We start from the raw sequence: 230,686 nt of genomic DNA on the forward strand, positions 1-230,686 counted from the left end.
TCCTTCTTTGCCGATTGCAGGATGCGGGCCAGCGTTAACGTAGTTACCCTGTCACCGGGCGAAAGGCCGCTACCGTCGTAAATATTCATGCTACGGGCATCTATCCCTTTGGCCGCCCAAAACTTTTGTACCTCATCCACACCATTTGCCGTTGTAGGCTTGCGGCCCTGTTTCCAGGCTATGGTTTTGAGTAACTGCTCAGCGTAAAGGTTAATACTTTTCTGGTTAAGCCAGTAAACTATTTTGCTTAAAGTTGGTGATGATATAGTTGCCAGATTTTTAGTAATTATGGGCAATGGCAGGTTTTTAGCGCTCAAAGTATTGGCTGACTCCGGCTCATTACCAATAATGATACCTAAACTCCTCAGCGTATCATTGAGCCGCAACGCAGCATCATAAGCAGCATCGGGGACAGCGGCCGAAATACTTTTTTTTTCCTGATCAACAGCATAAGTTCCGCGCAGATATATTACTTTACTGCCAACCGGTAAAAAAGCATAAGCATTATCGCCTGAGCCGGCAGAACCATTTGTCAACTCGCTTTTAAATGCAAGGTATGGCATCAGCGGAACAGTACGTGATATGCCAACCGGGCTACCAACCGCACCCGTACGCAGCTTTATATCAAACTGATTTTCGCGCCAGCAAAGACCCGATGTACCGGCTCCGTAATAGTTGCCGATATCCTGCCAGATCCAGCCTTCGGGAATGGATTGGGTACCGAAAATGCTGTCATCGCCAATGATGCGGCCGTTAACTTTTTTGATCCCGGCCTTTTGCAGGGCATCCGCCATAAGGGCTATTACATGCCCCTCTTTGGTTTGCTCATAACGCCAGCTGCCCAGGGTTGGGTCGCCGGCTCCTTTAATGATAATATCGCCGGTAAGCGTGCCGTCGGCACCAATCTCACCGGTATAACCCAATTGCGTTTGATATTGAAAATCGGGCCCTAAAATATTAAAGGCCGTAATACTGGTAATGGTTTTAAGCGTTGAAGCGGTAGCCAAACCCATGTTAGGGTTACCACCAAACACCTGCTCCCCGGTTTTGGCATCAAGCACAGTTAACGATACCGAAGCATAATTGCACTGGCTATCGGTCTGTAAACGGCCAAAAGCATTTGATATTTTTTGCTGAAGCGTTTGCGCCGCAACAGATCCTCCTATAAATAAAAAACTAATTACCAGTAAGCGCCTCATCCTGTTTTTTAACGTTCCGTTGCGAAATATAATATATGGGCACACCAATCAATACAATAATTAAGCCAGGCCAGGTAAACTGCGGTTTGTAAATGATCAACAATACACAAAATATCAGTCCCATAATAATGTATATGGCAGGCAAAATTGGGTATCCCAGTGCTTTATAAGGGCGCTCAGCATTTGGATGTTTTCTCCGCAGGATATAAATGCCGAAGATGGTAAGAACATAAAAAATAACCACTACAAAGGATATCATATCCAACAAATCACCGTAACGGCCGCTTAGGCAAAGTATCGAAGCTACCACGGCCTGGATCCATAAACCAAACTCGGGTACGCCAGATTTATTTAATTCACCTGTTTGTTTAAAGAATAACCCGTCTTTTGCCATAGTGTAATAAACCCTTGCACCCGAAAGTATCAGGCCGTTATTGCAGCCAAAAGTTGATATCATGATCATTATTGCAATGATATAAGTACCGAGGTTGCCGAATATCACGTGTGATGCAGCTACCGCAACGCGGTCTTTTTCGGCCGTCGCTATATCATGCATGGAAAGCACACCAGTATAAGCCACATTAGCCGATACATAAATAATGGTGACGATCAAAGTACCCAGACCAAGGCTTAAGGCAACATCCCTTTTGGGGTTTTTCATTTCACCTGCTATAAAGGTTACGCTATTCCAGGCATCACTACTGAATATCGAACCTACCATCGAAGCTGCAATAGCCCCCATGGCAGCAGCAAGGGTAAGGCTAACAGTTGTATTATCCGCTTTAAGGTTATGAATATCCCAGGCGTTACTCCAGTTGGCATGCCATATTTCGGGCTTTAGTGCTACAAAACCAAATATGATCAAACCAAACAAACTTAAAAGCTTGGTAAGTGTGAATGTGGTTTGGATAAGTTTGCCACTTTTTACTCCTTTGGTATTGATATAAGTAAGTAATACAATGATGAAAATCGACATCAACTGGGCTGCACTGATCTTTAAGAAACCGAGTTGAAAAAGAATGTTCTCCTCGCTAAGTGGGTGTATCAAATACGCAGCAAACTTACTAAAAGCAACACCTACCGCGGCAATAGTACCTGTTTGGATCACCGCGAAAAAGCTCCAGCCATATAAAAAAGCGATAAGCTTATTATAAGCCTCCTTTAAATATACATATTGCCCGCCGGCTTTGGGAAACATCCCGCTTAATTCGCCATAACTTAGGGCCGCGGTAAGGGTCATGAAACCGGTGATAACCCAGATAGCTATCAGCCAGCCGGCAGAGCCAACATTACGGGTAATATCGGCACTAACAATAAAAATACCTGAGCCTATCATGGAACCCGATACCAGCATGGTACCGTCCAGCAAGCTCAGCTCATGTTTCATTTTGGGTTGCGATGAGTTTTTCGCCATATATTATTTTAGGGTTTAAATCTCTAAACTATTCAAAAAACTTTAATATTAACGATCACTATAGTAAATAAATAAAATTACTATTTTGCAATCACCAATTGTTATTAAACACTGTTAAAACCAAGCAGTACTACTTTATTAAACCAAATTTGTGATATGGATTTTCTGAACAATTATTTAATTTATTTAATTCCTGTTTTGGGGCTTATCGGGATTCTTGTTATGGCTATTAAGGCCGCCTGGGTTACCAAACAAAACGCCGGTGACGGCGACATGGCCACACTTGCCGGTTACATTGCCGATGGAGCTATGGCCTTTTTACGTGCCGAATGGAAAATATTAGGCGGCTTTGTTGCCGTTGCAGGTATTTTGCTGGCCTGGTCGGGCACTACGGTTGCCACTTCAAGCTGGGTTATTGCCATATCATTTGTGATAGGCGCATTCCTATCTGCCTTTGCAGGTTACCTGGGGATGCGTATTGCTACCAAAGCTAATGTACGTACTACACAGGCTGCACGCACCAGTTTGGCACAAGCTTTAAAAGTATCGTTTACCGGCGGAACCGTAATGGGCCTGGGTGTGGCCGGTTTGGCTATTATTGGTTTAGGATCGCTTTTTATTGTTTTTTATCAGTTTTATGTTGTTAAAATAGCAGGCAGTAGTGTTAACGGCGAAGCCATGGCAAAAGCGCTTGACGTTTTAGCCGGTTTTTCATTAGGTGCAGAATCCATAGCGTTGTTTGCCCGCGTTGGCGGCGGTATTTACACCAAAGCGGCCGATGTAGGTGCCGACCTGGTAGGTAAAGTTGAAGCCGGCATTCCTGAAGACGATGTGCGTAACCCGGCCACCATTGCCGATAACGTAGGGGATAACGTGGGTGACGTTGCCGGTATGGGCGCCGACCTTTTTGGATCATATGTAGCCACTATGCTGGCTACCATGGTACTGGGACGCGAGATTGTATCACATGATAATTTTGGCGGTATTGCCCCGGTATTGCTGCCAATGGTAATTGCAGGCCTTGGCTTGATATTTTCGATAGTAGGCGCAGCCATGGTGAAAATCAAATCAGAAACCGACAGTGTGCAAAAAGCATTGAACATAGGTAACTGGGCATCAATTATACTAACTGCTGTAGCTACTTATTTTGTTGTACAATGGATGTTGCCTTCGGGCGAATTTCACATGGTACGTGATGAAGTTAACGGGGTGGTAAAAACTGACGTGATACCTTTTACTAAAAACGGTGTTTTTGGATCGATATTGGTTGGCCTGGTAGTAGGTACTTTAATGTCGATTATAACCGAGTACTACACCGCCATGGGTAAACGCCCGGTATTGAGTATTATCAGGCAGTCATCAACCGGTCACGCTACCAATATCATCGGTGGTTTATCAGTTGGTATGGAATCAACCGTGCTGCCTATCCTTGTTTTGGCATCGGGTATTTACGGGTCATATTATTTTGCCGGTTTATACGGTGTAGCTATTGCCGCTGCCGGTATGATGGCAACTACAGCCATGCAGCTGGCTATCGATGCCTTTGGGCCAATTGCCGATAACGCCGGTGGTATTGCCGAAATGAGCCGCCTGCCCGAAGAAGTACGCCACCGTACCGATAACCTGGATGCTGTTGGTAACACTACAGCCGCTACGGGCAAAGGTTTTGCTATTGCTTCGGCAGCATTAACTTCATTAGCTTTATTTGCGGCTTTTGTGGGCGTTGCAGGTATTGAACATATTGATATTTATAAAGCCAACGTACTGGCAGGTCTGTTTGTTGGCGGAATGATCCCGTTCATTTTTTCTGCCTTAGCTATCGCGGCGGTGGGCAGGGCGGCCATGGCCATGGTAGAAGAAGTTAGGCGCCAGTTCCGCGAAATCCCTGGCATCATGACCTATGAAGGGAAACCCGAATACGAAAAATGCGTAGCCATATCTACCAAAGCATCTATCCGCGAAATGGTTGCCCCTGGTTTAATAGCGCTGATCACACCTATCATTATCGGTTTTGCCTTTGGCCCCGAAGTCTTAGGCGGCTTGCTGGCCGGTGTTACCGTATCGGGTGTATTGATGGGGATTTTCCAAAGCAATGCAGGTGGTGCATGGGACAACGCCAAAAAATCATTTGAGAAAGGCTGCGATATCAATGGCGAAATTTTCTACAAAAAATCGGAACCACACAAAGCATCCGTAACAGGTGATACTGTAGGTGATCCGTTTAAAGATACTTCAGGCCCATCCATGAATATCCTCATTAAGTTAATGTCGATAGTTTCATTGGTTATTGCCCCGCACCTCAACAGCCATCCGGCTGCAACCAGTGCCAGGACCCAAAAAGAGATGAATAAACAACCTATGAGCATCCATGCGGTTGTTAAAGCAGAAAAAAGCGTTTAATAGCTTTTCTATTTAATGAATAGGGCCGCCCTAACGGGCGGCTTTTTTTTGTCTGATTGGATATGAGACGTGAGATATGAGATTTGAGATATGAGATAATATCTCTTATTTAACATAATGTCCTTTCACCTTTCACCTTTCACCTTTCACCTTTCACCTTTCACCTTTCACCTTTCACCTTTCACCTTTCACCTTTCACCTTTCACCTTTCACCTTTCACCTTTCACCTTTCACCTTTCACCTTTCACCTTTCACCTTTCACCTTTCACCTTTCACCTTTCACCTATATTCCAGAATATCCCCTGGCTGGCAGTCAAGCGCCTTACATATAGCTTCGAGGGTTTCAAAACGGATGGCTTTTGCTTTACCCGTTTTAAGGATCGAGAGATTTGATATGGTGATCCCTACCCTGCCGCTCAACTCATTTAATGACATTTTGCGCTTTGCCATCATTACATCCAAATTAATAATTATGCCCATAACTTACATTACAGTTAATAATAAGTATAAACCCATTTTCAATTACTTTAATAGCCACACAGCAGATATTATCATTATTAATCTCAATATCTCTATTTATAATTATATCCTTTAGCTATTACGTTTGCTCTTATTCTTGTGAAATGATTCTTCTGTCGATAGTGCCCTGTAATATTGATCCGCATCTTTTACTGCCATCGGTTGTCTTTATCCTATCCTCTATCACACCTTAAAACCCTGCTGTACGCCGGCAGCCATATATTGAAAAATAAACAAATCAAATACTATTTAAACAAGTGTTTGGACGGCGCGTACCTTTTTCATTACGTTATGATATTAATCCTATTCAAATAAAAACAATATTTATTAAATAACACAATAAATTAAGTGTTTTACAATAAATTTTAGTCGTTATACATAAATTTAAAATTTTAAATATAAAATTTGACACTGGTATTGCTATTTCTGATTTATATGTTTTATTTTAGAAACAAAATATTAGCTTTGCACGTTCTATTCAGAATATAACGAATAGAGAGGTTTATTAAATAGATGAGACAACTCAAAATAACGCAATCCATTACCAATCGCGAGTCGCAATCGCTTGATAAATATCTGCACGAGATTGGTAAGGTAGACCTAATAACCGCCGAAGAAGAAGTAATTTTAGCCCAAAAGATCCGCGAGGGCGACCAGGCGGCATTGGAGCGTTTAACCAAAACTAACCTTCGCTTTGTTGTATCTGTTGCTAAACAATACCAAAACCAGGGCCTCACACTGGGCGATTTAATTAACGAGGGCAACCTCGGCTTAATTAAAGCCGCCAAGCGTTTTGATGAAACCAAAGGCTTTAAATTTATATCATATGCCGTATGGTGGATCCGCCAGTCGATATTGCAGGCTATTGCCGAGCAATCGCGTATTGTGCGTTTACCGCTTAACCAGGTAGGTTCATTAAGTAAAATCAGCAAGGCTTTTTCAAAACTTGAACAGGAGTATGAGCGCGAACCATCGCCCGAAGAACTTGCTGATATATTGGAGACCACTGTTGATAAGATCTCCGACACACTGAGTAACTCGGGCCGCCACGTATCAATGGATGCACCGTTTGTACAGGGCGAAGAAAATACATTGCTTGATGTACTGGAAAACCAGGAACCAAACACCGATTCGATCCTGATCAATGAGTCATTATCTGAAGAGATCAAACGTTCACTATCAACCTTAACTGAGCGCGAGCGCGAGATCATTGTATTGTTCTTTGGCTTAGGAACTAACCACCCGCTTTCATTAGAGGAAATTGGTGAGAAGTTTAATTTAACCCGCGAGCGTGTGCGCCAGATCAAGGACAAAGCCTTGCAACGCTTGCGTCATACTTCAAGGAGCAAGATCCTGAAATCATATTTAGGTTAATTTTAATCTAAAAAGAGATATTAAAGCCACCGGTTATATAACAGGTGGCTTTTTTGTTTGGTTATTTGGTTAGCTGCTATGCAATAACCACCCCCAAATGACTTAATGACGATTTATCAAAATGAGTTAATGACTAATAAATAAGCCGCCTGTCAAAACTAAAAGGTTCTTTTTTTAAAAGTTTCACCTCACAAGCATCGGGATGCAAGGGGTTGAGCAGATAGTTATATTCGGCGGGGACAATTGATGATGGTACTTTCATTATTAAATACTCCTGCTTTTTTAGGAAAGCGTCGCCAAGTTGGCGCAAAATTACCGGACCGGATATATCACGCCAGTCTTCAGGTAATTGCTCAGCCTCCACAGTGATTATTTTGCTATCCGGCACTTCAATTTCGGTTAAACAATAATTACCCGGTATTATCAACGGATCCAAATGTACCAACACCTCAAGCACCGCTAATGATCTGGAGGAAGCAAGATAAAGCATCGGCTTGCCTTCGCTGTTCCACCGACCTCCATATAATCGAGCCCCGGTGCCACTCAGATCGGCGGCGTAATTGCATTTGGTAATACGGTAAAGTATCATCAGGCAAAAATACCATGTTCGATGCGGCCAAGCTCTTTAAAAACCATGTCGAAGCCGGCAGATGTATCCAGGATAGTAACGGGTGCCTCTCCTCTGAAAACCACCGACGGCGTTTTGATCCAGATCTTGAATTTATCCATCGATTCAAAAACCTCCTCACCACGGGTATAAAGCCGTGCAAGTTCAATAGCCTTTTCGGCATATTCGGTTTTGATAATGACATCATCCTCGTAGCGTTGTAAGGTACGTTCGGAGATATGCAGTATATTGGCAAGCTCCTGGATATTAAGGGAGATCTTTTTTGCCAGAGAAAGTAAGGCACTTTTAGGGAAACCCTTACGTGCCAGGCTGATGATATCAAAATCAGAAGATGCTTTTACCTGTTTTGAGCCATTCAATAAACTATAAAACGAAGGCATAGCTCCCTGAACAACATAAGCTGCCATGGGCTCATTAACCTCATTTTTAGTATCCGGCTTTGCTTTATACGACATATATACAAATATAATTACCATTTGTCGCATTTGCAAATATTAAAGCCAACAAAAAAGCGACAGATTTTATTTAACCTATCGCTTTTTTATCATTGGGTCATTGTTCATTAAGTCATTGACCTATGGTTTTAAGACTTACGAAGTTTTGGAAACTTCGTAAGTCTGATCAGGAACTTATTCTGCAATTATAAGGAAATAGTTCTTTTTACCTTTTTGTGCTACAATAAATTTACCGCCAATTAGGACATCATTATTATATACGTCATCAGCAGTGCCAATCTTAACTTTATTGATAGCAACGCCACCGCCTTGTATCATCTTTTTAGCCTCGCCTTTGGAGGCAAAAACAGCTGTTTTAGCAGCTAAAAGATCAGCAGCATTAATACCCTGCTCCAATTCACTCAATGCTATATTATAATTAGGCACACCGGCAAATAAGTCTAATACCTCATTATCATTAAGTTCATTTAAAAACTCAATGCCAATATTACCAAATAAAAACTCCGACGATTTTATCGCCTTTTCATATTCGGCTTCGCCGTGTACACGAATGGTGATATCCTTAGCCAATGCTTTCTGCAATACGCGGGTATGTGGCGCCGCATCATGCTCAACCTCCATCGCTTCAATAACCTCACGATCAAGCAAGGTAAAAATGCGGATGTATGATTTAGCATCAACGTCGGTAGTGTTTAGCCAAAACTGGTAAAACTGGTAAGGCGAAGTACGCCCAGCATCAAGCCAAACAGCCCCGCTTTCGGTTTTACCAAACTTGGTACCATCAGCTTTTTTGATGAGGTTGGTAGTTAAGGCAAAAGCCTCACCGCTATCTTTGCGACGGATTAGCTCAGTACCGGTAACAATGTTTCCCCATTGATCGCTGCCACCCATTTGTAATGAGCAGTTATGGTGTTTCCACAGGTAGTAAAAATCATAGCCTTGTACCAATTGGTAAGTAAACTCTGTGAACGACATACCTGTGTCGCCCTCCAAACGTTTCTTCACCGAATCTTTGGCCATCATATAGTTAACCGTAATGTGTTTACCCACATCGCGGATAAAATCAAGAAAAGTAAAGTTTTTAAACCAATCGTAATTGTTCACCATTTCGGCACTGTTGGCGCCGGTATTAAAATCAAGGAAACGGGTGAGCTGCTTTTTTACAGCTTCCAGGTTATGCTGCAGCACATCCTCTGATAATAAATTACGCTCGGCCGATTTGCCCGACGGATCGCCCACCATGCCGGTAGCACCACCAACCAATGCATATGGTTTATGGCCTGCGCGCTGAAAGTGGATCAGGGTCATGATCTGGGTAAGGTGACCAACATGCAATGAATCGGCAGTTGGGTCAAACCCGATATACCCCGAAGCCATACCTTTATTTAACATATCCTCGGTTCCGGGCATTTCGGTATGCAGCATGCCGCGCCAGCGTAATTCTTCAACAAAGTTCATATCAAGTTCTGTTTCAAAAAGGTGCAAATATAAATGAAATTGATACACTAATTTTCAGTAATTAGATCGAATTACACTAATTGTAGATACACCCCTCTGAAAAATTCGTGCAATTCGATTTAATTGCCCACTACCCGGAATGATTCGTATCTATATAGGTTAACTACAGGTAAAATCAGTTTCAAATAATTACTTATATTTTGTATCTTGAGCAAAACCGGGTATTTTGCAAGGCAAGGCTTATGAATTTTTTATCGCATTTTTATTTCGACAGGGATACTAACAACTGCTACCATGTGCTGGGAACGGTGCTACCCGACCTGCTGAAAAACGCCGATAAAAACATCATCCTTCATCCAGAAAAACTGCACCACATTGATAACGAGGTTAATTCGATCATAGCAGGATGGAACAAACACCTTGATGTCGACCGGTATTTTCACTCATCCGCCTTTTTTACCACCCGTTCTAATGAGCTTAAAAAGCTGTTGGCCCCTGCCTTAATAAACTCGCCGGTTAAACCATTTTTTTTAGGTCATATTGCGCTTGAGTTAATTATTGATAACCTGCTGCTAACCACAGGTAAAATAAGCGTCAGTGAATTTTACAATCATTTGGCCGGTTGCCGGGAAGATAAAATAAGAAGCTTTTTAATCTTTGCCGGACTTGAGGATACCGCCGTTTTCTTCAAGTTTTACGAAAGCTTTAAAAAAAGCCAGTATTTGCATACTTATGCCGAAACCCATCAAATTGCCTATGCGCTCAAACGTATCTGCATGCGTGTTTGGAAAAATCCCTTCACACCTGAGCAGGAGGTAATAATGGATGATATTTTGAGTATCTACCGCGAAGAAATGCTTGATGATTTCATGCTCATTTTTGAAGAGATAGATGCTAAGTTAGTTGGAGGTGAGTAGATTTCGCCCATTATAACTCATTAATTTATAGCACAGAAACAACACAAAGCATGTTATCAAATGGTTTATTCAGCGTAAAATTCTCTTCAACTTTAACCCCTACCCGCTCAATCTGCCAAAAAACCTATAAAAACACCTAAAATATAAGCAATTAACATTAAAAAATTTCTTTTTTCAATAAAATATATCCGTACCTTTGCAGTCCCAATTAACAAATTGGGAAAAGGAGAAAAATTATTTAATGGCAAAAAAACAAGAAGCAGAAAAAGAATTAAAAGCGAAAGAAGCTGAACTGGGTACAGTGAACGCGTCTGGCGAAAAAGAAACTATTGAATCAGAGGCTGATTCAATATCAATCGAAGAGATCAAATCAAAAATTGCAGCTACACCAAGCGAAGATTTCGACTGGGATGCTGACGACAAAAAATTTGGTAACTACAGCGATGACGACCGTGAGAAATTTGAGAAATTGTATGATGGAACTTTCAGCTCTATCACCAAAGGCGAAATTATCACCGGTACTGTTGTTAACGTTAACAACAAAGATGTTGTGCTTAACGTAGGTTTCAAATCAGACGGTTTAGTATCAGTATCAGAATTCCGTGACACACCTGATCTTAAAATCGGTGACAAAGTTGACGTTTTTGTTGAGTCGCAGGAAGATGCTAACGGTCAGTTGGTACTTTCACGCAAACGCGCAAAAACTCAAAAATCATGGGAGCGCATTAATTCAGCCCTTGATAATGATGAAATCATCACCGGTTTTGTGAAGAGCCGTACTAAAGGTGGTTTAATTGTTGACATTATGGGCGTTGAAGCCTTCTTACCTGGCTCACAGATCGATATCAAACCTATCAGGGATTACGATGTGTATGTAGGTAAAACTATGGAATTCAAAGTTGTTAAAATCAACCACGAATTCAAGAACGTTGTGGTATCGCACAAAGTGCTTATCGAAGACGATCTGGAAAACCAAAAAACTGAAATTGTTGCACGCCTTGAAAAAGGTCAGGTATTGGAAGGTACCGTTAAAAACATTACCGACTTTGGTGTATTTATTGACCTTGGTGGTGTTGACGGCTTACTGCACATTACAGATATTTCATGGGGCCGTATTGAGCACCCACGCGAAATTTTGGCATTGGATCAAAAGATCAACGTTGTTGTTCTTGACTTTGATGACGAGAAAAAACGTATCGCTCTTGGCTTGAAACAATTAACCCCTCACCCTTGGCAAAGCCTTTCTGAAGAAATTCAGGTTGGTTCAAAAGTTAAAGGTAAAATCGTTACCGTTGCTGATTACGGCGCATTCCTTGAAATCATCCCTGGTGTTGAAGGTTTGATCCACGTATCAGAAATGTCATGGTCACAAAACCTGCGCAACCCTCAGGAATTCCTGAAAGTTGGTGATGAGATCGAAGCTCAAGTATTGACTTTAGACCGCGAAGAGCGTAAAATGTCATTAGGTGTCAAACAATTAACTCCTGATCCATGGCAAAACGCTGCTGAAAGGTACGCAGTTGGTACTCAGCACGTAGCTACAGTTAAAAACATGACCAACTTTGGTGTGTTTGTTGAACTGGAAGACGGCATCGACGGCTTAATCCACATCTCAGACCTTTCTTGGTCTAAAAAAGTTAACCACCCTAACGAATTCACTAAAGTTGGTGAAAAATTAAACGTGGTTGTACTTGAACTTGATGTTGAAAACCGCAAATTGAGCTTAGGCCACAAACAGCTTGAAGAAAACCCTTGGGATACTTTTGAAACTATCTTCACTATCGACTCGATCCATGAAGGTACTGTTATCAAAGTAACCGACAAAGGTGCAATCGTTGCTTTACCTTACGGTGTTGAAGGCTTCGCGCCAACCAAACACCTGGTTAAAGAAGACGGTAAGAGCTTAAAAGCCGAAGAAGCTGCTGAATTCAAGATCATTGAATTTAACAAAGAAAACAAACGTATCGTTATTTCACACTCTCGTATTTGGGAAGAAGCCCGCGCTGATGCCCGCGTACAGGAATTTGAAAACCGCAAAAAAGAAGCAAAAGCTGCTACTAACGCGGTGAAAAAAGTGAAAGATTCTGTTGAAAAATCAACTTTAGGCGATCTTAGCGTATTAGCTCAGTTAAAAGAGCAAATGGAAGGTGCTGAAAACAAAGCCCGCAAGGCTGCACCTGCTGCTAACAGCTCTGAAGAAGAAGCATAATTTTAGCTTAAGCTTATATAAGCCCCTCCGGTTTCCAGAGGGGCTTTTTTGTTGAGGTGAACTTTTTTAATTCCACATCATTGCTATAAAGGTGTGAAGCAATCGCGAACTTTACTGGGCGCTTATAAAAACGCCTCTACATGCAGGGATTGCTTCGTTCCGTATAATGACGTGATTGTAATTTATTGATTATAAGATATATTTTTTGATTGATATTATAGATATGGGCGTTGCCTGCGGCCGGTGCTTTACGCTGCAAATCCTCGCCTTTCCCGCAACGCAACGGCTTACCCGCGTTGTGGGTTTTCCACTGCAATCCCTAACGCGGCCCCCGCACTGTATCGCTAAAGTATATTTTAAACGTCATCACGATTTTTTTCAGGTTTCCCTGATGGTAACTCGCAATGACGTAAAGAAGACATCTTATTTAATAAAGGATAATCTATTATCCTCCTTCAAAACTCATCCTCCAAAACTCAAAACAAATTATTACTTTTGCCCAAATCCACCCATACGATGCAAAATCTAACACTGCTCGACGGACAAAAGTTTCAAATTACCATACAACGTTTATGTCGCCAGTTAATTGAAAATCATAACGACTTTTCAAATACCGTATTAATTGGTATCCAGCCGCGCGGCATTTATTTAGCCAAACGCGTTGCCGAAGAACTGAGAAAAATCCTTCCCGATAAAAATATATTGCAGGGCGACCTTGACATCACTTTTTACCGCGATGATTTTCGCCGCCGGGAATCACAGTTAGTGCCTAACCAAACCAAAATAGATTTTATTATTGAAGGTAAAAAAGTGATCATGATGGATGATGTACTGTGGACAGGCCGCACTATCCGCGCCGCAATGGATGCCATGCAGGCATTCGGCAGGCCGGAGAAAATAGAGCTTTTGGCTTTGGTTGATCGCCGTTACTCGCGCCACATCCCGGTATCTGCCGATTATGTGGGTATCGAGGTTGATTCTATCGCGTCACAAAAAGTAGTAGTTAGCTGGAAAGATACTGATGGGGAAGACAAGATAGTACTGGTTTCTGAATGATTTCGGAATTCGGATGTTCGATTTCGGATTTATTTGATTTCGAATTGCCGATTTTATAAAATAAGAATTTAGAAATGGACAAAGCAGAACTAAAAAACAGGACAAAAAAGTTCGCAATAGACGTTATCAAGTTTGTTGAAGCAGCTCCCCGTTTGCGTTCTCTTGATATTTTAACACATCAACTATTACGAAGTTCAACATCAGTTGGTGCAAATTACAGGTCGGCATGCAGAGGAAAATCTACCGCTGATTTTATCAATAAGATTGTAATCGTTGAAGAAGAAGCCGATGAATCGGTTTATTGGTTAGAGCTGATTGAAGAATCAGGCTTAATAAATTCGACAGCTCTGCCTAATCTTAAAAAGGAAGCCAATGAGCTTACTGCCATTTTCACCGCAATTGGTAAAACAGCGAAAGAAAATCAAAAATCAAATAATAAGAAATAAAAACATTCAAAATAAAATCCGAAATCGAACATCCGAAATCCGAAATCAAAATAACATGGCAGGACTGAGCACACGACACTTATTGGGTATAAAAGATTTGAACCGGGCAGATATTGAGCTGATATTTGAAACTGCCGATACTTTTAAATCTGTTTTAAACCGGCCGATCAAGAAAGTGCCGTCGTTGCGTGATGTTACCATTGCCAATATTTTCTTTGAAAACTCAACCCGTACCCGTTTATCATTTGAGCTGGCCGAAAAAAGACTTTCGGCAGATGTGATCAACTTCGCGGCATCTTCATCATCTGTAAGCAAAGGCGAAACACTGATCGACACCGTGAACAACATCCTGGCTATGAAGGTTGATATGGTGGTAATGCGCCACCCTTATGCCGGTGCCGGGATCTTTCTGTCAAAACATGTAAAAGCTCAGATCGTAAATGCCGGCGATGGTGCTCATGAGCACCCTACACAGGCTTTGCTTGATGCCTTCTCTATCCGCGAAAAATATGGCGATGTGGCAGGCAAAAAAGTGGTGATTGTAGGTGATATCCTGCACTCGCGTGTGGCGCTTTCCAACATCCTTTGCTTGAAACAATTGGGCGCCGAGGTAATGGTTTGCGGGCCAACCACGCTCATTCCAAAATATATTGGCTCATTGGGAGTAAAGGTTGAACACAACCTCATCAAAGCTCTTAACTGGTGCGATGTTGCCAATATGCTCCGCATTCAGCTGGAGCGGCAGGATATTAAGTATTTTCCTTCGCTTAGAGAGTATACCATGCTCTTCGGTCTTAACAAAACTATTCTGGATTCATTAGATAAAGAGATCACCGTAATGCACCCCGGCCCTATCAACCGCGGCGTGGAGATCACCAGCGATGTAGCCGACAGTAAACAGTCTATCATTCTCGACCAGGTAGAAAATGGGGTAGCGGTACGAATGGCAGTGCTTTACCTGCTGGCTGGACAAACACCAACCATATAAGCAGCATGTTTCAGGTATGAAATTTAATTTTAAAACATATCTGAAACATACTTATAAAGGAGAACTGGTTTATCTTGCCGTTATTGCCGCGTTGTATTTTTATGATCACAACAATATTATCTTCCTGGTATTCTTCCCATTCTCGTTTGTACAAGGTTATTATCGTTATCAATACAAACTAACCCAGGCCGAAAAACTTAAGGCCAAAGGCCTCACCGAAGAAGACATTGACAATATCAGCTTTGTAAAAAAGTGGGAGCATTCGCGTAAACGCGGTATGTGGAATTATTGTGTTATTGATGGAGGGCTCATTTTCGGGTTAGCCCTATCAATCATAACAAGCATTATCTGGTTTAAGGTAAGCGGCAAAACCAATCTGCACACGCTTTTGGCCGAACCCGGCGACATGTTTGCTTTTATTGGTTATAATTATATAATTGGCGCAGGTATTGCCGTTATCATATTCCGCATGAAATGGAAATATAACGAGAAACGTTTTGTGCGCCTAACTGATCCTTTGGCTAATAATTACTTTGCTAAAGATTATCAGGATATTTAAGTCAGTAGTCTTAAGTCTACCTTTTCGTTCAGACTAAACCACATTTAATTAACCACGAATTACTTTTCATGAAACTCAGGTTCTGTTTTATCTTACTTTTATTTATCCCGGGCGTAACCTTTGCCCAAAGCCATCAGCAGTTTAAAACCGATTCTGTATTTGTGCTGGTGAAAAAATTCTTCAACGCCAAACAGGCCGACTCCATTTATGCCTTAACCGGTCAAAATTTCAGGCATGCCGTAAGTGCGGGCCAGTTCCGCAGCCTTACCGAGCAACAATTGTTTCCGTTAAATGAAATTAAAGGTTCAACGGCGATCAGCTTTGTTAACAATAAGGTAAGCACTTACAAACTGGTATTTCAGTCGGTAACGTTACAACTGCTCATGAGCCTCGATGCAGGCAATAAAATTGAGCTCTTCCTGTTTCAGCCCTATAAAGACATTACTGCCGATAAAACCACACAGGTACCTACATCCAACAAACTGATCAACCCAATGGACAAACAGGTTGATGAAATTGCCCGCCCGTATATTCAAAAAGTAAATACTGTAGGCCTGAGCATAGGCATATTAAAAGATGGCCAGATCAGCACCTATAATTACGGAGAAACCGCCCGCGGCAATAACCAACTACCAACTGCCAATACGCTGTTCGAAGTTGGTTCCATTACCAAAACGTTTACGGCTACCCTGCTGGCTTATTACGCCAACGAGGGTAAAGTAAAATTAACCGATCCTATCACCCAATACATGCCAGATTCGGTAAAAACCAATGTCGCGCTGAATGATATAACTTTGCAAACGCTAAGCAATCATACATCAGGCCTAACCCGGATTCCGGAAAACCTTCAGTTTGATTCGGCCAGCGCTGCAAATCCTTATAAAAGTTATAATAAACGGCTACTGTTTAGTTATCTGAAAACCTGCAAACTAAATAGTAAACCGGGAGAACAATATGCATATTCCAATTTAGGAGTTGGTTTATTAGGAACGATATTATCACAGGTAAGCGGCAAAACATTTGATCAGATGGTGCAGGAAGTAATATGTAGTCCTTTAGGGATGAAAAATACTTTACAGCATTTAAGCGCTTTACAACTCCCCCATTTTACCAAAGTATACAGCCAGTACGGTGATGCAACAGTAGCCTGGGATTTTAACGCCCTTGCCGCTTGCGGGGCCCTCCATTCAACGGTAAATGATTTGCTGATATATGCAAAGGCAAACATGGCAAATGGTACAGACAAGCTATCAAAGGCTTTTGAGCTAACCCATCAGATTACTTACAGCAAAGATGCCAAAATAGCCCTTGGCTGGCATATCATTTTGGTTGATGGCGTAGAATACATTTTCCATAACGGCGGCACTTATGGTAGCAGTAGCTTCCTGGCTTTTAATGCTGATAAAAAGCTTGCCGTGGTAGTACTATCCAACGCCGCTGAAAGTACGGATGCTGTTGGTACGGGGATTATTAAGAAGTTGCAGGCAGAGGGGAAATAGTATAGAATCATTGAATGAAATGATAAGTTAGAGGCCTGCCAGTCTGAGCTTGTCGAAGACTCACGCGTAAAGGCCTCCACACCATGCTTCGACGGGCTCAGCATGACACCTTTTTTATTGTCTATGCTCGCAATAATTGTCATGCTGAGTGTTTAAATCCGTGGCCTCTGAAGGTGAAATGACATAGATTTGCTGAACCGTGCAGTGTGGCCGACCGAGTTATAGTGCTTATTGCCTGTTGCTGAGTATGGTTCCGAAGCAAGAGTCTGAAGGTATGGTACGATCCCTTGTGTGGGTGATTTGTCCGATGGGTAGCCTGTCTTTTCTTTAAACTCCTTCGGGCACGGTTTAAAAAGCGTTATAAGTATGGAAAAGATGCATTTTCATGCGGCAGGTATAGATATTGGAGCCCGCAAGGTATTTGTGGGTCTTGAAGGCCAGCCGGTTCGTTCGTTTGAGACTTTCACCAGTGATCTGGTATCACTTAAGAACTATTTATTGGAGCATAAGGTAAGTACAGTGGCAATGGAAGCCACAGGAGTATACTGGTATGTACTTTACGATATTCTTTTAGATGGGGGATTGGATGTGTGGCTTGTTGACGGAAGACAGACGCGCCAGTTACCAGGCAGGAAAACAGATGTAAAAGATTGTCAGTGGATACAGCAATTGCATAGTTATGGCTTGCTGAACCGCTGTTATGTATCCGAAGGTCATATCAAAGAATTGCGTAGTTACCAGCGCCTTCGTGAGGATCATCTTCGGAGTGCGGCCATGCATGTTCAGCACATGCAGAAGGCCTTAATAGAAATGAATATCCGTTTGCCGGAGGTATTAAGCCAGGTCCATGGAGTAAGCGGGATGGCGTTAATCGATGCGATACTGCAAGGCGAGCGAGATCCTGATAAGTTGTTTTCACTTTGCCATAAAAAGATCAGGGAGAATAAAGGGGAAGAGCTATTGAAAGCCCTGCAAGGTCATTATACAGCGCAAGGGCTTTTTGCATTAGGTCAGGCCTATAAGGCTTATGGTTTTTATCAAGGCCAGATAATGGAATGCGACAGCCAGATTGATAGTGTTTTACAACGGATCAACAGGGATAAGAACCTGCCACCGGGAATAAGCGAAGGAAAACGCAAGGCGATCCGTCACAACAAACCTCATATCAACAACCTGGGAGATCATCTGTTAAAAATATTTGATGGTAAGGATGCAACTAAACTTCCGGGTATTACAGATTACAACTGGTTACAGTTATACACAGAGGTGGGTTCGGATCTTAGCCGATGGCCAAGTGAAAAACATTTCACAAGCTGGCTTGGTTTATCTCCCGGCCAGGATCGTTCAGGGAAAAAGAACAAAAGTAAAAGTAAGGGTAAACCGGCCGTCGGGCAAATATTCAAACAAATGGCCCATGGATTATTGAACAGCAAGTATATCGGCTGGGGTTCATTTGCAAGAAGATTAAGGAGCAGAAAAGGTCCGGCAATAGCTATTAAAGCAACGGCCAGAAAACTGGCCGCTCAATACTGGCGTTTAATTGTAAAAGGAGCCGACTTTGTGGAAAAAGGGCTGCAAGCCTATGAAAATATCATTAAGGAACAGAAACAAAGGCGATTAGAGAAACTCGCCTTTGAACTAAATAGGGAACTTGTACCTGCTTAAATTATTATGTCATGGGTAGGAACGAAGCATCTTCTTCGCCCTGCATAGCGGCTCTGCTTATCCAAGAAGATCCTTCGCTATCGCTCAGGATGACAAATATCCTTTCCTCATCAAACAAAAAAAGAAGCCCGAAAACTTTTCAGTTTTCGGGCTATTTTATCCCTTCGCACTATCCATATGGTTGATTCAAATCAACCAATTCAAATATTTGTGGGTCTTGAAGGCCAGCCGGTTCGTTCGTTTGAGACTTTCACCAGTGATCTGGTATCACTTAAGAACTATTTATTGGAGCATAAGGTAAGTACAGTGGCAATGGAAGCCACAGGAGTATACTGGTATGTACTTTACGATATTCTTTTAGATGGGGGATTGGATGTGTGGCTTGTTGACGGAAGACAGACGCGCCAGTTACCAGGCAGGAAAACAGATGTAAAAGATTGTCAGTGGATACAGCAATTGCATAGTTATGGCTTGCTGAACCGCTGTTATGTATCCGAAGGTCATATCAAAGAATTGCGTAGTTACCAGCGCCTTCGTGAGGATCATCTTCGGAGTGCGGCCATGCATGTTCAGCACATGCAGAAGGCCTTAATAGAAATGAATATCCGTTTGCCGGAGGTATTAAGCCAGGTCCATGGAGTAAGCGGGATGGCGTTAATCGATGCGATACTGCAAGGCGAGCGAGATCCTGATAAGTTGTTTTCACTTTGCCATAAAAAGATCAGGGAGAATAAAGGGGAAGAGCTATTGAAAGCCCTGCAAGGTCATTATACAGCGCAAGGGCTTTTTGCATTAGGTCAGGCCTATAAGGCTTATGGTTTTTATCAAGGCCAGATAATGGAATGCGACAGCCAGATTGATAGTGTTTTACAACGGATCAACAGGGATAAGAACCTGCCACCGGGAATAAGCGAAGGAAAACGCAAGGCGATCCGTCACAACAAACCTCATATCAACAACCTGGGAGATCATCTGTTAAAAATATTTGATGGTAAGGATGCAACTAAACTTCCGGGTATTACAGATTACAACTGGTTACAGTTATACACAGAGGTGGGTTCGGATCTTAGCCGATGGCCAAGTGAAAAACATTTCACAAGCTGGCTTGGTTTATCTCCCGGCCAGGATCGTTCAGGGAAAAAGAACAAAAGTAAAAGTAAGGGTAAACCGGCCGTCGGGCAAATATTCAAACAAATGGCCCATGGATTATTGAACAGCAAGTATATCGGCTGGGGTTCATTTGCAAGAAGATTAAGGAGCAGAAAAGGTCCGGCAATAGCTATTAAAGCAACGGCCAGAAAACTGGCCGCTCAATACTGGCGTTTAATTGTAAAAGGAGCCGACTTTGTGGAAAAAGGGCTGCAAGCCTATGAAAATATCATTAAGGAACAGAAACAAAGGCGATTAGAGAAACTCGCCTTTGAACTAAATAGGGAACTTGTACCTGCTTAAATTATTATGTCATGGGTAGGAACGAAGCATCTTCTTCGCCCTGCATAGCGGCTCTGCTTATCCAAGAAGATCCTTCGCTATCGCTCAGGATGACAAATATCCTTTCCTCATCAAACAAAAAAAGAAGCCCGAAAACTTTTCAGTTTTCGGGCTATTTTATCCCTTCGCACTATCCATATGGTTGATTCAAATCAACCAATTCAAATTATTAATATTTCAAAGTCGATCCATTCCTGATCTCGTCTGATGCTGCTTTTACCAGCTTATCATCAGGTTTCAGGTCGCCGCCGAAGATTTCGATGCTATCGCCGTTGCTCAGTCCTTTTTTAACATCAACCCAAACCGCTTTATGGTCGACAACCTTTATAACAAAAACCTTCTCGGTTGAAGTAGCAACAGCAGTTTTAGGTACTACATAAGTGCTGTCACCGGCAGGTAACGGTACACTTACTTCGGCAAACATGTGCGGAAGCAGTTTTTTTTCTTTATTATAAACATCCATCTCCAGGCGCTCGGCACGTAATTTTTCATCAAGTGCGCCAGCTATACGTTTTACCTGGGTGGTAAATGTTTGGCTTGGCAATGCCCTCACTGTAAATTTAACCTCGCTTTTGTTGCTTAGCGCACCGGTGTAAATTTCAGGTACAGATACTACTAAACGCAAACGGTCCTGATCCTGTATGGTAAATAACGGGTCGGTACTTTTACCCCCCGGACCGACGTAGGCTCCCAGGTTTACATTACGACTGGTGATCACACCGTCAAAAGGAGCACGGATCTCCAGGTAAGCCAAATTGGCCGACACCTCTTTTAAACCAGATTTCGCGGCGTCGATATTAGCCTGGTCGGCTTTTTTTTTAGCTTCAGCTTGCTCCAGATCGTTTTGCGAAACAGTACCCGGAGTTTTGCTGGTACTTACCAACCTGTCGTAAGTAGCTTTGCTGGCAAAATAAACGGCTTCAAACTGTTTAATACGCGATTGCGCCGCAGCCAACTGTGAATTAATTTCCGGCGCTTCAAGCACGGCTAATAACTGGCCCTGTTTAACTTCCGTACCAATATCAACCAAAAGCTTTTTAACATAGCTGTTGGTTTTGGCATACAGGTCAACCTGTTGGTAAGGGATCAGCTCACCGGGTATGGTGATATTGCTGCTTAACCTGCCTTTGGTTACCGGCACAATTTGTACTGTTGGAGTCTCAACAGCATCCTGCTGCTGTTCCTCTTCCTGCTGTTCCTTTTTTTCTTTCTCATCTGAGTGACAGGCGCTCATGGAGCCAATTGCCATTGCTAAAACGGCAAAAAGCAATATTGATTTGTTTTTTAGCTTATTCATGGTGGTGCAAAGGGACATAAAATTTACTTTCTTTATCTTCCGGGTCTAATGAAACAGATTGGGTGGTGGCGTTACCTTGTACCCAGGCAAAAACCAATGGTAATATCAACAGCGCGGCAAAGGTTGAAGCGATAAGCCCGCCGATAACTGCGCGACCAAGCGGCGATGTTTGATCACCACCCTCACCTAAGCCCGATGCCATTGGTACCATACCTACAATCATAGCCAAACTGGTCATCAATATAGGACGAAGACGTAATGCTACCGCTTCACGGGCTGATTTCAGTGCATCGCCATTGTGCTTGCGCAGTTCTTCGGCATTGGTGATGAGTAACACGGCGTTTGAAATAGATACACCTACCGACATGATCATACCCATGTATGATTGCAGATTAAGTGTAGCGCCGGTGATCTTCACCAACAGCAATGAACCAAACAATACGGCAGGTACGGTTGACAGTACCACCATCGACATTTTGAACGACTGAAAGTTTGCCGCCAGCATCAAAAAGATCACTAATACCGCTACCAATAAACCACCTTGCAAACTGTTCAGGGTATCGGTAAGGGTTTGGCTCATACCATGCATCTCAACTGTTAAACCGCGTGGCGGCTTACCCAATTCGTCAATCGCTTTTTGTACATCATTGGTCGCCGTGCCTAAATCCTTTTTGTTGATGTTTGCCGTTACCGATAGTGTCGGCACAGCGCCTACGTTATCGTTTTCGCCAAAGGTAGTGCCTGTTTTAACATCAGCCACATCGCCTAAAACAGGGCGGGCCTGATTTGCCAGTATCGGGATCTCCTTAACATCATTCAAACTGGCCATCTGGTATTCGGGAACCTGCACCTGTACGAGGTAGCTTAAATTCGATTTCTCGTCAATCCAGTTATTCTTTTCGGTAAACCTTGATGATGAAGTTGATGCTACTAATGAACGTGAGATATCATTTAAACCTACACCAAGCTGTGCGGCTCGCTGCCTGTCGATATTGATATCGATAGTTGGGTAATTAAACGACTGGCCAATCTGCACATCGCGCAGGTATTTGATATCCTTTAGTTTATTGATGATCTTAAAGGCATACTCAACATTTTGCTTTTTGTTTTTACCGGTGATAGCTACTTCGATAGGAGTTGGCGAACCCTGGCTCAGGATCTTATCAGTCAATTCAATCGGCTCAAATGATAGTTTAACGTTGGGTAACTGTTTTGCCATCTCATGCCTGAATTTTTCCTTCAGGTCATCAAGATTAACCTTATAATCTTCCGTTAAACTCACCTGCATCACAGACTCCTGCGGACCAGCCATAAACAGATAGATAGGGTTGGTTGAGAATGATGAAGGGTGCGAGCCAACAAATGTCGAAGTTATAGCTATGTGGTTTTTACCCACAATATCGCCCAATATGTGTTGCGCCTTAACAGCTATTAGTTCTGTACGCTCTAAACGGGTACCATCAGCCGCCCGCAAACGTACCTGGAAGGTACCTGAGTTTACCTTAGGTAACACGTCACGGCCTATTATATTGAACAACAGGAAAGCAAGTCCACATGCAGCTACTACATACACTGCCACCAGTACTTTGCGCTTAGGTAACATGCGGTCCATCAGGCGCATAAAGCTATCCCTGAACTTATCAAAGCGGGTTACCTCGCCATCTTTATGCTCAAGGGCTGCTTTCATTGCTTTTTCTTTCTGTTCCCATGGTTCGCCTTCATCCTCCAGTGCAAAACCATCTTTATGGCTGTGATCTTCATGTTTGTTTACCATGATCCAGTTGGCCATGATAGGTACAAAGGTTTGCGCCAGGAAGTAAGAAACTATCATGGAGAAACCAATAGCCAATGCCAGCGGCAGGAACAATGCGCCGGGAATCCCGTTCATAGTAAAAGCAGGTGCAAACACTGCAAGAATACAGAACAGGATCAGCAATTTAGGAAACGCGATCTCCTTACAGGCGTCCCAGATAGCCAAAGCTTTCGGCTTGCCCATGTCAAAGTGCTGGTGAATATTCTCAATAGTTACCGTCGATTCATCCACCAAAATACCTATTGCCAGCGAAAGCCCGCTCAGTGTCATGATATTGATGGTTTGGTGTGCCAGCGACAGGAAGAATATAGCCGAGATAATACAGGTTGGGATGGTAAGGATCACGATAAGCGCTCCGCGCCTATCACCCAAAAACAGCAATACCATGAGCCCGGTAAGTACCGCACCTATCGCGCCCTCCTCTGCCAAACTTTTTACGGCATTAATTACATATACCGACTGGTCAAACACGAATGACAGCTTCACATCATCGGGCAGCAAGGCCTGGAACTTTGGCAATGCCTTTTTCAGGTTTTGCACTACTTCCCAGGTTGAGGCCGTTGCCGATTTGGTAATAGGCAGATATACCGAACGTTTGCCATTAATAAGGGCATAACCGTTGGTGATATCGGCACCATCTTCAATAGTGGCAACATCCTTCATAAACACGGTTTGGATCCCATTTTTATAGAGCGGAATATCTCCAAAATCCGGGATTTTCTTTATCGTAGTATTTGATGGTGCGAGATAATTGTAATCACCTATACGCACGTTACCTGCAGGAGTGTTCTGGTTATTCTCGCGCAGGGCAGCCACGATCTGGTCGGGTGTTAAATTGTGCGAGCGCAACAGGTTTGGATCGACCTTAATCAGGATAGTACGCTGGTTACCACCAAAAGGAGCCGGCGCAACAAGGCCGGGGATTGAGGTAAATGACGAACGTACGTAAACCAAAGCATAATCGAGTAATTCGTTATTGCTTCGGGTAGCGCTGCTCAACACCAGTTGACCAACCGGCAGCGTTGAGGCATCAAAGCGCAAAATGAAGGGTGGCTGCGACCCCTGCGGGAACGCGGCCTGCGCCCGGTTGGTGTAGCTTGTGACCTCCGCCGCAGCCTGGGCCATATTGGTACCCTCGTAAAAAGTAACTTTTATTAACGTTAAGCCTTGTATGTTTTTCGTTTCGATACTTTTTACGCCCGATACGAAAAGCAACAGGTTAACATATTGCTTACCAAAGTAAGCTTCCATTTGGTTTGGGGTGAAACCGCCGTATGGGTGCGATACATATATAACCGGCAGGTTCAGATCGGGAAATATATCGATTTTGATAGTCCGTACCGCATTTATACCGAAGAAGAACAGCCCGGCTACTATAACCAATATGGTAATTGGTTTTTGCAGCGCCCCTTTTATCATTCCCATTGTATATGTGTGTAACTGTTAAAAATTATTGATGAATATCCCGAAATCGCCTGTAGCTGCTGATTTGAACAGCAGTGCCTGCCATACGTTATTCAATGCTATGTATTTGTCAACCTCGGCCCGGTTAAGGGTATAAAGCGCCTGTGTAAAATCAACTATGTTTGATAGTCCGTTTTTATACAGTGTATATTTTTGAATATAAGCGTTGTTAGCGGCCGAAACTTCAACCGGAACTTCGTTCACATTTTTAAGGGCATTGCCTATGCGTGTTTCGGCCAAGGTGCGCTGTGCTTCCAGTTGTTTATCAACCAGTTCGTAGTCGTTTTTCAATTGTTCTGATGTGAACTTTTGCGATTGAACCTGGTAGTGAATCCTGAAAACACTGGTAAAGTTCCACACCATACCAATCCCAAACAGGTAGTTATAACGGGTTGGGTCAACACCTGCGCCGTAACTGCCGGTGTAGCTATCCTGGTTGGTACCGTAATCAGACTTAAAGCCCGACCCCCTGCCCTGATAAACACCAAAAAGACTAAAGGTTGGCAAGGCAAAAGTGCGAAGGTATTTAGCCTGTTGATCACTCACATTTACCCTGTTTTGATAAAATTTCAAAGTTGGGTGATCTGTAGTGGCAACAGCGCTTAAAGCCTCCAGGTTGTTTGGCTGTTTGGTGATAAAAGCGCTATCCAACTGAAACTCCTGCGCCGGAATACCCAGATAAATAGAAAGCTGGTTACTTTGATCCTGCACTGTTTGCTGAGAATTGGTAAGCGCTATTTTAGCGTTAGATACTTCGGCATTGGCCAATGAAGAATCCACTCCCGGATTTAAACCGTTCTTTACGCGGGCAACTACTACTTTTTGTAAGTCCATTGCACGGTTAAGGTTATCCTGCTGCGCTTTGGCAAGCTGCTGTGCTGCCAGTAAGTTTAAATACGTGGCTGCAACGCGTACCTGATGCTGAAATTGCTCCTGTGCAAGATCAGTTTCATCGCGCGATACGATGGTTTTCTGTACGCCGATCCTTTGCTTCGATCTGCCGAAGGCGAAAAAGTCCCAGCTAACGTTGGTTAAATATAGCGCGCCAAATGCGGCGTTCCAATTCTGTTTGGCCAAAGCTGGCCCCGATGAGGACACCGACAGGCCACGGTAACCATACGATGGTCCGTTTTGGCCGTTCACTGTGCCGTAGTCCTGCTGCGCGGAGAAATTTACGTCCGGCAGGTACTCCGTTTTTGTTTCTTTGAGGTATGCCTTAGAGGCGTTAAGCTGGTTTGCCTTCGACTTGATGGAAGCATAGTTAGCAAGGGCCATTTGTTCAGCATCCTTAATGGACAGGACTTTTTGCTGAGCTTGTACGTGTAAGACATATGAAACACTCAAAAAAAACAGGAGTAATTTTTTTGAATTTGTGTTTAACATGAGGTGTATTTTATACACAGCAAATGTATACCTATATGATTCATGAAAAAAATGAATTAATTTTGTGTAAATCATTAGCAAAACTAATAATGAATATTGCATTACATCATTTCAGGTTAGTTGATACCATTTCAAAAGAGGGTTCGCTGACCAAAGCGGCGAGCGCTTTACACCTAACTCAATCTGCCCTGAGCCACCAGTTAAAAGAGCTGGAGAAGGAACTGGATATAGAGGTGTTCCATCGCCAGGGAAAGAAGCTTCAGCTTACCGAAGTGGGCTACCGTTTCCTACGAAGTTCGGAAAAAATATTGGCCGAAATACGCACCCTTGAAGAGGATATTAACAACTATAAAAATGGCAAAACCGGCAAGCTCAATATCAGTATGCAATGCTATACGGCATACCACTGGTTGCCCGGCGTAATTAAGGACTTCAAGAGCCAATGGCCTGATATTAATATAAATATAGTTTCAGACGCAAGTCGCCGGCCGCTCGAATACCTCATGCGGGGCGACCTTGACCTGGGCATTGTGCGCACCCAAATGGTGAACACACAAATTGTTTACGAACCCATTTTTGAAGATCAACTTGTGGCCATTTTACCGGCCGATCATCCGCTGGCAAAAAAGGCAATTATTGACATCTGCGACTTCCAGGATCAGGAGTTAATCCTGGCACTTTATGACCCCTCATACCAGGAAACTCCGATCATCGAAACACTCATCCAGGAGCAGCATGTAAAGCCCAAAACATTGAACCGGATCCACTACACTGATGCCACTATTGAGATGGTAAATGCAGGCCTCGGAATAAGCGTTATGGCCGACTGGATTGTGAAACCATACCTACCCGGTAAACACATTGTTACAAAACCGCTGCACCATAGTATAGCAAAACGTACCTGGTATGCCGCTACCTGTAAGGATACACCGGCAATTCAGAACTTTTTGAGCTGCCTCAAGAACCATTTCTGCAAAACTGAGTTATTGTGCAATGATGCTGAAGAGGTTTCCGCTTACCCCGAACTGCGTGCGATATAGCCTGCTGATATTTTCAATATTTTTCATGAACGGCCTTCATGCACAGGTTGCATTAAGGCCGTTTCCGCAACATAGCCAGTATGCCACTGGCGCTATTAAACCTAATCACCTTAATCAGCAACAGCTGGATAAACAGGTAACCACTTTTTACGATCAGTGGAAACACCGGTATATAAAACCCGGCTGCGATAAAGGCCAGTTTTATGTTTGGTTTGAAAAACCAGGTAAAGAATGCGTATCCGAAGGGCAAGGCTACGGTATGGTGATTACCGCGCTGATGGCCGGATATGATAAGCAGGCCAAAACTACTTATGATGGGCTGTATAATTATTACAAAGCCCATCCGGCCAAAGCGTCCCCATACTTAATGGCCTGGGCCCAGCTAAAAAATTGTAAAAACCATGACAGGGACGCTGCCACCGACGGCGATATGGATATAGCCTACTCTCTCCTGTTAGCCGATAAGCAATGGGGAAGCAAAGGCCAAATCAACTATCTGCAGGAAGCAAAGAACATGATGGCGGCAATTATGCGATACGAGATCAATCCAAAAACGTTTTCTGTTTTGCTAAGCGATGGCAGTGACGGGGATAGTGAAGATTATTACGACATGCGTGCTTCTGATTTTATGCCGGCCAATTTCAAAGCATTTGAAAGCGCATCAAAAACCGGTAAATGGCAAAAAGCCATTGATAACAATTACCGTTTATTTGGCTATCTCCAAAAAACTTACAGCCCGGATGCGGGCCTGGTGCCTGATTTCATCAGAGGCATAAACGCTAAAGCCCGGCCTGCTCAACCCAACTACATGGAATCAAGGTACGACGGTTATTATAACTACAATGCCTGCCGGGTTCCATGGCGCATAGCAACCGATTATTTGTTGTATGGCGATAAACGTGCAAAGATGTTTGTTGATAAAATAAATCATTGGATCAGGCAAACTACTGATGGGAACCCTGATAATATTTCGGCAGGGTATACATTGGAGGGGAATGATATTAAAGGCAGGTATTTTGAAGCATTGAGTTTTATAGCGCCGTTTACGGTATCGGCTATGGTTGATCACGATAATCAACAATGGCTTAACAAAGTATGGGATTATCTTGTGGCTTTTAAACTGAAGGACTATGATTACTACGATAATACCATCAAGATGCTGGATATGATCATTGTGAGCGGGAATTATTGGAGGGTGGAATGAGTTGTTACATCGTAATTAATTAAGTAAATTTGATTATGCTTACAGTACAAGTAAAATTATCGGTAGAAGATATTATCAACTCCTTATCAAATCTGGAGGCTAAAGAAATTGATAAGCTTCAAAAAGCTATTGCCGACTTCAAAAACGATATCGCATTGCAACAATCGATAGAGAGGGGGCTTGAGGATGTCAAGAACGGAAGAATAACCCCAAATGATGTTGTAATGAATGAGATAAAAGCCCGGTATAACTATAATGGATGAATTTGAGATTTTCTGGTCGAGCGAAGCCAGAAAAACCTTTGTTGAAATTATAGAGTATTTAGACTACAATTGGACAATAAAAGAAGTCAATGATTTTATTTCGAGAACAGATTCCGTTTTAATAAAAATCAGGAAGAATCCGTTTTTATTTCAACAACGCAAAAATGATCCTTCAATAAGGCAGGCCGTACTTCATCCCAATGTTTCTTTGTTATATCGAATAACGGACGATCAAAAAGTTATATTTCTTCTTACTTTTTGGGATAACCGTCAAGATCCGGAAAGATTGAAATTAGAATAATATAGCAACGGCGATAAGAAAAACTTTGCGTCTTACTGCCTTTGCGTGAAATCTTAAAATCTTACTTAAACTCCAACAACATCTCTGCCGCCCTCAAACCACTTGTAAGCGCGGCCTCAACAGTACCCATAGCTGTACCTTCGTATAAATATTCACCTGCAAAAAATAGGGTATCGCCTATTGGATGGCTCAGGATCTTTCTTGCTTCTGCTGTTTCTGTGGTATCGTAGCTGTATGATCCGCGCGAAAATGGATCAACGGTCCAGTTGATCACATTCCAGGTGAGGAGTTTTTCCTTCAGAGTGGCGATATCTACCTTAAAAATATTGGAAATAGAACCAAGGGCTTCTATCAGCATATCTTCATCGCTGGTATTAACACGTGCAGCAGCAGGTGGCCCGCCAAGCCAACCAGTAAGCAGCGGGCGATGTACAGGCATCTGGGTCCACCAAACGGGTATGGCTTCATTTGAAAACAGGAAACCCATATCTTCCAGTTCGGCACCGGTCATTTGCCGGGTTTCGTCACTGTACCAAAATGCTTCATCAAACTCAAGTAACACTTTAATCACCGCCCCAAAGCCAAGCGATTTTAAGGCATTGATATAATAATCAATCGGTGGATCAAAACTCAGTGTGCCCTTCAATCCGACTTCGGCCTGTAAAATTCCAAGCGGTACGGCAACCAACAGTTGCCGGGCATGATAGGTTATCCCTATATCTGTGCTTACTGTAACATGATGTTTGCCCCAGTCAATATCTTTTGCAACGGCATTAAGATAAATATGCCCACCTGCCTGTTTAAACTCATTTGCCAAATAGCTGATTAACGTACAGTAACCTCCTTCTACACGGTATTGCGCATCCTCATGCTCATTTTGCCACTCTTTACGGATAGAAAAGGCACTGGCTTTTTTAGGATCGGCATTATCATATCCCGACACATAACCCTGTACCGATTCCCGGAGACCTGCATACTGCTCGCCAGAAAATTCCTGCTGCATGAACGCTTCAATGCTCATGTCATGCTTTAGTTGCATGATACTCTCCAGAAATTCATCCCAATGTTCAATAACATGCCCTTCGGCTATAAATTTCCCGTCATCATATCTCCACATGGAGGCGGAGGCAGGGGTATATTTAATGCCGGCTTCATTAAGCAAGCTTTGAGTTATGGGTAAATCGCCATGAATAAATTCGGCACCCAGTTCGGCAGGCTCCAGCGAAGTACCATGTTCAAGTGTATGAATGCGGCCGCCGAGCCGGTTTCGTCCTTCAAGCAGCACAACATTTTTACCTGCTTTGGCAAGCGTACGGGCAGCCATCAAACCTGCTGCCCCTCCTCCTAAAATAATTACATCTGTGTTTTCCATATGCAATATGCGTTCAGCAAGATAAGCAGATTTTTAAAGCTGCACCTGTACAGTAAGTCATTCTTAAACAAAATTTAACTTAGATATAAGCACGCAAAGGCGCGAAGCCGCTAAGAAAAAAACTTTGCGTCTTCGCGCCTTTGCGTAAATATTAAGTTAAAAAAAATTATTGCAATGCTATCACCTGCTTATCCAAATTCCAGCCTTCAAGCAATATCGTTGGTTTTACCGTTCCTAATTTGGCTACCGGAGCACTTACTGATACCGTGATGCTTTCATGTGGAGCGAGGGTAAAATAATTGCCTGTCCAATAGCTTGGCATTACCTCCTCACCGTTTTTCATCAATTGCGGGCGGACAAAGAATGCCAGTTGATTTGAATTATTGGTGAACTGCATAGTCCATTTATTTTCGCTCAATCCTTTTTCAGCTTTGACCACTTTACCCTGTACCTCTGCATGTTTCATATCGTTCAGTGATGTAAAATCATCAGTGGCCGATAACCAGTAAACATTATGTGACATAGTTTTGCCTGCGGCGTTAGTCAAGTTAAGTACCACGAAACTTACACCTTTTGTGGCGGCAAGTACGTCTTTGAACTGAATCACTTCCTTAACGCCGGTTTGTGCTAATCCTACATTGCCAACCTTTTCTGATTTTATCAGTTTACTGTTGATATCATAAATATCGGCCGTTGCGGTTAAACTGCCGGTTGCATGATGCGTACGGTTAATGATAGCTATCGACGAATTATCATAATTATACTGAATGTGAACAGGCTCGCAAGCATTTTGCATAGTATAGTAGCCTGCATTGGGTTCAAGATACCAATCGTAGATCTGCCATATTACACTTGGCAGGGCCGCATTTAGTTTCCAGAGCATTACACCACCGGTTTCGTTCAGTTTATGACCATCGGCCTCAAAAATACCCTGGTAGCCTACAGTGTTCATAAGTTGCATCTTGTCCGAGAAATTAACGATGCTGCTTGGTTTGCCGTACCTTTTGGCCATCTCCTCATAATACTTATCATATTTACCGGCTCCGGTTGCTGCGTCATGGTAGCCCCATGAATTATTAAGGGGGAAAGGCAAGTTGGTATCCCAAACCAGGTTAGGGATAATCTTTGGCAACGTGGTATACGGTGGTTGTGATGGAAGGCCGGTTTCGTCTTTAAATACCCAGTCCTTAGCATCATTCGCCAGCTTGTAGTAGTCTTTAGGGTCTTTCCATTCGTACGGGCCGCCGCTGTAAACGCCCGATGGCATCTCATCTGGCCATGATCCTTTCCAGCCTGCAGGCAATTTGGCAAAGCCCGACGAGCTTGGGATAAACGGACGCGTACCATCTAAAGTGATGATATCATTACGCATTACATCATATAACTCTTTACGGGCATGGCCTTCGTTACCGCCTGTCCATACCAACAAACTCGGGTGATTGCGGATGCGGTAGATGGTACTTTCTACGTTTTTGATGAACACGTTACCTTCCAGCGGCCAATCGGGTGAGCCTTTAAATTCGCCCTGGGTATCACCGGTGATCCAAAAGTCAGACCATACCATCTGGCCATATTTATCGGCAGCATTCCAGAAAGCATCGGGCTCGGTAACGCCACCGCCCCAAATACGTACCAGGTTAACATTGGCATTGCGGCAAAGGTGCATTTCATAATCATAACGGGCCGAATCGCGGTTTACCATCATATCCGGCACCCAGGCACCGCCTACCAAATGCACTACCTTACCATTTACATAAAACTTACGGCGCACAAAGCCATTAGCTGTAGTTTCGGCCTTAGAGGCCACCTTACGGATGCCGAATACGAAAGTGGTATCGTCACTCACCGTATTTCCTTCGGTGTATTGCAGGCGAATTCGGTACAGGTTTGCCTTGCCATAACCATTAGGCCACCATAATTTAGGCTGACGGATTACAAGTTGGCTAATCTTATCGGCATTTAATTCAACACCCTTTTCTGAACCACCGGATACGACCACAGGCTGACTAAACTGTACCGGCGCACCTACAAAGTTTTCAGGCTTGATACTAACGGTTAGCTTACCGCCGTGCGCTGTAGTAGTATTGTTGGTTAAGGTTAAGTTTAATGAAAGTTTAGCTACACCTGTGTCGGGCAGGTTCGGCAAATCAGTAACCAATTTTGGTCTGCCAATAGTTACCGCACCGGTAGTACGCAGAAAAACCGGCTGCCAGATGCCCATATTACGATCACGCACCGGCGGAATCCAGTCCCAGCCGGAAGAGCAAAGCATAGTTACATTTTTGCCGATATCGCCCGTTGGGCCGCCATTTTCATAAAACGGAGCGAGGGCTTTTAATTGTTCTTTTGCCGGATAGCCCGGATAATCGAGCGGGTAAATTTTTACGGCGAGGGCATTTTCGGCACCTGCTTTAATTGCATCACTTACATCCAGGTTATGTTCGGCAAACATGCCTGCCATTTGGGTGCTGTCGGCAATTTGTTTACCATTAAGCCATACAGCAGCGCGATAGTTGATCCCTTTAAATATCAGCTGGAAACGACGGCCTTTATCTGCGGCAGGCACTTTAAAAGTAGTGCGGTACCAGTATGGCTTTTTCCAGGGATTAGGGTCATTCGGTAAATGACTGTATTGTTCCAGGTTATATTCTTTGTTAAACTGATCGGATGCATCGGGGATCAACATGTTATTAAGCCCCTGGTATGGATCAGGATAAATATGGTTGGCCACCAGTCCGGTAAGTACCGTAGTTGGAACCTTTACAGGAAACCAATACACCGGCGAGTGATATTGCTTATTGGAGAGTTCGGTGCCGGAAGCACTTATCAATGCAGAGGATTGCAGATTAAAATTGCTTAATTTAACTTGTCTTACAACTCCTGATTGTGCCGATACAAAGGCTGGCAAAAGACAGGCGGCTATCAAACTTAAAGCAGAGCGGATACTTTTGTTCATTTAATATATCAATAAATAAGTGTGGTAAAACTACTTAACGTACGGCAAGATACAGCTGTACTTATTTATCAATTTGTGGTACAAATGATACGTTCTGGAGTTTCTATTTGATAGTGGACTATTATCCTCTTAATATTCCTGATGATAACTAACGCAAGAAAAGTAGATAGTAAGTATTTGTGAGAGCACAAACACCACGAATGCGGAAGCGTCTAAAAATATTTTTTACTTATGTATCGTTTTATTCTGCAGCACAATGATCGGTTCGTACAAATCCCAGTTGGGCTTATAATCCTTTTGATTCATGAGGCCCCGAGCCCCTACTGAAAAATTGCCCAAAACAAGGTCTGTATCACCATCTCCATCAATATCACCGGCCTCCATCGAAATCCACCGGCCTAATAAATTAACCGGAACCTCATGAACTTTAAACTTGCCGGGACTAACTTGCTCATGATAGGTAACACCTTCGGTAGGGTGATATTTATAATCAGGGAAGAAAGCGATCACGGCCAGATCAAGATCTCCGTCCTTATCAAAATCGGCGGCGATAGCTTTTGAGCAGCCGTTTATATGGTAGAAATAGGTTTGTTTAAATTTCCAGTTGCCCTGGTTGGTAAAAATGTAAACCCCGTGGTAAGGTTTAAATATGGGGGAATAATCGTTATTATCACCGCAGGTGTAAACTATATCAAGTTTACCATCGTGGTTAACATCCACCAACTGGAAACTGCTCGACCCGTAAACCGATGGGAAACGGATGATGTTCCTGGTAATAAAGCCGCCCTGTTTATCATTTAAGAACAGCCAGATCCCTTCATCGGCCTGGGCAAACAGACATGCAATATCAGGCCAGCCATCCCCGTTAAAATCTCTGGTATAAACTATTTCAGGCCCGGGAATTGCACGGATGATCTTTCTTTTAAAAGTATGGTTTGAGCGCTGCTGTAACAGGAACAAACCACCCCTGTCATGACCAAAGCCACAGCTTACATAATCCATCAGGCCATCTTTGTTAAAATCGGCCGCCGCACTTTTAACCGGCCGGGGCAGACTATCGGCCATTAAAGTGGTGTCTTTTGATTTCTTGTCGAGATTAATATGTGTTAATGTTCCTTTAAGCTGGTCGTTAGGTGGAAGGATGCCTATACAGGTAATAACAGCATTATTAGGTTCAGTTACCGATTGATAAAAGGTAGCATCCGTTATTGGGGAATGGAATTTTTTGACCAGGGTAGCTGCAAGGTCACCGTTCCAGCGGTAAAGCTTGTTGCCGGCATCACCCGTATAAAAGTGCTTATCAACGTCATTAAACTTAACCATGGTGGTCATGGCCTCACCCGATTTTGTATCGACATTAGCAGGCCTTTTCACCGAAAATATAGCCGAATCAATCACAGCATCTGGCTTGGGGATCTTTAGCTTTTTGGGCGAGGCGTACCGGTAATAAACAACAATCTTTGTCCAGTCGGCAAGTGAAAGCGTAGCCCTTGGCCCGGCCACATACTGATCCATAAAGGGGCGCATGCCAAGTTTCGCTCCCATAGCCGGTAGTATATACTTGTCCCATGTGGCACTATCCAGTAAAGAAGCATCCGGTGGTTCATGGCAACTTCCGCAATGTTGAAAGGCCGTTTTTTTTGCACCAGCTAAAAGCTCCTCGTCACTCGGTTCATTATCGCCGCAACTATTTAAAGCAGCCACGACAATAGCTGCGAATATCATAGTCAGTAATAATACCTTGCGTTTTATTATGCTTTCCCGTCCTGCTTTCCTCATTTACAACTTGGTATCGCTTTACTTTTTGGTGTGATTTTCGAGCACGATCAATGGCAGGTGCTGATCCCAATTGGGTTTAAAACCATCCTGGAACATAAAGCCATCGGCATAGTTACCTAACACCAGATCAGGTTTGCCATCTTTATTCAAATCTGTCACTTCCATACACATCCAGTGACCAAGGTTGCTAATTGGCAAGGCGTGGGGCTTAAAATCAAAAGGTTTACCCTGCTCAAAATAAACAAACTCTTCGGCAGGCATATTTTTCATATCAGCAAAGAAAGCTATCGTTGCAATATCGATATCGCCATCACCATCAAAATCAGCGGCAATGGCTTTTGTACAACCGTTTATAGGGTAAAACCAGCGTTGTTTAAAGCTCCAGTCGCCCGTATTGGTAAAAATGTATAAGCCGTGGTAAGGCTTCAGGATCCTCGAATCACGGTAGTTGTAGCCGCAGGTTAGTACCAGGTCAAGTTTGCCGTCATGATCCATATCAACCAATTGAAAACTGTTTGAACCATAAACCGGCGGAAAATGTAGCAGGTTCCGGGTTGTAAATCCTCCTTTTTGATCATTCAACAACAACCAAAGGCCTTCATCACCGCTCCCGGTTAACAGCATTACATCTGCCCAGCCATCGTTGTTAAAATCGCCGGCTAAAGCTTGTGCAGCGCCCGGCTTGTCATAAATGGTTTGTTGCTCATACGTATGATCCTTATTTTGCTTAAGCAAGTAAACGCCTCCTTTAAACTTGCCCTGACCGCAAACTACAACATCCTGCAAACCGTCCTTATTAAAATCGCCTGTTATTGTGCCAACAGGCCGGGGCAAATCAGATGCGATGTAAGTTTGTTCGTTATTAACATGCTGCGCATCAAGGTTCACTTTAACTACTTTACCATTCGGAAAATCAACCGGTGCCATACGCCCAATACATGCGAAAAAGCCTATATTATTCCCGATACTGTCCTTGTCAAAACTAACCCCAACTGCGGCTGATGGAAATTTGGCGAGGGAGTCCATTTTTAAATTACTATCCCAGGTATACAATTTTTCATCCACAGCGTCGGCACTGTACATACGCCCTGTAGCTGCATTGACAGCAAGCATGGTAGTAAAAGCGGTATAACTTACCGGTGCAGGCTTTTTAAGTATAAAGCCAGCCCAATCATTTATTAATGGAATGGGCTTTTTAGCCGGCAGCAAGGTGTCGGGTGCTGCTTTTTTATAATAATCTAAAATGGCCGTCCATTCTGCAATAGTGGCGCCTGTAGTATCAAGCGGATTATCCTTATAGTATGACGAGCCCCCGTAAGTTGAAATATGCAGCAACGGCGCCATATTAACCAGCGTGTGGTTAAGCCAAACATCCTTAGGTAATGCATCAACAGGCACTAACGAGTGGCAGCGGGTACACTTTAATTGTACCAGGTTTTTACCATCAACTATCACATCGCCGGTAAATTTATAAGGTTGATATGCCGGTTTACGCTTGCAGCTATTGATGAGCGTTAAACCGGCTAATAATGCAGAAAATGAAAAAAGATATGATATGGTTAATACGCTTTTTTTAAAATTCATAAAATAGCTAACCTCTTATTTTTTAAGTTTTAATTTTTTCCAGATGTATTCACCTACCTGTCTGCCCTGTACAGCACCCTGATTAACGCTGTTGCGGAAGTGGATTCCGCCGTAAAACCTGCTTATTGAAGTTTCGTCGGCAGCTTTCAAAAATGAGTCGAAATGGCGCTGCATGCCTATGTAACGCAGATCGCTGGTATCCTGGTAGGCAAAATTATCGCCAAATAGATGCGTAAGCACCACCGCCGAGGCCCCACTGATATCGCTGTGCCCGCTTGGATACTCGGGGAATGGGGGCGTTTGCAGCATAGGCAACCAGTCGTGATCAATTTTATCATTGATGATGGTTACCGGTCTTATATAATTAGTTTCATATTTAACCTGCCAGCCGCAAATAAAGGCATCATACAAAGCTATTGAAGTAAGTGCATAAGCCTGGGCTGTTTTTACAACATCAGCATGGGTTTGCTTACAAGCAATAGCTGTTATACCAATCCAATGGCCACCAGGAGTGATTTTTTTATTGGCAAACATCATGTGGCCGTTGTGCTGAATCACAAAGGGGTTATCATCCCAAAAACGAGCAATCTCTGCCTGTTGTGGTGTGATATGCTTACTCAGGTCATATACCTCCTGGGTTTGCTTAAAATACTCACTGTTTTTATCCTCGCTAAAAGGAGGCGGGGGCGGCAATGGAAACATGGTCGAGGTATCAACCGCGAAGGTGTGCATCGTACCCCAGCAAAACTCAACAGCATCCAGGTAATCAGGAGGTGTAGGATGCCAGTTGCCGGGATTATCATTACCCAAAAACCTTGGCTTGCCGCGGGTTTGGGGATAATTATCAACCGCTGCTCTTTTCAAAATGTACTTACCTATCTTTTCGCCAAATGCCATTGAGCGGGCATAGGTTGAATCATCAAGATTATCTTTATACATGGCATAAACTTTAGCCTCATACTTTTTGAGCGAATCGATAGAAAAGGTAACCTTATGAGCTACCGCAAAAAACGCCGATGTAGCTGCGAGCGTGTAATTATATTTTACCCCAACCTGCGGCTGAGGCGGCTTACCAAAGCCCCTTAGCTGTGCGGTAATTGAATTATAATCAGGGCTTTGATAACGTAGCGCTTCATATGCTGCCAGCGTGGCATATCCATAAATACGACTTGAAACCGGGGGACTGAATACATCATAAATAATAACCTGCGTAAGCTGATCAACGTTGTTATGAATAACATCAGCATCTTTCATCATCGGTATCTTTTTAGGCTTACTTCCGCAACCTAAAACAAGGGCACAACCTGCAACGGCTATAAATATCTTAAAGCATCTCATTTATAATAGTTTAATTAATTGGTACATTACGTTGATGGCCAAAACTGTCGGTTACAGTTATCGATGCCATGTTATCATCAATATTAATGAATCTGCCCGATTGAGACAAGAAAGAATTACCATTGTAAAACTCCTGTTTGGCAATTTTGCCATTCTTGTATTTTATGGTTGCAAATGCATCGAGTGGCTGCAGGCCATACGTTTTAACCGGCCTTTTCAGCTCAAATAATTTCATCCTGTCACGATTTTGAGTAGCCGCCAAAAGGTAATTACCCCTGGCCCCTTTAAGTTTCACCAAAGCTTTGCCATCTCCGGGAATATAAATACCGCTTTGCATAATACTGAGTGGTTTAAAGCCGCCCTTGCCATCACCTTTTAATAATAAACCGTTAAAAGCATCGTAACGACCCGTTGCAACCTCGGTGCCGTAATCATTGCCATTCAGCGCAACATCCAGGTTGCCATCCCCATCAAAATCATCAACAGTAATGCCGCATAGTTCAGACATTTGTGCTTCAACCGGCAATGGAACGACAGTAAATTTACCACCGCCGTCGTTACGTAAATAAACCGATTGCAGGTAGTTCACTTTTAAGCGTAATGCCCCCTCACGCATTTTTGGGGTTATCACCGAATCCATTGTTGCGGTTGCAAACGACCGGTAATTCTGGAACCTGATACGCATACTGATCATTTGCTTCACAATATCATCGCGGCCAAAAGCCGGGAACTCCTGTAGCTTACCATCCTGATCTTTCAGAAAAACAGAAGGGAAGGCGTCATAGCTGCCATTGTTGTCAAAATCTTTAGCGGTAATATAAATCGGGTATTGATCGGTTGCTTTATAAAAAGTATTCAAACCCGTATTGCCCACAATGTAATCCGTATCGCCGTCGTGGTCAAAATCTCCGGAGGCAATGGTATTCCACCAGCCAAGCTTATTTTCGACGCCGGTGCTTTGCGTTACATTTTTGTACATGCCATGATCGTTTTTAAGGAAGGTGATCGGCATCCATTCGCCTGTAAGGATGAGGTCGGGCCAGCCATCGTTATTAAAATCGGTAAAGGCGGCATCACAAACCAGGCCTATTTTATTCAATTCTTTGGCTACTGATGCAGATACATCGGTAAATTTTATAACACCATTCTTGCTATCGTTACGCAAAATAAAACTTGAAACCGGCTTAGGGTAGTTCCAGGGATTTACACGACCAGATATAAACAAATCCATTTTGCCGTCGCGGTTTATATCAGCTGCTTTTACACACAGTTTACTGGTGAGGTTTTTAGGCAGGGCTTCAGGTTGCAGTTTAAAGTTCCCCTTACCATCGTTAACATAAAGCCTGTCCTGGTAGTTTGACGAACCGGACTCACTTTCATACCCGCCACTGGCTATATAAAGATCAAGGTCACCATCGCCATCTGCATCAAAAAGCAGCATACCTTCATCCTTGACCCTCACAGGCGATACCATATGCGCCATATCATTAGGATTACCAACCTGGGTAATAGTTTTGGGCTGAGGTACCAGGTCGCGCTGAATAAATTTGCCGCTGGCTTGCTGCAGTAATAATTGAGCTGGATATTTGGTAGTACCGCCTACCACCATATCATCAAAACCATTCCCGTCTACATCGCCTACTGCTATCGCCGGCGCATATTCCGACAGTTTATGCGGAAGCAGTTTCTGAACATTAAAGTCGATATAATCCTGATCATTATGCTTATAGGTTATGCCTGCCGATTGAGTGACATCTTTAAACAGGGCAGTGTTATCTACCGAAGGCTGTTTATTGCTATAATCAAGCTTAGCATCGCCAATTTTAACCTGGAGAATTTGATTGGTTTTAACATTGGTTAGCACCTGTTTTTTACCGTTATCCCAGCGTATCACCACCGAATCGAGTTGAGATATGTTACCCAGGCCAAAGTGGGCGATATCCTGTATGGTTGATAAATAACCACGGTAAGGTGTATTTTCATAATATTGATGTTTGCCATGATCGTAATAAATATCTGCAAAAGCACCAAGGCCGCTCAGGTTTTTGGGGCCGCCATGAAATTGTATATGTAAGTAGTTACTACTGTTAATTGCACTTTTACGGGAGGTGTTTTTATAGATGAATGCTTCGTCATTGATATTGTTAATAACCATATCCATGGTGCCGTCGTTATCCAGATCGGCATAGGCACATCCGTTTGAAAACGAGGGAGCACCAAGTCCCCAGCTTTGGGTTACATCTTCAAACTGCACACCATTGGTATTACGGAAAGCATAATTAGGTATTTTTACTATCGGAATCTGGTCAAGCACCTGTTGGGTTGACGCGACCGAATAGGCCATTTGCCTGAACGTTATAAAATCATGATCGGTTACATCGCGCGGATAACCGTTAGTTATTACAATATCGCGATACCCGTCATTATCAAAATCGGTTATCATAGGTCCCCAGCTCCAGTCTGTTTGTCCAACACCACTTAAAAAAGCCACATCGCTGAATGAGGGGTCGCCAATAGAATCATTACCGCCAATTCGCGGGCCGTTGTTTAATTGTAAAGTATTGCGGGTGTACTGGTATTGATATTGATACCTGTCGAAATTTTGAAATATCTGGTAATTGTTGGGCGGCATGAACATCTTTTTACGGTAGTTATCCTCGGGATTCATGTCAACCTCAAAAACATCGGCAAGGCCATCGTTGTTCACATCCTCAATATCCTGCCCCATAGAGCTGAAGGCGGTGTGCTTAAAATAATCCTTCACTTTATCAGTAAAAGTACCGTTGCCATTATTAATATATAAAATATTATCGGTCAAAAAGTCGTTGGTTACATAAATGTCTTTCCATCCGTCGCGGTTAATATCCACTATGGTAGCTGCGTGACCATAGCCTTCGGTACCAATGCCTGCCTGTTTTGATACATTGCTGTAAACCGGGTGTTTTAGTGCAGCATCCCAGTCGCAGCGGTAAAGCTGTCCGGTGCTTCGGTGACTTCCATTAGTAATTATTGGTCTGAAAGTACTCTGGTTGTCTCCCGCTACAGCTTCATTAACGGTTAGGTACATATCCAGGTCGCCATCGTTATCATAATCAAAAAACGAGGCCATGGTTGAGTGGAGCTTCACATTAAGGCCATATTCCTTAGCCATTTCTTTAAAGCGGGGTACGCCGCCCTTTCCTATCCCCTGGTTTACATAAAGCAGGTTAGTGCGCTTAACCGAATCATCAAGCAAAGTATAGCACACATATATATCCATAAGGCCGTCGTTGTTAATATCAACAACAGCCACTCCCCTGCCCCAGCCGCCACTGCCGCCAACACCTGCTGCTGATGTAGCATCCTCAAACTTCATATCGCCTTTGTTAAGGTATAGCTTGTTTGAGGTAGTATTAGCAACAAAGTAGATATCCTGCAGGCCATCATTATTAAAATCGCCTATGCCCACACCGCCGCCATTATACAGGTTAAGTTTGGTAAGCGGATTTATGGTATCATTTTCAACAATTTTATTATTAAAGGTAATACCGGAGTGCGAAGAAGGAATCTGTTCAAAAAGTGTAGCTTTTTTACAGGCACTAAATAAAACGGCAACCAGGCATATAAGGGGAAGGGCGTACTTCATTATTGATTAGTAAGCTATAAAAAAAGGTGGAGATAACTATCTCCACCTAAAGTTAAATATTTAAAATCAATGGTTAATTAATAACCAGGATTTTGTTTTAACACACCTTGTCCGGTTGAGGCAGACAAATCAATCTCACTTTGCGGAATTGGATAGTATTCGTTTCTACCTTTGGTGAAATGAGCACCTTTTAGCTGTAAGTTGATATTGATATCATATGCAAAGAAAGCATTGATCTCATCAGCCATGCTGCCGGTACCCTGATCCCAGCGTTGTAAGTCGAAGAACCGCTGCCCTTCCATCGCTAATTCCAATTTACGTTCAAAATGGATAGCTGTGCGGGCATAGTTTTTATCGGCAAATGCACCTGCAGGATAAGTTTTAATCAGATAATTATCAGCCGGAGTAGTTTTAACAGTATACTCAGATTTTGATGGATCATAAGCTGAATTTTTGTAAACCCACCAGGTAGTGCCGGCTGCGCGGGTACGCACGAGGTTAACATATTCAAGCGCTTTATCTGTGGTGCCAGCTTCTACTTCGGCTTCAGCAGCCATTAAAAGAACATCGCTCCAACGCATTAAGTTCACATTATTTGAGGTAACCTCGTTAGCAGCCCAATAGTTTTCAGTACTTGAATTAGTTCCTTTTTCCGCAGATGAATAAACATTTTTACGTGGGTTAAATACACCATCTGTAGGGTCACGGATCCAGGCAGCCGGAGGATTACCCCAGTCAAGATACGGAACATTGGGACGCCCCATTGTAATATCAATACGGGGGTCGACTGTACCGGTATATGGATTAGTTTTCCCGCTAACTAATTGACCATTATTGAAAGTAGTAAATAGCGGCAAACCGTTAGCATCGGTTTTAAATGAGTTTGCTAACGACTGAGATGGGTTAAACCAACCGCAGCAAGCGCCGGGGCCGCCGGTATATGGAAAGTTAAGCTCATCACCTGTATTACCGTTGTTACCGCCAGAGTTATCGTTAACCGAGGCCTGTGCAGCGAAAACTGATTCAGGGCTGTTTTTTTGAGCAGCCTGAGGGCTAAAGTTTCTTTGAAAGTTAACATTCAAAGCAAACTTATTTCCATCCCCCTTTACGCCGTTAGTAATCAGGTCTGTAAACAGGGTCCTTGCTTCAGCAAATTTGTGCTGAAACATTTTGGCTTTAGCCAAGTATGCAACTGCTACCCATTTGTTAGCGCGCCCTTTCTGAGCCTGTGTAACAGGAATATTATCAATACCGGCCTGCAAATCAGCTTCTATATTTGGCCATATATCTTTATCATTAGGCAAGTTGTAATTGGTGACGTTTTCATCAACATAAGGGATCATGTTGTACATTTTTTTGAGCTCCATATAATAATACGCTCTTAAAAATTTAGCTTCACCAGTTATCCTTTTAACATCATCAGCGCCAATATCCTTTGCAAGGGCCAACGTACGCAAAACGTCATTTGCACGAGCAACACCATCAAAGCACAAGGTATATTTTGAAGTGATATAAGGATTTGAGTTTGCCAAAGTAAAGTTACCTACAGGTAAAGCATCATTACCACCATCAGATGGCTCAGAACCTTTGTAAGCATCACCCGCTGCCACACTACCAAATAACCAGTTAGACCCCGCTGCGTTAATACCACCGCCACGACCGCCTACACCGTCAAGTAATGAATAAGTGCCTATCAGCAAACTCTCAACACCAGTTTTATTTGCCACGATGCTCGGGCTTAATGAGCGTTGTATAGGCCTGTTCAAAATATCCTTTTGACAGGCGTAAACCATACACACTAACAATACTGTTAATGGTACAATTACTTTAATGTTTATTTTTTTCATAACTTTTATGATAATATAACTATTAGAATGTTGCGTTTACACCAACGTTATAAATTTTCTGATTTGCAGGGTAGTTACCGAAATCAATTCCAAAGCTGGTGTTATCCTGTAAATTTGAATTTTGAAGTTCGGGGTCTAAACCTTTGTATTTTGTTATGGTAAATAAGTTATTGGCTAATAAATATACCCTTATTCTATTGATACCTAAACTTTTAATTTTTGACTGAGGGATAGTATAGCCTAATGTCAATGATTTAAGTCTTAAGTAAGATCCATTTTCAACATAAAATGAGTTGAATACGCTCGAAGTACTTAAGTTTGCATTTCTACTTAATTGAGGTACAGTTGCATGGCTGTTATCAGCACCTTCGCGCCAAACATTGGGACCTAAAATGTCGGCACTTACGTTGCCGTTAAACACCTGAGGGAAATAAGTCCAGTATTTAATATAATTAACTACTTTATTACCGTAAGTACCGTAGAAGAACGCGTTAAAGTCGAAACCTTTGTAGCTTGCTCCTAAGGTTAAACCACCCGTAAATTTAGGATTAGGATTGCCTATAAACGTCCTGTCCTTATCATCAATGGTGCCGTTATGGTCTACATCCACATATCTGAATGTACCAGGTGCTTTCCCAGGCTGAGCTGGCGCAGCATCAACTTCGGCCTGGTTTTGGAATAAACCAGATACCTGATAACCAAAAAACTCACCTACAGGTTGACCTGGCTGTAACCTAACGAAATTTTGCAAACGGGTTGAGCCGCTACTATTGTAATCTTTGTATTTCGAACCGCCACCTAAAGAAACCATCTTATTGCTATAATGGCTAAAATTTAAACCGATGTCATATTTTAACCCATTACCTGCTACCCCATGGTAACCAAAATCGATATCAATACCTTTGTTTGTGATGTTACCACCGTTAACATATGGAGCAGCTGCACCGCCTTGCGAAGCATATAAAGAGGAAGGAAATAATAAGCCTGATATATCCTTTTTATACAACTCTACAGACAATGTAAACTTATTGTTAATGAAAGTAGCGTCAAAACCAACGTTAGTTACTTTATCAGTTTCCCAAGTTGTTGACTCATTTCCTATCTGTGATTTATACAAGCCTGTTACAGTTGAATTACCTGTACCAGTAATATCATAGTTTGCATTACCATTCGATTGTGCATATAACGAATAAGCGTTACTTTGTTGCTGGTTAACACCTGACAATGATCCTAATGAACCGTAACCTCCCCGAATTTTAAAATCGTTTAACCAGCTTACATTTTTCAGGAAATTTTCTTTTGAGATACGCCAAGCACCGGTAATTGATGTAAATGTACCATATTGGTGGCCCGGTGCAAAGAAAGATGAACCGTCATGACGAACTATACCGCTTACATAGTATTTTTCGTCATAGTTATAGTTGACTTGCCCAAATTGTGAATACAATGTATTGTTGTAAAGTTGATCAACACCATTGGTTGGGGTACCCGTACCGTTTGCAACAGTGACGTAGTTAGGATCATAGCTTAAGTTGTAAGTAGTGTTACCTGCTCTTATACCACGGCCATAGTTTGTAATAGCCTCAGTTGCAACGAATGCTTTAATACTGTGCTTGCCAAATTGCTGGTTGTAGCTTAACTGGTTTGTCCATGTATATGAGCTGTTATAACCTGCAACCTCTGTAAAAGAGTTGTTGGTAGTGTTACCTTCCGAATTCTCGTAAGCAGTTGGGGTGAAGAAATAATAATAATAGTTATCTACCGTGCCACCAAATTGCGTACGGACGGTAAAATGCTTCAGGAAATCAACTTCAGCAAAAATATTACCGGTAATATCCCAGTTATTATTTCTGTTGTTTCTCGTACGCTCCTGAACGGCAACCGGGTTACTTGAGTTACCTAACGAACCAGGACGTGTACCTGCGAAGTTACCCATAATATCGTAAACCGGAATTATTGGTGGTTCACGATAGATGTATGAAATACCATTACCCTCGTTTTGGTTATTGCTCACATTAGGGTTCCTTTTATAAAAGATATAAGCGTTTTCACCAACACGTATATTTTTCCCAATATTGAAGTTGGTGTTTATCCTTGATGAATAACGTTTGATGTAGGTATCAATAAGGGTACCTTGTTGGTTATAGTAGCCAACCGAAAATAAATAAGTTGATTTTTCGCTACCGCCACTTGCTGTAATGTTGTGGCTTTGAATAGGAGCTGGTTTAAACACTTCGTGAAACCAATCAGTACCTACTTTATTGGCTCTGGTAATATTGTTTACACCAAGCTTATCAGTGGCACTGGTAGCGTTAGGCGCAAGACGATTAGGATCCAAGGGGTTCCCATTTAGTGGATTAAGGTTGTACCAATCAGCTGTAGTCCCTAAATCACCAACGCGTGCACCTGCTGGTTGAATAAAATCTGGAATAGTCCAGGTGCCGGTATTTTTAGGATCAAACTGAGTGTTTGTGGTAAGTGCACTTGAATTTTTATATGATTCATAAACAGCCTGCATATAAGTTTGGGTACCAGCAAGCTTAAAACCATCCGCAAGAGGCCTTTGGGTACCATACATACCGTCATAAGTTATAGTAGCAACACCCGATTTACCTTTTTTAGTTGTTACCACAACCACACCGTTTGAACCACGAACACCGTAAACAGAAGCAGCGCCTGCATCCTTCAACACCTGGATCGATTCAATGTCGTTAGGATTAACGTTATCAAGATTACCCTGGGTACCGTCAATAATCACCAGTGGAGCTGTACTATAAATAGAGCTGATACCACGGATATTAACCGATGTTCCGCCGCCAGGGTTACCAGAGTTGGTAACAGTTACACCTGCCGCCTGGCCCTGAAGTAAAGAAGTAGTGTTACCAGAAGGTACGGTTTTTAAACTTGCGACGTTAACCACCGCCACCGAACCGGTAATATCCTTTTTACGTTGCGATCCGTAACCTGTTACCACAACCTCATTAAGAGTGCTGCTGCCAGATTGTAACGTGATACGCAGATTTACATCAGTTCCTACTTTAACTTCGGTACTTTGATAACCGATGTAGGTAACTACCAGGGTATTGCCCGGGCTTAGGGTTAAGGTGAAATCACCGTTAACGTCAGTCACAGTACCAGTACTTGTACCTTTGACGCGTACGGATGCGCCAACCACAGGAAGTTTATCGTCCGAACCGATAACCTTACCTTTGTACTTTGTTTGTGCTGTAACTACCAATGAAGACACCAGGCAGCATAGCAGCAAGCCCAGGAATCTTCCTTTTAGGAGTAAACTTTTAAACATGAGATTGAGATTTAGTTGATTAATATATTTGATTTAAGCTTTTAAGTCGATAATTGGTATTGCTAAGTTTTAAAATAGAAAATTGCACACTTGCGGGTAGCCTGTTTGAACTGAGCGATTGTGAGATAAGCTCTGTTAAACAGATTAATGGAAGATGAAGTGTTGGAAAATAAAAAATGTAAAAGTTTTATCATATGAACTTCTCTCGTATAATTTTTTTAAACTTTTTTTATCCGTGTAATCACCTTTTTTATGCTCCCGCTACTGAAGCAACATTAAAGTTAAAATGTTATAATAATATTAGATTTTGAACGATTTCTGTCAAAACAGAAATTTATATTGGCTATGGAACTAATGTAATTAGTGTGTACTGTATACACAAGTAAAATAGGCAGATTTACAAATTAATTATTTATAGGTCTATTTCTCCGATAAAATTACAAATTGAGACCACTTCGTTGATATATTGATAACACATGGCCTATTTTTTTAAAAATATCGTATTGTAAAAGTATTGCTATTATTCTGTAACAGGTGCGAAAAAGTTGTTGAAACAACAAATATTAACCCAGCCAAGCCGTTATCTTAAATATTTTGCCTTGGATTTAATGTGCCGGACCTCCCTGGTATAAGTTACCAAAGTGTTAAAATATCATCATACTTTACATATACTGTCAGGCCAACATTTATTATTAATTGCTCAATAATAAATGTTAAATATACATTTACGCAAGCAGCGCTTTTCAAACAATAAATGTTCAGATTACATTTATTACAATCGATTTCACCTCAAAAACACAGCATTTTACCCGCTTTTTTTCAAAACAAAACAGCACCGGCAAATCTACTTACCGGTGCTGTCAAGATATTTTTGCATATCCAAAAATATCTTTTCTTTTTTAACCAAGTGCTAAAAATGTATTATACTTTAAATGGCATTATTTAGCCCACCAAACTGATGCGTTGTGCGTATTGGCCGAATTTGTTCCTATTTCAACCACAAATTCGCCGGGTTCCCAGTCATACTTAAGCTGACTGTTGTAAAATTTCAATTGTTCGGGAGTAATATTAAAAGTTACCTGTTTTGAGCCGCCTGGCTGAAGGCTTATTTTTTGATAGCCTTTAAGCTCTTTTACCGAGCGACTGATGCTTGCCACAGGATCACTTATATACAACTGAACCACTTCTTCGCCTGCATATTTACCTGTGTTTGTTACGGTGACTGTAGCTGTTAAAGTTTCATTACCTTTTAATTTGTTTTTGCTTACAGTAACTGCGCTGTAACCAAAGGTAGTATAGCTTAAGCCGTAGCCAAACGGATAAAGAGGATCGTTCGAAATATCAAGATAATTTGACCTGAATTTTGATGGGCCGCCGCCGTATGGCCTGCCCGTGTTTTTGTGGTTATAATATATAGGTATTTGCCCTACGCTACGCGGGAAGGTAGCAGTCAATTTACCGGCCGGATTATAATCGCCGAACAGTACGTCAGCAATAGCGTTACCGGCTTCGGTGCCGGGCGCCCAAACGTCAAGTATCGCGTTAGCATGCTTATCTTCCCAGGTTAAGGTAAGCGGACGACCGTTAAACAGCACAATCACCATTGGTTTGCCCAATTTTGAAAGTTCCTTCAGCATGTTTTTCTGGCTTTCGGGAATATCTATATCCGAACGGCTTGACGATTCACCCGACATACTTTGCGATTCGCCAACCACAGCCACAATCACATCCGATTTTTTGGCAGCCTCAACCGCTTCTTTTAATAGCTCGTCCGCCGGTTTTGCATCTAAAGAAACCATACCGGGGCCAAAGTTCAGTCTTTTAATGAACAGACTATCCTCTGTAATATTAGCACCTTTAGCGTAGTTAATGGTAACATTATTACCCGCTACATTTTTGATACCTTCCATTACGCTTACCGATTTTTGCCATTCGCCGGCAATAACCCAAGTACCCAACATATCCCGGTGATTATCGGCCAGCGGGCCTACCAATGCAATACTGCCGCCTTTTTTAAGCGGAAGTGTCTGATTATCGTTTTTTAATAATACAAAAGAGTGTTTAGTGATTTCCCGTGCAGCAGCGCGGTTCGCAGTCGATAACTCTTCTTTAGCTTCCTTACCGGCATCCATCGATTTGTAAGGATTATCAAACAAACCTAATTTATACTTAGCTTCCAATACACGCCGGCAAGCCAAATCAATTTCCTGCTGGGTTATTTTCTTTTGTGCAAGCGAGTTTTTCAACGTTTTCAGGAAACCCTCTCCTACCATATCCATATCCAAACCAGCTTTCAGGGCAAGAGCAGATACCGTTTGCAGGTCGCCGAGGCCATGATCTGTCACCTCGTTTACCGCGGTATAATCAGATACCACGAAACCTTTAAAGCCCCATTGTTTTCTTAACAAATCAGTTAATAACCATTGATTAACTGTTGCAGGTACACCATCAACAGTATTGAACGAACTCATGAAACTGCCTGCACCCGCATCAACTGCTGCTTTATACGGCGGCAGGTAATCCTGGTACATTTTTATACGGCTCATATCAACCGTATTATATTCACGGCCGGCTTCTGCACCGCCGTAAAGTGCAAAGTGCTTAACGCAAGCCATCACAGCATCAGCATCTTTCATGCTCCTGCCCTGGTAACCTTGTACCATAGCCTTTGCTACTTGCGAACCATACCATGGATCCTCTCCCGAGCCTTCAGAAATGCGGCCCCAACGCGGGTCGCGGGCAATGTCAACCATTGGCGAAAACACCCAGTTCAAACCTTCGCCGGTTGCTTCTTTTGCTGCAATTTGTGCCGATTGTTTGATCAGGCCCATATCCCAGGTAGCTGACATACCCAACGGGATGGGAAAAATAGTACGGTGACCGTGGATCACGTCCAAACCAAATATAAGCGGAATGTGCAGCCTTGAGTTTTTAACGGCTATATCCTGGACCTGGCGGGTTTGCTTAGTGCCCCATACACCAAATACCCCACCAATTGATCCTTTTCTAATATTTTCTTCAACACCTTTATTTACTACCGATCCTGTTGTTGCCGCCCCGATGGTTACCAGATTAAGCTGCCCTATTTTTTCATCAAGGGTCATTTTACTCATCAGGCCCTTTACATAGGTGTGCATTTTCGCATCTTCGGTTTTAGCCTGCGCCAGCGCCTTGTTAAAGGGCGTCAATGCAACGCAAAATGGCATCACGACTATGACAAGCCGGCTTGAAAAATACTTTTTCATTTTTTAATTTTTTTGGGTAGTAAATAATTGGTTAACAAATATGACTAATAATCAGGGCATTTCATTGTACCCTTAAATATTTTTGATGATTTTTAAAGCGATATGCTATGGCATCCTGCATAGTGTATTAAGTACACAATTGTAAATATTATAATTAAAAAATCAAACTTTATTTGTACAATAGCGCAAATGTTAAGTAAACAGCAACTTATAGAGTACAGCGAAGAAGCCCGTAAAAACTACGTGAACCACATTTCTATTGATTGTGTTGTATTTGGATTTCATGAAGGGCAAATGAAAGTGCTGTTATTAAAAACCCATAATGAAGAAAAGTGGTATCTGCCCGGCGGCTTTGTGCTTAAGGAAGAACCGATAGACAACGCCGCTGTAAGGATACTACAGGAGCGTACCGGTTTGGATAAAATATTTTTGCAGCAATTTCGTGTATTTGGCGATCCTGACCGTTCAAAGGTTCATAATGATATGTATGCCGATATGCTGCCTAAAGAACAAAACTGGTTTTCGGGCCGGTTTATATCCATAGGATACTATGCACTGGTTGATTTTTTTGGTGTTATGCCTCACCCCGATCAGTTTTCGGAGCTTTGTGCCTGGCGCGACCTAGACGATATGCCTGAAATGCAGCTCGACCATGAAAAGATCTATAAAGGCGCTTTAGACGCCTTACGCCTGCAGCTTAACTATCAGCCGATAGGCTATAACCTCATGCCCAGGGAATTTACCATGCCCGAGCTGCAAAAATTATATGAAACCATTTTAGGCAAAAAGCTTGACAGGCGTAACTTTCAGCGTCGTATATTAGGCTTCGGCATCTTGAACCGGTCTGAAGAACCCCGCAAAGGCGGCGCCCATAAAGCGCCATACCTGTATTCGTTTGATATGGAAAATTACCGTAATGCTTTAACCGAAGGGTTTAAGGGCGGATGGTAATTAATGCAAAAGAGCAATAGCTTACGCCGCAGCTATCGCCCTCTTCAATGTAAAGTAAAACGTACTGCCTGAGCCTATTTCGCTTTCAACATTGATCTTCCCCGCCTGGGCTTCAATAAAATCTTTGGCAATAGCAAGGCCCAGTCCGGTGCCGCTTTGCTCAGATGTGGCATTTGGTACTTTAAAATAGCGCTCAAACAAGCGGGGCAGGTATTGACCTTCAATACCTTTGCCATGATCAGTAACTGAAAATTCGATCTCGTCATTCTTGTGCTTTTTAACTACCAGTTCAACGGTTGATTTTTCATGACTATATTTTATAGCGTTAGAAAGCAGATTGATGAGCACCCAGGTGGTTTTATCCAAATCGGCGTGTACTTTGGGGAGACTTTGATCGCATTTCACCTTAATATCCACCTGCTTCTGATCGGCAATAAACTTGATGGCCTTCACCGCGTAATCAACAATATTTTGAGGATGTGTGCTGCCAAAGTTCAGCTGCAGCTTGCCGGTTTCAACCTGGGCCATATCCAGTAATTCACCGGTAATAAGCAGCAACCTGCGGGTGTCCTCGTCAATATTGGTGATCAATTGGCGCTGTTCGGAGTTTACCTCTCCAATACGTTCATCTTCCAATAGCTTCAGGCTCATTTTTATGGATGAGATGGGTGTTTTCAACTCGTGTGATATGGTTGCGATGAAATTTGTTTTGGCCTCGTCAAGTTGCTGGTATTCGGTGATGTTTTTCAGGATAATCACCTTGCCTATCACTTTATCCCTGCTGCTTACTGATAATGATTCGCGGGAGTAAAAACCTTCGCGCTCATCAGCAAAGATCCGAAGCTTTGCCTGGTCATTAACAAGCAGCTTGCGCATCAGGTCATTTTCGATAGCAATATCTGGCGCGTATTTACCGTTGAGCTGATCTGGCTTCATGCCGATCAGGTTGCAGGCTACCTGGTTGGCAAAAATGATAACACCTTTTTCGTCAAGACCAATAATGGCATCATGCATGGAATTGATAATAGTTTCAATCCGCTTTTTCTCAAACAGGATACTGGCCAGGTTACTGTTTTCAAACTCATCAAGCTTGCGGGTCATGTTATTAAAAGCCTGGCCCAGTTCGCCAAACTCATCGTCCGACTCAAAATGAATCTGCTGATGGTAGTTTTTGTTTGATACCTCTTTAATACGGGCCGTAAGCTCCTTAATTGGGTTGGCGATGTATCCCGGGAAATTAACCGCGAAACTGAATGCCACCAAAAACAAAAACGCACCTAAAAATGCTACCAGCAACGACCCTCGTTTTGAAGTTGTGTTAGCTATATCATTCTTTCGTGCGATGGCATCCATGTTGAGCTTCATTATTCCATATACCTGCTTGTGCAGGCGATTGCGTAAGTCGTCTTCGGTTATTTTATTATTAGGTTCCTGCGTTAAACGTTCAAAAATAGCACGCAAAGAATCTGTAAGCTGCAGCTCACCTACCTCTGTGATATTGTGCTCCTGCAATACCAAATTGTCATTTATCTTTTTTTGTTGGTCGGCCGATAGTTTGTCGGTGCGCAAATCAATAGCCGTAAGTATATTTTGCATATACTTTACTGTTTTATAGTTATCTTTTAATACGGCCCCCGCGTCGACAGATAGCCGGTTTAGGAAATATATCGACATTCCGCAGCAAATTATTGCCAGTACAAACAGGAAACCTATTCCTGCCCGGAGTTTATTTTTTATAGTCATGGCTATGAAAGTATTACAAGGTCAATATCAGTTTTCGACATTTTATTTAGTAGCTGTGTAAACACCGCTGTTTTCATGATAAGCTGGTAAAATTTAAACCGCGGCTTGCCAATGCAAATCGTGGTGATGTCATATTTTTCGGCCGTTTCCCAAATGGTGCGGGCTACATTATCGTCTTTTACCTTCAACACTTCGCCCCCCAGTTGCGTGGCCAGCTTCATGTTGTTAATAAGGTGCCTTTGCGCGGCTAAGTTAATCTTATCACTGCTCTCCCGCGATGTTTGCACATACAACAAATACCATTTGGAGCGATAGTATGACGATAACCGCGCCGTTTTACGGATAATAACCTTGGCTGACTCATCATTAGTACTGATACAAGCCAAAAACAGCTCGGGCCTTAGCTTAATTGTTTTGGGCACCTCAATATCAATTTTCCGCTCCACCTGGTGGGCCACCTCACGCAGGGCCAGCTCCCGCAGCTGCAAGATCCGCTCCGCCTGGAAAAAGTTACTTAGCGCTGTCGGGATCTTTTTCTCATCATAAATTTTGCCTTCTTTAAGTCGTTCAATCAACTCATCGGCGGTAAGGTCGATGTTTACCACCTCGTCGGCCAGTTGCAGAACCTTATCGGGCACGCGCTCATTGATAGTAGCTCCGGTTATCCGCTGCACTTCTTCGTTAAGACTTTCCATATGCTGTATATTCACCGCGCTGATCACATTAATACCCGCGTTCAGGATCTCCAGCACGTCCTGCCAGCGTTTTTCGTTGCTGCTGCCTTCAATATTGGTATGGGCAAGTTCATCAACAATAACTACCTCGGGGCGCAGGTTTATTACGGCTTTCAGGTCCATCTCCTCCAGTTCCTTGCCCTTGTAAAAAAGCTTACGACGTGGTATTACAGGCAAACCTTCCAGCAGGGCGTGGGTTTCTTTCCGGTTATGGGTTTCGATGTAACCAATTTTTACGTCGATACCATTGCGCAGCAAGGTTTGGGCTTCCTGCAGCATCCGGTAGGTTTTCCCAACACCGGCGCTCATGCCTATATATACCTTGAACTTTCCGCGGCGCGATTTTTTGATCAGCTCCAGGAAATGCTCTACAGATCGCTCTTTAGTGTCCTCATTCATAAGTCGCCTTTGAATCTTCCTTTACTTTGTATGGTGTTCCAGGCCGGTCAGGCTTTCCGCTCACTTTGCGCATGCTTAGCCACGATGTCTGGATCTGCTGTAATACCTAAGCATTTAATTGCTGCTAAAACCCATAAACGGCTGCCAGCACAAACTGTGATGCAGACCTTGTCAGATCACCATTGCGTGCTTTAAACTGCTCTACCGATCCGTGATCCAATCTCACCTCGGGTATTAATGTTAACGGGCCTGCTTTAACGTTAGCAGTAAGCGTTGCCGCTGTAACCGATTTACCATTTGCCGGCCCTGCAATTGCGGTATAAGTACCTGTTTTATGCTTAAAATATTCGCCCCTTAAACCAAGTGTAACGTATTTTGAAACTGCCAGTTGCGGATACAAAGCTACGCCCGAAAAACCGCCGGTAACACCTTTGTTTGCCGAAAAGTCGGCCGCGTTCAGGCCCAGCTTAAACGCGTTTGTTATTTGATAGGCAGTTGTTAAATCAAACTCGGTGCCTACAATCCCTCCGGTAATTACGTTTAAGTAGGCGGTCCAGCCCTTAACCGGGTTTAATATTAGCTGAGCGCCAAAACTGTTTACTTGATTTGACGACCGGTAATAATTCCAATTATCATTAAACACACCGGCCATCACGTTCACTTTATCCGAAAACGAATATGCGGCTTTAAAACCCGCGTTTTGAAACGGGCCATTGGTAAACAGGTAAGAGGTTGAGTAGTTAAAATTGCCAACCGGGCTCACCACTTCATAACCTATAAAGGTAGCCATATATCCGGCAGTAAGTACAAATTTATCTGTTACATCATAAGCCACATACAAGTTTTGAATATGATACGAATCGCCATCAGATCCGTTTGGTATCGACTGGCTTTGTCCTCTCGGACCAAATGATAACTCGCCTACAAAAGCGGCCCTGCCAACCTTTTTCTTTAAACCCAGATCTATCATCCCGATAGAAATTGAATTGTGATCCGTTGCAAAACTCGTCGGGATCTGCGATCCCCTGTTTGCGAAATCATATTTAAAATAGGTATCAACCGAGCCATAAATCACCAAAGGCGCATCGGATGTGGTTTTGACCGTATCCTGAGCCTTAACTATAAAAGCACAGGTTAACATCGAAAATATCAATAGCAGGAAAAATTTCATTTAAGTTAGGTATTAAAATTTCCGGGTTCCTTATTGGTAACCCAAATTGTGTTTGTATCCTCGCCGTTGCTAATTATTGCTAACCCCGGCGAGGATTTGAGCTGCGCTAAAACTGCGGCAGCCTGGTTTTTACTTCTTCAATCCATCTAAAGCCACATTCAGCTTTAATACATTCACTTTAGCAGGACCAAACAAACCTAACAAAGGCTGCTCAGTATGCTCATCAACCAGTTTACTTACGACATCGGCAGATAAACCGCGAACTTTGGCTACGCGGGCTACCTGTACTTTTGCTCCGGCTGGTGAAAGATCAGGGTCCAAACCGCTGCCTGACGCTGTAACCAGTTCGGCAGGAATTTGTGAGCGTGTTACGCCAGGGTTATGTTTCAGGAAATCCTCAATCCTGCCTTCAACCTGTTTCAGGTAATCAGGATTTGACGGGCCTTTGTTTGAGCCTCCTGAACCGGCAGCATTATAATCAACTGCTGACGGACGGCCCCAGAAATACTCGTCTTTAGTAAACTTTTGACCAATGTTGGCGTAGCCAACTACACGGCCTTTGTATGTAATGGTTTCACCATCGCCTTTACCCGGGGTAAATTTACCTATACCGGCTATAGCTAAAGGATAGATGCCTGCTGTTAATACTATCAGTATTAGGGTAAGCTTGATGGATGGCAACAAATATGTTTTCATTTTATTTAATTTTTAAAGATGAGTTTGGGAACGTGGGGTTTGTGACGGATGGTAGTTAAAGCTTATCTGTCGCCCTAAAACCATACCCCACGTCCCCGGCTCATTTAGTTTTTATATGAATAATGAAACAGCTAAATCAATTAATTTAATGCCTATAAAAGGTATAATAATACCGCCTAAGCCATAAATGAGCAGGTTACGGCGTAACAACGCACTTGCGCCTATCGGTTTATACTCAACACCACGCAAAGCCAGCGGGATCAGTAGCGGGATAATAATAGCGTTAAATATCACTGCCGAAAGTATAGCCGATTGCGGACTGTGCAGGTCCATGATATTTAGCGCCTTTAAAGCAGGCATCGATACCATAAACAGTGCAGGAACAATAGCAAAGTATTTAGCCACGTCGTTGGCAATACTGAAAGTGGTAAGCGTACCGCGGGTCATCAATAACTGTTTACCAATTTCAACTATCTCTATCAGTTTGGTTGGATCATTGTCAAGGTCAACCATGTTGCCTGCTTCTTTGGCAGCTTGAGTACCGCTGTTCATCGCCACACCAACGTCGGCCTGGGCCAGCGCGGGGGCATCGTTTGTACCGTCGCCCATCATGGCTACCAGTTTACCGCCCTGTTGTTCTTTCTTAATGTAGTTCATTTTATCCTCGGGCTTAGCTTCGGCAATAAAATCATCTACACCGGCTTTCTCAGCAATGAACTTGGCGGTAAGCGGGTTATCGCCGGTAACCATCACTGTTTTAACCCCCATTTTACGCAAGCGCTCAAAACGTTCGGCAATACCGGTTTTAATGATATCCTGTAGCTCGATCACCCCCATGATCTTTTCATTTTGCGATACTACCAATGGGGTACCACCATTTGAAGAAATTTTTTTAACATTCTCTTCCACATCAGCAGGAAATGGGTTACCTGCTTTCAGAGCCATGTTGCGGATAGAATCAAAAGCACCTTTACGGATGCGTAGACCATCGGGTGTATCCAAACCACTTGAGCGGGTTTCAGCAGTAAATTTAATAAACACCGAATCGGCCGGAGCGTAGATTTTCAATTTGTACGGGCCTTGCTCGGCCAGCTCAACAATCGACTTTCCTTCCGGAGTTTCGTCGGCCAGCGAGCTTAATACACATGCCATGATAAAGTCTTGTTCATTTACACCTGCTGTAGGGTAAAAACTGGTTGCTTTACGGTTACCAATAGTTATGGTACCGGTTTTATCAAGTAATAAAGTGTCTAAGTCGCCCGCTGTTTCAACGGCTTTACCGCTTTTGGTGATCACGTTGGCACGCAAGGCTCTGTCCATCCCGGCAATACCGATGGCCGATAAAAGGCCACCGATAGTGGTAGGGATCAAACAAACAAACAACGATATAAAGGCGGCTATAGTGATGGGCGTATTTGAATAATCGCCGAATGGCTTCAGGGTGACACATACGATAACGAAGATCAGCGTAAAACCAGCCAGTAAAATGGTTAAGGCGATTTCGTTAGGGGTTTTCTGGCGGGATGCGCCTTCTACCAGCGCAATCATTTTGTCCAAAAAGCTTTCGCCCGGTTGAGTAGTAACCAATACTTTTATCCTGTCGGATAATACTTTGGTACCACCGGTAACTGATGATTTGTCGCCACCTGCCTCACGGATCACCGGGGCAGATTCGCCGGTAATAGCTGATTCATCAATGGTAGCGATACCTTCAATGATCTCGCCATCGGTTGGGATATTATCACCGGCTTCGCAAATAAATACGTCGCCTTTTTTTAACTGTGATGACATCACCCTTTCTTCCTTACCGTTAACCAGCAAACGAGCCGGTGTTTCCTCGCGGGTTTTACGGAGGCTTTCGGCCTGGGCCTTGCCGCGTGCTTCGGCAATGGCCTCAGCAAAATTGGCAAACAGCACAGTTAGTAATAATATGATGAATACGGTAAAATTATAGGCAAAGCTACCCTGGCCTTTATTGGTCAGCGAAAATATGCTTACAATGAGCATTACAACTGTACCAATCTCCACAGTAAACATCACAGGGTTACGGAACAGCACGCGAGGGTTTAGTTTGATAAAGGATTGTTTTAAAGCATCCCTCATCTGATCGCCCTGGAACAATGTATTTTGAGTTGAGTTCATGATTATTTTAATGAAAAATGTTCAGCAATTGGGCCTAAAGCTAATGACGGGAAGAATGACAGCGCTGCAATAATTACAATCACCGCAAAGATCATCAACCCAAAAGTTGAGGTATCGCTCTTCAATGTACCGGCCGATTCAGGGATATATTTTTTATTGGCCAACAATCCGGCAATAGCCAGCGGACCAATGATTGGCAGGAACCTACCCAATATCATCACGATACCGGTGGTATAGTTCCAAAAGATATTACCATCGCCCAAACCTTCAAAGCCCGAACCATTGTTAGCTGCCGATGAAGTATACTCGTACAACATCTCCGAGAAACCATGCGTGCTCGGATTATTTAACCAGGCCGAAGGTTTAACAGCCCAATCGGCGCCGGCAACATTAACCACGTAGTATGATGATATGGCCAAACCTACCAGGATAATAAATGGGTGGAGCAAAGCAATCAGCGAAGCTATTTTCATCTCTCTGGCTTCTATCTTACGGCCTAAAAACTCAGGCGTACGGCCAACCATCAATCCTGAAATAAATACTGCTACTATGATAAATATGTAGAAGTTGAGGATACCAACCCCGCAGCCACCATAAAAACAGTTAACCATCATACCCAACAACATCATAGTACCTGATACCGGCATAGCGCTGTCATGCATTGAGTTTACCGAACCTGTAGAGATAATAGTAGTCATGATGCTCCAGTAAGCTGAATTGGCAGGGCCAAACCTTACTTCCTTACCTTCCATAGCACCTGTTGGCTGGCTGATACCCATTTTTGCGATAGCGGGGTTACCATGCAGTTCGGCATTCATGGTAGGGATTACCAACATCAACATGCCCAACGTCATTACGCCAAAAATTACGTAGGCGAATTTCTTTTTATTGAGATAGAAACCCAATGCAAACACCAAAGCGATAGGGATAGCAACCTGCGCTACCAGTTCAACGGTATTGGTTAAATAATTAGGGTTTTCGATAGGGTGGGCAGAGTTTGCACCAAACCAGCCGCCGCCATTTGTACCCAGGTGTTTAATAGCAACCAGTGGCGCAACCGGCCCGCGGGATACGTGAACGGTATCGCCCTGCATACTGATAAAAGTATCTTTACCTGCATAGCTGGTTGTCATGCCGTTAAAGGCAAAGATCACCGCTATTACAAATGAAATAGGCAATAATATGCGGGTGATGGTTTTTACAAAATACTCCCAAAAGTTGCCCAGTTTATCGGTAACCTTATCTTTCATAGCCCTGAAAACAACTACAAGGGCGGCAATACCGGTTGCGGCCGATACAAAGTGCAGGAACATGAATACAAAATGCTGTGTAAAGTATGTAGCACCACTTTCGCCCGAATAGTGCTGTAAGTTACAGTTTACCAAAAAGCTGATAGCAGTATTAAAAGCGGTATCAGGCGATTGACCGGGATTGCCATCCGGATTAAGCGGTAAATGACCTTGCGCCATCAGGCAAACAAAGGCATAGATCAGCCAAACGCTATTAATGGTAAGCAGGGCTATCAGGTGCTGTTTCCAGTTCATTTCGCGTTTGGTATCGATACCGCTGAAGCGGAAGATAAAGCGATCAAGCGGGGCCATAAAATCGAGCCAGGTTTTTTCGCCCTTAAATACCTTAGCTATGTAGCGGCCAAGGGGAATGGCAATGGCTAAGGTGAGCAGATAGGTGAAAATTACACCCGTTAGTTCAGTGTTCATAGTTTAATGTTAAAATTTTTCGGGTTTAAGGAGTACGTACACCATGTAAATGAACACGGCTATTGCTACGATGAATAATGCTGCCATGGTGTTAGATTTTTTCGAAGTACGTTACAGATTTAAAAAAGATCCAGAACACCACTACAAATGTGGCCAGGTAAGCGATTGTGAGTAAAGCATCCATTTTTATGTGTTTTGCAAAGGGCTTTGCCAAGCGGATGCCAAGAAAATTAAAAAATATATAAATAATTGATTATTAGTTATTTATATAGATACAGAAATGTTATTTTATTTATTTAAAGGGAATTCAACTATCATTTTGATAGGTGATTATCAAAGTGGAATCGAGGAAGGTCTTAGCGGCCGGGGGTGTAGCGATAACGTAACCTGTGGTGCGCAATATTTTAAGCTTTCAGCTTAAATTTGAAGCTGAAAGCTTAATTCATGTTATAAATTCATTAAATCCGAAATCGAAATTCCGAAATCCGAAATCATTCTAAATTATATTCCTTTAGTTTCCTGTACAATGTAGCCACACCAATGTTCAATAAATGTGCAGCTTCTGCCCTATTACCATGCGTATGGTTTAAAACCCGTTGAATATGCAGTTTCTCTACAGATGAAAGATCAAATGCCGAAATAGGCGCACCGCTTTTTACCTGTTGCTGCTGAACTTCATAAGGCAGCAGACTTTCATCAAGTACATTACTATCGGTAAGGATCACGGCCCGCTCAACTATATTTTTCAGCTCGCGAATATTACCGGGCCATGGATACGCTTCCAGTTTTTCTATAAACTCGTCGCTTAGTGTATTTACCTGCTTTTTTACTTTAAGGGCAAAATGCTGCATAAAGTATTCGGCCAGCAGCTTAATATCCTTTTTGCGCTCACGCAGGGCCGGCAGCGTGATCTGGAAAACTGAAAGACGATAATATAAATCAGACCGGAAATGGCCGTCATTGATTTCGTTGAGCAAATTACGGTTGGTAGCTGCCAGAATCCGTACGTTAACCTGGGTGGGTTTAGTATCGCCAATTTTAATGAATTGCTGCGATTCAAGTACGCGAAGCAGTTTGGCCTGCAAGTCGTGATCGAGCTCACCTATTTCATCTAAAAATATAGTGCCGCCGTTGGCCTCTTCAAAAAGTCCTTTTTTATCTTTTACGGCCCCGGTAAATGAGCCTGCTTTATGCCCAAACAATTCGCTTTCCAATAATTCTTTAGTGAACGCGCTGCAATTTACCGCCACAAATGATTTTGCGCTTCGGTTGCTGGCCTGGTGAATGGCTTCGGCAAAAATTTCCTTTCCGGTACCGGTTTCGCCCAGTAATAGCACAGTAGTATCGGTAAGTGCCACCTTTTGGGCAAGCTTAATTACATCACTGATAGCAGTCGATTTACCGATGAGCCTGTCGAAACCAAACTTATCATTCAGCTTGCTTTCCAGTTCTGTAACTTTTTGTTGCAGCAGGGCTTTATCCATGGCCTTGCTTACCAGTGGGATGATCTTTTCGTTATCATCGCCCTTGGTGATATAATCAAACGCACCCGCTTTAATCGCCTTTACACCATCATTAATAGTGCCATATGCGGTCAAAACAATAATCTCGGTATTGGGGTAGTTTTTTTTGATGGTTTCAGAAAGGGTGATGCCATCAATGTCCGGCAGCTTTACATCGCTTAGTACCACATGTATAGTATCCTGCTGGAGTTTTTTAAGTCCCTCTTTGCCGGTACCTGCGGTTATTACCTCATGACCTTCCAACTGCAGAATGCGCGCCAGTAAGTTACGGAGGCGTTCTTCGTCGTCGATAATTAATAGCTTACCCTTTTGCATCGTGGCAAATATGGTAATTTATTTTGAACCTTGATTTTTAGGATTTAAGGATTTCTTGATAGAATAGTCCGAAATAATCTCATTCAAAACCTCAGGGAATCCAATAATCAAGCGAATCAAGGTTACCAACGGTAACGCCTTGTCGCCCGCATCAGTTGCCTGTGACGTTTAGCCTCATAATAATCGCTGGTTACCAGGATGGAGTGGATCACGCCCGGGATCCAGAAGAAAAGGGTTAAAAATATATTCAATATAAATGCACCTATCCTGCCGGTAGTAAGGATGGCAAGCGGTGGCAGTAAAAAGCACAGAAAATATCGCATAGCAGTAGTTTTAATGTTTAAACCATTTAGACAATGCGCCGGGAATTTTGTTACTGCTTTATTTCTTCACCAAGATTGGGTGGCAACTGGTCGCCAAAAAAAAGCGCTTTCAATTCAGTAGCATCATTAGGGTTCATTTTTCCGCCTAATATTAACCTCAATTGGCGGCGGCGAAGTGCACCCTCATACAATGCGCGCTCTTTATCCGTTTCAGGTACCAGCTCGGGCACAGTTGTCTTTTGGCCATCTTTATCCAAAGCAACAAAGGTATAATAGGCTTCATTACTTTTTACTTTAGTGCCCGACGGAATGTTTTGCGCCCATACATCCATCCTTACCTCAACAGAAGTAGTGAACGCGCGGGTAACCTTTGCTTCAATGCTGATCACATCACCCAGCTTTATCGGCGATTGGAACGATACGTTATCTACTGAAGCGGTCACCACTATCCTGTTACAGTGCTTTTGTGCCGAAATAGCAGCGGCAATATCCATCCAATGCAGCAGGCGGCCACCCATCAGGTTGTTTAAAGTGTTGGTATCATTGGGCAATACCAGTTCGTTCATGATGGTGTATGATTCCTGCGGCGATTTTCCGGTCATATTCAGTCTGCTTTTGGGGCAAAGATAGGAAAAAACCTCACCCCAATCCTCTCCCTTGAGGATTGGATGAGCTAATTGATTCATACCATGCAGCGACGAGCGCGATGAGATTAAAAAACAGAAAAGGGCTGAAAAATCTCCGGCCCTTTCTCTTTTATCTAAAATCTTAACTTCCCGGGTCTTGATTCCTGACTTCTTAAATTTTACTTCTTAATCACCAGGGCGTTTCGCCATAATCGCTCACATACTTACCTGTCGGGCCATCAGCATTTATCATGGCGTACGCTACAATTGGTGCAGCGCCATCTTCAACGGGTTTAGGCCCGCGGTTACCGTTAAATTCGGTGTTAGTGTAGCCGGGGTTCACCATGTTTACTTTAACCTGGTCTTTAAGGTCATAAGCCAGGGCAACAGTATAGGCGTTCAGTGCTGATTTCGACGGACCATAAGCGCCTGTCTTAACCTCGTAATGCTCCCAGTTAGGGTCATTATGATAGGTTAATGAACCGAGGTCGGATGTTACGTTCACTATTCTTGGGTTTGGGGATTTTTTAAGCAGATCGAGGAAAGTCCGTGTTGTACGGATAACACCGAAAAAGTTTACTTCAAACACCTCTTTCACGGCATCATCGCTCAAATTGGGAGCCGGTTGAGGAAACGGGCCGGGAATACCGGCGTTATTGATCAATACATCCAAATGATCTATTTTGGCGGCTAACTCATCATGAGCAGCCTGTACAGATGCCTGACTTGTTACATCTATCAGCAATAGTTCAACATCATTTAATCCTTCGGCTTTAAGTTGCCCAACGGCTTTTTCGCCTCTCTCCTGGTCACGGCTGCCAAGGTAAATATAGTAGCCGGCGGTAGCTAACTGGCGGGCGGTTTCCAGGCCAATACCTTTATTGGCCCCTGTTATTAAAACTGTTTGTTTTTCCATAATACAAAACTACGGAGGTGCGATATTTTTACCGCTGCACATAGCAGGGCATTAACTGTACATTTCCCGGATTTGCATCCTGAAAGCTATAGGCGTGGTATCGGCAAGGCGTTTAAAAAAACGGTTAAAGTATGCAGCATCTTCAAAACCAAGCTCATCGGCGATTTGCTTTACCGATAGTTCGGTATGCAGTAAGCGGCGTTTGGCCTCAACAATCAATCGTTCGTGGATGTGGGTGATAGCTGTTTTACCGCTTTGTTGTTTAATAACTTCCGTAAAATGCCCGGGTGTAAGATTTAGCTTTTCGGCATAGGCGGCAACGTCATGCTGGCTGGCATAATGCTCGCCAATAAGTGCCTGAAAGCTTTTAAGCAGACAATAGTTTAGCGTAACGCAGGTTTCATTATACTGCTCGCTGTACAGCCTGCTCAGGTATATCACCAGCACCCGCAGCCACGAGGTAAGCATTTGGTTACGCCAGGTACCATCAGCATTAAACTCAACCAGCATTTTACGCATGGTATCTTCTACAAAAGCTACATCTGCCGGGCTAAGCCTTATTTCGTGCGCGGCGGCAGGGTTTTGAATAATAGGAAGCTGTTTAAGTATGCGGTTGTCCTCCAGTTGTAAAAACTCGTCGGTAAAGCTGGCTATAATGCCTTCAGTAGGTTCAGAATGTTCTTTCAGTTGTACCTGTTGCGGTACTGTGAAGTAAAAAGTATCGGGTTTTACTGTATAAGGAACAAAATCTATCCAGTGCCGGTTAGCACCACTTTTAACCAGTACAAAAAAGTAAAAATCCTTTCGGTGAGGTTGCAGAAATGCAGGATCAAGTCTAAACTCGCCGCAATGCCCACCCACCTCGCGCACATCTATCATAACCTTACCGCCATGGCTGTTTGGAGCAAGCGTGTAAGTGGGAATAGAAACTTTTTCGGGAACGGTTAAAACAAGCATAAAGCAAAGTACGCAATTAATTGATATTGTTTAAATAGCCAACTAACAGCGCATTGTAAATGTTTTTAGCCAGCCCCCCTAAATTTCCGCCGACAGAGGAGACTTTTAGACACGTCTTTTATAAAAGCCCTCCCCGGTGGGGAGGGTTGGATGGGGCTTTTGCCTACTCTGTCTTTAAACTCTTTACCGGGTTCATCAGTGCTGCTTTCACACTCAAAAACGAAACTGTTGCGAAGGCAACCAGCAATACCAGGAAAAATGGAATAACAAACAGGAAGGGGTTGATATCCATCCTGAAAGCATATGTTTGCAGCCATTGATGAATAGCGTACCAGCCTATTGGTGCCGAAATCACAAACGATACAACTACCAGCAGGGCAAAGTCTTTATACAGTAATCTTAAAATACTGTTTACCGAAGCTCCCAGTACCTTGCGGATGCCGATCTCTTTGGTGCGCTGTACAATGGTATATGATACGAGGCCAAATAAGCCCAAACAGGCCACAAAAATGGCGATGCCCGTAAATACGCCAAACACCTGCCCAAAGCGCTGATCGGTTTTGTATTGCTCGTTAAAATGCTGATCTAAAAAGAAATAATCAAACTGGTCGCCGGGAAAAAAGGCCGCCCAGGTTTTCTTTAATTCCGCAATGGTTTGGGGCAAATTGGTGGTGCTTATCTTTACAGATACCGGCCCCCGCACATCTGGGATACAACGAAATATCATGGCATCATAAGCATCATGTAATGATTGCTGGTGAAAGTTATCGGCCACACCTATTATCTCATAAACCTGTCCCCAAAAATCAATGCGTTTACCCAGGGCATCAGCAGGTTTGTTAAAGCCTAACTGCTCAATCCCCTTTTTGGTAAATACCACCTTGTGCGGCTCGTCGCCAAACTCTTTCGAAAATTTACGCCCCGCTATCAGCTTCATATCGTAAGCGTTAAGGTAATCATAATCGGCACCTATGATACGATATTGCTTGCTGGTGCTCTGATCAGAGCCTACCAGCTTGATACCGCCTGCGTTCCAGCCCACAGGTTCGCCAGGGATTGAGGTTGATACCGTTACGCTTTTAACCGCAGATTGCGCCAGGCATTCGTGTTTAAATGAACTCATGCTACGATAAAACGAATCTACCTTAACCAACGGGGCTTTAATGACCAGTGTTTGATCTATTTTTACCCCTAACTTTTGGCTTTGCATGTATTTAAGTTGTTTGAACACTGTAAGCGATCCTATCAGTAAAAATATCGAGGCAGCAAACTGGAATACTACCATTGCCTTACGTAATATCACTCCCCCTGGCGACGCCAGGATCTTGCCTTTCATCACTTCAACCGGCCTGAACGCCGATAATACAATGGCCGGGTAAAAACCGCTGAAGAATGAGCCCAACACAAAGATTCCCAAAACAGCCAACCAAAAAGCTGCTTTAGCAAATAACGTAAACCCCATCTGCATGCCGGAAATATTGGCAAATGCAGGCAAACAGGCCATAATGATAAGCAATGCCAGGCCTATAGCCATGGCGTTAAGCATCATGGCCTCCAACATGAACTGGGTAATCAACTGTGCTTTTGACGAGCCCAAAGTTTTACGCACCCCAACCTCTTTAGCCCGGCCAATACCTCGGGCAGTAGCCAGGTTGATATAGTTGATCCATGCTATGATGATCACAAAGATGGCAATCCCCAAAAGCAAGTACACTGATTTGCCATCACCATTGGGCTGAAACTCCAGCATCCTGTTGGAATACAGGTGGATATCCTTTACCGGCTGAAGTGTATAAATGCCGCCTTCGCCCGTGCCGGGATATTTATCATAAGCTTTTCTTACTACGGGGATAAACTTAGCTTCCAAAATACGCGGATCAACTCCGGGTTTAAGCAGCAGGTAAGTTGTGCAGCCGTCATTTAGCCAGGCATTATCGAGATTAAAATCTTTATTAGGCGGGTTTTCTTTAAGCAGCGTAGTGTAGGATTGCATGATATCGAAATTCATATGCGTATTGGCAGGCATATTTTCCATTACGCCGGTAATTTTAAGCGGCTTATCTGTATTAATATACAAGGTTTGCCCAACGGGATTTACGCCATGAAAAAGCCTGTCAGCAATTTGCCGGGTAATTACCGCGGTGTTGGGTTCTTTAAGTGCAGTATTTCCGTCGCCGTTTATCAGCGGAAAAGAAAATGTTTTAAAAAACGCATCGCTTACATAGTAAACATTCCGGATTACCATTTTCTGATCCCTGTAATTGGCTATGGTTTGCCCTGCTCCTACAATCTTTACGTACTCTTCAATATCGGGCAACGCATTTTTAAATGCTGTGCCGGGTGCAAAAGCCCCGCCAGCCCATTGGGTACTTAACTTGCCATTGTTGTACCTGTCCTGATTAATCCGGAAAACGCGGTCTTTTTTGATGTGGAAGTCATCGAAACTAAGCTCAAAGCTAACATATTGCAAAATGAGCAGGCATGCCGCCATACCAATAGCCAGCCCTATTATATTAATAGCTGAGAAAGCTTTGTTTTTTGAAAGGTTTCTAAAAGCGACCAGCAGGTAGTTTTTAAGCATAATTGTAATGGTTTATACCTGAATTTCAGCTAATTACATGCCTTGTTTTTAATTTACTGAATATCAATATTTTAAATTAAATACAATCTACGGAAGTGTTCGTTTTCGAACAGTGATTGTGCGGTTGTGGTTAGAGATTTGAGGTTAGGTTATTTTTACTGCGCAAGTATTGTGTGGCTGCCTATGAGAGGATTACTTGCGCCTTCTGCATCTTGTCCGGGTAATTTGAAATCGTTGGACACAAGCAAATGAACGGACAGAGAAGGCTTTGACCAAACATCATTACCTCGTGTAGTGGATTGTTTAGTGTTTTGTATTGATTAAGTATTATAACTAACTTACAGACAATTATAAACCTGATTATCAACCAATAACAATCAACCTTATTTTCAATTACCATGGATCAACCCAAAGTATTTATCAGTGTTGGGGGAACCTCAACTCCCAGCCAGGAAGATTTTGTAAAAGCTATAGAAGACAGACTTAGAAGCGAAAATTTGATTCCCAACACCATCGGAAGAAATACATTCAGTTCTGATTCGCCTTTAAAATCAATAAAGGGATTGATGGATGAATGTTCAGGCATTTTAGTTATTGCACTTGAGCGAATCTATTTTGAAAGCGGGATTGAAAAACGGGGCAGCGCTAATGAAATAACACTATCAACAACCAAATTTGCTACTCCCTGGAATCAAATTGAATCAGCGATAGCATACACTAAGAATCTTCCGATTTTAGTTATCGTGGAGGAAGGAATACGTGCCGAGGGCTTATTAGAAAAAGGCTACGACTGGTATGTGATGACAGTAAAACCCAACCAAAATTCGTTATCAACAGTAGAGTTTAATGGTGTTTTGGCCAGTTGGAAGAGCAAAGTAGAGGCACTCAGCATTAGCAAAAATAATACTGCTGCCGAAAGAAGGAAAATTGTCCCAGACGAGCTAACTGTCGGCGAGTTACTATCAAATATGAAACCTGCTCAACTATGGGGAGTGTTGGCCGCTATTATTGCATTAATGGCTGCAATTTTCGTGATTGGCCAGCATTTTCCGGCTAAATAGAATTTTAAGTTTGTAGTAGATCATTTCCTTGCGCAAACATTGTGCTTCTGCCTGTAGGGTGGCTTACTTACGCCTTCTGCATCAGATATCTCATGTCCAGGCAAATAAAAAAGGGTTGGATACCGGCAGGTGGACAAATAGTGATAAAAATGAAAATACCGTATTATATAAGATTCTTTATTTTTGCTGAAGCAACCAAACCGATAATCAAAATAAGTCATCATGGGGCTATTCGACCTTTTCAGGAAAAAACCACCAGAACAAATCCAACCAACTGCGCAGCCTCAGAAAGAAGAACCTATTGCAAAATATAGCGATTATAATGGCTACCTCATAGAGGTACTTAAAGACAGATTAGTTGAAATGGGGCACCAGGTTGAACGCTATCCGCAATATCTTACTTTGATACTTGATTCGGGCTTAGAAATATCCACCTCAATTATTGACGTGCCAGATGCACATCCATTTTTGATACAACTTAATATTTTAACCAGGCATCCTTTATATCTTGAGCAAGGGATATATGAATGTTTAGCCGGTATTGGCGAAACAATGGATAAGAGGATTACTTCGGCCTTAGATAATTACCTTAACATTGTGTTTCCGCCAATAATGGAGGGCTTTACGGATACTCATGACCCGGAAGCTGATATGCTGGTAATTACAAATGCTCGGGAGATACTTTGGCACCCTAAGTTAGGCGACTTAATGGTGCAGGGGCAATGGGAGGAAATGCCGGACGGAAAATATCTTTTTGAAACTTTAAGAGAGAAAATTCAACCGTTTTTAATCAACAAAAAATTTAACTCTCTAAAAATTTATATTTCCAAACGAGCCGATGGCACTATAATAGGCGAATGCGTTTTTAATAATCAGCAATGGAACGATGGCCTTGACGAAATGACCAAACACGCAGAAACCTGGGTAGTGAAAGGTGACTTTATGGCCTTGAAACAAGTAATTATGTTCAGGAGATGCGACGTTTATGATGGTTTGTAGCGGCCACCAAATCCTCACATCAACTCATTATCCTTTTTAACATGATAAGCCTTGTACGATAAGTAAAACAAGGCCAAAGCTGGCAGAGCGCCAAGGATTACCCCAACTGTATTAGGCTTTGGATACGTAGCTACAATTTGCACAATAAACAATATAGTTGCTACTATGCCACCTATAAGGTAAAGATATTTGAATTTGGGGTTCATATGCTATACACATTTAACAACGCCATCTTGAACTTGTTTCAGGACCTCACAAATGGCTAACACTCGCTATTTTACTAAGCGTATACCTTGCATGTGGGGTCCCGAAACAAGTTCGGGATGACGCATTTATTTTATCAGGCCAGCTTACCGCTTCAACTCATATTTAGCAGGCACATCGGGTACCAATTTAAATACAGCGGCCGCAAGCGGTGGTATGGTAATTTTAATAGACTGGCTTTTACCATGCCAGCTTACCGGATCGCTGTTTACAGGCTCATAGTTAATGATGCCGCTGCCCCAGTATTTCTCGTTATCGGAGTTAAAGATCTCTTTCCACTTACCGGCAGCGGGTACGCCTATGCGATAATCGCGGCGCACAACAGGGGTCATGTTCAGGATGATCATCAGGTCGTTTTTAGTGTCATGCCCCATCCGGCGGTAAACCAGCATGGAATCGTTGGCATTGCCGCCGTCAACCCATTCAAAACCCTGGTGCGAAAAGGCCTTTTCATACAGCGCAGGCTCTGTACGGTATAAATGGTTCAACGCCTTAACCGTTTCGCTAATACCCTGGTGATTTGGATACTGCAGCACATGCCACTGTAACGATTTGCCGAAATCCCATTCATCGCCCTGCCCAAATTCGCCGCCCATAAAGAGTAGTTTTGAGCCGGGGTGTGTGAACATGTATCCGTACATCAGTCTCAGGTTAGCAAACTGCCTCCACTCATCGCCGGGCATTTTGCGTAGCATACTGCCTTTGCCATAAACAACCTCGTCATGCGAGAAAGGCAGCATAAAGTTTTCGGTAAAGGCATATATAGTACTAAAAGTTATCTCGTTATGATGATATTTACGATGGATAGGATCCTCATGAAAATAATCGATAGTGTCATGCATCCAGCCCATCATCCATTTCATCCCAAAGCCCAGGCCGCCTAAATAAACCGGGCGACTAACGCCTGTAAATGACGTAGATTCTTCAGCTATGGTTTGTACCGATGGAAAATGGCTGTAAACAGCTTCGTTAAATTCTTTCAGAAATGATATAGCTTCGAGGTTTTCGTTACCACCATACCTGTTAGCTTCCCATTCGCCATGCTTGCGCGAATAATCAAGGTATAACATTGAGGCCACCGCGTCAACGCGTAAACCATCGGCATGATACCTTTCCAGCCAAAACAGAGCGTTGCTGATCAGAAAAGCCCTTACCTCGTTGCGGCCGTAGTTAAAAATATATGATTTCCAGTCGGGGTGAAAACCTTTGCGGGCATCGGCATGCTCATAAAGGTGTGTACCGTCAAATTTATACAGCGCATGGATATCTCCCGGAAAATGCGAAGGCACCCAATCCAGGATTACACCGATGCCGGCTTTGTGAAATTCTTCAATCAGGTACATCAGTTGTTGTGGTGTACCGTAGCGTGATGCCGCTGCAAAATAACCACTTACCTGGTAACCCCAGCTCGGATAATACGGGTGTTCCATAATGGGCATGAACTCCACATGGGTGAAGCCCATTTCCTTTACATAAGGCACCATTTTTTCGGCAAGCTGAGTGTAAGTTAAAAACTCGTCCGGACTTTCGGGATTACGCGCCCATGAACCCAAATGCACTTCGTAAACCGAATATGGCCTGTCGAGCGCGTTATGTTCATGACGGTTCTGCATCCAATCCTGATCCTTCCACTCATAAAAAGTATCAGCAACTATAGAGGCAGTACGCGGCGGCAGTTCCCAGCGTAAAGCAAAGGGATCGCTTTTTTCCAGGTCTTCGCCGGTTGATGATTTGATATAGTATTTATACGTTTCGCCATTGCCAACATTTGGAATAAAACCTTCCCAAATACCCGATGAATCCCAGCGGGCATTCAAACTATGCGAACCGCGGTTCCAGCCGTTAAAGTTGCCAATTACCGCTACGTATTGTGCATTTGGAGCCCAAACGGCAAAATAAGTCCCAATAACACCCTGATATTCCACTACATGCGAGCCCAGTTTTTCATACAGCTTATAATGTTTGCCCGACTTAAATAAACTGATATCAAAATCCGTAAAACGGCTGTATGGTTCAACGGCTTTAAGCATTACAGGTTGCGGGGCAGTTTCTGTCGGGTTATTGGCATTCACCGCTTTCGGCTTAGCCGGCGCAGCTTTTTTAACGGCGGAAGGCTTCTCAGCAGCAGTCGATTTTGTTTTAACCGGCGCAGCTTTCTCTGCAACGACAGGCTTTTCGGCAGTTGCTGCTTTTGATTTAACTGCTTTTTTAGGTTCCGGGGCTCCTGTTTCAGGCGTTACTTTATCGGCTTTGACCTTAGTGACGGCTTTTTTTTCCTTTACAGGCTTTGTATCCGGTAAGGGGTTCTCGGTTTTAGTTGTTTTTTTGGCCATGATATAGATAACCTGTTAGGGTGTTAGTAAATAACCCAAATCACAGGAATGAGTTTGGTTTATATGTAATCAAATATAACAGGATTAATATATTATGCAGGGTTTTGGAGATTTATTTTTGGAGGGAAGATTGTCTGAATCAGAATTTACTGAATTTGAGAATTAACAGAATAATTGTATGAACTCGAATTCATCGAATTAAGAGAATTCATTGAATTTACTAAGCATTCTGTCCATTCATCTAATTCAATAAATTCGAGTTCATACAGGAAACGCCATTGCCGTAGCAATGGCGTTGTAATGAGATGCCCTTAACATAAGCAAAGCTATAAAGGTTCTTGTTTCTTGATTTACAAGGCTGCCGCTACCTTTAACCTTTTGCCTTTCAGCTTTAACCTCTTCTAAATACTATCTGCTTATTTCAATATGTTTAAAGTTTTTACTGTATTTAAACTCTACCGTTTTATCATCATTTAGCTGAAATTCTTTAATCTCCTTACCATCTACTTTTATTTTTGATGGCGTAAAAGGCAAACCTATCAGGTTAAAATGATAGCCGTCATAACGTGGGGTATATAAACCTTCCAGGCTCTGATCAATAGTTAAATTTTTGCTGCTGCCATTTACCACAAACTTTTTCTCCAGGTAAATATCCTGCTCGTAAGCAAATGTTTCGCCGTAATCTTCAAACAGGAATGAGTTTACTTCATAATCGGTATAGTAAATATTCAGCTTTACTTCTTCAATCTCTTTGTGGCCAACATACTGCATTACCGGGTATTCAGGTATCACCGAACCAGCTTTTATAAACAGCGGTATAGTTTCAAGCGGCGTATCAACCGATACTTCCTGCCCGCCGTCAACAAGCTCATAAGTCCAGAAGTTGTACCATTTACCTTTAGGCAGATATACATTGCGTTTGATCTGTCCCGGTTCCATCACAGGGCAAACCAGGATCTTATCACCATATGTAAACTCGTCCTGGCGGAAATGGTTAACCTGCGTATCCTGCTCGTGCATCACTATCGGCCTCAAAATAGGAAAACCATAGCGGTGGTGCTCCCAGAAAGTTGAGTACAGGTATGGGATTAAACGGTAACGCAGTTCGATAAACTTACGGTTGATTGCCGTGAACGGCTCGCCAAAACTCCACGGTTCACGCTCTTTGGTATCACCTGCCGAGTGCGCGCGCATAAACGGCGAAAAGGTGCCCATCTGGATCCAGCGGGTAAACAGTTCGCCATCGGGCTCACCACTAAAACCGCCAATGTCGGTACCGCAAAACGGAATGCCCGATATCGACAAGCGCTGACACTGGATATTACCCAGCTTAAGGTGTTCCCATGAGGCCACGTTATCACCGGTCCACACCGATGAAAAGCGTTGTACGCCTGAGTAACCTGCCCTTGTAATGGTAAAAGGACGTTTGTTTTTCATGATCTTGCGCAAGCCTTCGTAGGTTGAGCGCACCATCTGCATGCCATAAATATTATGTGCCTTACGGTGCGAGCCGCGGTAACCATCGTACTGGTGACGCACATCATCAGGGAAAGTACCTGCTCCAAATACAGCAGGCTCGTTCATATCGTTCCAAACACCGGCAACGCCCATTTGCACCAGTTCATCAAACAAGCCGCCCCACCATTCGCGTACCTCGGGGTTGGTAAAATCAGGGAACTGGCAACGGCCCGGCCATACGTGGCCTTCCATAAAGTAATCGTCGCTGCGGCGGCAGAAATATTTTTTCTCCTTACCTTCCCTAAACACCTCGTAGTTATCATCCACACGGATCCCAGGATCAATAATTACAACCGTTTTAAAACCATCGGCAGCAAGCTCGCTGATCATCTTTTTAGGATCGGGGAAATACTTGCGGTTCCAGGTAAAGCAACGGTAACCATCCATATAATCGATATCCAGGTAGATACCATCGCACGGGATCTGGTTTTCGCGGAAACCTTTCGCAATCTTTTTAACTTTAGATTCAGGATAATAGCTCCAGCGGCATTGGTGATAACCCAGCGCCCAAAGTGGTGGCATAGGGTGCGTACCGGTTAAGGTATGGTAGCTTTTCACCACGTCCATCATATGCGGACCGTGGATATAATAGTATTGCAGTTCGCCGCCATCGGCCCAGAAACTTGTTTTAGTTCTGTCTTCGGCACCAAAATCAAACTGTGCTTTAAAGGTATTATCAAAGAAGATACCGTGTGCTATACCCTCATTTATACTGATGTAAAAAGGGATACTGCGGTACAAAGGGTCCTGGTTCCACTGAAACGAGTAGGCATCAGTGTTCCAGTTTTTTAGCCTTTTGCCACGCAGGTTAAATTCGGTTGGTTTATCGCCTAAGCCAAAGAAGCTTTCGTCGGGTGCACAGGTTTTGGTACAAAACACATAATAACCGCCCGCCTGCACGTTCTCTTCCCAATGCATTGGCACAGCATCGATGCTGGTTACATGGTTGCTGCTATCTGAAAAAGAGATAAAGAAATCCTTTTTGCGGATATGGCAGTTCACTTTATAAGTAGATACCCGAAATTCATTATCATCTTCATGCAGGGTAAAACCTGCCGCCTTGGTTGGCAGCTTAGGTACCCCGTATGAAAAATCATCTAAAAAAACGCTATGCGGCGCAAGCCTCACACGAATAATCTCGTCGGTAACAACTATTACTTCAACTTTAGCGTCGCCATCAGTAAAGTAGAACTTATTCCCCACCTGATCGGCATGATTGGGTACACCGAGATACTTTTTTACAACCGGCTTAATACCATCGGCAGGGTTATTAAGATGGTGAAATTCCTCTTCTTCTTCAAGTAAGTTTTCTGCTTCAATTAACTTACTGGTTATCAACTCCGGATTTGGGGTATTACTTTCCATTCAAACAAATTAGTGGCTTCTGCAAAGATGTATAAAGTGTACTTACTACGCAATATACAATAATTGAATTAACGAAAAACCATTAACCGTGCCAAATCCTTAACTTTTATTCAATTTGCAGCTTCAATTATTTGAATTTTCTTACCATCCCGAACAAAAAGAACAGCTATCGCCCCCAGGAACATAAAAATACCGGCCATTACCAAAGCATAAATGGCATGCCCGCTGTATGCATATTTCACTATCGGACCACCAATAATGCCATTAACTATTTGCGGAAAAGTAATAAAGAAATTAAAGATACCCATGTATACGCCTATCTTTTTGGCTGGTATTGAGCTTGATAGAATAGCATAAGGCATAGCCAAAATACTTCCCCAGGCTAAACCAACGCCAATCATTGACAATATTAACAAACGTGGATCCGGGATAAAAAATACGGAGATTAACCCTAAACCGCCCATAGTTAATGAAAACGCATGCGCTTTTTTTCGGCTCAGTTTTTTAACTATGCGCGGCAATAACAAAGCATACACTGCCGATACTAAATTATATACACCAAACAATACATTTACCCAGTTGGCGGCATCATTATAGGCTGCTGAGGAAGTATCCCCTGCCGGGATGTGGTAAACATGATCAACAACTGCCGGGGTGGTAAATACCCACATAGAGAAAAGTGCGAACCAGGAGAAAAACTGTACCAACCCTAATTGTTTCATAGTTTTGGGCATGTTGACCAGATCGGAGAAGATCTCCAACAAACCGCCCTTATGCGCAGATACTGTTTCGTCCTTTTCATGAAAAGTTGCATAAACTTCGGGGGGATACTCTTTAGTGCGGACCACCGTCCATAAAATAGCGCCTATCAATACAGCCGCACCGATATAGAAAGAATAAAGTACGTTATCGGGTACAATGCCCTGATTGGCTGTTTTGGCTATTCCAAACCATTCGGCAAAAACATAAGGTAACCATGAACCAATTACAGCGCCTACACCTATCAAGCAGGTTTGCATGGAAAAACCGGTGGTATGCTGACTATCGGGCAGGTTATCGGCCACCAGAGCCCTGAAGGGTTCCATGGCCACATTAAACGATGCATCCATGATCATGAGCATGCCTGCCCCTACTACAATTGGCGGGATCAGCGCGGCCAGCATAGATGAATTTGGCATAAAGAACAGTGCTGCACCAGATAAAATAGCCCCTGTTAAAAAATACGGGCGGCGGCGGCCAAGGCGGTTCCAGGTCCTGTCGCTGTAATGACCAATAATAGGCTGAACAACCATACCTGTAATAGGCGCAGCCAGCCAAAACCACGACAAATGCTCCACATCGGCACCAAAAGTTTGCAGAATGCGGCTTGCGTTACCTGTTTGTAAGGCAAAACCAAACTGGATGCCCAAAAAGCCGAAGCTCATGTTAAAGATCTGCCAAAAGCTTAACCGTGGCTTTTGCGCGATAGTTGGTTTACTCATAATTGGTTTTATAATGTCAGAATCAGAATTCACAAAATTTTAGAATTTACAGAATACAAGGGTATCATACCGGGCCTGTCGAAGCATGATGAGCAGGGTTTCTGCACGCGACCCTTCGACAGGCTCAGGGTGACAGGCCTCAACCGAAACACTATGGTATTTTCACAACATGATAAGCATTCTGTTAATTCTAAAACTCCGTAAATTCTGATCAAAACTCCAGCAACATACCACTCATAGCTGGCAGGCTTACTTCAACACCATTACGTATATCATCGGTATCGAATTTAGCGCCGCTTAGCAGGTCGGTAAATTGTTTATGGCCGCTTTGGTTTAATTTTGTTAACAGGTCTTCAGGAAGCTTTACGGTTAGTTTACGTTCGCTCCGGTTAAAATTGGTTATCACTAATATACGCTGATTATTAGTATAACGCACGTAGATATACAAGCGGGTATCAAATCCCGGTTGACGCTCGTTAGCTATCATTAACTCATAAAACGCACCCGATTTAAGAGCATCGCTGTTATGCACCGCTGTGAGCAGGTTATGATAAAAGCTACGGAGCTTTTGCTGATCGGCAGATAATTGAGCGCCATCATACGCATGGTTGTTTACCCATTTTTGATGCTGAGGCACACCCCAGTAATCAAATATAGAGGTACGACCGTCGTTACCGCTAAAACCTTCATTACCGATAGCAGGCTCCCCTACCTCCTGACCGAAATAAACCATTACCGGACCGGTGTTCAGCGTAGCCGTAACAATCATACCCGGAACAGCCAGCCATGGGTTACCGGCGAAATCATTAGAAGCAATGCGCTGCTCATCATGGTTTTCCATAAAGCGCAGCATATGCTCGTCAATACCTTTGCTATCGTGGTTCCAAACAGCGTTAATTTCCCAGGTTGATGAGTTATGTTCATCGCGGGTAAGGCGTTTAATGGCATCGTACAGGCCTACCTTATCATACAGGTAATCAAACTTGCCTTTAAAAATATAATCGTTGTATTTGCCTTTGTCGTAAGCTTCGCCGATGAAAATAATGCCCGGATGTTCAGCTTTAAGCTTAGGGATCACCCAGCCCCAAAACTCAATCGGTACCATCTCCACCATATCGCAGCGGAAACCGTCGACGCCTTTTTCGCTCCAGTAATGCAGGATATCATAAACCTTGTTCCACAGTGGTGGGATAGGGTCAAAATAGCCGCGACGGTGATCCATATAATCAACACCATAATTCAGCTTCATGGTCTCAAACCAGTCATTAATTGACGGGGCAGCACTGAACACATCATTGCCGGTTGCCTTAGCCGGGTTCTCATCAAATTTGCCATCCTTCAGCGGACTATTAAACTCGTCACCTCCCGGATTATAACCCGACGGTACAACAAAAGCCTGACCAGGCATATAGTAAAAATCGTTAGTTGGACTAAAAGCCTTGCTCTTATCATCATCCTCGCCAAAATCACGCACCCCGGCCGGTTTAACGTCCGAACCATAGGTACGGGCTACGTGGTTTGGAACCAAATCCATCAATACTTTTAAACCGTTGTTATGGGTACGCTTGATCAACGCTTCATACTCACCTATCCGGTTGTGTACGTCAACTGCCAGGTCGGGATCGATATCGTAATAATCCTTAATAGCATAAGGCGAACCTGCCCTGCCCTTCACTATATCCGGATCATCGGCTTTAATACCATATTGCGAATAATCAGTCATGGTAGCGTGCTCAATTACGCCCGTGTACCAAACATAGGTAAAGCCCATTTTTTTGATCTCCTGCAGGGCTTTATCGTTGATATCGTTCAGCTTGCCTACACCGTTTTCCTCAATGGATCCATTAGTTTTATTAATTGTGTTGGTATTGCCAAACAGGCGGGGCAATAACTGATATATGATGAGCTTATGGTTGGTAGTTTGTTCCATGCGTTTTTTTGTATGATGTGGTTTTACCTGTGCCAACGTAATAACGGGCAACATTGTTGCAGCAATAAACCATGTAAAGATTTTATTGCCTTTCATCACACTTCAACCAGCAGTTCGTCATTGGCTTTCACCAATTGCTCTTTACCATAAACCAGCACTGTTGTTTCCACATCCGAAGCATTTTTGATCTGCACACCTTCCTTGCTTACTTTTATATCCAGTAAGGCACCACGGAAACCAATATGGAACGAAAATGACGACCATTTTTCAGGAATAAACGGTTGGAACGAAAGCTTACCATCCCTTACACGCATACCGCCAAACCCTTCAACAACAGCCATCCAGGTACCGGCCATTGAAGTGATATGGCAGCCATCCTCAGTATCATTGTTATAATCATCCAGATCCAAACGAGCTGTGCGCAGGTAAAACTCATAGGCACGCGCTTCATCGCCAAGCTTGGCAGCCAAAATAGCGTGCACGCATGGCGATAAGGATGATTCATGCACGGTACGTGGCTCGTAGAAATCAAAGTTTCGGCGAATGGTATCTATATCGTACTGATCTTCAAAAAAGTAAATCCCCTGCAATACGTCGGCCTGTTTAATGTAGCATGAACGCAGGATCCTGTCCCAGCTCCATTTTTGGTTAATAGGTCGCTCTGACGCGGGCAGATCTTTTACCAGGATCTGCTCTTTATCCAGGTAACCATCCTGTTGTAAAAATACCTGGCGTTTCTCGTCGTATGGGTAATACATCTTTTGGATAATATCGTTGAAACGGCCAAATTCGGTTTCCTCATTCAGGCTTACCTTGCTCATCAATGCGGCGTATTTTTCCGGATCAGCTGTTTTTATCTTATCAGCAACATCAATAGTATATTGCATACACCAGGTAGCAATAGTACTGGTGTACCAGTTATTGTTTACGTTGTTCTCGTATTCGTTTGGCCCGGTTACGCCCAGCATTACGTACTGCTGTCTGTCCTCCGACCAGTTAACCCTTTGCGACCAAAACCTGGCTATACCCAACAATACTTCAAAACCGTAATCGCCTAAATAAGCTTCATCGCCGGTATAACGCACGTAGTTATAAATAGCAAACGCAATAGCCCCATTACGGTGGATCTCCTCAAAAGTGATCTCCCATTCGTTATGGCATTCGGTGCCATCCATGGTAACCATTGGATATAAGGCAGCGCCATTTTTAAATCCTAATAATTGCGCGTTTTCAATGGCTTTACCCAATTGTTTATAGCGGTAAAGCAGCAAATTACGGGTAACCTTTTGTGGTGCAGTTGAGAGATAAAAAGGCACACAATAGGCCTCAGTATCCCAATAGGTAGAACCGCCATATTTTTCGCCGGTAAAGCCTTTAGGGCCGATATTCAGTCGGTCATCTTCGCCGGTATAGGTTTGGTTAAGCTGATAAATATTGAAGCGGATAGCCTGTTGTGCAGAAACATCACCATCAATGATAATATCATTATGTTTCCATTTTTCGGCCCAGGCAGCGGCTTGCTCGGCAAGCATGGTATCAAAACCTTTCGCGCTGATCCGGTTTAATGTAGCGTTTAACTGCTCCACCAGCTCTTCGGGCTTATAGTTTTGGGATGACAGGTTAGCGGCGTATTTAATTACCGTAATACTTTCGCCCTGTTTTGCCTGCAGATCAACTTTAGCAGCTACGTATTTTTCTTTTTCGATAGCCTTGGTAGCCGGTTCAACAGCAACGCCATTTTGAAGGATGTTAAACTTCATGCCCGTAGCAACCTCAAATCCCGTTTTTTTGGTGCGCATTACAATGTAACCGCCATCGGTTTGTGTGGCTTTGCTCACTTCGTCCCAAAATTTTTCATCATAGTTGGAATCTTTGTTCACCACATCGCCATCAATTGAAGGCGTTAAGGTGATGGCCCCACTGAAGTTTAACGGCGTAAGGGTGTATTTGATAGCACCGGTTTCATCGTCGGCCATACTGCAAAAGCGGATAGCCTCTACTTTTACTTCTTTACCAGATGCTGTTTTAGCGCTAAAATCGCGCTTCAGGTAACCTTCTTTCATGTTTAGTTCCCGGCGAAAACTGAATACTTCGCATTTAGCAAGGTCAAGTTGCTCGCCGTCAATTACCACATCAATACTAACCCAATTGGCGGCGTTAAGCACTTTAGCAAAATATTCGGGATAACCATTCTTCCACCAGCCTACACGGGTTTTATCGGGATAGTACACCCCGGCTACATAGTTGCCCAACAGGGTATCGCCGCTGTAAGCTTCTTCAAAATTGGCGCGCTGGCCCATGCGGCCATTACCTAAGCTGAAGATACTTTCAGAAATTTTATTGTAATGAGGATCGAAGCCTTCTTCAATTATCTTCCACTCATCAGCTTTTATATAGTTTTTCATTTGCCCCCTCTGAATCTCCCTCTAAAAGGGGAGACTTTTAGTTTAATAGTTAATAGTTTATTATGCCTCCATGCAATTCAAACGCCCTCTCCCTTTAGGGGAGGGTTGGGTGGGGCTTATAGTTTATACAATTTATCCAAAGTCATTTCGTCCAAACCTTTAATAACCAGGTTGGCGCCCTTAAGCACATCGGGCAAGCCGATGCCTACCACTTTCATATCCCCGGCAACGGCGGCCTCAACACCAGCAATGGCATCTTCAAAAACCACGCATTCTTCAGGTAAAACGCCCAGGGCCTGTGCACCCGCCAAAAATACTTCGGGATCTGGTTTGGCTTTACTTACTTTGTTACCATCAATCACCGCATCAAACATATCGGTGATACCAATTTTTTCCAATATGGTCATTGAGTTTTTACTGGCGGAACCCAGCGCCGTTTTAAGACCTACCGCACGGCAGGTTGTTAAAAACTCTTTGGCACCAGGCAGGATCTCTTCGGGTTTCATTTGGTTTACCATTTCCATATACCAGGTATTTTTCAGGGTGGCCATTTGCTCCTGCTCGGCCTCTGTTTTGGTAACACCGCCCCAGCTCAGTATCAATTGCAGCGAACGTACACGGCTTACGCCCTTCAACTGTTCGTTCTGATGTTCAGTAAAATCAAAACCAAGCGAGTTGGCCAGCCTTTTCCAGGCTTTATAATGATAAACGGCGGTATCAACTATTACACCGTCGAGGTCGAAAATACAGGCTTTTATTGTATTCATTTTTTCGGTAAAACACAGGGAATTAGTCCCCTAAGATATTATTTTAATGGGTAACACCGGGTATTAATTCTAACACTAAAGTTGTTTTGCCCGGTATAGTTACTTTATCCAGACCAATCATTTCATCCGTTAGAACATTCCTCGCTTTTTTGGCATCGCCAATACGCTCAAAATACCGTGCGGTAGTAGTTTCCTGTTCCTTATCGCTGCTGTTGAACATGATCATTACAGTTTTTTGAGCATCGTATCTGAAATAAACATAAATACCTTTTTCGGGTACAAACTGCATCATTTTACCGGCTTGCAGAGCAGTAGTGCTTTTGCGGTAATTAGCCAGCTTACTCACATAATTAAAAGCGTCATTTTCTTTTTTACTGCGGCCTTCGGCAGTAAATTTGTTTTCCTTATCGCCGGCCCAGCCGCCCGGGAAGTCCTCGCGTACCAAACCATCGGGGTTCGAGTAGTTTTTCATCAGGATCTCATCGCCATAATACATTTGAGGCACGCCCCTCATGGTAAGCAGCATAGCCATAGCCGACTTGTATTTGGTAACATCCTCCCCTACCATTGATAATAAACGGCTCATATCGTGGTTATCCATAAATATGGTATTGCGGGTAGCATCCTGGTACAGAAAGTCCTGAGCTACTACCGAATACAAGCGACCAACGCCGTCTGTCCAGCCATCATTACCATTAATAGCTTCATAAATGGCATCTTTTAAAACAGCATCGGTTACACCGGGTAGCTGGGTATCAAAACCCCGGTTAACCGTATTGCCCTGCGTAAAAAATGCCTGGTTAGCTGCCGACCATACCAGTGTTTCGCCAAATATGGAAAGCTTCGGAAACTCGGCTTTTACGTCTTTTGCCCATTTGGCCATATAAACAGGTTCATTATAAGGATAAGTATCCAGCCTGAAACCATCGATACCAGCATACTCAACCCACCAGATGTGGTTTTGGGTAAGATAGTTTTGCACGTAAACATTATCCTGGTTCAAATCGGCCATGCGGTGGTCAAACCAGCCATCCTGCATTAGCTTGCGGTCCATTGGTGAAGCGTGCGGATCCATCACAGCCGCGTCGCGAAAGTTTGATTTGGTATAACCTGGCCACTGGTGTACCCAGCTTTTCATCGGCATATCCTGTATCAGGTAACCTTCGGTACCTGCGTGGTTATGTACAAGGTCTTTAATAACCTTAAGCCCCATGCTGTGGCATTTTTCAACAAACTTTTTGTAAAGCTCATTAGTGCCGTAGCGGGGGTCTATCTTATAATAATCGGTAACGGCATAACCGTGATATGATGCGCTTGGCTCATCGTTTTCAATTTCGGGGGTAAGCCAGATAGCAGTAATGCCTAAATTTTTCAGGTAATCCAAATGGTTCATGATTCCCTGTAGGTCACCTCCATGGCGGCTAAACATCGAATCGCGGTGGATGCCTCGCTCACGCAGGTTATCAAATGAGTCGTTGGCAGCATCGCCATTGCTAAACCTGTCAGGCATAATGAGATAGATCAGATCTTTACTGGTAACACCTTGTGCCCTACCCGCCGACTTGTCGCGTTTATTAAGCGTATAACTGTAAGTAAGGTCTTTTTCGCCTGCTTTCTTAAATTTTATCGGGAACGTTCCCGGAATTGCCGATGAAAAAATTTGCAGGTCGATGAATAAATAATTCGGATTTTCAACTTTATGAACTGCATTAAGCTTTACACCGGGGTAAGTAAGCACTACATTCCGGGCGGCGATGTTACTGCCATGAACCACCAGTTGCAGGTTGGGGTTGCTCATGCCAACCCACCAGGACATGGGCTCAACACGCTCAAGTGCAGGCGTTTGTGCCTTTACACCCAAAGCAGCCAGCAAGCAGCATAAGGCGGATAGTAAGGTTTTTCTCATATTAAAAATGATAAAAGGATAATTGGTTTGATTTCGGACAAGCCCGTAACCACGTTCCAAATTTATAATAAAATTAATTGCTTGTATGAAAAAAAATAATTCACACTAATTATTTCGAATTAGAGCGAATTACACGAATTTGTTTTTCTGGGTAATTTGTGCAATTCGTTTAATTGTGTGTGTACGGTACTAAGCATGCGTGTTAAAAAATTCCTACACTGTTTTAGCCAATTGATTAAACAATATTAATTGCTTCTACGCAATAATTCGTGTAATTCGAATAAATTGTATCGAACATCCAAGACATTCGTGTTGAAAATTATTTTCTATCTTTATTTGGATTGATTACAAATAATACCAATATTTGCAACCGTTATATGATTGCGACCACCGAACTAACTTTATGGACCGACGTTTTTAGCACCAAGACAGGTGCAGTTTACCAATGCGATGCGGAGTGTTGCTGGTATGTCGATTTCGCCGGTAAGGTTGCCCGGTTTGATCATCGCAATTTCTTAAAATTACGCAAAGCGGTTTATGCCATCGACATTGAGCAAAAACTGCTGAACACTACTACTGATCCCGACGTAGAGATCATTTTCATCTGCGCCTGCGATCATTGTTATGTACTTTCACTGGCTCAAATCATCGGCCTGAAAGAGCTTTTAGAAGGTACTTTTGTAATGCTGGAACTCAACCACATTATTCATGATCGCCTTTACAGCAACTCACTGTAATTTAGACTAATTATCAACACAATTTAGATTAATTTCATATTGTCTTTAAATTAAACTAATATGCTTTTACAGCATTATTATTGTATATAATTTCCTGCGATAAGACATATAACATTTAATTTATTAAGATCATGAAAGACCTACTCCGCATAAAAAGCCTGATATCATCAGATATCGAAGTGCTTTTAAATCAGCAAGTTAAAAAAGAAGCATTTTCTTCGTCAGCATATTTGGCCATGGCTTCATGGTGCAACCGCAATGGTTATGATTTTTCGTCAGAATATTTTTTCAAACAGGCCGAAGAAGAGCGCCATCACCAGTTAAAATTTTATAAATATATCCTTGATATGGGCGGCAATGCCGTATCACCTGAGGTAACCGGCATTAAACAGGAATATAACTCATTCCGCGAAGTATTTGAAGAAGCCCTTGACCAGGAGATCAGCGTTACCAATTCTATCAAAAACATTTATGCACGCTGCATGAAAGAGCAGGACTTTGTAACTATGGAGTTCCTGAACTGGTTCCTGAAAGAACAACGCGAAGAAGAATACAAAGCCCGTCGCGCTCTCGAACTGTTCGAAGTTATCGGCGAAGAAGGCACCGGCAGATGGCAGATTGACAAACATGTTGGTCAGATAAAATATGATAGTGAGGCGTAAGAGCCTTACCCCAACCCTCTCCAGAGAAGAGGGAGTAAATAAAAAGGTCCTTTTGCTACAGCAAAGGGACCTTTTTTATGCTTGAAACTTTTAAAATCCTCTCCTTTGGAGAGGGATTTGATGGAGCTGTCTACCCAATCAAGTCCATCAGTTTCAAAACATCTTTAGCGTGATATTCCTTTAACCAGGTATTACCGGGCTGGATACTGCACACCGGGGCATACTTACACCTGTCGGTGCATTCGGTTTCAATTACCTCCAACTCTTCGGGGCCGTGATGATGTTTAATGTACGATTTTGCAATTTTGTACATCTCCTTACCGCCTCTTTTTCCGCATTTGCTGCCTACGCATACGTACAACACTTTATCAGGTATGGTAAATTTGCTCATAATGGCAATTATTAAGACTGTGTTAATAAATAACAAAGTTAATGCTTTAATGCTCCAATTTTATCTGAATAGGGATTTAATTGGATTTATGAGATTGAGAGGATTTTATTACAATGCCGCTGTCCGATCGGACATGCATACATCGATGTGGTGTCGATGGTAATTTTTTTTTAATTGTGTATTTTTAAAAGATAAATTTGGCATTCAATGTGGGGTTAAGCCAACCCTTGAGCATTAAGCAAAGCTAAATATATGAAAGCAATTGAAATTATTTCCATCCCCGTAACCGACCAACAAGCAGCCAAAGCGTTTTATCTGAAAATTGGCTTCGAAATATTGGTTGAAGCGAATTTCGAAAAACAAACCTGGATCCAGATGGCATTTCCCGGCTCGCCTGTTTCCATCACCCTCGTAAACTGGTTCCCGGAAATGCCGGCGGGAAGTGTACGCGGCCTTGTAATTAAAACCGACGACCTGGATAAAGATATAGCAGATCTTAAAGCCAAAGGCCTTGAAGTAGGCAATGTTGACACAACCCCATGGGGTCGCTTTGCCACTGTTAAGGATCCCGACGGAAATGCGTTGAGCCTGCATGCGAAATAATTTCAGATGCGCAAATATGCAAATTTTGAATGCGCAGATTATTTGTTAGATAAGCTCATCAAATCTATCTGCACATCTGAAATATGCACATCAATAAATTCATCTGCATATTTGCGCATTTGAAATCTGCACATCTATAAATTCATCCAAAATCCGCACATTAATATATGATATTTAAAAAGTACTCTGCCCTCCTCGTCCTTGTATTCCTTATAATTGCCGGTTGTAATCCCAATAATACCAAACAACCCGATGCCGGTGTTTATAAAGTTGTGAAGATAAAAGATGGTGATACTTTGGGTTTGCTTACCGGCGATAACCAGCAGATTACTGTGAGGCTTGCCGAAATTGACTGCCCCGAAAAATCGCAGGCCTTTGGACAGGCAGCTAAAAAATTCACTTCCGATCTGTGTTTTGGTAAAGAGGTGAAATTAATTGGCAACGAGCATGATCGCTATGGCCGTACCGTTGCGCAGGTGGTACTTATCGATGGCACTAATGTAAATTATGCGCTGGTAAAAAACGGCTACGCCTGGCGGTATAAAGCCTATTCCAAAAACACCGAACTGGCTGCTCTGGAACAACAGGCCCGCGAAGACAAACTTGGTTTATGGCAGGATGCCAATCCTACCCCGCCCTGGGACTTTCGCCGGGAAAAGAAACAACCTAAAACAGACTCACTTCAAACTCCTAAACCTAAAAAACATTACCGGAAGCGTAAGCCAAGACTTGAATATGCAGCCTAAATGGTTAACTTTAGGGGCATATCATTACCTAATCAATGAAGTTTACAAAAGCGCTCCTATCCATATTTATAACACTTGCCCTGATCTGGGCATTGCAAACTAAATTCGACACCAAAAAATTTGGCGCTATACCCCCACTCGGTAAATTGCTGAGCCCGGCCGATGGCTTTTGGCAAAATGCCGAAAGCAAGCACATTTTGCCAACACTCGACCTGAAACTTAAAGGCTTGCAGGGTAAAGTTACCATCAAATTTGATGAAAACCACATTCCGCACATTTTTGCAGAGAATGAACATGACCTGTACTTTGCCCAGGGATACATGACAGCAACCGACCGCCTTTGGCAAATGGATATCCAAACCCGGCAGGCAGCAGGCAGGCTGGCCGAAGTTATCGGCCCTAAAGTACTGGATATTGACCGCTATCACCGCCGTATGGGCATGGTTTACGGCGCCGAAAAAACAATAAAGGCAATGATGGCCGATCCCGTAGTGCGCAATATGATCCTGGCTTACACCGATGGCATCAACAGTTATATCCATCAGCTAAGCCCGAGAAATTACCCCATAGAGTTTAAACTCCTTAACTATGCCCCCGAAGACTGGAAACCTATCAACTGCGCCTTCTTGCTTAAGCTGATGTCGGAAACATTGGCCGGCGGCTCAAACGAATTTGCCATGACCAACATCCTGCGCAAATTTGGCCCCACTACTACAAATGATCTCTTTCCCGATTATCCTATGCACGAAGATCCCATCATCCCGACGGGGACAAAATGGGATTATTTTAAGCCATTGCCCATTCCCAAACCATCCGCTAATTTTTTAGCCGGCATGGCGGATAGTGCAAATACTAAACCCCGTGTTGAAGGTATCGGCAGCAATAACTGGGCGGTAGCGGGCAGTAAAACAGCAAGCGGGTATCCTATTTTAGCTAACGATCCCCATCTTAACCTCACACTACCTTCTATCTGGTACCAGGTACAGCTTTCGGCGCCGGGCATGAATGTGTATGGTGTATCATTACCGGGTGCCCCCTGTGTTATTTTAGGCTTTAACAATAACATCAGCTGGGGTATTACCAATGTTGATGCCGACGTACTGGATTGGTACCAGGAAAAATTCAGGAATACCAAAATGGATGAGTACTGGTACAATAACAAATGGAATAAAACTACCCGCCGTATTGAAAAAATTGAAGTACTTGGTCAAAAAGCGGTTTACGATACAATAGTTTATACTCACCATGGCCCGGTTGTGTATCAAAATAATGCTCAAAAAGCCGATGGCCCTGATTTTGTTCCGGTTGGACATTCTTTAAGGTGGATAGCACACGAATCATCCAACGAATTGATGGCTATGTACCTGCTTAATACAGGCAAAAACTATGACGATTACCGCAAGGCGCTTACCTTTTTCAGTGCCCCTGCTTCAAATTTTGTTTTTGCCAGTAAAGACGATATCGCCATAACGCCAAACGGTAAATACCCGCTTAAATACAAAGACCAGGGGAAATTTATTTTAGATGGAACCGACCCGGCAGACGACTGGCATGGCTGGATACCATTTGAGCAGGATCCAACCATTACAAATCCGCCTCGGGGATTTGTAAGCTCAGCCAATCAGTCGTCAACAGATCCTTCTTATCCTTATTATATCAACTGGTCATTTGCACCCTATGAACGCGGTAAACGTATTAACGACAGACTTTCGGTTATGACCAAAGCCACCGTTGATAGTATGCGCATCCTCCAAACAGATGTATACAGTATCCGGGCACAGGACATTTTACCAACGCTGCTTAAATATATCGACCCGACAAAACTTGATGCCGCACAACTTAGTGCTTACGATCAGATTAATATGTGGGACAAAAATTTTTCGCCGAATTCAATAGGTGCTACTGTGTTTGCCAACTGGTGGTCGCAATTGTACAATGCTGTGTGGGGGGATGATTTTGCAGATAAGACCCTGCAGAACAATTTTCCTTCAGTAGATCGCACAGAAAAGCTACTGCTTAAAGAACCAACTTCCAAATGGTTTGATGATATCCGCACACCAGCAAAGGAAACTGCCGCAGATATCGTTAATAAAGCTTTTGCAGCTGCGGTAAAGGAAATTACCGACAAATGTGGTAAACCCGGAGCAAATTGGCAATGGGGTAAATTTAAAAAAATGGAGATAGCCAGCCTTTCACGCCAGCCGGCTTTTGGTTCAGGCAATTTTGAATCAGGCGGCACAGCATCAACGGTTAATGCCCTTCATGACGGGCATGGCCCTTCATGGCGCATGGTGGTGCAAATGGGGCCCCAGGTAAAGGGTTACGGTATTTTTCCCGGCGGCGAATCAGGTAATCCCGGCAGCTTTTTCTATAATGATATGTTCAAAACCTGGAATGAGGGACAATTAAAAGAACTGCTCTTCATGCAATCAGTAAATGAACAGTCACCACGCATAAAATCAACTTATACAATAACCGGTAAATAATAGCACTATGTTGTTCTTCATCATACTTATACTTTCATTTGCCAGCGGATATTTTTTACCCTGGTGGATAGTTGCCGTCATATCATTTTTAACGGCCCTTTTTATTGGCACAACAGCAAAAAGTTCTTTTTGGCAAGCCTTTATAGCGGTTTTGATGGTGTGGATAGTACTGGCTCTCTTTAAAAGCATACCCAATGACCATATCATGGCTACAAGGATAGCCCACTTATTTCATTTGCCTGGCTGGGGTTATATATTAGCTGTAACCGGCATTTTAGGAGGCTTAGTGGGTGGGATGTCGGCACTGTCCGGACTACTGCTTAAACGGGCATTTCAAAAGCATTAAAACAAAAATACCCGGAACTTAGCCGGGTATTTTTGTTTATCAGCGGATTGCTTTTAAAACGCGGCCAATGTTTCTTTTAATGTTTTAACCGCCTCGGTATTGCTGCTTGCCTGAGCAAAAATATCCTGCGAGGTGGCTTTGGCTCCATAATAAGCAGCGTTTGAATCCTTATCAATGCCCAGGTTTGAGCCATTGATGGTTATCCCGGCAAACAAACCACGGCTGCGTGAGTATGAGTAAACCTCGGCCTGCAGCTTATAATCGGTACTTGCAGTCGAACTGCGGCCAACAGGGCCGGCTGCTGCAGAAATATCGCCACCGATGGTAAAATCGCCATTTTTAACTTTGGTTAACACACCTTTATGGCGGAACACCAGCACCAGGTCGACAGATTGTACGCCGATTTGCAAGCCAAAGCTACCGCCTGTTAAGGTAACAAACACCGGATCACTCCATTTGCCATTACCCAGTTTCACCATTGCCACACCTTTGCCGCGTTTACCGCCAATGCCAAAGCCTGCATTGATCAGTTTGGGGATGATCACAATCCCTTCGTATTCTTCCAATAGCTGATGTGGGATGCTTTCTTTCATCTTGGCAAACTCTTTCAACACATTTGATGAATTATGGATGCGTTCTGTCTGTTTGCTGTCATCGGCCGGTTTTGCCGATATCATTACAAAAAAGAGACCTAACAAAACCGGGAGTCTCAAGAATTTTAATGTTTTCATGGGGATGGATGATTAATATTATTAATTATATATATTCAATACTTAACTAACCCCCAAAACACGTACTTGTTTTTTAATTTTATGTAATAGGAAAGTCAAACACGCTCAATTTTGCATATAAAACAGCATGCCTGGGCATTTCTGGCATGCAAATATTCAACATTATCATTTTCGACAAATATTTCATCGATCAGTTCATCAACATCGGCATCACCAACAAGCCGGGTTAAAACCATGTGCTGCGCTTTGCTGTAACCGATGAGCGACAGCGGGAAACTCTTTTTATTAGCCTTAATCTCCGGCGGGAAACGATAAATGTCGCTGTATTCCTCCACATCTTTAGCGTGAATAAAAATAGGCCCCGGCTGGTTATAGGCATTTTCGATTTCAAAAGGCGAATGCTTTAGCAGCAGGCGTTTATCAACGTTACGTTCAAATGGTTTAAGTGAAACCCGGCATGGCCCAAGTCCGGTAGCCGGTTGTTCAGCCACTTCGCCTCCAAAATCGTCGGTCATGGTTGCCCTTATTTTTGTGGCGAATGATTTTGATAGCGGTACAATTTTAAATGTGTTCATGATTATTGTTTTTTTAGATAGATCAAAGGTCAGGCGATAAACAAAGCGTTTCAACCCGAAACTTGCGGAGTTTCTGAACCGGGATTTATAGGATTTAAGGATTCACCGGATGCATGTTTAAACGCCAGCGCCTAAATTCAAAAACCAGATTAATTCCGGTTCAGATAATCTGCACATCTGAAATCCGCACATCTGCACATTTACTTTATCTTTGCTTCAATGGACAAACCAGGTAAACAGCAGATATTTTCTATCAGCACCGAAGAGCAATTTAACGACGCCGCCTTGCAGGTTTTCAACTACCAGGCACAGCATAACCCGGTTTACAGCCAGTTTATTGAGGGATTAAAAATTGACACCGCATCAATTACATCTTACAGTCAGATCCCATTTTTACCTATCGAATTTTTTAAGTCACACACTATATTAAGTACCGGTGAGCCTGTTGAGGTAACCTTTACCAGTTCAGGTACCACCGGGATGATCACCAGCAGTCACCGGGTTAGCGATATAACCTGGTATGAGGAAAGTTTCCGACGCGCATTCAATATTTTTTACGGCGATATCAGGGATTTTACCGTACTGGCTCTGCTCCCGTCTTACCTGGAGCGCGAAGGCTCATCGCTCATTTACATGGTTGATGATCTGATTAAACAATCAAATCGCCCGGATAGCGGTTTCTTTTTGTACAATCATGATGAGCTGTTTCATCAACTTAAAAAACAGCAGGATGCCAGGAAACCTACACTTTTAATAGGCGTAACTTTCGGTCTGCTGGATTTTATCGAAAACCACCAGGTCAATTTTCCTGAGCTTGTTGTAATGGAAACCGGCGGCATGAAAGGCCGCCGCAAGGAAATGATCCGCGAGGAGCTGCACACCATTTTGGGCAAAGGCTTTGGTGTAAAGCAGATCCACTCTGAATATGGAATGACCGAGCTCCTGTCTCAAGCCTACTCTAAAGGCGATGGTATTTTTAATTGCCCTCCCTGGATGAAGATCATCATCCGGGATACTAACGATCCGCTCAGTACGTTACAAACTGGTAAAACAGGCGGCATCAGCGTTATTGACCTGGCCAATATCAACTCCTGCGCGTTTATTGCTACGCAGGATTTAGGCAGGATTTACCCTGATGGCTCTTTTGAAGTATTAGGCCGGTTTGACCAGTCAGACATCCGCGGATGTAATTTGCTGATTGCTTAATACCATTTGAGAATCAGGACGTCAGGAATCAAAATTCAGGAAAACTTGATTCTTAACGCTTGATTCTTGACTCTTTAACAGGTATAATTGTTATTTTTGCGCGCATCATAAATGCTAAAAATATGATTGAGAAATTTTTAAACGAGGAACAGGACCCCAAAACAGTTGAAAAGGTTTATTCACGCCTTGTTGATCTGCTTTCTTCAGGCGAAGAGGTTATCTACATTGCCGTTCAGAAAAAGCCGCTGGTAAACCTTTTTCCTGATTGTATAGCTATTACCAACAAACGTGTGCTGTTTTTTACCCCAGCCAACCTGGGGCTATCTATCAAGTTTGTTGATTTTGTTTGGAAAGATATCGTTGACGTATATACCAAGGAAGAAATTATCGGCTCCATTTTCAGCGTAAAAACTACCGGTGGCGCCGAAATGGCTGTTGATTACCTGCCTAAAGTTCAGGGCCGTAAATTATACCAGTACGCCCAGGAACGCAAGGAAGTTGAGCGTGAAGCCCGCCGCCAGCGCGACCTGGAACAAAAACGTGCCGAATCAGGTGCTATCCAGCTGGAAAATTCGCCTGCCCGTGCTTTTGTGCCACCGGCATCGCCGCAGCCTTTTTCTCAACCAAATGGCTACACAGCACCTGCCGCACCGGTAACGCCACCTGCGCCAGTCACGGCCCCTGCTCCTGTTGTACAGGAAACACCTCCGCCTGCAGCACCAAAGCCTGATGAACTTACCGAAAAACTAAAAAAACTAAAAACCCTATTTGATAATGGCCTTATTTCGCAGGAAGAATATAACGCCAAAAAACTTGACCTCCTGAGTGATTTATAGTCTTTTAGGGGACATGGTACCCTTATAAAAAAGGAGGCTGTATCAGTGATATAGCCTCCTTTTTTATCTATAGGCTGGCAACTAATCTCTAATCACCAGCCTCTAATCTCTAAAAAGAATTAAAGCGCTAAAACCTCTTTAACACGGTCGGCAGCTTCTTTCAGCAATATTGCCGAGTAAACTTTCAAACCTGAGTTATCGATCAGTTCTTTTGCTTCGGCAGCATTTGTACCCTGTAAACGAACAATAATTGGCACCGGGATATTACCGATCTCTTTGTAAGCATCAATTACACCTTGCGCAACACGGTCGCAGCGAACAATACCACCAAAGATGTTGATCAGGATGGCTTTTACGTTAGGATCTGAAAGGATGATATTGAAACCTGCTTTTACAGTTTGCGCGTTGGCAGTACCGCCTACGTCAAGGAAGTTGGCAGGCTCGCCACCGGCAATTTTAATGATGTCCATAGTAGCCATAGCTAAGCCGGCACCATTCACCATACAGCCTACGTTACCGTCAAGCTTAACGTAGTTAAGGTTTGATTTGCTGGCTTCAACCTCGGTTGGATCTTCCTCATCGGTATCACGCATTGCAGCGTAATCCGGATGACGGTAAAGCGCGTTATCGTCAAGGTTTACCTTAGCGTCAACAGCTAAAATTTTATTATCAGAGGTTTTTAAAACCGGGTTAATTTCAAATTGCGATGAATCGGTACCTTCATAGGCTTTATATAAAGCAGCAATGAATTTGGTCATGTCTTTAAATGCTTCGCCTTCAAGGCCAAGGTTAAAGGCTATTTTACGGGTCTGGAAGCCCTGTAAACCAACTTTAGGATCAATCTCTTCTTTAAATATAAGTTCAGGAGTTGAGTGTGCAACTTCTTCAATATCCATACCGCCTTCAGTACTGTACATGATGATGTTGCGGCCACGGGCGCGGTCAAGCAATACGCTCATGTAAAACTCTTTGGTTTCACTTTCGCCCGGATAGTAAACATCCTGTGCAACTAAAACTTTCTTAACTTTTTTACCTTCAGGACCAGTTTGCGGAGTTACCAATTGCATACCTAAAATATTGCCGGTATGTTCTTTTACCTGGTCGATGTTTTTGGCAAGCTTAACGCCACCACCTTTACCACGGCCACCTGCGTGGATCTGTGCTTTGATCACTACCCAGCTTGACCCCAGGTCTTCTTTCAATTTTTGGGCAGCCTCAACAGCCTGCTCAACAGTATCGGCTACAATGCCTTCCTGAACTCTAACGCCATAGCTTTTTAATATAGCTTTACCCTGATATTCGTGAATATTCATGTTTTGAAGAATTTGCGGTAAAGCTACAATTTTGTTTGAAACGGTAAACACCTTGTTTCAGTTTATTTGCCATTGTTTGGGTAAATAACATTGTATTTACAATAACAAATACTAATTGTCTGAACCAGGATTTGGAGGGATTGTGGGATGGGCAGAATTACTTTTATCTGAACTGTGATTTTTAGGATTAAGGGATCAGTTCAAAAGCCCTGTTAATCATAAAATCCTCCTAAATCCGGGTTCAGACAAAATCAGTGCAATCAAAATCACCAACAATCGATCGGTGTAATCAATACATAATCGGTGTAATCCCAACAAAAATAAATCCAGCTAATCCGTTAACTTTGCCAAATGCTTAAAGCCAGATCTATCCATAAATCATACGGACAGTTACAAATATTAAAGGGCGTTGACCTTGAGGTACAAAAGGGCGAAATCGTGACTATCGTTGGTGCTTCAGGTGCCGGAAAAAGCTCGTTACTTAACATATTAGGTACCCTTGACCGGCCTGATTCGGGCACTTTAACTATTAATGATATTGAACTAAACAAATTAAATAATAAACAACTAAGCGATTTCCGGAACCGGCAGATTGGTTTTATATTCCAGTTTCACCATTTACTGGCCGAGTTCAGCGCTCTTGAAAATGTTTGTATCCCGGCCTTTATCGCAGGAAAATCAAAATCTGAAGCAGAAAAAAAAGCGGCCGGATTGCTTGACCTATTGGGTTTGAAAGACAGGTTACACCATAAACCTAACCAGCTATCGGGAGGCGAACAACAACGGGTAGCTGTGGCACGTGCGTTAATCAACAATCCGGCACTTATTTTTGCCGATGAGCCTTCAGGTAACCTTGATTCGGTAAACGCGCTTGAGCTTCATGAATTATTTATTAAGTTGAAGAATGATTTCAGGCAAACCTTTGTAATTGTTACTCATAATGAAGATCTTGCAAACCTGTCAGACCGCACAGTTACAATGAGGGATGGTTTAATTGTTAACGGTCAATAGCCATATGAGCATTTTAATTACCGCCGCCACATCGGCACAAGCCTACCAGCTCAAAAACAAACTGGAAGGAAAAAATATTATTTTGGGTGATCATATGGACCTGCCCGATTTTATGATAAAAACGGGCAAAATGTTATTATTGCCCAATCCAGCTTCGGCAAGTTATACACATGAAATGCTAACACTTTGCCTGGATAAGGGCATCGATTCGGTTTATTTATTAAGGACTGATGAAACAGCGCTCTTACTAAAGGCCGAAACCCTTTTTAATGAATACGATATAAACCTACACGTAATTGCTTAATGGATTATAAGGATATTGATAAACGTAAAACAGCTTTTATTTTTGAGTTAGATGATGTGCTTTACCCGGCAAAAGATTACTACTTTCAGGCTTATTACCTGTTTGCAAATATGCTTGAATATATTGAGCTGATAGATGCAAAGGCCGCAACCAAAGTATTAACGGATACGTATATAGCTGAAGGGAAGGATACCACATTTAACCGTTTGACGGAGCAGTTCCCGGTGGCCGAACAATATCGCGATAAATTTGAGAACCTGCTTTTAACTGCCAAATTACCCTTAAAACTGCTTTTATATCAAGATATACTTACCTTGATGCAGGATATTGTGGTCGACCGCAAAAAACTGTTTATTGTAACTAACGGCAATGTCCGGGAACAGGTAAATAAAATTAAACAAACAGAATGGCACGGACTGGAAAAATATCTCCGCTGCTATTTTACCGAAGAAACCGTACCAAAACCCGAACCAGATGTAATTAACCTGCTTATTCAGGAACATGGAATTCAGCGTAAAGAAATAGTGATGATTGAAAATTCGGAAACCGACAGGCTGTGCGCCGAAGCAAGCGGTATTGACAGCATCAACGTTAAAGATTTTTTATAGCATTGGCTATAACATACTTACTAACAAGGCGTTTAAATACTTAAACTCAAACTGATGAGAAAAATATTTTACTTTTTAATCCTTATCTCCATTGCTTCATTATCGGCCTGCAAAAAAAACAAACCGCTGGATAATGGCGATGGTGACACCTCGGGACCATCAAGCACCGGCACCGCACTCGACCGCATAAGAGATTCTGTTTTTTTATATCCGCAGGAAACTTATCTGTGGTACAACCAGCTACCAACCTATAAAAACTTTCAGCCCCGTAACTATGTCAGTGCCGACACCATTACCGGGTTAAGCAGCGAGGTTGACCATTTATCACAATATGCCATAAATCCGGCAAGCTCTCAACCGTACGAATATTATGATAATACCGGCACGGCTAAATATTCGTTTATTGATGACGGATCGGTATCGAACGAATTGAGCGGTAATGGCGGCGACTTCGGCTTTTCTGTGTTCTATCCTACCCGTACTGATCTGCGGATCAAATATGTATACCCCGGCTCACCTGCTGACCAGAAAGGTATTAAACGCGGCTACCAGATCACTAAGATCAATGGTCGTACCGACCTTGCTTATGATGATGGCGGTACAACTACCCAGTTTGTAATACAAGCCTATGCTTATAGCAAAACGATAACCATGACGCTAACCAAACCCGATAATACCACGATTGATGTAACGCTGAATACGGCTAATTATACGATAAACCCGGTTATCACTTATAAAACATTAGACGTGGGTTCGGGTAAAACCGCAGGTTATATGGTCTTCAATTCTTTCACAGATCTGGCCAATGCCAAACCTAAAATATTGGAGGCCTTAAACAGCTTCACCGGTATTTCTGACCTCATCATTGATTTAAGATATAACGGCGGAGGATCGGTGGAAACTGCCGAATATTTTGATAACCTTTTGGTGCCTTCGGCAAAAAACGGCACTAAAATGTATACTGCTTATTTTAATGATAAGCTCACTAATGATAACTATACCTTGTTTAAAAATCTTTACGAAATCCCTAAAGGCTTTTTCTCGGTGAGCAACCAAACTGTTAATTTTCAAAAACAGGGCTCACTTAATTTAAGCCGTATATTCTTTATAGTTGGTAGTGGCACAGCCTCGGCAAGTGAATTAACCATTAATAACCTTATCCCCGAACTGGAAGTTCAGCTCATAGGCTCAACTACTTACGGTAAACCGGTTGGCTTTTATGGCATTGATATCAACAAATATCAACTGTACATGCCTATGTTCTCTACCAAAAACTCGGCAAACAATGGCGACTACTATACTGGAATGACACCGGGAAAGGATCCTTATAAAGGGATTAGCGCTACCGACGACCTGACCAAGGATTTCGGCGACCCTACAGAAGGATTGTTAGCACAGGCTTTAAGTTATATTTCGACCGGTAAGTATATAACCCGTTCGGTACAGACACAGAGCCTGGCCAGTTCATCAAAAAATGTACTTTCGGCAGATCAAAAACGCGAGATGGAACACAGGTTTAACCCCAGTAAGGTTAAAGGCCTAATGCTTAAAACGCCATCGGTGTTTAAAAAGAAGAACTAAAATTTTCCGTATCATTTAAAGGCGAAGGGCTGAAAAGCTTTTCGCCTTTTTTATTATGCTAAAGCTTGCCGTTGTTGGTGTTGTCACCAACAACTTTATGCTATGCGTACCGGCTTTAGTGGTTAATAAAATTATACGGGTATACCAAGTCGTTGGTGACAACACCAACAACGGCACGAGCTTTTAGCTTTCCGCCTTAGGCTTTAAGCTCTAATCAGCCAGTTCCCTTAAATCAACAGGCACCACGCGGGATATCCCTTGTTCAACCATGGTTACGCCGTAAATAACATCTGTACTTGCAATAGTTCGTTTGTTGTGGGATACAATGATGAATTGAGAGTCTTTAGAGAAGGTACGGATAATGTTATTGAACTTATCAATATTGGTATCATCAAGCGGCGCGTCAACCTCATCAAAAATACAGAACGGGGCCGGTTTTAGCAGGTACAGTGAAAACAGGATAGCTGTTGCCGTGAGTGTTTTTTCTCCGCCCGATAGCTGGTTGATGGATAGTGGTCGTTTACCTTTTGGCTTCGCGATGATATCGATATCCGATTCGAGCGGATGATCAGGATCGGTCAGGATCAGATCGCATGAATCCTCTTCATTAAACAGCGAGCGGAATACTTTGATAAAGTTTTCGCGCACCATAATAAACGCCGTCATGAACTTATCTTTCGCAGTATCGTCAATCTCCTGTATGGTAGCCAGCAATGATGCTTTGGCTTCGCTCAGGTCTTTCTTTTGCGCCTGGATAAAGGTATAACGTTCGTTCATTTCGCTATAGGCTTCAACCGCCATCGGGTTTATGGCGCCAAAATCATCCAGTTGTTTTTTTAGCTTTTCAGCTTTTTCACGCAGCTCCTGTTCGTTTTCACCTTCCGGCGCTTCGCTTTCAGGCAGGTCTTCAATATCTATATTAAACTCAACCGAAAGACGCTCTTTCAGCGCGTTCAGGTCTATCTTTAAATTATTTCGTTCGTCGCGCAGCTCGTTCTCAATAACTTCGCTGTTTTCTTTTTTGCGCCTCAATGAGCTTACCTGGCTCTCATTTTCTGTGATGAGGCCTCGCCATTGATAGTACTCTTGTTCGGCTTGCTGTGTAGCTTTCTCGAGGCTTTCCTTCTGCTCATACATTTCAAGCAGGTTGTCGTCTGAGTTATCGGCCAGTTTCAGGTTTTCCTGTATGGCAACTTTTACTTTTTCAAGCTCGCTGCTATTTTGGCGGATACGTGTTTCAAGGCTTTCCTGCTGGGTATCACGATAGTCAAGGTCTTTCATTAAACCCGATACCTTATTTTGTTGCTGATGAAAACGGATGTTTTCCTGATTGTAGGCGTTTGACTGTACGGAAACGTATTCGTTCAACTCGTTAAAAGCCATCTGCTTATCGGCCAATAAATCACTTTGGATCTGCCGCTGGGTTTTCAGCTCGGCTAATTGCGGGTGCAGGGCAGCCATTTCATCTTTTATCCCGGAAATTTTGCGGGCGATATCTTCTTTACGGTTAAGGCTGTTTTCAATAAAAGTTTGATATTGCTCCTGGCGGGTTTTTACAGTGATCAACTCGTTATTTAAACGGTTCAGGATCTGTTGCTGTTCATTGATCTCAGCTGCCTTGGTTGACGAACGTAAAATTGCAAGCTTGTTCTGTAATTCTTCAGACTTCGTACGAAATGAACCCACCTGGTTCTCTATTCCCCGGATCTCTTTAGCCAAATTCTCCAGGTTTTTAGCACGCCCGATCCTTTTACCTTCAAACAAACCCACAGACCCACCGGCCATGGTATGTTTTGATTTATTGAACTTACCGCTCTTGCCGATTAACACAACGCCCTGCGGTAAAGTTTCGCTATTGATCTGGCCTTCTTTATCGTCATCAACCAGGTAAACACCTTTAAGCAGGTAATTACAAAGCGGCAGGTAACGTTTTTCAACCTCAATTACGCCAAGGGCCGGTACGGCATCTGTTCTTTCAAAATTAACCTGCGCAGCTACCTCATCAGCATAATTGTTCAGCACAAAAAAGTTTGCACGCCCCTTAGCCGAATTACTGAGCAGGTTGATAGCCTTTACCGCGTCATCGTAACTTTCAACCACGTAGTAGTTCATGAGCGGCTCCAGGTAGTTTTCAATAGCTACCCGGTATTCCTCCTTGCAAAAAAGCACATCACTAAATAGTGGAGCATTTTTGGCCCAGTCAGTGTTCTTTTTCAGGAACCTGATTGACTCGGGGAAGCCCTCCAAGCTATCAACCATACTTTTGGTAAGGTTATATTCGTTTTGCTTGGCATCAAGACGACGGCTCTCTTTTATAATGGTATCCTTAACCGAGTTCAACTCAACATCGGTTTCGGCAATTTGTTCTTTTAATTTATTTTCAAACTCAACAGCCTGCTGAAATTCATCGTCGAGTGTTTCCTTGCGGTATTGCAGCTCGGCAACCACCTGGTTAAAGTGCGATAGCTCCACCTCTTTATTGGTGGTATCTTCCATATTGCGCTGGCTTTCCTGCTCCAAAGCCTGCTGCTGAATTTGTAATATATCCAGGTCTTTTTCTGCCTTATAAGCCTGGTTTTGCAGGCGGGTATTGATAGTATTAAGCTCGTTGAGCTCATTACGTGCTTCGGTTTGTTGTGCACGTAATTCATCAACGGCTTCTTTTAAATCAGAAAGTTTGCTTTGGATGGTTTGCAGCGCTTCATCCTCGGTGGCCTTTTCCTCGTTTAAGCGTTTAATGTTGTATAATACGTGGTTCAGCTGGTTTTTGTCCCGTTCTAACTCTTCAGTCAGACGCGATTCCTTATCTTGTTGAAACTTCAACTGTTCATTCTTGATCTTCTTTTCGCTTTCGTAAGCCCGAATCTTTGAAACAAACTCATTGGTTGTTTTTTGCTGAACAGAAAGGTTCTTTTCTTTGGTGATGCTATCCAGCTTTTGTTGCTGTAAAGTCGCTTCCAAAGTATCAATCTGGGCTACGATATCGCCCTTCTCGGCCTTATGCTTTAGCTCCTGCTCCTCTATCTTTTTCAATGATTCGCTGAAAGCCACGATCCTGAATGAAGCCAGCATAATGCTCAATGTTTTATACTGCTCCTTGAGGCGATAGTATCGTTCAGTTTTCTTCGCCTGGTTCTCCAGCGATTTGAGGTTTTTCTCAATCTCAAACAACAGGTCATCAACACGGGCCAAATCGGCTTCTGTCTCTTTCAGCTTACTGAAAGTTTGCTTTTTACGAAGCTTGTATTTAGAGATGCCCGATGCTTCCTCAAACAGGTTACGGCGCGAGCCCTCCTTGTTGGTAATGATCTCATCGATCATCCGGAGCTCGATGATAGAATAGGAGTCGGAGCCGATACCCGTATCCAAAAAAAGATCGGTAATATCCTTTAAACGGCACTGTACATCGTTAAGCCGGTATTCGCTTTCGCCCGTGCGGTAAAGCTTACGGGTAAGTGTTACCTGCGAATAATCGGTTGGCAGTACGTTTTTTGTATTATCAAAAGTGAGAGAAACTTCGGCAAGGTTAGCTGATTTACGGCTTTTGGTACCGTTAAAAATAACGTTATCCATTTTCTCCGAACGGAGCATCCGGGTGCTTTGCTCACCCAAAACCCAACGGATAGAATCAACAACGTTCGACTTACCACAACCGTTAGGCCCCACAATAGCGGTAACACCCTCATTAAAATTGATGGTTATTTTATCGCCAAAACTCTTGAAGCCCTTGATTTCTAAACGGGTAAGCTGCATTTAATTTATTAAGTACCTTGCAAAGTCCAAACCTCCAAAGTAATCATAAAAAATTGAGTTTTGAAAGTATATTTTGATTTGAGGCGAAAGGAAAAAGGCTAAAGGTGAAAGGATAATGTAGTTAATCATTGCGAGCGCAGCGCGGCAATCGCTTGCTTTACAGGGCGGCTATGCCTCTGCGCGATTACTTCGTCGTTCCTCCCTGCAATAACATGAAGAAGGAATCAAACCCTTATCTCCCCTTTCAAATAAGTAACCGCTTTACCGCTCATCAATACCCTGTCACCTTTAAGCTCGCACCAAAGCTCACCGCGGCGGGCCGAAAGCTGGTAGGCGTGAAGCGTATCCTTACCCAAGCGTTTAGCCCAATACGGGATCAGGTTACAATGTGCCGAGCCGGTAACCGGATCTTCGGGGATGCCTGCGCCGGGGGCAAAAAAGCGGGAAACAAAATCAGAGTTTTCGCCGGGTGCGGTAGCTATGATCCCTACCGTATCCATTTTTGACATGGCAAAGAAATCGGGCGTAAGTTCTCTGATATCCTGCTCGGTTTCATAAACAATGAAGTAATCGCGTGAGCGTAAAAAAGCTACAGGCTGTTTTTCGCCAAGCGCTTCGGCTAATCCGTTCGGCGCCTCAATGGGAATTGGCGGGCGCGACGGAAAATCCATGGTATATTTATCGCCATCGCGCTTTACGGTTAGCGTTCCGGCTTTTACTGTTTCAAAATGGATTACATCTCTCTCATATCCCAGCTCCGAAAAAAGAATATGAGCCGATGCCAGGGTAGCATGCCCGCAAAGATCTATCTCATACTCGGGCGTAAACCAGCGAAGCATATAGCCCTCCCGACTTTTTACAAAAAAAGCAGTTTCTGCAAGGTTATTTTCGATGGCTATCATTTGCATAGTAACATCAGGCAGCCATTCATTAAGCGGGCAAATAGCCGCCGGGTTACCGCCAAAAAGCTTATCGGTAAACGCGTCGGCCTGGTATATGGGGATGGTCATAAAAAATATTGTATTTTAGCTAATATAGTAAGGAGAGTGTCAAGATGCAAGAATATGAGAAACAAGATACAAGAGAAAAGAATTAAGATGCGAGACTATAAGAGTCAAGGTTTTTATTATTCAGAGCCCGTAATTGCTTTTCCTGCTTCTTTATTCTTTCATCTTGACTCTCATAGTCTTGATTCTTACCTCTTGGTTCTTGCAATCCTGCTTCTATAATTGTTCGATCCATAAAACGGAATTACCCGAATTATATTGGTTAGGTTCGTAAAGTTTATTGCCCGGGTCAATCATCCATTTACCATCTACAATAAACTTGTACAGTTGCTTGCCGGGTTTCAGGTAAACACTTACAGTCCACTCTTTACCGTTAAAAGCAAGTGTGTAACCAAAATCATCAAAGTTGTTAAAACTGCCTGCTAAATGCACTTTTTTAGCATTACTGAAGCCGCTTAGCTTAAACGTATAATTGGGTTTCACCGAAATATATGAATTAACAACGCCACCCTCCATCATATTACGAGGGTTTTTGGGGTCGGTGATCCAGTTATCATCCACAACAAACTTATAGCCATAATTGCCCGGCGGAATAATTAAGGACGATGCCCAGCCCGTTTTGGTTTTGGTAAGCGGGATCAGGCCATGTTCCCAATTATTGAAGCTTCCGCCTACGTACACTTTCTTTGCGCTGGTATAACCATCAAGCTTAAACACAACCGTTTCGCCAAGGTTCAGTACTGAGTTGGTATATCCATCAGCGCTCTGTATTTTATTAGGATTAGCCGGGTCGGTGATCCATTTGCCATCAACCAGGAAACGATATGCCTGTGTGCCTTCGTGCAAGTAAAGCTGTTTTTGCCAGCCTTTGGGATTTTTCTCGAGGACGATATTGTTAGCGTCCCAATCATTAAAGCTCGCCACCAGTGTTATTTTACGGGCATTGGTGTATCCGTTCAGCTTAAAAGTATAGTTATAACGAAAGTATATCGAATTATCATCATGATCGCTCACCAGGTTGTTATAACGGTCACTGATCCAATGGCCATCTACAATAAACTTATATTCATACTTGCCGGGTTTCAGTTTTATGTCGGCAATCCAGCCGCTGTCGGTTTTGGCCATGATACCTTTAAGGGTGCTCCAATTATTGAAGTTGCCTGATAACAACACTCTTTTATTTTGGGCATAGCCGGGCAAAAAGAAACGGGTTAAACCAGATGGCAATTCATGAACGGTAACTTTAGCAAAGTAATTGATACCGAAGCTAACATCAGCCGGATACCCCGGCGACTCGTTATCATCGTTATCTATTTTAGTAGTTATCAGGTACGGTGTGGCTTGCGGATTCAGGTTAAGGCTCTCAAGCGGCCTGTCGAACTCTATTACATTTCCCCGTTTTTCGGCCATTGTCCAGCCGTCTTTTTTCAGGACGGTAAAATCGCCTTTTAAAACAGCAGCCGCATTTGCATCTTTTAACCCGGCTTTTTTGAGCAAGCTATCCAATTCTGTTTTGGATGAGCGCATATCAATAAGCAGGACGAGATTATCCTTGCCCATGATCAGTTTATTGCGTTTTTGCGCTGTTGCATGTATGGCCATGCAAACCATCGCAAAAAAAACAATAACTATACGCCCGCGCCTTTTCATATTACTGGTTACTGTAAATGTACATTTCAAATTCTTTTTTAACAAAGTTGATGGTGAATATGCCGCGCACAAAGAAGTCATATCCTAAAACACCATCAATTTTATAGCCATAAGCATTCCCCATTTTTTCGAGATTGGTTATTAAAATACGGTTTTTAATGTACTTTCGGTCGCCGACAACCAAATTATCAAAGCGCGTATAGATCACATCGATAGAGGTACCGCCGATACCCGTAATTTTTGAGCGGCTGATAACCTCCATATCAGGAATCAGTTTTTTTGAACGCCGGTAGTCGAGCAAACTGGTTTCGGCGGCGCTGTCAAAAGCAAACCAAAGCGCATTGTCGTTAACAGTACCCTTCAGTAAAATAACATCATTGAGCATACGGAAAGAACTTACCATAAAACGATCGTGAAATACCTTTTCGGCTTCGGGGATGTTACCATTCTCATCAAGCTTTTGGATGTATAGTGTATTTCTGAAAAGATCAACAGTGATCGCGAAATCGGAAAACAGCCCGGTACCCAGCAATCCCAATATTTTGATCCGCTTACCGTTTTCTATAGATGAGAGATCGGTAACATCGGCCCGGAGCTTTGGATAATGCAATTCAAGGATGTTAAAATTACGGATATAAGTTATAAATGAGCTGTTAGCGTACCCGTTAATGCCCGCCGATTCCTGTTCGGCTACGTGTGGCAGATACCTGAAATAAGTTTCGTTTAAAACCAGGTACGGTGCGCCGGTATCCAGCACAAAATTGCCTTCAAGGGTATCAACCTGAGCTTCAATAAGGATCAGGTTCCCGGCCCTTTTTATTGGAACGACTAAAGTTTTAAAATCACCGGTGGGCGATGGATCAGGTTTTGCATTTTTAAAGGTGATGCCATTGATGGTCACGTGTTCGCTACCTGCCGCATTGAAACTGCAGGTAAAAAGCAACATGATCAACAGAAAATAAACCTTAGGCATCGCGTTAAATACTGATACCTAATAGACAATGGCTAAACTGATGTAGTTACAGTAGAAACATTATTTAGTTTCAGAATACGCTACTTGTTTCGGAACGATCCCCTATTTTACGTTATATGGCAATGAGCCCGGTACGTTGCTCCATACTAATGTGTTGTTCCTGCGATATATAGAACGGGGAAATACTCATTCCATGTTTACGTCCACGCTCACTTTAGCGTTGCTATGTGAGCGTGGACGCTTGAGGGGAATTGCATATTCCCCATGCTCACAAACCTTATTCAACCCGCTCCTTCAGCGCTGCTTCCCAGCCTATTATTGCGTTTTTACGGGTACTGCCCCAATGATACTGGCCGATTTCGCCAGTTGATTTGATTACCCGGTGACATGGGATCAGGAACGCTACGGGGTTACTACCCACTGCGGTGCCGACTGCGCGGTAAGCATTTTCGCTGCCTGCTTTTTTGGCAAGTGAGGAATAAGTGGTCAATCCGCCGGGAGGTACTTTTAATAATGTTTCCCATACTTTGATCTGGAAATCGGTTCCTTTTAGATGCAGCTTGATCTCGTCCAAACGGCTCCAATCCTGCGTAAAAATAAAAAGGGCGTTCTGCTGGATCCTGTCGACTAACTGGTTGAATACCGCATTAGGAAAACTTATCTTCAGTTGCTCCAATGCTTTCTCTTCGCCCTCATCAACAAAAGCCATATGGCAAATCCCTTTAGCAGTGGATGCTACAATCACCTTACCAAAAGGTGTATCTGCAAACGAATAGTTGATATGCAGCATGGCTCCACCGTTACGGTATTCGCCGGGGGTCATACCTTCTACCTTAATAAAAAGGTCATGCAGCCGGCCACCTCCCGAAAGACCTGTTTGCAGCGCGGTATTAAAAACATTCGCGTCTTCATGTTTCAATATTTCCTTGGCATGCTCCACACTCAAATACTGCAGGAATTGTTTTGGGGTTACCCCTGCCCAATCCTTAAACATCCGTTGAAAATGAAAGGGACTTAAATTAACATGTTCCGCAACTTCGTCCAGTTTAGGCTGTGCCTTAAAATTCTCCCTGAAAAAGCCAATCGCGTCGGCTATGCGGGTATAATCTATCTCTTGTTGAGTTTTCATAAAGCCTTTTTTTAAATAAATTAAATTGTGTTTTTTGTATTTACAACACAAAGGTACCGGCCTCGTCTATGCTCAACAATCCGATTCTTGCGGAGTTTTCAGGCGATATGCTCTTCGATTATCTTGCTTAAAACTACCGCATTATTTAATTTCGGCTCTTTTGAAGAAAACACCAGCGTCACTGTTTTATGCTGCCTGATATAATCTACCAATTCATCCAAAGCCTTTGCACCCTCAATTTCGGCGCGGTATTTTTGGTTAAAGGCTTCAAATTTTTCAGGATCATGGTTGTACCATTTTCTTAGTTCGTTAGATGGAGCTACATCTTTAAACCACTTGTCAATTCGTTGGTCTTCCTTTTTTATCCCCCGCGGCCAAAGGCGGTCCACCAAAACCCTAACGCCATCTGCCTCGGTATATGGTTCATAAACCCGTTTAAGTTTAATCTTCATGATAATGTATTTTAATATTTTTTCTTCGATGGAACCGAAAGTATAAATTCCGCAAGAATCGGATTGCCCACCAATCTTACTAACGATAGTTTTGATATTATTCAAAATAACAAAAATGACACCAGAACAAACACTTAAAGATCGTATCAAAAATCTTGATTGGGATCAAATTAATAAAACATTACATGACAAGGGTTTTGCAATTGTTAAACAGGTTTTACGTGAACGCTACTGCGATACATTAATCAGCGATTATGACGCAGATGCTTACCGCAAAACCGTCAACATGGAGCGCTACAGATTTGGATATGGCGAATACAAATATTATAATTACCCGCTTCCTGCAATTATAACCGATTTAAGGGAGAGCGTTTATCCGTACATCGTACCTGTGGCCAATAAATGGATGAATGAACTTGGTTTTGACAAACAATTCCCCGGCACCCATGAAGAAATGAAACAGTTAAGCCATGAAGCCGGGCAAACCAAACCCACAGCCCTGATATTGCAATACACAGAAGGCGGATTTAACACCCTGCACCAGGACCTTTACGGCGAAGTATATTTTCCCATCCAAATGGTTTTCATGCTCGATCAGCACAACAGAGACTATACCGGCGGCGAATTTGTAATTACTGAGCAAATTCCGCGGGCGCAATCAAAAGTTAATGTACTTACTCCCGGCATGGGTGATATGGTTTTATTTACCACTAACTTTAGGCCGGTAAAGGGAAGTAAAGGTTATTACAGGGTAAATATGAAACATGGTGTAAGCCCGGTTCACAGCGGTAAGCGCCATAGCCTGGGCATTATATTTCATGACGCGCTGTCTTAAACAGATGATGTGACTTTGATCCTGACCATTGAACAACGTATAACATGTTGCAGAACCGCGTAAATCCATTTGGACAACTTATTAAAACAACAGCGCGGGGTGCCTGGCTTGGTAACCGGGGCGTAATCCATAATGAGGACAAGGAAATTGTACGCGCTTTTAAAATTAAAGCCTGGATAACCTGCGTTTTGGAGTTCAGGGGCCGGCATCGCGAAATTATGCAGCCCGACCGCTGGACTGAACTCTTCTTCCTTGATGAAGCCACGGCCTTTTCAGCAGGGCACCGGCCTTGTTTTCAATGCAGGTATATGGATCATCAGCGATTTAAAGAGTTTTGGCTAAAAGGTAACCCTCAATACGGTTTTGACATGAAAACACCGGTAGCCAAAATAGATGATATTTTGCAGGCAGAGCGTATTACAGCTGATAAGTCAAAAGTTACCTATGAAGAAAAACTAAAAGCCCTGCCTAACGGCACATTTGTAAACTACGATGGCAAATCACATTTACTCAAAGATAACCTGTTGTATTTATGGAACTCTGGCGGATACGAAAAAGGAGTCAGGCTCCCGGATGTTGATACAATCACAGTACTAACTCCCCGGTCAGTTGTGAACATGTTCAGTGCGGGGTATGTGCCTCAAACAGGGATTTATTAAAATATTTTTTAGCAGCCTGCCATAATCTCAGGGAGTAAATAATTTCCAATGCCCCTCAGAAATAACTTCGACGGCTCCGTCAATCACTTTAATTGCGGTTTGATCGTCAATAGCGTATGATGGTACAGGTATGGAAACAGCCAGTTTCTCAATATTGGCCAGTGAATTCTTTGGAAACGACTCGTGATCCAAATGCGGGTGGATAGCAAAGTCAACAAAACTTAACGACTTATCACTATCAACCGGCAGCATATGGTTGCCATAGGTAGTACCAAAGCGCGTCATGATCATACTACCGGCACTCAAACCAATATATACCATCTTTTGTAAAAGCGAGGGCAGCAGATCCGCCAGCCCGGATTGCTGCATCCAATAGGTCAGGTACTGGCAGTCGCCGCCACCTACCAGTAAAACATCGGTTTCCCGGAGCATATCAACCCATAACTCTTTTTTGATACTGGGTAAGGCGGTAAGTTCCAATAAGCCCAGCGACTTCCAACCTAATTGGCAAAAGGGATCGCCTAACGATCCGCAAATAACCTTTCGTACTATCTCACCACCGTTAGGTATGGCGTATATCGCGGTAGGAATAAAAAGGGCGTTCGCTTCGGCAACCGGTTTGCCTAACAGCTCTACTAAAGTATTTTGAATACTCATATTACTGATTCCGGCAGATGTAAGAAGTAGCTTCATAATTTGTTGGATTATCATCAATGTTAATCAAAACGCTGAAATTAAATTCATAAAATATCCAAAACTTTCCCTCCATCCATTCAATTAACCCGTTCGTCGGTACAAAATTTCATATTAAAGCCTCACAATTACCTTTACATCATCAAATAATAATTTGATCAGTGATAAGGTTTAGGTTAAAGCTTCCAAGCAGCGAGTGCAAGGAAGCTTTTTTATTTCACCTGTATTGGCTTTTTCAAATCCCCCTTCTTCTAAGTCAACAATACTAACTCTTAAGTAAAAGTCGTTTTTTCCTATTTAGAACTTATGGCTTTAGACTAAAGACTATTGTTAATCTACAAGATGATACGACAGCCTCCCGTTCATCTATACAATTTCCCGGTTCACCGACACATGATTGCTAAAACTCCCGCTCATCTTCACCTTTGATTTATAATTCAGAAGCAGGGACACTGAATTATAGTTTTTTTCGTATAAGATGAAGCACCTGTGCAATGTACAGGTGCTTTTTTTAAATTAGATGCTAAAATATTGTGCCAACCAGTAGCTCCGGTATTGATGAATAAAAGAATCTTAAAATAAAATGATCCGCTCAAAAGCAACCACTTTTTTCATTCATGCTGCAGGCTGGCTTGTGTTTTTAGGGTTCCCGCTATTATTCATGAACCGCACACAACAAAGTAGCGCCGGCACCTATACCGTCCTGTTTTCGCCTTACTACTGGCTGTTTTGTCTCACCTATATATCTATGTTTTACCTGAACGCCTGGTACCTGGTGCCAAAGTTCGTGTTCCGTAAAAGATATGTCTGGTATGGGCTTATTGTGCTATTACTTTCAGGCTGCGTTTACTTTTTGCAGCCTTTTGATAACCTGCTTCTTCACAACCTCATTAAAGAGAATAAACCTGTAGCAACAACAGCCCCAAATCCGCAGCCTATAGGGCCGCAAATTACGCCAACGGGAATTGACAGCTCAGCACCTAATCGGCAAAATATGCCTTTTGGCCCGTTGCCGCACGAGGATCTGCGGATGCAGGACCCCAGCCTTAAACCCACCAACCGAATTATTTTTATTCATCAATCCGGTAATATTGATATGGTAGGTTTGTTTATTTTCATCATTGTGATGGGGCTGAGCGTTGCCATTGCTACGGTTCAAAAATGGCAGCTTACCGAACAGATGGTCACCCGTGCCGAAGCTGAAAAAGCCCATGCCGAACTTTCTTTCCTTAAAGCCCAGATCAATCCTCATTTTTTATTCAATACGCTGAATAATATTTATGCCTTATCGGTTACCAATAGTGAGCATACTTCCGAAAGTATCATGAAACTCTCTAACATCATGCGCTATGTAACCGATGAGGTAACGGAGGATTTTGTTTTACTGCAAAATGAAATTGATTGTATCAATGATTATATTGATCTGCAACGCCTGCGCCTCGGCAAAAAAACAAAGCTTGATTTTGAAGTTTCGGGCGAGATTGACAACCAAAAAATTCCGCCCCTGATACTGATGACCTTTATTGAAAACGTATTTAAATACGGCGTAAGTAAACATCAGCCATCAGTTATCAATATCTGTTTAAGGGTAAACGGCAACCAAATGCTGTTCATCTGCAAAAATACCATTTTCGAAAAACGACCTGCCTCCGAGCGGAAAGGGATCGGCATTGCCAATAACCGCCAGCGCCTGCAACATATTTATCCTAACAAACACCGGCTTGACATTAGCGTGGCCGATGGCAATTTCATTGTTGAACTGGAGATTAACGCTTAAACTATTTATTATGCAATTAAAATGTGTAGCTATTGATGATGAGCCGCTGGCCCTTCAAATAATTGAAAAATATGTAGCCGAATATCCCGCGCTAACATTGGTTAATACTTTTGAGGATGCTATATCGGGTGGGGAATACCTGAAACTGAACAAGGTAGATGTGCTGTTCATAGATATTAACATGCCTGATATTACCGGTATCGACCTGGTAAAATCATTGGCCGATAAACCAATGATCATTTTTACCACTGCCTACAAAAATTACGCATATGAAGGTTACGAATTGGAAGCGGTTGATTACCTGCTGAAACCAATCAATAACCTGCGCTTTGGCACGGCGGTTCAAAAAGCAATTGGTTATTACCAGTACAAACATACCGATACCCCAAATGAAAGCGATTTCCTGTATGTGCATTCAGAATACAGGCTGATCAAGATCAATATTAAAGACATTGAATATATTGAAAGCATGCAGGATTACATCAAGATCCATATACTGGGGGCATCCAAACCCGTGCTTACACTTATGCCCTTGAAAACTGCTATTGAAAAACTGCCTGCTTCAAAGTTTATCCGCATTCATCGCAGCTTCGTGGTAGCGCGTGATCAGATCAGGTCTATCCACAACCGCAAGGTAAAACTAACCGATGTAGAGCTTCCTGTAGGTACAAACTATACCGATTTTATCAAAGACTGGCACAAATAATCAATTCATCGGCACATTAAAGGCGTTGAACGACACATTATTTTATAGCCCCTTAAATAGCCCCAACTTTATATTATTAAAATTGACACTAATCCTTAAAGCCATGAAAACAGCAGGCGATAAAAAAACCATCTTAGTACTTGATAAAAACAGCCGGATGTTATCGGTAATTGATGACATTATGTACTATGGCGATTTTAATGTGCATTTAACTTATGACCCCAATGCCATATATGACAAGGCCAAGGTGATTAATCCGGATTTGATCATTTTGGATTATTTGTTGGTAGATAACGATTGTGAACTGGTTTGCCGGGACTTTAAGGATGATAAGCAACTATGCAATGTACCTATCATTATTGTAACCGCTTTTAAAACAAAAAAAGCACAGGCCGACTCCTATAAATGCGATGCCTTGTTTGTAAAACCGATGGATATGGAAGTGCTTGCATCGAGGATAGAATACCTGATGGCATCCTGAAGCTGGTTTTGCAAACTCATATAAACCTGCTAAGTTTAGCTTTTATTAATTAAACAAACTTGTACTTTATAAAATGAAACTCAAAAGCAACATAGCTACCAGCGAAAACGGGTTTATTTTTAACCCTGCCACCGGCGATTCATTTTCCGGCAACAGTATGGCGGCACAACTGCTTGAGGCTATGAAAAGCGGCAAAAATGAAGATGATATCAAGCAGGATATTCTGAGCAGGTATGAGGTGAGCGAAAGCCAGCTTAACAGGGATTGGGATAATTGGATGCTGCAGCTAAAAGAAGCAAACCTGCTCGAAATTTAAGGACAATGGCAAACAAGTACGATAATTTATGTATTGCCGTTACCGGGCTCAATGCCAATGATAACCCTGGCCCGGGGATGGCAGTCATCCGTTCTTTAAAAGAATGCTTTGGAGATGGTTTGCGCATAATTGGCCTGTCGTACGAATCGCTGGAGCCCGGGATTTATCTGCGGGACTGGGTAAATAAAACTTACCAGGTCCCCTATCCAACCGAAGGTACAGCAGCCCTTGTTGAACGTTTGGCATATATTAACGGGCAGGAAAAGCTTGATCTCATTATCCCCAACTTTGATTCAGAGCTGTTCAATTTTATAAAGATAGCGCCACAATTGCAGCAAATGGGCATAGCAACTTATCTCCCAACACACCAGCAACTGGCGTTAAGAGATAAGGTGAACCTAAAAAATTTCGGTACAAAAAATGGCTTTTATGTGCCCGCCGATCATAAGCTTTACACTATCGACGATATCAAAAAAGCGGCTGATGAGTTCAATTTTCCTATGGTTATAAAAGGTAAGTTTTATGATGCTTATGTTGTATACACGATAGATCAGGCATTGAAAGCCTTTCATCAATTGCATGCAGCCTGGGGCGTACCGGTAATAGCGCAGCAATACATCAAGGGCAACGAAATCAACATCTCAGCCCTGGGTGATGGCAATGGCAGCAACGTCAGTTTGGTGGCTATGCGCAAGCTTTATATTACCGATAAAGGGAAAGCCTGGGCGGGTGTTACCATTAAAGATAACAAGCTTACTCAACTGGCTGATAATTTTGCCCACGCAAGCAACTGGAAAGGCGGTTACGAAATGGAGGTCATGAGCAATGCCGAAGGGCATTTATACATATTGGAAATTAACCCCCGGTTTCCGGCATGGGTTTATTTAACTGCTGCCGCCGGCCAAAACCAGCCTGCGGCATTAACTAAAATGGCATTGGGCGAAGTTATTGAACCCTATGTCGATTACCAAGCCGGTAAGTTATTTGTCCGGTATTCGTGGGACCATATCGCTGATATCGCCGATTTTCAGCAGATCTCGGCGTTTGGCGAATTATAATTTATAACGATGGAAAAGCTGGCATACGAGAAACCATATATAAAAAAACTACAGGCCGGTGCCCTTAATAAATTCGGCTCCCGCACCGGTGTGCAGCCTGTTAAAAGCATCGATGGGGTTTCGGTTAAAAGTTTAATTGAAAACTATGGCTCGCCGGTGTTTGCACTGTCCGAAAAACAGATCCGCAAAAATTACCGGTCGGCGTACCGTGCTTTCAGTACACGCTATCCAAAAGTACAATTTGCCTGGAGCTATAAAACCAACTACCTCAATGCCGTTTGCCAGATCTTTCACCAGGAAGGTAGCTGGGCCGAGGTTGTTTCGGGCTTTGAATACCGTAAAGCATTAGGCAATGGCGTACCGGGTAACAAGATTATTTTTAACGGCCCGGGTAAATCAATTGCCGATCTGCAGTTGGCTATTGATCATGATTCCCTGATCCATATCGATCATTTTGATGAGCTTAACCAACTACTTACTTTAGGTAAAAACCTCTCCAACAAACCGCGTGTAGCTATCCGTGTAAATATGGATACCGGCGTTTACCCACTTTGGGACCGTTTTGGCTTTAATTACGAAAATGGCGAAGCCTGGTCTGCGGTTACAAAGATCACAGGCTCGGGAAGTCTGCAATTGGTGGGCTTGCATTGCCATATAGGTACTTATATGCTCTCTGCTGATGCTTATGGTATAGCAGCTAATAAACTGGCCGAACTGGCTGTTCGTTGTCAAACTCAGCTCAATCATAAAATAGAATACCTTGATCTTGGCGGTGGTTTTCCATCTACCAATACACTAAAAGGCGCTTACCTGCCGGGAAACGATACAGTGCCAACTGTTGATGATTTTGCCGAAGTAATAACTTCGGCTTTGCTCAATTTTGGCTTTGCCAATGATGATCTGCCCCTGCTGATATTGGAAAGCGGCCGTGTTTTGATAGATGATGCCGGTTACCTGCTGGGCACCGTTATTGCCAACAAACGTTTGGCCAATGGTAAAGGCGCCACCATCGTTGATTTTGGGGTTAATATCCTGTTTACATCTTTTTGGTATGAACACCAGGTAAGCCCCGCCCAGGATTTTGTAGCACATACCGAAAACATGGTGATATACGGACCGCTTTGCATGAACATTGATGTGATAAGGGAAAGCATTAACCTGCCTGCGCTAAACCCCGGAGACCAGGTTGTTGTACATAAGGTTGGCGCTTACAACATGACCCAATGGATGCAATTCATCACTTTAAGGCCTGCTGTTGTATTGATAGACGAGAAGTTGCGTACGCATCTCATCCGCAAAAACGAAACATTGGAATATACTGCCGAACCAGAGTTAGTACCCGCGCATTTAAATAACAACAAGTGAAGCAAATTCCGGCATTCATAAAAACCGTCATCAATTCCTATTCGGTTCTGTTTTTTTCTCAAAACAGGGTATTGGGGATTATTTTACTGCTGGTATCATTTTTCAACCCGGTATCCGGCTTTGCAGGGTTGGGTTGTGTCATTTTCTCTTTGCTGATAACAAAGCTGTTAAAACAGGATAACGAAGATTACCGGGCCGGGATCTACAGCTTTAACAGTTTATTATCAGGGATAGCATTTGGTGCTTTTTTCCAGGTTAACGTCATGTTTGTGACCTGGCTGGCAGTTGCCTGTTGCCTGGTAGTGCTTGCTACTATCATTATGTCAAAGCGCATGAGCAAACCGGGTTTACCTATACTTTCACTGCCGTTTATCCTGGTTTTCTGGCTTGTACTGCTGGCATCCAACAGCATCTTCAACACAGGTTTATTTCAAAAAAGCAGCTCCCTGCTCGAAGAAATTTACACCGGCCCGGGTAACCTGGCCGGTGCCGAAGGCTATCTTGCCACGACGTTGCCAAAACTGATGAGCTTATTTTTCCGCTCATTGAGCGCAATTCTGTTTCAACATAATATCATAGCCGGAATGCTTATTGCTATGGGGATACTTGTACATTCGCGCATTGCATTCAGCCTGCTTATCATTAGTTTTTTAACGGCCTGCTGGTTTAACAACATTATGCATACCTATCCCGAGGGTATCAGCTATTATCACCTTGGTGCTAATTTAATGATGGCTTCAATGGCTATAGGCAGCTTTTTCACCATCCCATCGTTACGCTCTTATCTGCTGGCAATTCTTTGCATCCCTTTGGGTTTCATACTCATTAATGCCCTTACCACACTCATGGCTTTGCATGCGCTGCCTGTTTTTTCGTTACCGTTTTGTGTGCTTAATATCAGCCTGCTTTATTTTTTAAAATTGACCGGCCATCACACCAAATTGCAGTTAGCCATAGCGCAGCATTACTCGCCCGAAAAAAATCTTTACCATGTTTTAAACCTGCAAAACAGGCTGAACGATCTGAAATACTTCAAGCTCAATTTGCCGTTTATGGGCTATTGGACGGTTTCGCAGGGTTATAATGGTGCCATTACCCACAAAGGCGAATGGGGCCAGGCACTTGATTTTGTAGTTACCGACGACGAACAAAAAACGTTTCAGCATCCCGGCACCCTTCCCGAACATTTTTATTGTTTCAATAAGCCGGTACTGGCCTGCGGCGATGGCGTTGTAGAACTGGTAGTAAACCATGTGGAAGATAATGATATTGGGGAAGAAAACCTGAAAGAGAACTGGGGTAATACGGTAGTGGTCCGTCATGCCGCAGGGCTTTATTCCAAACTTTCGCACCTCAAAAAAAACTCGATAAAAGTTAAACCCGGCGATGTTATAAAACAAGGTGATCTGCTGGGGTTTTGCGGTAATTCGGGTCGCTCGCCAGAGCCGCATTTGCATTTCCAGTTGCAGGCTACGCCTTATATAGGATCCAAAACATTGCCTTACCCGTTCGCATATTATTTTACCAAAAAAGGTGGTCAAACCAACCTTGCAAGCTACAATATCCCAAATGAAAACGAATTAATAAGCAACCCCGAAATCAATGCGCCGCTCAAAAAAGCATTCGATCTGCAACCGGGCTTCGTATCTAAATTAGTTAACGAAAACGGCGCAACCGAGAAATGGGAAGTTTTTAACGATAATTTAGGACAGTCATACATCTACAGCAAAACAACAGGTAGTGTTGCTTATTTTATTAATAACGGCACTATGTTTTACTTCACCAGCTTTTATGGCGATAAAACGTCGCTGCTTCACTATTTTTATCTTGCCGCATATAAAGTTATTTTTAACGATGCAGGATATATCCAGGCTAATGATGAGTTCCCGGTACCGCTTACCCATAACAAAACATTGCTTTGGCTACAGGATTTTATTGCGCCTTTTTACCGGTTCATCAGCATAAAATATAAAAGCGGGATCCAGCTAAAAAAAACGGGGCTAAATATTGTATCCAAACAATACCAGGAAATTGCAGGTAAAACAATACCACTTGCCGAATCAACAGTTTTTGTTGATCATGGCAGCCTGCAAGCCTTCATTATAAATATAAACGGCCAGCATATTGAAGCACAATGGAGTACAGAAAATTAACCATCCTTTTTGCACTGCTATTTGCTGCTCTTGTAACCCGCGCACAAGACAATAAACTTGCCATGGCCGATAGTACGGCCGAACAATTGTACAATGCCGGCAACTGGAAACAACTAATCAGGTTTGTAAATCAATCGGTTGCCGATAGTGTAGACTCGCCCACTTTACGCTTTAAGGCAGGGTACGCTTATATGCTCACCGGCAATTACAAAGCTGCCATTTATCAGTTCAACCGGGTTTTACTTAAAGAACCCCAAAATGTCACTGCATATTTGTATGCTTACTACTGCAACACCTATATCAACAACAATAACGCTGCGTTTTATAATGCATCGCATTTAGACACAGCAACCTTGCATTCCGTCAAGCTATCACCCTTTGGTTTAACTGACCTGGTTTTGGAAAGCGGCATAAAATTGCCTAACAACAACGAACGCGACAACGGCTTTTTTGAACGCACGGGTATCGGTTTAAGATTATCGTGGCGTTTGCAATTAGATCAATCATTTATGTTTTTCAAACAGAATATATTCAGATCGGGCTATATTGATTACTTTAACCAAACAGGTGAAACCGACAGGCAGGTTGAATATTATGCTAAAGCGAGATACTCTTTGACTAAAAACATAAGTTTGCTTGGCGCGTACCATTATTTACATACCAGCTACCGGAGCAATATTTACCAAAGTAACCTTGGGCTGTTAGGAATAAAATATGATACCCGTTACATTGATTTGCAGGGCGATATTAACTTTGGGAAACTCATTAATAAAACTTTAAAACAATATGATGCCAGGGTAGATTTTTATCCGTTGGGAAACCTTAATTTGTACACCATAAGCAGGGCATCGGTATTGAATTTAAGCGGAACAAATAATTTCATCTACAGTCAGTTGGCAGGGTTTAAAGTACTAAACAAAATTTGGCTGGAAACGGCCGCTACCTTTGGCAACCAGGATGATTACCTTGATGCCGACGGACTTTATGTGTATAATGCCATCGATCCTACAAAATTTAAATGCGGTGAAAGCGTTTTTTATCAGTTAGGTAACCATGCCTTATTGAATTTAAATTACTTTTATGAAAAGAAAACAGACATTTACCGTGCTGTTAAGTATAACCAAAACTCTGTTACGTTAGGTATAACATGGAAATTTTAAAGAAGACCTTTATTCCCATTTTTTTATTTGTATTTGCAGCACAATTGCAGGCACAGACAAATGTGGTGCTTCAAAAAGCTTTTCACAACAGTTATACCAATGAATTAAATAAAAACTACGTTGCGGCCATTGCCGATATTTATCCCTACTATTCGGAGAATAATTATGAGATAACGATCAGGCTGGGTTGGCTCCATTACCTCAATAAAAACTACACTGCTTCGCAAACTTATTATCAAAAAGCAGTTAACCTGAAGCCCGGTGCCATAGAGGCTAAGTTTGGTTATATAAAGCCGCTCTCCTTTTTGCAAAACTGGGATAAAGTGCTGGAACAATACCTTGCTATCCTGAAGATAGACCCACAAAACACGCAGGCTAATTATTGGGGGGGCGTAATTTATTATAACCGCAAGCAATACGAACCCGCTATTAAGCTTTTTAGGGTAGTAGTAACGCTTTACCCTTTTGATTATGACGGCAATCACATGCTGGCCTGGTCAATGCTTATGGCCGGCAAAAAAGCGGAAGCGAAACCTTTTTTTGAAAAAGCGCTGATCATTAAACCTGCTGATGCTTCCAGCACCGATGGTTTATCAAGATGTAATTAAAGCCATTGAATTTTTTGTAGAGACGCATAATTGCCTCTCACTTGCAAATTACAATTGACCGACAGCCAATTTCAATCAGCGTGGCGTCTTGTTTTGCCCCTCTGAGGCCAAAGATATTCCTATAATTTTACATGCTATAAACCTTTTGCACTTCTGGTGCACCTGTCCTTAAACACATCTCAATTAATACCAGTTTATCAAACTATAAAAATCCCCCAGAGGGGAAAAGGTTTGTAGAAATAACGTTCCATCCCTTATCCGAACCCCAGAGGGGTTCAACTCACGCGGATTGCTAAATATTTATGGATTAAATTAAACCTACCGGATACGCGATTATGCATCTCTACAGCTCTCAAACGTCTTCCAACTATCTTCATACGTCGATTTAAATCACTCATTTGTCGACACATTACCTGGCGGCTTCGTTTTCCAATTTAATTTTAATTAAACCTGTCCAAAAAAGGCAGCGCTAATTATCAATTTAAATTAATTCTATGAAAATGAAATCATTTTACGCCTCATTATTGATGGTAGGCACAGTAATTGGCCTGGCATCATGTAAAAAGGAGAACGCTTCAAAATCAGCTTCGGCCGGCAGCGTTTCGTCATCAGCCGTTACATCAACCGGCGCCATCGCTATTAGCCTTGCATCGTCCGGAACTATTACCGACAGCGTTTATATGGTTGGCTGCTATGGCAAGCATGACACCAAAGACACCGTTGCTTTTAGCACATTACCTACAACTATTGGCACTTACCTTACAGCTAATTATAGCGGTTATACATTCAAAAAAGCATACTCCATTATTGATAGTACCAAAACAGTTATCAATTACATTGTGGTTATCAAATACAACAGCGCTTTGGTTGGCCTCAAATTCACTGCTGCGGGTACGTTTGTGAGCATCCTTGAGCAACGCGAAGGTGTTGACCTTAAAGGACCAGGATGGCACTTAGGCGGATTCTTTGATAATCGTGACAGTAAACACCGTGATACCATTGCTATTTCGGCCCTTCCTACTGCTGTGAGCAGCTATTTTTCAACAACCTATCCAACAGATACCTTGTTGCATGCTTCTATCGCACCTGATAACGTATACATTTTGATAAGCCAGAATGGTGTACTTTACTCAACAACGGTAACCGCGGCAGGCAAACTTGTAAAACGTATTCAGATAGAAAAACACGATTTAAAACATGCTGTAGTAACTGAAGCTAACTTACCGGCTGCTATTACCACTTATCTTACTGCTGCTTATCCGGGCTACGTATTTGATAAAGCATTTTCTGAAAGCCCCGGCGGAACTCTGCAAGGTTACGTTGTGTTGATTACATCAAACAGTACCAAATACGCTTTAATTTTTAATGCGTCGGGTACATTTGTCAGAGTCCTGCCTATCCACTAAACAATCGAGATCATAGCGCTGTTACAGTAAGCCATGTTTTTAATTAAACATGGCTTTACCTACTGTTAGTTAAAGCTTAAAGCAAAAGGCCTAAAGCTAAAAGCCAACCTTTATGTTTTCCAAATCAGTTTCGCACAACACAATCAAGCTTTAAGCCTTCGGCTTTCCACTTTTAGCTCCTAAATCAATTAGCTGTTAAGGCCACCGGTGCCAACTGCCTTGGGGCACCATCAGGGCCAACTGCAATAATGTTATCAAAAATCACATGCGAACCTGGCTTAATACTACTGAGCGATGCCTGCATCTCGCTGCTTAAAGCATTTCCCGAAGTAACCTGAACCGAAGCGCTTTCGCGTGGATTGGCAATGATCAAACTGAAACGTGTTATTTTAAAGCGTGCATCAAAGTCAAAGTTATCCAGCGTGGCATAAATGGCATCCTGCGCTTTAAGGGCAACTGTAGGCACACCCCCGCCTGATCTGCCTGAAAATTTGGCTATCGGATCAGGAATCCTTTTGGCCCTGAACTGCGTACGGCTCAATACTTCTGTTTTACCGGGAAAGATCTCGGCCGATACCGTTACAGTAACCATACCCGGACTGGTTACCCTTGCCAGATATTTACCCGATGTGCCACTTAATGAACCTGCCGAAATACCTATCCTGATATTTTTTGAGGGGATACCCGGTACAGATACCGACACGGGATTATCTACACCGATATAAAAAACATTCATCTTATCGGGCGATACCACTGCCGATGGCCGGGCAACCATGTACTGCTGCTCGGGCGTGGTATAGGTTTTTATGCTGCCATCGGTTTGTTTTACTTTGATGGTCCCTCTCCAGCTGAAAACACCTTCCCTGCTGGTTGAAGCATTATATACACCCCGGCCATCGGTAACACTGATCGGGCTGCCGCCAACTTCCATTTGCGGGGTCGACCGGGAATCATAAGCTGTTAAAAAAACCTGCGCCTTGTAAGGCTGCCCCTGTATCAGGTATGAAGTTGGCGCTACCGCCACAGCTTCAAACTTATCCAGGTTAACAATAGCCCGGTCCATTTTACCCAGGATCTTCTTCACCACTTCCGATTCGGCATTTTTATTATCGGCCTGTATTTTCGAAAGTATCGTAAAATCAGCCGTTAGCGGCACCCCCTCGCCAAAATTCAGTTCTTCCCAGGTTTTGGCGTTCCCGTTATGCTTAACAGGATCATTGGCGCTCAGCGTAAACGATACCGCGCTGCTATCTTCCTTACCCAACAGCAGCTTCAGCTTTTCGCGGGTATCGTTGATCTTTTCTCTGAGCGCTTTAGCCCGCTTTTTGTTGATCATCACATTGTAACCTATATCCAGGTTATCCCGCTCCTTCAAATCGCCGGTGAGTTCATCATAGCCCGAACTTTGCTTAACCAGTTCGTTCTTTATCTGGGTAATAAGATCATTTAACTCTGCGCTAACCCTTTGGGCAGCTTTTGCCTTTTGATAGATTGGCGCTGCCCTTTCGGGCGATTCTTTAAACCGGGTTTGTTCAAAAGCCGTAAACAATTGCTGTACCGAATTACCAACGTTAGCCGCCGAAGCGGTTAAGCTATCGTTGATGGTTTTAAAGGCATCTAAAATAGACGAAGACACATTTAACGCCAGCATTGCCAACAGCACCAGGTACATGATATTGATCATCTTTTGCCTGGTGGTTTCCTTTCCTGCAATAGCCATTTCTTTATCTGATTAAAATTTACACTAAACCGTTAATACCAGGTTCCTGCAATTACATGCGGGGCTGGTTCATAGCCGAAAGCATATTGGCATAAAAAACATTTAATGCCGATATATTTTTGGCCAGCTTGTTAACCTCGTCTTTAAACTGCCTGCTGTCATCAGCCGATTCATTGAGGTTTTGCAGCGTTTTGCTCAACCCGTGGTAAAAATTATTTACCTGTTTCAGGTTTTCATCGGCCCCTTTCAGTTCCGATTCATAGAGGGCATTGAGCTGTACCAAATTGCCGGTAAGCTTTGCCACCTGATGCTGATAAGCATTGGTATCTGCCCTGCTATCGGCAATAGCCGAAAGGCCCGATGTTGCCCGCTCAAAAGCAATCCCAAACAAATCAAATTTTGATGCTGCCTGCTTTAGTTTTACTGCAAACTCATCGGTACCTAATGAAACATCGGCGATAGTATTAATCCTGTCAACCTTTTCGGCAAACACTTTCAGGCCTTCGCCAAGCCGGCTAATGCTTAACTCATTCAAATCGGCATCGGTTAAAAGCTTATCAAGTGCAGCAGTTTGGCCTCCCGCTACAGGCATCATCCGCGATTTATTTACCGGCCCTCCTTCATAATCTACAGCCAGTTCGGGGTATACCCTTTCCCACTCGGGCTCCTGTGCAGGCGGGAAAAAGCCGAGGGTAAAAAACAGCATTGCTTCTACCGTAAGGCCGAGGCCTATCATATAGGTGCCAGCCTGGCCTCCCCAATGGTTAATTTTAAACATAGCACCAAGAATTACAATACTGGCGCCCCATGATATGGCTACGTGCAGCCAGTTAATTTTGCTCTTTTTCATGTTCTTAATATTTAAAGGTTAATCAATTAAAATCTGTAGTAAAGTGTAATCGCGGCATTCATCCCCGGTAATAATCCACGCAGGCCGCTGCTTACTTTTTGGGCTTTATCACCATAGGTTGATGTGGCCGAACTTGTAGGAATAAAAAATCCAAAATCTGTACGGAGGCCTATATTGTGGCCCAAGCGCATGTTGCCCAAACCAGTACCTATATAGGGCCGCAGCTTTGACATGTAGATATAGTAATTGGGAGTTGTGCCCGCTCCTTCCCGGTACAGCGTATTGTTAAAATAATAACTGATACCGGCAGATAAATACCATTTACGCGAGAGCCAATCGGCATTACCGTACATGGGCTGCCAGTCAACAATACCATAAACGGATGTGCGGTTAAGACCCAGATCGCGGCCGTTATATTGCACGGTTATATCTGGCACGGTATTAAATCCTATCCGGGCGTTAAACATCCTGCCAAAAGCAGATGTTCCCTGCAAACCTATACCTTGTGTGCCCAGTTGCAGGCCTATTGAGTTTTTGGGGAAGGCACTATACTCAGGCAATACCTGAGCACTTGCTCTGCCGCAATAGCCTAAGAAACCTACAAACAGCATCCACCACATAAAATCTTTCAATAATCTTACTTGCGTTGTCATGGCTTTTCCTCCTTATTATTTTGAGTTTGATTAACCAGATTCTTATCATTAATTCCCCGGGGATTTTTCCAGATGTTTTTCTTCAAATCGGCAATTTTCTGTTGCAGCTTAAGTGCTTCGGGGCTACCGGGATCAAGTTGCCCGCTTTCGGCATTACCGGGCGAGAATTGCCTGATGAGATAGGCCGAAAACTTTTGCTGCATAAAAACATCATCCAGCGTTACATCGAAAATCCCTTTATCTGGCTCACTTACGTCCTCCTGCACCAACGCAAAGCGCAACTGCGGAAAGTAGAGCCAGAATGCCGGTGCCGACGCCATGTTTGCAGGCAAATCTGCAGTACCGGTGATGTTCATCATAGGCGCGAGGCCGATAATGCGGGTATCCACCTTGCCCCGCTGCCTGTCGAAATAAACATCTTCCTCTATCCTGAAGCGGGTGATCCTGTCGGGATTGAAATCGTTGAGCACCATTTTTGATGAAATCTGATTGCCATCCTTATCAAACTTTGGCACCAGTACCGAATCGGTAAAGCGCATAGAGCCTTGCTTAGCGGTAAGCTTCTTTTTAAAATCATCCTTTTCATAAGGTGTAAGCTTTCCTTTGGATAAGCCTTTCATGATGGCTTCCATTAATGAATGACCGGGTATAGCGAGGATGGCGTTGGCGCTATCGGCCAGATCAATAACCCGCCAGATCCTGGCATACATCCTGATATTTGCCGGATTGGTTTTAGGGTAAGGGAATGGCCTTGCCTGGCTCAGATCAGCCTTTTGCAGATAGCTGTCAAACGAGGGCAGCGTATCAGTAACAGCGCTATCCGGCAGTGCCTGGGCGAAGTTTTTATGAATGCAGGTCCCCATAAGCAGTAGGACTACTGCAGTTACTTTTTTTAACATGTTCATGATTGTTACTTTTTAGTGTATTTCCTGGTTTTAACCTGCTCGCCGGTGAGTTCAAAAGCGGCCATAACGCATCGGAAGCCTATGTAGGAATGGGCGGCCTCCTGATCCTCAAAACTGCGGGTATCGGTGTTCAGCATTTCGCCGTTGTCCTTCCATGAGCCTCCGCGCACTACCTTACGCCGCATCAGCATGGCATCCTTATTGGTTGCATCATACAGCAAAGCCGGGTTCAGGTCATTAACCAGTTGTGATGATGAAGGGCTGTAGGCATCAAGTGTCCACTCGGATACATTACCTGCCATGTTATAAATACCGAAAGCGTTGGGCGTATATGAAGTAGCGGGAAGGGTAAATGTCGATCCGTCGCTGGCATAACTGCCTTCACCCTGTTTAAAGTTGAGCGAAAGCTGCTCTTTACCAGTGGCCTTATCAACCGTGGTTTTCACCGTGTGGTCGGTAGTATCATTAGGACTAAGCTTTGCTTCGGCAGCAAATTGCCATTGCGCTTCGGTAGGCAAACTAAAGCTAAGTTTGAAATTACGCAGGTTAGGATTGTTTTTGATCATGAGCCTGAGTTGCGTACCGCGCCAATCGGCATAAGCCCGGGCCTGTTTCCAGGTTACTCCGACTACCGGGTTATACTCATAAATTTTATTGGTGAAGTAATTGGCATCCATTACCGTCATCTGCGAATTGGGAAAATCTGCCGACCAAACCGATTCATGTGGATAAACACCTACGGTATCCATCATGTACTCGTTATTTTTAACGCCGTCCATCCTGATGTAGTAAAAACGGTAAACAACAAGCTCCGGATTAGGCACCCGCACGCCGTTAATCATCGTCATCATCGGAGCCAGCTTCTCCTTAACTTCGGGCGGGGCCTTTTTCCAGAGGGGGGAAATATTATTGACCTTGCTCCAGTCAATCAGTCTTTGTTCTTTACCTGTACTGCCAACGGTTGCACCTGTTGCAGGCATAAAAAAGGAATCGTCATGCAGGTAATCGGTAATGGCTACCGAATCGGCAACCCAGTTTACAAAGGCCTGGTACTGCTTGTTGGTTACCTCGGTTTTATCTATAAAAAATGCGCTAACGCTTACCTTGCGCTGTTCGGCCTTGTCATCGTTCAGCATTTTGTACATGAACGTTCCCGACGGAATGTAAACCATCCCCTGCGGCGGAATAAGCCGTTTTACAGAAACAGCGCGTGTTTTGGGTGTATTATAAATACTTGGCTGGCAGGCGCTGAGCATCAGCAGCAGCAATCCTGTTATTGGAACAGACGATCTCATTCGACAATTAATTAAGAATTAGTTAAGTCAGAATGATTTCATATAATGATTATTGATTGAGTGGTTAAACAATGATCAAATATGAATGAAGCCGCTGTTAAGAAGTGCTATGTGTCGACAAAGCGTTCGATGTTATCGATGAACCTTTATTTTATGTCGCTTATTTCTTTGAGATGAGTTTAAAATTGGAGAATTTAACATATGAACGGTGCGGGCCATAGGTACTGTGATAAAGCCCTATCTGCAAATCGCCGCCGTTTAAATCAGGCCTAACAACCGGGCTTCCGGGCAAATCAGCCCAGCGTATGCCGTCACTACTGCTCCTGATATAAAATACATCGCCCGATTTTTGGATCTGCAGGTAGCGGTTATAATTCCAGCCTGTTTGGGTATTGGCTTGCATACGGTCGCCGGTTTTAAAGTTGGTGAGCATATTGCCGCAATTCCAGGCTGGGAAAATACTGTTCTGGATGAGGTTTTCGCTTCCTTCAGTACCGGGTTGTTTTGCTTTACGTACCATTAAACCCATATCGCTGTTGCCGGCAACCTTTTTTTCTTTCAAACCGCTAACATCAACTACTTCCACTTCGGCTACGAAATCGCCTGAAACATTGTGGTATAAAAATGGCCCATAAGGCAGGTTACCATCCCAGTTTGAACCTTTTGATTCCAACGTAAGCAAACTATCACTGATAGATACTTTATTCTCCGGCTTGTCCCCGCCTATCAAACCATTCCATATAGTGCCGGTTACGCCATTAGTCACAAAGTCTCTATTAATTGTAAACCCATCTGCAACAGCATTAAATAAGATCGAAGCCGTACTTACAGGCAATGCCACAGTTTTTGAACTTACATTACCATAATTGTCCTTAACTTTAAAAGAGTAGCTATAATTTTTATCGGCTGCAAGCCCATAACTGATATAATGCGGATCAGCCTGCCAGCCGCTTGATTTGCTGTTGTCTGTCTCATTGATAAAATTGTACTGCAGGTTTGATTTTACAGAAGCATATTCAGGTGCCTCCATTTCAACCATACCGGGTGTTACAGCTTTCGGTGCGGCTTTAAACGCAAACGAACCTACTACAGACGGGTGATAATTCTGTTTCCAACCCAGGCTCAATTGTTTAATTTCTGCTGATGATAAGCTATGTTTATAGATCACAAGATTAGATACTGCGCCATTAAAACCATCGCCCAACAAGAGCTTACCGGTGAGCTTATCTGTATTTAACACTGTTGAAATCAAAGCACCATCTACATATAATTTAGCGATATTTCCGCTAACAGTTTTTATAACGTAGTGCCATTGGCCCACTCTTAAATATTTACCTGCGTTGATGAAAGGCTCTTTCAACGATTGAGATCTAAATATCGAGCCCTTTTGCATTGATGTGCTTTGATAAACGCTTAATGCTAAGCTGTAACCTTCTTTGTTATTCACAGCAAGGTCGCTATCAAATATGATTGGACTTTTGCCATCAAAGTTAACGGCTATCTTACCTGCAATATCGGTTACTTCTGCGCCTTGTCCATCAGCAGATTGAAAAGCTCCGCCTGCATCGCCGTTGTTAGTCCATTTTTGAAGCGGGCCATAGTTAAGTTTTGCGGCATCGAGGTAAAGGGCAATATCTGACTTTGCAGGATGTAAAGCCCATTGCTTTATCACACTATCGGCCAGCGATTGATTATAAATTTTAAGAGAAGAAATAGCACCTAAAAAATAAGCAGAACGATTTGTTTTAGCACCGATGATGAACTTATCTGCAAGCTGCAGAAACAGCATTTTGTTTTCTGTATTGTTCAACTCTCCGTCGACAAACAGCTTTTCGAACGATCCATCAAACGTAACTACTACCTGGTGCCATTTCCCCGCGGCGGGCATCGTTTTGTATTGAAAGTCAGAAACGCCAAAATGCTGCACCGCACCGGTGGTACGGTTGCTGCCGTAACCGAAAGTAGCACTGCGGTGATCTGATTCGCCGTTTGTCCAGCTTAGTACCGGGTTTTCATCTTTTATCAAATCGGCATAAACCTCATACGATACCGTATAACTGTTGTTACCTGCAAGTGAACGGGTTACAGCTACCGTTGATTCAAGTGATTGCGTACCGTTAAACAACAGTGCCTTTTTACCCGCTATAATATCGATAACCGGCGGTTTACCATTCGCAGTAAAATTACCGCTCAAGGCACCTTTATTGGCCCATTGAGTAACCGCTTCGCCGGCCTGAAAATTATCGGCATTTAGGTTTACCAATAAACCTTCTTTTTCGTTTGGAACTACAGCCTTTGATATTTCCTTTTTATCGGCAGAATCAATATTTCCGGTTACTACCCGTTCACCATAAACTTTCACGTTCCAAATAGCTTTGTATAACCCAGGATATTCCGTTCCGGTAATTGTTAAGCGGATAAAGCGGGCCAGGGAATTTCCTGAATCTACCATCGGCGAACCATGTTGTTTGTTCTCTCTTCTGTCGGCAAACAGTTTCCAGGTTTTGCCATCTTCCGATGATTCTACCAGGTATTGATAGTACCAGGTGGCGTATTCAAATTGCGTTAACACCTGCTGCACGGTCTTTATCGCACCTAAATCGATGGTGATCCAAGCCGGCCTGCGACTGTTATCGGCAGGTTTCCATAAGGTGCCGTTATTGTTATCAACCGCAAATGATGGCTTATAATTTTCGTTGTAAAAAGATGAGGCTGTCACCTTTTTTTGATAAGCTTCGTCGGGAGCATTAATAGTACTTTTTCCTAATAGCCCAACTCCAAGATGGGTAGGAACAATCTTTTCAATATTGCCTTCGGCATCAAACCCGATCTTATCCGCGCAAACCTGCCGGTGATAGCCCCCGTTGGAGTGCGGGTTATTATGGCGATGATACACCATATAAAAATCATCCCCAACCTGCACTACCGACTCATGGCCCGGTCCGTGAATAGTTCCATCAGCATTGGTACTCAGCACCGGGCTGTTTTTGCCGAACTCAAATGGCCCCATCGGTCCGGTTTTACTGATGGCGTATTGAACCCGGTAGGTGGAGTCTTCGCATAGTCCGGATGAATAGGTAAAATAATAGATGCCCTTGCGTTTAAACATGAAAGGCGCTTCAAAAAAATCTTTAGCAATGGTATTGGGGATCTTTGCTGTTTTGGCAAAGGTGTGCATATCTGCGTTTAACAACCCTACACCACAACCATGATCCGGATAAATGCCCCAGGTACCCCAAAACATATAGATTTTACCGTCGTCATCTTTAAAGGTTTGCCCATCCAGTGTGATCACGCCCGGGATAAAATAGTTAGGAATCATTGATTTGCCATCGGGCAGTAAGGGCGTCCACGGCCCGGTAGGGCTTGCTGACGACGCGCCGTAAATATCAACCGGCTGGCAGTAGTACATGTAATACTTACCATCGTTACCATTGATAACATCCGGGGCCCAATAATAATTGGAGGTTGGCCAGTTCATATCATGCATGGCCCAGTTCACAAAATCTTTGGATGTCCAAACCTGTGATGGACCGTGCCCGCCGCCGTTGCCATCGGTGGTAGCATAAATGTAGTAGGTATCGCCAAACCTGCGTACAGTTGGGTCGGCAAAGTAGCCGGGAATAATGGGATTACCATTACCCGGCACTGTTGCTGATTGTTGCTGTGCAGAACTGTTTAAAACAGCCAAACACATATACCAGAAAAGAAAAACCGTTAATTGAAGTTTATGCATTGTACCTTGTTACATAGGTAAAGCTAAAAGCTGAAGGCACAACGCCAAAAGCTAACTACCCTTTATCAAATATTAAAATACCTGTAGAGGATTTTATTTAATTATGTGCTAACTCATCCGTGTTTCTTGCAGGCGGCTCTGCGTTAAGCAGGTGCTTTACAAAAAAGTCCCGTTTCTTTTTACGACCGTAAGGACCGCCATCGCTATGGCCCATACCCGGCACCACCAGCAGGTCGAACATTTTATTGTTTTTGATCAACGCATCCGCAAAACGGAAGGTTGATTCAGGCGGCACATTGTTATCAGCTTCACCTACTATCAGCATCAAATCGCCCTGCAATTTACCAGCGTTAGTGATGTTTGATTGCTGCTCGTAATGCGGCCCAACAGGATAGCCCATCCACTGCTCATTCCACCACTGTTTATCAATGCGATTATCATGACAGCCACATGCAGATACCGCGGCTTTATAAAATTCAGGATGAAACAACAAGGCTCCCGCCGAATTTTGCCCGCCTGCTGATGTTCCGTAAACGCCTATCCTGCTGATATCAACCTGTGGATATTTGGCAGCAAGCGCCTGCATCCATAAAATACGATCGGCAAAACCAGCATCAGCAAGGTTATGCCAGCATACATCATGAAAAGCCTTTGAGCGGTTGGCCGTACCCATGCCATCCATTTGCACCACAATAAAACCCAGTTGGGCTATACTTTGCATTTCATTAACAACAGAAAAGCTTTTAGGTACAAATGAATCCTGCGGACCAGCATAAATATTTTCAATTACCGGATAGCCTTTGTTAGGGTCCATGTTTGCCGGGCGATAAACTACACCCCAGATATCGGTTTTGCCATCCCTTGCTTTGGCAACAAATACTTCAGGCAGTTTAACACCAGTAGCTAAAAGACCGGTCAAATCAGCATGTTCAAGTTCCATAACCGTTTTCAGGTCGGCTGTGTTTTTAATCACAATGCGGGGAGCAACATTAACTTCTGAATAAGTATCGATGTAATACTTTCTATCTGGCGAAAAGCTTAGGCTGTGGTTACCTTTTTCGGGGGTGAGATCAACCAGATTTTTACCATCAAAGCCAATGCGGTAATAGTGCATAAAATAAGGATCTTCGCCGACATTTTTACCGCTCCCCTTAAACCAAATCTGTCTTTTCTTAACATCAACACTATCAATATCGCGTACTACCCAATCCCCTTTGGTTACCAGTTTTTCTTTACCGCTCAATTCATCAACCAGGTAAATATGACGCCAGCCGTCTTTTTCGGTTACCCATACTACCTCATGCGTTTTTGAGGCGTAATAAGTGTAAATCCTTTGCTCATAAATAAAAGTGTTTGTTTTTTCATCAATGATGTTGCGGGTTTTGCCGTTGGTAACATCTACCTCAATAACCCTGAAACGCTGGTGCCCACGATCTGCCTTTTCATAAGTAAAATAGCGACTGTTACCATCGCGCCAATGCAATCGCGGCGCACCAAAAAAGTCGATCTTTTCGGCATTGGTTTTTATCGCGCTTTTGTCAGCGATGTTAAATATATATTGCTGATACGAGGTAAACTCATCGCCAGGCTGATCATACTCATGCGATTTCAACACCGCCCGCGTGGTGCCCGGCACCGAGCTCAGCAGATAATAAACCTCTTTAGTTTTTTTAGGGTCGATGCGATAACCGACAATATGCTTGCTATCCGGCGACCAGGTAAGTTCGCCGTAAGGCTTATCTAAATTACCATCGGTGGTCAACTTGATTTCGGTTGAGTTTTTTAGCGATTTAACGATGATGTTTCCGCCTTTAACAAAGGCACTCCATTGTTTATCTGGCGATACAGAATCGGCGCTAACACCTTCCCAACGGTAATGGCGTTCCTGCAGCGGCTTCTCGTTATCATAACTTTGATGTACCGTATCAGTAGTTTTAATGCATTGCAATGTGCCCAAATCGCACTTAAGCCAGGTACCGCCTGTTTTAAATGTTGCCTGCTTTTTATCGGCACTAAAAAACATATCTTCAATACGGAAGCCGCCATCTTTTACAGGCTTGCCTGTTGCTTTGCTTACCTCATTACTTAGCTGGCCGCTTTCAAAAATGGTTTTCTTTGTTCCTTTTTCAGGGTTAACCAAAACATAAGCTGTTTGATTGTTGGCAATCTTTTTACCGTACCAGAATTCATTACCTCCTGCCTGCCAGTTGGGCCTGATGCCGGTAACAAGCGGAATCTTTTTTAAGGCAGAATCAAGCGCATCGGCGGCTTTATAGTTTTGCAGTACTTCCGCGTGGGTGGGATAATATGGAGTAGCTTTTTGTTGTGCATCGGCTGATTTACCCGCGGCTACTAAAAAAAAGGCTAACAGTAAGTATTGGTGGTATCTTGTCATAAGTTATAGTGTTGCGTAAAGTTAGCTAACACCGCCGGTTTATATTTACATAAATTAACACATCATAGCAGGCATTTAACAAATCGGCCCGCATCTTTTTGATACGGGCCGATTTACCTGGCAAATGTCTTATGAAATTTCACGCAAGTCCAAGCGCGCTTTGCTTGAATTATAAAATCAGGAAGTGTCCACACCAGAGCGGCAAGGCAGTCGAGGGGTTAACAGGGTTAACATAAATTCAATTTTTAATACATAAACAACTAACAATCAATTAATTAAGCAAGATACAGGGTTACGTATGAATCCACTATTCCGTTAAAGCTGAGTGGCCGTTAGCTCAAGAAACTAAACGAACAAAGGATTTAAAAAATCTTCTCTTTAGAACAATAACCCATGACTGAACGCGAGTAAAGAATTAAACGCCGTATCGACTCACCCCGACATCGCTGCGCTCGTCACCCCTCTCTACGCAAGCGTAAAGAGGGGGTTTTACTCTTCTTTCCTTTACCCTCTTTCCGCCAAAGGCGAAGAGAGGGTGGTCCGGCATAGCGCAGACCGGGTGAGTCAACTATGCGCCATATCACTTTTATTTATCCGCTATCCTCTCAACACCTCAATCTCCTCACGGGACTTAGGCAAATATTTACCTAATAGCTGGTTGCCGGTATCGGTTATCAAAAAGTTATCCTCAATACGAATGCCGCCGAAATCACGATAGGTATTCAGCACATCGTAATTAATAAACTCCGTGAATTTCTTTTCGGCCTGCCAGCGATCAATCAATTCCGGAATGATATAAATACCTGGCTCAACTGTAAGCACATAACCGGCTTCCAGTTCGCGGCCTAACCTTAATGATTTTAGACCGAAAACAGCAGTTTCCTTTTTCAAGGTATCGGTATAACCCACATATTGCTCACCCAAATCTTCCATATCATGGGTATCCATGCCCAGCATATGACCTAAGCCGCATTGAAAAAACATGGCATGTGCTCCGGCTGCAACAGCCTCTGCCGGGTCACCTTTCATCAGGTTTACGGCTTTCAGGCCTTCGGCCAGTTTCTGGCAGGCTTGCAGGTGCACATCTTTATAGCTTACACCTGGTTTCAGCATACTGATGGCATGATCCATTGAATTTAAAACCACATCATACAACTCCCTTTGGCGGGTACTGAACTGCTTGCCTACCGGGAAGGTACGGGTAAGGTCTCCTCCGTAGTGCATGGCATTTTCGGCACCAATATCGCTCAGTACCATATCACCCTCTTCCAGGATATTGCCGTAATAGTGCGTGTGCAGTGTTTGACCGTGTTTGGTGATGATTGCCGGATAGCCCAAGCGAGAATCATTAGCAATAGCCACTTCATGTGCTTTAGCAACCAGTTCATACTCCCTGATACCCGGACGGGCATATTTCATTACTGCCAGTTCCATGTCAACGCTTATGGATACGGCTTTCTCTATCTCGGCAACCTCAAGCGGAGTTTTGATCACCCTTTGGGCTATAATCGCTTTTACCAGTTGCAATGAAACACGACCGGCCACATCTTCCAGACTGGTATTTAACCAATCAGCCAGTTTGATTTTATTTTCCGGGCGATAAGGCGGCAAAATATGAACCGGGCGACTGCCGGTAACCGCCTTATGAATATAATGCTTTATATCGGCATAAGGCCTTGTTTGCGAAACGCCAACCAGCGCGGCCATTTCACTAACAGATGGCAAAGTACCTGTCCAGACAATATCATCAATGGTAAGGTCATTACCGAAGATCACCTCTTCGCCGGTATCGGTGTCAATGATAGCTGCTAAACCAGCTACATCAAGTCCGAAATAATATAAAAAGCTGCTATCCTGCCTAAACAGGTAGGTATTGTCTTTATAGTTCATGCTGCTATCCTCGTTCCCTAACAAAACGATGATACCGTTGGCACCCATGCTCTGTTTTAAAACATTGCGGCGCTGTACGTAAACCTGCTGATCAAAAAGTTGAAGTTTCATAATGCAAAATTAAACATGCCGGCTCTGTTGAGGAACCGGCATGTGCAAGTATAACTTAAATTTGATTATCTGATGATGATTAACGGCTCACTATTTCTTCCATTCGCCATCAAACAAACGCCAGATATTTGTTGGGTTGGCCTGTTGTAAAGCTAAAGGCAACAAAGCATCCGGGCAGTTTTGGTAGCAAACCGGGCGTACCCATCGCTTAGCTGCATTGATACCTACCGCTGTAAAACGGCTATCGGTAGTGGCCGGGAACGGACCGCCATGCACCATGCTTGCGCAAACCTCAACACCTGTTGGTACACCGTTAAACAGTACCCTGCCTGCAATTGAAGGCAATAATTGTAATAAATTTGGATGGCCTGCAAAATCCTCGTCGGTACCCATTACCGTAGTAGTGAGTTGTCCCGATACCGATTTTAAAACTTTGATCAGTTCCTGTTCGTCTTTACAAGCTACCATTAATGAATATGGGCCAAACACCTCTTCATGCAATAAATGATTTTCAAGGAAAGTTTCGGCGCTTACCAGGGCGATGGTTGGCTGTGCCTCGATGTCAATAGCCTCTGTGGCTGATTTAACTATGTTGCTTACGCCACTTTGCTCCAAAGCCGCATGGCTCTTTTTTTCGTAAGCCGAATGGATACCGGCATGCAACATTTTGGCTGGTTTAATGCCTTCAATGCCATTGCCCAACAGCTTATAGAAATTATCAAGGCCCTCACCTTCTACAGCCAGCATCAAGCCCGGATTGGTACAAAACTGACCAACACCCAAAGTAATGGAGCCGGCATATTGCGCAGCCAAATCGGCAGCGTTTTTATTTAAAGTATCCGGCAAAAATATAACCGGGTTAATACTGCCCATTTCTGAAAATACCGGGATAGGCTTTTTGCGTTCCGATGAATATTGCAGCAAAGCCAAACCACCAACGGTTGAACCGGTAAAGCCAACAGCAGCGGTATCATCCGCCTGCACCAAAGCTTTGCCGCTTTCAAACGAGGTACCGTGTACATGTTGAAAAACATGCTCTGGCATATTACTGCTTACAATAGCTTTTTTAATAGCCTGGTAAACCATTTCAGAAGTTTCGGCGTGGGCTGGGTGAGCTTTTACCACTACAGAACAACCCGCACCCAACGCGCTTGCCGTATCGCCACCAGCGGTTGAATACGCGAATGGGAAATTACTTGCGCCAAAAACAACAACTGGTCCCACGGGGACAAGCATTTTTCGGAGATCCGGGCGAGGTAATGGCTGCCTGTTGGGCAGGGCGGTATCAATACTGGCCTCAACCCAGCTTCCCTCGCGCAGCATTCCTGCAAACATGCGCAGCTGACCTGTGGTACGGGCGCGCTCGCCGGTTAAACGTGGCAACGGAAGATTAGTTTCTTCGGATGCTTTTTGCAGCAGGGCATCACCTGTTGCTTCTATTTCATCAGCAATAGCTTCTAAAAACAGGGCCTTTTGTTCGGCACTTGTTTTTTGATAAGCCCCAAACGCGCTTTGCGATTGCTGCATAATGATATTTATTTCTTCAACGCTTTCCTCTTTAAAGTTGTTAGCCATAGCAGATATTTTGATAAAAAATGAACGGCTTACGCCATTAATATGCAAGAGCAAATATATTTAACCTTTTATGATACGCACTGAAGATTCCTAACCAGTTATAGCAGGATTTTATCTTATTTAAACAGCACAATCTTAAAACAGATTAAAAAACGGTCAAGCTATCCGGTATTCAACAGGCAAACAACAGTCTTGTTTACATCAGTTTATAAAACCTTACACCATGCGGCGGGATGTTACACGAAACTGAAGAGGCATTTTTTGCGAGATCTTTTTGCTGCCAGATATCACGTACTGTTTTGGCCTTACTCAGTTTTATACTTTTAAACTGCAGATCATACTTTGCATATTTTTCACCAAGATTAAAAATGCCTATCGCTTTGCTGCCATCTGCCAGCTGTTTAACCCAAACCTGGATTTGCTTATCATTGATCATCCGCTCGGCCTGCTTGCCTGCTACATCCTGATCAATCGCAATTACTTCACGGTTTTTTAACAGGTTGAGGGTAAAATCATCAAGCTTATCCATATCACAACCAATAAGCAGCGGTGCCGATAAAAGGCTCCACAGGCTCATGTGGGTATACTGCTCATAAGGTGTCAGATTGGTTTGGTGCAGGTTTTCGCCCCAGCCTACCCTGCCTAAAATAAGCATATCCGGGTCGTTCCAGCCTCCAGGCCCCGCATAGGCTGCATTATTGGTTTGGCTAAAGCCGATGCCGTAAAGGCTTTCCCATGTATCGGTAATATCCTCGGTTGTACGCCATAGGTTACCGTTCAGTTGCGCGCCCCATTTCCAAACGTCTTTGATACCGTACTGGCAAATGCTGTAAATAATATCCCGTGGTTGTTTTGACAGTTCATCGCGCATGACCATGTATGGCTTTTGCTGGGCGAAAAGCGTTGTATCTCCCGCTGTTTGGTCGGAGTAGCTGCACAGGTCGTATTTTAGATAATCTACGCCCCAGTTAAAGTAGGTGGCAGCATCCTGCCCTTCATGCCCTAACGAGCCCAGGTATCCGCCACAAGTTTTAGCTCCCGGCGATGAATAAATGCCAAATTTTAATCCCTGTTGATGCAGGTGCGCACCAAGGGCTTTCATATCCGGAAACTTTTCGTTTGCGGCTATTTCTCCGTCCTGTTTTCTTTCAGGAGCCTGCCAACCATCGTCAACGTTGATCGAGTTCCACCCGTATTCAGCAAGCCCCTTATCAACCATAGCTTTAGCCGAAAGCCTTACCTTTTCATCACTTACATTTAATCCCCAGCAATTCCAGCTGTTCCAGCCCATGGGTGGGGTAAGTGCTAATAATTTGCTCGATTTAATAGTAAAGGTTCGTTCGCTTTTTCCTAAATTGTTGCTTACCGAAACAGATACTTTATAATTTCCTGCTTGAGGTGCTACCCCGGTTATAATCCCTGTTTTACTATCAAGCGCTAAACCTTGCGGCAGATTCCTAACTGTATATGTTAACGGATTTTGCCCGCTTGCAGCAATTTTGTGAAGTACGGGTGAACCGGGATGAACGCCTAAAACCGAAGCGCTATTAATCATTGGCTTTAAAGATGCTTTAGGAGTAAGCAAATACGGCGCTATTTCGGCAAAGGTTTTGGTCTTGCCGGATGCTGTTTCGGTAAACTCGTAAAGCAGTTTGATACCTTCGCGGTGCGGGAAGGTAAGCGTATAAGTTTCTTTGCCCAGGGATGGAAGGTTAGCAGCGATTGTTTTTTCGGCGATTGTCTTTTCGGTCACTTCGTCAACTATCCTGTAATGAAACTTACCAGTGATATTGGTTTTAAAGCTATTCCCTACAGTTAATTTCCGAACAGACTTCGCGTTGGGTAAAAAGCTGATGTCTGTTTGGGTGAAAACAATACCGTCAAATTTCTCCAGTATGTCAATATAAGGGCTTCCCATAAAAATACCGCCCGAGCCGCCGCCATCGTAAACTTTTATGGCTATGATATTTTCCGCATCCCACTTAATAGCCGGATCATTTGCCGCTACGCAATAATTACGCACAGCAGGCCACTTGCTCACATAACCGCCCTTATCTTCGGGAAAAGCGCCCGTTTTACCAATCAATTTGCCGTTAAAATAAGTTTCATCAACATCATTAACATGCGCAAGAAACACCCGCAAACTATCTCCCCAAACTGCCTGCTTTTTTAATGAAGATGGGATAACCACATGGATGCGATACCAGGCAAAGCCGTGATAGTCCGGGTAGCCCTGCTCCTGCCATACATCGCCAACTTTAATATTTTTCCAATTGGCATCGTTGAAGCCGGCTTCTTTCCAGGCGACATCATTCCCGGTAGAGAACTTTGCAGTGCTCAGCTTAATAAAATTTCCGTTTTGAGCGAAAGCTGCTATGGCGATAGTTAAAAGCCACAGCAGCGATAAGATCTTTTTCATGAATTGATTTAGTGAATGTCCCCGGTCTATAAACTTTCGACCGGGAGTTCAGCAGCCTTACGTTGTTTGCTGCCGCCTATCAGGTAATATACCGGGATGCCTGTTAAAGTAATAATTAAGCCAGGGTAAGTATAAGCAGGCTTATATTTGATGAGCAACAGGCAAAAAGCAATGCCCATAATGATATAAATAACCGGCAGTACCGGGTAGCCGAAAGCTTTGTAAGGCCGCTCGGCATCAGGCATTTTTTTGCGGAGGATAAAAATTCCGATGATGGTAAGAACGTAAAAAACCACCACCACAAATGAGATCATATCCAGGAGATCGCCGTACTTACCGCTCAGGCTCCACAGGCAGGCAAAAACACACTGCAACCACAAACCAAAACCCGGCACTGAGTTTTTATTCAGCGTACCTACTTTTTTAAAGAAGAGCCTGTCTTTAGCCATAGAGTAATAAACCCTTGCTCCCGACATGATAAGCCCGTTATTACAACCAAAGGTTGATACCATGATAAGCAACGCAATAATCACCGTACCCGAACTACCAAAAATGTGCTGCGAAGCAACTACGCCCACCCTGTCCTTATCGGCACTGGCAATGTCATGCAGGGAAAGCACGCCTGTATACATCACATTGGTTAAAATATAGATCACTGTCACAATCAACGTACCAAGCGCTAAACTTAACCCGATATTCCTTTTCGGATTTTTTATCTCGCCCGCAATAAAAGTTACGTTATTCCAGGAATCGCTGCTGAATATGGAGCCAACCATGGCTGATGCTATTGCGCCCAGGGCAGCAATGGTGGTGTACGAAGCAATGGAACCATTAGCACTGAGGCTATGCATGCTCCAGGCATTTTTCCAGTTCTCATTCCATACGGAAGCTTTTAAAGAAAACAGACCAAACACAATTAAACCCAGCAAACTCAGCAGTTTGGCCATGGTAAAAATAGTTTGCACAATTTTGCCGCTGTTTACCCCGCGGGTATTGATATAAGTTAAAAATACGATCACCAGGATTGAAAGCAGCTGAGCCGGAGATACGGTAACGAAGCCCAGATCTACAGCAACCAAACTTTCACTCAATTGAGGGATCAGGTAGGCCGTAAACTTGGCGAAGGCCACGCCCACGGCCGCTATGGTAGCCGTTTGTATTACTGTAAAAAAGCTCCATCCGTATAAAAAGCCAACTAATGGGCTGTAAGCTTCCTTCAGGTAAACATACTGGCCCCCTGCTCTTGGAAACATGGCGCTCAATTCGCCATAACTTAAAGCTGCGGTAAGGGTCATGAAACCGGTGATAAGCCACACAAATAGCAGCCAGCCTGCGCTGCCCACATTGCGGGTAATATCCGCGCTAACAATAAAAATACCAGAGCCAATCATGCTGCCCGCCACCAGCATGGTGGCATCCATTAACCGCAACGAAGGCTTAAAAGAAGTGCTGTTCTCCATATGTTTTATATAAAAGCTTAAAGCTGAAGGCACAAGGCTTAAAGCGGATAGCCTTATTAATAGTTTTTGTGATTATTTAGCTCCGAAATCGTAAAACTTCCAGCTTGTTGTAAAATCTTTGGTTAATGCTTGATTGGTTAATGTTGCCCGAAGCATCTCAACAGGGATCAGGTTTTCTTTAATGGCAGCATCGTGGAATTGCTTATAGGTCATTTTTCCACTGTCAACCAGTTCTTTTCTCAATTCTGTCAACTGCAAACCACCTAACAGGTATGCTACCTGGTAAAGTGGACTATAGCCTCCCTCAAACGAGCGCCGTACTTCACCCTCGGCATTGGCCTTTTCATGTCCTACACGATCAACTAAAAAGTCGATGCATTGCTGAGGTGTCCAGTTACCTAAATGATAGTTAAGTGAAAATATGATCCGCGCACAACGGTGCATGCGCCAAAACAGCATGCCTACACGTTCTTCAGGGGTTTTAGCAAAGCCTTTATCATATAATAATAGTTCCCAGTATAAAGCCCAGCCTTCAACAGCGAATGGGGTACCGAAATCCTGACGATAAGCTTTGTAACGGCTGTTCATAAAATACTGCAGATTATGACCGGGGATCAGTTCATGCTGCACCGTACCTCTTGAAAAATAAGGGTTGTTACCGCGCATGCTCATCAGTCGGTCGTCGTACTGCATGGTATTGGTTGGGTATGAGATGCTGATCTCCTTGCCACCGGTAAAAAACGGGTTAACCAACTGCCTTTGCGGCGACATCATCACCATGCCCCAGGTCTCCTCGGCCAATGGCGGTATCGTGATCAAATCGCGCTCTTTGATGAAGCTTAATGCATCATTATATAGTTTAACGATTAACTCGGGCTGATGGCCTACAGGTACGTAGCTGTTCTTTACTTTTTCGAGTGCTTTTTTCCAATCGCTGCCAAAACCCATTTCCTGCGACGCTTTCAGCATTTCCTTATCGCACCAGGCAAACTCTTTGTTAGCAAGCTTTATAAGTTCCTCGGGTGTATAAGGGATCATCTCGGCCTGTAACTGGTTGATCAACTCTTCCCTTCCTATCGGCACGCCTTTGATACCGCTGCTATCGCTTTTTTGACTGGTGTTCAGCTTTCCTTTGCTGATGGCCAGTTCGCTGTACCTTTCCAGCGCATTGTCAACGGCTTTATAAGGTTCAGGCACCCACCAGGTAAATGATGGATCGTATTTATTATAGAAACCAAAAAAATCCTTTAAACGGCCTTTTAAACCCAATAAAGCAGCTTTGGTTACCTTAGCTACGGGCATATCCACAGATGGAAGTTTACGATACGCTGTGGTATCTGCTTTAAGTTCTTTTAAGATCTTGTTCAGATCGCCAGCAACTTTTTCGCCATCAACAAATGTTCCGCGGCGGCGTTTTTGTTCAAGCGCGTAAATCTCATCGGCAAATGAAATGTATTTAGCAGCCTGACTGTACAGACCATCTTCTTTCTTCAGATCTTTCAGATCAAAGTTGATCCGCTTTTTCAGCAGGATATAATCAACCTTGCCATAAATGCTCAGGGCGTTAAAATCGGTTTGCTCCAGTTGTTTCAGATAATCATTATCAACCTCCATTAACCTTTTACGTTGTTCGGGCGAGTTAAGCACATCCTGTTTGTATTGTTCTTCGGCACGATCATTAACATTATACGGTGAATAAAAATCATGAATAGCATTCATATCCTGCCCGTACCTGATAATGGTACCGGCTACTTCGCTGCTTTGCTCATACAAATTGCCGGCAGGGGCGGTCTGCGCTTTAACGGTTAGGGTACCAATAGTAAGGGCATAAAGAGCCAAACCTTTTATGGTTGTTTTAGTATTAATTAGCACGATAAATGTGGTTTGAGGTAAAAAATTAAAGCTGTTATATTAGCTGGCAGCCCTGCTAAGACTGATAAGATTGTTATTGTATGAGTCGAGATAGCCTCGTGGCGAGTTGCCAATTACACATTTGAACACCCGGTTAAAGTTGGTAATACTTTTGAAGCCGCACTTGTAAGCCACGGTGTTAATGCTTTCAAATTTATGGGCGATCAATTTTTTGCAAGCCTCATTGATCCTGATCTCGTTCAGGAACGAAATAAAAGTATGACCGGTATGCTTTTTGAAATATCTGCAAAACGACTCCGGCGTCATGTAGGCCACCTTAGCAACATCCTCAAGTGTGATAGGCTCGCTATAATGCTGCATAATGTAGTTATAGATATTCCCAATCCTAATCCCTTCGTTTTCGGTTATGCCCGGCAAATTGCCGTAGGTTGATAAAGGATCCAATTTACTTTTGATATTGGTAAGCCCTTTAAGCAGATGAAAAAACTGGATAAGCTGATCAGGACCGGATGCCTTTTGCAGGGCGATCATGATCTGCGATACTTTGTCAACAACAGAATGCGGTAATTTAAAACCCTGTTGATGCTGCTGCATAAATATGAGGCTGGGTTTTAGCTCAGGTAAATTAAACAGCGGTGCCAGCGCACCTTCGGGATTAAAAAATATGGTAAGTGCTTCTATTTGTTTATTGGCATTGGGCGCAAAGTATTCGGGGTTACTTTTAAACACGTGCGGCAGGTTAGCACCAATTAAAAACAAATCGCCTGCAGAGTAATCATGCATGTTATTTCCGGCAATCAAAGTACCCTCGCCCTGCTGGATCCAGGTGAGCTGAATTTCTTTGTGACGGTGCAGGTAGGGGTAATGGTAAGGCAAGCTAACCTTTTCTGCTATCACACTTTTATCGTGCGGAACCGGGATAGTAAATTGTAAAACTTTCATCTGCTACTTGATTATCACTTGTTGAATTTACAATTACTTAACTTAATTTACCAACAAATCCAGATAAAAGGATAAAATACGGGCAATATTTGATAATTTACGGTTGATGCAGGTGCCAAAATTGACCGAAAAACCCATCTTTATCCAACAAATAGAAAGTAAATTAAATGTTATACAAACAATTAAAATCAAAATTTTAGGCACTACAGCCACTATTTGACCGAATAAAATATTTTTAATTGTACAGAATACAACTATTGTACATTTTACACTAACCATGAATTTTGCGCAGAAAGCCCACTTTTTCACCTATTTTTTATGATACAGGTAATAAAACGCACTCCTGTTAACATAAAAAAACCGTTCATCAGGGGTGAATGAACGGTTCCGTTTTCCGGCATGCCGGAAGGGTAATCAATTGTTTAAATTAAGATCTTTCAGGGGCAAATTCTTTAATATCGATAGTAGTTGGCTTGCCTGATATGATTTCACTTGCCAATAAACCGGTTGCGGCGCCAAGACTTAAGCCCATCATGCCATGACCAGTTGCAACAGTAAGGTTGCTGTATTGTTTGCTCCTGCCGATATAAGGCAATCCATCGGCAGATGAAGGACGGAAACCAAACCAGATATCCTTTTGTTCAGGAACAGCAGGTTTTAAACCCGGAAAGTATTTGGGCACTGATTCAACTATGCCTTTCACACGGTTCATGTTGATACGGTCGTTAATCTTGTCAAGTTCCATGGTACCACCATAACGTAAACCGCCATTCATTGGGGTGATGGCAACCCTTGCTTCGGCTAACAATGCCGGGATATGCATGGTTTCATTATTATCTTTTACATTGAAAGAATAGCCTTTGCCCGGCATCAGCAAGATCTTTAAACCTAACAACCTGCCAATAGCCGGCGACCATGAGCCGCCTGCAATAATGTACTCATCAGCAGTAAATTCCTCATTACCGGACAATACCCGGATCACCTTAGCGCTTTTGCTTTCAATTTTAGTAACTTCTTTATTGGTAAGTAAGTTTATGCCAACCGATTTCAAATATTTGATCAAAGCCGCCATCAATTTATTGGGCGAAAGGTGCGCATCGCAACGGTAATGTACCGCACCCAACACATCAAGCTCAAGCTTTGGCTGCAGCTTTTTACAATCATCAACACTAAGCACAGCCATATCCAAACCTAATTCTCTGCCCTTTTCGGCTATATGCGCTTCTTCCTCGCCGGCTTTTTCGGTTTTATAAAACATCAGGATGCCTTTTTCAACCAGGTCAAAGTCAAAACCGGGCTCTTTGCTCAGATCTTCGTAAAGCTTTTTGCTAAGCAGGGAAAGTTCCGTTAACGGAGCTGCCGATTTTTCAACATGCGCGGCATTCGCTTTCTTTAAAAATTTCAATCCCCATGAAATCAGTTCCGGATTTAAGGATGGTTTTACATAGAACGGGCTTTTACTGTTAAACATCCACTTAATCCCCTGCGAAACCATCCCCGGCGTTGCCAGCGGGATAAAATGGCTCGGTACTATCATGCCCGCATTACCATACGAGCAGCTGTCGGTCATATCGCCCTTATCCAGCACAGTAACCTCATGTCCGGCCTTTTGTAAGTAATAAGCCGAGCTAAGCCCTACTATCCCACCTCCTATTATCAGCACCTTTGCCATTTTTATTTTAAGCTGAAAGCTTAAGGCGGAAAGCCGAAAGCTTGTTAATATTTTTAAATCTGTTAAATGAGAACGTCATTATAAGGAACGAAACAATCCCTGATTAGCAGGTTCGCCCTGTATAGTTTGGGATTGCTTCGTTCCTCGCAATGACGTTTGGTAATATATTAGATCACCTGAAACCCGTGAGCATAAGGGTCATCATCATCTATCTTGATGGTGTTGTAGCCATATACTTTGGCCCAGCCTTCTACACTTGGTATAATGGCATCAATATCATTGATCTTAACCACGTCTTCAACTTTGCCAATAAATTTACTGCCGATGATACTTTCATGAATAAAAGGCTCACCCACCTTCAATTTACCTTTGGCAAACCACTGCGCCATACGGGCCGAAGTACCGGTTCCACAAGGCGACCTGTCGATAGCTTTATCACCGTAAAACACTGCATTACGGGCGGTAGCATCTTCAGATAATGTGGCACCTGCCCAAAGGATATGTGTACAGGTATTTATGGTAGGATCCTGCGGATGAACAAACTGGTACTTTTCGTTAATACGTTTGCGCAACACCTGGCTCCAGGCTATCAGCTGACCTGCTGTATAATGCTCGATGCCTTTAAAGTTAGGCTGAGGATCAACAATGGCATAGTAGTTACCGCCGTATGATACATCAATGGTAAGCGTACCTAAATCAGGGCATTCAACTTCTAAATCAGTCGCGGCAAGATATGCGGCAACATTTCTGAGTTTTACCGAAGTTACCTTTTTACCCTCCTGCTTGTACTCAATAAGCACAAGACCGGCAGGTGCTTCCATGCGTACAATACCCGGAGTTTTAGGCTGGATCAACCCTTCTTCAATAGCTATAGTTATAGTGCCGATAGTTCCGTGACCGCACATGGGTAAACAACCGCTGGTTTCGATAAACAAAACAGCAACATCGTTTTCCGGGTCATGTGGTGGATACAGGATACTTCCCGACATCATATCATGACCGCGTGGTTCAAACATCAGGCCGGTCCTGATCCAGTCGTACTCCTTTAAAAAGTGCTGACGTTTCTGGCTCATGTTATCGCCTTTAAGCGTGGGGCCACCACCGGCCACCAGCCTAACGGGATTGCCGCAGGTATGGGCATCAACACAAAAGAAAGTTTTACTTGCCATATGTTATTATAACGCTACTTCTGTTAATTTACCCCAGCTTCCAACAGGCAATTCGGGCCTTGCAGCAAGTGCGTCATTTATAATTTTCTGAACTTTTTCACGCTCTGCACCAATTAATGGTAAACGTGGCGCACGTACATTTTCGGTACCAATACCGGTTGCAACTTCGGCCAGTTTAATGTATTGTACCAGTTTAGGGTGGATATCCAGTTCAAGCACCGGTAAAAACCAACGGTAAATGGCCAAAGCCTCATCATAGCGTTTTGCTTTAACCAAACGGTAAATAGCAACAGTTTCTTTAGGGAAAGCGTCAACTAAACCGGCAACCCAGCCATCGGCACCCATAACAAGGCTTTCCATAGCCAACGGATCAACACCGGTAAAGATCTTGAACCTTTCGCCAAAACGGTTAATCATACGGGTAACGTTTGATACATCGCGGGTCGATTCTTTTACCGCCTGGATATTATCGTAAGCAGCAAGCTGTTCAAACATATCTAAAGTAACCTCAACTTTGTAATCAACAGGATTGTTATAGATCATGATTGGCAATTCGGTACTTTTTGCAATAGTAGTAAGGTAAGCCACCGTTTCGCGGGCTTCACTATTATAACGCATTGGCGGCAATAACATCAGGCCATCCGCACCTTTATCAAACGCTTTTTGTGCATATGCAACAGCCGCTTTGGTAGTTTGCTCGGCAATGTTCAGTATAACAGGTACTTTTCCTTTTACAAACTCAACAGTATGGGTAAGCAGCGCGAATTTTTCATCATCGCTTAAAACGCTTGCTTCGCCTAATGAGCCGCCTAATATAAATCCGTCAACACCGGCCTCAAGCTGGGCGTTCAGGTTTATATCAAAAGCTTCAAAATCAAGTTCGTCATTATCTGTAAATTTTGTAGTTACTGCAGGGAGTACGCCTTTCCAATCAAAAGTTATCATTGTATAATATTTTTCACAAAACTAAAAATAGTATTAAATAAGTTTATTTAACAATTTAGCAGACACTAACCGTATTTTAACCAATAATGCCAAACACATGCCTATTGCCTGCTAAATAATGCTTATTGCGCATCCCACCAAACCCTGTCGGTAAGCTTAGCGCTTTGCTGCGGCTGCGGGTTTGCAGTCATTTCCGACTGCGGATACAACACCCTGCGCGGAATATCCGACAAGGCGTTCTTAACCTTGGTTAAGGCCGGATAGCCTGTACGCCTCCAGTCGGTATAATTCTCCATTGACAGGAAGTTCGCTACAACCTTTTCCTCGATAATGAGCTTCATGGCATTGGCACTGGTAAGTGTTCCCCTTGAATTTAAGTAACTATCCGCAACGGCATCAGTGATACCCAGCTTTGACATGTGCGATTTAACAGCCAACGTATAAACCGGCTGTGCAGCAGTAGCCCCGGATATTATAAACGTAGCTTCGGCTTTTAAAAATAGCGCCTCTGAATAAGTAACAATATAGTTATTTGAGCTCGTACTTGCATAAAAAGAGCCACCTAATGAGTAGGCCTCTAAACTGCCAATGTCGTCCGAGCCGATCACCCGTCCGGTATACAACCCGGTTTCAATTGCAGGCGCTACCATTTTTGATTTGCGCGGGTCTTTCCTGGCTTCAAAACCGTCAACAAATGTTGATGCCAATACCAGCGTTGAACCAGGCAAAAAGTTTTGCTGCCATGGGTTTTCGGCTCCGGCCCCGCCGGCGAAAGGCATCTTCATATCATCGTCATTATTTGCCATGCCATTTTGAAGGGCGGTGAGTGCCAACTGTGCCTGTGCTGCTGCCGTATGACCGGGTGCTTTAGTAAGGTGCATGTAATAACGTGCCTTTAGCGTATAAGCCGCCTTTTTCCATTTGCCCATATCACCGGTATAATAGAAATCATCGCCCGATGGCACCGTGGTGCTATTTTTGGCAATATCGGCAATAGCGTTATCAAGCAGGGTTTGAATTTGTGTGTAAACAGATTCCTGGCTATCATAAGTTGGAGTAAGGTTACTTGTTCCTTCAAAACCTTTTGAAAACGGGACATCTCCCCAGGCATCTGTCGCCGAACCCAGCGTATAGGCAAGCAATATTTTGGATATACCGGCATAATTGGCATTGCCATCGGCCTCGGCTTTTTTGTTGAGTAAAACCAAATTATTCATTACCTGCGTGTAAAAATTATACCAATCGCCATCCATATCCTGGTGGTACATAAGGTAGGTGCCAAAATTTGGCGGCACCTGGTTCAGGGCAATTACCTGTAAATATTGTTGCAATACTACAGCAAGATTACCACCACCCGCGGCGGTAATGTTTTGTGATATGGCAGCTTCAACCGGAGCAAGGATCAAAGATTCTTTAACATCTATTGGCCTGTTAGGATCGTGGTTTACATCAATGTACTTTTTACAGCCCGTAAAGCTTACCAACGCGCATGTTACTAACGTGATATATTTATTTTTCATGACAATTTCTTATTAATGATTTTAAATTATAGGGTAACTTTCAGGCTAAAATCAACTGATCTTGAGGTTGGGGTTGAGAATGAATAGATCCCCTGTGAACCGTTTGATGAGCCAAATGAGCTAACTTCCGGGTCGCCGCCGGTAAAGTGCGGCGCATGGATCCAAAGGTTGCGGCCGGTTACACTGAATGTTGCCGATTTGAATGGGCTTTTGCTTAACCATGATGGCTTTAAAGTGTAGCCCAAACTAACATTACGCAGTTTAACATAGCTGCCATCCTGAATAACAGACTCCAAAACGCCGTTTGCCCGCTGATAATAAGCCTGGCCGTTAACCGCTACCGTATTTGGCTTACCGGTAGTAGCATTTACACCGTCAACCACCCTTAAGCCACGGTTTTCGGTAACTTTTGGTGTACCATAGAAATAACCGTAGCCATCAACATTGTTTTGGATATCGCCGCCCCGTTTGATATCAAAAAAGAAACTGAAATTAAATTGTTTATACCTGAGGTTATTGTTAATACCACCAAGCCAGTTAGGATTGATATTACCTACTATTCCCTGATTATCATCGGCATACGGAAGACCCGAATCATCAATCAATAACTTACCTGCCGCGTTACGGGCATAGCGTGTACCATATATAACACCATAAGGCTGCCCAACTATAACATTAGTAAAACCATTGCCAATCAATGACAGGTCTTTATAAATAGACAACACCTTATTCCTGTTACGTGTAAAATTCAAAGTAAGGTCCCAGTTAAAATCGCGGCTTTTGATAGGCGAAACATTTAATAATATCTCGATACCCCTGTTACGCATCACCGCTGAGTTTACACTTGTTGCGGAATAGCCGGTTGATGGAGCAAGTGCAACGTTAGGTATAATACCATCAATTGTCTTTTTGCTGTAGAATGAAGCCTCGAGGCTGATCCTGTTATTAAAGAACCCTGCTTCAAAACCGGCTTCAAACTCGTTGATACGTTCATTTTTAAGATTAGGGTTACCAAGCACATCGCTGATTAGAAAACCAGCCTGCTGGCTATAAGGGAAAGCGAGGTTCCGGATAGTTGCTTTGTTGTAAGGCGTTAACAAACCATACGCGCCAATGCTGCCGTCATTACCCACAGTACCATATGAAACCCTTACCTTACCCAGGTTCATTACTTTTGAAAATTCGGGGCTAAAAAACTCTGAAAATATAAAACTACCAGCAGCTGAACCATATGGATAAAAGCTGTGATCTATTGAAAGTACAGAGTTCCCATCGTACCGCCCGGTTAGTGACAATAGCAGGAAGCGTTTATATTCGATATTTGATTGCAGGTAGAAACCAACTTTTCGCTGCAATGATGAGCCTTCACTATAATTAACTGTTGATGCGGAAGACATATTATACAAACCAGGTACAGTCAAACCAACACCATTGGCGTAAGTATTTTCATTATAGGTGGAGATCAGGTTATTACCCAATACAATATCTACATTAAAATCACCAAATTGCTTATTGGCACTAATCAATAAATCATTATTGTACTGGCGGTAAGTAAGGTTCTGATCAACCAGTCGGCCATTGGGATTTGACACCGATTGGGTTGATTCATGGTACCTGTCCATTTCAGCATAAACATCGGCACCAAACCTTTCGGTGATGGTTAGCCATGAAAAGGGTTTATAATCGGCAGTAAAGGTTGGTAAAAACCTGTTAACACCAGAGTGATTTTTGATGTTATCTAAAACCCAATATGGATTATTACGCGAGAAACGATACAACCGCTGTGTACCATCCGGATTTAAATAAGGCTGCAGATTGTATGAAACCGGCGCGGTAAAAATTGTCCAAACCGGGCTCTCCAATGCATATCCTTCAGGCAGCCTGTCATTTTGGGAATTAGAATAGTTTAGCTGGAAGGTGGTATTCAGGTTTTTAAGTATCTGCGCGCTGTATTTAGCGAAGAATGTATTACGCAAAAATTTGGTTGTTGGTACCGTACCCTGCTGGTTAAAATTAGAGTACGAAACCAGGTAAGTAGAATTGTTACCGCCGCCGCCAATATTTACAGTATTGTTGTAAGTGTGGCCGGTTTTAAAAAACAGGTCGGATTGATTATAAACTTTTGCAGGCTGCCCGTTTATTTTCAGGGTGTCCATGCGCGCGCCCCATGACGTACTTGTTTTTTGCGTTACGCCATCATAGTAAATGCCGTTTGTACCTTGCGAATACTTATTTTGAATTTGAGGCAAAAGCGGGTTTTCGAAAGAAAAATCAGAAGAAAAAGTTATCAGCGGTTTTTGATTTAAGGCGCCGTTTTTAGTGGTAATAATAACCACGCCGTTGGCTCCCTTTGAACCATATAGGGCCGTTGCCGCCGCACCCTTCAACACATTCATGCTGGCAATTATGGAGGGATCAATATCAGCTATCCTGCTTGAACCAGGACCGGTGTTAAGGTTACCTGTTTCTGAATTATCAACAGGCACACCGTCAATAACCATTAAAGGCTCGTTAGTACCATAAATTGAAGATCCACCCCTGATCACGATCCTTGCCGAACTACCCGGTGTACCAGATGAGCTTGTAACCTGAACACCTGCCACCTTACCGGCAATAGCATTTACCAGGTTGGGCTCTTTTGATTGCGTGATCGATTCGGCTTTTACCTCCTGAGAGCTGTAAGTCAAAATCCTTTTGTCGCGTTTTATACCTAAAGCGGTAACAACAACCTCGTTCAGCACTTTGTTATCCTCGGCTAAAGCGATGTTAAGCTGCGCCTGACCTGTTAACTTAATTTCCTGCGCGGTAAAACCGATTGCACTTACAATTAGTGTACCCGGCCCGGTATAGTTAAGACTAAACATACCGCTGCCGTTGGTAACAGAACCGGCATTTGTATTTTTTATTTTAACGGAAGCGCCAACTATGGGCTCGCCCTTCTCGTCGGTTACCTTTCCTTTTAATGTTACTGTTTGCGCGTAAGTGCTGTAACAAAACACAAACACACTTAGTAAAGGCAAAATGAACCTCTTTAGTAATTGTTTAAACTTCATAAATTAAATTTTGGGGTTAAAAACTATATATTACATGCTGTATTCCAGACACGTAAAACTATCCGCACACCGCCCCTTGTTTTTTTATGAAATTTGCCAATACTACCCGTATCTTAACATTCCTGTTACAATAGCATTAAATTGATATTATATTTATATAAAAGCCTGTTAAAGCGTTAATTTATTGACAGTTAATCGGCAGCGCCATTAAGAAACTTACTTTAAAAAGCCAACGCATAAAAAAAACGGCTAAAATCCTGCTATCAACTGCAAAATATCATTTAAAACAATTGTGAAAAACACACTAATTTAGTTGACAGTTATTCTTACCGTTATACAAACATATCATGCTAATAAAAAAGTGGTTTAAATTGAACCTATGCCTCGTAGCCTGCTTAGCAGGGGCACAAACAGTACACGCGCAATCCTATGTACCCGAATGGAACGATACCCGGATAAAAGTAAAACCGATAGTTCCGGTTAAAGCCTATTCTTTTAATTTAAGGGATGTTCAATTACTTGAGAGTCCTTTTAAGAAAGCGATGGAGGTTGATGCTGCTTATTTATTATCAATAGAGCCAAACAGGCTGCTTTCGGCCTTCCGTTCGCACTCGGGCCTTACACCTAAAGGTAAAATGTACGAAGGCTGGGAATCATCAGGTTTGGCAGGCCATACGCTGGGGCATTACCTGTCGGCCATTTCCATGCACTACGCATCAACGCGCGATCCTGAATTTTTGAAACGCGTAAACTATATAGTTAAAGAACTTGATGAATGCCAGGTAGCCCGTAAAACAGGTTACGTGGGCGCAATCCCTAAAGAAGATACCATCTGGGCCGAAGTCGCCAAGGGCGAGATCCGTTCCCGTGGCTTCGATTTGAATGGCGGCTGGTCGCCCTGGTACACTGTACATAAAATTATGGCCGGTTTGCTCGATGCCTATTTATATTGCAACAATGCCGAAGCCTTAAAAGTATGCAAAGGTATGGCCAACTGGACCGGCGAAACCATCAAAAACCTTGATGACGAGAAACTGCAAAAAATGCTGCTGTGTGAATATGGCGGTATGGCCGAAACATTAACTAACCTTTATGCTATTAATGGAGATAAAAAATACCTGGAGCTATCATATAAATTCTATGATAAAAAGATCCTCGATCCGCTATCGCAAAAACAGGATATACTGCCCGGCAAACATTCCAACACACAAATCCCCAAAGTAATTGCCAGCGCACGCAGATATGAGCTTACAGGCGATAAAAAAGATAAAGCCATTGCCGATTTCTTTTGGGAAACCATTGTTAATCACCATTCCTATGCCACAGGAGGTAACAGCAATTATGAATACCTGAGCGATGCAGACAAGCTGAACGACAAGCTAACCGAAAATACTACCGAAACCTGCAATACCTACAACATGCTGAAATTAACCCGGCATTTGTTTGCGGTTGAGCCTTCGGCCATGCTGATGGATTATTATGAAAAGGCGCTGTATAATCACATCCTTGCCTCGCAAAACCACGCTGATGGGATGATGTGCTACTTTGTGCCATTGCGGATGGGCGGAACTAAACATTACAGTACTCCTTTTGATGATTTTACCTGCTGTGTAGGCTCGGGCATGGAAAACCATGTTAAATACAACGAAAGCATTTATTTTAAAGGAGCTGATGGCAGCTTATATGTAAACCTGTTCATCCCCTCTGTGCTTAACTGGGCATCAAAAGGTTTATCGGTGAAGCAGCAAAGCAGTTTCCCTAATGATGATCACATCTCATTTACGGTAACCACTAAGAAGCCGCTTATCATGGCTATCCGCATCCGTAAACCAAAATGGACCGCCAACCCAACCATCAGCATTAACGGGAAAACTCAAAATGCTGCCACTGATGACCAGGGATATATTGTGTTACACCGCAAATGGAGCAACAACGATAAAATAGAGCTTACTACGCCTGAAAAGCTTTATACCGAAGCCATGCCCGATAATGCCAACAGGCGCTCGGTATTTTACGGCCCGGTATTATTGGCTGGTGTTTTAGGCAATACAGAGCCCGATCCGTTGAAAGGTGTTCCGGTTTTTGTGACCAGCGAAACAGATCCTAACCAATGGCTGCAAATGGTTGATAAAAAACAGTTGAGCTTCCGTACGGTGAATATTTCCAAGCCTGAAGAAGTTACATTGATCCCATTCAATCAAACTCAAAATCAATACTATTCTGTTTATTGGGACGTATTTACACCACAGGCCTGGGTGGTACAGCAAAAAGCGTATGACGAGCAAAAGAAAAAACAACAGGAACTGGAAGCCCGCACCATGGACATTTTACGTGTAGGCGAAATGCAGCCCGAGCGCGATCATAACTTCAGCAGTGAAAACGCCACTACAGGCGAAGATCACCAAAAGAAATGGCGGTCGACAGAGAACGGAGGCTACCTCCAATACGAAATGAAGGTTGATGCCAATGCGCAAAACACACTCATCAACAGCTATTGGGGCATGGACAACCGCGGCAGAAAATTTGATATTTTGATTGATGGCATTAAGCTGGCATCTGAAGATTTGAACCAATATAAAGAGAGCCGTTTTTACGATATCAGCTACACCTTACCCATTGAACTAACAAAAGGCAAACAAAAAGTAACCGTAAAGCTGCTGCCGCAAAAAGAAAACAGCGCAGGCCCGGTTTACGGCAGCCGGATGGTTAAAAACTAATTTTAAAGTAAAAGAACTTGAATATCATGATCAATAAACAAAAAGCTGTCGGTGCACTTGCCCTTTCACTTGCCGCACTTACAAGTCCGGTGTTGGCACAGCAAAAAGATTACCCTATCCAACCTGTTGCCTTTACCAGCGTACATGTAAATGACAACTTCTGGCAGCCTAAAATGGAAGTAAATGCCAAAGTTACTATTCCGTATGTACTGGCGCAATGTAAAGCCAATGGGCGTATGGATAACTTTTTACGTGCAGCAAAAAAACTGGATGGTGATAAGTTAAGTGAATTTCCGTTTGATGATACCGACGTATATAAGGCCATTGAAGGTGCATCCTATTCTATGCAGAATAAAAGGAACCCGCAGCTTGATAAATCCATTGATAGCCTTATCTCCATTATTGGCGCGGCCCAGGAGCCTGATGGCTATTTATACACTTTCAGGACTGTTAACGCCAAAAAGCCGCATGAATGGATAGGTTCCAAACGCTGGGAAAAGGAAGAAGATCTGAGCCATGAGCTGTATAACGCAGGCCACCTTTACGAAGCCGCTGTAGCACATTACCAGGCAACCGGTAAACGCACACTGCTCAACATCGCCATAAAAAATGCTGACCTGCTGGTTAAAACTTTTGGACCGGGCAAAATTGAGGAATATCCGGGCCACCAGATTGTGGAGATCGGCTTATCAAAAATGTACCGGGTTACCGGCAACAAACAATACCTTGACCTGGCCAAATTCTTTTTAGATGTTCGCGGCCCTAAAGGTGATGCCTACAACCAGGCCGACAAAAAAGTAGTTGACCAGCACGAAGCCGAAGGCCACGCGGTACGTGCAGCTTATATGTACACTGGTATGGCCGATATAGCTGCATTAACTGGCAATACCAAATATCTGGCGGCTATTGATGATATCTGGAGCGATGTGGTAACCAAAAAATTATACATCACCGGCGGCATTGGCGCAACCGGGGCGGGTGAAGCTTTTGGCGAAGCATATCAATTGCCGAATATGTCGGCTTATGCCGAAACCTGTGCGGCCATTGGCAACGTTTACTGGAACAACAGGATGTTTTTGCTGCATGGCGATTCAAAATACATCGACGTACTGGAACGTACGCTGTATAACGGCCTGCTATCAGGCGTATCGCTGAGCGGTAACAGGTTCTTTTACCCCAACCCACTTGCATCTATGTTTCAGCACCAGCGCAGCGCCTGGATCAGCTGTGCGTGCTGTATCAGCAACATGACCCGCTTTTTGCCTTCATTGCCGGGCTATGTGTATGCCAAAAACAAAAACGACCTGTACGTCAACCTGTTTATGAGCAACTCAAGTAACATCAAACTTACTTCGGGTAACGTAAACATTGTACAACAAACAGATTACCCCTGGAAAGGCAGGGTTGACATTACCGTTAGCCCCGATAAAGCCGGCGAATTTACTTTAAGAGTGCGCATCCCGGGCTGGGCAAAACAACAACCTGTACCCGGCGACCTGTATACGTTTATGGATAAAAAATCCTTCCCGCTTACGCTGATGATCAACGGGCAGGCAAAATCATTTGAAACCGAAAAAGGCTACGCCGTATTAAAACGCATCTGGAAAAAAGGCGATAAGGTTTCACTTTTATTACCGATGGAAACCGAAAAGGTATTGGCCAATCAACAGGTTAAAGACGACCGTGGCAGATTTGCCTTTGAGCGCGGCCCTATTGTTTATTGCCTTGAAGGCCCGGATAACAAGGACAGCCTGGTACAAAACATATTAATTGATAAAAATGCCATTGCCGATGCCAACTACGATGCCGACCTGCTTAACGGTGTTGATGTAATCAGTGCAGAAGGAAAAAGCGCCAAACGCCAACTAAAAACCGACAGCATTTTACAAACCGACCAAATGGTGAAGGCTATCCCCTACTATGCCTGGGCCAATCGCGGACCAAGCGAAATGACCGTTTGGATCCCTTATGAAACTTCGGCTGTACGACCAAAACCGGCCCCTACCATTGCCAGCACCAGCAAAGTAAGTGCTTCGTTAAAAAACGTAAGAATGTTTGCTGCCATAAAAGACCAGTATGAACCCGCCGATTCCAAAGATACCAATTACCCATACCTGCACTGGTGGCCTGCTAAAAACACCAATGAGTTTGTACAGTATGATTTTGATACTGAACACACCGTTAGCGAATCGAAAGTTTACTGGTATGATGACGGCCCATGGGGTGGCTGCCGCATCCCGGTATCATACAAGATCCTGTATAAAAAAGACGGGCAGTGGGTTCCGGTAAAAAACACCACACCTTATACCATAAATAAAGACAGCTTTAATGTAGTTACTTTTGAACCGGTTGCTACTACAGCCTTACGGATGGAAATTCAGTTACCGGTTGATAACTCTACCGGGATCCATGAATGGGCGGTTAAATAACCTGCTGCTAAGTCAATAGTTCTAAGTTGGAAGTCAAAAGTCGCTTTTCTTTTTTCTGCTTAGAACTTATGACTTTAGGCTAAAGACTAATTTATAGAAGAAAGGATTACGATTTGCGTGTAACCTTATAATCCCTACATTTGCGGCCTTAAAAAATAAAAAAATGATAAATTTCGAAAAAGTGAAAGAAGTAATCGCAGCAGCTGAAGCTGATGCGGCAAGCTTTTATGAGAAAGGCAACAAAGCTGCCGGTACAAGACTGCGTAACGCTATGCAACAATTAAAAGTATTAGCTACGGATATCCGTAAGGAAGTTACTGAAAAGAAAAACGCAGCAGCTTAATCACTGTCAAAAATGTTTTAGATGAAGCGGGGCTGGTTTTCCATGTACCCGCTTTATCAGTTAAAAGCCTGGCATATGCTTTTTAAAGCAAGCCAGAATTTAGATTTACCAGCCTCTTATAAGGTTTAATCCCCTAACATTTGCTTTCTGTTTAAGGTTTCTATTGCTAAAATCTCATAGGTTGTTTATTTTCAGAATAAAAACAGGTTATTATTAAAGTAGTTAATAAAACCCATCAGCCCGGTTTTGGAAGCTGATTCGTTCAATACCTTTTTTGTGAATAGAGCAACTGCCGCAGGTTTAGCGCCAGCGTAACCTGTGCTCTGGCACATCTGAAGTTTTCCAGCTTCAATACTCAATCAAAAAAAAGGATGTCACCCCAAATAGCGACATCCTTTTTTATTGGACTGCAAATACACAGCGACCTTATTTCCCTAAAACATCCAAAATAGGGTGATCAATTGCGTTTAACGTATTTTCTGATGGTTTTATCAGTTCAAGTACAGTAATTTCATTATTACCTTTTTTGAGCCATTCAACCGGCACATACAGGGTTTGTTGCGGACCGCAATTCCAATAGCGGCCTAAGTTGTGCCCGTTGAGCCAAACAATTCCTTTCCCCCATTTACTCATATCAAGATAGGTATCGGCCAATTTATCAACCTTAAAAACAACCTTTTTCAATAGCGGAGTATTGTTAGCTGCAACCTTTCTAATTGCCGGATTTGTTTTCACTTTACTGATATCATCAAAAGGCAGTGAATACATTTTCCAGTTTTTCAGCTCAGTACCGGCAAAAAGTACTTTTTCGGTAATGCCCTTTTTGTTTTTAAGCAGGTAAGGACCAAAATTGATGCGGCCAAGGTTTTCAACCAAAATATCCAATGTTACTTTTCCTTTTGGCAAGCTGATCATCAGGCTGTCCTGGTATTTACGCCTGTCGAGGATCCCTGCACGTTTACCGTTTACATATACTATACCGTAATCGCGCAGGTTTTTCAATTTAAGCAGGCCAGATTTGCCGCCGTTAATAGTTGTACGATACAACACAAAACCGTAAGCCTGATTCAGGTCTTCAAAAGTAAGTGGTGTATTGTTGGTCTTTGCAAGCGGCAAAACATTAAACAAACTGGTTGATTTAGTAAATTTAATTGCCGGCAGACTCATAGCAGGTTTAGCAGCCGGAACTTCGGGCAGGGTTATACCCGCTGGAAGGTGTTTACTGATCACAGCGCGAAACTTCATAAACTTATCGGTAGCATTACCTGCCTCATCGAGCGGGGCATCATAATCATAACTACTGATCTGCGGTTCATATGGATTTTGGTCATTATAGTTTGCACCGTTCATGAAACCGCGTGTTGTCCCGCCATGAAACATATACATGTTAATGGAAATACCCGCAGCCAATACCGAATCAAGTTTTGGTATAAATTTAGCCGCCGGTACAGTATGATGCGCGGTTCCCCACCAGTCAAACCAGGCCGGGTACCATTCGGCAATAAAATAAGGGCCCTTGCCATTATAATTTTCGCCTATCAGCTTTTTAACTTTTGCTACTTCATCCACCCCATTTATAGCAGGCAGCAAACCCGGTAAATGACCATCCTTTATAGCGGGTTCAGGGTCGCAGGTGTAAAGCTGGCCATCAAAACCGGCATCTATAAACATTTGGCGGTTAAGGGCCAGGTAATCTTTGTCGCTACCGTATGAACCGTATTCATTTTCTATCTGTACCATTAAAATATTGCCGCCATGATTCACCAACAAGGGTGACAGTTGCTTACCTACCTGGGTAAGATATTTTTTATAAGCTTCCAGGTATTTGGGTTCTTTGCTGCGTACCACTAAACCCTGCTCTTTTTCAAGCCAGTATGGGTAACCGCCAAACTCCCATTCGGCGCAAACGTACGGGCTTGGCCGCAGTATCACCCAAAGGCCCTCCTCCTTCGCTATTTTAACAAACTCAGCAATATCATGATTGCCTGTAAAATCATAATGTCCTTTTTGTGGCTCGTGAACATTCCAGAAAACATAGGTGCCAATAGTATTTAAACCCATTGCTTTGGCCATTTTCATGCGCTGGCGCCAGGCCTCGCGCGGAACGCGGGTATAGTGCATTTCGCCTGAAATGATCTGCAGCGGTTTACCATCAAGCAGAAATGTAGTATCGCCAAGAGCGAAAGTATGTTTGGCATTTTGCGCCTGCAGCTTTGCGGATGCAAACAGGATAACAGAGAGGAACAGTAGTTTTATAAGTTTCATAAATTGAAAAAATGCAGGATTTTAGTTTTTATTTATATTAGGGGATGACTATTTTACGGTTAATGGTATAGTTGATGATTTAAGATTACCGGCACTAAACTGAAGCTGTACCACACCAGGTTTACCTGTAGTTTGTACATAGGCTAATAAGCGCCCATGCAATGCTTTGCGTTTGTTTGATTGATAGCTTTCATGGCTGCTGTTGCTGCCGTTTTCAAGGCCTAATAGTTGAGCCGCTCCGTTAATTGTTACTGTTATCTCATCGGTAGCAGTAAATACAGGGTTACCGTTTTTATCGGTAATATAAACCTCGATCTGGCTCAGGCCTTTTGTGTTACGGCTAAACAGGGTATTATCAGCTATCGCTTTAAGTTGATAAGCATCGCCGGTTGTTTTTATACTATCGGTGCATACTTCAATGCCGTTGTTGTAACCTTTAACAACAAGTTCGCCGGGCTCATAGTCAACCTGCCACGATGGAACTTGCCCCCTTGCGGTGCTGCGTGTTTGTCTGCCAAGAGATTTGCCGTTCAGGAACAATTCTGTTTCCTGGCAATTGGTAAAGCAATCAACTTTTACTTTGTTGCCGGGTTGCCAATTCCAAACGGGCTCGGCAGTACGGTGGCTCCAGATCCCTCTGTCATCAGTTCCGGTTATAGGGCGTGAACCTATATAAGCCATGGGCTTGTCCGACCAAAGACTTTGCCTGAAGAAATATTCCGGCTTTTTAAAACCGGCCAGGTCAATAAGCCCTGCCCCATTGCTGCGCTGCGGCCATTTGCCGGCCTCACCCAGGTAATCTATGCCAGTCCACAGGTATTGGGCCGAAATATATTCATTACTGTCAACAGCGTTCCAGGCTTGTTTTTGCATCCCGTTCTCACTGCCGTAAATAATACGGTTGGGATATTTTTTGTGATCTTCAGGGTACCTGTATTCCTGGTAATTATAACCCACAACATCCAACACATCAGGGTAACCTACTTCATTCGACATCACCACACCGGCCAGCGCGGCAGTTACCGGGCGGGTTTGATCAACGGCTTTTACAGCTTTAACCAGTTGTTTGGCTATCGGTGTTAGCCCGCTTGCCGGGGGATGATCTGGCAGGTAGCCCTTACCATAGATCTGCGGATTGCGGCCGGTGTTTAATACTTCATGGGTATATGGATCATTCGGATAATCTATCTCGTTACCAATGCTCCACATAATGACACAAGGATGGTTGCGCGCTCGCAGTACCATATCAGCTACATCCCGGTCTGCCCATTCCTTAAAATATTCGTGGTATCCGTTTTTAGATGGCGTACCAACATTCCAGCCTGCTACCCATTTGTTTTTGCCTACCTCCCATTCGTCAAAAGCTTCGTCCATTACTAAAAAGCCCATCTTATCGCACAAATCGTACAAATAATCAGCATGAGGGTTATGGCTTAACCTGAGCGAGTTTACACCTGCATCCTTCAATAATTTCAATCTGCGTACCCAAACTTCCCGCGGAACGGCTACGCCCAACGCACCGGCATCATCATGAATACATACGCCTTTAAGTTTGGTGCTTTTATCATTTAAAAAGAAACCCTTATCCTTATCGAAACGGATACTGCGGATCCCTACCGCCTGGGTTATTTCATCGGTTCGCTTGCCGTTACGGTTAAGAGATACCTCAAGCTTATAAAGGTTAGGCTTTTCGGCATCCCATAATTGAGGAGACGATATCTGTTGATCAAACTCAACCTCATGTTTGCCTGGCTTCACGATTGCCTGTTTTTGCAGGGAAACAGTTGTTTTACCCCTTTCATCAAGCAGGTTCACTTTTACCAGTACCGCTGCATCAATGACCTTGCTATTGGTAATATTCACCTTAACTTTTACTGTAGCTTTAGCTGCTGAAACATTGGGCGTGGAAAAGGCCACATCCCAGGGGGCGATGTGTACCTTGTCTTTAACGATGAGGTATACATTACGATAAATACCGGAACCGGTATACCACCTCGAATCAGCGAACTCGCTGTGATCTGCCTTTACAGCTATGATGTTAGTTCCATTTAGCTTTAAATACGGGCTCAGCTCATACTGAAACGAGATAAAACCATTTGGACGTTTACCTAAATAATGCCCGTTGATCCATACCTCGCTGTTTTTATATACGCCATCAAAATAAATATAAACCTGCTTCCCCTTCCATGCATTATTGCCGGCGAAACTCTTTTTGTACCAGCCAATCCCCCCGGGCAAATAACCGGTAGCACTTGCCCATTCATTGCTAAAAGGGCCTTCAATACTCCAGTCATGCGGCAGGTTGACAGTTCTCCATTGCGTTTCGGAAGTGATCCCGCTGATCCCTGTACCGATGTCGCCCTTGTGAAAAGCCCATGCCGTATTAAATAAAACCGGCTTGCCTGTGCTCTGGGCCTTAAGTAAACCAGGCAGCAATAGCATGCCAAGTACAAAAAGAAGCAGATGTTTTTTATTTTTCATTTGATGACACCTGTAAACGTGACAATGGAACGTGCCGGAATAACATTCTTATCCCAGGTTGCTTTACCGGCTTTAAGCTCATCAACCTGCGATGTTAAATAGGACGATGTAAACTGAACTTTAGCATTATCCATATGGAATGCCGCGCTTACCTCATTGGCGCTCTGGTTAACTATAACCACGGTTAAGTTTTTTCCATTTTTAAATGCCGACACCAGCAAGGGCTTTCCTTCGGCTACTGATGAAACTTCTGCATCAACCCTCACAGCTCCGGGTTTAACAAACCTGCTGTAGTTACCCATGACCCAAAGCATTTTGCTGCCGTAAAAATTGCCGTCGGTTTTATTTTTGTCGATGTAAATCAGGCCATCCTTATAATCATAGGCCGAAATGGCTGTCCACCATTGCCAGGCCGACGCGTTGGCTGCCGTAAGATCGGTATGGATCACTGATGCTAAATATAGCGCCGCATCAATACCCAGATCACGTTTGTTACCATCAATCTCACCCGCGTTATCGCCTAAGATGCAATACTCCGACTGCCACAAATCAAGGCCCTTAACAGCCGATACACTATCAGCCAATGCCATACGAGCTTTTACTGACGATGCCATAGGCGACGTAGTGAAATAGCTGTGCGCCGCAATGGTTTTGGCTACAGAAGGCAGGTCGCCTATGTAATTGGCCGATCCGGGCTTAAAAAAATCGGTTATCTGGCTGCCTTTACCCGGCTTATCACCTTTAGTAAATAAATAGTTGATGCTCCCGGCCTCGCCAACCAAAATCTTTGAGCTAATCTTATTATTGATAAATTCTTTATTGATGGCCCGTATCAATCCTGCTACCTCAGCATTATTATACGGGGCTCCCTCCTGCCCACCATCACTCCAATCCCACTGAGGTTCGTTTACCGGGCTTATGTAATCAAATTTTAATTTGCTTACCTGCTCAACTCCCTTTACCACTTTAGCCAGGAACACGGCATAAGCATCATACTTATCGGGTGCTATATTGACTTTGCCGCCGGTAGCATAAGCCTTGCCGTTAATAGTAAACTGCACCGGCGGACTGTTATTAAAACCTAAAAATTGCTTAACCCCGCGCTTTTTGGCAGCCTCAAGAAACCACAACTGCCCGGCCTGGTTTTGCCAGTTATAGCTGCCATCGCCGTTTAAAAACGATTCAGCACGGCGCCACTCGTCTTTAATGCCACTTTCGTTTCCCTGCTGGGTACTGCCTGCACCAATGTTAAACCTCCATAATGATAAACCTATGCCTTTAGGTGAACCATCGGCATAGTTATCCCGGCTAAAAAGCAGGTCGGCAATTTTATTGCGCTTATCATCAGGCCAGTTACCTACAAACTGGCATGCCCATGCATCCGACGCTCCAAAGTTGCTGATGGTTTGGTGCGCTTTTGAAAAATTGATATCAATAGTTACTTCTTTGCCCTGGCTGCTTACCAAAGGAATATTAATCCCCAAAGCAGCTACAGCCATCAGTATTTTTTTTATAGTAGTTTTTATTATCATCGCGTTTAAATCAACAAATAAAACAGCACTGTTTAGTGCTGTTTTATTGCAATATTATTGTTGCACTATTTGCCATTGCTGGTTAGTAGCGCCGCCATAAGGCCACTGAATAATGCCTGCACCATTTGTGATTGATGCGCCGTTAACATCGAGCGCAAGCCCGCTGTTACGGTTGAGTGCTTTATAAATGCCATCGCTGGTAGCAGTAAGCTGCCATTGCTGGTTGTTGCCGCCGTTCCACGGCCATTGTATAATGCCCGCTCCGTTGGCAGTTGAACTCATATTAACATCAAGTGCCTGGCCGCTGTTGCGGTTAGTTATTTTGTAATAGCCACCGCCGTTGGCAGCAATAACCCATTGTTGGTTATTGCCCCCGTTTTGAGGCCATTGTATGATACCTGCTCCATTAGCAGTTGAGCCGCCATTAACATCGAGTGCCTGGCCGCTGTTAACATTTAAAAACCTGTAGTATGCGCCAGTATAAAATGTATCGGTACCGCCGGCACCCACGCCCCAGGCATATTTGATACGGCTTAACCCCGATGCATTTGTGGTTGATACAGTAAGGCTTGTACCTGTACCGCTCAGTTGTTGAATGGCATAGCTATCGCCGGTACGTACGCCCGGCCAGTAAACCGCGCCCATACCGTAAGCACGTGCCTGGTTGGTTAAGCCCTGCAGGTAGGCTATTTCCTGGTCGCCGCCAATAGCGCCGGTGTAATTTTTACCACCTGTCATCGGGATACCAAATTCGGTAAGAACCGCGCGGCTACTATAGGCCCCGATATTACCCTTTAAGCGATTTTCCCATTGTAAAGCGGTTGTAAGTGTGCCATTACTAAAAAAAGTATAATCATGTATCGACAATAAACAACCCGAAAAACGGCTATCGGCACCAACGCCGGTAATATCCTGCGAATAAGAGGTACCGCTAATAAGGATCCTCCCCTGCGGAACAGAAGGGTAGTTGCTTAACCACTGGGCGCAAATGGTTGTCCAGTCGGTTAAAGAATAGCCATGCGGCTCGTTAAAGATCTCAAAATAAACATGCGCATTGCTGCCGTATTTGGTAACAATGGTTTGCCACATCGACCAAAATTCAGTGGTATTATCTATCTTCCCGTCTGCAGATGATTTGGCTTCCCAGTACCCCAATATCACATTCATTCCTTTGCTCAGGGCTTTGTCAATAACACCGGTATAGGAGTTCCACCAGGTTTGTGATACGGTTGAATAATTTACCGGCAGCCTTACGGTATTAGCTCCTGTATTGGTTTGGATCCCTGTTAATACAGCGTCGGCTTTTGCCGACACCGTGGCGTAACTATCGGCAGAGGTTAAGCCGCTTAATACCAGTATTCCATCACTAAAGTTATCACCATCGGCAGCCCAGTTCACGCCTTTCAGCGCGCTTGCCGGTGTTGAATCTGTAGTTACTGTTTTCTCTCCTGTTTTTATTTCATCCGGAGTTGATGATTTTTTTACTGATACGATATCCTTTTTACACCCGGCCGCCAAACAACACATCGCTAATAATGCAATACTTAAGTTCTTCATAATTTGTTATAGGTTAGAATTGGGAGAAAAAAGGGGGAAGAAAGAAGCTCTTCCCCCGGGAATATTGGTTATTAGTAACCAGCGTTTTGTTGCAATTGGCCACCAGACGCTTGAATCTCAGCCCTTGGTATCGGCAACCAGTAATGTTTGGTTGCAAAAGAGCGGCCATCCAAAGCTACTTTTGGTGTATAAGCAAAGCTGCCATCAGCGTTTTTGGTGATGATCACCCCACCCGCCGGTTTATTTTCGGTAACATCAGCAATTTTCCAGCGGCGTACATCGTAAAAACGGTGCTCTTCAAATGCCAGCTCAACACGGCGCTCGTAGCGTACAGCATCACGCATCTGTGATTGCGACATACCTGCAGCCAAAGCCGGCATATTAACACTTGGACGAGAACGGATCAGATTAATCGCTGTACGTGCAGATAAGGTTGAACCCGAAGGGATCACATCCGGTCCGTAAGCTTCGTTAGCAGCCTCAGCAAAGTTCAACAGGATCTCAGCATAACGGAAATAAATCCATGGCTGGAAGCCCGCGTTACCCCACGGATTTTGAAGCGGATATGCATCATTCATATATTTTTTGAGGTAATAACCTGTTTTGGTAGTATTCCAGTTATCTGCTCCGTCTTTGCTATCCTTACCACCTGGAATAAAAGATTCAATAGCCCGGCCCCTGTACATCGCACCATTGTATAATACAGTAGCTGCAAACCTTGGGTCGCGGTGATCATATGGGTGGGTCGGATCATAACCTGATGTTGGATCGGTAATAGCTTTGCCATTATCCATTTCGTAATCGTCAACCAGGTTTTGCAATGGTGTATTACCCGCCCAGCCGCCATAGCCGTTTGGCCCGTTGGCTATTTCAAGGTGGGTATGATTTGCATTTTTGGTGTATAAACGTTCAAAAATGGTTTCGTTTGTTTCATTAACCAAAAACAGGTTGTTGTAACCACCAGTATAAATACCATATTTATTAAGGCTGATAACAGCTTGCGCCGCCGTAACAGCATCAGCCCAGGTACCTGCAGCATATAAAGGACTTGCAGCATATAATTTTAGCCTTGATTTTAAAGCCAGCGCTGCACCTTTTGTAGCACGCCCTAAAAGCCAGCTACCATCGTTATTTAGCGGCAACTTAGCAGCGGCATCATCAAGCTGAGCAGACACGTAATCGATACACTCTTTAATGGAAGCACGCTTAAATAGCGATGGGTCCTGCAGGTTATCATTAAGATTAGTCACCTTATCACCCATCAAAACAACACCGCCATAATTACGGATCAGATCCTGGTAACGGAAGGCCCTGATAAATTTAAGCTCACCTTCAAGGTGCATTTTGTGTGCAGCGCTGAATGGCATGTTTGGCAGTAAAGCCAAAGCCGAGTTTACCTCGCGGATACTACGATAGCTACGGCCCCAAAGTACGCCTGCGCCACCTAAGTTTTCGGGGGCAAGCTGTCCCCTTTGAATCAGCCATGTGGCATCGTCGTTGTTGTAGATCGATTCATCGGTCAGTGAGCTCCACATGCTGTATTCAAAACCACGGCCAAAGCCTGGGTTTGAGCCATCGCCCTCTTTATCCTGCAATTTGGCACCGATATAACGGTTGGTAACATAAGCTTCATACACCGCGGTATCCGAAGCAATGGCCGATGAGGCAATCCTATCCGTAGGGGTTACATCAAGTAAATTCTTTTTACATGCTGTGATGCCCAGCATACCGCCCATCATTAAAAATAATAGCGGAGTTTTATATTGTAGTTTCATTATCGTCTGATTAAAATTTCACGTTAACACCTAAGTTGATAATTCGTTGTTGCGGATAAAACTGGCCGCTGCCACTGGTTCCCTCCGGATCGTAATCTTTCACTTTGGTAATGGTGAACAGGTTGAACGCGCTTGCATAAACCCTTAGGCCCCCAAGCTTAATTTTAGAAAGGAAAGGTGCATTGAAATTATAACCTAACTGCACATTTTTTAACCTAAGGAATGAAGCATCATTAAGCCAGAAGGTATTGTTATATAAACCACCGCTTATGGCGTTTGATGCACGGTCGGTCACGCGTGGATAAGTTCCGTTGGTATTTGTACTGCTAAACCTGTTATCGGCCCAACTGCTGTAAAAGTTACCTATGCTACCTGCTTCGGGTAATACATACTGGCTAACCTGCGCCTGGCCTGCAAACAGTACTGAAAGGTCGAAGTTTTTGTACGCCGCGTTAAGACTAAAGCCGTAAGTGATTTGCGGAATGTTGCCGTATTTAGTACGGGTTTGGTCATCGGCAGTTATTTTGCCATCGTTGTTATAATCAAGGTATTTCAGATCGCCAACTTTTGCTCCGGTTACGTGCGGGTAAGCATCAAGTTCGGCCTGCGTGCGGAATATCCCTATTGCATCATAAAGCAAATAAGTATTCATCGGCCTACCGGTTGCGCGCTGATAGCTTAAGGCACCACTGGCTTCATCAATAAATACGATTTTACTTTTTGCGTAAGTAATGTTACCGCTTACACCCCAGCTAAATTCATGCCCGGTATGACTATAACCCAATGTAGCCTCAAAACCATCGCTATTAACTTTACCAATGTTTTCTGCCGGTACAAGTGAGTCGGAACCATAAGGATTTACTATACCTGATGAACCTGGGATCGAGGCATTTCGGGCAGCAAGAATATTACTCCTTCGTTGCTGAAAGTAAATCGCCTCTACCGTAAAATTGTGAAGAAAAGTGGCGTTAATACCAATGTCAAGCTTTTTGGCAACCTCCCAGGTGATATTCGGGTTTGCAAGTTTTACAAGATTAACGTTTGGCTGAATAACATTTGAACCACTACCAGGACTGCTGGCAACAAAGCCGTTATTAACTAAAGCATAGTTATTAAAATACTGGAATGGCGATATGTTATCGTTACCTAATGAACCATAAGAAGCCCTCAGTTTCAGATCATCAAAAAAGCTCACACTGTTTTTAAACCAATCTTCTTTCGTGATTCTCCAACCAACTGAAGCGGAAGGGAAATAACCCCAGCGGGTAGCGCCTGGGAATACAGAAGTTCCATCAGCACGTAACTGGCCTTCAAACAGATACTTTTCATCATAGGCATAAGTTAAGCGGCTAATATAGCTTGCGCGGTTGTAATTTGAGCTTAAACCAGAGTTCAGGTAATCGGTAGCAGCACTTCCACCTTGCGACAAGTCCGGTAGTTGCGACGACAAATAATTGAAACGTGTAGCGTCAAAATATTCCTTGTGGTTTTTACTTTGCTCATAACCTACGAACGCGCTTATATCATGTAAACCAAATTTATGCGCATAATTTAATTTAACGTTTGAAGTTAGCAGCGCCTGATTTTCCTGCGACTCGAATAAAGTAGCGGCGTTATTATTGCCCCCCACGGTAACTTTGTTATAAATCTGAGTGCTTGCGGCATAGCTGTACAAAACATATGGCTTGCTAAAGTTTTTATCAAAATTATATGATTTATCAACTGAGAAAAAACCATCAACCGATAAACCTTCAATGCCAGGAATAGCATAGCTGGCTTTTAGAATGCCATTGAAAACCTGTTTGGGGTTATTATTGATACCACCAATGTCGGTTACCTGGACAGCCGGGTTATTGTTTTCGATACCTGTAGTTGGCAAGCCGTTAGGGTAGTAAGCTGCAACAATAGGCTTAGCTCTGTAAACAGAACGGAACAGGCTGCCGGCACCTACAACAGGAAATTGCCTGTCTTCTTCACGGCCTGAAAGTGACAAGCCAACCTTTAAGCGCTTGGTAACATTAGCATCAATGTTTGAGCGGAAATTATATTGGTGATACTTAGTTGCTCCGTTTTTATAAATACCATCCTGATAAAGCGTTCCTAATGAAACGAAGTATTTTATATCCTCGCCACCGCCCGAAACTGAAAGGCTATGTTGGTTTTGCAATGCCGAACCTTTAAGCGTTTGCTTTTCCCAGTTGGTATTCGGGTAATTTAATGGATCTGATCCGTCCCTAAACTTTTGGATTTGTTCAGCTGTGTAAGATTGATTCAATCCGCCTGCTGGGTTTGAATCATAATTGATCTCGTTCATGATCTGGGCATAAGTTGCCGCATCGGCCATTTTTGGCAAGCGGGTTGGTGAACTAAAGCCTTGATTAAAACTGTAATTAATAGTTGGCTTGCCCGATTTACCGCGTTTGGTGGTAATAAGTATAACACCGTTTGCAGCCCTATTACCGTAAATAGCAGCCGATGCATCCTTTAATACCGACATGTTTTCGATATCGTTAGGATCGAGACGCTCTAAACCACCTATCTGGGCCGGTACACCGTCAACAACAACGAGTACATCATTATTGCCTGTAGTGGCTAAACCACGCACGGTAATACCTGAACCATCGTACCCGGGCTCACCACTGCGATTATTAACAATTACACCAGAAAAACGACCAGCTATACCATTCGAAAGATTGGGCTGTGGACTTTTCACCAACTCCGAACCTTTCACTTGTGATATTGAACCTGTTAAGGTCGCTTTTTTCTGGGTACCGTAACCTACAACTACTACCTCGTTCAATGACTTTGAATCAGCAGTTAATTGCACGTTGATAGTGGTTTGCCCGTTAAGAATAACTTCTTGTGAGGTGTAGCCGATGTAGCTAAACACCAATGTGCCCGATGAAGCGTTTGGAACATTAAGGCTAAAGTTACCTTTAATATCGGTTACCACGCCGGTTGAAGTCCCTTTTAAGGATACACTTACACCCGGTAGTGTTTCGCCTTTTTCGTCGGTTACTTTACCGGTTATCCTGGCATCAGGTAAGCGCTGCTCGTTAATAGTACCCGCAAAAGCCATTACCGGCATTTGAACTGTAGCAAAACAAGCTACGGCCATGCCGGCCGCAACGATGAAAAAGCGGGGTGACCTTTTCCGATGGGGAGAATCCTTTACATGTAAATTTAATTTCATATAGTTTTTAATTTGGTTTTTAATTGATTTAAACTCTGCTCTGCAAGGGCATAAAAACAAGGGGGCGACTAAAGCATTGGTTAGTTGCTATCATCTTTTTCCTTATTACAATAATGCCGGATACAAAAGCCTGGTTTAAATCTTGGTTATTGGTAGGGCTAAATTGCACGTAAAATGCAAAAATGAGTGAGGGGTAAATTCTGATTAAGACAGGGGGTATTTCATAAAAAAGCCTCAAAATCATTGTTTTTGAGGCCTTTTAAACAGGGGGTAAATTAATATTGCTAATTCTCCTTTATCACATCCCGGTTCACATTGTAATTATTGTGAAATGGCTTGCGGTATTTCTTGATATAATCAGAAGGGTTTATCCCGAACAACTTATTAAACTGCTCCCTGAAGTATTTCAAATCATTTAAGCCCACCTTATAAGCTGTTTCATAAACTGTGCTATCGGTTGTAAGTAAGATTTCGGCAGCCTTTCGCAAGCGGATAAAACGGATAAAACTGTTTGCCGATTGCCCCGAAATGGATTTGATCCGCTTGTACAAATTAGAGTGGCTCATGCCTATTTCGGCAGCAAGCGTTTTGATGCTGAAGTCGGGATCGGTTAAGTGCTGTTCAACTATCTGGAGGCATTTCTCCAAAAACTCTTTGTATTCCTGCGAGATCTTCAGATCGTTGGATTTGTTAAGGGTTATTTCATTATAGAAATATTTTTGCAGGTTGTTCCTGCTTTTCAGGATCCCGTTAACACGGGCCACCAGGATCTCTTTTTCAAAAGGCTTGCTGATATAATCATCCGCCCCGCCTTCAATACCTTTAAGCTTTATTTCAGGCGAAGAACTGGCGGTAAGCAATATCACAGGGATGTGGTTCAGCACAGGATCTTCCTTAATACGGCTGCATACCTCAATACCGCTTAACCCCTGCATCATTACGTCGCTTATCACAATATCGGGTACCAGGTGATAAGCAAGCTCCAGGCCATCTGTACCGTTATCAGCCTCAAAAATCTCAAACTCACCGCTAAAAATTTGTTTAAGGTAAGTACGGATCTGCTGGTTATCATCAATCAGCAGCATGGTTTTAGTATCAGAGCTTAAAGCTTCAGGGCTTTTAGCGGTTACTGCACTTTCGGTTTCAACTGCTGCCAACTCACCTTTGTTCTCCATCAGTTCATCCAGGAATACCGAAGTTTCGGCAACATCTTCAAACACAAACTGCTGCCCAAAATGTTCTCTGCCTTTTAACAACGATACATGAAACACCGTACCCTGCCCCTGCTGGCTGGTATAACTGATACTTCCTTTATGGTTTTCAATAAATGCTTTAACCAGGTATAGCCCAATGCCAAAACCGCCTGCCATTGGCGCCGAATTTTGCAACTGGTAAAACTTGCCGAATAACTGATCGCCGGTACCCTCGGCTATTCCGCAGCCGCTGTCCTTTATCCCGATGGTAATTTTATCGTTAAAATCGGCTATTGTACAAGTTACTATGCCATACTCCGGCGTAAACTTCAACGCGTTTGAAATCAGGTTAAACAGGGCTATTTCCATTTTTTCCCTGTCGGCATAAATCTCTATCGCATCCCTTTGGCTTACAAAATCAAACTGAATATGTTTGGTACGTGCCTGGTGACTAAAACATAAAAACACCTCATGACAAAGCGATACGATATTGAGCCTTACTATTTTGAGCTTATCGGTGTCGCTTTCGGCCTTCCTGAACAGTAAAAGCTGGTCAACCAAACTCAAAAGGCGCCGTGCATTGCGGTAAATGATATGCAAATTACCGGCATCATCAGTAGCCTCGCCCTTTCCGAACAACATATCCTTTACCGGGTTGATAATGAGCGTTAGCGGTGTACGGAACTCATGCGAGATATTGGTAAAAAAGGAAAGTTTACGCTCGTTAAGCTCCTTATCTTTTTCGGCTGAAAGCTGGGCTACTTTAACCTCGTATTTAAGCCTGGTTTGGCGGTTTCTGTAAAGTATATAGTAATAAGTTACAACCCCTGCTGCTGCTATATAAATTAAATAAGCCCACCAGGTTTTATACCAGGGCGGCAGGATCTTAACCTGTAATGTAGCATAATTATCAAACCACAAACCATCCTGGTTGGATGCTTTTACCCTGAACGTATATTCTCCGGGTTCAAGGTAACGGTAAGTCGCAAGCCGCTGATCGCCAACGTAGTTCCAGGTTTTATCAAGGCCATCCAGTTTATAAGCAAACCCGCCTTTATCCGGATAGGTATAATTTAACGAGGCATACTGGATAGAAAATACCGACTGATCGGGCTGTAATGTGATCTGCCTTGCCTGGTTAATGGCTTCGGGCAATACGGTGCGGTCCTTGTCAAGCCCGCCAACTTCCACCTGTTTACCAAAAATTTGTAACCCTGTTATAATAACTTTTGGTTTATAGTCGCTTTGATTTACTTTTCCAGGGTCAAAAAAATTCAGGCCTTCCGTTCCACCAAAATACATTAAGCCATTAGCAGAATCGAACAAAACAGACCCCGCGTTAAACTGCCCGGCCTGCAGCCCATCCGACTGATCATAATTTAAGATCTTGTTATTACGGACATTAAGGTTTGATAAGCCTTTATTAGTACTTAACCATAATGAACCATCAGATGATTCCTTAATAGCCGATACTGTATTATTAGCGAGACCATTAGTTTCATTAAACTTTTTAAAAACCCGGTTTTGAAGGTCGTATGAAATTAGTCCATCGCCTTCAGTTCCTATCCATAACCTGTGTTGCTTGTCGGGATGGAGCGAAAATATCACCTGGCCTGGTAAATTGCTTTTTTCATCGGTGGGCTTAAAATACCTGCTGAATTTCTTTTGCCCGGCATTATAAAAATCCAGCCCCCCGCCATAAGTACCAACCCATAAATTACCTTTATCGTCTTCGGCAATTGATCTTACATCGTACGAAGTGAGGCCGCTATTGGCAGGGGTATAATTAGTGAATGTTTTTGTAACAGAATTAAACAGGCACAAGCCGCCGCCGTTGGTGCCAATCCATAAATTTTTATGCATGTCCTGGTAAATAACCCTTACGTCGTTACCACCCAGGCTTTTGTTGTTTGCCTGGCTGTGTGCGTAGTTGACAAACGAATCTGTTTTCTTGTTATACTGCAAAAGTCCCTTTGCATAAGTACCAAACCATAAATTACCATCCTGATCGGTATAGCCAAATAAAATGGCATTATCGGTGATGCTGCCGGGTTGCCCGTCTGCTTTGTATTGCTTTATCAGGGTGCCGTTGTGGCTGGTTTTGTAGATCCCCTCTCCATCAGTGCCCAGCCATAAAAAGCCGTCGCGATCCTGGCACAGGCCATAAAATCTCACCAAGCTTTCGCCGCTGGCCCCATATCGCTTTTTAGCAATCTTTGAAAATTTCTCCTTGATGCTGCTCACCATGTAGATACCATCGCCATAGGTACCTACCCAAACATTTTTATCCTTATCTATATAAAGCGTTTGAACAGAGCGTTGCGTAAGGTAATACCCGTCATCGCCGGTTACCGGCTGCAGGAAAAAATTATTAGTGTTATAACCGGGGTTTGTGCCAATGTTAACTTTAAACAGACCACCATCTTGCAGACCTACAAGTAATTGCTTATCACTATCCTCAATAACTGATATGTATCGTTTACTTTTAATACCCTGCTGACTGGTTTGCAGTAAGGTAAATTTATTTGATTGCCTGTTGTAGTAGCCGAGCCCGCTTCCGGTTGCTATCCACATGTTGTGAAAATGATCCTCAAAAATATCATTGATGCGGGTACCCGGCAGGTTGGCTATTGGAGGGCCTATGCCGGCAAGGTTGGCTATCACACCATCCTTATGACTAAAAACATTGATGCTGCCTTCCTGCGTACCTACCCATATCAGTCCCTTTGAATCTTCGTACAAACAGAGCACCCTGTTGCTTGACAGCCGGGATAAATTGGCCTGAGTGTAGTTAATAACTTTTGCCGATTTGGTATTGAAATAAGAAAAGCCCTGCCCGTAGGATGTGATCCATAAATTACCATCGTGGCTTTGAATAATATTACTGATATCGTTTTTGACGGCCCTGTTAGAAGTGAATTTATAATGGATAAACTTTTCTGTACGGCTATCAAATTTGCTGAGGCCGTTTCTTGATGAAACCCAGATGCTGCCATGAACATCGCACAAAACCTTTTGTACATAATTACTGGCCAGCGCAGTTGAATCGCCCAGGCGCGATTTAAAAACCTTAAAAGTTGTACCGTCAAAACGATTGAGCCCATCATTGGTGGCAAACCACATAAAACCCTTATCATCCTGTGTAATGCTATTTACAATACCAAAAGAAAGACCATTTTTTAAAGAATAGTTGAGGATCTTATTTTTGATGGGCGACTGGGCATGGGCCAAGGAAATGATCAAAAAAAGAACAATGCAGCAAAAGGATCCCTTTTTCATTAACAAATTGCAGGCTGTGAATTACACAAATAATTGGAAGATTAAAGCTACCTAATTAATTGTAAAGTAAACAATAATATTACAAAAATGTAAAATACCCGTTACATTAAGGAGAGATTTGCTTATTCAGGCACATAGAAAATTATCAGTCCGGCATTATTTACAATGGCGATCACTACACATTGGTGATCTGTAATTGCTGATAATGATCCATTACCTCGTCGAAACATATGGCGAGCCACCTGGTATAATCGCCCGGGTTTTCTTTCAGGTCGGCTGCCAGCAGGGCCATGGTTACATATTTAAATGAAGATACTTCCTCATGGTCAGGCGTCGGTAAGGCATCGGTGACGCCAAAAAACACGTGATCGTATTCATTTTCAACCAGGTCATCCTGGATAACTGCACAGTATACAAAAGAAAATACAAAGTTAAGTTCGGCGGCTATTCCCATCTCCTCCTGTAACCTGCGGTGCGCTGCTTTAAGTGTGACTTCACCGGGCCTTGGATGGCTGCAACAAGTGTTTGTCCATTTACCGCCCGAGTGGTATTTGCCGCCCGCCCGCTGCTGTAGCAGGAGCTCCCCTTTTTTGTTAAAAATAAAAACTGAAAACGCACGATGCAGGCTCCCCTGAAGGTGTGCCTCCATTTTTTCCATAGTACCAATTTCCTGATCATCGCGATCAACCAAAATCACGGTTTCTTCTATCTTCACTCGCTATAATTTGTTGTTACTTTCCTGATGAGAAACGCTAATCTCCGGAATTTCTTGTCATTTTTTGTTAATCCTAAAAACAGGACCAAAGCCATGCCACAAATTTCAGCTTTATTTTCAATAAAAAACGGATTTCCCTTAGGAGAAACCCGTTTTTCAGTTTTATTTTACGAAGTGACGCTTGCTTAGTTTACATCAAACCAAAGTTTGGTGGTAAGGGCATCGGCACCCTGTGCAGCAACTGCAGCCTGGTAATTTGTTTTGTTTAACGATTGTTCGGTGCCGGGGTAAATAAACCTTACCGGTATTTTACCATTCAGCGTACCTGCTACCGCTGGTTGCAATTGCGGATAATCAAGCCTGCGCCATTCGGTCCAGCCTTCAAATCCCTGGCCAAACAGGGCTAACCATTTTTGCTCGCCAATTGATTTTTTATAGTTAGATGCATCGTATTTAACTGCCGGCTGTGCCATATAAGTAGCGATATCAGCCGAAGTAATACTGTATTGTGTCAACGCAGCAGTAACCGCCTGACCGTATAATGAAGCGGCATCTTCGGCAGTAAAACCACGTGCAGCGGCCTCTGCCCTGTCAAACAAGCTTTCTGCATAGCTTAATATTACAGCAGGGGCATGAGGTGCCCTGAAGTAAGCGCCCGGTTTAGAAGTTTTGGTGAAGCCGTAATTGCTGGCATCGCCCACCAACAAACCGTTTGGCAAGCCAACATAATTTTGAGGCGTGGCATCCTGTGTTTTAGCGGCATATATTGATAAGCGGGGGTCATTAAGTGCAAACAACTTATCTACTATGGTTTTGCTGATGCGGTAATCATCACGGGTATCAAACAAGTTGCTTACCGGGTTTTGGTTAGGCGAATCTAAATAAACCAATTGCGCGGTTTCAGCATTCGAGCTGATGTACGAGCCGCCTTCGGTCTTGATATCGTCCAATACTTGCTTAGCTTTTGCCGGTTCCCTGTCTGCAATGCGTAAGGCGATACGAAGCCTTAACGAATTGGTAAACTTTTTCCATGACGCAATATTGTTGCTATAAATCACATCACCAGCAATCGCTTTGCCCGACGGATCAAGCGCCGTTTGAGCTGCCTTCAAATCATCTAACAAAGCAAAATAAACATCCTTTTGGGAATCATAAGCAGGGGTAAGATACTGATCGATATTAGTTGCCTGTTTGTAAGGGATGTTACCGTAAGCTTCAGTTAATAAACTAAATGTCCATGAGCGCAATACCAAGGCAACGCCTTTGTAATTTGTATTACCCTGGGCATCGGCGAGCTTGATGATCTGGTTAAGGTTTACAATACTTTTTGAATAGCCCGTGCTCCAAAGCTCCTCAAACGCACTGCTGGCATAAATATACCTGTCGGGGTCTGTATATTGAATTTTAGACCAGTATTGTACAAAAAGCAAACTGGCATCCATGTTATTGGCTACGCCCCAATAGGTATCTGAGGTTGCTTTGGTGGCTGCCGTAAGCAGATAGTCGGGTTGTGCTGTTTGTGAGCCGTTAGGGTTTTGATTGATCTTTAACAGATCCTTTTTGCACGATGTTACCGATAATAAAACCGCGGCGGATAATATGCTGATATATTTAAGTTTCATGATGTTTTAAAATTTAAGGTTTACATTAAAACCGATGTTACGCACGGTAGGCAGGGTAAGGTCTTCCAGTCCCTGTCCGTTACCTGCGTTAAAGGCTGTTTCCGGATCAATATTCGGCGCGTTTTTATGGATGATCCACAGGTTACGGCCAACTACCGAGAATGTAGCTCCCTGGAAACCAATTTTATTTACCCATTTAGCAGGTAAAGAATATCCCAGTTTTACTTCGCGAAGTTTGATGTAGGATGCGTCGTAAACAAAGGCTTCATCAATATTAGTAAAGCCTTTATAATATGATTGCGCAGGAATGATAGTGGTGTTTGGCGAACCATCAGCCTTTACACCTTTAAATATCATACCATCATTATAAACGGTTACACCCGCCGGAGCTGCGCCGGTTACCTGCACCGCTGGATTTGTTGTTTTATTATCCGGATAGTAATAGCTTAAACCACCATTAGCAGCACCGCGGCCTGGTAAGGTAGAAGCCAGTACGCCGGTATAGGTACCTGTACGGTTGGTATTTGAATAAATTGATCCGCCGAAACGTGCATCAACCAAAAAGCTAAGGTTTATTCCTTTGTAGGTAAAGCTGTTATTGATACTTCCCAGCCAATTTGGAGTGAATTTACCTAAATAACGTTTGGTGGTATTAAATACCGGTGTACCGTTAGCGTCGATAATGATCTGACCTGAAGCATTACGCGTGTAAGCTGTGCCATAAAGTGCGCCATAAGGTTGGCCAAGTGCAGCTACAACCTGCACTGTACGATCCGTACCTAATACCACACTCTGCAATCGGCCATCAGCGTCAAGTGAGGCTACCTTACTGCGATTTAATGAATAATTGGTGGTAATATCCCAGGTAAAGCTTTTTGATTTAATTGGTGTAAGGCCTAACTGAACCTCAATACCTTTGTTATTAAGACGACCGCCATTTATTACTTTTTGGCTGAAACCGGTTGATGAACTTACCTGTACAGTAAGGATTTGGTTAGTGCTGTTGGTATTATAACCACTTACATCTAAATGTACACGATCATGGAAAAAGCCTAATTCAAAACCAGCCTCTGCCGATGTGGTGGTTTCAGGCTTAAGATGATCATTCAGATCAATAGTAGATATACTTTGTTGCGGATTTGAGCCAAATAGGTTTGAAGATGTATAAACATTTATTAATTGAAAAGGGTCTGTCGCCTTACCTACTTTAGACCAACCACCCCTTAATTTAGCATAGGTAAGTACATCGCTCTTGATATCTAATGCTTCTGACAGCACTAAACTTCCGTTTACTGAAGGATAGAAATAAGACAGGGCATCTGATGGTAAAGACGAAGACCAGTCATTACGGGCAGTAAAGTTTAGGAAAGCATAATTTCTGAAGCCAACCTGGGCCGATCCAAAATAGCTATAGGTTTTAAGCTTTCCATAATAATTTGTCGATACCAGCGGATCGCGGGAGTTGCTCAATGTATACAAGCCGGCAACGGCAAGCTTTGGAGCCAACTGATCATTATTTTCGGTGGTCCTTACGGCTATATTACCACCGCCAAACACATCAATCGAAAAATCATTGTTCAGCTTTTTAGTGTATTGCAACCTGGCTTCGGTATTGTTTTCGTTTACGCTGTAAGCATCCTCTTCATACGATCCGAAGGGCGTTCCGTTAGTGCCATATGCTACTTTGATCTTACGGCGGTCGTTATAATAATCAGTTCCTGTACGGAAGTTTGCTGATAAGCCATCTATGATCTTATAATTCAGTTCGATACTACCTATCAGGTGATTTTTGTGCTGCCCTACCGTATTTTCATAGGCCAGCCAGTAAGGGTTACTATAGTAACTGTTATTCCAGTTAAAAGTATTACCGTTAATATCCTTGTAGTTTTTAAGCCTGTTGATATCAACCTGGCGGCCAAACCAGGTAAACTGGAGCATGGTACTTGTTGCACGTTTTCCATATGTGCCGGGAAGGTTATCAGCGTCGTCCTTACTGTAATCAACAATAGTATTTACAGTTAATTTAGGATTGATACGATAGCTTGAGTTTAAAGCAAAAGAGTTGCGTCCTTGTGATGTATTGGGGACAATACCGGTTTGATGCAGGTTGTTGTATGAAAGCCTGAAATCGCTTTTATCGCTGCTGCTTGCTATCGCGATGCCATTATTAAGCGTTACACCGGTTTTAAAAAAGTCTTTTACGTTATCGGGATGCGCTACGAAAGGCACGGCCTGACCGTTTGAATAAAACTGTGGGATCAGCGAACCATCCAGGGCAGGGCCCCAGCTTTCGTCAACACCGTCGTTAACACCCCCGCCCTTGCCATCTACATAGCTAAATTTGCCATTTGAGCCCTGACCATACTGGTTTTGATAATCAGGCAAGATCTGTACGTTCGAAAAGCTGGTGTTTGAATTTATGGTAACACCTAACCCCTTCGCGCCTTTACCGGTTTTAGTGCGGATGAGGATAACGCCTGCAGCAGCACGTGAGCCGTAAAGCGCTGCAGCGTTCGGGCCTTTCAATACACTTACCGATTCAATGTCTTCAGAATTTAAATCAGAAATGGCATTGGAGAAATCTCTTGAACCATTAGTGCCCAAAAACTGGCTATTATCAACAATAACCCCGTCAACTACAAATAAAGGTTGATTTTCCCGTGAGATAGACGTTTCTCCACGGATAATGATACGGGATGAGCCCATATCGCCCTGGCTGTTGGTAACCTGCACACCGGCAATTTTACCTGTGAGCGCGTTAACAAAATTGGTTTCCTTAGCTTCAGAGATATCTTTCGATTTAAGCCCTTGTACTGCATATCCAAGCGATTTTTTATCCTTTGAGATATTGAGGGCCGTTATCACTACCTCATTCAGAGAATTTGGTGCTTCAACCAAAACCACGTTTAAGGTAGTTATTCCTTGCGTAATCGGGATCTCCCGGGTTGTAAAGCCAATGTAGCTAACCCTAAGCACATCATTAACATTGGCGTTGATGATAAACTTACCATCAACATTGGTTTGTGCACCCGTGGTTTTACCTTTAACATATACGCTAACGCCCGGCAACGGCAACCCATCGGATTTGGCGGTTACCACTCCGCTAATTTTAACGGATTGCCCCGCAACCGTCTGGACGAGAATAAAAGGCAATATAATTGCCAGTAATAGCTTGTAAATTTTTAACATGATAATTAATAATTGAGATTAATTTTTGATGCCTTTACCGGTACAAAAGACATGGCTATCGCCTTAGCGGGCATAATTTGCCCGGCTCATAAGCCTATCGTAACTGTAAAGAATTGATTAGGGGATGGTAATTATTAAGCTAAGACAAGCTGCAGCAAGCCCGCATTTAAACACCATGCATGCTGTAAATGATTAACAGCAACAATGCATGCTTTGCATATTGAGACAGAAGGATTTGCAGATTGACTGGCTTTCCGAAACGAAAGTTTTCTTGTGTAAAAAAGTAGATTCTGTTTTCATAAAACGGGTATTAAATAAGTACTGATAGATTCTTTTTAATTGATGGACGCTGTTTTGTTGTTTACCAAAGCGTCCACAGCTTTTAACATGGATGCAAATTCCTGTTTATCGTACAAGCGGGTGAGGTAAACAATTTTCCCATCCCGATCGATAACCACATTGCGGGTAACACCACTCTTTTTGCTGGCAAACCGGCCAAAAATCTCAGCACCAGGATCAAGTGCCAACGGATAGCTTATATTCATGACCTGGTGAAAACTTTTTACTTTGTTGAGCGGTTCATCGCGGTCAACGCCTATTAAAACAAGGCCTTTATCTTTATAAGTCTGCCAGATCTCTTTTTCCAAACGCGGCATTTCTTCTCTGCATACGCTGCACCAGCTTGCGGTAAACTGCAGGATAACCACCTTACCACGCAACTCCGTTAAAGAAGTTTTTGTACCATTGGTCAATACGAGCTCAAAATCGGCAGGAGCAAGATCACCGGTTTTTATGATATAACCGCGGTCGTCAGCTGTCGGATCAATTGCCTTGGTGGTCTGCGCAACAGCCGGCAATGTTGTTATGAAAAGCAAACAGGTAAAAAGTAATTGTTTAATGTTCATTGCTATACAGGTTAAACCGTAATATCATCCCGGTGATATTTTCAATATTTTAATTAGCAAGAAAAATGAAGAGGGAAAAGAAGTATACAACACCTTGCACTATACAAGGCCATAGCGTATTACATTATCTTTTCTACCCTATTTTGGGCAGACAGGAATTAGCACCTTTATAACAGTGGGCTTACAGGTTGCTAAGACATCACAGGGCCTTTCCCTCAGTCTTTCTTGATAATAAAATATTCAAAGAACCGCTTTGACTGTGCAAATATATATAAATTCTACTAAAACTATAGATATTATATAATTATTGCAATAAAATGAATAACAACTGCTAAATTCGGTGTCATTAGTTGGAAGTCATAAGTCATTTTTCTTTAAATATTTTGACTTATGGCTAAAGACGAGGGACTTAAGACTTATGGCTAAATGCGGCTAAAGCTATCAGCATCAACAAAAAGGATAGCGCTTTCATGTGTTTTCAAGATGGTTGAAGGATAGCGCTCCGACACCGGCTCTTGTATGGTATGTTTTATAGCGGTTGCCTTTTTAACGCCGGGCACCACGCAAAATATATGAGCAGCGCTCATTAGAGCCGGGACTGTAAGTGTGAGCGCATATTTGGGTACAGCATTCAATGTGTCAAAACAACCATCGTTAACCTGCTGCTGCCGGCAGGCCCGATCAAGCCGCACCCTTTTTACTATTTCCGGATCATGAAAATTTGCAACATGCGGATCATTAAAAGCAATATGAGTGTTCTCCCCTATACCCATGCATACAATATCAACCGGATTACTTTGTAACAACCGTGCATAGCGGGCACATTCGGTTTTGTAAACAGCCGGGCTACCATCGATGTAATTGACCGATGCAAATGGCACCTGCTCAAAAAGTTTCTTTTTTAGGAAGCCGCTGAACAGTTGAGGAGCAGCCAGGGGTAAGCCGAGGTATTCATCCATATGAAAAGCATTTATTTTTCGCCATTCAATACTACCGTCGTTCACCAAAGCATTCAGAAATTCGTTTTGCGAAGGCGCCGCCGCAAAGATCATATTGACTACAGTTTTTGTAAGCAACAACTGTTTAATTTTTTCACTTACCATCTTAGCTGCTGTTTGGCCAAGGGATGCACGGTTTTCCAACACGATCACTTCGAGCTTTTCTGCCTTTATTTTCTTTAACATAGAAGCCTCATTAACTATTTAAATAGAATAAACAATTTCACCGCCGATGATGGTTTTATGCAGATTGATCTCATCGTCAAAAATGACCAGGTCGGCATCTTTCCCTACCACTATTGATCCCTTAGCCCCATCTGCACCCATAATTTTAGCGGGGGTTGTTGTCATCATTTTTACGGCGTCAATCACAGGCACATCGGCAAGAGTGATCATGTTTTTAACCAGTTGAATAGTAGTTGCAACGCTCCCCGCAAAAGCGCTTCTGTCGGGCAGTTTTGCCACGTTATCTTCCACTATCACTTTCAAGCCATTAAGGAGGCCACCTAAAATACTTTCGCCGGGCGCCATTCCGGCGGCACGCATGGCGTCGGTAATGAGTGCTATTTTTTCCGGCCCCTTGATCTTATAAACAAGCTTAAGCAAAGCCGGGGGCAGGTGCCTTCCATCGGCAATGATTTCAACCGTCATATCTTCTAACAGGTAACCGCTTTCAACAACGCCGGCATACCTGTACGCATTACGCCTGGATACGCCCGACATGCATGAATAAAAATGCGTGATGTGCGTGTAGCCATTTTCATAAGCTTCAAGCACCTCTTCATAAATGGCGTTGGTATGCGCTATAGAAGGCAGGATCCCTTTTGATTTCAGAAAACGTCCAAATTCAATCGCACCTTTTAACTCGGGGGCTGCGCTCCAGCGTTTTACAATGGATGAATGCTGTAAAATTTCATTGTATTCCTTTGGATTAGGTAAACGGATAAAGCGGGGATCCTGAGCGCCGCGTTGTTCCATGGCAAAGTATGGCCCCTCGATATGCATCCCCAAAAACTGCGCCCCGTCTTTGTTCAAAGGCTCCGATTCTTCATATAAACTCAGGGTTTTGAGTAAAGCATCCTGCTCGCAGCTTAATGTGGTTGGTGTAAAAGCTGTTGTACCGTAACCGGCGTGCAATTTTGCAATTTCAAGATAAGCCTCAACAGTATTATCCATAAAATCATATCCCCCGCCGCCATGCACATGGATATCAATAAATCCGGGCGACAGGTATTTGCCCCCTGCATCAATTACCGTTTCACCTGCACTATCTATAATATCTTCGGTAACCGCAACGATCTTTCCGTTTCGGGCCAGTAAAGTTCCATTCTTTATGATCCGCGTTGGGGTAATAATTTTAGCATTGATGATTTTTAAACCGGGAGCATCCATCTTATTAAAAAGCTGATGTGAAATTTTATAAATTATCTATTATAAAAGCATTCGTGTACGTACACGAATGTACATTATTTATTATATTCTTGACAAACACACCAAAAATTATTCACAAGTGGGTTGCGTAAATCTTCAAAACACTGTCTCGTTAATTCATAAAACAAAAGCCCCTAACGCTCACCGCAGGGGCCTTTAACCTAAACTTATTTGTAGATTTCTGATTACATCCACTATAACTTTAAGTTTCGCAAAAAGGTTTCAACTCTTTACAACCTATAGTTGAGATTTATTGGCTTCAGTTAAAGAGGCTCGAAAAACTGTTTTGGGCAGTTATCTTTTCAATTAAGTTTTCCAGCGTTTTATAAATGTTCATATTCAAAAATGGGCCTGCACTGATCCTTTTAACACCGGCATTTTGTAATTCTTTAAAACCGGGGAGACCGGGCATACACATTACGTTAACAGGAAGACGGGACAATGCCGTTACTTTTTCAATATCGGCTATTTGCGTGATACAAGGAAAAAACAAACCATGTACTCCCGTATCCTGGTAAAGTTTAATGCGGGTCAAAGCGTCTTCCAGGGCGTTGGGTAAACCAAGCAGAAAGGAATCGGCCCTTACGTTTATAAATATTTCAACCCCTGCATCAGCTAATAACGAAGTTACCTGTTTAAGTTTTACGGCAAAGCTCTCAGCATCAACAATGCTTCGCTTACCGTCGGTCACTATGGAATCTTCTATATTGATACCCACCACGCCAATATGATATAAACTGGTTATGTTATTACAGATTTCCTCGGGTGTATCGCCATAACCACCTTCAAGGTCGACTGTTAGCATGGCTGATGTTGTTGCAGCTATACGTTTAACAACAAAAAGGTAATCTTCAAAACTCATTTCTTCGCCATCTGCAAAGCCTAACGAGCTGGCCACAGCCGCGCTTGACGTGCCGATTACTTCGAAATTTAATTTATCATAAACCTGGGCGCTTTGTGCATTCCATACATTGCCAATCTGCACAGCTTCTGCTTTATGGTGCAAGGCTATAAATTCATTAAATCTATTTTTCATGTTCTTGTTTTTATTTTATGCTCAAAAGTAGCACTACGGTTGTGTCTAAAATTGTATAAAACGGAAGAGATTGAGGTGAAAGGTGAAAGGTGAAAGGTGAAAGGTGAAAGGTGAAACAAAAATGGCCGGATAAACCCGGCCATTTTTGTTTCATGAGAGTAGCAGGACTCAGGCTACGAGATTAGCCTCGGCTCCGAAAGCGTGATCGATGATAATTTTCCAGCTGCCATCAGGTTGCTGTTTCATTAGCTCGATACCTTTTGCCGCAACCTGTGTTGTGCCATTGTCGGTAACGCTCCACTCTGACCGGCCTACGGCTACATCGCCTGATTGCAGGCAATAGACGGTTTTGATCTCCATCACTCCCGGAACCGCGCAGATGCTTTTCACAGCTTCTTCAAATTGGGCTCTGCCTGATACTTCTTTTCCTGGCTCGGGAAAAATGATGCCGTCAGCATCATATACATTCATAACTACGTTTACATCTTTAGTGTTAAAAGCTGCTGCGAGTACCGCGTGCACCTCCTGTGGTGTTCTTGCTGATTTCATTTTTTTGTTTTTTTATTATCAGCAAAACTATGCCGCTTAAACGACCCAAAATTGTATAAAACGGAAGTATTAATTGCCGGCCAATACCTGGTTTATTGGCGATGCCTGAGTGGCAAAGGCATTGGGTGTAAAACCTGTAAAAAGTTTAAATTCTTTTATAAAATGAGCCTGGTCAAAATAACCGGCGCTATAGGCTACATTAGTCAGTTTTTCTTCGTTAGAGCTTACCAGGTTAAGACTATGCTGAAAGCGGTTTATTTTATAAAATAATTTTGGCGGCAAACCGGTGCACTGTGAAAAAAGGGTATTCAAATGCCGTGAAGAAATATTATATCGATTGGAGATGGACAGGATATTATCATCGCTATAATTCTTTTTAAGATTGCTTACAATATCTCCTATGAATTTGATTTTTGAATGTTTTTTTTCAGATACAGATAGACGGCTCCATAAATAATCTTCAATCATAGCCACCTTTGCGTTCAGGTCGGCAGTTTCTAATAATCTTAAATAAAGCGTTTTTAGTTTAGGACCGAACACATGTGTGGCATCAACGATTTCGTTATTAAACTCTGATACGTTTTCGTCAAAGAAATAAGCAGCCGAATGTGGGTAAAAACGAAAACCCAACATGATATTTCTCCCTACCGATTGGATGGCCAGGGGCCTGGTGATCTGCCCCCAGAGCTCTACAGGAGGAGTGGTGTAAAATGCATCGCCCTTTTTTGATTTCCAATTTCCGGCACCAAGATTAAAGATCACCTCCATAGTACCGCTCGGGAACACAATATCATCATAGCTTCTGTCCGAATCAGATTCATACAGATAGAAGCACTTGATATAAGGCTGCAGCCTTGGTTCCGGAAGCATTTCTTTGAAAACCATTATTACAAATATAGGATACAACAGTAATTCCTGAATTGTAAAAAACGGAACATATTTTTAGTAGCTTAAAGCGGAAGGCATAAAGCTTAAAGCCAATATCGGTTTAATTAGCTTACATAATATTTATAAAAAAGCTGCCATGTGAACCTTTAACAAGTTCACATGGCAGCTATACCATTATTTATATAAACAGGGGTTACTTTTTAACCTGTACAGGTTTTATACCTTCATGTGTAGGGGTTACCTGTTTGATCAATCCATTGCCATCAAATTCCATTTTATCAATACATACCTCACGGTTGTAGCCTGCGGCATCGCCCATGGTAATCCCTTTGGGATAATTGAAACGGTGATAAACAATATACCACTCATCGGTACCAGGGATCTGGATAACAGAGTTATGACCGGTTCCGTAAATACCTTTGGCAGCATCTTTGGCTATAACCGTATTTTGCTGCGGAATTTCGATTGGCCCCAAAGGAGATTTAGAAGTGCCGTAATGCACACTATAATTAGGGCTCCGGGTATCATTTTCCGACCACATGAAGTAATAAATTCCATTGCGATAAAACACATAGGTGCCTTCGTTATAATGCGAGTAAGGCGTGAGGATCTTGGTAGTACCTGGTTTTAATGAAATCATATCATCGTTTAACTCGGCCACAGCCATATAGCCATTTCCCCAGTACAAATAGTTTTTACCGGTTTGCGGGTCGGTAAAAACATCAGCATCAATCTGCTGTCCGCCTTTTACACCTTCAGGCAATTGTGCTATCAAAGGTTTACCCGAGTCGGTAAACGGCCCTGCCGGATCATTTGCTGTTGCCACTCCTATTTTTTGAGCGGCGGCAAAATAGTAGAAATATTTATACTCATTGTCGATCTTTTTTTCGATGATACAAGGAGCCCAGGCATTCTTTTTAGCCCAGCTCACGTCCTGCGGTAAATCAAGTATCTTACCCTCGTCTTTCCAGTTCACCATATCATCTGAAGAAAAAGCCTTAAAATATTTGCCCGACCAGCCATCAAAGCCATCGCTGGTAGGATAGATATAGAATTTGCCTGTCTTCTCGGCATACAAGATCTCCGGATCGGCATAGTATCCTGCAATAGCCGGGTTATGGGTTTCCTGGGCAGTAACCTCAAAAACCTGCGCTTTTTTACCGGCTATAGTTACAGAATATTTAACCGGGCCTTTGGTAAAATCCTGCGGTTTCACCGGGCTGATAGTAACGCCGGGAAATAAGGTAAACCGGGGGTCAAATGATTTTAAACTTGTACCCGGTTTTACAGGCAGGTGAACTTTATGGTTCGCCGTATCTAAAACGATATTGATAGTTTTAATCTGCTTGTTTACCGGCGAAAGTACTACATCTTCAGCCGTTTCCCATTTGGCAGTTAACCTCGTCGCCTCTTTTGAAGTTATTGGCATCACTGTACCATGGCGTGGATGAAAATTCATGGATACCTCATCATCAATCAGTTTAAAATTTTCGAGATCGGTTGTCCTGGTGAACTGGTACTTACCTTGCGTATACATATCATACATCAAAATATAACCGCTGCCATCGTTTAATTTAAAAGTACCGGCCCCTTCTACCGGGTCTTTGGTTTGCTGTACGTATTTATCGCGCAACACATAGCCTGAAGTTAACTTATCCGATACGGCTATCTTTATACCTGCACCTGATCCTTCTGTTTTAAAAAACAGGTAATATTTATTGTTCTTATAAACAATATCTCCGTCGATACAAGCACCGCCATCGGGTTTAAAGAAAAGCTGTTTAGGTTCAGCTTCAAGGCCTGTAAAATCCTTGTTGGCATAGGCATAATAGATCTTATCGGCCTCTTCACCAAAGCGCATCGACCAGTAGATCATATACTTTTTTTCCTGTGGATCATAAATAGTTTGCGGCGCCCATACCCTGTTCACGCCTGCAAACTTTTCAAAAGTTTTGGTGATATCAATCGTTTTTGAAGTCCAGTGTACCAGGTCGGTTGATTTCAGCAGCACCATGGAATAATCTGGCCCCCAGCCGTATTTTTCGGTGTTCATATCGGTTGCTACCATGTAAAAAGTCTTACCGTCGGCAGCACGCATAATGTGCGGATCACGTACGCCGCCCGTAGCACTGATATCGGCCGAATTTAAAACCGGGCGATTGTTATTCAAGGCACGGAAATGATAACCATCGTTACTCAAAGCAAAACGAATTTCTTCGCCGCCTTTGCTGCCTGTAAAATACGTAAAAAGATAGGCGCTGAATTTCTGCTGTGACTGTGCTACAACTACTGTACAAAAGCTGACTAAAATACACAGTAAAACTATTTTCTTCATGTATAATTGGTTTGTTTTTTTATGTCCAGGATAATTATTTGTTCTTTTTTGCATTTGCGCCACCAATTCTGACCACGGTCAATGAATAGGCAGGTACAGTGAAAGCCCATTTTCTTTGCAATTTTATTACTGAGGATTGTGGAAGAACAGCTTGCGGGTTTTCGGAAGAATTTTTCACTTCTGGCTTTCCTGTAATTACTGTAAGTGTTGCCGATTTAGGCAGTTGGCCAATTTTTGACAGATCGGCCTCTCCCGAAACGGGAGCATTACCGGCATTGGCAATTTTCAGGATCAAATCTCCTGTAGCTGAGTCGCGTACTATTGATACGCCTGCCGTAGTGTCAATAGCTGCTTTTTCACCTTTCAGCTTTATTACACCCGGCAAATACTCATTGCCCGAATTAACGGCAAATTGCTGCTGAACATAATAGTTTACAGTCGGAAAAACCTGCGTGCCGTTAAAATATATCAAATTGGGATTCCATGAGGTATGGCCTATCCTGGCAATAAGCGGAGCATAGGATGCCATCCTTACAACATCGCCGTTACGTTCTAAACTGGTCATATAAACAGCTTCGGCCAGGGCATTGAACAAGGTATTACCCCACGAAGCATATTCGCCTATGTAAACTTTTGACCTTAACCTGTTATATGAATCATAACGTGAGGTGTTTTTCAAAAACCATTGCGGTTTTTCATAATAATGCTCATCAACAATGCCAACCGAAAGCTGATCGGCCAACTTCCATCCTTTTTCAAAATCTTCGCCTTTCGGACTTGGCCCAACCGTACCAATAATTTTAATTTCGGGATAGGCCTTGTGTACGGCATCATAGATCATCCTAAACCGTTCTTCAAATACGCCGGTGATTTTATCCTCATTGCCGATGCCAAGGTATTCCAGGTTAAAAGGCGCGGGATGCCCTGCCGCGGCGCGTTTAGCCCCCCATGTTGAAGTAGCCGGCCCGTTGGCATACTCTATCAAATCAAGAACATCCTGTACATAAGCTTTCATTTCTTCCATCGGGATACCCTTTTGTCCGGTGCCGCCTATTTTCCAGGTTCCACCCGAATTTTGACAACTTACGCCTGCCGCAAGCACCGGCACCGGTTTTGCCCCGATATCCTCACAAAACTGGAAATATTCAAAATATCCCAAACCTACCGACTGATGATAGTTCCAGATGTTACGCTGTTCTACACGCTGCTCAACCGGGCCGATGGTATTTTTCCAGCGATAAATATTGGCGACACCATCACCATGGGTAAGGCAGCCGCCGGGAAAACGCATAAACTTTGGCTTTATGTCGGCAATAACCTGTGCCAGATCGGCCCGTAATCCATTTTTATGATTTTTAAAAGTTTCTTCCGGGAATAATGACACCATATCAATCCCAACTTTCCCCTTTGCCTTGATCAATAACACCAATTTGGCGCTGTCGTTATCAAACGACACATGAATCTGTTCGGCGTATTTTTTCCAGCCTTTATCGGCTGTTGTAAATGAGGATGAACCTAATTCTTTACCCTTCCGGTCAACAAGGGCGACCTTTACAGGTAAAGACTGATTGGACAGCACGTTCAAAAAAACCGAAAAATTATAGTTTTTACCAGCCTTTACAGGGATCCCATCAAACCCGGAATTTTCAAGTCCTACACCCTTTTGTCCTTCATCCTGGATATCAAGTAAAATATAATGCGGGTTATTGGGATGAACCGGGGCGGCAGTCTCCACCGAAATTGTACCGTAACCAAAACCATCCGTCTGGTATTTCCAGGCGGTCAGCGAGTTCCAGTCACGGTTATCGGCCGGGCTGTACTCAAATGAGCGGTTTTGAATAAGTTCGGCATAAAGGCCACCATCAGCAGCATAACTTAAATCCTCAAAAAAGATCCCGAAAAGATCCGGACTAATCTTTTTAGGTCTTGCAACATCGGCTTTTTGCTGGGCAAAGGTCTTAAAGCCGGCAAATGCAAGTATTAACAGCAGTGTAATGCAGCCTATTTTTCTCATCATAACAGGTTATAAGGTTAATTGAACTTTTTTACTCCTTTAGTGCTCACCCTTTTAATATTACCGTTTGCGTCAAAATTTAAACTGTCTAAACACAGTTGTCTTAACACAAACGATTGCTTTTGCGGAAAAATGCGGTGATATAAAATATAACGTTGTCCTTTTTCAACAAAGGTGGTGTGGTGGCCGGGGCCTATCACCGTACTATCGGCAGAGGTGCTTAATATAACACGGTGCTCATCTTCTTGAAAAGGGCCAAGCGGGCTACTCCCTTTTGCATACCCTACCTGGTAGGTGGCATCAATGGCCTTACCTTCGGAAAACATGAAGTAATAGGTTTGGTTACGTTTAACCATATGCGCACCTTCAAAAAAATGAGGCGTGGTGATGTCTTTCGGCACCCCGTCAAACGACACCATATCATTCTTTAGCTTTACAGCCATACAATGTCCGTTGATCCATTTGTATCCTGATCCCCAATAAAGATATGCGCTGCCATCGGTATCAATAAAGCAATCCGGATCGATATTATGCACCTGCAGGTAATCGGTAGATTTCACCATTGGCGTATTATCGCTCTTTAAATTTTTCCATGGACCAAGGGGTGTATTGCTTACGCCTCCCCAAACCTCGCCGCCTACGGCCACATACATATAAAATTTATTGTCCTTTCCTTTCACTACCGATGGCGCCCAAACCATTTCGTTAAGCGAGGTTGTAGTGGTGCAGGCTTGTTTGGTTGGCCAATTGATATGATGACGCGTAAATTTAACAAAGTCGGTAGTTTCCAGCACAGCCAGTTCTTTATCGCCCCAGGGGTCAATTGTGGCATAAATGAAATAGCGACCTTTATCCTTTACAATGGTAGGATCGGCAAAGTACTTCCCGGTTATTGGATTTGGGATCATGTGTTTTTGTGCACATGAAGCTGTGCCAATCAAAACAAGTGTAAAAAAGAAAAGTATGCGCCTGGTCATAATGAAGGTTAAAACAATTCAATATTAAGTGTTATTTTAACAATTAACGAATTTAATACGATTTTATCTCAATTATTTTTTCATCGTTACAAAAAACAGAAGCGCCTATTGGAGGCTATTTAAAAATGAAAAACGTCATTGCGGTACGAAGCAATCCCCAATAGGCAGAGATGCTGTGCAAATTAGCCCTGTAAAATAGGGGATTGCTTCGTACCTAATGACGTGATTGTGGGTCATTGATTATTAAAGGTAATTTTCGTTTTAATTATAACGTGGGCGTTGCCTCCGGCCCGGGCTATTCGCTACAAGTCCTCGCCTTGCCCACACGCAAGGCCCCCGTACGCTGTGGGCTTTCCGCTACTATCCCTAACGCTGCCCCACGCACCATAGCTTAAATATACAAAACCGAAGACATCATCACATTTTTTTCAGGGTCCCCCTGATGGATACTCGCAATGACGTTGGGGTTATATCAGTTTTTTTTGAATTACTTTTTTTACAACTTCTTAGTTTATATTTTCAGGAAAATCTTATTCCGGTATAAGAAGTACAACAAAGCAAGCTGTACAACTACAATAGATATTGCTGCCCACACCGGTTGCCAGCTTTGAGCGAGATGACTGATAATTCCCCCGAAGAAAAAGTTAGCAGTATGTTGAAAATCAACCATCCCTTCAGATGCCAGGTAAATCAGGATAGAGTTTACACCAATAAGCACAAAAGGAAATGCCCATTTTTTATATCCGGCAACATCTATCACCAGGTAAAATACCGACAGGAAAACCAGGCTCCAGCCACCTACAAACATTACAAACGAACTTGTCCATAAACGTTTATTTATCGGGAAAGCAATATTCCAAAGCATGCCTAACCCGATAAATAAAATACCGACCGCTAATAAACAAAAGCCCTTTTTCCACATCGGCCATTTTACAGATTCAAGCTTCAGGAACTGGCCTGTAAAAATCCCCAGCATGGCGGTGCCAATAGCCGGAATGGTAGATAATATACCTTCTGGATCATGTACCTTATCGTGCAGGCGACCGGGAAGTAATAAACGATCAATATAAGATTCCAGGCTGCCATTCATTGTTAAAACCCCTGCCCCGTAACCCGGAACCGGGATTAGTTCCATTGCTGCCCAATAGCCAAACAGCAAAATACCAAACCATAAAATTTGCCCCCGGGTACCGAAATTCAGATAAATTACACCTGCAAAAAACCAGGCCAATCCAATACGCCCCAGCACACTTGCAAAGCGGGTATTCTCCAATCCGTTAAACTTAAACAAGCCGTTAACAACCACCCCTAAAAATAACAGGATAATGGTACGCCTGATCATGGAACGATAAATTTCGCCTTTGGATGAGGAGGGCAACAGATAGGGATAAACTACCCCATACTTAGCAACTTTATTGCCCGTTGAATAAGGCATGGAAACGCCGGCAATAAACAAAAACAAGGGAAAAATCATATCATAAAAGGTAATGCCATTCCATTCGGTATGATGCAGCTGCCCCGACATCCATACCATGAGCGGCCAGCCCGTAGCTTTCGCAAGTGCGTGCACTACTCCTTCCCCACTCATGATCCAAAACATATCAAACCCACGAAGGGCGTCTAACGACAATAACCTTGCCGGCTTTACAATGGTAGTTGTAGATTTAGCTGTCGATGTATCCATTACTTAAGATCGTTACCCATGTTTGTCCTGTATTTTTCATAAAGCTGTTTTGCAACTGCAGCGCTGCTTCCGGCAGGAGCAACCGGGTAAGTTTTGGACGAATTAACCCATTGCCATTCCCAATTGCTTATTGATTTGTCAAATTGTTTAAAATCGGGCTCTTTACCTGTTTTAAGTGATCCTTTCAATAAGTCAAAGAATTTTTGCCAGCGTACTTTATAAAAGTCATTGAGCAAACCGCTCCACTGTCTACAGGAGTATTCATGCAGCGGACTATTGGCATCGCCCCAAAGCGTTATCAGGTTACGGGCATTTTTTTCATAAAGCGCTTTTTCGTTGGGATTAGTCCCCCAGCTACGGGCATCGGCTATCCAGGGCCCCAGCATAAAATCTTTACGGGTGGCAAGCAACCTGTCCATATCGGTTATCAGGTTAAGGTATTCGGCCGTATACTTATCAAAAGCCTTTTCATCTTTATCATGATATGCCTTGATCCATTTCAGCTGGATTGGCCTGCCGTAGTTAGCCAATATTTGTCGCGTTACATCAACCAGGTCATAGTTAAAACCACTGCTTTGTTTGCACGCAGGGATGGCGGTAATCATTTTATCCCAGGCAGGCAGCAGGTCTTTCCGGTTGTAGTTTAAACGGGTGCGTGTCCATATAGCGGCCGAATCAAGCGTTGGCCTGCCGGTGATGATCGATTCGGCACCATCACGAATATCCTTTCCGTTAAAAACGGTAGTCCTGAGTGTTTGCCAGGCATCAAGCGCATCTTTGCTTTTTACACCATAGCGGTTAAACAAGTACTCCGGCAGCCATTGATCAAGGTCAATTGGCTTATTTTGCCAGGTATGTTGTGTCATCAGCTCGTAAAGCACAGGGGTTTGTTCAATGGCTTCCATGGTTAAACCAATACCCACCATTTTTCCTGATTTAGGGTCGTTAAGAGCCTGCGCGGGTTGGGTTGCGACGGCCTCTATCCTACCAAACAAGCTATTGTTACCGCCATAGTTATGCAGCATATTCCAGATCCAGGGTTTGCCGTAAAATGCTTCGGTGCGCTTCCATATCGGTTCATAATCGGTATTGAGGTCAAGCACTATCATATGATCATCGGGCACGGCATTCAGCAATGCCTTGATCTGCTCATTTTGCCAGAACTTGCGGTCGCTGAAAAACAACCAGCCCTGCATTACCCAAACAGCTTTCGGATCGGCCCCTTTCATACCATCATAAACCCGCGCGCTTAGTTCCGAAAGGAATTTAGGATCATTTGATGGAGGCTCATTCTCATTAAAAGTATCGGCAGAATATAAATGATCCGTGCCATAAACCTTGGTTTGTTCCTGTATAAACTTTTTACCGATCTCTGCAAATAGCGGATCTTCCGAATCCAGGATATAAGTATCGGCAAAACCGTTATTCCAGTTGGTTTGCTTTAGTTTAGCATTAGGGAAATGTTTTTTAAACGATGCCGGCACATGACCAGTAAACGCCGGAAGCACCGGTTTTATACCAAGTTCGCGCTCACGCTGCAATATTTTGATCTGCAAATCCCGGTGACTGGTTATCCAGCTTGCGGGCAGCGGGCCGTCCCATTTATCTATATTGCCCATATAAAACCAGCCAAAATATGCGGGACCGGTAAAAAAGTCCTGCATATCTTTATTGCTAAAGCCCATGCCTTTGTAAACTTTGTCCCAAACGTACTCCTGCCCGGTTATGGCCAGCGGCATATTGATGCCGTGAAGGGCCATCCAGTCAATTTCCTTTTCCCATCGTTTCCAGTCCCACCAGCTCATGCTATAGCTATAGGTACAATAGTTAAGATAATACCGGTATTGGTAAGGCGTAGTTTTATGAACCTTTTGGGTTGGGATAGGCAACTTTGCGGGAAGGTTCAGATTTGTACCATTCCATGTGATCTGGCAATGGGCGTATTCGGTAAGGTAATAATATAAGGCTGATGCCACCGCAATGCCATTATTGCCCCTTAATATAATTTTGCCTTTAGCGCCATCTACCTCAAAAACGTCTTTGGCTTCATTTTCAGAAAGTGGTTGAACAATAAAATTTTGTGCATAACCTGGCACCACCCGTTTAATTAAAGCATAAGAAGCCGGTATATGCAACTGTGCCTTAGCGCCCATCATTCCACCGCATATGCCACACAGCAGCACACAAATGAAAACCTTTGTTTTATAAACCATTTACTTTAGATGTTTTTATGATTGTTGACTTTTAAGCACATCGGCCGATAAAATTTTGAATTATTTTACGTCCCCCTCATGAGGTTCAACCGCATTCTGTATTTCTACAAGAGCATTCGCAACGGCGAATTTGCCCGGCGTATACATCAGGGTCCTCTGCGAGAAACCATGATGGGACGTTAATCAATGAATTTCAAAGTTATCATCGCACGCTTACATGATGTGCATAAACTCAAGGCAATAAAAACAAAAAAAGGCATATTTCATTAAAAATAAATCAAAAAGGGAAAATCGCTTTAAAACTGATATTCCGCCCGATATTATAAATACCCAGGTGCCCGTTTGGCGACGACCGGTAATACTCAAAATACTTTAAACGGTTAAGGTTGGATTGATAGGCTTTATCAAACAAATTATCAACCTGCAAAAAAAGCTCACAGATGGTTTTGTCCAATTTGTTTTTGATAGTAGTACCGGTTCCTATATTAAACAGCGTATAGCCGGGCGTAGCCGTTTCGGTATTATCTAAAGCATAAAAGCGGTTTTGTGTGGTATAAGCATCCATTTCGGCCTTAAAGTAAATCCTGGAAAAAGCACCATACGCTTTCTGCAAGCTCGCCTTAAACTCCGACCGGACGTGCAACGGCGGAATAAATGGCAAATATTTAGCTGCCCCATTGGATTCATCAACAAGCTGTTTATTGCCGTTGATTCCTGTTACATAAGCCAGGCTGTTGTTAAAAGCCAGCCATTTTACATTTTGCGGATGCACATTTAGCGTGAACTCGGCTCCATACAACCGGGCACTGCTTTGCTGATATTGATAAGTGCTGTTACCCGGCACAATCACCACAGGATTACCATTGGCATCGGTTAGTTTGGCCTGGTAAATGTAATTGTTGATGTGGTTATTAAACAGCTCAGCAATCAGGTCAACATCTTTAAGATAAGCGATGAACCCCAGGTCCTCCTGTAAACTAAATTCGGGATTAAAGCTGCGGTTGCCTAAATAAACAATATGCGCGCCGGGGTCGAGCCCGTTTGATCCTATTTCGGTGATATTGGGCGCCCGGTATCCACGGGCAACATTAGCCTTAAACAATAAGCGTTCGCTGATATTGTAGGTTATACCCAAACTCCCCGAAACACCCTGATATACATGTTTAAAAGCCGGAAACTGTAAATGAGCACCTGCTGTATCCGGTAATTTCACATGCTGCTCAAAGCCGTTTTTAGAGTTTGGCCCCACATAAAAATCGTTCCAGCGGATGTGCCTGTTATCATACCTGATGCCACCTGAGATATCAACCTTCCCAATAGTCTTTTTAGCGAAAAGAAAAGTCCCGGCATCAAACAGGTTATAATCAGGGATGGGAAAATCCGTTGCAGCCTTGCTGCGGTTAGTCTGGTACATCCCGTTTACACCGAGCGTACTTTCTATACCTCCTATAGTTGGTAAATTGTATTTCAGATCGTAATTAAGTGTGTTAAGCACTACGTACAAACCCGGCTGATCTGCCAATGTAGGGTGATTATATTCCCTGCGGATGCTTTGCTGCAGCCCGAGCGAAGCACTGATACTGCTCCCTTCGCCAAGTTTAAACTCATTGTGCGTGTAAATGCGATAATGCTGAATACGCTGGTGCAGTGGGGTTATACTGTATGATCTTAACTCGTCATTACTAACAATTGGCCGGTTCCGGATATTATCAGTACTACTTTCTGCTATTTGCTTAGTAAACTGCCTTGTTAATGAATCGCGGCTACCATCGGGAATTTCCTGCCGGTTATCATAAACAGTTGCTGCAATTTGCGAATAACCCCAATTTTTATCAACCCTGGCCATGCCTGATAGGTTAAACTCACGGAAACCGGTGTTGTATACATAACCATCAATGCTGTTTTGATAATCATGCGCCGCTTTTGCCGTTGCCCGGAAGGTATACCTCCAATCGTTCTTTTTGTATGACAAACCCAGCGAAGTGCCGATCATACCGTTATTGGTATGGTAATCGGCGGTATAGTCACCTCTCAAAATATTGTTTTCGCCAACCGGCAAGTAAGGGATCATGTTGATCACCCCTGCCAGTGCATCCGAGCCATAGGTTAAACTTGCCGGGCCTTTCACTACTTCAGCGCGACCGATACCATACTGGTCTATCTCAATACCATGTTCATCACCCCATTGCTGTCCTTCCTGGCGCACGCCGTCATACAAAGTTAACACCCGGTTATAGCCTAATCCCCTGATAAATGGTTTGGAAATATTAGGCCCCGTGGTAACGGCGTTAACACCCGGTACTCCTTTTACAATGGCATCAATAACATTGTTATTCACATTCTGATCCATTTCTTTCCGGGTCATCACTGCAATAGGTATGGGATTACTTCGTAGCTCGGTTTTACGTGAAACCCCGGTCACAGTTACTTCACTCAATTTAGAACTGCTTTCCTGAAGGTTCCCATTCAGTAAGGTAGCCTCATCCGGTTTTACACTCACCTTATAACGCTCGGTAACATACCCAATATTGGAAAATACTACGGTATATGTACCTGCCGGAACATTTTTTAAATGGTAGTAGCCTTTATCATTTGTAGTAACGCCGATAGCAGTTCCTGAAAGTGCAACAGTAGCAAAAGAAAGCGGTTCATTGCCGGCTGTTAATCTTCCTTTGAGGGAACCATGCTGAGCAAAAACCACAGCCGGCGTTAATAAAAAACATAGTAAAGATAATATTTTCATTCGTTTTAGCACATCATAAATAATATACAAAACAAATAAAAAAAATTAGTCTAACCTAATTTTTATAATAAAGCATATAAAATTATTTCATCTATTAATCCAGGTAAAAATTGCGCTGCAAACAGCAGTTCATTAATTGATTAAATAACTTGCTTATGCTGACTTATAGAAGGCTGCTGCGAAGAAAAAGCCAGCATAAAATCCTCAGCCTGCTTAACCATATTTTCCGAACCAATGAAAATAGCCGAACGCTGGTGAAGTTCATTAACATCCAAATCCAGGATCCGCTCAAAACCTGTAGATGCCATACCGCCGGCCTGCTCCACAATAAAGGCCATTGGGTTACATTCATAAACCAACCTTAGTTTGCCTTTTGGATACTGTGCAGTGGTTGGATATAGGAAGATGCCGCCTTTAATGAGGTTACGATGAATATCCGCAATCATTGATCCGGTATACCTTGAAGTATACGGGCGACTGGTAGTTACATCTTCAACCTGGCAATACTTAATATATTTTTTTACACCCAAAGGGAAATGGGTGTAATACCCTTCATTTATTGAATAGATATAGCCATCCTTAGGCATTTTAATATCGGGGTGCGACAGGCAAAACTCTCCTATCGATGGGTCAAGTGTAAAACCATTAACCCCTTTGCCAGTAGTATAAACCAGCATGGTTGATGAACCATAGATCACATACCCCGCTGCAACCTGCTCGGTACCTTTCTGCAGCACATCTTCCAGAGTAGCAGCACCTTCGGTGGATTTACGGCGATATATAGAAAATATAGTGCCCACGCTCACATTTACGTCAATATTTGATGAACCATCCAGCGGATCAATAGCAACAATGTATTTGGCATGCTTTGAAATCTCCGATTCTATCCGGATATGCTCGTCATTTTCTTCTGAAGCTACAACGCAACACTCGCCGCCACTACGCAATGCCGCGATGAATTGCTCATTGGCATAAACATCCATCTTTTTCTGACGCTCACCATGCGAATTTACCGAGTCGGTTTCGCCGATGATATCAATAAGCCCGGCTTTGCTGATCTCGCGGTTTACAATTTTAGCGGCAATGCCAATATCCCGCAAAAGCCTTGACAGTTCGCCTTTAGCAAAAGGGAAATCTGCCTGTTTCTCTATAATAAATTGTCCTAAGGTCTTTACGCTTTTCATAAGGATGTGTATTTAATTAGTTAACAGAAATATTAAAAAATACCGGGGTTTAGTCGGATGATTTATAATTAGGAGGCGGCAGTTTGACAACCGATGAATAAAAGCATCAAAAGATAAACAGTCAATAAACTTGGCCCTATATCCTCATATTCAACTTTTTGCTAAGTTAACAGCTTTTAATTGCCGAACTGTCATGCCCCGTCTCCCTGTATTTTAGTGGTTATTTACTATAATAACTACCTATTAAAGCCAATTATGGGCAGATAATATCATAACTACTTAACCCCCCTCCCCTTTTGATAATATCGTATAATAATTGGATAACGGTTGGATAAAAATGGGAGGCGGCATTATCCATCTTTGTTTTATATCAAAACCAATTAACCAGGGCCAGCTATTATTAATATATAAGTATATGCCGCAAACTGAACATCCTTATCGCGACATCACTATCCGGTTTCCGGGTCAGGTAATTGTTAGCAAAAACTCGCTTTTTAAATTAACCGGTGATGTTATCAGCGGCGGGTATAAATCAGCTTTAATTATTACCATCAGTCCGCTGTTAAATAAACTTGAACCACTTTTAGCTCAATTTAAAGAAGTAGGAATTAACACTCATGTTGATACATCAATAGTAAAGGAGCCTTCGTTTAGGGATTTTGAAGATTTGCTTACATCTGTAAAACATACTGAAGCCGATGTGATCATAGGCATTGGTGGCGGCAGCGTACTTGACGTGGCTAAACTCATAGCCGCACAAATTAATAATAACCAAACCCTGGCAGAGATAACCGGCATTGGCCTGCTTAAAAACCGTACTAAAAAACTGATCTGCATTCCCACAACAGCGGGTACAGGCAGCGAGGCATCGCCTAACGCCATATTGATAGATGATACTGATAATCAGAAAAAAGGCATTATCAGCCCATACCTGGTTCCGGATGTGGTGATCATTGATCCGGCTTTGATGATCAGTTTGCCCGCAGAGGTTACCGCCGCAACCGGACTTGATGCACTAACCCATTGCCTTGAAGCTTACACTAACTTATATGCCCACCCTTTTATTGATATGTACGCACTTGAGGGGATCAGGCTTATCGCTGCTAATTTGGTTAAAGCGGTAAACGACGGTGCTGATGAGGACACCCGTACACAATTAGCTATTGGCAGTTTAATGGGTGGCTTTTGTTTAGGCCCGGTTAACACAGCTGGTGTCCATGCGCTTTCCTACCCCCTGGGCAGCATGTACCACATTGCACATGGCCTCTCAAACGCGCTATTGCTGCCTTTTGTAATGGAATACAACATCCCAGCAGCACCGGAACGCTATGCTGCAGTAGCCCGTGCATTGGGTTGTAATAGCAGTATCAACGATTTTGAGACAGCTCATGCCGGTGTTGAAAAGATCAGGCAGCTGATCGGTGAGTGCAGGATCCCGGCAAGTTTAAAAGAAATAAACATTGATAAGAACACGATACCACAGATGGCTGCAGATGCCATGAAAATTACCCGGCTGCTTAAAAATAACCCGCGACCGATAAACATAGATGATGCCGTTAACATTTACGAGGCTGCTTATTAAAACATACTAATGAAACTAAAAAAGAAATATAATGGCCTGGTAGTGCCATCCATTACACCACTTACCAATAGTTACAAGCTTGACCATGACGCGGTTGAAAAAATATTCGATAGCATCTTCAACTACGGCGGCGTACCTTTTATATTGGGTACTACCGGCGAATCAGCCTCATTACCCAACGAGCTCAAGCTTGATTTTATTAAACTGGCGGCCTCCATAAGACAACCCGGCAAGCTGCTTTATGCAGGTATCTCATCCAATTGCCTGTCAGATTCTATCGAACTGGCAAAACGTTGTGCCGATGAAGGCATTGATGTTGCAGTAGCCCATCTGCCGGCGTACTTTACCTTAACCGAGTATGAGATCAAAACATACTTTGAAACACTGGCCAATGAAATCCCTATTCCGCTGATAGTTTATAATATTCCGGCTACTACCAATGTATCAATCAACTTAAACCTACTTAATGAATTAAGCTATCATGATAATATCGTAGGCACCAAAGATTCGGAACGAAACCATGACCGTTTAAAAGATTCACTGAAGCTATGGGCCGGCAGGGCCGACTTCAGCCACTTTTTAGGCTGGGGGGCGCAATCCGCCCATGCGCTGTTTACGGGAAGCGACGGACTGGTGCCAAGTACCGGAAACCTGTTCCCCGATATTTATTACAAAATGATAGTGGCAGCCGATAATAATGACGAAGCCGCCGCGCTGCAACTGCAACGGCACTCCAACCTGATAGGTGATATTTACCAGGGAAAACGCCTGCTGGGCGAATCATTGGCGGCATTGAAATCGCTGATGCAAAGCGCCGGGTTATGCCGCTCGTACATGATGTCACCTTTGTTAAAAGTTAGTGATGCAGAAGCCGCCGATCTGCAAAAGAAACTGCAAAGTATGCTTAATGTTGAAAACCTTAGTTTACCGATATATCAATGACAGCCGACAGACCGATCATAGCCATAACCATGGGCGATCCGGCCAGTATTGGCCCTGAAATAGCCGTCAAAGCTTTATTAACCGAAAGGTTATATGAGATCTGCCGTCCGTTAATTATTGGCGATACCGGTGTGTTTTTTGACATCGTAAAACGCCTGGGTTTAAACGCCACTATCAATTCTATCAAAGATATCCGTAACGCGCGTTTCGTTTTCGGCAAGCCGGATGTATTTGATTTGCAAAATGTGGATATGGAACAGTTGCGTTTTGGGGAAATCTCGGCCATGGCTGGTAATGCCTCATTTGAAGCGGTTAAAAAAGCGATTGAACTGGCGCTTGCCGGCGATGTTGACGCTACCGTAACTGGCCCTATCAATAAAAAATCCATCAACGAGGCCGGGCACCACTTTGCCGGGCATACCGAAATTTACGCCCATTACACAGGTACAAAAAAGTATGCCATGCTGCTGGTTGAGCATAACATGAAGGTGATCCATGTATCAACCCATGTTTCGTTACGGCAAGCTTGCGACCTGGTTAAAAAAGACCGCATCATTGAAGTAATCGAGCTCTTGCAGGATGGACTCATTTCCCTGGGTGAAAAAAACCTGAAGATCGGCGTGGCCGGGCTTAACCCACATGCCGGTGACTCGGGGTTGTTTGGCACCGAGGATGATCTTGAAATTCTCCCCGCTGTACAGGAGGCTTTAAAATCAGGTTACGATGTGGAAGGCCCCGTACCTGCCGATACATTGTTTTCTAAAGCATCAACCGGGTATTATGGCGGTATAGTTGCGATGTACCACGACCAGGGACACATCCCGTTCAAGCTTACCGGCTTTAAATGGAATGCCGAAAAACAGCAAATGGATAGCGTCAAAGGCGTTAACATTACCATGGGCCTGCCGATCATTCGCACTTCCGTTGATCATGGGACAGCCTTTGAAATTGCAGGCAAAGGCGTTGCCAGCAGCGATGCCATGATACTGGCAATCGAATCGGCTGTACAATTGAGTAAAAACAGGATAAAAGTATAAGCTATATGATCGCTGTAATTGCAGATGATTTAACAGGGGCCGCCGAACTGGCAGGCATAGGCCTTAACCACGGATTAAGAACCGAGGTGAGTACTACTGTTGATGAATACTGCGATGCAGATCTGCTTGTTATTGCTACCGACACGCGCTCGCTTTCGGTAGCCAGGGCAAAGGAGATCGTTCATGATCTTACTGTTCGGTTACAGCAACTAAAACCCCGGTTTATCTTTAAGAAGATAGATTCGGTTTTGCGGGGGCACATTATTGAGGAGTTACAAAGTCAGTTGACAGCTTCCGGATTAAAACGGGCACTTATTGTACCCGGCAACCCACATCATTCAAAAAAACTCATCGGCGATACATTTTACTATAACGGCGGGCCTATCCATCTAAGTGCTTTTGCTAACGATCCTACTTTCCCAGCCTTAAGTTCAAATATTGTTGAATTATTAAGGGCAGATGAAAAGGTCTCATTGATTAAAAAAGGGGTGAAACTGCCACCAACAGGAATCATTATAGGAGCGGCAGATGACGAGGATGATCTTAAATACTGGATAAGCAAAACGGATAGTGAAACCCTTTTGGCCGGTTCGGCGAATCTGTTCACCTGCCTGCTTCAATACTTAACAAAACCGCAAAAGGTTGAAACCAAAGATTCCGAAACCGCCGGCAGGCGGTTATTTGTATTTGGCAGCACTTTTTACCAGGGCAAGCTAAACCTTATTGACGGCAAACACAACAATATCCCGGTACACTATATACCCGCGGCAACCATCTGCGCCGAAACCAGCGGCGACAATGTGCATGGCCTTTTTGCCAGTCATGTAGCTTCCAGTATTATCGCCGGCAACAATGCCATTATCGCCATAAACCCCGATTTTATAAGGGACATTAAAGTGGACCCGGTATTGCTGAGCCACAAGATGGCCGATATTGTAAAACAGGTTATTGACCACACCTCGCTTCATGAGTTGCTGATTGAGGGCGGCGCAACAGCCTGGGCTATACTTGAGCGTTTAAACATCGAAAAATTATATCCCTCAAAACTAATAGCTCCCGGAGTTATTCATATGCGCATAGCGGGCAATAACCAATTATGTTTAACTTTAAAACCCGGCAGCTACCCCTGGCCTGCACCCGTTTGGGAAACCAATAACTATACCTGCATATGAAACATGAAACCCTGCACCTGGCAGATTATATCATCATTGCCCTGGCACTGGCCATTTCATTAACCATTGGTCTTAAGTTTTCGAAAGGACAAAACTCCACTAAAAAATATTTTGTATCCCGCGGTTCTATCCCGGCGTGGGCAATAGGCATGTCATTAATGGCAACGCTCATCAGCAGTGTAACTTTTCTGGCCTACCCCGGCGAGGGGTTTGCTTCTAACTGGATCTTGCTGGTTCAGGGTTTAATGGTGCCTATCGTATTGTTATTAATGGTTTGGTTCATTGTGCCGCTTTATCGTGAAGTTATAGGTGTAAGCACGTATGAATACTTTGAAAAGCGCTTTGGTTTGTTCGCGAGGTTCTATAGCTCCATAGGTTTTGTATTAACGCATTTTTCGAAAATGGGTACCGTGTTTTTCCTGCTGGCCCTTGCACTTTCCAACATGACCAACACCAACACCTTTGTTATTATCTGGATCATTGGATTTGTAATCGTCGTTATTACCCTTATAGGTGGTATCGAGGCGGTTATTTGGGCCGATGTGGTACAGGGGTTTTTATTGATCGCCGGCGGTATAGCCTCATTTATTATCCTTATTTGCTCCATCAAAGGCGGCTTCCCCGAACTCTGGCATATTGCCAGCATAAACCACAAAAACAATTTCGGCCCCTACTCCTGGGATTTCAAAAAGCTTACATTCATTGTAATGGCCATTAATGGTGTTTTTTATGCCATCCAAAAATATGGCGCCGATCAAACCATGGTACAGCGCTATCTTACTGCCAAAACCGATAAAGCGGCCATCAGGGCATCGTTATTAGGGGTAGCGCTTACTGTACCGCTTTGGGCATTGTTTATGTTTATCGGTACTGCTTTGTTTGCTTACTACCAACAAAATCCTTTGCCTGCAGGTATTAAGGCCGATGCAGTTTTCCCCTACTTTATTATGAGCAAATTGCCTACCGGTGTTGTGGGGTTGATATTGGCGGCACTGATCTCGGCAGCCATCTCCAGTTTAGGAGCCGATCTTAATTGCCTTTCCGCTATTGGGGTAGAAGACTATTACAAAAAATTCAGGCCCAACAGGTCTGACAAAGAATATTTAAAGGCTGGTCGCTGGATAGTGGTACTGGCCGGCCTGGGCGCAATGGGTATAGCCACCTTATATATGCTTGCCGGCGACGAAGGCGCGTTGGGTATTGTATTCACCCTCTATGCTATATTCTCCGGCGGTATTGCCGGGATTTTTTTATTGGGATTGTTTAGCAGCCGGGCTAACCGGCAGGGACTAAACATCGGCATTATTGCCTGTATCTTATTTACAGGCTACGCCTTTTTAACCTCAACCAAAATCGGTTTGGGCGCCGATAAACATATCCTGCTTGATCTGGGCAAATACAATTTCAATCAGCATAAATACATGCTCGGCGTATACAGCCATTTGGTGGTGATCATAGTTGGTTACCTGGCCAGCCTGTTTTTCCCTAAACCCGAGTTGAATAAAAACCTCCTTTTCAGCGGGTGGCTTGAGGCCAAACGCGCCGGAAAGCTTACCAAATAATTTACAGCAATGAAAAAGTTACTGGCTTCAGGTCTGGGTTTATTCCTGTTTATATCGTCGCAGGCACAGGTAAAACTGGCATCCATTTTTACCGATAACATGGTGCTGCAACAGCAAAGCCAGGCACCAATATGGGGTTGGGATAAAGCAGGCTCAACAGTTACTATCAACACTTCATGGAACAAAAAAAACTACAAAGCCAAAGTAAATGCCAATGGCAAATGGCTTGTTAAAGTTGCCACGCCAATTTACGGCGGACCATATACTGTTACCATCAGCGATGGCAATACTATTAAGCTAAATAACGTGCTTATTGGCGAGGTTTGGCTTTGTACCGGTCAGTCAAATATGGAAATCCCGATGAAGGGTTACAAAAGCCAGCCCATAACGGGTTCTGTTGATGCTATACTTAAATCGGCCAATAGCAATATCCACATGTATACTGTACCCCGCTCATCAGTAACCGAAGTTCAGGAAAACAGCAAACCATCCGAATGGCATGTAGCCGCTACTGAATTTGTTGCTAATTTTAGCGCTACAGGTTATTATTTTGGTAGATTGTTGAATGAGATGCTTCATGTACCTATTGGCTTAATCAGTGATTGTTACGGTGGCTCAAGTGCCGAAGCATGGATGGATCCTGGCGGACTGAAAGATTTTCCGGAGATCAAGATCCCGGCTAAAACAGATTCGATCAAAGCTATATCGCGCACACCTACCACGCTGTTCAATGGCATGTTGAACCCGGTGATTGGGTACGGCATCAAAGGCTGCATCTGGTACCAGGGGGAATCGAACTACGACCGTCCCGATCAATATGAAAAACTTTTCCCGGCTATGGTAAAACGCTGGCGCGATCTCTGGCAGCAGGGCGACTTCCCATTCTATTATACACAAATTGCCCCTTATGATTATACTCAATTACCACCATACAATGCGGGCGGTAAATACAATTCGGCTTACCTGCGCGATGCTCAGCGTAAATCGCTAAAAGTTATACCTAACAGCGGCATGGCTGTATTGCTTGATGTTGGCGAACAGGCTACCATTCACCCACCACGTAAAGAACCTGTCGGTACACGACTGGCTTACCTGGCCTTAGCGCAAACTTATGGCATTAAAGGGTTTGATTATGCAAGTCCGCTGTATAAGGAAATCACTGTTGACGGCAACCGGGCTACCATCAGGTTTGAGTATGCCGAAAACGGGCTTACCTCATTCAACAAACCTATCCAAAACTTTGAAGTTGCCGGTAAAGACAAAATGTTTTACCCGGCGCAGGCCATGATATCGGGCAGTGTAATTATTGTATCTTCACCTTTGGTAAAAGAGCCTGTGGCCGTACGATACGCCTTTAAAGATTTTGTTGTAGGCGATTTATTCGGCACAAACGGCCTCCCCGTTTCCTCATTCAGAACCGACGACTGGTAATATGAAAAAACTCCTGCTGCTCTGCTTCCTGTACTGCAATATCGCGTTAGCTCAAAACAAAGGCATCGAACAATACAATGAAGTATGGGCCAGCCAGAGTCAAAACTCAGGCCAGTCGATGCCCTGCGGAGGCGGCGATATCGGCTTAAATGCATGGGTTGAAAAAGGCGAACTGCTTTTTTACATCGCCCGGAGCGGCACTTTTGATGAAAACAATGCCATGCTTAAACCCGGCCGGGTCAGGATCAAACTATTACCTAATCCTTTTGCGGGTAATGATTTTAAACAGGAGCTCAAACTTCAAAATGGCTCGGTACTCATCAACGGAAAAAACGGCGATTTAAAAGCCGAAATAAAACTTTGGGTTGATGTTTACCGTCCGGTGATCCACGTTAACATTAATAGTAATAAAGCCATTAAAACTGAAGCCATTTTTGAAAGCTGGCGCTACCGCGACAGGGATGTTAAAGGCCTCGAAAAAAATGAAGGCTCCTGGAAATTCGCCCCGCGCAATGATGTCAAAACACTGAAGGATAACATCGACTTCAAAGGTAATGCCATCATGTTTTACCATCACAATCTTGATTCCACCATATTTGATGTTACCGTAAAACAGCAGGGTATGGATGCGGTTAAGGATCAAATGTACAACCCGCTTAAAAACTTAACCTTTGGCGGGCTGATGCAGGGCAAAAACCTAAAGCCTGCAGGCACTACCAAAGGGCAATATCTTAACACCGATTTTGAAGGCTGGAAACTGAAGAGCATTAAGCCAGTCACCAACCAGGATATTGAGATCTATCTTAATACGCTACAAACCTCATCGGTAAATGAATGGCAGCAAGGCCTCGAAAAAGTAATTAAAGAGTCTGAAAGTAACACCAAATCCGCCTGGCAAAAAACAGCCGGTTGGTGGAAACAATATTGGGACAGGAGTTTTATCTGCATCAACCCGACCAAGCCTGACAATGACACCACAGCCTGGCAAACCGGTAAAAACTACCAGTTGTTCAGGTACATGTTAGGCTGCAATGCATACGGACATGCTCCCACCAAATTCAACGGAGGCCTGTTTACCTACGACCCTGTTTTTGTAAACCCGCAATATGCCTTTACACCCGATTTCCGCAACTGGGGAGGCGGCCTGATGACTGCCCAAAACCAGCGTTTGGTTTATTTCCCGATGCTCAAAAGCGGCGATATTGATTTGATGAAACCGGAGTTTGATTTCTATCTCCGCTCACTCAAAAACGCCGAATTACGCAGCAAGGTGTATTGGAACCACAATGGCGCCTGCTTTACTGAGCAGGTGGAAAATTTCGGTCTGCCCAACAGCGCCGAGTACACCTGGAAACGCCCTGCCGACTTTGACAAAGGGCTTGAGTACAACGCCTGGCTGGAATATACCTGGGATACCGTTTTTGAGTTTTGCCTCATGATGATGGAAACAGAACGGTACAAAGGCGACGATATCCACCAATACATTCCCTTTATTGAAAGCTGCCTCACTTTTTTTGATGAGCACTACCAATACCTTTCGCGCAAGCGCAGCGCTAAAGCGCTTGACGGCAACGGGCACCTTGTACTCTATCCCGGCTCATCTGCCGAGACTTTTAAGATGGCTTATAACTCCAACTCGACCATCGCTGCTCTGCAAACCATCACCAAACGGATGCTGGCATTGACGGATAGTTACCTGAGCAAAGAAGAGCGCAGCAAACTGGAAGGCTTTTTAAAGCGCATCCCCCCTATTACATTTGGCGAGATTAATGGTCATAAAACCCTTACCCCGGCAAAATCATGGGAGCGGGTTAACAACGAGGAAAACACCCAGTTTTACCCGGTATTTCCATGGGGTATCTTCGGCTTGGGCAAACCGGGATTGGATACCGCTTTGAACACCTGGAAACTGGACACCCTTGTAGCCAAATTCAGGAGCGGCATTGGCTGGAAACAGGATAATATTTTTGCGGCCCGCTTAGGTCTGACAGATGAGGCTGCCAAACTTACCACCTTCAAACTCAAAAACTCCGGCAGGCGCTTCCCTACTTTCTGGGGCCCGGGTTTCGACTGGACACCCGATCATAACTGGGGTGGCTCTGGCATGATCGGTCTGCAGGAAATGCTGATGCAGGTTGATGATAAAAAGATCCTGCTGTTCCCCGCCTGGCCAAAGGACTGGGATGTGCATTTTAAACTTCATGCGCCTTATAATACCACTGTTGAGGCCACACTAAAGGATGGAAAGATGGTTAATTTAAAAGTTCTCCCCGAAGATAGAAGGAAGGATATTACAATGATGTTAGCCCAATAATTCCCTCGTTCATTTGTAACAAAAAGGGTGTCCCAATTTTTTGATTCTCAAAAAAAAATGAAAAACTCCCGCTGTTCTTTTTTGTAAAAAGAGACTGTTCCATTTTTTGAGAGCAAAAACGCGGAACACCTTAAAAATGAAACACACTGATAATCAAAGAGATATCAATTCACTTGAAACACTGTTAAGTAACTGATTATCAAGAATTAAAACTTTAAAGAGTAAACTTTCCTTATTTCAAAGACAGGTAAAAAAAACTTTTTTATTTCGTGTTTTTTTAAATTTTTTTGACTTTTTTGAAATTGATCACCTCAGTTATAAATGGTACTGACAAAATAATGCCACCAAAATCGCGGGGATGAATACCGATATTTCATGCCCATCCGGCTAAAGCTCGGCTAACCTCATATTAGGACAAAAATAACCGCGGCCAATTACCGGCCGAAGTTTTAAGTGTAAGGACAAAAGGCTGCTTTAGTCCCGGCGGCCAGAGGCCGCCCTGATAGTTGCCACCCGGCTGGGAGCCGAGCGGCGGCGTGGAGCTTTTTTGACCTTTCACCTTTTGCCTTTCACCTTTTGCCTTTCGCCTTTCGCCTTTCGCCTTTCGCCTTTCACCTTTCGCCTCGAAATTACCTGTCCAACGGCATCCACGTTTCCATATCCACATGTCCCCGGTTACCCCATGCATAATACGGGATCAGCCTGATATCAACAGCGTTTTGTTTTGGCGCGGAGACTTCTTTATAAAGCCGGTTAGTCCAGTTATTTTCCTCACGCAGATCAGCTTTACCGGTTAAGCTCATGATCTCACTGTTATCTATCCTGATCATTTCGGGCTTAAGTTGATTATTGGCAGAAAGCACCACATCGAAAACCTTTTGCCCCTTAGCCAGATCGGCTGATTCCAAACAATAAACCACCGGACCGCGTTTTACTGCAACCTGATTACGGGTTTCCTCAACAAGCGGGTTTGCTTCCATTAGGGTTACCGGCATTGGCAGGTCGAGATCAATTGTCATTCCTTTTCGCCAAACGGCGTTAACTTGCGTATAAGTTCCAGGCGTAGTATCTAACTGCGGCACCGGCTGACCTTCGAGTTTGATACTTGCGCCCTTACACCAGCCAGGGATCCTCAAAAATACCGAGAATGCTTTATTGCCCGGTACTTCATCAAACCTGATATGGATCTTCCCATCCCAGGGGTAATTTGTAGTTTGAGTGAGTTTTACCGGGGTGCCATCTTTCAATTTAGCGGTTATGGTGTTGCTGCCATACAGGTTAAACCACAACCCTTTATCTGATACGCTGTGGGCATAATCGCTCACCTCGGCAATGGTACGCACCACATTGGGCGGACAACAGTTAGAAAGTTTGATATACCCTATCCTATCCTTAGACCAACGCTGCTTAAAGGGCAAACTATCTGAATAAGCCAGTGGATTGGTATATAAAAAGTTACGACCATTAAGGCTGATACCCGAAAGTACGCTATTGTACAACGCCAGCTCCATTACATCGGCATATTTGGCGTCGCCGGTTGCCTGCAGCATGCGCCAGTTCCAGAGTACATTGCCTATGTTGGCGCAGGTTTCGTTGTGCGCCGTGAAACTTGGCAATTGATAATCGCGTCCGTAAGCCTGGTGTACCTTTTGCACCTCGTTAGGATTGTAAGATGTCCCATCAGGAGAAACACCATCATAGAGCGAACCGCAGCCACCGGTGATATACATTTTGCGGTTAACTACATCGTTCCACATTAAATTTAAAGTGTGCATGAGTGTGGTATCCCCGGTTTCGGCATAAACATCGGCAGCGCCCGCAAACAGGTAATTGGCCCTCACCGCGTGCCCCATCGCCTGTGTTTGCTGCCGGAAAGGTGTCCTGTCCTGGTTATCGTCGGTACCATCTTTCATCAACCCACGGATATCGATCAGGTTTTTAGCCAGTTCCAGGTATCGGGGATCGCGGGTGGTACGGTACATTTCTACTACGCCCATGTAATGCGAGGGGCAAATGGCATTCCGCGCCAGTTCGGGCGAGGCCGTTTTATAAAATTTATAGAGATAATCGGTTGCTTTAACAGCTACTTTCAACAAGGTAGTTTTGCCTGTAACCCGGTAATGCACACAAGCGGCAGTCATCAAGTGACCGAGGTTATAGGTTTCAAAATTAAGGCGGTCATTAAACGCTTTTTCCTTGCCGCCGTTCTTCCGTTCTTCAATAAGTGTCGGCGTGTGGATATAGCCATCGGTACGCTGCGCTTTGGCAATAACCGCTATAGTTTTATCCATCAGTGCATCCAGCTTCGGATCATGTGTGTTAGCATACATGCTGGCTACAGCTTCAAAAAGCTTGTAAAAATCACCATCGTGAAATGGCGGCCCTTCGTGTGAACCGGTGTCCAACCCGGCGGCTATCTCAAAATTACGGTACGCATGACTGATCTTCGGGTCAGTATAAACACGCCACAGGTTAGGGATCATGGTATCACGGCAAACCTTGAACCTGTCGGCCCAGAAGCCGCCCGTCCACTGTACCGCGCCCATATCAAGACTGCTCAGTTTGGCGTAACTGCTTTTGCTGGTGTTGACCAGCGCCTTGTTTTGTGCGCTAAGCTCGCTGCCGAAAACTACTAATAGCATGATGACAAGACACTTGTACAATGTTTTCATATCAAGGGTAAGCGAAGCCCTCAGGGTCCTCTGCGAGAGACCCTGAGGGGACGTGAGATATTTATAAAATGTTTTCATTTTATTGTTTTTGAAAAATGCGAAGACCTTAGGGACCTCTGCGAGTTTAAGTAACTCACAAATTGTTTTATCGTTTAATCGTAAAGCGCTTGTTTTGCCCCTCTGGGGCAAAGGATATTTCTATAATTTCAAATGCTACAAACCTTTTGCACCTCTGGTGCACCTGCCTTAAGCATATCTCAATTAACATCTGTTAATTATAAAAATCCCCCAGAGGGGGTAAAGGTTTGTAGAAATAATGTCCACCTCTTATCCGAACCCCAGAGGGGTTCAACTCACATTGATTACTCAATTGACAATAACCATTTGATTATTAATATATGGATTAACCTAAATTCGCAGCCAGCCCCTATGGGAATGCTAATAATGAGATACTTATCTATTTTTTTCATATCATTAAGGGATATAAGTGAGCAATTTCACCGGGCTTAGCAAACCAGCCGGCAAAAGCGGGCGACCTTCCAACCGGTAGGGCGCGTTTGTCCAGGTAATACGTTTATTTTCGGGTAGGGCATGATCGCCCATCAGTCGATTAGCCCAGGTGTTGGTTACTTTGATCATCAACTTATTTTCCCCGGATTTGATGGCTTTGCTCAAGTCTACCCGATAAGGATAAGTCCAGGCCGTGCCGCAATTGACGCCGTTTACATACACCTCGGCCATGTTGGCGATATTTCCCAGATCAAGATATGTTTTGCCCTTGGCTTTCCCGGTAAACTGAAACGTATGATTGTAAACCGCTGTTCCTGAATAATACTTTATACTATCGTTGGCGTTGCGCGACCAGTCTTCAGGCTGATTAAACATAACCGGCGTTGCAGGTCCTCCATATTTAGGGTCGAACTGTATTTGCCAATCTGTAAAAGTTTGTACCGTTTTAAAATGAGATGGCTTATTATTCTCGCTTTTTGCAATAGCAGAAACCTTTCTGAAAACGATAAAAGCAGAGCCATTGGCAGCCAACTCAAGCTTAATATTTGTCCGGGATGATTTACCGGTATTATGCAATTGTCTGACCTCACCGGTTAAAGGATCCCAAAGCTCAGGGTTGCGCCCCGCTGCCCTCAGTGATAAATTAATGGTACGATTTAAAGCCTGCTGATTGGAGACGAAGTAGATATCGAGATTAGCTGAACTACGATGTGTCCAGGCCAGATCCTTTGCCTGTTGATTAAGAGAATCAGTCGCCATCAGATCGCGACTTACGCCTAATTCATCAAACGTATCTTTTTGATAAGGACCGATGAGTAATTTGCCCATAGAGCTTTTGGATAAAATAGCTTTCATCCGCTCATCGCCCAATAAAATGTTAGCGCCTTCATTTACCAGTTGCTGAAGTTTTTTTACGACCTCTGCTGATAACTGCCATGGCTGCGGCGACATCTGGCTTACACCGGGTATCACCAGCATGGCATAATTTGCACCGCCGGGCAAAATGATCCTGCCATTTTTTACTGTAGCTAAACGCAGTAACGCGTCTTTGTTAAAGGAATCATAGTTATATCCTCTCAGTGGGTCTATCCAGTTCTCGGGCAGCGCCATATTGGCCGAATGACTCGCATCCTCAATCGAATTAATAATCGGCACACCTTTGTTGGCTAAGCGCTCCTTTTCCTCCTTCACACGTTCGGTGCCGAAGATCCCGGGAAGGGTATTAACCAACCTGTCGGGCAAAATGGCCCGACGTGGTGTTTCTTCGCCGGTAAAAACAGCGATATCGGCAACCGGATGCCCCTGTTGCAGCATGGCCTGGCAACGACTGATATAATCAAACCAGGCCTTGCCCGGCTCCCACCAGGTTTGATCGCGCTGGAAAAACAGGCCGATGCCGTCAAGCGTCATACCCGGTTTACGGTCAAGCCAGGGGTTATGCACACTCACATGGAAAACATAACGATTGATGCCAAGCGCAAAATTGCGGTCGGCAGCGGTTTTGAGCATGCCAGGGTGTTCGTCCCATAAAAGCCTCAACTCGGTAAAAGCCTCGGCCTGGATAATATTTTTGCCGTAGATGTGCCCGCCAGAAATGGCATCAAGCATATCATTGGGTTTATCGTGCGTAGGGCTCCTGAACCAAAACTCCCCCATCGGGATATCAGCCTTTTGATAATGCAGCATCCCATCGCTCATCATAGTTGGCGCAACACTTTCGGCGGTAAATGTGCAGCCTTTTTCATGCGCCAGCTTAGCCATTGTACCGTAGAAATTATCTACCAGTAATTCGGCTATGGTTTGCCTTACATCTACCAATACTTTTTCAGATTTTTCGGCGCTCACCATCGGCACACCTGCCATTAAAGGCAGATATGGTAACAGGTCATAATTCCTCCGCTTCTGAAATTCAGCAGCAAAAACCGGCGACCAGTTCTGGCTCCCGCACTCCCAGCTATCCACGTGAAAGATTTTTAAAACTCGTTTAGCTAAATCCGGGCCTACCTGTTTTACAGCTTCACCAAACCAGTTATCAAATTGTAGTTTAGCAGCTTGGGGATTAAACTTATCACACTCCAAACCAATCCCACCCCCACCGGTTGCATTGGTATGCCCGGTTGAAGTATGCCCGATGCGGATAATTGTCCATTTACCAGCAGGCACCTGCCAGTTCAGTTTACCATCTGCTCCTAATTTATCGGTAAGGTTGATGACCTTGCTTTTATCTACACAGAGATTAGCCGGCAGCTGGGCATTTGTTATTTGCTTGCTTAAACGCCAAACCTCACCGGTTTTACTTTCATACTGATGGATGTGTGGAGCGGCCAGCAACTCAATGCCCGATAGTTTCAGCGTGGGTTTCCATTTGGCAAAATCCAGATCCTCGGCCCCTGGCTCCGAACCTTCTTTATCATAAGTAAACCTGAAATATTTTGCCGTTGTCGGGGTTATGGCGTGTGTGATTCCCGCATCGCCATCCTGCCAGCCATGACGCGGGGGCTCCAACCTGCCCAACGAACGATAATTTTTGCCATCATCGCTCACTTCAAGCAGCAACCTTTGCGACTGGTAATTGCTTGCCGAAGTATGAATAACAAGCGAGCGACAGGTAAAGGGCTTTTCAAATTCAAGCTGCAGCCAGCAACGTTCACTACTGTTAAAGCTTTTGGTATTTCCTTTTTCCGCAATATATTGCACGTCGGCATTGGGTAAACTCGTGCTTACCTTCGGATGCTCATCATAACTGCTAATCCCTTCTCCCGGAAGCGATGGATATGCCAGTACCTCGATATCCTTATAATAGTTTTTATAATGCTTTGGAACAGGCAAAGTATCATGATAAACTTTACCGCCTTCAACCTCAACTTTTGACCACACTACTTTTTGCATGGAAAGCTCAGGCGTTATCCAGGGGCCACCGGCCAGCGCGAAACCGTCGCTATCATGCATGGCCAGTTTTACACCTATCCTGTCGGCTTCCTGCATGGTATACTTTACCATTGCCCACCACTCCGGGCTCAGCTGCTTAATTGATGGAGTAATAAACGGCGGATTAGCGGGCCCTTTGATTGGCATCAAATACGCTCCGGCTATGCCCGCCTGCTTCATGGCCTGCAAATCGGCAGTAATGCCTTCCCGGCTTACCGCGCCCTGCATCCAGTACCAAAACACCCATGGCTTTGCCGATTCAGGCGGATGTAGAAAAGCCTGCTCTAATCCATCTTTTTTTGGAGATGATTTACGCTGCTGAGCTATAACCGGCGTGAGGCAGCATAAGCATAAAGCGATTATTAACGATTGCTTCCTCATGGTTTCCTGTTGAATTTGATCTGATATGCCGTATTACCTGCCGCATCCGGTTTACCCTCATAAGGTTTCAGGTAAAAGCTGTATTGATACTTTTTGGCTGGGACCCGGTATTGCTCCAATGGCTCGGCCACTTCCGACCAGCTATCGTTACCGCCTACGCCCATCTGTATCAGATCGATATTCAACGTGATAAAACCGGCATCCTTTAGCTTGTAGGTGTGCTTCGCTTTTTGAATAATCTCTTCGGTATAAGGCCAGGCGCTCATGCTTAGCAGGCTATCCGCAGTGATCAGTAAGCCACCTGTTTTATGATGCAGCAGCATCCAGCGTACATCCGTACGGTTACCGTTTTCCTGGGGTACAACATAAGTCTCCATGAATTGGTTAATGGTTTGCGAATAAATGCCCGCTTCCGAGCCTGTACGCCTGTCGATATAGTTTTCATAAGGGCCCCGGCCATAATAATTGATATTACTATCGACCTGCGCAATCCCCATTTGCATACCAACTTTAGGGAGGTTTGGCAAACCTGGTTTAGCGTCAAAAGTATACGCAACATTCAGCAAGCCATCGCCCCGGATGGTGTAGTTCACTTGTACCGAGGCACTGTCATTAAGCATTGAATACGTGCTTATAATTACTGTCGAGCCATCTTCGGCTTTTTGGCTTGAGATCTTTTTCAAAACAGGCACCGCTTTAAACCAGGCCGCGAGTTTCTTTTCCATCTTCCAGCCACGATGATCATTATCGGTAACCGGGCGGGTAAAATGCGGCAATAACGGTGCAAATACCTGCTGATTGCCTTTGTACAGGTACGAGGTTAAAGCACCATTTGCTTTGCTGATGCCTATCTCAAAATCCTTTCCGCTGATGTGGTAGGTCTTATCATCTTCGGATAGTTTTGTTTCCGGGGATTGCTTACGGTCAGTTTTTGCAGCGGATGTTTCAAGCTTACTTAATTGAAACTGATCGCTGGCTATTTCGTAGCCTTTGCTTGCCCAAGGCTTATCTTCAACAAGGGTAAAGTGAATATCGGTCAGGTATTCGTGGTTGGGTTTTAAACCGGGCAGGTATTGTTTAATGTTGATTGTCGTATCATGCCCGGCTGCAAGGTTAATGCGAGGAATCTGTTTTTTCAGGATGATGTTGCCGTCTTCTCTTAACTGCAGGGTAATATCATAATCGGCCAGCGAAGCTACGCTGTGCCAGTTTTTGATGTGGATGGTTGCTTTATCAGCATCAACCAATTCACAAACTGCAGGCTGAAAAACATGCTTACATTCGTAAATGGCAGGCTTTGGGCGGCCATCCGACGCTACGATGCCTTTGATGGTGAAATTGTCAAAGTATCGTTCACCATAATCACCGCCATAGGCATAATACGCCTTACCTGTTGAATCATGTTTTAGTAATCCCTGGTCTTTAAACTCCCAAATAGCTCCGCCGATAACCCTTTTTGTTGATCGCCACTGATCCCAAAACTCCTTTAAGTTTCCGTTGGAGTTGCCCATCGCGTGCGAATATTCTACAAAAAATATCGGGCGGTTATTGCCATTTTGCTGATTGGCCAGCAAGGGTGCGGTATAAATGCCGGGGTACATCCGGCTTACGATATCCACATAGGGCTGATCGATTGGATTCTGCCACCTGTGCGAATGATCATTAGTTTTTGGATAGCGTGGATCTGTCGGGTCGATATAACCTTCGGCTTGTGGCGTGCCCTGTGCAGGCTCATAATGAACCGGACGGGTAATATCAAAATCATGGATCCAACCGGCCATTGCCGCGTGGTTTGGCCCTCTGCCGGCCTCATTACCCAGGCTCCAGATGATCACACTCGTGTGGTTTTTATCGCGCATCACCATACGGGTAGCCCTGTCGAGATAAGCGCCGGTCCACATGGGATCGTTGCTTAGCTTTGAACCCAGACCATGGGTTTCGAGGTTGGCTTCGTCTATCACCAGTATCCCATACTCATCGCACAGGTCATACAGGTACGGATCCATGGGATAATGACTGGTTCGGATACAGTTAAAATTGAAACGTTTGATGGTGCGCACATCATTCAGGATATCCTCACGTGATAAGGCTTTTCCTTTCACCGGATCATGATCGGGGCGGTTTACACCGTACAAATAGGTTATCTTGCCGTTTATAAGCAGCTTGCTATCCTCTTTGCTAAACTCAATGCTCCTGATCCCTACCTTACAGCTTTTAACTTCCAGCGTTTGGCCGGTGCTATCCACTAATGATAAAGTAAGCGTATACAGGTTTGGCTTTTCATCGCTCCATTTATCCGGATTTTTCAGCGTGGTTTCCAGTAAGCCGAATTTCACGTTATCCAACCTTGGATAGATCTCGTTAATGATACTCTCCACGCTCCGCTCCAAAGTTTTTTGTAATACCTCTTTATTGTTTTTGTCGAAAAGTCTTGCCTCAATTTTATAACCAGGCACAGCCTTGCCTGTCAGGTTTTCAATCCGTGGACGGATACTGAAAACAGCATCTTTATATTGCTTGTCCAATTTGACCTGCCATTGAAAATCAGCTATGCGCAATTTTGGTTCGGCCAAAAGCATTACTTCGCGGTGGATGCCGCTTATGCGCCACTGGTCCTGGTCTTCCAGGAAATAACCGTCGCTCCAGCGGATCAGTTGTACAGAGACCACGTTTTCACCCGCTTGAAGGTATGGGGTAATGTTAAACTCTGATGGCAAAAAGCTATCCTCGCCATAACCTAAAAACTTACCATTCAACCAAACCTTAAAGCCCGAACTAACCCCGCCAAAATGCAGGGTAATGTTCATATCTTTCCAATTAGCTGGCAGGGTAAATGTACGCTGATAGCTGCCAACGCCGTTATAATCCTGCGGCACATGCGGCGGGTTAACCGGGCGAAACGGATAAACCGCGCTTTTATAAATGGGCTTGTCATAACCCTGCATTTCAATGCTGGAGGGAACAATGATCTTTTTCCAGCCGCTCACCCTGTTTTTATAAAAGTCTTTTGGTGCATCGGCCGGTTTCGCGGCGTAGCTAAAATCCCAATAACCATTCAGGGACAACATTCTGCCTGATTTTTCTCTGTAGCCAGCAAGTGCGTCTTTGATACTGCTATACGAATAAGCTGTAGCACGTGCTGCATCCCGGTTAATACCGTCAACCAAGGGGTTTTCCCAGGGTTCGGCATCATAAACTGTAGGCACATTTGGTATGGGCGCAGGGGTTTTATCAACCAGTTGCGCGTAAAGCCCTGTTGATGAAAATGCTGTTAAAAGCAGGATATTAATGAGCCGTTTCATCATCTTTTTGCGCTGTAGTTTATGGTGTATTGTTTTTGTTTTTGGATGCTAAGCTCATAGGTACCATTCCCTTTTGCGGTTAATTCTCCTTCCTTGCAAACAGGTTTGGATGTGCTGGCAAACCGTAGCAGGCCTGTTCCGGTATTGCCGCTTACTTTAATTTGTTTGGTACTGCATGATACTTTGATATCTCCATCAGCGGTCGGCACGCTGCCTTCCATCCATTGTAAGCCACCCAATTTAGGCTCGATCACATATTGCTGATAGCCCGGTGCAGTTGGTTTTACGCCCAGATAATATTTACCCAGCAGGTATATCGGACTGGCGCCCCAGGCATGGCACAGGCTTTTACCAAATGGTCGCCCGTACATGGCGTAGCGGTCGGCACCTGTTTTAGCCGGATTATACTCTTCCCAAAATGACGTTGCGCCAAGGTTAAGCATCCCGCCCCAGTAATCTTTCATTTCTTTGAGCACATAACTTTGTTCGCCCATGGCGCAAAGCGCTTCAAGCTCGTAAAAGCGCATGTAAGGTGTAGTTATCTTTTGGATATTATCATTCAGCAGTACGTATTTTTTAATTTCCTGCTGTTGACCGGGGTTCAGGTAATTGAAAAATATCGAAAACATATTGGTGTAGCGGGTCACATTGTCGCTTTGCTTGCCATTAACCAGGCTGTGTACAAAAGCGTGCTTATCACTGTTCCAGTACAGGGAAAAGATCTTTGATTTTAGGTCTGCCGACAGTTTTTGGTATTGATCGTTGCCTGTTTTATCATCCATGATATTGGCGCATAAAGCCATGGTTTCCAAGCTGCGGCAAAGCAGCAATTGCTCAAAGCTTACTTCACCTTTTTTGCTGAGTTTATCGGCCCAGTCAATAAATACCCAGTCGCCAGGCAAGCCTTCCATGAGGCCATTTTTATCGCGACGCTGCAGGCAATAGTTCATCAGGCTTTGCATGCGGGGGTACATTTGCTTAATAAAACTTTTATCGCCGGTGTATTGGTAATAATCATAAATACCCATGAACCAATAAAAGGTATAATCCATAATGGTATTGATATGGCTGGTTACCGGGTCTTTACCGCGGAGTGCATACAAGGTGCGGGTTACCGTTGGCGAATCAAAGTACAGGTAATAATTCATCAGATAGCTCTGATAAGCATCGCCCGACCAGATCCACCTGTCTCTCTTGATCCCATCGATAAAAAACTCGCGGGTATTCAGGTGCAGAGTATAAGTCGAAACGTCCCAGATCTTATTGACCAAATCATCCGAACATTTGAAATTACCCCGCTGCTCAACCGGTGAGTATTCATATAGCATAGCTACATCATCTGCACTCACATTATCATCAAACAAAACATTGATGTAGCGGAATGCACGGGACCCCTCCATGGTATAATCAGCTTTTTGAGGCTGATCGATATAAATACTATCCAACAGTTCGCAAGCGCTTAGGGATAAAGCTTCTTCTTTTGATTCACCGTAGCAGAGTTTAATATTGCCCTTGCCTTTTAAGCCGATAAGCTTGGCGTAACCAAATGTTTCTTTTCCAAAATCAACCAAAATGGAATGTTCCTTCCGTTCGATTTTTTCCGGCTTATGTTCCTCTGTGGGTAGGCGGAATGCTGAGGGCAATTTATCCGCCGAGTCAAAATTCCAGTTACCCGCATTTACGTATTTGGTGGCCGATACATCCGAAGTTTTACCCGATTCATCAATCCACTCCTTATCCTCGTACGTTACCAGCCACGAGGTATCTGACACCAGTTGCTGCCCCTTAACAAATATGGCGGGGGTAGCAGCCTGGTTATAAACTTTGAGACTAAGCCTGTGCCTGCCAGCCGGCACATGAATATTTTTGGGATAGCCAGCCAGTGCCTTACCATCAAGCTTTACATTGTATTGCCCTTCAACCGCCAGTTCAACGGTTTCAGGAGAGGTAAGCGTAAAATCCTTATGAAAATCAACCAATACATAATGGCTGTCCAGTTTCCAGAATGGCGGAAAGAAAGCACCCCGCTCGGTGCGGCGGTTTTGCATCCGGTTGCTTAGCCAGACCTCATAATCGCCGGGATACCAGATCCAGGTAGCCTTTTGCGCTTTAGCCATATCGGCAAAAAACATACAGCTTAGAAGCATAATTAAAAAATGCAGCTTATTGAGTTTTATATGGGTAGATGTTTTAATCATTTTAATGTCCGTTGAAAATGAGGTATAGAGCGATCATGACTATTGTGAGAAGTACCCAGGCAATCTTCACGCGTTTCGTAGGTTTTAAAGTGCTTTTTGTTTCAGATTCCGTAGCAACGTAAACAGCAGGCGTTTTATCAAACAGCGAAATCAAAACAGCCGATATCGCCAGGAACACAAATATGAAAAACGACAGCATCAGGTAATGAGGCCAAAAGCTGTACTTATCTGGCGGCAATATCCACAGGTACACCACACCGGTACCCAGGCTAAAAGCCGAACCCGCAGAAAGAATTATATTTACAGCTTTTCGGGTAGTCCGTTTCCAATAAACCGTAAGCAGGAAAACCACAGCCAAAGGCGGCGCGATAAAGCCCAATACAGACTGGAACACATCAAATAGATTAAGGCCTTTAATGCCGTCGATAGCCAGCGCCACGCCTATGGCAAACAGGCAGCCACCAATTACCGTGTATCGCCCTATACGGATAAGATCTTTATTGGTAGCATTGGGATTGATCTTTTCGGCATAGATATCCATAGTGAACACCGTGCTTAATGAGTTTAAGGACGAGCCGACGGTACCTATCAAAACGGCTATCAATACTACAATGACTAACCCATTCATGCCCGGCGGGAAAAGATTGGTGACCATAGTCATGTAAGCTAACGCCGGGTCGCTCAGATGCGGAAACAGGATGAAACATAATATACCGGTGAGGATAAACAAGGGCAGCGATAATATTTTGAGCCAGCCAATAAAGTTAACGCCAAGTTGCCCCTGCTCCAGGTTTTTGGCGCCCAATACCGATTGCACCATGGCCTGATCTGTACAGAAAAAAGCCACGGCCGATACCGGGTAGCCCAATAAAATAGCATACCATGGATATTTGACATCGCTTGCCGGATGGATGAGGTTCCAGTAATTCGCAGGCGTTTGATGAAAAACTGCTGATAACCCACCGGCCTTGCTTACACCTAAAACGGTTAAAGTTAGCGATACGCCGATGAGCAGCAGCATCTGGAAAACATTCACTTTGGCAATTGCCTTTAAGCCACCGGTAAACGCGAACAAGCCAGCGAACGATACCAGCACAATGACCGATTGCCACATGGGGATGCCCAATATCTGCCTGACTAAAAACCCACCTGCAAACAAACCTAAGGAGAGCCATGAGATGAGCATTTTGATGAGCGCATACCAGGCCAGGATATTACGGGTTGAATCGCCATACCTATTACCCATAAACTCGGGCATGGTTGATACTTTGGCCGCTATGTATTTAGGCGCAAAAACCAGGGCCAGCAGCATCAGGAAAACAAAGGCATACCAGTCGAAATTGACAGCAACAATACCTGTACTGTAACCGATACTGGCAAAAGCCAGCAGCATGGATGGTCCCACATTGGTACCCCACATGTTAAATCCAATACTCGCCCAGTCCAATGATTTATTGGCGAGAAAAAGTGTTTCGTCACTTTTATTTTTATTGCTAAAGCTGGCGCGGAACCCGATTATCATCAAAATAACCAGGTACACGGCAACCACCGAATAATCAAGCAGCGTGAGGCGCGATACGATATTGCTCATGCCCAGGATCATGCGCTTAACTCGGTTACGGTTAAATTAAACTCGGTCAGGATCTCATCAACCTTTACGGGTGTGCCGCTTTGTAATGAACGATCCATAGCCTGAAGCAGGGCGATAGTGCCAATACCTTCTTTAATATCGGGGTAGGCGGTATAGCCTTCGGTGATGCTATCGGCAAAGTACTCGAGGTAATTTTGGTATTCACCGGCATGGTGGCTTTTGCCTTCAAACCTAAAGTAGTGTTTCAGCTTATGTTCCCAGGTAATGATGCGTTCTTCGCCGGTATTATCAGTAATGGCATAACGCAAATCCATATAATCGCCCTGGCTGCAGCCCTCGGTTCCGCGTAAAATACAGCTCATCTCGCTGTCGCGGGTAACGGGTTGCACCGGACCGGTATAACAACCGCTTACACGTGCTATCCGGCCATCTTTCGCTTTGAAAATAAAGTGCATGGTATCCGGATTCTTCAAACCGCCTTTGGCGCCGTTAGCACTCAACATCCCGTAACCCATTACCTCTTCAATCTCCGGCAAATACCAGCGAATAAAATCAACCGGGTGACTTAAGCCACCGTACAACCATTTAAAAGCCTGCTGCAACGACCACGGTTTCTCTAAAAACCAGCGATGATCGGCATGGTAATAAGCTTCAACCGTAATCAAATCCCCTATTAAACCAGCCTCGTAATCTTTACGCTGCTTTTTCATCGGCTCAAAAAAACGTGAGCTTTGGCCTACAAATACTTTTTTGCCGCTTTGCTCAACCAGTTCGAGCAGTTCGGCAGCTTTGCTTAGGTCATCAATAAAAGGTTTGGTGCATACCACATGTTTGCCATGCAGCAGAGCCTGTTTAACGTGTTCGGCATGCAAGTGATCGGGGGTATAAATGGCAATAATATCTATTTCGGCATCATTGAGCATGTCCTGATAGCTGGTAGTGTAGTTATGAAAGTTAAACTCCTCTGCGCGATGTTTGCACATTTCAATATTCATATCGCATACCATTTTCAGTTCAAGCTTATCGCTTTTCAATACTGCCGACATGGTGCTACGTCCTTCGCCTAATCCTAATATTCCTATTTTCATTTTATAATGATCTTTTAATGTCGCTATTGTCCGTTACCTGTTTAAAAAATACCCATACCTCTCCCTTACGAGTGCCGGGAACACCTTCCTGGTATTTCTTCATCAACCTGTTCCAATCGTTTACCCGCGGGTTATTTTCGATGGTTTTAGGATTGAGATCCTCAAGTTTTTTTCCTTTCGGGATACTGATCACCAGCATCAGGCGGCGCCCGTTCCTGAATACAAGCAATTGCTGAAAACCGGCGTTACAGAACCCTTTAGAAACCTCGGGCCAGTTTTTAAACTGTGTGGCGTGATAATCGATATATTCCTGCTGCAGGTGTTCGTCGGCAACAAGATTTGCCGTTAGTATGATGTTATCCCATCGTTTAGCAGTGCCTTTGCCACCACAACGAAGCCTGCGGTTGAAATCATAAAACGGGTTACTGTAAACGGCAACCTGGCACGAGGGGTATGCTACCTGCGCACTTTTTTGTATAGATGCCGTATTTAAATGCTTGCCATAAACAATGAGATGGTTACCCCAACTGTAAACCGCCGAAGCCGGTAATCCCTGCTTGCGGGCAATATTCCATAAAGCTGTATAATCGAGTTCCTTACCCTGTACCCCCGTTACTTCGACTATGTCATAAGGGTTTGGAGCTGCTTTTACGTTACCTGCCAGCAACAGTAAAACCGCCGTGAACCAAATTATATATGCTTTTGATATTTTCATTCTGTTTTATGATTAATAGGCGAATTGTCCAGGTTTAGCTTTCGATATTGAAACAGATAGCTATAAGGCCGTTCTATCCCTGCAGATTGCTTTACAGCTGCATCAACCTGTGGACCGTTATTTTCCCATACATTGCCGGGACCATTGGCATTTTTCAAGAATTTGTCTGCCGGGCACCAGTTGTTCTTTAGGGTGATGTATGATGATCCCTCGTCGGTATACAGGTAAAACCAATGCTGTGGATCATGCGCGTAAGGCGCTTTGTAAATGCTATCCACATAGTTATCACTGATAACCGAACCGGGCTGTGCCGATAGGGTGTAGATGCCCGCCACATCATACATATTGCGGGCGTAATGGTGGATTTTATTAGCGATGATGTGATTATCGCTCATGGCGTTAACGGTCTTTGTCCAGCCCCAGCCCATGCTGATGCCGGTGTAGTTTACATCGCAAACCTCGTTATGTGTTATGCTGATGCCTTTAACATAGCCCGCGCCAATGCCTACGCTACCCCAGTCTTCGTTAGTAGCGTCAGTGATTAAATTATTGGTGATGGTATCATAGGTGCAGATCTCCCGTTTATCGGCTGGGTTGTAAGGCAGGTGCACCTCCTGTGCTTCGTCGGAGTACACACCGTCCAATACCGCGGTGCCGCCGATATCTTTAAACAGGCTGCCTTTAACTGCATCATGGTGTGTGCCGCGCTGAAAATCCAAGCCGGTTGAGGCCATGTGTTCAAAACCGCAAGCATTAAAGGTAATGTGCGAAGCGTAAGCCACCTCAACAGCAGCCTTTGGCCGGCCTACCCATGCCTGGTTTTCCAGCCCTTTTTTATCCGGCGTACCGGGAATTTTAAGCTTGTAAGCATCCAGCATATACATGCCAGCCTGATGCGGAACCAAGCCTTCTTTTGATGGCCGAAGCCAGCTGCTATGCTCAAAACTGATATTTTTAAAGCCGATATAATTAACCGGGTTATCAATGGAGCCCTGCATTTTAACCAATGTTTCCAATTGCGGAACGGTTACGGTATCCGTTTGCAGATCTTCGCCCTTACGGGGGATGTAGTAAATTTTGTTAGTCTTACGATCATGATACCACTCGCCGGGTTTGTTTAAAAAGCTGATAGCATTGCTGAGATAAAAAGCCGAGTTACCTGTTTTTTTGGAAAGCCAGGGTGCAGGCCAGGGGTGCTCTGACTGGATACGGCTTTCGGGCTGATAAAATGATAAGCGGGCGCTATCGCCCATCACTTTAACAGCCTTAACCCGCAAAATGGCGATGGCCCACCACTGGTGAATAAACATCTCCATACCCTTAAAATGAGCGGTATCCGCCGAGGCCGACCATGGAATTACGCAGGATTGCGTTTTATGATCCCAGGAAAGGATGCGGTTCATCAAGGGGGCTTCTGTATCGCGGGCGCGCGTGGCCTTTTCATTGTTCACCCAAAGCTGCCTGAATTGCAAAGGTTCATCGCCCATAACGAGGCCGTCGGCAACCCAAACTTTACCTTTGGCATCCGAAGGCAGGCCAGGAACTGCAGTATTGACTTTTCGCCAACCACTTACTTTAATACCACCACTTAAAATAGTTTTACCTATGCCCTCACCTTCGATAATAGTCGGGCTATCGGCAGTACCTGAATCTTCCGGGCGGATAAATAATGGTTCATCTAATCTGTAAATTCCGGCCGCGACTTTGATATAAATGCCACCTTTTATTGATGCATCGTTCAACCTCCTCAATTCACGGGCTTTCCTGATGGCCATAGCTATGGTGGCCAGTGGTTGCTCATGTGTACCTGCATCATTATCAGAACCTGCAGGTGATACCCAGATTTCGGCCGCAAAGAGGCTATCTGTCAAAATAACATTTAACAGGAAGATCAAAAAAACTATGCGGCGGATATTCATTTACGTTAATTACTTAGCCTGAAAAATTGATTTTACGTATGAGGTATTGGCGCTGAAATTCCACTTAACGTTCCGTGGGTCTTTAGCATCGCGCGAGCGTTCAATCACCAGCCAGCCTGTCCAACCCATTTTATCTAAAGTGGCTTTTACATGCTCCATGTTGATTTTAGGATCATTTTGCAGCCAAACGCCATCATCGTTAGTACAGTGGATCTGAATGATGTATTTTTTACCCAATATCTGAAGCTCCTTATCCAGGTCGCGACCGTTTCTGATGGCGTTTTCAAAATTGAAATAGCTTTTGATGGCCGGCGAACCTATATCTTTCAATAGTTGCAGCTCGCCTTTGGCATCCAGCGCAGTTTCAATACCAATCACCACACCGGCCTTTTCGGCTATTTTGCCAACCTCCTTCAGACGGGAAACTATAGCCGGACGCAGTTCAGGAAACTTCACCAGGTCACCTTTTATCCCCATCGGCAAAAAACCCACTTTAACGCCCATTTTGTTCATGGTATTGATACAATCGGTAGCCGCTTTAATCGCGGTTGGCCGTTCGGCAAATGATTGGGCGAAGAAACCGGTCATACCCATCGAAGGGATTTCGAGGTTCAGTTCTTTCGCCTTGCTCAAAAACACTTTTCTGATCGAATCATTGGCCAGCTGGTTATCAAAAGTTTCCCGGTCACCAAGGCCGCCCATATCAACTTCAACCCCATCCGCCCCGATGTCTTTAGCCAGCTGAAAAGCGCCCAGCTTTTGCCGTTTAAGGATCATCAAATCAACCACCGCAACTTTATAGCGTTGCTTTGAAGTAGTTTGCGCAACCGCTGGCGAACCAAGGGCACACATCATTAATCCAATCCAAAAACCTGATATCAACCTGTATTTCATAACTTATTTTTTTGTTGCCTGTGCAAATACTTTCTCTAACTGATCAAACCCTTTTATGGCATTGGCAGGGAGTTTTTCGCCCTTATCTCCAAATACATACATAGCAGACTCACTTTCGATGGTGACCTTTTTATCATCGAAATTGCCGCTGCTGTCTTTAATCTTATTAAGATCTAACCGAAAATTTTTTGCCACGAAAGCGTATAATGCAGCTCTTTTCGACGAACCGAAATCATGCCCCTCATTAGGCAAATGCACATTCTCGACTTTGTCAGCAACTCCGTAGTAGCCGTACATTTTTTGGAGGTAAGGAAAATCATGTTCTGGCATATTGGCTGTCCAGTCCTGCCCGTCGGAGATCAGGAGCTGAGGTCGGGGTGCTGCCATGGCCGCCAGTTCTACATTGTCGGTTCCGTTGCCGCATTGATGGATAGGCATGCCGCTTTCGCAAGGGCATCCCCCATAAAAATAAGATGACACCGACACCACCGGCGCGCTCAGCTTGATCCGATCATCAACGGCGGTCATCAAAACTGTATGGCTTCCCCCGCCTGATCCGCCGCTGATGCCAACGCGTTCGGGATCGGTTTCTTTAAGTGAAAGCACATAATCCAATATCCGGATGGCGCCAAGTGCCTGGATAGTTTGCGCCAGGCTGCGGCGATGATCCTCATCCTTAAATTGCAGCAGGGATTCGCCCCAGGCAAAAAGATCATAACTGTAAGCCATCGCCCCCATCCGCGCCAGCGATGCACAACGGATCTGGCAATCGGCACGGTAACGCTGGTGCTCCCAATGTCCGTCTGGACTTAGTATCACAGGGATCTTGCCTTTTATTTTGGATGGTTTGTACAGCGAGCCATTGATGTACAAGCCGGGCAAAATTTCAATAGCGATATTCTCGACTGTGTAACCCTCAAAAGTCCTTTTTGGCGTGATGATTGGTTTTGAAGCAGGTTTAGCAGGCAGAGGTAATAACTCCAAAGCTTTGTAGAGCTCCGGTTTTAATATGGCCTTGCGTTGCTCCCAGGTGTCACGGTCATGATATTGGGCGGCTATCCTGTCAAGCTCCTTCCAGCCGTCGCTTACCGACCAGCGGAAGTATTCGTACTCTTTTAACTTATACCTGCCGGGAGCTTCTTTATTCACTTTCAAATCAAGCGGGGTAAGAATATTAGCCAGCGTAGTATCCACATTGGGCCTGAAACGCCATTGCGCGTAGTTAACCCATTTACCATCAACCTGGGTGGCGGTGTATTTGATCTTTACATGGTATTTATCCTGCACCTCATCAAGTACCTCCTTCAGGGTTTTCCTGTACATGGCATCGGTAGTTTGCTGCGCATGAGTGTCAAAACTTATTGCTGTAAAGCAGATTACCAGTGTATGGATCAGTTTTTTCATTGTTCTATTTTTTGTAGAGACGCATCACATGCGTCTCCCGTGTACCAGTCATATTCGCTTATCCTAAAGGAGACGCATGTGACGCGTCTCTACATACCGTATTTTCACCGTCCCATCAGGGTCTCTCGCAGAGGACCCTGATGTATACGCCATGCAAATTCACTCTTCACACAGGGCTGTCACCCTGAGCCTGTCGAAGGGTCGCGCGTAAAGGCCCGCCCACCATGCTTCGAGGGCCTCAGCATGACACCCGGTTTACTTATCAACCGAGTTGCCTAATGATACTATCCTCACTCCTTACAAATCCTTAGTCTCCCCCGACGGTACCGGCGGCGTATAACCATCAACCTTAGGCCAAATGCCATCCTTTATTTCTTTCAATTCCAATTTCGACGGATCAATAACCACATGTTTTATCTTTTGCCTGCGCCAGGTGTAAACCACATGCACCATCCCATCCGAAGTTTGGATAACCGATGGATAGGAATACTGGCTGATAGGTGAATCCTCCAGGATCGACGCTGCGTACCACGTAATACCATCTTTAGAAACAGCCACATTCAACGGCGTACGTGCGCCCTTTGCCAGGTTTCCCGGGGGCAAAACGTGGTTATAAACCAATAGCTGCCTGCCGTCTTTCAAGGTCACTGCATCGGTACCGGAATTGTTATTCGGCAGACTGGTCTTTTCCAAAGGTGACCATGTTTGTCCGCCATCCTTAGACCATGTGCTTAGTATAGCCCTGTTTTGACTGCGGCAAAGCGCCTGCAGCCTACCGTCTTTATAAGTTAAAATACTTGGCTGGATGGCTTTCAGGTCTTTACCATCGCTGATTGGGCCGATCATTGCCCAGTTTTTACCAAAATCTTTGGTGGCCTCAAAATGCACCTGCCAGGCTTTGCCCTCGGTACTCACCGGACTTAACAGCGTACCATTTTTCAACAACACCGGTTTGTTTTTGATTGGGCCTAAAAAGTCATTAGGCAAAGCCTTTTGCTCCGACCAGGTGATGCCCCCGTCTTTAGATGTTTTTACAAAACCTTTCCACTTTGCCGGGCTTGGGCCTATTTTATAATAAAGCTGCAATTCGCCTTTGGGCACCTGGTACAATACCGGGTTCCAGCAGGCATAGCGTAAAGTATCGTTCTGAATGCCATTCGCCACATTAATGCCTTCCGCCCATTTGCCATCAACAAAACGACTTACCCAAATACAAACATCGGGATTACGTTCTTTGGTGCCGCCAAACCACGAAGCCACTAAACCTGTTGGTGTTTCGGCAATGCTTGCGGCGTGGCACTCAGGGTACGGCGCTTTATCGTAAATAAATTCATCTTTTATGATCCCTTTTCGCCATGGATTATGCTGCGCGAACAATTCTCCACTAAAAAGCAGTGAGTTTAACGCTATAAATAATCCCTTTCTTGCCATCTTCCTTATTTTGTAATTCATTGTTTTAGTTCAATTTTTTGGCAGCGTCAGCAGCTTTCTTAGCTTTCACCGATTCAACATAAGCCTTAAAAAGCTGTTGCCAGTTGCGGCCATTAGTATTAAGATATTGCTCGTTTTTGGTCTTGTAGATCTCGAAAATGGCCGATACCTGTTTGATGTTTTTAAAATCGACGGCCTGCTCGCGGGCCTGTTTCAGATTAGCAAGAATTGTGGCTTCTTCAACAGGTGTCAGATCCGGAACAATCGCTTTATAACCGGCCAGCGTAAAGGCTACCTTGCCAATGGTGTATTTATCCAATATGGTTTCAACCTGCTCACCGGTTAAATCCGCCCGTAATCCGGTCATCAGGTTTTCATGTACCGATTTTGGCAGCGAAGAGTTTATGATGATCTGCCTGTCCATTGTGCTTAATGCTTTCCCAGTAGCCGGATCGATACCTGCCGGCACAGCTTCATACGAATGGCTGTTATTCCAGTCGCGGATGGCTTTAAGATGGGTTGCGATTATATTTTTTACACGCGTAGCCTTCGCCGTATCAGTAAGCGATAAGGAGGCAACCCAATCCGTAGCTTTCTTTTCCACCTCAGCATCGGCTTTGGCCTTGGCTTCGGGAGATTGGGCTGTTTTAGTTACCTGTTGTTGCTGGGCTTTCAACGTGCCCGACAGCGACAGTAAAACTATCATCATAGCACTCGCCATGTTTAATTTTTTCATATCAATGTTGGTTTAATATTTTACTTCAAAATCATAGTCACCAGAGCCAATGCTGAGCACCGCTCTCCCGTTCTCCATCTTTATCGCTTTAATTTCTTTTATAGCTGATATTTTCTTCCCGCCCTCGGTTACTTCATCCATATATTTTGCAGGCACATAAACCAGTGCCGAACTGTTTGGCGGTACGGTAACATGCCAGTTAAAACTGCTTTTGGTATTGGTATAATTGCTTTTCACAGTGCCATAGGCTGTTTGGTACGAAGCGTTAACACTATTCAAACCATTAATAATCGCCGGCTCCATAACCAGTTGCTTAAAGCCTGCGTTAACCGTTTTTATCCCGGCTGCGTCCTGGTAAAACCAGGCAATCAGATCGCCCAGCAGCATGATATGGTTACGTGAATTCATGGCCGGATTAGCGGTATCGCCGTTCCATAACTCCCAAATAGTAGTAGCTCCCCTATCGGCCATATAACCCCAGCTTGGGTATGAAGTGTTAGATGCAATCTTCCAGGCCAGATCGGGGCGACCAAATTCGGCAATTCCGCGCATGAGCCATTGGGTACCGACTACACCGGTACTTATATGATCATGTGCCTCGTTGATCTTAGCGACTATGTTTCTAAATACAGCCTGTTTATTGGCAGATGATGTGATCCCGAAATACAATGGCAACAGGTTGGCGGTAACCGTATTGTTGCTGTATTTTGATGTGCTTTTATCAAAGTATTTATCATTAAATGCTTTGCCTACATTTTGTTGCATGGCAGCAAAAAACTTTACATCAGCAGATTTGTGTAGCATACCGGCAAACTTTTCCATCAAGCCAGATAAGTGATAGTAATAGGCTGTGGCAATCAGTTGCCCATCGGTATTTAATGATGAATCTTTGGCATGGATCAGTTCCAATGATTCGGGCGGTACACACCAATCACCATATTTATCTTTGGTGACGATGTTATTTTTCATGTACTTAACCCGCATATAATCCATCCATTTTTTCATGGAGGCATAGTGCTTTTCAATGGGGGCTTTATCGGCAAACTGGCGGTAAAGCATATCAGCCACCAGGATATAAGTGCCGGGCCAGGTCATGTTATCGCTATAATAATTCCAGTAAGCGGGCGCTACATCGGGGATGGCACCATCCGGCTTTTGCGATTGCGCTATATCATCCAGCCACTTGGCGTAGAAATTTCCATTGGCAAACACAAAGCTTTCACCAAGTGAACCTACCGCCCTATCACCCAGCCAGGGCATGCGTTCATTACGCTGCGGGCAATCTACAGGCATACCTTTATAATTGCTCAGCATCCCCCAATAAGCATTATGATAGATTTTGTTGACGATGGCGTTAGATGTTTCAAAACGGCCGATAGTTGGCAAGGCATCGTAAACTACCTGTCCTTCAAAATCGGCTAATTCAGGTTTACCAGGATAGCCGCTGATCTCCACATACCTGAAACCGTGATATACAAACACCGGGTGCCAGGTTTCTTCAGCTCCACCTTTCAGCATATATACATCGGTTACTTTGGCATCGCGGAGATTAGCTATATAAAGCTCATTATTGGGCTGCAGTGTTTCGGCATAACGGAGAGTTATTTTATCGCCCCGGTTCCCTTTCACCCGCATCTGCAACCAGCCCGCCATATTTTGCCCCAGATCCAGGATCCATACATCTTTGTTAAGCTGATTGATGCTGACAGGTTTGATGGTATCCATCACCCTGATCGGCTCGTTCATCTGCGCGTCAAGCTTACCGCCGGGTGCCTGCACCAGTTCGGCTTTAAGCCATTGGCTGTCATTGAAACCGGGTTGATCCCATCCAGCAAACTCTTTAGTGGCGTCGTATTCTTCACCGTCATACTCGTTATTGGTACGGATAGGGCCATCGGCAGTAAAATGCCAGTTGTCATCGCTTACGATGGTTTGTTTGGTTCCGTCGGTATATTCCACCTCCAGTTGCAACAGCATTTTGGGGAAACCAAATTCTTTGATCTTTTTGGGCTTGTACTTTGGCCGCATGGTAAAATACCGGCCATTGCCTAATACCGTTCCGATTGCGTTATTACCCTGTTTCAGATAAGCGGTAACATCAAAGGTGTTGTACTTAACAGATTCTGTGTAGTCGGTAGGAGCCTGGGCCAAAACCTGATCGCCAATCATTTGTCCATTTATATACAACTCATAATGACCCAAACCAACTATGTAA

Annotated in this window: 158 protein-coding genes and 1 riboswitch (2 of these 159 cut by a window edge); of the genes, 54 read left to right on the top strand and 104 right to left on the bottom strand. The window is 43.6% G+C overall.

The window, feature by feature from the left end:
• A protein-coding gene (gene dacB, locus MusilaSJ_RS09075) for a D-alanyl-D-alanine carboxypeptidase/D-alanyl-D-alanine endopeptidase (RefSeq protein WP_274989669.1) crosses the window boundary here: on the bottom strand, nt 1-1,199 show its 5' portion. It extends 208 nt beyond the left edge of the window; only the first 1,199 of its 1,407 coding nucleotides appear in the window; its start codon is at nt 1,197-1,199; its stop codon lies beyond the left edge, outside the window.
• The gene (locus MusilaSJ_RS09080; RefSeq protein WP_274989670.1) at nt 1,177-2,613 is read right to left on the bottom strand and encodes an APC family permease; all 1,437 of its coding nucleotides are present in this window, start codon (nt 2,611-2,613) and stop codon (nt 1,177-1,179) included. The genes dacB and MusilaSJ_RS09080 overlap by 23 nt, the downstream gene beginning before the upstream one ends.
• 156 nt (nt 2,614-2,769) lie before the next feature.
• On the opposite strand from MusilaSJ_RS09080, the gene MusilaSJ_RS09085 reads away from it, so the two are divergent.
• A complete protein-coding gene (locus MusilaSJ_RS09085) occupies nt 2,770-5,013 on the top strand; it encodes a sodium-translocating pyrophosphatase (RefSeq protein ID WP_274989671.1) in 2,244 nt (747 codons plus the stop codon).
• A 279-nt stretch (nt 5,014-5,292) separates the two neighbouring features.
• On the opposite strand, the gene MusilaSJ_RS09090 is transcribed toward MusilaSJ_RS09085, so the two are convergent.
• A complete protein-coding gene (locus MusilaSJ_RS09090) occupies nt 5,293-5,493 on the bottom strand; it encodes a helix-turn-helix domain-containing protein (protein WP_274989672.1) in 201 nt (66 codons plus the stop codon).
• Between the two features lie 552 nt (nt 5,494-6,045).
• On the opposite strand from MusilaSJ_RS09090, the gene MusilaSJ_RS09095 reads away from it, so the two are divergent.
• A complete protein-coding gene (locus tag MusilaSJ_RS09095; protein WP_090466905.1) occupies nt 6,046-6,906 on the top strand; it encodes a sigma-70 family RNA polymerase sigma factor in 861 nt (286 codons plus the stop codon).
• A gap of 133 nt (nt 6,907-7,039) precedes the next feature.
• Here MusilaSJ_RS09095 and MusilaSJ_RS09100 read toward each other — a convergent pair whose 3' ends face one another.
• From MusilaSJ_RS09100 to tyrS, 3 genes are all read right to left on the bottom strand, one after another.
• On the bottom strand, nt 7,040-7,495 hold the full coding sequence (locus MusilaSJ_RS09100; protein ID WP_274989673.1) for an RES family NAD+ phosphorylase: 456 nt from the start codon (nt 7,493-7,495) through the stop codon (nt 7,040-7,042).
• Nucleotides 7,495-7,989, bottom strand: coding sequence for an Xre family toxin-antitoxin system antitoxin (gene parS / locus MusilaSJ_RS09105; RefSeq protein ID WP_274989674.1), 495 nt, complete (start codon nt 7,987-7,989; stop codon nt 7,495-7,497). Before parS ends, MusilaSJ_RS09100 begins: the two co-directional genes overlap by 1 nt.
• A gap of 174 nt (nt 7,990-8,163) precedes the next feature.
• Entirely contained in the window at nt 8,164-9,447 is a 1,284-nt protein-coding gene (gene tyrS, locus MusilaSJ_RS09110; RefSeq protein ID WP_274989675.1) for a tyrosine--tRNA ligase, read from the bottom strand.
• A gap of 242 nt (nt 9,448-9,689) precedes the next feature.
• On the opposite strand from tyrS, the gene MusilaSJ_RS09115 reads away from it, so the two are divergent.
• From MusilaSJ_RS09115 to MusilaSJ_RS09165, 11 genes are all read left to right on the top strand, one after another.
• The gene (locus MusilaSJ_RS09115) at nt 9,690-10,364 is read left to right on the top strand and encodes a hypothetical protein (protein WP_274989676.1); all 675 of its coding nucleotides are present in this window, start codon (nt 9,690-9,692) and stop codon (nt 10,362-10,364) included.
• Between the two features lie 241 nt (nt 10,365-10,605).
• Entirely contained in the window at nt 10,606-12,573 is a 1,968-nt protein-coding gene (rpsA, locus tag MusilaSJ_RS09120; protein ID WP_129569382.1) for a 30S ribosomal protein S1, read from the top strand.
• 516 nt (nt 12,574-13,089) lie between these two features.
• The gene (gene pyrR / locus MusilaSJ_RS09125; protein ID WP_274989677.1) at nt 13,090-13,629 is read left to right on the top strand and encodes a bifunctional pyr operon transcriptional regulator/uracil phosphoribosyltransferase PyrR; all 540 of its coding nucleotides are present in this window, start codon (nt 13,090-13,092) and stop codon (nt 13,627-13,629) included.
• A gap of 74 nt (nt 13,630-13,703) precedes the next feature.
• The gene (locus tag MusilaSJ_RS09130) at nt 13,704-14,075 is read left to right on the top strand and encodes a four helix bundle protein (protein WP_274989678.1); all 372 of its coding nucleotides are present in this window, start codon (nt 13,704-13,706) and stop codon (nt 14,073-14,075) included.
• 55 nt (nt 14,076-14,130) lie between these two features.
• On the top strand, nt 14,131-15,063 hold the full coding sequence (locus MusilaSJ_RS09135) for an aspartate carbamoyltransferase catalytic subunit (protein WP_091163068.1): 933 nt from the start codon (nt 14,131-14,133) through the stop codon (nt 15,061-15,063).
• A 16-nt stretch (nt 15,064-15,079) separates the two neighbouring features.
• The gene (locus MusilaSJ_RS09140) at nt 15,080-15,622 is read left to right on the top strand and encodes a hypothetical protein (protein ID WP_274989679.1); all 543 of its coding nucleotides are present in this window, start codon (nt 15,080-15,082) and stop codon (nt 15,620-15,622) included.
• 68 nt (nt 15,623-15,690) lie between these two features.
• Nucleotides 15,691-17,121 carry a serine hydrolase domain-containing protein gene (locus MusilaSJ_RS09145; protein WP_274989680.1) on the top strand — a complete coding sequence of 477 codons (1,431 nt, stop codon included), beginning with the start codon at nt 15,691-15,693 and terminating at the stop codon, nt 17,119-17,121.
• Nucleotides 17,122-17,487: 366 nt separating this feature from the next.
• Nucleotides 17,488-18,786 carry an IS110 family RNA-guided transposase gene (locus MusilaSJ_RS09150; RefSeq protein ID WP_274985884.1) on the top strand — a complete coding sequence of 433 codons (1,299 nt, stop codon included), beginning with the start codon at nt 17,488-17,490 and terminating at the stop codon, nt 18,784-18,786.
• A gap of 11 nt (nt 18,787-18,797) precedes the next feature.
• Nucleotides 18,798-18,971, top strand: coding sequence for a hypothetical protein (locus tag MusilaSJ_RS09155; RefSeq protein WP_274989681.1), 174 nt, complete (start codon nt 18,798-18,800; stop codon nt 18,969-18,971).
• On the top strand, nt 18,964-20,238 hold the full coding sequence (locus tag MusilaSJ_RS09160) for an IS110 family RNA-guided transposase (protein WP_274989682.1): 1,275 nt from the start codon (nt 18,964-18,966) through the stop codon (nt 20,236-20,238). The genes MusilaSJ_RS09155 and MusilaSJ_RS09160 overlap by 8 nt, the downstream gene beginning before the upstream one ends.
• An 11-nt stretch (nt 20,239-20,249) precedes the next feature.
• Entirely contained in the window at nt 20,250-20,423 is a 174-nt protein-coding gene (locus tag MusilaSJ_RS09165) for a hypothetical protein (protein WP_274989681.1), read from the top strand.
• 23 nt (nt 20,424-20,446) lie between these two features.
• Here the strand turns inward: MusilaSJ_RS09165 and MusilaSJ_RS09170 are convergent, their stop codons facing one another.
• The 3 genes from MusilaSJ_RS09170 to MusilaSJ_RS09180 are packed head-to-tail and all read right to left on the bottom strand — an operon-like array spanning nt 20,447 to nt 26,234.
• Entirely contained in the window at nt 20,447-21,574 is a 1,128-nt protein-coding gene (locus tag MusilaSJ_RS09170; protein ID WP_274989683.1) for an efflux RND transporter periplasmic adaptor subunit, read from the bottom strand.
• A complete protein-coding gene (locus tag MusilaSJ_RS09175) occupies nt 21,567-24,812 on the bottom strand; it encodes an efflux RND transporter permease subunit (RefSeq protein WP_274989684.1) in 3,246 nt (1,081 codons plus the stop codon). Before MusilaSJ_RS09175 ends, MusilaSJ_RS09170 begins: the two co-directional genes overlap by 8 nt.
• Nucleotides 24,813-24,830: 18 nt before the next feature.
• Nucleotides 24,831-26,234 carry a TolC family protein gene (locus MusilaSJ_RS09180; protein ID WP_274989685.1) on the bottom strand — a complete coding sequence of 468 codons (1,404 nt, stop codon included), beginning with the start codon at nt 26,232-26,234 and terminating at the stop codon, nt 24,831-24,833.
• 89 nt (nt 26,235-26,323) lie between these two features.
• On the opposite strand from MusilaSJ_RS09180, the gene MusilaSJ_RS09185 reads away from it, so the two are divergent.
• Genes MusilaSJ_RS09185 through MusilaSJ_RS09200 form a run of 4 tightly spaced genes read left to right on the top strand, consistent with a single transcriptional unit; the run spans nt 26,324 to nt 29,042 of the window.
• Nucleotides 26,324-27,274 (top strand): LysR family transcriptional regulator, encoded by a 951-nt coding sequence (locus tag MusilaSJ_RS09185; RefSeq protein ID WP_274989686.1) that lies wholly within the window; start codon nt 26,324-26,326, stop codon nt 27,272-27,274.
• Between the two features lie 25 nt (nt 27,275-27,299).
• Nucleotides 27,300-28,478: a family 8 glycosyl hydrolase gene (locus MusilaSJ_RS09190; protein WP_274989687.1), complete on the top strand. Its 1,179-nt coding sequence runs from the start codon at nt 27,300-27,302 to the stop codon at nt 28,476-28,478.
• Between the two features lie 35 nt (nt 28,479-28,513).
• Nucleotides 28,514-28,741, top strand: coding sequence for a hypothetical protein (locus tag MusilaSJ_RS09195; RefSeq protein ID WP_274989688.1), 228 nt, complete (start codon nt 28,514-28,516; stop codon nt 28,739-28,741).
• Nucleotides 28,734-29,042 (top strand): type II toxin-antitoxin system RelE/ParE family toxin, encoded by a 309-nt coding sequence (locus tag MusilaSJ_RS09200; RefSeq protein WP_274989689.1) that lies wholly within the window; start codon nt 28,734-28,736, stop codon nt 29,040-29,042. Before MusilaSJ_RS09195 ends, MusilaSJ_RS09200 begins: the two co-directional genes overlap by 8 nt.
• A 61-nt stretch (nt 29,043-29,103) precedes the next feature.
• Here MusilaSJ_RS09200 and MusilaSJ_RS09205 read toward each other — a convergent pair whose 3' ends face one another.
• From MusilaSJ_RS09205 to bglX, 9 genes are all read right to left on the bottom strand, one after another.
• On the bottom strand, nt 29,104-30,420 hold the full coding sequence (locus MusilaSJ_RS09205; RefSeq protein WP_274989690.1) for a flavin monoamine oxidase family protein: 1,317 nt from the start codon (nt 30,418-30,420) through the stop codon (nt 29,104-29,106).
• A 160-nt stretch (nt 30,421-30,580) separates the two neighbouring features.
• Nucleotides 30,581-33,370, bottom strand: coding sequence for a glycoside hydrolase family 2 protein (locus MusilaSJ_RS09210; RefSeq protein ID WP_274989691.1), 2,790 nt, complete (start codon nt 33,368-33,370; stop codon nt 30,581-30,583).
• 225 nt (nt 33,371-33,595) lie between these two features.
• A complete protein-coding gene (locus tag MusilaSJ_RS09215; RefSeq protein WP_274989692.1) occupies nt 33,596-35,149 on the bottom strand; it encodes an FG-GAP repeat domain-containing protein in 1,554 nt (517 codons plus the stop codon).
• Between the two features lie 18 nt (nt 35,150-35,167).
• Nucleotides 35,168-36,733, bottom strand: a complete 1,566-nt coding sequence (locus MusilaSJ_RS09220) for an FG-GAP repeat domain-containing protein (RefSeq protein ID WP_274989693.1) — start codon at nt 36,731-36,733, stop codon at nt 35,168-35,170.
• 15 nt (nt 36,734-36,748) lie between these two features.
• Nucleotides 36,749-38,071: a vanadium-dependent haloperoxidase gene (locus tag MusilaSJ_RS09225; RefSeq protein WP_274989694.1), complete on the bottom strand. Its 1,323-nt coding sequence runs from the start codon at nt 38,069-38,071 to the stop codon at nt 36,749-36,751.
• Between the two features lie 10 nt (nt 38,072-38,081).
• Nucleotides 38,082-41,696, bottom strand: a complete 3,615-nt coding sequence (locus tag MusilaSJ_RS09230; protein WP_274989695.1) for a VCBS repeat-containing protein — start codon at nt 41,694-41,696, stop codon at nt 38,082-38,084.
• Between the two features lie 77 nt (nt 41,697-41,773).
• On the bottom strand, nt 41,774-43,543 hold the full coding sequence (locus tag MusilaSJ_RS09235) for a RagB/SusD family nutrient uptake outer membrane protein (RefSeq protein WP_274989696.1): 1,770 nt from the start codon (nt 43,541-43,543) through the stop codon (nt 41,774-41,776).
• Between the two features lie 22 nt (nt 43,544-43,565).
• Nucleotides 43,566-46,847, bottom strand: coding sequence for a SusC/RagA family TonB-linked outer membrane protein (locus tag MusilaSJ_RS09240; RefSeq protein ID WP_274989697.1), 3,282 nt, complete (start codon nt 46,845-46,847; stop codon nt 43,566-43,568).
• Nucleotides 46,848-47,785: 938 nt separating this feature from the next.
• Nucleotides 47,786-50,092 (bottom strand): beta-glucosidase BglX, encoded by a 2,307-nt coding sequence (bglX, locus tag MusilaSJ_RS09245; protein WP_274989698.1) that lies wholly within the window; start codon nt 50,090-50,092, stop codon nt 47,786-47,788.
• A gap of 189 nt (nt 50,093-50,281) precedes the next feature.
• On the opposite strand from bglX, the gene MusilaSJ_RS09250 reads away from it, so the two are divergent.
• Nucleotides 50,282-51,043: an NUDIX hydrolase gene (locus MusilaSJ_RS09250; protein ID WP_274989699.1), complete on the top strand. Its 762-nt coding sequence runs from the start codon at nt 50,282-50,284 to the stop codon at nt 51,041-51,043.
• Nucleotides 51,044-51,064: 21 nt separating this feature from the next.
• Here MusilaSJ_RS09250 and MusilaSJ_RS09255 read toward each other — a convergent pair whose 3' ends face one another.
• The 13 genes from MusilaSJ_RS09255 to MusilaSJ_RS09310 form a co-directional block, all read right to left on the bottom strand.
• Nucleotides 51,065-52,786: a HAMP domain-containing sensor histidine kinase gene (locus MusilaSJ_RS09255; protein WP_274989700.1), complete on the bottom strand. Its 1,722-nt coding sequence runs from the start codon at nt 52,784-52,786 to the stop codon at nt 51,065-51,067.
• 2 nt (nt 52,787-52,788) lie between these two features.
• Nucleotides 52,789-53,919, bottom strand: coding sequence for a sensor protein KdpD (locus tag MusilaSJ_RS09260; RefSeq protein ID WP_274989701.1), 1,131 nt, complete (start codon nt 53,917-53,919; stop codon nt 52,789-52,791).
• Nucleotides 53,920-54,043: 124 nt separating this feature from the next.
• Nucleotides 54,044-55,090 carry an outer membrane beta-barrel protein gene (locus MusilaSJ_RS09265; RefSeq protein WP_274989702.1) on the bottom strand — a complete coding sequence of 349 codons (1,047 nt, stop codon included), beginning with the start codon at nt 55,088-55,090 and terminating at the stop codon, nt 54,044-54,046.
• A 129-nt stretch (nt 55,091-55,219) separates the two neighbouring features.
• Nucleotides 55,220-55,786 (bottom strand): K(+)-transporting ATPase subunit C, encoded by a 567-nt coding sequence (locus MusilaSJ_RS09270; protein ID WP_274989703.1) that lies wholly within the window; start codon nt 55,784-55,786, stop codon nt 55,220-55,222.
• Between the two features lie 111 nt (nt 55,787-55,897).
• Nucleotides 55,898-57,928, bottom strand: coding sequence for a potassium-transporting ATPase subunit KdpB (gene kdpB, locus MusilaSJ_RS09275; protein ID WP_274989704.1), 2,031 nt, complete (start codon nt 57,926-57,928; stop codon nt 55,898-55,900).
• Nucleotides 57,929-57,930: 2 nt separating this feature from the next.
• On the bottom strand, nt 57,931-59,646 hold the full coding sequence (gene kdpA, locus MusilaSJ_RS09280; protein WP_274989705.1) for a potassium-transporting ATPase subunit KdpA: 1,716 nt from the start codon (nt 59,644-59,646) through the stop codon (nt 57,931-57,933).
• Nucleotides 59,647-59,655: 9 nt separating this feature from the next.
• Entirely contained in the window at nt 59,656-59,733 is a 78-nt protein-coding gene (kdpF, locus tag MusilaSJ_RS28080; RefSeq protein ID WP_083879072.1) for a K(+)-transporting ATPase subunit F, read from the bottom strand.
• 404 nt (nt 59,734-60,137) lie between these two features.
• Nucleotides 60,138-61,484 carry a sigma-54-dependent transcriptional regulator gene (locus tag MusilaSJ_RS09285; RefSeq protein ID WP_274989706.1) on the bottom strand — a complete coding sequence of 449 codons (1,347 nt, stop codon included), beginning with the start codon at nt 61,482-61,484 and terminating at the stop codon, nt 60,138-60,140.
• 122 nt (nt 61,485-61,606) lie between these two features.
• Complete coding sequence (locus MusilaSJ_RS09290; protein ID WP_090531506.1) at nt 61,607-61,807, bottom strand: YqaE/Pmp3 family membrane protein; 201 nt, start codon at nt 61,805-61,807, stop codon at nt 61,607-61,609.
• Between the two features lie 50 nt (nt 61,808-61,857).
• Nucleotides 61,858-62,409 carry an acyl-CoA thioesterase gene (locus MusilaSJ_RS09295; protein WP_090532037.1) on the bottom strand — a complete coding sequence of 184 codons (552 nt, stop codon included), beginning with the start codon at nt 62,407-62,409 and terminating at the stop codon, nt 61,858-61,860.
• A 214-nt stretch (nt 62,410-62,623) separates the two neighbouring features.
• Nucleotides 62,624-63,349: an SDR family oxidoreductase gene (locus tag MusilaSJ_RS09300; protein ID WP_274989707.1), complete on the bottom strand. Its 726-nt coding sequence runs from the start codon at nt 63,347-63,349 to the stop codon at nt 62,624-62,626.
• Nucleotides 63,350-63,400: 51 nt separating this feature from the next.
• Nucleotides 63,401-64,306: a helix-turn-helix domain-containing protein gene (locus tag MusilaSJ_RS09305; RefSeq protein ID WP_274989708.1), complete on the bottom strand. Its 906-nt coding sequence runs from the start codon at nt 64,304-64,306 to the stop codon at nt 63,401-63,403.
• A 163-nt stretch (nt 64,307-64,469) separates the two neighbouring features.
• Entirely contained in the window at nt 64,470-66,887 is a 2,418-nt protein-coding gene (locus MusilaSJ_RS09310) for an ABC transporter permease (RefSeq protein ID WP_274989709.1), read from the bottom strand.
• Between the two features lie 398 nt (nt 66,888-67,285).
• Between MusilaSJ_RS09310 and MusilaSJ_RS09315 the strand changes: the two genes are divergently transcribed.
• Together MusilaSJ_RS09315 and MusilaSJ_RS09320 are read left to right on the top strand one after the other, a co-directional pair.
• Nucleotides 67,286-67,948: a hypothetical protein gene (locus MusilaSJ_RS09315; RefSeq protein ID WP_274989710.1), complete on the top strand. Its 663-nt coding sequence runs from the start codon at nt 67,286-67,288 to the stop codon at nt 67,946-67,948.
• 222 nt (nt 67,949-68,170) lie between these two features.
• A complete protein-coding gene (locus tag MusilaSJ_RS09320; protein WP_274989711.1) occupies nt 68,171-68,947 on the top strand; it encodes a DUF6348 family protein in 777 nt (258 codons plus the stop codon).
• A 14-nt stretch (nt 68,948-68,961) separates the two neighbouring features.
• On the opposite strand, the gene MusilaSJ_RS09325 is transcribed toward MusilaSJ_RS09320, so the two are convergent.
• The 8 genes from MusilaSJ_RS09325 to MusilaSJ_RS09360 all read right to left on the bottom strand — a co-directional run bounded on the left by MusilaSJ_RS09325 (nt 68,962) and on the right by MusilaSJ_RS09360 (nt 82,916).
• Nucleotides 68,962-69,153 carry a hypothetical protein gene (locus MusilaSJ_RS09325; protein ID WP_091163041.1) on the bottom strand — a complete coding sequence of 64 codons (192 nt, stop codon included), beginning with the start codon at nt 69,151-69,153 and terminating at the stop codon, nt 68,962-68,964.
• A 144-nt stretch (nt 69,154-69,297) separates the two neighbouring features.
• Nucleotides 69,298-71,241 (bottom strand): 1,4-alpha-glucan branching protein GlgB, encoded by a 1,944-nt coding sequence (gene glgB, locus MusilaSJ_RS09330; RefSeq protein WP_274990443.1) that lies wholly within the window; start codon nt 71,239-71,241, stop codon nt 69,298-69,300.
• A 711-nt stretch (nt 71,242-71,952) separates the two neighbouring features.
• Nucleotides 71,953-74,427, bottom strand: coding sequence for a TIM-barrel domain-containing protein (locus MusilaSJ_RS09335; RefSeq protein ID WP_274989712.1), 2,475 nt, complete (start codon nt 74,425-74,427; stop codon nt 71,953-71,955).
• Nucleotides 74,428-74,537: 110 nt separating this feature from the next.
• Nucleotides 74,538-75,908 (bottom strand): MFS transporter, encoded by a 1,371-nt coding sequence (locus MusilaSJ_RS09340; RefSeq protein WP_274989713.1) that lies wholly within the window; start codon nt 75,906-75,908, stop codon nt 74,538-74,540.
• Nucleotides 75,909-76,119: 211 nt separating this feature from the next.
• Nucleotides 76,120-77,838 (bottom strand): alpha-amylase family glycosyl hydrolase, encoded by a 1,719-nt coding sequence (locus tag MusilaSJ_RS09345; RefSeq protein WP_274989714.1) that lies wholly within the window; start codon nt 77,836-77,838, stop codon nt 76,120-76,122.
• Nucleotides 77,839-77,933: 95 nt separating this feature from the next.
• Nucleotides 77,934-80,243, bottom strand: coding sequence for a glycoside hydrolase family 65 protein (locus MusilaSJ_RS09350; RefSeq protein ID WP_274989715.1), 2,310 nt, complete (start codon nt 80,241-80,243; stop codon nt 77,934-77,936).
• 116 nt (nt 80,244-80,359) lie between these two features.
• On the bottom strand, nt 80,360-81,010 hold the full coding sequence (gene pgmB, locus MusilaSJ_RS09355; RefSeq protein ID WP_274989716.1) for a beta-phosphoglucomutase: 651 nt from the start codon (nt 81,008-81,010) through the stop codon (nt 80,360-80,362).
• 43 nt (nt 81,011-81,053) lie between these two features.
• Nucleotides 81,054-82,916 carry a glycoside hydrolase family 13 protein gene (locus MusilaSJ_RS09360; protein ID WP_274989717.1) on the bottom strand — a complete coding sequence of 621 codons (1,863 nt, stop codon included), beginning with the start codon at nt 82,914-82,916 and terminating at the stop codon, nt 81,054-81,056.
• A 377-nt stretch (nt 82,917-83,293) separates the two neighbouring features.
• On the opposite strand from MusilaSJ_RS09360, the gene MusilaSJ_RS09365 reads away from it, so the two are divergent.
• Both MusilaSJ_RS09365 and MusilaSJ_RS09370 read left to right on the top strand, forming a co-directional pair.
• Nucleotides 83,294-83,653 carry a hypothetical protein gene (locus MusilaSJ_RS09365; protein ID WP_274989718.1) on the top strand — a complete coding sequence of 120 codons (360 nt, stop codon included), beginning with the start codon at nt 83,294-83,296 and terminating at the stop codon, nt 83,651-83,653.
• 131 nt (nt 83,654-83,784) lie between these two features.
• Entirely contained in the window at nt 83,785-84,315 is a 531-nt protein-coding gene (locus MusilaSJ_RS09370) for a ferritin (RefSeq protein ID WP_274989719.1), read from the top strand.
• A 130-nt stretch (nt 84,316-84,445) separates the two neighbouring features.
• Here the strand turns inward: MusilaSJ_RS09370 and MusilaSJ_RS09375 are convergent, their stop codons facing one another.
• A complete protein-coding gene (locus MusilaSJ_RS09375) occupies nt 84,446-84,706 on the bottom strand; it encodes a (2Fe-2S) ferredoxin domain-containing protein (protein ID WP_274989720.1) in 261 nt (86 codons plus the stop codon).
• A 252-nt stretch (nt 84,707-84,958) separates the two neighbouring features.
• On the opposite strand from MusilaSJ_RS09375, the gene MusilaSJ_RS09380 reads away from it, so the two are divergent.
• From MusilaSJ_RS09380 to MusilaSJ_RS09395, 4 genes are all read left to right on the top strand, one after another.
• Nucleotides 84,959-85,309, top strand: coding sequence for a VOC family protein (locus tag MusilaSJ_RS09380; RefSeq protein ID WP_090531475.1), 351 nt, complete (start codon nt 84,959-84,961; stop codon nt 85,307-85,309).
• A gap of 167 nt (nt 85,310-85,476) precedes the next feature.
• On the top strand, nt 85,477-86,055 hold the full coding sequence (locus MusilaSJ_RS09385) for a thermonuclease family protein (protein WP_274989721.1): 579 nt from the start codon (nt 85,477-85,479) through the stop codon (nt 86,053-86,055).
• A gap of 35 nt (nt 86,056-86,090) precedes the next feature.
• On the top strand, nt 86,091-88,541 hold the full coding sequence (locus MusilaSJ_RS09390; RefSeq protein WP_274989722.1) for a penicillin acylase family protein: 2,451 nt from the start codon (nt 86,091-86,093) through the stop codon (nt 88,539-88,541).
• A gap of 7 nt (nt 88,542-88,548) precedes the next feature.
• Nucleotides 88,549-88,887 carry a hypothetical protein gene (locus MusilaSJ_RS09395; RefSeq protein ID WP_208102615.1) on the top strand — a complete coding sequence of 113 codons (339 nt, stop codon included), beginning with the start codon at nt 88,549-88,551 and terminating at the stop codon, nt 88,885-88,887.
• A 53-nt stretch (nt 88,888-88,940) separates the two neighbouring features.
• Here MusilaSJ_RS09395 and MusilaSJ_RS09400 read toward each other — a convergent pair whose 3' ends face one another.
• Both MusilaSJ_RS09400 and MusilaSJ_RS09405 read right to left on the bottom strand, forming a co-directional pair.
• Nucleotides 88,941-89,618 carry a lipid-binding SYLF domain-containing protein gene (locus MusilaSJ_RS09400; RefSeq protein WP_175490050.1) on the bottom strand — a complete coding sequence of 226 codons (678 nt, stop codon included), beginning with the start codon at nt 89,616-89,618 and terminating at the stop codon, nt 88,941-88,943.
• Between the two features lie 95 nt (nt 89,619-89,713).
• On the bottom strand, nt 89,714-90,193 hold the full coding sequence (locus MusilaSJ_RS09405) for a DUF1203 domain-containing protein (protein ID WP_274989723.1): 480 nt from the start codon (nt 90,191-90,193) through the stop codon (nt 89,714-89,716).
• 219 nt (nt 90,194-90,412) lie between these two features.
• On the opposite strand from MusilaSJ_RS09405, the gene MusilaSJ_RS09410 reads away from it, so the two are divergent.
• Together MusilaSJ_RS09410 and MusilaSJ_RS09415 are read left to right on the top strand one after the other, a co-directional pair.
• Nucleotides 90,413-91,399 carry a long-chain-fatty-acid--protein ligase gene (locus tag MusilaSJ_RS09410; protein WP_274989724.1) on the top strand — a complete coding sequence of 329 codons (987 nt, stop codon included), beginning with the start codon at nt 90,413-90,415 and terminating at the stop codon, nt 91,397-91,399.
• Between the two features lie 122 nt (nt 91,400-91,521).
• Nucleotides 91,522-92,235 carry a PH domain-containing protein gene (locus tag MusilaSJ_RS09415; protein ID WP_274989725.1) on the top strand — a complete coding sequence of 238 codons (714 nt, stop codon included), beginning with the start codon at nt 91,522-91,524 and terminating at the stop codon, nt 92,233-92,235.
• A gap of 119 nt (nt 92,236-92,354) precedes the next feature.
• Here MusilaSJ_RS09415 and sucC read toward each other — a convergent pair whose 3' ends face one another.
• Nucleotides 92,355-93,548 carry an ADP-forming succinate--CoA ligase subunit beta gene (sucC, locus tag MusilaSJ_RS09420; RefSeq protein ID WP_090532025.1) on the bottom strand — a complete coding sequence of 398 codons (1,194 nt, stop codon included), beginning with the start codon at nt 93,546-93,548 and terminating at the stop codon, nt 92,355-92,357.
• Nucleotides 93,549-93,899: 351 nt separating this feature from the next.
• Here sucC and MusilaSJ_RS09425 point away from each other — a divergent pair, with 351 nt between their 5' ends.
• The 4 genes from MusilaSJ_RS09425 to MusilaSJ_RS09440 are packed head-to-tail and all read left to right on the top strand — an operon-like array spanning nt 93,900 to nt 97,052.
• A complete protein-coding gene (locus tag MusilaSJ_RS09425; RefSeq protein WP_090531462.1) occupies nt 93,900-94,559 on the top strand; it encodes an ABC transporter ATP-binding protein in 660 nt (219 codons plus the stop codon).
• A gap of 4 nt (nt 94,560-94,563) precedes the next feature.
• The gene (locus tag MusilaSJ_RS09430) at nt 94,564-94,863 is read left to right on the top strand and encodes a hypothetical protein (protein WP_274989726.1); all 300 of its coding nucleotides are present in this window, start codon (nt 94,564-94,566) and stop codon (nt 94,861-94,863) included.
• The gene (locus MusilaSJ_RS09435; protein WP_274989727.1) at nt 94,863-95,471 is read left to right on the top strand and encodes an HAD family hydrolase; all 609 of its coding nucleotides are present in this window, start codon (nt 94,863-94,865) and stop codon (nt 95,469-95,471) included. The genes MusilaSJ_RS09430 and MusilaSJ_RS09435 overlap by 1 nt, the downstream gene beginning before the upstream one ends.
• Nucleotides 95,472-95,525: 54 nt before the next feature.
• Nucleotides 95,526-97,052: a S41 family peptidase gene (locus MusilaSJ_RS09440; RefSeq protein ID WP_274989728.1), complete on the top strand. Its 1,527-nt coding sequence runs from the start codon at nt 95,526-95,528 to the stop codon at nt 97,050-97,052.
• 210 nt (nt 97,053-97,262) lie between these two features.
• Here the strand turns inward: MusilaSJ_RS09440 and smc are convergent, their stop codons facing one another.
• The 6 genes from smc to MusilaSJ_RS09470 all read right to left on the bottom strand — a co-directional run bounded on the left by smc (nt 97,263) and on the right by MusilaSJ_RS09470 (nt 106,016).
• On the bottom strand, nt 97,263-100,805 hold the full coding sequence (gene smc, locus MusilaSJ_RS09445) for a chromosome segregation protein SMC (RefSeq protein WP_274989729.1): 3,543 nt from the start codon (nt 100,803-100,805) through the stop codon (nt 97,263-97,265).
• Between the two features lie 224 nt (nt 100,806-101,029).
• Nucleotides 101,030-101,815: a PhzF family protein gene (locus tag MusilaSJ_RS09450; RefSeq protein ID WP_274989730.1), complete on the bottom strand. Its 786-nt coding sequence runs from the start codon at nt 101,813-101,815 to the stop codon at nt 101,030-101,032.
• A 213-nt stretch (nt 101,816-102,028) separates the two neighbouring features.
• Complete coding sequence (locus tag MusilaSJ_RS09455) at nt 102,029-103,462, bottom strand: early set domain-containing protein (RefSeq protein WP_274989731.1); 1,434 nt, start codon at nt 103,460-103,462, stop codon at nt 102,029-102,031.
• Nucleotide 103,463: 1 nt separating this feature from the next.
• The gene (locus MusilaSJ_RS09460; protein WP_274989732.1) at nt 103,464-104,435 is read right to left on the bottom strand and encodes an aspartyl protease family protein; all 972 of its coding nucleotides are present in this window, start codon (nt 104,433-104,435) and stop codon (nt 103,464-103,466) included.
• A 277-nt stretch (nt 104,436-104,712) separates the two neighbouring features.
• The gene (locus MusilaSJ_RS09465; protein WP_274989733.1) at nt 104,713-105,564 is read right to left on the bottom strand and encodes a methylated-DNA--[protein]-cysteine S-methyltransferase; all 852 of its coding nucleotides are present in this window, start codon (nt 105,562-105,564) and stop codon (nt 104,713-104,715) included.
• A 98-nt stretch (nt 105,565-105,662) separates the two neighbouring features.
• Nucleotides 105,663-106,016 (bottom strand): DUF488 domain-containing protein, encoded by a 354-nt coding sequence (locus MusilaSJ_RS09470; RefSeq protein ID WP_274989734.1) that lies wholly within the window; start codon nt 106,014-106,016, stop codon nt 105,663-105,665.
• 115 nt (nt 106,017-106,131) lie between these two features.
• On the opposite strand from MusilaSJ_RS09470, the gene MusilaSJ_RS09475 reads away from it, so the two are divergent.
• Nucleotides 106,132-106,851: a 2OG-Fe(II) oxygenase gene (locus MusilaSJ_RS09475; protein WP_274989735.1), complete on the top strand. Its 720-nt coding sequence runs from the start codon at nt 106,132-106,134 to the stop codon at nt 106,849-106,851.
• A gap of 44 nt (nt 106,852-106,895) precedes the next feature.
• Entirely contained in the window at nt 106,896-107,510 is a 615-nt protein-coding gene (locus MusilaSJ_RS09480; protein WP_274989736.1) for a hypothetical protein, read from the top strand.
• Nucleotides 107,511-107,537: 27 nt separating this feature from the next.
• Here MusilaSJ_RS09480 and MusilaSJ_RS09485 read toward each other — a convergent pair whose 3' ends face one another.
• Nucleotides 107,538-108,203, bottom strand: coding sequence for a Type 1 glutamine amidotransferase-like domain-containing protein (locus MusilaSJ_RS09485; RefSeq protein WP_274989737.1), 666 nt, complete (start codon nt 108,201-108,203; stop codon nt 107,538-107,540).
• A 583-nt stretch (nt 108,204-108,786) separates the two neighbouring features.
• Here MusilaSJ_RS09485 and MusilaSJ_RS09490 point away from each other — a divergent pair.
• The 10 genes from MusilaSJ_RS09490 to MusilaSJ_RS09535 all read left to right on the top strand — a co-directional run bounded on the left by MusilaSJ_RS09490 (nt 108,787) and on the right by MusilaSJ_RS09535 (nt 119,233).
• Nucleotides 108,787-109,980: a sensor histidine kinase gene (locus tag MusilaSJ_RS09490; protein ID WP_274989738.1), complete on the top strand. Its 1,194-nt coding sequence runs from the start codon at nt 108,787-108,789 to the stop codon at nt 109,978-109,980.
• A 10-nt stretch (nt 109,981-109,990) separates the two neighbouring features.
• Entirely contained in the window at nt 109,991-110,686 is a 696-nt protein-coding gene (locus MusilaSJ_RS09495) for a LytR/AlgR family response regulator transcription factor (protein WP_274989739.1), read from the top strand.
• 103 nt (nt 110,687-110,789) lie between these two features.
• The gene (locus MusilaSJ_RS09500) at nt 110,790-111,167 is read left to right on the top strand and encodes a response regulator (protein WP_274989740.1); all 378 of its coding nucleotides are present in this window, start codon (nt 110,790-110,792) and stop codon (nt 111,165-111,167) included.
• A 73-nt stretch (nt 111,168-111,240) separates the two neighbouring features.
• Nucleotides 111,241-111,483, top strand: a complete 243-nt coding sequence (locus MusilaSJ_RS09505; protein ID WP_274989741.1) for a PqqD family protein — start codon at nt 111,241-111,243, stop codon at nt 111,481-111,483.
• Nucleotides 111,484-111,488: 5 nt separating this feature from the next.
• Nucleotides 111,489-112,541, top strand: a complete 1,053-nt coding sequence (locus MusilaSJ_RS09510; protein WP_274989742.1) for an ATP-grasp domain-containing protein — start codon at nt 111,489-111,491, stop codon at nt 112,539-112,541.
• 9 nt (nt 112,542-112,550) lie between these two features.
• Nucleotides 112,551-113,906 carry a type III PLP-dependent enzyme domain-containing protein gene (locus MusilaSJ_RS09515; protein ID WP_274989743.1) on the top strand — a complete coding sequence of 452 codons (1,356 nt, stop codon included), beginning with the start codon at nt 112,551-112,553 and terminating at the stop codon, nt 113,904-113,906.
• Nucleotides 113,903-116,059, top strand: a complete 2,157-nt coding sequence (locus MusilaSJ_RS09520; protein WP_274989744.1) for an urea transporter — start codon at nt 113,903-113,905, stop codon at nt 116,057-116,059. Before MusilaSJ_RS09515 ends, MusilaSJ_RS09520 begins: the two co-directional genes overlap by 4 nt.
• Nucleotides 116,041-117,219, top strand: coding sequence for a tetratricopeptide repeat protein (locus MusilaSJ_RS09525; protein WP_274989745.1), 1,179 nt, complete (start codon nt 116,041-116,043; stop codon nt 117,217-117,219). The genes MusilaSJ_RS09520 and MusilaSJ_RS09525 overlap by 19 nt, the downstream gene beginning before the upstream one ends.
• Nucleotides 117,207-117,827, top strand: coding sequence for a tetratricopeptide repeat protein (locus tag MusilaSJ_RS09530; RefSeq protein WP_274989746.1), 621 nt, complete (start codon nt 117,207-117,209; stop codon nt 117,825-117,827). Before MusilaSJ_RS09525 ends, MusilaSJ_RS09530 begins: the two co-directional genes overlap by 13 nt.
• A 500-nt stretch (nt 117,828-118,327) precedes the next feature.
• Nucleotides 118,328-119,233 carry a PepSY-like domain-containing protein gene (locus MusilaSJ_RS09535; RefSeq protein WP_274989747.1) on the top strand — a complete coding sequence of 302 codons (906 nt, stop codon included), beginning with the start codon at nt 118,328-118,330 and terminating at the stop codon, nt 119,231-119,233.
• 184 nt (nt 119,234-119,417) lie between these two features.
• Here the strand turns inward: MusilaSJ_RS09535 and porM are convergent, their stop codons facing one another.
• The 18 genes from porM to MusilaSJ_RS09625 all read right to left on the bottom strand — a co-directional run bounded on the left by porM (nt 119,418) and on the right by MusilaSJ_RS09625 (nt 149,415).
• Nucleotides 119,418-120,953 (bottom strand): type IX secretion system motor protein PorM/GldM, encoded by a 1,536-nt coding sequence (porM, locus tag MusilaSJ_RS09540; protein WP_274989748.1) that lies wholly within the window; start codon nt 120,951-120,953, stop codon nt 119,418-119,420.
• Nucleotides 120,954-121,005: 52 nt separating this feature from the next.
• The gene (porL, locus tag MusilaSJ_RS09545; RefSeq protein ID WP_274989749.1) at nt 121,006-121,803 is read right to left on the bottom strand and encodes a type IX secretion system motor protein PorL/GldL; all 798 of its coding nucleotides are present in this window, start codon (nt 121,801-121,803) and stop codon (nt 121,006-121,008) included.
• Nucleotides 121,804-121,829: 26 nt separating this feature from the next.
• Nucleotides 121,830-122,456, bottom strand: a complete 627-nt coding sequence (locus MusilaSJ_RS09550) for a hypothetical protein (protein WP_274989750.1) — start codon at nt 122,454-122,456, stop codon at nt 121,830-121,832.
• On the bottom strand, nt 122,453-123,361 hold the full coding sequence (locus MusilaSJ_RS09555) for a hypothetical protein (protein WP_274989751.1): 909 nt from the start codon (nt 123,359-123,361) through the stop codon (nt 122,453-122,455). Before MusilaSJ_RS09555 ends, MusilaSJ_RS09550 begins: the two co-directional genes overlap by 4 nt.
• Nucleotides 123,362-123,366: 5 nt before the next feature.
• The gene (porK, locus tag MusilaSJ_RS09560; protein ID WP_274989752.1) at nt 123,367-124,656 is read right to left on the bottom strand and encodes a T9SS ring complex lipoprotein PorK/GldK; all 1,290 of its coding nucleotides are present in this window, start codon (nt 124,654-124,656) and stop codon (nt 123,367-123,369) included.
• A 160-nt stretch (nt 124,657-124,816) separates the two neighbouring features.
• Nucleotides 124,817-128,392 carry a family 43 glycosylhydrolase gene (locus tag MusilaSJ_RS09565; RefSeq protein ID WP_274989753.1) on the bottom strand — a complete coding sequence of 1,192 codons (3,576 nt, stop codon included), beginning with the start codon at nt 128,390-128,392 and terminating at the stop codon, nt 124,817-124,819.
• Between the two features lie 97 nt (nt 128,393-128,489).
• Nucleotides 128,490-130,787 (bottom strand): S9 family peptidase, encoded by a 2,298-nt coding sequence (locus MusilaSJ_RS09570; RefSeq protein WP_274989754.1) that lies wholly within the window; start codon nt 130,785-130,787, stop codon nt 128,490-128,492.
• A 597-nt stretch (nt 130,788-131,384) separates the two neighbouring features.
• Nucleotides 131,385-132,788: an aminopeptidase P family protein gene (locus MusilaSJ_RS09575; protein ID WP_274989755.1), complete on the bottom strand. Its 1,404-nt coding sequence runs from the start codon at nt 132,786-132,788 to the stop codon at nt 131,385-131,387.
• A gap of 90 nt (nt 132,789-132,878) precedes the next feature.
• Complete coding sequence (locus tag MusilaSJ_RS09580; protein ID WP_274989756.1) at nt 132,879-134,363, bottom strand: aldehyde dehydrogenase (NADP(+)); 1,485 nt, start codon at nt 134,361-134,363, stop codon at nt 132,879-132,881.
• 196 nt (nt 134,364-134,559) lie between these two features.
• On the bottom strand, nt 134,560-136,782 hold the full coding sequence (locus MusilaSJ_RS09585; RefSeq protein WP_274989757.1) for a putative Ig domain-containing protein: 2,223 nt from the start codon (nt 136,780-136,782) through the stop codon (nt 134,560-134,562).
• A 26-nt stretch (nt 136,783-136,808) separates the two neighbouring features.
• On the bottom strand, nt 136,809-138,242 hold the full coding sequence (locus MusilaSJ_RS09590) for an APC family permease (RefSeq protein WP_274989758.1): 1,434 nt from the start codon (nt 138,240-138,242) through the stop codon (nt 136,809-136,811).
• A 72-nt stretch (nt 138,243-138,314) separates the two neighbouring features.
• A complete protein-coding gene (locus tag MusilaSJ_RS09595) occupies nt 138,315-140,114 on the bottom strand; it encodes a DUF885 family protein (protein ID WP_274989759.1) in 1,800 nt (599 codons plus the stop codon).
• Between the two features lie 39 nt (nt 140,115-140,153).
• Entirely contained in the window at nt 140,154-141,056 is a 903-nt protein-coding gene (locus MusilaSJ_RS09600) for an AraC family transcriptional regulator (protein WP_274989760.1), read from the bottom strand.
• 427 nt (nt 141,057-141,483) lie between these two features.
• Nucleotides 141,484-142,728 (bottom strand): NAD(P)/FAD-dependent oxidoreductase, encoded by a 1,245-nt coding sequence (locus MusilaSJ_RS09605; protein ID WP_274989761.1) that lies wholly within the window; start codon nt 142,726-142,728, stop codon nt 141,484-141,486.
• Nucleotides 142,729-142,895: 167 nt separating this feature from the next.
• Nucleotides 142,896-143,897, bottom strand: coding sequence for a 4-hydroxyproline epimerase (locus MusilaSJ_RS09610; RefSeq protein WP_274989762.1), 1,002 nt, complete (start codon nt 143,895-143,897; stop codon nt 142,896-142,898).
• 6 nt (nt 143,898-143,903) lie between these two features.
• Nucleotides 143,904-144,842, bottom strand: coding sequence for a dihydrodipicolinate synthase family protein (locus MusilaSJ_RS09615; protein WP_274989763.1), 939 nt, complete (start codon nt 144,840-144,842; stop codon nt 143,904-143,906).
• 122 nt (nt 144,843-144,964) lie between these two features.
• A complete protein-coding gene (locus tag MusilaSJ_RS09620; RefSeq protein WP_274989764.1) occupies nt 144,965-146,362 on the bottom strand; it encodes a SusD/RagB family nutrient-binding outer membrane lipoprotein in 1,398 nt (465 codons plus the stop codon).
• A gap of 26 nt (nt 146,363-146,388) precedes the next feature.
• A complete protein-coding gene (locus MusilaSJ_RS09625; protein ID WP_274989765.1) occupies nt 146,389-149,415 on the bottom strand; it encodes a SusC/RagA family TonB-linked outer membrane protein in 3,027 nt (1,008 codons plus the stop codon).
• A gap of 347 nt (nt 149,416-149,762) precedes the next feature.
• Here MusilaSJ_RS09625 and MusilaSJ_RS09630 point away from each other — a divergent pair, with 347 nt between their 5' ends.
• From MusilaSJ_RS09630 to MusilaSJ_RS09640, 3 genes are all read left to right on the top strand, one after another.
• Nucleotides 149,763-152,132 (top strand): glycoside hydrolase family 127 protein, encoded by a 2,370-nt coding sequence (locus MusilaSJ_RS09630; protein ID WP_274989766.1) that lies wholly within the window; start codon nt 149,763-149,765, stop codon nt 152,130-152,132.
• Nucleotides 152,133-152,158: 26 nt separating this feature from the next.
• Nucleotides 152,159-154,561: a glycoside hydrolase family 127 protein gene (locus MusilaSJ_RS09635; RefSeq protein ID WP_274989767.1), complete on the top strand. Its 2,403-nt coding sequence runs from the start codon at nt 152,159-152,161 to the stop codon at nt 154,559-154,561.
• Nucleotides 154,562-154,724: 163 nt separating this feature from the next.
• Nucleotides 154,725-154,904: a BF3379 family histone-like protein gene (locus MusilaSJ_RS09640; protein ID WP_090532015.1), complete on the top strand. Its 180-nt coding sequence runs from the start codon at nt 154,725-154,727 to the stop codon at nt 154,902-154,904.
• A 426-nt stretch (nt 154,905-155,330) separates the two neighbouring features.
• Here the strand turns inward: MusilaSJ_RS09640 and MusilaSJ_RS09645 are convergent, their stop codons facing one another.
• The 23 genes from MusilaSJ_RS09645 to fbp form a co-directional block, all read right to left on the bottom strand.
• A complete protein-coding gene (locus MusilaSJ_RS09645; protein WP_274989768.1) occupies nt 155,331-157,169 on the bottom strand; it encodes a glycoside hydrolase family 35 protein in 1,839 nt (612 codons plus the stop codon).
• A gap of 48 nt (nt 157,170-157,217) precedes the next feature.
• On the bottom strand, nt 157,218-159,650 hold the full coding sequence (locus MusilaSJ_RS09650; RefSeq protein ID WP_274989769.1) for a glycoside hydrolase family 2 TIM barrel-domain containing protein: 2,433 nt from the start codon (nt 159,648-159,650) through the stop codon (nt 157,218-157,220).
• Nucleotides 159,647-161,182 (bottom strand): glycoside hydrolase, encoded by a 1,536-nt coding sequence (locus MusilaSJ_RS09655; protein ID WP_274989770.1) that lies wholly within the window; start codon nt 161,180-161,182, stop codon nt 159,647-159,649. The genes MusilaSJ_RS09650 and MusilaSJ_RS09655 overlap by 4 nt, the downstream gene beginning before the upstream one ends.
• A gap of 54 nt (nt 161,183-161,236) precedes the next feature.
• On the bottom strand, nt 161,237-162,739 hold the full coding sequence (locus MusilaSJ_RS09660) for an RICIN domain-containing protein (protein WP_274989771.1): 1,503 nt from the start codon (nt 162,737-162,739) through the stop codon (nt 161,237-161,239).
• Nucleotides 162,740-162,810: 71 nt separating this feature from the next.
• Nucleotides 162,811-164,514: a RagB/SusD family nutrient uptake outer membrane protein gene (locus MusilaSJ_RS09665; protein ID WP_274989772.1), complete on the bottom strand. Its 1,704-nt coding sequence runs from the start codon at nt 164,512-164,514 to the stop codon at nt 162,811-162,813.
• Between the two features lie 10 nt (nt 164,515-164,524).
• On the bottom strand, nt 164,525-167,707 hold the full coding sequence (locus MusilaSJ_RS09670) for a SusC/RagA family TonB-linked outer membrane protein (protein WP_274989773.1): 3,183 nt from the start codon (nt 167,705-167,707) through the stop codon (nt 164,525-164,527).
• Between the two features lie 284 nt (nt 167,708-167,991).
• A complete protein-coding gene (locus tag MusilaSJ_RS09675; protein ID WP_274989774.1) occupies nt 167,992-172,143 on the bottom strand; it encodes a hybrid sensor histidine kinase/response regulator transcription factor in 4,152 nt (1,383 codons plus the stop codon).
• A gap of 211 nt (nt 172,144-172,354) precedes the next feature.
• Nucleotides 172,355-172,894, bottom strand: coding sequence for an isopentenyl-diphosphate Delta-isomerase (idi, locus tag MusilaSJ_RS09680; RefSeq protein WP_274989775.1), 540 nt, complete (start codon nt 172,892-172,894; stop codon nt 172,355-172,357).
• Between the two features lie 185 nt (nt 172,895-173,079).
• Nucleotides 173,080-174,516 carry a SusD/RagB family nutrient-binding outer membrane lipoprotein gene (locus MusilaSJ_RS09685; RefSeq protein WP_274989776.1) on the bottom strand — a complete coding sequence of 479 codons (1,437 nt, stop codon included), beginning with the start codon at nt 174,514-174,516 and terminating at the stop codon, nt 173,080-173,082.
• A 6-nt stretch (nt 174,517-174,522) separates the two neighbouring features.
• Nucleotides 174,523-177,705 (bottom strand): SusC/RagA family TonB-linked outer membrane protein, encoded by a 3,183-nt coding sequence (locus MusilaSJ_RS09690; RefSeq protein WP_274989777.1) that lies wholly within the window; start codon nt 177,703-177,705, stop codon nt 174,523-174,525.
• 335 nt (nt 177,706-178,040) lie between these two features.
• Nucleotides 178,041-178,610 carry a peroxiredoxin family protein gene (locus tag MusilaSJ_RS09695; protein WP_274989778.1) on the bottom strand — a complete coding sequence of 190 codons (570 nt, stop codon included), beginning with the start codon at nt 178,608-178,610 and terminating at the stop codon, nt 178,041-178,043.
• 121 nt (nt 178,611-178,731) lie between these two features.
• A riboswitch (SAM riboswitch) is annotated at nt 178,732-178,845 on the bottom strand.
• Between the two features lie 187 nt (nt 178,846-179,032).
• Complete coding sequence (locus MusilaSJ_RS09700) at nt 179,033-179,794, bottom strand: glucosamine-6-phosphate deaminase (protein WP_274989779.1); 762 nt, start codon at nt 179,792-179,794, stop codon at nt 179,033-179,035.
• Nucleotides 179,795-179,812: 18 nt separating this feature from the next.
• Entirely contained in the window at nt 179,813-181,000 is a 1,188-nt protein-coding gene (nagA, locus tag MusilaSJ_RS09705) for an N-acetylglucosamine-6-phosphate deacetylase (protein WP_274989780.1), read from the bottom strand.
• A gap of 298 nt (nt 181,001-181,298) precedes the next feature.
• Nucleotides 181,299-182,075, bottom strand: a complete 777-nt coding sequence (locus tag MusilaSJ_RS09710; protein WP_274989781.1) for an isocitrate lyase/PEP mutase family protein — start codon at nt 182,073-182,075, stop codon at nt 181,299-181,301.
• A gap of 168 nt (nt 182,076-182,243) precedes the next feature.
• Nucleotides 182,244-182,624 carry a YybH family protein gene (locus MusilaSJ_RS09715; protein ID WP_274989782.1) on the bottom strand — a complete coding sequence of 127 codons (381 nt, stop codon included), beginning with the start codon at nt 182,622-182,624 and terminating at the stop codon, nt 182,244-182,246.
• Nucleotides 182,625-182,693: 69 nt separating this feature from the next.
• A complete protein-coding gene (locus MusilaSJ_RS09720) occupies nt 182,694-183,494 on the bottom strand; it encodes a helix-turn-helix domain-containing protein (RefSeq protein WP_274989783.1) in 801 nt (266 codons plus the stop codon).
• Between the two features lie 211 nt (nt 183,495-183,705).
• Entirely contained in the window at nt 183,706-185,847 is a 2,142-nt protein-coding gene (locus tag MusilaSJ_RS09725; protein ID WP_274989784.1) for a glycoside hydrolase family 43 protein, read from the bottom strand.
• A gap of 34 nt (nt 185,848-185,881) precedes the next feature.
• A complete protein-coding gene (locus MusilaSJ_RS09730) occupies nt 185,882-187,864 on the bottom strand; it encodes an alpha-L-arabinofuranosidase family protein (RefSeq protein ID WP_274989785.1) in 1,983 nt (660 codons plus the stop codon).
• 14 nt (nt 187,865-187,878) lie between these two features.
• A complete protein-coding gene (locus MusilaSJ_RS09735) occupies nt 187,879-188,838 on the bottom strand; it encodes a family 43 glycosylhydrolase (protein ID WP_274989786.1) in 960 nt (319 codons plus the stop codon).
• A gap of 511 nt (nt 188,839-189,349) precedes the next feature.
• On the bottom strand, nt 189,350-190,522 hold the full coding sequence (locus MusilaSJ_RS09740; protein WP_274989787.1) for an acyltransferase family protein: 1,173 nt from the start codon (nt 190,520-190,522) through the stop codon (nt 189,350-189,352).
• The gene (locus MusilaSJ_RS09745) at nt 190,522-192,735 is read right to left on the bottom strand and encodes an alpha-N-acetylglucosaminidase (RefSeq protein ID WP_274989788.1); all 2,214 of its coding nucleotides are present in this window, start codon (nt 192,733-192,735) and stop codon (nt 190,522-190,524) included. Before MusilaSJ_RS09745 ends, MusilaSJ_RS09740 begins: the two co-directional genes overlap by 1 nt.
• 277 nt (nt 192,736-193,012) lie before the next feature.
• Nucleotides 193,013-195,478 carry a TonB-dependent receptor gene (locus MusilaSJ_RS09750; RefSeq protein ID WP_274989789.1) on the bottom strand — a complete coding sequence of 822 codons (2,466 nt, stop codon included), beginning with the start codon at nt 195,476-195,478 and terminating at the stop codon, nt 193,013-193,015.
• 140 nt (nt 195,479-195,618) lie between these two features.
• The gene (fbp, locus tag MusilaSJ_RS09755; protein WP_274989790.1) at nt 195,619-196,662 is read right to left on the bottom strand and encodes a class 1 fructose-bisphosphatase; all 1,044 of its coding nucleotides are present in this window, start codon (nt 196,660-196,662) and stop codon (nt 195,619-195,621) included.
• A gap of 415 nt (nt 196,663-197,077) precedes the next feature.
• Here fbp and MusilaSJ_RS09760 point away from each other — a divergent pair, with 415 nt between their 5' ends.
• From MusilaSJ_RS09760 to MusilaSJ_RS09790, 7 genes are read left to right on the top strand one after another with little or no spacing between them, the layout of a single operon-like run.
• On the top strand, nt 197,078-198,244 hold the full coding sequence (locus tag MusilaSJ_RS09760) for an iron-containing alcohol dehydrogenase (RefSeq protein ID WP_274989791.1): 1,167 nt from the start codon (nt 197,078-197,080) through the stop codon (nt 198,242-198,244).
• A 9-nt stretch (nt 198,245-198,253) separates the two neighbouring features.
• Nucleotides 198,254-199,186 (top strand): dihydrodipicolinate synthase family protein, encoded by a 933-nt coding sequence (locus tag MusilaSJ_RS09765; protein ID WP_274989792.1) that lies wholly within the window; start codon nt 198,254-198,256, stop codon nt 199,184-199,186.
• A complete protein-coding gene (gene pdxA / locus MusilaSJ_RS09770; RefSeq protein WP_274989793.1) occupies nt 199,183-200,223 on the top strand; it encodes a 4-hydroxythreonine-4-phosphate dehydrogenase PdxA in 1,041 nt (346 codons plus the stop codon). Before MusilaSJ_RS09765 ends, pdxA begins: the two co-directional genes overlap by 4 nt.
• A 5-nt stretch (nt 200,224-200,228) precedes the next feature.
• A complete protein-coding gene (locus MusilaSJ_RS09775) occupies nt 200,229-201,395 on the top strand; it encodes a four-carbon acid sugar kinase family protein (RefSeq protein ID WP_274989794.1) in 1,167 nt (388 codons plus the stop codon).
• Complete coding sequence (locus tag MusilaSJ_RS09780; RefSeq protein ID WP_274989795.1) at nt 201,392-202,957, top strand: sodium:solute symporter family protein; 1,566 nt, start codon at nt 201,392-201,394, stop codon at nt 202,955-202,957. Before MusilaSJ_RS09775 ends, MusilaSJ_RS09780 begins: the two co-directional genes overlap by 4 nt.
• A gap of 9 nt (nt 202,958-202,966) precedes the next feature.
• Nucleotides 202,967-204,388, top strand: a complete 1,422-nt coding sequence (locus MusilaSJ_RS09785) for a sialate O-acetylesterase (RefSeq protein WP_274989796.1) — start codon at nt 202,967-202,969, stop codon at nt 204,386-204,388.
• A gap of 1 nt (nt 204,389) precedes the next feature.
• On the top strand, nt 204,390-206,702 hold the full coding sequence (locus MusilaSJ_RS09790) for a DUF5703 domain-containing protein (RefSeq protein ID WP_274989797.1): 2,313 nt from the start codon (nt 204,390-204,392) through the stop codon (nt 206,700-206,702).
• A gap of 629 nt (nt 206,703-207,331) precedes the next feature.
• Here MusilaSJ_RS09790 and MusilaSJ_RS09795 read toward each other — a convergent pair.
• The 13 genes from MusilaSJ_RS09795 to MusilaSJ_RS09855 form a co-directional block, all read right to left on the bottom strand.
• Nucleotides 207,332-209,344: an aceric acid hydrolase gene (locus tag MusilaSJ_RS09795; RefSeq protein ID WP_274989798.1), complete on the bottom strand. Its 2,013-nt coding sequence runs from the start codon at nt 209,342-209,344 to the stop codon at nt 207,332-207,334.
• A gap of 504 nt (nt 209,345-209,848) precedes the next feature.
• A complete protein-coding gene (locus MusilaSJ_RS09800; protein WP_274989799.1) occupies nt 209,849-213,193 on the bottom strand; it encodes a glycosyl hydrolase in 3,345 nt (1,114 codons plus the stop codon).
• Entirely contained in the window at nt 213,190-216,498 is a 3,309-nt protein-coding gene (locus MusilaSJ_RS09805; RefSeq protein WP_274989800.1) for a glycoside hydrolase family 2 TIM barrel-domain containing protein, read from the bottom strand. The genes MusilaSJ_RS09800 and MusilaSJ_RS09805 overlap by 4 nt, the downstream gene beginning before the upstream one ends.
• Nucleotides 216,495-218,642 (bottom strand): alpha-L-rhamnosidase-related protein, encoded by a 2,148-nt coding sequence (locus tag MusilaSJ_RS09810; protein ID WP_274989801.1) that lies wholly within the window; start codon nt 218,640-218,642, stop codon nt 216,495-216,497. Before MusilaSJ_RS09810 ends, MusilaSJ_RS09805 begins: the two co-directional genes overlap by 4 nt.
• A gap of 52 nt (nt 218,643-218,694) precedes the next feature.
• Nucleotides 218,695-220,284: a sodium:solute symporter family transporter gene (locus tag MusilaSJ_RS09815; protein WP_274989802.1), complete on the bottom strand. Its 1,590-nt coding sequence runs from the start codon at nt 220,282-220,284 to the stop codon at nt 218,695-218,697.
• Nucleotides 220,285-220,292: 8 nt separating this feature from the next.
• The gene (locus MusilaSJ_RS09820) at nt 220,293-221,372 is read right to left on the bottom strand and encodes a Gfo/Idh/MocA family protein (RefSeq protein ID WP_274989803.1); all 1,080 of its coding nucleotides are present in this window, start codon (nt 221,370-221,372) and stop codon (nt 220,293-220,295) included.
• Nucleotide 221,373: 1 nt separating this feature from the next.
• Nucleotides 221,374-222,087: an L-rhamnose mutarotase gene (locus MusilaSJ_RS09825; RefSeq protein ID WP_274989804.1), complete on the bottom strand. Its 714-nt coding sequence runs from the start codon at nt 222,085-222,087 to the stop codon at nt 221,374-221,376.
• On the bottom strand, nt 222,084-224,006 hold the full coding sequence (locus MusilaSJ_RS09830) for a hypothetical protein (protein ID WP_274989805.1): 1,923 nt from the start codon (nt 224,004-224,006) through the stop codon (nt 222,084-222,086). The genes MusilaSJ_RS09825 and MusilaSJ_RS09830 overlap by 4 nt, the downstream gene beginning before the upstream one ends.
• A gap of 9 nt (nt 224,007-224,015) precedes the next feature.
• Nucleotides 224,016-224,900, bottom strand: a complete 885-nt coding sequence (locus tag MusilaSJ_RS09835) for a sugar phosphate isomerase/epimerase family protein (RefSeq protein WP_274989806.1) — start codon at nt 224,898-224,900, stop codon at nt 224,016-224,018.
• A gap of 3 nt (nt 224,901-224,903) precedes the next feature.
• A complete protein-coding gene (locus tag MusilaSJ_RS09840) occupies nt 224,904-226,304 on the bottom strand; it encodes an alpha/beta hydrolase family protein (RefSeq protein ID WP_274989807.1) in 1,401 nt (466 codons plus the stop codon).
• 297 nt (nt 226,305-226,601) lie between these two features.
• The gene (locus MusilaSJ_RS09845; RefSeq protein ID WP_274989808.1) at nt 226,602-227,756 is read right to left on the bottom strand and encodes a sialidase family protein; all 1,155 of its coding nucleotides are present in this window, start codon (nt 227,754-227,756) and stop codon (nt 226,602-226,604) included.
• A gap of 4 nt (nt 227,757-227,760) precedes the next feature.
• A complete protein-coding gene (locus MusilaSJ_RS09850) occupies nt 227,761-228,471 on the bottom strand; it encodes a DUF3826 domain-containing protein (protein ID WP_274989809.1) in 711 nt (236 codons plus the stop codon).
• A gap of 12 nt (nt 228,472-228,483) precedes the next feature.
• Nucleotides 228,484-230,686: the 3' portion of an alpha-L-rhamnosidase gene (locus MusilaSJ_RS09855; protein WP_274989810.1), read on the bottom strand. The gene runs 554 nt beyond the window's last position; the window shows 2,203 of its 2,757 coding nt (coding positions 555-2,757); its start codon lies beyond the right edge, outside the window; the stop codon is at nt 228,484-228,486.

Origin of the sequence: Mucilaginibacter sp. SJ, from assembly GCF_028993635.1 — a bacterium.
Classification (GTDB): Bacteria; Bacteroidota; Bacteroidia; order Sphingobacteriales; family Sphingobacteriaceae; genus Mucilaginibacter.

Bases quoted from the DNA above. Each gene is read 5' to 3' on its own strand.
- MusilaSJ_RS09080 (WP_274989670.1), bottom strand. From the start codon at position 2,613: ATGGCGAAAAACTCATCGCAACCCAAAATGAAACATGAGCTGAGCTTG.
- MusilaSJ_RS09085 (WP_274989671.1), top strand. From the start codon at position 2,770: ATGGATTTTCTGAACAATTATTTAATTTATTTAATTCCTGTTTTGGGG.
- MusilaSJ_RS09090 (WP_274989672.1), bottom strand. From the start codon at position 5,493: ATGGGCATAATTATTAATTTGGATGTAATGATGGCAAAGCGCAAAATG.
- MusilaSJ_RS09095 (WP_090466905.1), top strand. From the start codon at position 6,046: ATGAGACAACTCAAAATAACGCAATCCATTACCAATCGCGAGTCGCAA.
- MusilaSJ_RS09100 (WP_274989673.1), bottom strand. From the start codon at position 7,495: ATGATACTTTACCGTATTACCAAATGCAATTACGCCGCCGATCTGAGT.
- parS (WP_274989674.1), bottom strand. From the start codon at position 7,989: ATGTCGTATAAAGCAAAGCCGGATACTAAAAATGAGGTTAATGAGCCC.
- tyrS (WP_274989675.1), bottom strand. From the start codon at position 9,447: ATGAACTTTGTTGAAGAATTACGCTGGCGCGGCATGCTGCATACCGAA.
- MusilaSJ_RS09115 (WP_274989676.1), top strand. From the start codon at position 9,690: ATGAATTTTTTATCGCATTTTTATTTCGACAGGGATACTAACAACTGC.
- rpsA (WP_129569382.1), top strand. From the start codon at position 10,606: ATGGCAAAAAAACAAGAAGCAGAAAAAGAATTAAAAGCGAAAGAAGCT.
- pyrR (WP_274989677.1), top strand. From the start codon at position 13,090: ATGCAAAATCTAACACTGCTCGACGGACAAAAGTTTCAAATTACCATA.
- MusilaSJ_RS09130 (WP_274989678.1), top strand. From the start codon at position 13,704: ATGGACAAAGCAGAACTAAAAAACAGGACAAAAAAGTTCGCAATAGAC.
- MusilaSJ_RS09135 (WP_091163068.1), top strand. From the start codon at position 14,131: ATGGCAGGACTGAGCACACGACACTTATTGGGTATAAAAGATTTGAAC.
- MusilaSJ_RS09140 (WP_274989679.1), top strand. From the start codon at position 15,080: ATGAAATTTAATTTTAAAACATATCTGAAACATACTTATAAAGGAGAA.
- MusilaSJ_RS09145 (WP_274989680.1), top strand. From the start codon at position 15,691: ATGAAACTCAGGTTCTGTTTTATCTTACTTTTATTTATCCCGGGCGTA.
- MusilaSJ_RS09150 (WP_274985884.1), top strand. From the start codon at position 17,488: ATGGAAAAGATGCATTTTCATGCGGCAGGTATAGATATTGGAGCCCGC.
- MusilaSJ_RS09155 (WP_274989681.1), top strand. From the start codon at position 18,798: ATGGGTAGGAACGAAGCATCTTCTTCGCCCTGCATAGCGGCTCTGCTT.
- MusilaSJ_RS09160 (WP_274989682.1), top strand. From the start codon at position 18,964: ATGGTTGATTCAAATCAACCAATTCAAATATTTGTGGGTCTTGAAGGC.
- MusilaSJ_RS09165 (WP_274989681.1), top strand. From the start codon at position 20,250: ATGGGTAGGAACGAAGCATCTTCTTCGCCCTGCATAGCGGCTCTGCTT.
- MusilaSJ_RS09170 (WP_274989683.1), bottom strand. From the start codon at position 21,574: ATGAATAAGCTAAAAAACAAATCAATATTGCTTTTTGCCGTTTTAGCA.
- MusilaSJ_RS09175 (WP_274989684.1), bottom strand. From the start codon at position 24,812: ATGGGAATGATAAAAGGGGCGCTGCAAAAACCAATTACCATATTGGTT.
- MusilaSJ_RS09180 (WP_274989685.1), bottom strand. From the start codon at position 26,234: ATGTTAAACACAAATTCAAAAAAATTACTCCTGTTTTTTTTGAGTGTT.
- MusilaSJ_RS09185 (WP_274989686.1), top strand. From the start codon at position 26,324: ATGAATATTGCATTACATCATTTCAGGTTAGTTGATACCATTTCAAAA.
- MusilaSJ_RS09190 (WP_274989687.1), top strand. From the start codon at position 27,300: ATGAACGGCCTTCATGCACAGGTTGCATTAAGGCCGTTTCCGCAACAT.
- MusilaSJ_RS09195 (WP_274989688.1), top strand. From the start codon at position 28,514: ATGCTTACAGTACAAGTAAAATTATCGGTAGAAGATATTATCAACTCC.
- MusilaSJ_RS09200 (WP_274989689.1), top strand. From the start codon at position 28,734: ATGGATGAATTTGAGATTTTCTGGTCGAGCGAAGCCAGAAAAACCTTT.
- MusilaSJ_RS09210 (WP_274989691.1), bottom strand. From the start codon at position 33,370: ATGAACAAAAGTATCCGCTCTGCTTTAAGTTTGATAGCCGCCTGTCTT.
- MusilaSJ_RS09215 (WP_274989692.1), bottom strand. From the start codon at position 35,149: ATGAGGAAAGCAGGACGGGAAAGCATAATAAAACGCAAGGTATTATTA.
- MusilaSJ_RS09220 (WP_274989693.1), bottom strand. From the start codon at position 36,733: ATGAATTTTAAAAAAAGCGTATTAACCATATCATATCTTTTTTCATTT.
- MusilaSJ_RS09225 (WP_274989694.1), bottom strand. From the start codon at position 38,071: ATGAGATGCTTTAAGATATTTATAGCCGTTGCAGGTTGTGCCCTTGTT.
- MusilaSJ_RS09230 (WP_274989695.1), bottom strand. From the start codon at position 41,696: ATGAAGTACGCCCTTCCCCTTATATGCCTGGTTGCCGTTTTATTTAGT.
- MusilaSJ_RS09235 (WP_274989696.1), bottom strand. From the start codon at position 43,543: ATGAAAAAAATAAACATTAAAGTAATTGTACCATTAACAGTATTGTTA.
- MusilaSJ_RS09240 (WP_274989697.1), bottom strand. From the start codon at position 46,847: ATGTTTAAAAGTTTACTCCTAAAAGGAAGATTCCTGGGCTTGCTGCTA.
- bglX (WP_274989698.1), bottom strand. From the start codon at position 50,092: ATGAAAAAGTATTTTTCAAGCCGGCTTGTCATAGTCGTGATGCCATTT.
- MusilaSJ_RS09250 (WP_274989699.1), top strand. From the start codon at position 50,282: ATGTTAAGTAAACAGCAACTTATAGAGTACAGCGAAGAAGCCCGTAAA.
- MusilaSJ_RS09255 (WP_274989700.1), bottom strand. From the start codon at position 52,786: ATGACTATAAAAAATAAACTCCGGGCAGGAATAGGTTTCCTGTTTGTA.
- MusilaSJ_RS09260 (WP_274989701.1), bottom strand. From the start codon at position 53,919: ATGAATGAGGACACTAAAGAGCGATCTGTAGAGCATTTCCTGGAGCTG.
- MusilaSJ_RS09265 (WP_274989702.1), bottom strand. From the start codon at position 55,090: ATGAAATTTTTCCTGCTATTGATATTTTCGATGTTAACCTGTGCTTTT.
- MusilaSJ_RS09270 (WP_274989703.1), bottom strand. From the start codon at position 55,786: ATGAAAACATATTTGTTGCCATCCATCAAGCTTACCCTAATACTGATA.
- kdpB (WP_274989704.1), bottom strand. From the start codon at position 57,928: ATGAACTCAACTCAAAATACATTGTTCCAGGGCGATCAGATGAGGGAT.
- kdpA (WP_274989705.1), bottom strand. From the start codon at position 59,646: ATGAACACTGAACTAACGGGTGTAATTTTCACCTATCTGCTCACCTTA.
- kdpF (WP_083879072.1), bottom strand. From the start codon at position 59,733: ATGGCAGCATTATTCATCGTAGCAATAGCCGTGTTCATTTACATGGTG.
- MusilaSJ_RS09285 (WP_274989706.1), bottom strand. From the start codon at position 61,484: ATGCAAAAGGGTAAGCTATTAATTATCGACGACGAAGAACGCCTCCGT.
- MusilaSJ_RS09290 (WP_090531506.1), bottom strand. From the start codon at position 61,807: ATGCGATATTTTCTGTGCTTTTTACTGCCACCGCTTGCCATCCTTACT.
- MusilaSJ_RS09295 (WP_090532037.1), bottom strand. From the start codon at position 62,409: ATGACCGGAAAATCGCCGCAGGAATCATACACCATCATGAACGAACTG.
- MusilaSJ_RS09300 (WP_274989707.1), bottom strand. From the start codon at position 63,349: ATGGAAAAACAAACAGTTTTAATAACAGGGGCCAATAAAGGTATTGGC.
- MusilaSJ_RS09305 (WP_274989708.1), bottom strand. From the start codon at position 64,306: ATGCTTGTTTTAACCGTTCCCGAAAAAGTTTCTATTCCCACTTACACG.
- MusilaSJ_RS09310 (WP_274989709.1), bottom strand. From the start codon at position 66,887: ATGCTTAAAAACTACCTGCTGGTCGCTTTTAGAAACCTTTCAAAAAAC.
- MusilaSJ_RS09315 (WP_274989710.1), top strand. From the start codon at position 67,286: ATGGATCAACCCAAAGTATTTATCAGTGTTGGGGGAACCTCAACTCCC.
- MusilaSJ_RS09320 (WP_274989711.1), top strand. From the start codon at position 68,171: ATGGGGCTATTCGACCTTTTCAGGAAAAAACCACCAGAACAAATCCAA.
- MusilaSJ_RS09325 (WP_091163041.1), bottom strand. From the start codon at position 69,153: ATGAACCCCAAATTCAAATATCTTTACCTTATAGGTGGCATAGTAGCA.
- glgB (WP_274990443.1), bottom strand. From the start codon at position 71,241: ATGCTTAAAGCCGTTGAACCATACAGCCGTTTTACGGATTTTGATATC.
- MusilaSJ_RS09335 (WP_274989712.1), bottom strand. From the start codon at position 74,427: ATGGAAAGTAATACCCCAAATCCGGAGTTGATAACCAGTAAGTTAATT.
- MusilaSJ_RS09340 (WP_274989713.1), bottom strand. From the start codon at position 75,908: ATGAGTAAACCAACTATCGCGCAAAAGCCACGGTTAAGCTTTTGGCAG.
- MusilaSJ_RS09345 (WP_274989714.1), bottom strand. From the start codon at position 77,838: ATGGAACAAACTACCAACCATAAGCTCATCATATATCAGTTATTGCCC.
- MusilaSJ_RS09350 (WP_274989715.1), bottom strand. From the start codon at position 80,243: ATGAAAAACTATATAAAAGCTGATGAGTGGAAGATAATTGAAGAAGGC.
- pgmB (WP_274989716.1), bottom strand. From the start codon at position 81,010: ATGAATACAATAAAAGCCTGTATTTTCGACCTCGACGGTGTAATAGTT.
- MusilaSJ_RS09360 (WP_274989717.1), bottom strand. From the start codon at position 82,916: ATGAGAAAAACCTTACTATCCGCCTTATGCTGCTTGCTGGCTGCTTTG.
- MusilaSJ_RS09365 (WP_274989718.1), top strand. From the start codon at position 83,294: ATGATTGCGACCACCGAACTAACTTTATGGACCGACGTTTTTAGCACC.
- MusilaSJ_RS09370 (WP_274989719.1), top strand. From the start codon at position 83,785: ATGAAAGACCTACTCCGCATAAAAAGCCTGATATCATCAGATATCGAA.
- MusilaSJ_RS09375 (WP_274989720.1), bottom strand. From the start codon at position 84,706: ATGAGCAAATTTACCATACCTGATAAAGTGTTGTACGTATGCGTAGGC.
- MusilaSJ_RS09380 (WP_090531475.1), top strand. From the start codon at position 84,959: ATGAAAGCAATTGAAATTATTTCCATCCCCGTAACCGACCAACAAGCA.
- MusilaSJ_RS09385 (WP_274989721.1), top strand. From the start codon at position 85,477: ATGATATTTAAAAAGTACTCTGCCCTCCTCGTCCTTGTATTCCTTATA.
- MusilaSJ_RS09390 (WP_274989722.1), top strand. From the start codon at position 86,091: ATGAAGTTTACAAAAGCGCTCCTATCCATATTTATAACACTTGCCCTG.
- MusilaSJ_RS09395 (WP_208102615.1), top strand. From the start codon at position 88,549: ATGTTGTTCTTCATCATACTTATACTTTCATTTGCCAGCGGATATTTT.
- MusilaSJ_RS09400 (WP_175490050.1), bottom strand. From the start codon at position 89,618: ATGAAAACATTAAAATTCTTGAGACTCCCGGTTTTGTTAGGTCTCTTT.
- MusilaSJ_RS09405 (WP_274989723.1), bottom strand. From the start codon at position 90,193: ATGAACACATTTAAAATTGTACCGCTATCAAAATCATTCGCCACAAAA.
- MusilaSJ_RS09410 (WP_274989724.1), top strand. From the start codon at position 90,413: ATGGACAAACCAGGTAAACAGCAGATATTTTCTATCAGCACCGAAGAG.
- MusilaSJ_RS09415 (WP_274989725.1), top strand. From the start codon at position 91,522: ATGATTGAGAAATTTTTAAACGAGGAACAGGACCCCAAAACAGTTGAA.
- sucC (WP_090532025.1), bottom strand. From the start codon at position 93,548: ATGAATATTCACGAATATCAGGGTAAAGCTATATTAAAAAGCTATGGC.
- MusilaSJ_RS09425 (WP_090531462.1), top strand. From the start codon at position 93,900: ATGCTTAAAGCCAGATCTATCCATAAATCATACGGACAGTTACAAATA.
- MusilaSJ_RS09430 (WP_274989726.1), top strand. From the start codon at position 94,564: ATGAGCATTTTAATTACCGCCGCCACATCGGCACAAGCCTACCAGCTC.
- MusilaSJ_RS09435 (WP_274989727.1), top strand. From the start codon at position 94,863: ATGGATTATAAGGATATTGATAAACGTAAAACAGCTTTTATTTTTGAG.
- MusilaSJ_RS09440 (WP_274989728.1), top strand. From the start codon at position 95,526: ATGAGAAAAATATTTTACTTTTTAATCCTTATCTCCATTGCTTCATTA.
- smc (WP_274989729.1), bottom strand. From the start codon at position 100,805: ATGCAGCTTACCCGTTTAGAAATCAAGGGCTTCAAGAGTTTTGGCGAT.
- MusilaSJ_RS09450 (WP_274989730.1), bottom strand. From the start codon at position 101,815: ATGACCATCCCCATATACCAGGCCGACGCGTTTACCGATAAGCTTTTT.
- MusilaSJ_RS09455 (WP_274989731.1), bottom strand. From the start codon at position 103,462: ATGAAAAGGCGCGGGCGTATAGTTATTGTTTTTTTTGCGATGGTTTGC.
- MusilaSJ_RS09460 (WP_274989732.1), bottom strand. From the start codon at position 104,435: ATGCCTAAGGTTTATTTTCTGTTGATCATGTTGCTTTTTACCTGCAGT.
- MusilaSJ_RS09465 (WP_274989733.1), bottom strand. From the start codon at position 105,564: ATGAAAACTCAACAAGAGATAGATTATACCCGCATAGCCGACGCGATT.
- MusilaSJ_RS09470 (WP_274989734.1), bottom strand. From the start codon at position 106,016: ATGAAGATTAAACTTAAACGGGTTTATGAACCATATACCGAGGCAGAT.
- MusilaSJ_RS09475 (WP_274989735.1), top strand. From the start codon at position 106,132: ATGACACCAGAACAAACACTTAAAGATCGTATCAAAAATCTTGATTGG.
- MusilaSJ_RS09480 (WP_274989736.1), top strand. From the start codon at position 106,896: ATGTTGCAGAACCGCGTAAATCCATTTGGACAACTTATTAAAACAACA.
- MusilaSJ_RS09485 (WP_274989737.1), bottom strand. From the start codon at position 108,203: ATGAAGCTACTTCTTACATCTGCCGGAATCAGTAATATGAGTATTCAA.
- MusilaSJ_RS09490 (WP_274989738.1), top strand. From the start codon at position 108,787: ATGATCCGCTCAAAAGCAACCACTTTTTTCATTCATGCTGCAGGCTGG.
- MusilaSJ_RS09495 (WP_274989739.1), top strand. From the start codon at position 109,991: ATGCAATTAAAATGTGTAGCTATTGATGATGAGCCGCTGGCCCTTCAA.
- MusilaSJ_RS09500 (WP_274989740.1), top strand. From the start codon at position 110,790: ATGAAAACAGCAGGCGATAAAAAAACCATCTTAGTACTTGATAAAAAC.
- MusilaSJ_RS09505 (WP_274989741.1), top strand. From the start codon at position 111,241: ATGAAACTCAAAAGCAACATAGCTACCAGCGAAAACGGGTTTATTTTT.
- MusilaSJ_RS09510 (WP_274989742.1), top strand. From the start codon at position 111,489: ATGGCAAACAAGTACGATAATTTATGTATTGCCGTTACCGGGCTCAAT.
- MusilaSJ_RS09515 (WP_274989743.1), top strand. From the start codon at position 112,551: ATGGAAAAGCTGGCATACGAGAAACCATATATAAAAAAACTACAGGCC.
- MusilaSJ_RS09525 (WP_274989745.1), top strand. From the start codon at position 116,041: ATGGAGTACAGAAAATTAACCATCCTTTTTGCACTGCTATTTGCTGCT.
- MusilaSJ_RS09530 (WP_274989746.1), top strand. From the start codon at position 117,207: ATGGAAATTTTAAAGAAGACCTTTATTCCCATTTTTTTATTTGTATTT.
- MusilaSJ_RS09535 (WP_274989747.1), top strand. From the start codon at position 118,328: ATGAAATCATTTTACGCCTCATTATTGATGGTAGGCACAGTAATTGGC.
- porM (WP_274989748.1), bottom strand. From the start codon at position 120,953: ATGGCTATTGCAGGAAAGGAAACCACCAGGCAAAAGATGATCAATATC.
- porL (WP_274989749.1), bottom strand. From the start codon at position 121,803: ATGAAAAAGAGCAAAATTAACTGGCTGCACGTAGCCATATCATGGGGC.
- MusilaSJ_RS09550 (WP_274989750.1), bottom strand. From the start codon at position 122,456: ATGACAACGCAAGTAAGATTATTGAAAGATTTTATGTGGTGGATGCTG.
- MusilaSJ_RS09555 (WP_274989751.1), bottom strand. From the start codon at position 123,361: ATGAACATGTTAAAAAAAGTAACTGCAGTAGTCCTACTGCTTATGGGG.
- porK (WP_274989752.1), bottom strand. From the start codon at position 124,656: ATGAGATCGTCTGTTCCAATAACAGGATTGCTGCTGCTGATGCTCAGC.
- MusilaSJ_RS09565 (WP_274989753.1), bottom strand. From the start codon at position 128,392: ATGCATAAACTTCAATTAACGGTTTTTCTTTTCTGGTATATGTGTTTG.
- MusilaSJ_RS09570 (WP_274989754.1), bottom strand. From the start codon at position 130,787: ATGACAAGATACCACCAATACTTACTGTTAGCCTTTTTTTTAGTAGCC.
- MusilaSJ_RS09575 (WP_274989755.1), bottom strand. From the start codon at position 132,788: ATGAAACTTCAACTTTTTGATCAGCAGGTTTACGTACAGCGCCGCAAT.
- MusilaSJ_RS09580 (WP_274989756.1), bottom strand. From the start codon at position 134,363: ATGGCTAACAACTTTAAAGAGGAAAGCGTTGAAGAAATAAATATCATT.
- MusilaSJ_RS09585 (WP_274989757.1), bottom strand. From the start codon at position 136,782: ATGAAAAAGATCTTATCGCTGCTGTGGCTTTTAACTATCGCCATAGCA.
- MusilaSJ_RS09590 (WP_274989758.1), bottom strand. From the start codon at position 138,242: ATGGAGAACAGCACTTCTTTTAAGCCTTCGTTGCGGTTAATGGATGCC.
- MusilaSJ_RS09600 (WP_274989760.1), bottom strand. From the start codon at position 141,056: ATGAAAGTTTTACAATTTACTATCCCGGTTCCGCACGATAAAAGTGTG.
- MusilaSJ_RS09605 (WP_274989761.1), bottom strand. From the start codon at position 142,728: ATGGCAAAGGTGCTGATAATAGGAGGTGGGATAGTAGGGCTTAGCTCG.
- MusilaSJ_RS09610 (WP_274989762.1), bottom strand. From the start codon at position 143,897: ATGGCAAGTAAAACTTTCTTTTGTGTTGATGCCCATACCTGCGGCAAT.
- MusilaSJ_RS09615 (WP_274989763.1), bottom strand. From the start codon at position 144,842: ATGATAACTTTTGATTGGAAAGGCGTACTCCCTGCAGTAACTACAAAA.
- MusilaSJ_RS09620 (WP_274989764.1), bottom strand. From the start codon at position 146,362: ATGAAAAATAAATATATCACGTTAGTAACATGCGCGTTGGTAAGCTTT.
- MusilaSJ_RS09625 (WP_274989765.1), bottom strand. From the start codon at position 149,415: ATGAAGTTTAAACAATTACTAAAGAGGTTCATTTTGCCTTTACTAAGT.
- MusilaSJ_RS09630 (WP_274989766.1), top strand. From the start codon at position 149,763: ATGCTAATAAAAAAGTGGTTTAAATTGAACCTATGCCTCGTAGCCTGC.
- MusilaSJ_RS09635 (WP_274989767.1), top strand. From the start codon at position 152,159: ATGATCAATAAACAAAAAGCTGTCGGTGCACTTGCCCTTTCACTTGCC.
- MusilaSJ_RS09640 (WP_090532015.1), top strand. From the start codon at position 154,725: ATGATAAATTTCGAAAAAGTGAAAGAAGTAATCGCAGCAGCTGAAGCT.
- MusilaSJ_RS09645 (WP_274989768.1), bottom strand. From the start codon at position 157,169: ATGAAACTTATAAAACTACTGTTCCTCTCTGTTATCCTGTTTGCATCC.
- MusilaSJ_RS09650 (WP_274989769.1), bottom strand. From the start codon at position 159,650: ATGAAAAATAAAAAACATCTGCTTCTTTTTGTACTTGGCATGCTATTG.
- MusilaSJ_RS09655 (WP_274989770.1), bottom strand. From the start codon at position 161,182: ATGATAATAAAAACTACTATAAAAAAAATACTGATGGCTGTAGCTGCT.
- MusilaSJ_RS09660 (WP_274989771.1), bottom strand. From the start codon at position 162,739: ATGAAGAACTTAAGTATTGCATTATTAGCGATGTGTTGTTTGGCGGCC.
- MusilaSJ_RS09665 (WP_274989772.1), bottom strand. From the start codon at position 164,514: ATGAAACTACAATATAAAACTCCGCTATTATTTTTAATGATGGGCGGT.
- MusilaSJ_RS09670 (WP_274989773.1), bottom strand. From the start codon at position 167,707: ATGAAATTAAATTTACATGTAAAGGATTCTCCCCATCGGAAAAGGTCA.
- MusilaSJ_RS09685 (WP_274989776.1), bottom strand. From the start codon at position 174,516: ATGAAACTTAAATATATCAGCATATTATCCGCCGCGGTTTTATTATCG.
- MusilaSJ_RS09690 (WP_274989777.1), bottom strand. From the start codon at position 177,705: ATGTTAAAAATTTACAAGCTATTACTGGCAATTATATTGCCTTTTATT.
- MusilaSJ_RS09695 (WP_274989778.1), bottom strand. From the start codon at position 178,610: ATGAACATTAAACAATTACTTTTTACCTGTTTGCTTTTCATAACAACA.
- MusilaSJ_RS09700 (WP_274989779.1), bottom strand. From the start codon at position 179,794: ATGTTAAAGAAAATAAAGGCAGAAAAGCTCGAAGTGATCGTGTTGGAA.
- nagA (WP_274989780.1), bottom strand. From the start codon at position 181,000: ATGGATGCTCCCGGTTTAAAAATCATCAATGCTAAAATTATTACCCCA.
- MusilaSJ_RS09710 (WP_274989781.1), bottom strand. From the start codon at position 182,075: ATGAAAAATAGATTTAATGAATTTATAGCCTTGCACCATAAAGCAGAA.
- MusilaSJ_RS09715 (WP_274989782.1), bottom strand. From the start codon at position 182,624: ATGAAATCAGCAAGAACACCACAGGAGGTGCACGCGGTACTCGCAGCA.
- MusilaSJ_RS09720 (WP_274989783.1), bottom strand. From the start codon at position 183,494: ATGCTTCCGGAACCAAGGCTGCAGCCTTATATCAAGTGCTTCTATCTG.
- MusilaSJ_RS09725 (WP_274989784.1), bottom strand. From the start codon at position 185,847: ATGAAGAAAATAGTTTTACTGTGTATTTTAGTCAGCTTTTGTACAGTA.
- MusilaSJ_RS09730 (WP_274989785.1), bottom strand. From the start codon at position 187,864: ATGATGAGAAAAATAGGCTGCATTACACTGCTGTTAATACTTGCATTT.
- MusilaSJ_RS09735 (WP_274989786.1), bottom strand. From the start codon at position 188,838: ATGACCAGGCGCATACTTTTCTTTTTTACACTTGTTTTGATTGGCACA.
- MusilaSJ_RS09740 (WP_274989787.1), bottom strand. From the start codon at position 190,522: ATGGATACATCGACAGCTAAATCTACAACTACCATTGTAAAGCCGGCA.
- MusilaSJ_RS09745 (WP_274989788.1), bottom strand. From the start codon at position 192,735: ATGGTTTATAAAACAAAGGTTTTCATTTGTGTGCTGCTGTGTGGCATA.
- MusilaSJ_RS09750 (WP_274989789.1), bottom strand. From the start codon at position 195,478: ATGAAAATATTATCTTTACTATGTTTTTTATTAACGCCGGCTGTGGTT.
- fbp (WP_274989790.1), bottom strand. From the start codon at position 196,662: ATGAAAAGCGTAAAGACCTTAGGACAATTTATTATAGAGAAACAGGCA.
- MusilaSJ_RS09760 (WP_274989791.1), top strand. From the start codon at position 197,078: ATGCCGCAAACTGAACATCCTTATCGCGACATCACTATCCGGTTTCCG.
- MusilaSJ_RS09765 (WP_274989792.1), top strand. From the start codon at position 198,254: ATGAAACTAAAAAAGAAATATAATGGCCTGGTAGTGCCATCCATTACA.
- pdxA (WP_274989793.1), top strand. From the start codon at position 199,183: ATGACAGCCGACAGACCGATCATAGCCATAACCATGGGCGATCCGGCC.
- MusilaSJ_RS09775 (WP_274989794.1), top strand. From the start codon at position 200,229: ATGATCGCTGTAATTGCAGATGATTTAACAGGGGCCGCCGAACTGGCA.
- MusilaSJ_RS09780 (WP_274989795.1), top strand. From the start codon at position 201,392: ATGAAACATGAAACCCTGCACCTGGCAGATTATATCATCATTGCCCTG.
- MusilaSJ_RS09785 (WP_274989796.1), top strand. From the start codon at position 202,967: ATGAAAAAGTTACTGGCTTCAGGTCTGGGTTTATTCCTGTTTATATCG.
- MusilaSJ_RS09790 (WP_274989797.1), top strand. From the start codon at position 204,390: ATGAAAAAACTCCTGCTGCTCTGCTTCCTGTACTGCAATATCGCGTTA.
- MusilaSJ_RS09795 (WP_274989798.1), bottom strand. From the start codon at position 209,344: ATGCTATTAGTAGTTTTCGGCAGCGAGCTTAGCGCACAAAACAAGGCG.
- MusilaSJ_RS09800 (WP_274989799.1), bottom strand. From the start codon at position 213,193: ATGAGGAAGCAATCGTTAATAATCGCTTTATGCTTATGCTGCCTCACG.
- MusilaSJ_RS09805 (WP_274989800.1), bottom strand. From the start codon at position 216,498: ATGATGAAACGGCTCATTAATATCCTGCTTTTAACAGCATTTTCATCA.
- MusilaSJ_RS09810 (WP_274989801.1), bottom strand. From the start codon at position 218,642: ATGCTTCTAAGCTGTATGTTTTTTGCCGATATGGCTAAAGCGCAAAAG.
- MusilaSJ_RS09815 (WP_274989802.1), bottom strand. From the start codon at position 220,284: ATGAGCAATATCGTATCGCGCCTCACGCTGCTTGATTATTCGGTGGTT.
- MusilaSJ_RS09820 (WP_274989803.1), bottom strand. From the start codon at position 221,372: ATGAAAATAGGAATATTAGGATTAGGCGAAGGACGTAGCACCATGTCG.
- MusilaSJ_RS09825 (WP_274989804.1), bottom strand. From the start codon at position 222,087: ATGAAAATATCAAAAGCATATATAATTTGGTTCACGGCGGTTTTACTG.
- MusilaSJ_RS09830 (WP_274989805.1), bottom strand. From the start codon at position 224,006: ATGAATATCCGCCGCATAGTTTTTTTGATCTTCCTGTTAAATGTTATT.
- MusilaSJ_RS09835 (WP_274989806.1), bottom strand. From the start codon at position 224,900: ATGAAATACAGGTTGATATCAGGTTTTTGGATTGGATTAATGATGTGT.
- MusilaSJ_RS09840 (WP_274989807.1), bottom strand. From the start codon at position 226,304: ATGAAAAAACTGATCCATACACTGGTAATCTGCTTTACAGCAATAAGT.
- MusilaSJ_RS09845 (WP_274989808.1), bottom strand. From the start codon at position 227,756: ATGAATTACAAAATAAGGAAGATGGCAAGAAAGGGATTATTTATAGCG.
- MusilaSJ_RS09850 (WP_274989809.1), bottom strand. From the start codon at position 228,471: ATGAAAAAATTAAACATGGCGAGTGCTATGATGATAGTTTTACTGTCG.